At 68.4% G+C, this 223634-nt stretch carries 210 protein-coding genes, 3 tRNA genes, 1 other RNA gene, 1 pseudogene and 1 riboswitch; of the genes and pseudogenes, 127 read left to right on the top strand and 88 right to left on the bottom strand.

Features of this window, described 5'->3' with window-relative positions; genetic code table 11:
- Nucleotides 1-31 precede the first annotated feature (31 nt).
- On the top strand, nucleotides 32-736 hold the full coding sequence (locus AMK58_RS29475; protein ID WP_079285321.1) for a sigma-70 family RNA polymerase sigma factor: 705 nt from the start codon (nucleotides 32-34) through the stop codon (nucleotides 734-736).
- A gap of 201 nt (nucleotides 737-937) precedes the next feature.
- On the opposite strand, the gene AMK58_RS09570 is transcribed toward AMK58_RS29475, so the two are convergent.
- On the bottom strand, nucleotides 938-1102 hold the full coding sequence (locus AMK58_RS09570; RefSeq protein WP_035674837.1) for a DUF1328 domain-containing protein: 165 nt from the start codon (nucleotides 1100-1102) through the stop codon (nucleotides 938-940).
- Between the two features lie 330 nt (nucleotides 1103-1432).
- Between AMK58_RS09570 and AMK58_RS09565 the strand changes: the two genes are divergently transcribed.
- Nucleotides 1433-2068, top strand: a complete 636-nt coding sequence (locus AMK58_RS09565; protein WP_035674810.1) for a hypothetical protein — start codon at nucleotides 1433-1435, stop codon at nucleotides 2066-2068.
- Between the two features lie 34 nt (nucleotides 2069-2102).
- Here AMK58_RS09565 and AMK58_RS09560 read toward each other — a convergent pair whose 3' ends face one another.
- The 3 genes from AMK58_RS09560 to tldD all read right to left on the bottom strand — a co-directional run bounded on the left by AMK58_RS09560 (nucleotide 2103) and on the right by tldD (nucleotide 6394).
- Nucleotides 2103-4178 (bottom strand): YjbH domain-containing protein, encoded by a 2076-nt coding sequence (locus AMK58_RS09560; RefSeq protein ID WP_059398840.1) that lies wholly within the window; start codon nucleotides 4176-4178, stop codon nucleotides 2103-2105.
- A 94-nt stretch (nucleotides 4179-4272) separates the two neighbouring features.
- Nucleotides 4273-4797, bottom strand: coding sequence for a glycine cleavage system transcriptional repressor (locus AMK58_RS09555; RefSeq protein WP_035674799.1), 525 nt, complete (start codon nucleotides 4795-4797; stop codon nucleotides 4273-4275).
- Nucleotides 4798-4960: 163 nt separating this feature from the next.
- On the bottom strand, nucleotides 4961-6394 hold the full coding sequence (gene tldD, locus AMK58_RS09550) for a metalloprotease TldD (protein WP_014240857.1): 1434 nt from the start codon (nucleotides 6392-6394) through the stop codon (nucleotides 4961-4963).
- A 168-nt stretch (nucleotides 6395-6562) separates the two neighbouring features.
- On the opposite strand from tldD, the gene AMK58_RS09545 reads away from it, so the two are divergent.
- The 15 genes from AMK58_RS09545 to AMK58_RS09480 all read left to right on the top strand — a co-directional run bounded on the left by AMK58_RS09545 (nucleotide 6563) and on the right by AMK58_RS09480 (nucleotide 21936).
- Nucleotides 6563-7921 carry a DUF3422 family protein gene (locus AMK58_RS09545; RefSeq protein ID WP_079285328.1) on the top strand — a complete coding sequence of 453 codons (1359 nt, stop codon included), beginning with the start codon at nucleotides 6563-6565 and terminating at the stop codon, nucleotides 7919-7921.
- Nucleotides 7922-8405: 484 nt separating this feature from the next.
- Complete coding sequence (coxB, locus tag AMK58_RS09540) at nucleotides 8406-9266, top strand: cytochrome c oxidase subunit II (RefSeq protein ID WP_035674797.1); 861 nt, start codon at nucleotides 8406-8408, stop codon at nucleotides 9264-9266.
- Nucleotides 9267-9332: 66 nt separating this feature from the next.
- Nucleotides 9333-10946 carry a cytochrome c oxidase subunit I gene (ctaD, locus tag AMK58_RS09535; protein ID WP_035674796.1) on the top strand — a complete coding sequence of 538 codons (1614 nt, stop codon included), beginning with the start codon at nucleotides 9333-9335 and terminating at the stop codon, nucleotides 10944-10946.
- A gap of 66 nt (nucleotides 10947-11012) precedes the next feature.
- Entirely contained in the window at nucleotides 11013-11942 is a 930-nt protein-coding gene (gene cyoE / locus AMK58_RS09530; RefSeq protein WP_035674794.1) for a heme o synthase, read from the top strand.
- Entirely contained in the window at nucleotides 11939-12073 is a 135-nt protein-coding gene (locus AMK58_RS31700; protein ID WP_014240852.1) for a hypothetical protein, read from the top strand. The genes cyoE and AMK58_RS31700 overlap by 4 nt, the downstream gene beginning before the upstream one ends.
- Before the next feature lie 44 nt (nucleotides 12074-12117).
- Nucleotides 12118-12741 (top strand): cytochrome c oxidase assembly protein, encoded by a 624-nt coding sequence (locus AMK58_RS09525; protein ID WP_035674792.1) that lies wholly within the window; start codon nucleotides 12118-12120, stop codon nucleotides 12739-12741.
- 77 nt (nucleotides 12742-12818) lie between these two features.
- The gene (locus tag AMK58_RS09520) at nucleotides 12819-13697 is read left to right on the top strand and encodes a cytochrome c oxidase subunit 3 (RefSeq protein WP_236778098.1); all 879 of its coding nucleotides are present in this window, start codon (nucleotides 12819-12821) and stop codon (nucleotides 13695-13697) included.
- A gap of 81 nt (nucleotides 13698-13778) precedes the next feature.
- Nucleotides 13779-14153, top strand: a complete 375-nt coding sequence (locus AMK58_RS09515) for a DUF983 domain-containing protein (RefSeq protein ID WP_035674791.1) — start codon at nucleotides 13779-13781, stop codon at nucleotides 14151-14153.
- 2 nt (nucleotides 14154-14155) lie between these two features.
- Nucleotides 14156-14896, top strand: a complete 741-nt coding sequence (locus AMK58_RS09510; protein ID WP_059398839.1) for an SURF1 family protein — start codon at nucleotides 14156-14158, stop codon at nucleotides 14894-14896.
- 11 nt (nucleotides 14897-14907) lie between these two features.
- Nucleotides 14908-16404 carry a carboxypeptidase M32 gene (locus AMK58_RS09505; RefSeq protein ID WP_059398838.1) on the top strand — a complete coding sequence of 499 codons (1497 nt, stop codon included), beginning with the start codon at nucleotides 14908-14910 and terminating at the stop codon, nucleotides 16402-16404.
- A 413-nt stretch (nucleotides 16405-16817) separates the two neighbouring features.
- Nucleotides 16818-18146 (top strand): glycoside hydrolase family 5 protein, encoded by a 1329-nt coding sequence (locus AMK58_RS09500; protein ID WP_035674788.1) that lies wholly within the window; start codon nucleotides 16818-16820, stop codon nucleotides 18144-18146.
- A gap of 168 nt (nucleotides 18147-18314) precedes the next feature.
- On the top strand, nucleotides 18315-19727 hold the full coding sequence (gene thrC / locus AMK58_RS09495; RefSeq protein WP_035674787.1) for a threonine synthase: 1413 nt from the start codon (nucleotides 18315-18317) through the stop codon (nucleotides 19725-19727).
- A complete protein-coding gene (locus AMK58_RS09490; protein WP_035674786.1) occupies nucleotides 19724-20980 on the top strand; it encodes a M16 family metallopeptidase in 1257 nt (418 codons plus the stop codon). Before thrC ends, AMK58_RS09490 begins: the two co-directional genes overlap by 4 nt.
- Before the next feature lie 27 nt (nucleotides 20981-21007).
- Nucleotides 21008-21598 carry a GNAT family N-acetyltransferase gene (locus tag AMK58_RS09485; protein ID WP_014240843.1) on the top strand — a complete coding sequence of 197 codons (591 nt, stop codon included), beginning with the start codon at nucleotides 21008-21010 and terminating at the stop codon, nucleotides 21596-21598.
- A gap of 119 nt (nucleotides 21599-21717) precedes the next feature.
- Nucleotides 21718-21936: a hypothetical protein gene (locus AMK58_RS09480; RefSeq protein WP_137165105.1), complete on the top strand. Its 219-nt coding sequence runs from the start codon at nucleotides 21718-21720 to the stop codon at nucleotides 21934-21936.
- Between the two features lie 73 nt (nucleotides 21937-22009).
- On the opposite strand, the gene AMK58_RS09475 is transcribed toward AMK58_RS09480, so the two are convergent.
- A complete protein-coding gene (locus AMK58_RS09475; protein WP_014240841.1) occupies nucleotides 22010-22585 on the bottom strand; it encodes a YqgE/AlgH family protein in 576 nt (191 codons plus the stop codon).
- Nucleotides 22586-22744: 159 nt separating this feature from the next.
- Here AMK58_RS09475 and AMK58_RS09470 point away from each other — a divergent pair, with 159 nt between their 5' ends.
- A complete protein-coding gene (locus tag AMK58_RS09470) occupies nucleotides 22745-24829 on the top strand; it encodes a protein-disulfide reductase DsbD family protein (RefSeq protein ID WP_059398837.1) in 2085 nt (694 codons plus the stop codon).
- A 28-nt stretch (nucleotides 24830-24857) separates the two neighbouring features.
- On the top strand, nucleotides 24858-25340 hold the full coding sequence (locus tag AMK58_RS09465) for a peroxiredoxin (RefSeq protein WP_035674776.1): 483 nt from the start codon (nucleotides 24858-24860) through the stop codon (nucleotides 25338-25340).
- A gap of 149 nt (nucleotides 25341-25489) precedes the next feature.
- Here AMK58_RS09465 and AMK58_RS09460 read toward each other — a convergent pair whose 3' ends face one another.
- The 4 genes from AMK58_RS09460 to ispH form a co-directional block, all read right to left on the bottom strand.
- On the bottom strand, nucleotides 25490-27088 hold the full coding sequence (locus tag AMK58_RS09460) for an AMP-binding protein (RefSeq protein ID WP_035674775.1): 1599 nt from the start codon (nucleotides 27086-27088) through the stop codon (nucleotides 25490-25492).
- A 110-nt stretch (nucleotides 27089-27198) separates the two neighbouring features.
- Nucleotides 27199-27693: a ribonuclease HI gene (gene rnhA, locus AMK58_RS09455; RefSeq protein ID WP_175424465.1), complete on the bottom strand. Its 495-nt coding sequence runs from the start codon at nucleotides 27691-27693 to the stop codon at nucleotides 27199-27201.
- 4 nt (nucleotides 27694-27697) lie between these two features.
- Nucleotides 27698-28681, bottom strand: coding sequence for a homoserine kinase (locus AMK58_RS09450; RefSeq protein WP_035674774.1), 984 nt, complete (start codon nucleotides 28679-28681; stop codon nucleotides 27698-27700).
- A 50-nt stretch (nucleotides 28682-28731) separates the two neighbouring features.
- Entirely contained in the window at nucleotides 28732-29709 is a 978-nt protein-coding gene (gene ispH / locus AMK58_RS09445; protein ID WP_035674772.1) for a 4-hydroxy-3-methylbut-2-enyl diphosphate reductase, read from the bottom strand.
- A 275-nt stretch (nucleotides 29710-29984) separates the two neighbouring features.
- On the opposite strand from ispH, the gene AMK58_RS09440 reads away from it, so the two are divergent.
- From AMK58_RS09440 to gcvPB, 6 genes are all read left to right on the top strand, one after another.
- On the top strand, nucleotides 29985-30431 hold the full coding sequence (locus AMK58_RS09440) for a hypothetical protein (protein WP_236778097.1): 447 nt from the start codon (nucleotides 29985-29987) through the stop codon (nucleotides 30429-30431).
- A gap of 21 nt (nucleotides 30432-30452) precedes the next feature.
- Complete coding sequence (locus AMK58_RS09435) at nucleotides 30453-30698, top strand: CDGSH iron-sulfur domain-containing protein (RefSeq protein WP_035674770.1); 246 nt, start codon at nucleotides 30453-30455, stop codon at nucleotides 30696-30698.
- 72 nt (nucleotides 30699-30770) lie between these two features.
- A riboswitch (glycine riboswitch) is annotated at nucleotides 30771-30884 on the top strand.
- A gap of 175 nt (nucleotides 30885-31059) precedes the next feature.
- The gene (gcvT, locus tag AMK58_RS09430; protein ID WP_035674769.1) at nucleotides 31060-32172 is read left to right on the top strand and encodes a glycine cleavage system aminomethyltransferase GcvT; all 1113 of its coding nucleotides are present in this window, start codon (nucleotides 31060-31062) and stop codon (nucleotides 32170-32172) included.
- Nucleotides 32173-32205: 33 nt separating this feature from the next.
- Nucleotides 32206-32580, top strand: a complete 375-nt coding sequence (gene gcvH, locus AMK58_RS09425; protein WP_035674767.1) for a glycine cleavage system protein GcvH — start codon at nucleotides 32206-32208, stop codon at nucleotides 32578-32580.
- Nucleotide 32581: 1 nt separating this feature from the next.
- The gene (gene gcvPA, locus AMK58_RS09420) at nucleotides 32582-33922 is read left to right on the top strand and encodes an aminomethyl-transferring glycine dehydrogenase subunit GcvPA (protein ID WP_035674766.1); all 1341 of its coding nucleotides are present in this window, start codon (nucleotides 32582-32584) and stop codon (nucleotides 33920-33922) included.
- A complete protein-coding gene (gcvPB, locus tag AMK58_RS09415) occupies nucleotides 33922-35487 on the top strand; it encodes an aminomethyl-transferring glycine dehydrogenase subunit GcvPB (protein ID WP_059398836.1) in 1566 nt (521 codons plus the stop codon). The genes gcvPA and gcvPB overlap by 1 nt, the downstream gene beginning before the upstream one ends.
- Nucleotides 35488-35645: 158 nt before the next feature.
- Here gcvPB and AMK58_RS09410 read toward each other — a convergent pair whose 3' ends face one another.
- From AMK58_RS09410 to efp, 5 genes are all read right to left on the bottom strand, one after another.
- On the bottom strand, nucleotides 35646-36965 hold the full coding sequence (locus AMK58_RS09410; protein ID WP_035674762.1) for a peptidoglycan -binding protein: 1320 nt from the start codon (nucleotides 36963-36965) through the stop codon (nucleotides 35646-35648).
- A 52-nt stretch (nucleotides 36966-37017) separates the two neighbouring features.
- Nucleotides 37018-38205 (bottom strand): hypothetical protein, encoded by a 1188-nt coding sequence (locus AMK58_RS09405; RefSeq protein WP_059398835.1) that lies wholly within the window; start codon nucleotides 38203-38205, stop codon nucleotides 37018-37020.
- 52 nt (nucleotides 38206-38257) lie between these two features.
- Entirely contained in the window at nucleotides 38258-39031 is a 774-nt protein-coding gene (locus AMK58_RS09400) for an OmpA family protein (RefSeq protein WP_059398834.1), read from the bottom strand.
- Between the two features lie 179 nt (nucleotides 39032-39210).
- Nucleotides 39211-40065, bottom strand: coding sequence for an inositol monophosphatase family protein (locus AMK58_RS09395; protein ID WP_059398833.1), 855 nt, complete (start codon nucleotides 40063-40065; stop codon nucleotides 39211-39213).
- 91 nt (nucleotides 40066-40156) lie between these two features.
- The gene (efp, locus tag AMK58_RS09390) at nucleotides 40157-40723 is read right to left on the bottom strand and encodes an elongation factor P (protein ID WP_014240821.1); all 567 of its coding nucleotides are present in this window, start codon (nucleotides 40721-40723) and stop codon (nucleotides 40157-40159) included.
- A 167-nt stretch (nucleotides 40724-40890) separates the two neighbouring features.
- Here efp and epmA point away from each other — a divergent pair, with 167 nt between their 5' ends.
- On the top strand, nucleotides 40891-41943 hold the full coding sequence (epmA, locus tag AMK58_RS09385) for an EF-P lysine aminoacylase EpmA (protein WP_035674753.1): 1053 nt from the start codon (nucleotides 40891-40893) through the stop codon (nucleotides 41941-41943).
- A 27-nt stretch (nucleotides 41944-41970) separates the two neighbouring features.
- Here epmA and AMK58_RS09380 read toward each other — a convergent pair whose 3' ends face one another.
- From AMK58_RS09380 to AMK58_RS09350, 7 genes are all read right to left on the bottom strand, one after another.
- On the bottom strand, nucleotides 41971-42966 hold the full coding sequence (locus AMK58_RS09380) for an MDR family oxidoreductase (RefSeq protein ID WP_035674750.1): 996 nt from the start codon (nucleotides 42964-42966) through the stop codon (nucleotides 41971-41973).
- A 124-nt stretch (nucleotides 42967-43090) separates the two neighbouring features.
- Nucleotides 43091-44437 (bottom strand): OmpP1/FadL family transporter, encoded by a 1347-nt coding sequence (locus tag AMK58_RS09375; protein ID WP_035674748.1) that lies wholly within the window; start codon nucleotides 44435-44437, stop codon nucleotides 43091-43093.
- Nucleotides 44438-44616: 179 nt separating this feature from the next.
- On the bottom strand, nucleotides 44617-45423 hold the full coding sequence (locus AMK58_RS09370; RefSeq protein WP_035674746.1) for a TSUP family transporter: 807 nt from the start codon (nucleotides 45421-45423) through the stop codon (nucleotides 44617-44619).
- 19 nt (nucleotides 45424-45442) lie between these two features.
- On the bottom strand, nucleotides 45443-46081 hold the full coding sequence (gene thiE / locus AMK58_RS09365; RefSeq protein WP_035674743.1) for a thiamine phosphate synthase: 639 nt from the start codon (nucleotides 46079-46081) through the stop codon (nucleotides 45443-45445).
- A gap of 12 nt (nucleotides 46082-46093) precedes the next feature.
- Nucleotides 46094-47023, bottom strand: a complete 930-nt coding sequence (locus tag AMK58_RS09360; RefSeq protein ID WP_035674740.1) for a class I fructose-bisphosphate aldolase — start codon at nucleotides 47021-47023, stop codon at nucleotides 46094-46096.
- A 180-nt stretch (nucleotides 47024-47203) separates the two neighbouring features.
- Complete coding sequence (locus tag AMK58_RS09355) at nucleotides 47204-47449, bottom strand: hypothetical protein (RefSeq protein ID WP_051140286.1); 246 nt, start codon at nucleotides 47447-47449, stop codon at nucleotides 47204-47206.
- A gap of 87 nt (nucleotides 47450-47536) precedes the next feature.
- A complete protein-coding gene (locus AMK58_RS09350; protein ID WP_035674736.1) occupies nucleotides 47537-47980 on the bottom strand; it encodes a hypothetical protein in 444 nt (147 codons plus the stop codon).
- Nucleotides 47981-48098: 118 nt separating this feature from the next.
- Here AMK58_RS09350 and AMK58_RS09345 point away from each other — a divergent pair, with 118 nt between their 5' ends.
- Entirely contained in the window at nucleotides 48099-48443 is a 345-nt protein-coding gene (locus AMK58_RS09345; RefSeq protein ID WP_035674733.1) for a type II toxin-antitoxin system HicB family antitoxin, read from the top strand.
- 86 nt (nucleotides 48444-48529) lie between these two features.
- Here the strand turns inward: AMK58_RS09345 and gap are convergent, their stop codons facing one another.
- Together gap and tkt are read right to left on the bottom strand one after the other, a co-directional pair.
- The gene (gene gap / locus AMK58_RS09340) at nucleotides 48530-49537 is read right to left on the bottom strand and encodes a type I glyceraldehyde-3-phosphate dehydrogenase (RefSeq protein WP_059398832.1); all 1008 of its coding nucleotides are present in this window, start codon (nucleotides 49535-49537) and stop codon (nucleotides 48530-48532) included.
- Nucleotides 49538-49681: 144 nt separating this feature from the next.
- A complete protein-coding gene (tkt, locus tag AMK58_RS09335; RefSeq protein ID WP_059398831.1) occupies nucleotides 49682-51694 on the bottom strand; it encodes a transketolase in 2013 nt (670 codons plus the stop codon).
- A 328-nt stretch (nucleotides 51695-52022) separates the two neighbouring features.
- Here tkt and AMK58_RS09330 point away from each other — a divergent pair, with 328 nt between their 5' ends.
- The 16 genes and pseudogenes from AMK58_RS09330 (at nucleotide 52023) to pal (ending at nucleotide 62847) form a co-directional block, all read left to right on the top strand.
- Nucleotides 52023-52247 carry a hypothetical protein gene (locus tag AMK58_RS09330; protein ID WP_035673986.1) on the top strand — a complete coding sequence of 75 codons (225 nt, stop codon included), beginning with the start codon at nucleotides 52023-52025 and terminating at the stop codon, nucleotides 52245-52247.
- Nucleotides 52248-52250: 3 nt separating this feature from the next.
- Nucleotides 52251-52565 (top strand): cell division protein ZapA, encoded by a 315-nt coding sequence (locus AMK58_RS09325; RefSeq protein WP_035673989.1) that lies wholly within the window; start codon nucleotides 52251-52253, stop codon nucleotides 52563-52565.
- Nucleotides 52566-52578: 13 nt separating this feature from the next.
- A non-coding RNA gene (ssrS, locus tag AMK58_RS09320) (6S RNA) lies at nucleotides 52579-52738 on the top strand.
- Between the two features lie 39 nt (nucleotides 52739-52777).
- Nucleotides 52778-53386 carry a 5-formyltetrahydrofolate cyclo-ligase gene (locus tag AMK58_RS09315; RefSeq protein ID WP_035673992.1) on the top strand — a complete coding sequence of 203 codons (609 nt, stop codon included), beginning with the start codon at nucleotides 52778-52780 and terminating at the stop codon, nucleotides 53384-53386.
- Nucleotides 53387-53398: 12 nt separating this feature from the next.
- Entirely contained in the window at nucleotides 53399-54220 is an 822-nt protein-coding gene (locus tag AMK58_RS09310) for a TIGR00282 family metallophosphoesterase (protein WP_035673994.1), read from the top strand.
- Nucleotides 54221-54421: 201 nt separating this feature from the next.
- Entirely contained in the window at nucleotides 54422-55174 is a 753-nt protein-coding gene (locus tag AMK58_RS09305) for a YebC/PmpR family DNA-binding transcriptional regulator (protein ID WP_014240508.1), read from the top strand.
- Between the two features lie 29 nt (nucleotides 55175-55203).
- Nucleotides 55204-55743, top strand: a pseudogene (gene ruvC / locus AMK58_RS31305) (crossover junction endodeoxyribonuclease RuvC); the annotation flags it as partial.
- Nucleotides 55723-56286 carry an endonuclease domain-containing protein gene (locus AMK58_RS31875; RefSeq protein ID WP_276509465.1) on the top strand — a complete coding sequence of 188 codons (564 nt, stop codon included), beginning with the start codon at nucleotides 55723-55725 and terminating at the stop codon, nucleotides 56284-56286. The pseudogene ruvC and the gene AMK58_RS31875, both read left to right, overlap by 21 nt.
- Nucleotides 56283-56909: a Holliday junction branch migration protein RuvA gene (gene ruvA / locus AMK58_RS09295; protein ID WP_035673997.1), complete on the top strand. Its 627-nt coding sequence runs from the start codon at nucleotides 56283-56285 to the stop codon at nucleotides 56907-56909. The genes AMK58_RS31875 and ruvA overlap by 4 nt, the downstream gene beginning before the upstream one ends.
- Entirely contained in the window at nucleotides 56906-57997 is a 1092-nt protein-coding gene (gene ruvB, locus AMK58_RS09290; RefSeq protein ID WP_059398829.1) for a Holliday junction branch migration DNA helicase RuvB, read from the top strand. The genes ruvA and ruvB overlap by 4 nt, the downstream gene beginning before the upstream one ends.
- Entirely contained in the window at nucleotides 57990-58469 is a 480-nt protein-coding gene (gene ybgC / locus AMK58_RS09285; RefSeq protein WP_035674003.1) for a tol-pal system-associated acyl-CoA thioesterase, read from the top strand. Before ruvB ends, ybgC begins: the two co-directional genes overlap by 8 nt.
- 5 nt (nucleotides 58470-58474) lie before the next feature.
- Nucleotides 58475-59197 (top strand): protein TolQ, encoded by a 723-nt coding sequence (gene tolQ / locus AMK58_RS09280; protein ID WP_035674005.1) that lies wholly within the window; start codon nucleotides 58475-58477, stop codon nucleotides 59195-59197.
- A 1-nt stretch (nucleotide 59198) separates the two neighbouring features.
- Nucleotides 59199-59681 (top strand): protein TolR, encoded by a 483-nt coding sequence (gene tolR / locus AMK58_RS09275; protein WP_014240514.1) that lies wholly within the window; start codon nucleotides 59199-59201, stop codon nucleotides 59679-59681.
- A 28-nt stretch (nucleotides 59682-59709) separates the two neighbouring features.
- The gene (locus AMK58_RS09270; protein WP_059398828.1) at nucleotides 59710-60867 is read left to right on the top strand and encodes an energy transducer TonB; all 1158 of its coding nucleotides are present in this window, start codon (nucleotides 59710-59712) and stop codon (nucleotides 60865-60867) included.
- Between the two features lie 2 nt (nucleotides 60868-60869).
- Entirely contained in the window at nucleotides 60870-62222 is a 1353-nt protein-coding gene (gene tolB, locus AMK58_RS09265; protein WP_035680557.1) for a Tol-Pal system beta propeller repeat protein TolB, read from the top strand.
- Nucleotides 62223-62370: 148 nt separating this feature from the next.
- Nucleotides 62371-62847, top strand: coding sequence for a peptidoglycan-associated lipoprotein Pal (pal, locus tag AMK58_RS09260; RefSeq protein WP_035680555.1), 477 nt, complete (start codon nucleotides 62371-62373; stop codon nucleotides 62845-62847).
- A 263-nt stretch (nucleotides 62848-63110) separates the two neighbouring features.
- Here the strand turns inward: pal and AMK58_RS09255 are convergent.
- The 6 genes from AMK58_RS09255 to AMK58_RS09230 form a co-directional block, all read right to left on the bottom strand.
- Nucleotides 63111-63185, bottom strand: a tRNA-Thr gene (locus AMK58_RS09255).
- Nucleotides 63186-63366: 181 nt separating this feature from the next.
- Entirely contained in the window at nucleotides 63367-65331 is a 1965-nt protein-coding gene (locus AMK58_RS09250) for a polysaccharide biosynthesis protein (protein ID WP_035680553.1), read from the bottom strand.
- A gap of 71 nt (nucleotides 65332-65402) precedes the next feature.
- The gene (locus AMK58_RS09245) at nucleotides 65403-66356 is read right to left on the bottom strand and encodes an NAD-dependent epimerase/dehydratase family protein (protein ID WP_035680550.1); all 954 of its coding nucleotides are present in this window, start codon (nucleotides 66354-66356) and stop codon (nucleotides 65403-65405) included.
- Complete coding sequence (locus tag AMK58_RS09240) at nucleotides 66356-67357, bottom strand: MraY family glycosyltransferase (RefSeq protein WP_059398827.1); 1002 nt, start codon at nucleotides 67355-67357, stop codon at nucleotides 66356-66358. The genes AMK58_RS09245 and AMK58_RS09240 overlap by 1 nt, the downstream gene beginning before the upstream one ends.
- Nucleotides 67354-68544, bottom strand: coding sequence for a glycosyltransferase family 4 protein (locus tag AMK58_RS09235; protein ID WP_236778096.1), 1191 nt, complete (start codon nucleotides 68542-68544; stop codon nucleotides 67354-67356). Before AMK58_RS09235 ends, AMK58_RS09240 begins: the two co-directional genes overlap by 4 nt.
- A gap of 10 nt (nucleotides 68545-68554) precedes the next feature.
- Nucleotides 68555-69538, bottom strand: a complete 984-nt coding sequence (locus AMK58_RS09230; protein ID WP_035680547.1) for an SDR family NAD(P)-dependent oxidoreductase — start codon at nucleotides 69536-69538, stop codon at nucleotides 68555-68557.
- 186 nt (nucleotides 69539-69724) lie between these two features.
- Here AMK58_RS09230 and AMK58_RS09225 point away from each other — a divergent pair, with 186 nt between their 5' ends.
- From AMK58_RS09225 to AMK58_RS09215, 4 genes are all read left to right on the top strand, one after another.
- Nucleotides 69725-70063, top strand: a complete 339-nt coding sequence (locus AMK58_RS09225; protein WP_035680544.1) for a hypothetical protein — start codon at nucleotides 69725-69727, stop codon at nucleotides 70061-70063.
- Between the two features lie 17 nt (nucleotides 70064-70080).
- Nucleotides 70081-72048 (top strand): asparagine synthase (glutamine-hydrolyzing), encoded by a 1968-nt coding sequence (gene asnB, locus AMK58_RS09220; RefSeq protein WP_059398826.1) that lies wholly within the window; start codon nucleotides 70081-70083, stop codon nucleotides 72046-72048.
- Nucleotides 72045-72194 (top strand): hypothetical protein, encoded by a 150-nt coding sequence (locus tag AMK58_RS30365; RefSeq protein WP_156355535.1) that lies wholly within the window; start codon nucleotides 72045-72047, stop codon nucleotides 72192-72194. Before asnB ends, AMK58_RS30365 begins: the two co-directional genes overlap by 4 nt.
- Before the next feature lie 93 nt (nucleotides 72195-72287).
- Nucleotides 72288-73217 (top strand): DMT family transporter, encoded by a 930-nt coding sequence (locus AMK58_RS09215; RefSeq protein ID WP_035674023.1) that lies wholly within the window; start codon nucleotides 72288-72290, stop codon nucleotides 73215-73217.
- On the opposite strand, the gene AMK58_RS09210 is transcribed toward AMK58_RS09215, so the two are convergent.
- A complete protein-coding gene (locus AMK58_RS09210) occupies nucleotides 73186-73653 on the bottom strand; it encodes a GNAT family N-acetyltransferase (protein WP_236778095.1) in 468 nt (155 codons plus the stop codon). The two genes, AMK58_RS09215 and AMK58_RS09210, sit on opposite strands and share 32 nt — an antisense overlap.
- Before the next feature lie 232 nt (nucleotides 73654-73885).
- On the opposite strand from AMK58_RS09210, the gene murA reads away from it, so the two are divergent.
- The 4 genes from murA (at nucleotide 73886) to AMK58_RS09190 (ending at nucleotide 77246) form a co-directional block, all read left to right on the top strand.
- Nucleotides 73886-75178 (top strand): UDP-N-acetylglucosamine 1-carboxyvinyltransferase, encoded by a 1293-nt coding sequence (murA, locus tag AMK58_RS09205; protein WP_035674026.1) that lies wholly within the window; start codon nucleotides 73886-73888, stop codon nucleotides 75176-75178.
- A gap of 44 nt (nucleotides 75179-75222) precedes the next feature.
- The gene (locus AMK58_RS09200) at nucleotides 75223-75687 is read left to right on the top strand and encodes a DUF2948 family protein (protein ID WP_035674029.1); all 465 of its coding nucleotides are present in this window, start codon (nucleotides 75223-75225) and stop codon (nucleotides 75685-75687) included.
- A 13-nt stretch (nucleotides 75688-75700) separates the two neighbouring features.
- Nucleotides 75701-76120, top strand: coding sequence for an OsmC family protein (locus AMK58_RS09195; RefSeq protein WP_035674032.1), 420 nt, complete (start codon nucleotides 75701-75703; stop codon nucleotides 76118-76120).
- Between the two features lie 94 nt (nucleotides 76121-76214).
- The gene (locus AMK58_RS09190) at nucleotides 76215-77246 is read left to right on the top strand and encodes an SDR family oxidoreductase (protein ID WP_059398825.1); all 1032 of its coding nucleotides are present in this window, start codon (nucleotides 76215-76217) and stop codon (nucleotides 77244-77246) included.
- Here AMK58_RS09190 and sugE read toward each other — a convergent pair.
- The 5 genes from sugE to AMK58_RS30360 all read right to left on the bottom strand — a co-directional run bounded on the left by sugE (nucleotide 77236) and on the right by AMK58_RS30360 (nucleotide 80129).
- Nucleotides 77236-77553 carry a quaternary ammonium compound efflux SMR transporter SugE gene (gene sugE, locus AMK58_RS09185; RefSeq protein ID WP_035674043.1) on the bottom strand — a complete coding sequence of 106 codons (318 nt, stop codon included), beginning with the start codon at nucleotides 77551-77553 and terminating at the stop codon, nucleotides 77236-77238. The genes AMK58_RS09190 and sugE overlap by 11 nt on opposite strands.
- Before the next feature lie 126 nt (nucleotides 77554-77679).
- A complete protein-coding gene (locus tag AMK58_RS09180; protein ID WP_155903454.1) occupies nucleotides 77680-77853 on the bottom strand; it encodes a hypothetical protein in 174 nt (57 codons plus the stop codon).
- Between the two features lie 83 nt (nucleotides 77854-77936).
- Nucleotides 77937-78479 carry a hypothetical protein gene (locus AMK58_RS09175; protein ID WP_035674049.1) on the bottom strand — a complete coding sequence of 181 codons (543 nt, stop codon included), beginning with the start codon at nucleotides 78477-78479 and terminating at the stop codon, nucleotides 77937-77939.
- A complete protein-coding gene (locus AMK58_RS09170; protein WP_035674051.1) occupies nucleotides 78476-79048 on the bottom strand; it encodes a hypothetical protein in 573 nt (190 codons plus the stop codon). Before AMK58_RS09170 ends, AMK58_RS09175 begins: the two co-directional genes overlap by 4 nt.
- A 19-nt stretch (nucleotides 79049-79067) precedes the next feature.
- Nucleotides 79068-80129 carry a hypothetical protein gene (locus AMK58_RS30360; protein WP_059398824.1) on the bottom strand — a complete coding sequence of 354 codons (1062 nt, stop codon included), beginning with the start codon at nucleotides 80127-80129 and terminating at the stop codon, nucleotides 79068-79070.
- Nucleotides 80130-80358: 229 nt separating this feature from the next.
- Here AMK58_RS30360 and AMK58_RS09160 point away from each other — a divergent pair, with 229 nt between their 5' ends.
- The 4 genes from AMK58_RS09160 to AMK58_RS09145 all read left to right on the top strand — a co-directional run bounded on the left by AMK58_RS09160 (nucleotide 80359) and on the right by AMK58_RS09145 (nucleotide 84327).
- Nucleotides 80359-82134, top strand: coding sequence for an ATP-binding response regulator (locus AMK58_RS09160; RefSeq protein ID WP_035674056.1), 1776 nt, complete (start codon nucleotides 80359-80361; stop codon nucleotides 82132-82134).
- Nucleotides 82135-82292: 158 nt separating this feature from the next.
- Nucleotides 82293-82856 carry a SiaB family protein kinase gene (locus AMK58_RS09155; protein ID WP_035674059.1) on the top strand — a complete coding sequence of 188 codons (564 nt, stop codon included), beginning with the start codon at nucleotides 82293-82295 and terminating at the stop codon, nucleotides 82854-82856.
- A gap of 26 nt (nucleotides 82857-82882) precedes the next feature.
- Nucleotides 82883-83281: a DUF1987 domain-containing protein gene (locus tag AMK58_RS09150; protein WP_035674131.1), complete on the top strand. Its 399-nt coding sequence runs from the start codon at nucleotides 82883-82885 to the stop codon at nucleotides 83279-83281.
- Nucleotides 83278-84327 carry a sensor histidine kinase gene (locus AMK58_RS09145; RefSeq protein ID WP_035674062.1) on the top strand — a complete coding sequence of 350 codons (1050 nt, stop codon included), beginning with the start codon at nucleotides 83278-83280 and terminating at the stop codon, nucleotides 84325-84327. The genes AMK58_RS09150 and AMK58_RS09145 overlap by 4 nt, the downstream gene beginning before the upstream one ends.
- Nucleotides 84328-84333: 6 nt before the next feature.
- On the opposite strand, the gene AMK58_RS09140 is transcribed toward AMK58_RS09145, so the two are convergent.
- The 6 genes from AMK58_RS09140 to AMK58_RS09115 form a co-directional block, all read right to left on the bottom strand.
- The gene (locus AMK58_RS09140) at nucleotides 84334-85065 is read right to left on the bottom strand and encodes a response regulator transcription factor (protein ID WP_035674065.1); all 732 of its coding nucleotides are present in this window, start codon (nucleotides 85063-85065) and stop codon (nucleotides 84334-84336) included.
- Between the two features lie 137 nt (nucleotides 85066-85202).
- On the bottom strand, nucleotides 85203-86777 hold the full coding sequence (locus tag AMK58_RS09135) for a SpoIIE family protein phosphatase (RefSeq protein WP_035674068.1): 1575 nt from the start codon (nucleotides 86775-86777) through the stop codon (nucleotides 85203-85205).
- Entirely contained in the window at nucleotides 86774-87586 is an 813-nt protein-coding gene (locus AMK58_RS09130; protein WP_035674071.1) for a substrate-binding periplasmic protein, read from the bottom strand. The genes AMK58_RS09135 and AMK58_RS09130 overlap by 4 nt, the downstream gene beginning before the upstream one ends.
- Nucleotides 87587-87694: 108 nt before the next feature.
- Nucleotides 87695-89485 carry an ATP-dependent zinc metalloprotease FtsH gene (gene ftsH, locus AMK58_RS09125; RefSeq protein ID WP_035674073.1) on the bottom strand — a complete coding sequence of 597 codons (1791 nt, stop codon included), beginning with the start codon at nucleotides 89483-89485 and terminating at the stop codon, nucleotides 87695-87697.
- 137 nt (nucleotides 89486-89622) lie between these two features.
- Entirely contained in the window at nucleotides 89623-90582 is a 960-nt protein-coding gene (locus tag AMK58_RS09120) for a DnaJ C-terminal domain-containing protein (protein WP_035674075.1), read from the bottom strand.
- Nucleotides 90583-90630: 48 nt separating this feature from the next.
- A complete protein-coding gene (locus AMK58_RS09115; RefSeq protein ID WP_035674078.1) occupies nucleotides 90631-91086 on the bottom strand; it encodes an RT0821/Lpp0805 family surface protein in 456 nt (151 codons plus the stop codon).
- Nucleotides 91087-91267: 181 nt separating this feature from the next.
- Here AMK58_RS09115 and pdxH point away from each other — a divergent pair, with 181 nt between their 5' ends.
- The 9 genes from pdxH to AMK58_RS09070 all read left to right on the top strand — a co-directional run bounded on the left by pdxH (nucleotide 91268) and on the right by AMK58_RS09070 (nucleotide 101128).
- Nucleotides 91268-91879 (top strand): pyridoxamine 5'-phosphate oxidase, encoded by a 612-nt coding sequence (pdxH, locus tag AMK58_RS09110; protein ID WP_035674080.1) that lies wholly within the window; start codon nucleotides 91268-91270, stop codon nucleotides 91877-91879.
- A gap of 34 nt (nucleotides 91880-91913) precedes the next feature.
- Entirely contained in the window at nucleotides 91914-92849 is a 936-nt protein-coding gene (locus AMK58_RS09105; RefSeq protein WP_035674083.1) for a cation diffusion facilitator family transporter, read from the top strand.
- A 162-nt stretch (nucleotides 92850-93011) separates the two neighbouring features.
- The gene (locus AMK58_RS09100; protein ID WP_059398823.1) at nucleotides 93012-94403 is read left to right on the top strand and encodes a methyl-accepting chemotaxis protein; all 1392 of its coding nucleotides are present in this window, start codon (nucleotides 93012-93014) and stop codon (nucleotides 94401-94403) included.
- A gap of 199 nt (nucleotides 94404-94602) precedes the next feature.
- A complete protein-coding gene (locus tag AMK58_RS31765) occupies nucleotides 94603-95637 on the top strand; it encodes a methyl-accepting chemotaxis protein (protein WP_079285212.1) in 1035 nt (344 codons plus the stop codon).
- A 99-nt stretch (nucleotides 95638-95736) separates the two neighbouring features.
- Nucleotides 95737-95970, top strand: coding sequence for a hypothetical protein (locus AMK58_RS09090; protein ID WP_059398822.1), 234 nt, complete (start codon nucleotides 95737-95739; stop codon nucleotides 95968-95970).
- A 204-nt stretch (nucleotides 95971-96174) separates the two neighbouring features.
- Nucleotides 96175-96999, top strand: a complete 825-nt coding sequence (locus tag AMK58_RS09085; RefSeq protein ID WP_035674090.1) for an MBL fold metallo-hydrolase — start codon at nucleotides 96175-96177, stop codon at nucleotides 96997-96999.
- 82 nt (nucleotides 97000-97081) lie between these two features.
- Nucleotides 97082-98353, top strand: coding sequence for an SLC13 family permease (locus AMK58_RS09080; RefSeq protein ID WP_404801053.1), 1272 nt, complete (start codon nucleotides 97082-97084; stop codon nucleotides 98351-98353).
- Nucleotides 98354-98516: 163 nt separating this feature from the next.
- A complete protein-coding gene (locus AMK58_RS09075; RefSeq protein WP_059398821.1) occupies nucleotides 98517-99533 on the top strand; it encodes a glycosyltransferase in 1017 nt (338 codons plus the stop codon).
- 11 nt (nucleotides 99534-99544) lie between these two features.
- Nucleotides 99545-101128 (top strand): hypothetical protein, encoded by a 1584-nt coding sequence (locus tag AMK58_RS09070; RefSeq protein WP_035674155.1) that lies wholly within the window; start codon nucleotides 99545-99547, stop codon nucleotides 101126-101128.
- A gap of 110 nt (nucleotides 101129-101238) precedes the next feature.
- Here AMK58_RS09070 and AMK58_RS09065 read toward each other — a convergent pair whose 3' ends face one another.
- From AMK58_RS09065 to AMK58_RS09050, 4 genes are all read right to left on the bottom strand, one after another.
- Entirely contained in the window at nucleotides 101239-102420 is a 1182-nt protein-coding gene (locus AMK58_RS09065; RefSeq protein WP_035674157.1) for a CobW family GTP-binding protein, read from the bottom strand.
- Entirely contained in the window at nucleotides 102390-102896 is a 507-nt protein-coding gene (locus tag AMK58_RS09060; protein ID WP_035674160.1) for a Fur family transcriptional regulator, read from the bottom strand. Before AMK58_RS09060 ends, AMK58_RS09065 begins: the two co-directional genes overlap by 31 nt.
- A 121-nt stretch (nucleotides 102897-103017) precedes the next feature.
- Nucleotides 103018-105051, bottom strand: coding sequence for a PhoX family protein (locus AMK58_RS09055; RefSeq protein ID WP_059398820.1), 2034 nt, complete (start codon nucleotides 105049-105051; stop codon nucleotides 103018-103020).
- 136 nt (nucleotides 105052-105187) lie between these two features.
- Nucleotides 105188-106645, bottom strand: coding sequence for a cryptochrome/photolyase family protein (locus AMK58_RS09050; RefSeq protein WP_035674163.1), 1458 nt, complete (start codon nucleotides 106643-106645; stop codon nucleotides 105188-105190).
- Nucleotides 106646-106912: 267 nt separating this feature from the next.
- On the opposite strand from AMK58_RS09050, the gene AMK58_RS09045 reads away from it, so the two are divergent.
- The gene (locus tag AMK58_RS09045) at nucleotides 106913-107401 is read left to right on the top strand and encodes a fasciclin domain-containing protein (protein ID WP_035674166.1); all 489 of its coding nucleotides are present in this window, start codon (nucleotides 106913-106915) and stop codon (nucleotides 107399-107401) included.
- Between the two features lie 105 nt (nucleotides 107402-107506).
- Here AMK58_RS09045 and pdeM read toward each other — a convergent pair whose 3' ends face one another.
- The gene (pdeM, locus tag AMK58_RS09040) at nucleotides 107507-108190 is read right to left on the bottom strand and encodes a ligase-associated DNA damage response endonuclease PdeM (protein WP_051140252.1); all 684 of its coding nucleotides are present in this window, start codon (nucleotides 108188-108190) and stop codon (nucleotides 107507-107509) included.
- A gap of 5 nt (nucleotides 108191-108195) precedes the next feature.
- Nucleotides 108196-110673, bottom strand: coding sequence for a ligase-associated DNA damage response DEXH box helicase (locus tag AMK58_RS09035; RefSeq protein ID WP_035674169.1), 2478 nt, complete (start codon nucleotides 110671-110673; stop codon nucleotides 108196-108198).
- A 372-nt stretch (nucleotides 110674-111045) separates the two neighbouring features.
- On the opposite strand from AMK58_RS09035, the gene AMK58_RS31115 reads away from it, so the two are divergent.
- Together AMK58_RS31115 and AMK58_RS29460 are read left to right on the top strand one after the other, a co-directional pair.
- Entirely contained in the window at nucleotides 111046-111321 is a 276-nt protein-coding gene (locus AMK58_RS31115) for an AlbA family DNA-binding domain-containing protein (protein WP_175424464.1), read from the top strand.
- Between the two features lie 140 nt (nucleotides 111322-111461).
- Nucleotides 111462-112436: an ATP-binding protein gene (locus tag AMK58_RS29460; protein ID WP_196813119.1), complete on the top strand. Its 975-nt coding sequence runs from the start codon at nucleotides 111462-111464 to the stop codon at nucleotides 112434-112436.
- A 166-nt stretch (nucleotides 112437-112602) separates the two neighbouring features.
- Here the strand turns inward: AMK58_RS29460 and AMK58_RS29455 are convergent, their stop codons facing one another.
- Complete coding sequence (locus AMK58_RS29455; RefSeq protein WP_158283111.1) at nucleotides 112603-112947, bottom strand: helix-turn-helix domain-containing protein; 345 nt, start codon at nucleotides 112945-112947, stop codon at nucleotides 112603-112605.
- A 90-nt stretch (nucleotides 112948-113037) separates the two neighbouring features.
- On the opposite strand from AMK58_RS29455, the gene AMK58_RS09030 reads away from it, so the two are divergent.
- On the top strand, nucleotides 113038-113388 hold the full coding sequence (locus AMK58_RS09030) for a hypothetical protein (RefSeq protein WP_035674171.1): 351 nt from the start codon (nucleotides 113038-113040) through the stop codon (nucleotides 113386-113388).
- 488 nt (nucleotides 113389-113876) lie between these two features.
- Here the strand turns inward: AMK58_RS09030 and AMK58_RS09020 are convergent, their stop codons facing one another.
- The 4 genes from AMK58_RS09020 to AMK58_RS09005 all read right to left on the bottom strand — a co-directional run bounded on the left by AMK58_RS09020 (nucleotide 113877) and on the right by AMK58_RS09005 (nucleotide 116667).
- On the bottom strand, nucleotides 113877-114716 hold the full coding sequence (locus AMK58_RS09020; protein WP_059398818.1) for a class I SAM-dependent methyltransferase: 840 nt from the start codon (nucleotides 114714-114716) through the stop codon (nucleotides 113877-113879).
- Nucleotides 114717-114718: 2 nt separating this feature from the next.
- Nucleotides 114719-115045: a hypothetical protein gene (locus AMK58_RS09015; RefSeq protein ID WP_035674176.1), complete on the bottom strand. Its 327-nt coding sequence runs from the start codon at nucleotides 115043-115045 to the stop codon at nucleotides 114719-114721.
- Between the two features lie 170 nt (nucleotides 115046-115215).
- Nucleotides 115216-115545, bottom strand: coding sequence for a hypothetical protein (locus tag AMK58_RS09010; protein WP_236778094.1), 330 nt, complete (start codon nucleotides 115543-115545; stop codon nucleotides 115216-115218).
- A gap of 156 nt (nucleotides 115546-115701) precedes the next feature.
- Nucleotides 115702-116667, bottom strand: coding sequence for an alpha/beta fold hydrolase (locus AMK58_RS09005; protein WP_059399048.1), 966 nt, complete (start codon nucleotides 116665-116667; stop codon nucleotides 115702-115704).
- Between the two features lie 283 nt (nucleotides 116668-116950).
- Between AMK58_RS09005 and AMK58_RS09000 the strand changes: the two genes are divergently transcribed.
- Both AMK58_RS09000 and AMK58_RS08995 read left to right on the top strand, forming a co-directional pair.
- The gene (locus AMK58_RS09000; protein ID WP_035674181.1) at nucleotides 116951-117496 is read left to right on the top strand and encodes a MarR family winged helix-turn-helix transcriptional regulator; all 546 of its coding nucleotides are present in this window, start codon (nucleotides 116951-116953) and stop codon (nucleotides 117494-117496) included.
- Between the two features lie 31 nt (nucleotides 117497-117527).
- Nucleotides 117528-118697 (top strand): DUF2336 domain-containing protein, encoded by a 1170-nt coding sequence (locus AMK58_RS08995; RefSeq protein ID WP_059398817.1) that lies wholly within the window; start codon nucleotides 117528-117530, stop codon nucleotides 118695-118697.
- 1 nt (nucleotide 118698) lies between these two features.
- Here the strand turns inward: AMK58_RS08995 and AMK58_RS08990 are convergent, their stop codons facing one another.
- Entirely contained in the window at nucleotides 118699-120165 is a 1467-nt protein-coding gene (locus tag AMK58_RS08990; protein WP_236778093.1) for a mechanosensitive ion channel family protein, read from the bottom strand.
- 245 nt (nucleotides 120166-120410) lie between these two features.
- Between AMK58_RS08990 and AMK58_RS08985 the strand changes: the two genes are divergently transcribed.
- The 5 genes from AMK58_RS08985 to AMK58_RS08965 all read left to right on the top strand — a co-directional run bounded on the left by AMK58_RS08985 (nucleotide 120411) and on the right by AMK58_RS08965 (nucleotide 124469).
- The gene (locus AMK58_RS08985; protein ID WP_059398816.1) at nucleotides 120411-120893 is read left to right on the top strand and encodes a DUF4399 domain-containing protein; all 483 of its coding nucleotides are present in this window, start codon (nucleotides 120411-120413) and stop codon (nucleotides 120891-120893) included.
- 21 nt (nucleotides 120894-120914) lie between these two features.
- A complete protein-coding gene (locus AMK58_RS08980; protein ID WP_236778092.1) occupies nucleotides 120915-121493 on the top strand; it encodes a DUF4399 domain-containing protein in 579 nt (192 codons plus the stop codon).
- A 46-nt stretch (nucleotides 121494-121539) separates the two neighbouring features.
- Nucleotides 121540-123105: a DUF4384 domain-containing protein gene (locus AMK58_RS08975; RefSeq protein WP_059398815.1), complete on the top strand. Its 1566-nt coding sequence runs from the start codon at nucleotides 121540-121542 to the stop codon at nucleotides 123103-123105.
- Between the two features lie 134 nt (nucleotides 123106-123239).
- Entirely contained in the window at nucleotides 123240-124118 is an 879-nt protein-coding gene (locus tag AMK58_RS08970) for an OmpA family protein (RefSeq protein ID WP_059398814.1), read from the top strand.
- Nucleotides 124119-124142: 24 nt separating this feature from the next.
- On the top strand, nucleotides 124143-124469 hold the full coding sequence (locus tag AMK58_RS08965) for a hypothetical protein (RefSeq protein WP_035683514.1): 327 nt from the start codon (nucleotides 124143-124145) through the stop codon (nucleotides 124467-124469).
- A 156-nt stretch (nucleotides 124470-124625) separates the two neighbouring features.
- Here AMK58_RS08965 and AMK58_RS30845 read toward each other — a convergent pair whose 3' ends face one another.
- Nucleotides 124626-124850 (bottom strand): DUF1150 family protein, encoded by a 225-nt coding sequence (locus AMK58_RS30845; RefSeq protein WP_014240582.1) that lies wholly within the window; start codon nucleotides 124848-124850, stop codon nucleotides 124626-124628.
- A 354-nt stretch (nucleotides 124851-125204) separates the two neighbouring features.
- Between AMK58_RS30845 and AMK58_RS29450 the strand changes: the two genes are divergently transcribed.
- The 3 genes from AMK58_RS29450 to AMK58_RS08945 all read left to right on the top strand — a co-directional run bounded on the left by AMK58_RS29450 (nucleotide 125205) and on the right by AMK58_RS08945 (nucleotide 131027).
- Nucleotides 125205-126389 (top strand): DUF4384 domain-containing protein, encoded by a 1185-nt coding sequence (locus AMK58_RS29450; protein ID WP_158283110.1) that lies wholly within the window; start codon nucleotides 125205-125207, stop codon nucleotides 126387-126389.
- Between the two features lie 83 nt (nucleotides 126390-126472).
- Nucleotides 126473-128284, top strand: coding sequence for an adenylate/guanylate cyclase domain-containing protein (locus AMK58_RS08950; RefSeq protein WP_059398812.1), 1812 nt, complete (start codon nucleotides 126473-126475; stop codon nucleotides 128282-128284).
- 145 nt (nucleotides 128285-128429) lie between these two features.
- Entirely contained in the window at nucleotides 128430-131027 is a 2598-nt protein-coding gene (locus AMK58_RS08945; protein WP_059398811.1) for an SUMF1/EgtB/PvdO family nonheme iron enzyme, read from the top strand.
- Between the two features lie 128 nt (nucleotides 131028-131155).
- Here AMK58_RS08945 and AMK58_RS08940 read toward each other — a convergent pair whose 3' ends face one another.
- A complete protein-coding gene (locus tag AMK58_RS08940; RefSeq protein WP_035674264.1) occupies nucleotides 131156-131866 on the bottom strand; it encodes a Crp/Fnr family transcriptional regulator in 711 nt (236 codons plus the stop codon).
- A gap of 240 nt (nucleotides 131867-132106) precedes the next feature.
- Here AMK58_RS08940 and AMK58_RS08935 point away from each other — a divergent pair, with 240 nt between their 5' ends.
- Genes AMK58_RS08935 through AMK58_RS08915 form a run of 5 tightly spaced genes read left to right on the top strand, consistent with a single transcriptional unit; the run spans nucleotide 132107 to nucleotide 137274 of the window.
- A complete protein-coding gene (locus AMK58_RS08935) occupies nucleotides 132107-133741 on the top strand; it encodes an acyl-CoA synthetase (protein WP_059398810.1) in 1635 nt (544 codons plus the stop codon).
- 45 nt (nucleotides 133742-133786) lie between these two features.
- Nucleotides 133787-134548, top strand: coding sequence for an SDR family NAD(P)-dependent oxidoreductase (locus AMK58_RS08930; RefSeq protein ID WP_035674223.1), 762 nt, complete (start codon nucleotides 133787-133789; stop codon nucleotides 134546-134548).
- Nucleotides 134549-134580: 32 nt separating this feature from the next.
- Nucleotides 134581-135777, top strand: coding sequence for an acyl-CoA dehydrogenase family protein (locus AMK58_RS08925; RefSeq protein ID WP_035674225.1), 1197 nt, complete (start codon nucleotides 134581-134583; stop codon nucleotides 135775-135777).
- Nucleotides 135778-135781: 4 nt separating this feature from the next.
- On the top strand, nucleotides 135782-136885 hold the full coding sequence (locus AMK58_RS08920) for a phosphotransferase family protein (RefSeq protein WP_051140259.1): 1104 nt from the start codon (nucleotides 135782-135784) through the stop codon (nucleotides 136883-136885).
- The gene (locus tag AMK58_RS08915) at nucleotides 136885-137274 is read left to right on the top strand and encodes a DUF6285 domain-containing protein (RefSeq protein WP_035674227.1); all 390 of its coding nucleotides are present in this window, start codon (nucleotides 136885-136887) and stop codon (nucleotides 137272-137274) included. Before AMK58_RS08920 ends, AMK58_RS08915 begins: the two co-directional genes overlap by 1 nt.
- A gap of 239 nt (nucleotides 137275-137513) precedes the next feature.
- Here AMK58_RS08915 and AMK58_RS08910 read toward each other — a convergent pair whose 3' ends face one another.
- A complete protein-coding gene (locus AMK58_RS08910) occupies nucleotides 137514-138311 on the bottom strand; it encodes a ferritin-like domain-containing protein (protein WP_035674229.1) in 798 nt (265 codons plus the stop codon).
- On the bottom strand, nucleotides 138305-139078 hold the full coding sequence (gene cysQ / locus AMK58_RS08905) for a 3'(2'),5'-bisphosphate nucleotidase CysQ (RefSeq protein ID WP_014240596.1): 774 nt from the start codon (nucleotides 139076-139078) through the stop codon (nucleotides 138305-138307). The genes AMK58_RS08910 and cysQ overlap by 7 nt, the downstream gene beginning before the upstream one ends.
- A gap of 99 nt (nucleotides 139079-139177) precedes the next feature.
- Here cysQ and AMK58_RS08900 point away from each other — a divergent pair, with 99 nt between their 5' ends.
- From AMK58_RS08900 to bfr, 8 genes are all read left to right on the top strand, one after another.
- Nucleotides 139178-139711, top strand: coding sequence for a GNAT family N-acetyltransferase (locus tag AMK58_RS08900; protein ID WP_051140261.1), 534 nt, complete (start codon nucleotides 139178-139180; stop codon nucleotides 139709-139711).
- Nucleotides 139712-139866: 155 nt separating this feature from the next.
- Entirely contained in the window at nucleotides 139867-140301 is a 435-nt protein-coding gene (locus AMK58_RS08895) for a bacteriohemerythrin (protein WP_051140260.1), read from the top strand.
- 179 nt (nucleotides 140302-140480) lie between these two features.
- Entirely contained in the window at nucleotides 140481-143804 is a 3324-nt protein-coding gene (gene treS / locus AMK58_RS08890) for a maltose alpha-D-glucosyltransferase (protein ID WP_035674234.1), read from the top strand.
- A gap of 107 nt (nucleotides 143805-143911) precedes the next feature.
- The gene (gene glgB / locus AMK58_RS08885; RefSeq protein WP_059398809.1) at nucleotides 143912-146176 is read left to right on the top strand and encodes a 1,4-alpha-glucan branching protein GlgB; all 2265 of its coding nucleotides are present in this window, start codon (nucleotides 143912-143914) and stop codon (nucleotides 146174-146176) included.
- Nucleotides 146177-146353: 177 nt separating this feature from the next.
- Nucleotides 146354-148504 (top strand): glycogen debranching protein GlgX, encoded by a 2151-nt coding sequence (gene glgX, locus AMK58_RS08880; RefSeq protein WP_059398808.1) that lies wholly within the window; start codon nucleotides 146354-146356, stop codon nucleotides 148502-148504.
- A gap of 87 nt (nucleotides 148505-148591) precedes the next feature.
- Complete coding sequence (locus tag AMK58_RS08875; RefSeq protein ID WP_035674239.1) at nucleotides 148592-149644, top strand: response regulator; 1053 nt, start codon at nucleotides 148592-148594, stop codon at nucleotides 149642-149644.
- Nucleotides 149645-149866: 222 nt separating this feature from the next.
- Nucleotides 149867-152056, top strand: a complete 2190-nt coding sequence (gene malQ, locus AMK58_RS08870) for a 4-alpha-glucanotransferase (protein ID WP_035674240.1) — start codon at nucleotides 149867-149869, stop codon at nucleotides 152054-152056.
- Between the two features lie 123 nt (nucleotides 152057-152179).
- Nucleotides 152180-152665 carry a bacterioferritin gene (gene bfr / locus AMK58_RS08865; protein WP_014240606.1) on the top strand — a complete coding sequence of 162 codons (486 nt, stop codon included), beginning with the start codon at nucleotides 152180-152182 and terminating at the stop codon, nucleotides 152663-152665.
- A 22-nt stretch (nucleotides 152666-152687) separates the two neighbouring features.
- Here bfr and AMK58_RS08860 read toward each other — a convergent pair whose 3' ends face one another.
- Nucleotides 152688-153080 carry a hypothetical protein gene (locus tag AMK58_RS08860; protein ID WP_035674246.1) on the bottom strand — a complete coding sequence of 131 codons (393 nt, stop codon included), beginning with the start codon at nucleotides 153078-153080 and terminating at the stop codon, nucleotides 152688-152690.
- Between the two features lie 213 nt (nucleotides 153081-153293).
- On the bottom strand, nucleotides 153294-153734 hold the full coding sequence (locus tag AMK58_RS08855; RefSeq protein ID WP_236778091.1) for a hypothetical protein: 441 nt from the start codon (nucleotides 153732-153734) through the stop codon (nucleotides 153294-153296).
- A 401-nt stretch (nucleotides 153735-154135) separates the two neighbouring features.
- On the opposite strand from AMK58_RS08855, the gene AMK58_RS08850 reads away from it, so the two are divergent.
- On the top strand, nucleotides 154136-154819 hold the full coding sequence (locus tag AMK58_RS08850; RefSeq protein WP_035674251.1) for a hypothetical protein: 684 nt from the start codon (nucleotides 154136-154138) through the stop codon (nucleotides 154817-154819).
- Nucleotides 154820-154917: 98 nt separating this feature from the next.
- A complete protein-coding gene (locus AMK58_RS08845; RefSeq protein ID WP_059398807.1) occupies nucleotides 154918-156231 on the top strand; it encodes a 3'-5' exonuclease in 1314 nt (437 codons plus the stop codon).
- A gap of 19 nt (nucleotides 156232-156250) precedes the next feature.
- Here the strand turns inward: AMK58_RS08845 and AMK58_RS08840 are convergent, their stop codons facing one another.
- Nucleotides 156251-156718 carry a YaiI/YqxD family protein gene (locus AMK58_RS08840; protein WP_035674278.1) on the bottom strand — a complete coding sequence of 156 codons (468 nt, stop codon included), beginning with the start codon at nucleotides 156716-156718 and terminating at the stop codon, nucleotides 156251-156253.
- A gap of 123 nt (nucleotides 156719-156841) precedes the next feature.
- Here AMK58_RS08840 and ettA point away from each other — a divergent pair, with 123 nt between their 5' ends.
- On the top strand, nucleotides 156842-158518 hold the full coding sequence (gene ettA / locus AMK58_RS08835; RefSeq protein WP_038527418.1) for an energy-dependent translational throttle protein EttA: 1677 nt from the start codon (nucleotides 156842-156844) through the stop codon (nucleotides 158516-158518).
- A gap of 51 nt (nucleotides 158519-158569) precedes the next feature.
- On the opposite strand, the gene AMK58_RS08830 is transcribed toward ettA, so the two are convergent.
- From AMK58_RS08830 to AMK58_RS08820, 3 genes are all read right to left on the bottom strand, one after another.
- A complete protein-coding gene (locus AMK58_RS08830) occupies nucleotides 158570-160051 on the bottom strand; it encodes a pentapeptide repeat-containing protein (protein WP_059399047.1) in 1482 nt (493 codons plus the stop codon).
- Between the two features lie 189 nt (nucleotides 160052-160240).
- On the bottom strand, nucleotides 160241-160858 hold the full coding sequence (locus AMK58_RS08825; RefSeq protein WP_014240616.1) for an MlaC/ttg2D family ABC transporter substrate-binding protein: 618 nt from the start codon (nucleotides 160856-160858) through the stop codon (nucleotides 160241-160243).
- A gap of 93 nt (nucleotides 160859-160951) precedes the next feature.
- Complete coding sequence (locus AMK58_RS08820) at nucleotides 160952-161728, bottom strand: MlaA family lipoprotein (RefSeq protein WP_035674289.1); 777 nt, start codon at nucleotides 161726-161728, stop codon at nucleotides 160952-160954.
- Nucleotides 161729-162137: 409 nt separating this feature from the next.
- Here AMK58_RS08820 and AMK58_RS08815 point away from each other — a divergent pair, with 409 nt between their 5' ends.
- From AMK58_RS08815 to AMK58_RS08785, 7 genes are all read left to right on the top strand, one after another.
- Nucleotides 162138-163121, top strand: a complete 984-nt coding sequence (locus AMK58_RS08815; RefSeq protein WP_035674292.1) for an ArsR/SmtB family transcription factor — start codon at nucleotides 162138-162140, stop codon at nucleotides 163119-163121.
- On the top strand, nucleotides 163118-163999 hold the full coding sequence (gene metF / locus AMK58_RS08810) for a methylenetetrahydrofolate reductase [NAD(P)H] (protein ID WP_035674295.1): 882 nt from the start codon (nucleotides 163118-163120) through the stop codon (nucleotides 163997-163999). Before AMK58_RS08815 ends, metF begins: the two co-directional genes overlap by 4 nt.
- Nucleotides 164000-164052: 53 nt before the next feature.
- The gene (locus AMK58_RS08805) at nucleotides 164053-164526 is read left to right on the top strand and encodes a DUF29 domain-containing protein (protein WP_035674297.1); all 474 of its coding nucleotides are present in this window, start codon (nucleotides 164053-164055) and stop codon (nucleotides 164524-164526) included.
- 58 nt (nucleotides 164527-164584) lie between these two features.
- The gene (gene metH, locus AMK58_RS08800; RefSeq protein ID WP_035674300.1) at nucleotides 164585-168076 is read left to right on the top strand and encodes a methionine synthase; all 3492 of its coding nucleotides are present in this window, start codon (nucleotides 164585-164587) and stop codon (nucleotides 168074-168076) included.
- Nucleotides 168077-168217: 141 nt separating this feature from the next.
- Complete coding sequence (locus AMK58_RS08795; RefSeq protein WP_035674302.1) at nucleotides 168218-168712, top strand: thioesterase family protein; 495 nt, start codon at nucleotides 168218-168220, stop codon at nucleotides 168710-168712.
- Nucleotides 168713-168792: 80 nt separating this feature from the next.
- Nucleotides 168793-169305, top strand: coding sequence for a pentapeptide repeat-containing protein (locus tag AMK58_RS08790; protein ID WP_051140264.1), 513 nt, complete (start codon nucleotides 168793-168795; stop codon nucleotides 169303-169305).
- Nucleotides 169306-169400: 95 nt separating this feature from the next.
- A complete protein-coding gene (locus AMK58_RS08785) occupies nucleotides 169401-170462 on the top strand; it encodes a GGDEF domain-containing protein (RefSeq protein ID WP_236778090.1) in 1062 nt (353 codons plus the stop codon).
- Between the two features lie 21 nt (nucleotides 170463-170483).
- On the opposite strand, the gene AMK58_RS08780 is transcribed toward AMK58_RS08785, so the two are convergent.
- Complete coding sequence (locus AMK58_RS08780; RefSeq protein ID WP_035674307.1) at nucleotides 170484-171578, bottom strand: NAD(P)H-dependent flavin oxidoreductase; 1095 nt, start codon at nucleotides 171576-171578, stop codon at nucleotides 170484-170486.
- Between the two features lie 117 nt (nucleotides 171579-171695).
- Nucleotides 171696-173747: a molybdopterin-containing oxidoreductase family protein gene (locus AMK58_RS08775; protein WP_059398806.1), complete on the bottom strand. Its 2052-nt coding sequence runs from the start codon at nucleotides 173745-173747 to the stop codon at nucleotides 171696-171698.
- A 223-nt stretch (nucleotides 173748-173970) separates the two neighbouring features.
- Between AMK58_RS08775 and AMK58_RS08770 the strand changes: the two genes are divergently transcribed.
- The 3 genes from AMK58_RS08770 to AMK58_RS08760 all read left to right on the top strand — a co-directional run bounded on the left by AMK58_RS08770 (nucleotide 173971) and on the right by AMK58_RS08760 (nucleotide 176862).
- Entirely contained in the window at nucleotides 173971-174726 is a 756-nt protein-coding gene (locus tag AMK58_RS08770; protein WP_035674354.1) for a type 2 periplasmic-binding domain-containing protein, read from the top strand.
- A gap of 60 nt (nucleotides 174727-174786) precedes the next feature.
- On the top strand, nucleotides 174787-176385 hold the full coding sequence (locus AMK58_RS32050) for a methyl-accepting chemotaxis protein (RefSeq protein WP_051140268.1): 1599 nt from the start codon (nucleotides 174787-174789) through the stop codon (nucleotides 176383-176385).
- A gap of 120 nt (nucleotides 176386-176505) precedes the next feature.
- Nucleotides 176506-176862, top strand: coding sequence for a zinc ribbon domain-containing protein YjdM (locus AMK58_RS08760; RefSeq protein WP_035674356.1), 357 nt, complete (start codon nucleotides 176506-176508; stop codon nucleotides 176860-176862).
- 91 nt (nucleotides 176863-176953) lie between these two features.
- On the opposite strand, the gene AMK58_RS08755 is transcribed toward AMK58_RS08760, so the two are convergent.
- The 3 genes from AMK58_RS08755 to AMK58_RS08745 form a co-directional block, all read right to left on the bottom strand.
- Nucleotides 176954-178252 carry a TRAP transporter large permease gene (locus tag AMK58_RS08755; protein WP_035674359.1) on the bottom strand — a complete coding sequence of 433 codons (1299 nt, stop codon included), beginning with the start codon at nucleotides 178250-178252 and terminating at the stop codon, nucleotides 176954-176956.
- Entirely contained in the window at nucleotides 178249-178947 is a 699-nt protein-coding gene (locus AMK58_RS08750; RefSeq protein ID WP_196813124.1) for a TRAP transporter small permease, read from the bottom strand. The genes AMK58_RS08755 and AMK58_RS08750 overlap by 4 nt, the downstream gene beginning before the upstream one ends.
- Before the next feature lie 122 nt (nucleotides 178948-179069).
- Nucleotides 179070-180080, bottom strand: coding sequence for a TRAP transporter substrate-binding protein (locus tag AMK58_RS08745; protein ID WP_035674362.1), 1011 nt, complete (start codon nucleotides 180078-180080; stop codon nucleotides 179070-179072).
- A 150-nt stretch (nucleotides 180081-180230) separates the two neighbouring features.
- Here AMK58_RS08745 and AMK58_RS08740 point away from each other — a divergent pair, with 150 nt between their 5' ends.
- The 3 genes from AMK58_RS08740 to AMK58_RS08730 all read left to right on the top strand — a co-directional run bounded on the left by AMK58_RS08740 (nucleotide 180231) and on the right by AMK58_RS08730 (nucleotide 184753).
- Nucleotides 180231-182261, top strand: coding sequence for a sensor histidine kinase (locus tag AMK58_RS08740; RefSeq protein ID WP_059398805.1), 2031 nt, complete (start codon nucleotides 180231-180233; stop codon nucleotides 182259-182261).
- Nucleotides 182254-182856, top strand: coding sequence for a response regulator transcription factor (locus tag AMK58_RS08735; RefSeq protein ID WP_035674364.1), 603 nt, complete (start codon nucleotides 182254-182256; stop codon nucleotides 182854-182856). The genes AMK58_RS08740 and AMK58_RS08735 overlap by 8 nt, the downstream gene beginning before the upstream one ends.
- Before the next feature lie 133 nt (nucleotides 182857-182989).
- Nucleotides 182990-184753 carry a sensor histidine kinase gene (locus AMK58_RS08730; protein WP_035674367.1) on the top strand — a complete coding sequence of 588 codons (1764 nt, stop codon included), beginning with the start codon at nucleotides 182990-182992 and terminating at the stop codon, nucleotides 184751-184753.
- Between the two features lie 27 nt (nucleotides 184754-184780).
- On the opposite strand, the gene AMK58_RS08725 is transcribed toward AMK58_RS08730, so the two are convergent.
- Nucleotides 184781-185101 (bottom strand): hypothetical protein, encoded by a 321-nt coding sequence (locus AMK58_RS08725; protein WP_035674370.1) that lies wholly within the window; start codon nucleotides 185099-185101, stop codon nucleotides 184781-184783.
- Nucleotides 185102-185608: 507 nt separating this feature from the next.
- A complete protein-coding gene (locus AMK58_RS08720; RefSeq protein WP_035674372.1) occupies nucleotides 185609-185875 on the bottom strand; it encodes a (2Fe-2S)-binding protein in 267 nt (88 codons plus the stop codon).
- Between the two features lie 200 nt (nucleotides 185876-186075).
- On the opposite strand from AMK58_RS08720, the gene AMK58_RS08715 reads away from it, so the two are divergent.
- Nucleotides 186076-187053, top strand: a complete 978-nt coding sequence (locus tag AMK58_RS08715) for an alpha/beta hydrolase family protein (protein ID WP_051140269.1) — start codon at nucleotides 186076-186078, stop codon at nucleotides 187051-187053.
- A 9-nt stretch (nucleotides 187054-187062) separates the two neighbouring features.
- Entirely contained in the window at nucleotides 187063-188022 is a 960-nt protein-coding gene (locus tag AMK58_RS08710; RefSeq protein WP_051140270.1) for an SAM-dependent methyltransferase, read from the top strand.
- 6 nt (nucleotides 188023-188028) lie between these two features.
- Here AMK58_RS08710 and AMK58_RS08705 read toward each other — a convergent pair whose 3' ends face one another.
- On the bottom strand, nucleotides 188029-189060 hold the full coding sequence (locus tag AMK58_RS08705; RefSeq protein ID WP_306345777.1) for a patatin-like phospholipase family protein: 1032 nt from the start codon (nucleotides 189058-189060) through the stop codon (nucleotides 188029-188031).
- Nucleotides 189061-189383: 323 nt separating this feature from the next.
- Here AMK58_RS08705 and AMK58_RS31695 point away from each other — a divergent pair, with 323 nt between their 5' ends.
- Nucleotides 189384-189512, top strand: coding sequence for a hypothetical protein (locus tag AMK58_RS31695; protein WP_256380053.1), 129 nt, complete (start codon nucleotides 189384-189386; stop codon nucleotides 189510-189512).
- Between the two features lie 32 nt (nucleotides 189513-189544).
- On the opposite strand, the gene AMK58_RS08700 is transcribed toward AMK58_RS31695, so the two are convergent.
- The 4 genes from AMK58_RS08700 to AMK58_RS08685 form a co-directional block, all read right to left on the bottom strand.
- Entirely contained in the window at nucleotides 189545-190168 is a 624-nt protein-coding gene (locus AMK58_RS08700) for a LysE family translocator (RefSeq protein WP_035674374.1), read from the bottom strand.
- Between the two features lie 18 nt (nucleotides 190169-190186).
- The gene (locus AMK58_RS08695; RefSeq protein WP_035674378.1) at nucleotides 190187-190642 is read right to left on the bottom strand and encodes an Lrp/AsnC family transcriptional regulator; all 456 of its coding nucleotides are present in this window, start codon (nucleotides 190640-190642) and stop codon (nucleotides 190187-190189) included.
- 49 nt (nucleotides 190643-190691) lie between these two features.
- The gene (locus AMK58_RS31925) at nucleotides 190692-190985 is read right to left on the bottom strand and encodes a rubredoxin (RefSeq protein WP_035674379.1); all 294 of its coding nucleotides are present in this window, start codon (nucleotides 190983-190985) and stop codon (nucleotides 190692-190694) included.
- Nucleotides 190986-191073: 88 nt separating this feature from the next.
- Nucleotides 191074-192381 (bottom strand): pentapeptide repeat-containing protein, encoded by a 1308-nt coding sequence (locus tag AMK58_RS08685; RefSeq protein WP_035674382.1) that lies wholly within the window; start codon nucleotides 192379-192381, stop codon nucleotides 191074-191076.
- A gap of 426 nt (nucleotides 192382-192807) precedes the next feature.
- Here AMK58_RS08685 and mepK point away from each other — a divergent pair, with 426 nt between their 5' ends.
- Nucleotides 192808-193335, top strand: coding sequence for a peptidoglycan L,D-endopeptidase MepK (gene mepK, locus AMK58_RS08680; protein ID WP_236778089.1), 528 nt, complete (start codon nucleotides 192808-192810; stop codon nucleotides 193333-193335).
- Nucleotides 193336-193420: 85 nt separating this feature from the next.
- Here the strand turns inward: mepK and glmS are convergent, their stop codons facing one another.
- On the bottom strand, nucleotides 193421-195247 hold the full coding sequence (gene glmS, locus AMK58_RS08675) for a glutamine--fructose-6-phosphate transaminase (isomerizing) (protein ID WP_035674389.1): 1827 nt from the start codon (nucleotides 195245-195247) through the stop codon (nucleotides 193421-193423).
- 57 nt (nucleotides 195248-195304) lie between these two features.
- Nucleotides 195305-196660 carry a bifunctional UDP-N-acetylglucosamine diphosphorylase/glucosamine-1-phosphate N-acetyltransferase GlmU gene (gene glmU, locus AMK58_RS08670; RefSeq protein WP_035674392.1) on the bottom strand — a complete coding sequence of 452 codons (1356 nt, stop codon included), beginning with the start codon at nucleotides 196658-196660 and terminating at the stop codon, nucleotides 195305-195307.
- Between the two features lie 306 nt (nucleotides 196661-196966).
- On the opposite strand from glmU, the gene AMK58_RS08665 reads away from it, so the two are divergent.
- Nucleotides 196967-197647, top strand: coding sequence for an HAD-IA family hydrolase (locus AMK58_RS08665; RefSeq protein WP_035674395.1), 681 nt, complete (start codon nucleotides 196967-196969; stop codon nucleotides 197645-197647).
- A 145-nt stretch (nucleotides 197648-197792) separates the two neighbouring features.
- Nucleotides 197793-198071, top strand: a complete 279-nt coding sequence (locus tag AMK58_RS08660) for a hypothetical protein (protein ID WP_035674398.1) — start codon at nucleotides 197793-197795, stop codon at nucleotides 198069-198071.
- 3 nt (nucleotides 198072-198074) lie between these two features.
- Here AMK58_RS08660 and AMK58_RS08655 read toward each other — a convergent pair whose 3' ends face one another.
- A complete protein-coding gene (locus AMK58_RS08655) occupies nucleotides 198075-198968 on the bottom strand; it encodes a DUF3108 domain-containing protein (protein ID WP_158283109.1) in 894 nt (297 codons plus the stop codon).
- A 165-nt stretch (nucleotides 198969-199133) separates the two neighbouring features.
- Between AMK58_RS08655 and AMK58_RS08650 the strand changes: the two genes are divergently transcribed.
- The 6 genes from AMK58_RS08650 to AMK58_RS08625 all read left to right on the top strand — a co-directional run bounded on the left by AMK58_RS08650 (nucleotide 199134) and on the right by AMK58_RS08625 (nucleotide 203077).
- A tRNA-Val gene (locus AMK58_RS08650) sits at nucleotides 199134-199208 on the top strand.
- Between the two features lie 132 nt (nucleotides 199209-199340).
- Nucleotides 199341-199415 (top strand) — tRNA-Val (locus AMK58_RS08645).
- Between the two features lie 230 nt (nucleotides 199416-199645).
- Nucleotides 199646-199810, top strand: a complete 165-nt coding sequence (locus tag AMK58_RS08640) for a hypothetical protein (protein ID WP_014240656.1) — start codon at nucleotides 199646-199648, stop codon at nucleotides 199808-199810.
- A gap of 163 nt (nucleotides 199811-199973) precedes the next feature.
- Nucleotides 199974-200864, top strand: coding sequence for a pantoate--beta-alanine ligase (gene panC, locus AMK58_RS08635; protein ID WP_051140273.1), 891 nt, complete (start codon nucleotides 199974-199976; stop codon nucleotides 200862-200864).
- A gap of 128 nt (nucleotides 200865-200992) precedes the next feature.
- Nucleotides 200993-202486, top strand: a complete 1494-nt coding sequence (gene gabD / locus AMK58_RS08630) for an NADP-dependent succinate-semialdehyde dehydrogenase (RefSeq protein ID WP_035674400.1) — start codon at nucleotides 200993-200995, stop codon at nucleotides 202484-202486.
- 183 nt (nucleotides 202487-202669) lie between these two features.
- A complete protein-coding gene (locus AMK58_RS08625; RefSeq protein ID WP_236778088.1) occupies nucleotides 202670-203077 on the top strand; it encodes a flagellar basal body-associated FliL family protein in 408 nt (135 codons plus the stop codon).
- A 136-nt stretch (nucleotides 203078-203213) separates the two neighbouring features.
- On the opposite strand, the gene AMK58_RS08620 is transcribed toward AMK58_RS08625, so the two are convergent.
- Nucleotides 203214-204599, bottom strand: a complete 1386-nt coding sequence (locus AMK58_RS08620; RefSeq protein WP_035674406.1) for a class II 3-deoxy-7-phosphoheptulonate synthase — start codon at nucleotides 204597-204599, stop codon at nucleotides 203214-203216.
- Between the two features lie 215 nt (nucleotides 204600-204814).
- On the opposite strand from AMK58_RS08620, the gene AMK58_RS08615 reads away from it, so the two are divergent.
- The gene (locus tag AMK58_RS08615) at nucleotides 204815-206158 is read left to right on the top strand and encodes an AmpG family muropeptide MFS transporter (RefSeq protein WP_035674409.1); all 1344 of its coding nucleotides are present in this window, start codon (nucleotides 204815-204817) and stop codon (nucleotides 206156-206158) included.
- Between the two features lie 143 nt (nucleotides 206159-206301).
- On the opposite strand, the gene AMK58_RS08610 is transcribed toward AMK58_RS08615, so the two are convergent.
- The 3 genes from AMK58_RS08610 to AMK58_RS08600 form a co-directional block, all read right to left on the bottom strand.
- On the bottom strand, nucleotides 206302-207198 hold the full coding sequence (locus tag AMK58_RS08610) for a manganese catalase family protein (protein WP_035674412.1): 897 nt from the start codon (nucleotides 207196-207198) through the stop codon (nucleotides 206302-206304).
- A 170-nt stretch (nucleotides 207199-207368) separates the two neighbouring features.
- Nucleotides 207369-208721 carry a glutathione-disulfide reductase gene (gor, locus tag AMK58_RS08605; protein WP_035674415.1) on the bottom strand — a complete coding sequence of 451 codons (1353 nt, stop codon included), beginning with the start codon at nucleotides 208719-208721 and terminating at the stop codon, nucleotides 207369-207371.
- A gap of 153 nt (nucleotides 208722-208874) precedes the next feature.
- Nucleotides 208875-209330, bottom strand: a complete 456-nt coding sequence (locus tag AMK58_RS08600) for a flagellar basal body-associated FliL family protein (protein WP_059398804.1) — start codon at nucleotides 209328-209330, stop codon at nucleotides 208875-208877.
- Nucleotides 209331-209692: 362 nt separating this feature from the next.
- Here AMK58_RS08600 and AMK58_RS08595 point away from each other — a divergent pair, with 362 nt between their 5' ends.
- Nucleotides 209693-210856 (top strand): nicotinate phosphoribosyltransferase, encoded by a 1164-nt coding sequence (locus AMK58_RS08595; protein WP_035674421.1) that lies wholly within the window; start codon nucleotides 209693-209695, stop codon nucleotides 210854-210856.
- A gap of 89 nt (nucleotides 210857-210945) precedes the next feature.
- On the opposite strand, the gene AMK58_RS08590 is transcribed toward AMK58_RS08595, so the two are convergent.
- The 3 genes from AMK58_RS08590 to AMK58_RS08580 all read right to left on the bottom strand — a co-directional run bounded on the left by AMK58_RS08590 (nucleotide 210946) and on the right by AMK58_RS08580 (nucleotide 213432).
- On the bottom strand, nucleotides 210946-211278 hold the full coding sequence (locus tag AMK58_RS08590; protein WP_035674424.1) for a (2Fe-2S) ferredoxin domain-containing protein: 333 nt from the start codon (nucleotides 211276-211278) through the stop codon (nucleotides 210946-210948).
- Between the two features lie 83 nt (nucleotides 211279-211361).
- Nucleotides 211362-212660 (bottom strand): ergothioneine biosynthesis protein EgtB, encoded by a 1299-nt coding sequence (gene egtB, locus AMK58_RS08585; protein WP_035674427.1) that lies wholly within the window; start codon nucleotides 212658-212660, stop codon nucleotides 211362-211364.
- Nucleotides 212661-212835: 175 nt separating this feature from the next.
- On the bottom strand, nucleotides 212836-213432 hold the full coding sequence (locus AMK58_RS08580; RefSeq protein ID WP_035674430.1) for a hypothetical protein: 597 nt from the start codon (nucleotides 213430-213432) through the stop codon (nucleotides 212836-212838).
- A 199-nt stretch (nucleotides 213433-213631) separates the two neighbouring features.
- Between AMK58_RS08580 and AMK58_RS08575 the strand changes: the two genes are divergently transcribed.
- The 4 genes from AMK58_RS08575 (at nucleotide 213632) to AMK58_RS31110 (ending at nucleotide 219456) form a co-directional block, all read left to right on the top strand.
- Complete coding sequence (locus tag AMK58_RS08575) at nucleotides 213632-214411, top strand: crotonase/enoyl-CoA hydratase family protein (RefSeq protein WP_035674433.1); 780 nt, start codon at nucleotides 213632-213634, stop codon at nucleotides 214409-214411.
- Nucleotides 214412-214543: 132 nt separating this feature from the next.
- On the top strand, nucleotides 214544-214846 hold the full coding sequence (locus tag AMK58_RS08570; protein ID WP_035674467.1) for an FAD assembly factor SdhE: 303 nt from the start codon (nucleotides 214544-214546) through the stop codon (nucleotides 214844-214846).
- A gap of 10 nt (nucleotides 214847-214856) precedes the next feature.
- The gene (gene mfd / locus AMK58_RS08565; protein ID WP_059398803.1) at nucleotides 214857-218483 is read left to right on the top strand and encodes a transcription-repair coupling factor; all 3627 of its coding nucleotides are present in this window, start codon (nucleotides 214857-214859) and stop codon (nucleotides 218481-218483) included.
- Between the two features lie 37 nt (nucleotides 218484-218520).
- Nucleotides 218521-219456, top strand: coding sequence for an ACT domain-containing protein (locus AMK58_RS31110; RefSeq protein ID WP_236778087.1), 936 nt, complete (start codon nucleotides 218521-218523; stop codon nucleotides 219454-219456).
- A 3-nt stretch (nucleotides 219457-219459) separates the two neighbouring features.
- Here AMK58_RS31110 and AMK58_RS08555 read toward each other — a convergent pair whose 3' ends face one another.
- Nucleotides 219460-221331 (bottom strand): AI-2E family transporter, encoded by a 1872-nt coding sequence (locus AMK58_RS08555; RefSeq protein ID WP_035679019.1) that lies wholly within the window; start codon nucleotides 221329-221331, stop codon nucleotides 219460-219462.
- Nucleotides 221332-221488: 157 nt separating this feature from the next.
- Between AMK58_RS08555 and AMK58_RS08550 the strand changes: the two genes are divergently transcribed.
- Nucleotides 221489-221932, top strand: a complete 444-nt coding sequence (locus tag AMK58_RS08550) for a PRC-barrel domain-containing protein (RefSeq protein ID WP_079285195.1) — start codon at nucleotides 221489-221491, stop codon at nucleotides 221930-221932.
- A gap of 6 nt (nucleotides 221933-221938) precedes the next feature.
- On the opposite strand, the gene arfB is transcribed toward AMK58_RS08550, so the two are convergent.
- Nucleotides 221939-222358, bottom strand: a complete 420-nt coding sequence (arfB, locus tag AMK58_RS08545; protein WP_014240675.1) for an alternative ribosome rescue aminoacyl-tRNA hydrolase ArfB — start codon at nucleotides 222356-222358, stop codon at nucleotides 221939-221941.
- Complete coding sequence (locus tag AMK58_RS08540; RefSeq protein WP_035679022.1) at nucleotides 222358-223011, bottom strand: DsbA family oxidoreductase; 654 nt, start codon at nucleotides 223009-223011, stop codon at nucleotides 222358-222360. The genes arfB and AMK58_RS08540 overlap by 1 nt, the downstream gene beginning before the upstream one ends.
- A 164-nt stretch (nucleotides 223012-223175) precedes the next feature.
- Between AMK58_RS08540 and AMK58_RS08535 the strand changes: the two genes are divergently transcribed.
- Complete coding sequence (locus AMK58_RS08535) at nucleotides 223176-223634, top strand: hypothetical protein (RefSeq protein ID WP_035679024.1); 459 nt, start codon at nucleotides 223176-223178, stop codon at nucleotides 223632-223634.

Below are 223634 nucleotides of genomic sequence, written 5' to 3'. Positions count from 1 at the left end.
TTTCGGTACATAGGGAGGCAGCGTTCCACCGATGGCGAACCACGTCGCGAGTTCCTTGCGCCGTCCGGCAAGCAGCCCCGCGCCGCTTGACCCCGTCGCCCTCAAGCCGGTGATGGGAAGCCGCCGTGCGGACGAGGACGAGTTGAACGTTGCGGTCGAAGCCGAGGATGGCGTCGAAGCCGACAATCCGGCCGCCGATGATACGGCGGAAACGCCCTCGGCGCCGCTGGCGGCCGCCGATCCGGCGATCATCGCGCAGATCGAGGCGGAGATTCCCCGCCTGCGCCGTTTCGCCCGCGCCATGGTGCGGGACGCCACGCTGGCCGACGACCTCGTCCAGGAATGCCTGGAGCGCGCCCTGTCGCGCCTGCATCTCTGGCGGCCCGGCAGCAACCTGCGCGCCTGGCTCTTCACCATCCTGCGCAACCTGCACATCAACGGCATCCGCCGCCGGCAGGCGGTCGTGGACATCGACGGGGAAGGGCAGGCGGCGATCGGCGCCGCCCATGGTGGGCAGTTCGTCCGGCTCGAACTGCGCGACCTCAAGCGCGCGCTCGGCCTGTTGCCGACCGAACAGCGGGAGGTGGTCCTGCTGATCGGGCTGGAGGGCATTTCCTATGGCGAGGCCGCCGACATTCTCGGTATCTCCATCGGCACCGTGAAGTCGCGCCTGTCGCGTGGACGCCGCGCCCTGCGCCAGCTCATGGAAGGGCACAGCCCGACCGACGAGGACTGATCCGTCCGAACGTCATCACCGCTCACGCGGGCGCACAGAGAAACCGGCAACGCTCCGGATGGGGCGTTGCCGGTCAGGTGCGAGGCTAACATCGAGAGGCTTTCGGGGTACTCGCGAGCCTGGCCTTCCGAAACGGGAGAGGCCAGGCAAGGGCGCGCTGCGGGAAACGCCCGCCCGGACGGTTCCGGGCGGGTGCTGGGTCTAGCGGCGCCTGACCAGGCCCAGAATCAAACTCGCTGCGAACAGGATCAGGAAAAGGAAGAACAGGATTTGCGCAATGCCTGAAGAGGCTGACGCAATCCCGCCGAAACCGAGTGCGCCGGCAATCAGCGCGATCACGAAGAAAACAAGTGCCCAATAGAGCATCCTAACCTCCCCCGCCCGGTCCAAAGCGCGTGACGGCTCGTCCGGTGCGCAGTCTGTTGAACGTCCTACTCTGTGAAGAGCGTGTCAGTATTGTGCAGAACACGCCTCCACTCTGAAAGGTTCCCCGGCGCCGGCGCCGCAAAGAGCTTTTTTTGGGTAGGGTCGGTTCCAAAAGGGGTGGGAGCGTCCCGATAACGCTGGCTTGACCGCAACAACCGCCGACGAGCGCTGTTGTCGGGTTCGCCAGCCTGCTTGGTTCCGGCCGGGTGGGCGAAAAGGCGCGGCACCGCTCCGCCGGTGCGAGACGCCCTATCGAGAGAAGAGGATGCCATGAACGCCAAACTGTCCCTCGCCGTTCTCGCCGCGACCCTGGCCGCCGCTCCCGCCGCGATGGCCCAGACCTATCAGAACAACGCGCCGCAGGTTCCCTACGAGCGCTCCAGCCCGTCGGGTCTGCCGACCACCAGCCCGCAGGTGGAAAGCCTGCCCAACGAGCGGGCCGAGCCGTGGAACGATCAGACCCGGAACCGGATGCCGGACGGCCGCATGCCCGACCGCGTGACCAGCGGCAGCGCCGAATCCACCGTCGGGTCCGGCGCCGCGGGCACCTACGGCAGCACCGGCACCTACGGTTCGACCGGCAGCATGAACAACAGCATGCCGAACAGCGGCGCGATGGGGACCACCGGTTCGGCCACCGGCACCATGCCCAACACCATGCAGGGCAACCGGCAGGTCATCATGAACGTCGACCCGAACACCGCCCAGCGCGCCGAGCGCGGCCAGAACCGCAAGGAGCTGATGCAGACCTCGCTGCTGAACTACTTCAGCGCCGCCGGCTTCACCTCGGTCCGTGACTTCCGCAAGCAGGGAGAGAACTACGTGGCGGAAGCCCAGTCTGCCAACGGCACCTGGAGCACCGTGCTTCTCGATGCCAAGACCGGGACGATCTCCGAAATCCGCTGATTGCCGGACTATGCGGATCTCAGTTTGCCGCGGCTCAGTCCATCAGCCGCGGCCATGATCCGGTCAGGCGGCCGTAACCTGCCGTGACCGACGCGTCATACAGGGGCAATGGCTGGCGCAGCCGTTGCCCCGCGTCGCGTCCCAGGGTGCGCACCGCGGTCGTCAGTCGCCCGTCCGGCGGCCAGGAGCCTCCGGGACTGAAGGGCACCGTCAACGCGATGCCCTGCTCCAACCGCCCGCCGTAGCGGCTCTGCGCGCCATCCGGCCCCTCGGTCCAGGTGACCTGGGCGGACAGGCGGACGCCGCCGTCGAAGGCGCGCATCAGTTCCAGCGTGCCGCCCCAATCCCCGCCGAGATAGCGGCCCAGCCGCAGCACACCCGTGGTGGTGGCCCCTGGCGCTTCCCAGTAGAGGCTGGCGTGCCCGGTGTTCCGCCCGTTTTCTGGTGCAAGGCGCAACGCATCGTTGGGCGGACGCTTCCAGACGCGGTTGAGGTCGAGCCCGAGCGCCCAGCGCGCCGTCAGGGGGCGGTACAGCGCCTCCGCACCCACGCCGCCGAACATCTCCTCGAAATGACCGACGGACAGGCGCGTGCTCCAATTCTCAGATGGGGCGGCGAGCCACGCCGCGTACAGCCGCTCGACCGCGGCGAGGCGGTCGGCGTAGCGCGGCAGGTCGCTGCGCACCGGCTCCGCCGCCGGGATGGCGTTGGTGTCGAGGAGGTGGAGGTTGTGGCTGACGTTCACCCGCAGCCCGCCGCTGAGAACCAGCCCGCGCAACGGTTCCGCGGTCAGCACGGTGTCGCCGTAGGTCCGCTGCACCAGTGGGGCGCTCTGTTCGAACAGGCTGGCTTCCAGGGTCGGGTTGACGGTCAGGGTGAGCCGCGCCGGCCAATCCGGTGGAGGGCCGGCGGAGCGGTCCACGCGGGCCGTCCGCCAGATTTCCTCGGGGCTGCCGCGATGGCCGGCCGCCTGCTCAACGGCGCGACGCGACAGCGTGACGGCCGTGCCGTCCAACCCGGCGTTGCCAGTGACGACGGTGAGCCATTCGACCTCCGGCGGCGTGCCGTCGGCCAGCAGGCGGGCGGCGCGACCCACCTCTTGCGCCAGCGGAGCGGTCCCGGCACCCGCCGGGTCCAGCCAGAGAGCGGCGCGGTCGCCGTCGACCAACGCGGTGCGGGCGGGCAGCCGGTGAAGCCGGGCCAGCGTCGCGATGTCCGGGGCGGGCAGGGCGGCGTCCGGCGCGGCGGGACGGGCACCGACCGCGGGCGGCGGCGTGCGTGGGGCGGTATCCTCGTCCTCCCGTGGGTCGAAGCGGGCGGCGAGGCGCAGCATGGCGCGCGATCCCTGCTCGACGCCGGCGCCCAGCTCCAGCCAGTTCCAGGGCCGATAAGCCAATCCGGCGTTCAGCGGTGAACCGGGGCGGAAGCTCGGGTCGTCCTGCCGTTGGGCGCGGAAGCGGTCGGCGCTGTATTCCAGCTTGACGCTCAGCCCCTCCAGCGGTGTGTGCCACTCGACTCCGCCGAACAGGGCCGCGCGATCCCCAGTGAACCACGCCTCCGGTCCGCGCGACGACGCTTTCGCCGGGTCGCGGTCGCGCTTGAAACGCCCGCCGAGGAAGCGCAGCGGGTTGCGGACATGTCCGTGATCGCCGAGCCCGCCCCAGCCGATGCCCAGGCTGAGATCGACGTTCCACCAGCGGCGCGAGGCGACCAGATACTCCCCTGCGAAACGGCCCTTGCCCGGCAGGTCCAACCCGCTGCCGGTGACGTCCCGCCCGCCGACCGCCAGCGCCGGCCACCAGGGTCCCTCGCGCAGCAGGCGCATCTTGGCGTCCACCCCCGGTTCGCTGAGGCCATGCCAGCTCGGGTAGGCGCTGTCGCGCAGCGTGACCTCCAGGCCGGGAAGGAGCTGCGCCCCGGCGAAGACATGCCGATGGAGGCCCCCGAGAGCGGTCAAACCGGCGGTGACGGAGCCGTCCGGCATGCCGCGCGCGGTCGGTGTCTGAAGCAGCCCGACGGTTCCCCAGTCGGACAGGGTCGCCTCAAGCCCCTCCGCCCGAGCGGGCAGGGCGGCGAAAGACAGCGCCAGGACGAGGAGAACGCGATTCACGCCATGGTGGAAAATATCGGGTACGGTTCCCGATTCATGGCATTTTCATGCGTATGAATGCAACCAGAAACCCTCTCCCGGGGCGGGAGAGGGGTTACAGCGGTTCGGCGGTGCAGGTCAGGCCCATCGTCTCCGCGGTGTTGGCAATGGCGGACAGGCAGGTGCCGGCGCGTTCCGGGGGGATCGAGACGGCGAAGCGGATGACGTAGCGCCCGCCCTCCCGCTCCGGCAGGGTCTGGGCGTCGAGCCGGACGATGTTCGCTTCGAACTGAGTGAAGATTTCCGACAAACGGGCGATCAGGCCGGGCTGGTCGCCGCCCGACACCTCCACCCGGTGGGTGATGCGGGCGAGCGGGCCGGGGTTGGGATCGAAGTCGAAGGGCGTGACCTTGATCTGCGCGCCGGTCAGCTCGGGCAGGCTGGCCAGCCCCTCCTGCACCTCCCCGACGGGGACGCCGTCGGGGAGTTCGCAGACCGCCGAGAACTCCGCCCCGGATCCCATCACCGCGAAGGTCGCGTCGCGCAGGTTGGCCCCCAGCCCGAACAGATGGCCAGTGACCGCTGAGACAAGGCCGACACGGTCGGGGCAGAAGGTCGAAACCAGCGCAAGGGACGACACAGGCGAAACCTCCGATGCTGAAGCCCTCTCCCCCCTGGGGAGAGGGGTGGGTGAGGGGGCGATGCGCCCGGCAGGGCGAGGAAAGACGCCGGATGAGTCGGCGTGGCGCGCCTTCGGCGCCCCCCTCATCCTGACCTTCTCCCCAGGGGGGAGAAGGGAAGCATCAGGCCGCCGTGCCGCCCACGGTCAGGCCGTCCAGGCGAAGGGTCGGCTGGCCGACGCCCACGGGAACGCCCTGGCCGTCCTTGCCGCAGGTGCCGACGCCGGGGTCGAGCTTCGTGTCGTTGCCGATCATCGACACGCGGGTCAGGCTGTCCGGGCCGTTGCCGATCAGCGTCGCCCCCTTCACCGCCGGGCCGAGCTTGCCGTCCTCGATCAGATAGGCCTCATTGGCGGAGAAGACGAACTTGCCGCTGGTGATGTCCACCTGCCCGCCGCCGAAGTTCTTGGCGTAGAGGCCCTTCTTGACCGACTTGATGATCTCCTCCGGCTCGTAGGCGCCGGGGCGCATCACGGTGTTGGTCATGCGCGGCATGGGGTGGCAGGCGAAGCTCTGGCGCCGCCCGTTGCCGGTCGGGCGCATCCCCATCAGCCGGGCGTTCATGCGGTCCTGCATGTAGCCGACCAGGATGCCGTCCTCGATCAGCGTCGTGCACTGGCCGGGGGTGCCCTCGTCGTCCACGGTGATCGAGCCGCGGCTGTTCTCGATGGTGCCGTCGTCCACGATGGTCACGCCGGGGGCGGCGATGCGCTGGCCCATCAGCCCGGCGAAGGCCGAGGTCTTCTTGCGGTTGAAGTCGCCCTCCAGCCCGTGGCCGATGGCCTCGTGCAGCAGGATGCCCGGCCAGCCGTTGCCGAGCACGACGGTCATCTCGCCCGCCGGGGCCGGAACGGAGGACAGGTTGACGAGCGCCGAGCGCAGCGCCTCGTCCACGAAGGCCCGCCACGTCTCCGGCTGCATGTAGTGCTCGTAGGTGACGCGCCCGCCGCCGCCGTGGCCGCCCGTTTCCATGCGGTCGCCCTCGGCCACCACGACGGAGACGTTCAGCCGGACCAGCGGGCGCAGGTCGGCGACGCGCACGCCGTCGGCGCGGATGATCTGCACCGCCTGCCATTCGCCGCTGATCGAGCAGGAGACCTGCCGCACCCGCGGGTCCTTGGCGCGGGCGTAGGCGTCGATCTCCGCCAGCAGCTTCACCTTCGCCTCGAAGGGGACCAGCGGCAGGGGGTTGTCCGGGATGTAGAGCGCGCGGTTGGTGCCGGCGGGCGGCTCGGCGAAGGTGCCGGCGTGCCCGGCCTGGACGGCGCGCACCGTCGCGGCGGCGCGGCGGATGGCGTCCTCGGACAGGCTGGAGGCGTGGGCGAAGCCGGTCGCCTCGTCGGCGATGGCGCGCAGGCCGAAGCCCTGGGTGGTGTCGAAGCTGGCCGCCTTCAGCTTGCCGTCGTCCCAGCCCAGCGATTCGCTCTGCGAATATTCCAGATACAGTTCGCCGTCGTCCGCCCCCCGCAGCGCGTCGGCCACCACTCCCTCGACACGGGAACGGTCCAGGCCGGCGCGGTTGAAGAACAGATCGTCGGTGACGGCAAGCGCGCTCATGGGGACTCCGGGGTATCGGTCTATCGTAGGACGACGATGCGGCACCGGCGCTCTCGCACCCGCACCCGCGATGTGGTCTAAGATCAGACTTATAGTGTGGCGACGTGCGGTCCATCCGGCAAGGCTCGTCGACCATGGGCAAAGGGGGCTTGAAGGGGAATGGCCGCGATGACCGACGACGCGCTGGCGATGGGCCGCACCGGCAACGGAGACGCGCGCTCCCTGGCCCACCCCCTGAAGAACCACGCCCTGCGTGTGACCCTGACCAACGAGGTGCACACCCGCCCGCCGGAGGTCCTGTCCACCCCGGTGCGCGCCACCATGCTGGCGATGCTGTCGGGAGAGGGCGCGTCGGAGGCCGATCGGCTGCATCTGGAGAAGCTGTGCGACTGGGCCGGCGTGCCGCGTCCGCCCGCCGGGGCCACCCATTACAGCGGCTCCTTCGGCAGCTTCCGCCTGAAGTGGGAGCGGCACACCGAATTCTCCACCTGGACCGTCTTCCGTCCCAACGCCGTGTCCCCGGCGAACGTGCTGGTCGATCCCTTCCTGGACCCGGCGCTGAACGCGGTGCCCAAGGAATGGCTGGCCGGGCTCCCGGGCGAGTTGATGGTCGGCGTCCATGTCGCCGTCCTCGACGCCGAATCGCCGGAGCCCTCGGCCAACATGCTGGCGGCGATGTTCGGCTCGCCGAGCTACATCGGGACGCGCATCTCCGGGCGGGCGGCGACGGCCTGGACCGACTTCCGCATCCATGGCGACGGCTTCTCGCGCATCCTGATCGCCGACCACGCGATGACGGCCAACCAGGCGGGCCGCGTCGTGCAGCGCCTGCTGGAGATCGAGACCTACCGGGTGATGGCGCTGCTGGCGCTGCCGGTGGCGCGCGGCGTGCTGCCGCGCATCGGCCCGATCGAGGCCGATCTGGCCGACCTGACCACCCGCATCGCCACCCTGCGCGGGCTGGACGACGAGCGGGAACTGCTCGACCGGCTGACCCTGCTGGCCGCCCAGACCGAGCAGATCGCGGCGGAGACCGCCTACCGCTTCGGCGCGGCGCGGGCCTATTACAACCTCGTGGAAAAGCGCATCGTCGAGCTGCGCGAGATCCGCATCGAGGGGCTGCCCACGGTGGGCGAGTTCATGGACCGCCGCCTCGCCCCGGCAATCCGCACCTGCGAGGCGGTGGAATCGCGTCTGCAGGCGCTGTCCCAGCGCGTGGCCCGCGCCAGCGACCTGCTGCGCACCCGCGTGGAGATCGCCGTGGAAGGGCAGAACGCCGAGCTTCTCCTCTCCATGGACAAGCGGGCGCAGTTGCAGCTCCGCCTGCAGGAGACGGTGGAGGGGCTGTCGGTGGTGGCGATCAGCTACTACCTCGTCGGCATCGTCGGCTACGCCGCGAAGGGCGTGAAGGGACTCGGGATGAAGGTCGATCCCGACCTGCTCGTCGGGCTGATGATTCCCATCGTCATCGCCTTCGTCTGGTCCGGCGTGCGCCGAATCCGCAAGGTCATCACCAGCGGGCACTGACGGCCGCGGAGCTTTTCCGTTCTAACACGGTGGTGGGGTACCGCAGCGCAAACGGCGGCCGGACGGCGCCGTCCGCGCAAGGTCGCTTGCGTCCCACACCAGGGACGTGCAAGCCTAAAAACTTGATTTTCCGAGACAATTCGCTGTACCATCAAACTGCGACAGCTTGTCGCAGTGCGAAGCCGATACGGAAGCTCAACTTCTGTTCTGATGCGGGCTTGAAATCGGCATTGCGCCTATGTCCTTCGTGTAGGGACGCCTGACTTGTACCCAAGCGCAGTGCAGGGTTAAGCTCGCGCTGCGGGGACCGTGCCGCCCACAAACGGCACGATCCCTGCATAGACCGGCACCGTCGCAACGCCCGGACGCGCAACCGCCCGACAGGGGTGGAACGCACCAGGGGAAACAGGGGCGAAGACGGGTCCGGCGGGAAGGGACGACCGCCGTCCGCGACCGCGGGCGGCGGGCAACGAAGAGGGTGGGGATGAAGACGCAGACCCTGAACGCTGCCGTTCTGGCGGCGCTGACATCTTTGTGTGGATTTGCCGCGACCGGTTCCGCCGCCGAACCCCACCCCTGGCAATTGGGGCTTCAGGAGGCGGCCACACCGGTCAAACACGCCATGGACTCGTTCCACGACCTGCTGACGGTGATCATCGTCGCCATCGTCATTTTCGTGGCGGGGCTGCTGGGCTGGGTGGCGCTGCGCTTCAACGCCAAGAAGAACGCCGTGCCGTCCACGACCTCGCACCACACGGTGCTGGAGATCGCCTGGACGGTCATTCCGGTCATCATCCTGATCGTCATCGCGGTGCCCTCCTTCAAGCTGCTCTACCAGGCGGAGCGGGTGCCGGAGTCGGAGATGACCATCAAGGTCACCGGGCGGCAGTGGTACTGGGACTACGAGTATCCCGACCACGGCAACATCGCCTTCTCCAGCTACATGATTCAGGAGTCGGAGCTGAAGCCCGGCCAGAAGCGCCTGCTGGAGGTCGACAACCGCGTGATCCTGCCGGTCGGCACGACCGTGCGCGTGCTGGTCACCGCGGGCGACGTCATCCATTCCTGGGCGGTGCCGAGCTTCGGCGTGAAGAAGGACGCCGTGCCGGGCCGCGCCAACGAGACCTGGGTGCGGATCGAGAAGGAAGGCGTCTATTACGGCCAGTGTTCCGAGATCTGCGGCGTGAACCACGCCTTCATGCCGATCGCGGTCGAGGCCGTCTCGAAGGAGGCCTTCAACCAGTGGGTCGAGAAGGCCAAGACCGCTTACGGGACCCCCGACACCAAGCGTGACGTCGCCCAAATTCCATCTGCTGGGCTGCCGTCCGCCGGGTCCGTCCAGTAAGCCTCATGCTTTGGATGCAGCGGCACCTCAAAGAAAAATCATTCCGCCGACGCGAGGGTTAGAGACATGGCAAACGCCAATCCGGGGGAAGCGCAGGGACACGGCCACGGGCATGACCATGACCACCACATGCCGGGCTTCGTCGAGCGTTGGTTCTTCTCCACGAACCACAAGGACATCGGGACGCTCTACCTGATCTTCTCGGTGATCGCCGGGCTGATCGGCGGGTTGTTCTCGGTCATCATGCGGCTGGAACTCCAGTCGCCGGGCCTGCAGTTCGTCAGCGACGGGCAGGTCTGGAACGTGCTGATCACCGCGCACGGCCTGATCATGGTGTTCTTCGTGGTGATGCCGGCGCTGATCGGCGGCTTTGGCAACTGGTTCGTGCCGCTGATGATCGGTGCGCCCGATATGGCCTTCCCGCGGCTGAACAACATCAGCTTCTGGCTGATCGTCCCGGCCTTCCTGCTGCTGCTGGGTTCCGCCTTCGTGGGGCAGGGTGCGGGCACCGGCTGGACGATCTACCCGCCACTGTCCTCGCCGCTCGGCCACAGCGGGCCGTCGGTGGACATGGCGATCTTCGCCCTCCACCTCGCCGGCGCCTCGTCGATCCTGGGCGCGGTGAACTTCATCACCACCATCTTCAACATGCGCGCTCCGGGCATGACGCTGCACAAGATGCCGCTGTTCGTCTGGGCGATGCTGGTGACGGCCTTCCTGCTGCTGCTGGCCGTGCCGGTGCTGGGCGGCGCCATCACCATGCTGCTGACCGACCGCAACTTCGGCACCAGCTTCTTCAACCCGGAGGGCGGCGGCGACCCGATCCTGTTCCAGCACCTGTTCTGGTTCTTCGGCCACCCCGAAGTCTACATCATGATCCTGCCGGCCTTCGGCATCATCAGCCACATCGTCTCGACCTTCTCGCACAAGCCGGTCTTCGGCTACCTGGGCATGGCCTACGCGATGGTCGCCATCGGCGTGGTCGGCTTCGTGGTGTGGGCGCACCACATGTACACGGTCGGCCTGGACGTCGACACCAAGGCCTACTTCACCGCCGCCACGATGATCATCGCGGTGCCGACGGGCGTGAAGATCTTCTCCTGGATCGCCACCATGTGGGGCGGGTCGATCGAGTTCAAGGTGCCGATGCTGTGGGCGCTCGGCTTCATCTTCCTGTTCACGGTCGGCGGCGTGACCGGCGTGGTGCTGGCCAACGGCGGCATGGACATCGTGCTGCACGACACCTACTACGTGGTCGCGCACTTCCACTACGTGCTGTCGCTGGGCGCGGTCTTCTCGATCTTCGCCGGCTGGTACTACTGGATCGGCAAGATGTCGGGGCGCCAGTATCCGGAGTTCTGGGGCAAGGTTCACTTCTGGACGACCTTCATCGGCGTGAACCTGGTCTTCTTCCCGCAGCATTTCCTGGGTCTGGCCGGCATGCCGCGCCGCATCCCGGATTATCCGGACGCCTACGCCGGCTGGAACATGGTTTCATCGTTCGGGGCGTATCTCTCCTTTGCGTCCACGCTTCTCTTCGTGTGGATCGCGTACAAGACCCTGCGCAGCGGCGAGAAGGTCGAGGCCGCCTATTGGGGACCGCAGGCCGGCACGCTGGAGTGGACCGTGAGTTCGCCCCCGCCGTTCCACGCCTTCGAGACGCTGCCGCAGGTGAAGTGACCATCGGTTGTGACCATGACGCCGGGGGTGCCTGGGAGGCTCCCTCCGGCCGGAGGATAGTGCAGAATGACGGACCTGAGCATTGAACGGGTCTCGACAGGTCCGGTCTCCGGATCGACGCCGGGTGACTATATCGAACTGCTCAAGCCGCGGGTGATGTCGCTCGTGGTGTTCACCGGGCTCGCCGGCATCGTGCTGGCGCCCGGCCACATCCACCCCGTGCTGGCGGCGGTGGCGGTGCTGTGCATCGCGGTCGGGGCCGGTGCCTCGGGCGCCATCAACATGTGGTACGACCGCGACATCGACGCGGTGATGTCGCGCACCGTCCGCCGCCCGATCCCGTCGGGGCGGGTGGAGCCGGAGAACGCGCTGGCCTTCGGGGTGATCCTGGCCGCGGCGTCCGTCGTGGTGATGGGGCTGGCGGTCAACTGGGCGGCGTCGGCGCTGCTGGCGATGACCATCGGCTTCTACGTCTTCATCTACACCATGTGGCTGAAGCGGCGGACGCCGCAGAACATCGTGATCGGCGGGGCCGCCGGCGCCTTCCCGCCGATGATCGGCTGGGCGGCGGTGACGGGCGGTGTGGAGTTGCCCTCCATCCTGCTGTTCCTGCTGATCTTCCTGTGGACGCCGCCGCACTTCTGGGCGCTGGCGCTGTTCCGCAACGGCGACTACACGCGCGCCGGGGTGCCGATGATGCCGGTGGTCGCCGGCCCGGACGCCACCAAGCGGCAGATGCTGGCCTACACGCTGGTCCTGCTGCCGGTCGCCGTGGCGCCGTACTTCCTGGGCATCGGCGGTCTTGCCTATCTGATCGGGTCGAGCCTGCTGGGCGCCTTCTTCGTGCTGTGCGCTGTCCGCGTGCTGCGCGCCACCGACGACAAGCCGGCCAAGCAGATGTTCGGCTTCTCGATCCTCTACCTGTTCCTGCTGTTCGCCCTGCTGATGGGCGAGCATCTGGTGAGCGGAATCCTGACGACCGGAGGCGGGGCATGACGATCATGGATGAGTCTTACGAGGAACGCCGCAAGCGGCTGCGCGGGCGCAACTACGCGGTCCTGGCGGCGCTGATCGGGCTGGTGGTGATGTTCTACGTCATCACGCTCGTGCGGATGGGCGGGCACTGACCACGGGACGTCGAGCGGACAAACGGCAGGGAGGAAGCGGCGCCATGAACGACCGGCGAGAAGGCGACAAAGGGCTTCGGCGGAAGAACCGCCTGTTCATGGCCGGGCTGTTCGGCCTCGTCTTCGGGATGGTCGGGCTGGCCTACGCTTCGGTGCCGCTCTACGCGCTGTTCTGCCAGGTGACCGGCTTCGGCGGCACCACCCAGCGGGCCGACGCCGCGCCCGCGCGGCAGGTCGACCGCGTCATCAAGGTCCGCTTCAACGCCGACGTGAACCAGTCGCTGCCCTGGCGCTTCAAGCCGGAGCAGAAGGAGCTGACGGTGAAGCTGGGCGAGATGGGGCTGGCCGCCTATCAGGCCGCCAACCGGGTCGACCGGCCCACCGTGGGCACCGCGCTGTACAACGTCACGCCGGACAAGGTCGGCAAGTACTTCAACAAGATCGAGTGCTTCTGCTTCACCGAGCAGGTGCTGGAGCCCGGTCAGTCGGTGGACATGCCGGTGGCCTTCTTCGTCGATCCGGCCCTGGCCGGCGATCCGGCGATGGAGGATGTGACCACCATCACCCTGTCCTACACCTTCTTCCGCGCCAAGGACGAGACCCAGGTGCTGGCGCAGCACGCGACGCAGGCCGCGGGTCCGAAAGGCACCGGGACCGCGGCGAACTGAAAAAAGAGACAGTCTGAACAAAGAATTAGGGCTGAACGAAGAAATCGGGCGAAACAAACCGGGGTTGGAAAGAGACGATGGCCGACATCACGCACGCGCAAATGCCGCATCCCCCAGCCTCCGCGCACGGCGCGGGCGAGGGCGCCGGCATCCCGCATCCCTACCATCTGGTGAAGCCGAGCCCGTGGCCTCTGCTGGGCGCCTTCGCGGCCGGTCTGTTCGCGACGGGCATGGTCATCTACATGCACGGCGGCGGCTGGCTGCTGGCTGCCCTCGGCTTCGTGTCCATCCTGGGCGTGATGTTCGGCTGGTGGCGTGACGTCATCAAGGAGGCGGTGCGCGAGAAGGCGCACACCCCGGTGGTGAAGATCGGCCTGCGCTACGGAATGGCGCTGTTCATCGCCTCGGAGGTGATGTTCTTCGCCGCCTTCTTCTGGGCCTTCTACGACGCGGCGCTCTACCCGAAGGTGTTCGCCGAGAACCCGCAGGGCGTCTGGCCGCCGCCGAACATCACGGTGCTGGAGACCTTCCACCTGCCGCTGATGATGACGCTGATCCTGCTGCTGTCGGGCGTCACCGTCACCTGGGCGCACCATGCGATCCTTGAAGGCCGCAACAAGGAGGCGTCGCGCGCGCTGGGCCTGACCGTCCTGCTCGGGGTGATGTTCACCTTCTTCCAGGGCTGGGAATACGCCCACGCCGCCTTCGGCTTCAAGCAGGGCATCTACCCGTCGACCTTCTACATGGCGACCGGCTTCCACGGCTTCCACGTCATCATCGGGACCATCTTCCTGGCGGTCTGCTGGTTCCGCACCATGAAGGGCCACTTCACCCCGCGGAGCCATTTCGGCTTCGAGGCGGCGGCCTGGTACTGGCACTTCGTGGACGTGGTCTGGCTGTTCCTGTTCGTATCGATCTACTGGTGGGGGTCGCTGGGCGCCGCCAGCGGCCACTGACCGATCCCCCCTGTCGCCTTGCGAAGCCCTTCTCCTCCACCGGGGAGAGGGGCTTCCTGTTCCCGGAGGGAGGCGAGTGATTTGAGTACGTACTACACCAGCCCGTCGCCGCTGACCGCCGGCCTGCGCTGCGCCTGCCCGCGCTGCGGACGGGGCAAGCTGTTCGACGGCTATCTGACGGTCAACGAGCGCTGCTCGGTGTGCAACCTGAACCTCGCCCGGCAGGACAGCGGCGACGGGCCGGCGGTCTTCCTGATCTTCATCCTGGGCTTCCTGGTCGTGCCGCTGGCGCTGTGGGTGTCGATGACGGTGGATTGGCCTTTGTGGCTGCACGCCATCGTCTGGAGCATCGTCGTGCTCGGGTTGGCGCTCGGCATGCTGCGCCCGGCCAAGGCCTATGTGGTGGCGCTCCAGTACCGCCATCGCCGCAACGAGCTGGAGGACCCGGACGCGTGACCATGACCGCCGCCGCCGAATCCCGCCGCTTCCGCCCCTCGCTGTGGGCGACGCTGATCACCGTGCCCGCCGTGCTGGTCATGCTGGGGCTGGGCACGTGGCAGATGCAGCGGCTGGCGTGGAAGGAGGATCTGGTCCGCCGGGTGGAGCAGCGGCTGCACGCCGCCCCCATCCCGCTGCCCGCCGCCATCGCCGATCCGGAGGCGCTGGAGTTCCGCCCGGTGACCGTCACCGGGCGCTTCCTGAACGACAAGGAGCTGCTGCTGGTGGCCCGGCCCCGGCAGGGGCAGGCGGGCTACGAGCTGCTGACCCCGTTGCAGCGCCCGGCCGAGGACGGTGGCGGGGTGGTGCTGGTCAACCGCGGCTTCCTGCCCATGGACAGGCGCACCCCCGCCAGCCGTCCGGAGAGCCGGGTGGAGGGGCCGGTGACCGTCACCGGTCTGGTCCGCCTGCCGCAGCCCGCCGGCTGGCTCCAGCCGGGCAACCGGCCGGGGGCGGAGTCCTGGATGCGGCTGGACCCGCCGGCCATGGCGGCCGCCGTGAAGCTGGAGAACGTCGCCCCGCTGGCGGTCGAGATGAGTCCCGACCCGGCGCGCGGCAACGCGCCGTTGAACGGGATTCAGCCGCTGGTCGAGCTGCCCAACAACCATAGGCAATACGCCTTCACCTGGTATAGCCTCGCCGCGACGCTGGTCGTCGTCTATGTGCTGTCCCAACGCCGGAGGACCCGTCCGGCATCCTAGGAGTTGCATCCATGACAGCCGCCTATCGGGAGTTGGAACGCCGTTTCGCCCGCATCGCCGCCATCGGCGACGCCCTGGGCATCCTGAGCTGGGACAGCCAGACCATGATGCCCGACGGTTCCAGCGACGGGCGGGCCGAGCAGACCGCCACCCTGACCGTGCTGGCCCACGAGCTGCAAACCGAACCCCGCGTGGCCGACTGGCTGGCCGAGGCGGAGAGCACGGGCGGGCTGGACGCATGGCAGGCGGCCAACCTGCGGGAGATGCGGCGCACCCACCGCCACGCCACCGCCGTCCCCGGCGACCTGATCGAGGCAACCAGCAAGGCGATCTCGGCCTGCGAGATGACGTGGCGCAGCGCGCGGGCGGAAAGCGACTTCGCCAAGCTGCTGCCCAGCCTGTCGGAGGTGCTGCGCCGTGTCCGCGAGTGCGGCGAGGCCAAGGCGGCGGCCATGGGCCTGTCGCCCTACGACGCCATGCTGGACGAGCATGACCCCGGCGCCCGCTCCGAGCGGATCGACGCCCTGTTTGCCGGTCTGGCCGGCTTCCTGCCGGAGCTGATCGGGCGCGTCCTCGACCGGCAGGCCGCCGAGCCGGCGCCGCTGCGGCCCGTGGGACCCTTCGCCGTCGCCAACCAGAAGGCGCTGGGCGAGCGGCTGATGCGCGCGGCGGGCTTCGACTTCACCCGTGGGCGGCTGGACGTGTCGCTGCATCCCTTCTGCGGCGGTGCCACCGGCGACGTGCGCATCACCACCCGCTACGACGAGGACGATTTCACCAAGGCCCTGATGGGGGTGATGCACGAGACGGGGCACGCCCTCTACGAGCAGGGCCGCCCGCGCGACTGGCTGAACCAGCCGGTCGGGGTGGCCCGCGGCATGGCGGTGCATGAGAGCCAGTCGCTGATCGTGGAGATGCAGGCCTGCCGGTCGCCGGAGTTCCTGTGCTGGCTGGCCCCGGTCGCGCGGGAGGCGTTCGGCGGCACCGGCCCGGCCTGGGAGCCGGACAACCTGCGCCGCCTCTACAGCCGGGTGGAGCGCGGCTTTATCCGCGTGGACGCCGACGAGGTGACCTACCCGGCGCACATCATCCTGCGCTACCGGCTGGAGAAGGCGCTGATCGCCAGCGATCTGGCGCTGGCCGACCTGCCGGGCGCCTGGAACGACGGCATGAAGGAACTGGTCGGGGTCACGCCGCCGGACGACCGGCTGGGCTGCCTACAGGACATTCACTGGCCGTCCGGTGCCTGGGGCTACTTCCCCAGCTACACGCTGGGCGCCATGACCGCCGCCCAGCTGTTCGAGGCCGCGGCGAAGGCCGATCCGGACATCCGCCCGGCGCTGGCGCGCGGCGATCTCGGGCCGTTGGTGGCGTGGCTGGGGGCGAATGTGCACGGCAAGGGATGCCTGTACGCGTCCGGCGACGAATTGCTGACGGCGGCCACCGGGCGGCCGCTGGATGCGGCGGTGTTCCGGCGGCATCTTGAGCGCCGGTATCTGGGCGCTTGAGCAGAGTCTTGCCCCCTCCCTAACTCTCCCCGGCTGCGCAGGAGAGGGGACTGTTTCTGCCTCCCCTGCATCAGCGGGGGAGGGCCGGGGTGGGGGCATGGGTTTCGCCGAGGCATGTTCGCTGCTGCGGAAAAATCCGCAAAATCCGCCGAGCGCAAAAGGCTGGCCCATAACCCTCCTTCGTTCCGGCGCGCTGCTCCGAGCAATCAATCGATCAATCAGAAAAACAGCCTTAAAGCAGCGCAAGCACTCGACCCATCTTCATTGTCTCAAATGTCTTCAAAATCCGCTCTTCCGGACATGGTCACACATGCCTTGGATTGCCGGAATTAAGCGACATTCCCGGCAATACTTCATTAACCATAAACCTCCAGCCTCCGGCCCAACGCGAATGGCAACGAGGGCAGAGTACAATGGGCATCGCCAAGGGCTTCCTGCACACGGACGGCAACCAGATCGTCGATTCGTCGGGTCAGAACGTCAAGCTGACGGGCGTCAACTGGTTCGGCGGCGAGGGCTTCGTCTTCAACCCCAACGGCATGGACATGCGCGGGTACTGGGGGATGATGGAGCAGATGAAGGAGATGGGCTTCAACACCATCCGCCTGCCGTGGAGCGACGCGGCTCTGGACGCCGACCGGGCGACGGGCATCGACACCTCCAAGAATCCCGACCTCGCGAACAAGTCCCCGCTTGAGGTCATGGACAAGGTGATCGACTACGCCGGGCGCATCGGCATGAAGGTCATCCTCGACCACCACCGCTCCAGCGACGGTGCGTCGGCCAACGAGAACGGCCTGTGGTACGACGACAAGTACCCGGAGTCGAAGATGATCGAAAACTGGAAGATGCTGGCCGAGCGCTACAAGGGCAACGACACGGTCGTCGGCGCCGACCTGCACAACGAGCCGCACGGCCAGGCGACCTGGGGCGGCGGCGACAAGGCCACCGACTGGGCCTGGGCCGCGGAGCGCATCGGCAACGAGATCCAGTCGGTCAACAAGGATTGGCTGCTGCTGGTCGAAGGCGTCGAGATCCACGAGAACCAGTGGGAGTGGTGGGGCGGCAACCTGCGCGGCGCCAAGGACCGCCCGATCGAATTCGACAATCCGGGCAAGCTGGTCTATTCGGTCCACTCCTACGGCCCGTCCATCCACGAGATGGAGTGGTTCAAGGCCAGCGACTACCCGAACAACCTGCCGGGCCAGTACACCGACAACTGGGGTTGGCTGCTGAAGGACGACAAGGCGCCCGTGCTGGTCGGCGAGTTCGGCGGCAAGCTGGAGACCGACCAGGACAAGGCCTACATGGCCAAGCTGATCGACTACATGAACGGCGACCTGGACGGCAACGGCACCAACGACCTCGGCGCCGGCAAGGAAGGGGCGAGCTGGACCTACTGGTCCTGGAACCCGAACTCGGGGGACACCGGCGGCATCCTGAAGGACGATTGGCAGACGGTCGACCAGACCAAGTACAACGCCATCAAGGAAGGCCTGTTCGACGGCGGCGGCAGCCCGGCCAAGGCCGCCTGGGCTCCGGCAAAGGCTCAGGCGCTGGGAGAAGGCGACATCAACGTCCTGTCCCACACGGTGACCCAGCCGCAGGTGGCGGACCACAGCACCGCCGCGTCGGTGAACGCCGCGCTCGCCGCTCAGACGGTGGAGCTTCCGCCGGTCGATGCCGCGCACGATCCGTCGGCGCTGCACCACGATCCGCTGGATGTCCACACCGGCGCCTGATCGGGAGCCTGGCAATCCCCTCTCCCACCGCGGGAGAGGGGTTTTGTTTGCAACGCATCCGGAACCCGCCGCTTGCACGGCGTGTGGGAGGGCGCTAACTATGCCCGTTCCACAAGAGTCGCCGGCCCGCCACAGCGTCGGCCACCTTCAGGCGTCGGAGAGTGTGCGTTGAAGTACGTCAGCACGCGGGGCCAGGCCCCGGTCCTGGGTTTCGAGGAAGTCCTTCTGGCCGGTCTCGCGCGTGACGGCGGCCTCTATGTCCCGGAAAGCTGGCCGCAGTTCTCGGCCGACGAGATCCGCGCGATGCGCGGCCTTCCCTACAGCGAGATCGCCGTGCGCGTCATGCTGCCCTTCCTGGGCGGCGCCATCGCCGAGGACGATTTCCGCGCCATCGTGACGGACGCCTACGCCAGCTTCGACCACGCCGCGGTGGTGCCGCTGGTGCAGCTCGACCAGCGCACCTGGGTGATGGAGCTGTTCCACGGCCCGACGCTGGCCTTCAAGGACGTGGCGCTGCAACTGCTCGGCCGCCTGTTCGACCATGTGCTGGCCAAGCGCGGCGAGCGGGTGACCATCGTCGGCGCGACCTCGGGCGACACCGGTTCCGCCGCCATCGAGGCGTGCCGCGACCGCCAGAACGTGGACATCTTCATCCTGCACCCGAAGGGACGCACGTCGGAGGTGCAGCGCCGCCAGATGACCAGCGTCCTGTCGGATAACGTGCACAACATCGCGCTGCACGGCACCTTCGACGACTGCCAGGATCTGGTGAAGGCGCTGTTCAACGACATGGCCTTCCGCGACCGGATGGGCCTGTCGGCGGTGAACTCGATCAACTGGGCGCGCATCATGGCCCAGATCGTCTATTACTTCGCCGCCGCGGTGGCGCTGGGCGCGCCCGACCGCAAGGTGGCCTTCACCGTGCCCACCGGCAATTTCGGCAACGTCTACGCCGCCTACGGCGCGCGGGCGATGGGCCTGCCGGTGGAGCGGCTGATCGTGGGCTCCAACGCCAACGACATCCTGGCCCGCTTTTTTGCCAGCGGCACCATGTCGGCGGCTCCGGTCGTGCCCACATTGAGTCCCAGCATGGACATCCAGATCTCCTCCAACTTCGAGCGGCTGCTGTTCGACCTGCTGGGCCGCGACGGCGCCGCCGTGCAGGCCGCCATGGACGGCTTCCGCGCGGAGGGCAAGTTCGCCGTCACCGACGCGCAGCTGGCCGAGGCGCACGCGATCTTCGCCGCGGGCCGCGCCGACGATGCCCGGACCATGGACGTCATCAAGGAGGTCTGGGAGAAGACCGGCGGCTATCAGGTCGATCCGCACACCGCCGTCGGCATCCATTCCGCGGCGACCGCCCCGGTCGATCCGTCGGTGCCGGTGGTCGTGATGGCGACCGCCCACCCCGCCAAGTTCCCCGACGCGGTGGAGACGGCCACCGGCCGGCGCCCGGTCCTGCCGCCGCGCCTCGCCGACCTCTACGAGCGGGAGGAGCGGCTGTCCGAGCTGCCCAACGACGTGGCGGCGGTCCAGGAGTTCGTCGTCGCCCGCGCCCGCGCTGCCAAGGAGGCCGCATGAGCATCCGCGTGACCACGCTGCCGAACGGGCTGCGCGTCGCCACCGACACGATGCCCGGCGTGCAGTCGGTCTCGCTCGGCTGCTGGGTCGGGGTTGGCACGCGCAACGAGTCCGCGAGCGTCAACGGCGTGGCGCATCTCGTCGAGCACATGCTGTTCAAGGGGACCGAGCGGCGCTCCGCCTTCCGCATCTCCGAGGAGATCGAGAATGTCGGCGGCCAGCTCAACGCCTACACGACGCGCGAGCAGACGGCCTATTATGCCAAGGTCCTGCACGACGACACGGCGCTGGCGCTCGACCTCATCGCCGACATGCTCCAGAACTCGGTCCTCGACAGCGAGGAGCTGGTCCGGGAGCGCACGGTGGTGCTTCAGGAAATCGGTCAGTCCGCGGACACCCCCGACGACATCATCTTCGACCATTTCCAGTCCACCGCCTATCCGGGGCAGGCGCTGGGGCGCCCCGTCCTGGGCTCGGCGGAGATCGTCGGCGCCCTGTCGCGCCCGGCGCTGGTCGACTACATCGACGGCCATTACGGCGCGCCGGGCATCGTCCTGGCCGCCGCCGGGCGGCTGGAGCACGACCGGCTCGTCGACATGGCTCTGTCGGCCTTCGACGGTCTGTCCCCCCGCCCGGCGCCGGAGTCCGAGGACGCGCGCTACGCCGGCGGCGACTTCCGCGAGGCGCGGGACCTGGAGCAGATGCACCTCGTCCTCGGCTTCGACGGGGTGGGGGTGCACGATCCCGACTATTACGCCCATTCCGTGATGTCCACGCTGCTCGGCGGCGGCATGTCCTCCCGCCTCTTCCAGGAGGTGCGGGAGAAGCGCGGGCTGGTCTATTCCATCTATACCTTCTCCGGCGCCTACCGCGACGGCGGGCTGTTCGGCGTCTACGCCGGCACCGGCGAGGACGAGGTGGCGGAACTGGTCCCGGTCGTCTGCGACGAGCTGATGCGGGTAACCGAGGATGTGACCGAGGAGGAGGTGGCCCGCGCCGCCGCCCAGCTCCGCGCCGGGACACTGATGGCGCTGGAAAGCTCCATGTCGCGCTGCGAGCAGCTCGGCCAGCAGCTCCTGGCCTACGGGCGTCCGGTGCCGGTTGAGGAGATCGTCGAGAAGATCGGGGCAGTCGACCGCGAGTCCATCGTCCGCGTCGCCCGGCGCCTGCGCGAGAGCCGCCCGACCGTGGCCGCGCTCGGCCCGATCGGACGGCTGGAGGAATATGACCGCATCGCCGCGCGGCTCCGTTAAGGGACGCGCCAGGGTGGGAGGGGCAGCATGATCCGCCTGCTCGGCAGTGGTCTCATCAGCCCGCCGGCGGTCCGGCTCGACGGACCGATCTGTTATATCCGCCCACCGCTGCCGCGGGATTGGCGGGAATGGGCCGACCTGCGGGCGGACTCCCGCGCTTTCCTAACCCCCTGGGAGCCGACCTGGCCGGCGGACGCCCTGACCCGCGCCGCCTTCGGGCGCCGGCTGCGGCGGCAGGCACAGGAGTGGCGCGACGACCAGGGCTACAGCTTCCTCGTCTACGACCGGGCGACCGACCGGCTGGTTGGCGGGCTGGGGCTGACCAACCTGCGGCGCGGCGTGGCCCAAATGGCGACGCTCGGCTACTGGGTCGGGCAGCCCTACGCGCGCAACGGCTACATGTCCGGCGCGACCCGGCTGGTTCTGGACTTCGCCTTCGGGCAGTTGGGGCTGCATAGGGTTGAGGCTGCCTGCCTGCCGACCAACGCGCCCAGCCGCGGCCTTCTGGAAAAGGTCGGCTTCACCCACGAAGGCTATGCGCGCGGCTATCTGCGCATCGACGGGGTGTGGCGGGATCATGTCCTCTACGCCATCCTGCGCGAGGAGTGGCGAGGCTAGCCCATCCGGTCGGGGTGGCCCGACCCCAATTCCCAGGGTTTTGTCCCGCCCGGCTTAACCCGTGGTTAAGGGAGCGGGCGCAGGCTGACGGCATGTCCTTCGCATCGCATGAGGCGGATATGTCGTCGAACCCCACCTATCCGAACGCAACTTGGACGAAAGAAGATTCCCGGACTTACGCCGTCGAGCTGGACGGGCGCCGCGTCGATCTGCGCTACGAGGCGTCGGGCTTCCAGAGTGGCTGGGCGGTCTACGCCGGGGACGAACTGGTCGAACGGTGCAGCGAACTGATGCAGGCCCGCGGCCTCGCTCTGGCGATCGCCAGCAAGGGTTTGTAAGCAGAAATTTTTGATGTGAGACCCCGCCGCGTGCCGTGCGGCGGGTCGTATTCTTGATCAGGAGGGGGCGCCGTCAGGCGTGCCCGGCCTCCGCCGACAGCATGGACAGGCTGACGCCGAGCTTGGCGATCGAGCGTTCCCACTTGGTGTCCAGTTCGGGATCGAACAGCAGCGTCTCGTCGCAGGGCACGTTCAGCCAGCCGTTCGCCTGGATTTCCGCGTCCAACTGCCCCGGCCCCCAGCCGGCGTAGCCGAGCAGCAGGATGTTGCGGCGCGGCCCGCGGTCCTCGGAAATCGCGCGCAGGATGTCGATGGTCGCGGTCAGCGCCACCTCGTCGTCCACCACCAGCGTGCCGTCCCGCACGTAATCGGTCGAATGCAGGACGAATCCGCGCCCGGACTCCACGGGCCCGCCATAATGGACGGGCATGTTGGCAATCGGCTCCTGGATTTCGATCTCGAGCTGCTCCAGCAAATCCTCGAAGGTGACCGACCCGAACAGGCGATTGACGACGAGGCCCATGGCGCCGTCTTCGTTGTGGGCGCACATATAGATCACGGTCCGCTGGAAACGCGGGTCCGTCATGCCCGGCATGGCGATCAGCAACTGGCCGGTCAGATAGTCCGAGGACTTGGTCAGGTGCGGCATGGGCGCTATCCTTGTGTCGGGGGACGGGCGGGCCGTTGAGTGGCTCGCCCGAAGCCGTCTTCGCCCGAGTGTGACAGCACGGGCCAAGCTTTGTCATCCATATACAGCCAAGGGCCGATGGGCGGCCCGCTGCGTCTTGATATGAGAACAGTCGGTGCGATGAAAAGGTTTGTTCCATTCCTGATCGCCATCCTGGCCTTGGCCGCACCCGGAATGGGGAGGGCGGAGACCGGCGCCTGGGTCAAGTCCGGCCCGGTGGAGGCGCGGCTCGTCGCGTCGGTGCAGGGGGTGGGCGATCTCGCCAAAATCCCCCTGGGGCTGGAGGTCCGGCTGGAGCCCGGCTGGAAGACCTATTGGCGCACTCCGGGCGATGCCGGTTTCGCGCCGCGGCTGGACTGGTCGGAGTCGCGGAATCTCAAGGCGACGGAGCTGATCTACCCGGCTCCGCACCGCTTCACCGTGCTGGGCTTCGAGACGGCGGGCTACGACGCGGAGGTGCTGTTCCCCATCGCCGCCACCCCGGCGGAGCCCGGCAAGCCGCTCGATCTCGCGCTGAAGGCGGAGCTGCTGGTCTGCTCGACCATCTGCGTGCCGGAGATGGTGGCGCTGTCCCTGTCCATCCCTGAGGGGCCGGCGACGCCGGGGCCGTCGGCCAACGACATCGCCCGCGCCCAGTCTCTGGTGCCCGGTGACGGGCGGGCGTCCGGCCTGACCGTGACGACGGTGCGTGGCCAGGGCGCCGTGCTGGAGGTGGAGGTCACCGCCCGCGAGCCGATGGTCGCCCCCGACGTGTTCGTGGAGACCGACCCACCGGTGACCTTCGCCGCGCCCAAGAGCCAGTTCCTCGACGGCGACCGGCGCGCGATCCTGCGCATGGACGCGACCGACCCGACGCCCGGACTGGACCTCGCCGGACGGGCGATGACGCTGACCGTGGTGGACGGCAACCGGTCGGTGGAGGCTCCGGCGACCGCCGCGGCGGGGCTGGGCGGCAGTGCCGGGGCGGCTCCGACGGGGCTGCTGGCCATGCTGGGGGTCGCCCTGCTGGGCGGGCTGATCCTGAACCTGATGCCCTGCGTGCTGCCGGTGCTGTCGCTGAAGCTGCTGTCCATCGTCCAGCATGGCGGGCGGGCACCCGCGGCGGTGCGCGCCGGCTTCCTGGCCTCGGCGGCGGGCATCCTGACCTCCTTCCTGATTCTCGCCGGGGCGCTGGTCGCGGTGAAGGCGGCGGGCGGTGCCGTGGGCTGGGGCATCCAATTCCAGCAGCCGCTGTTCCTCGTCTTCATGGTCATCCTGGTGACCCTGTTCGCTGCCAACCTGTGGGGCCTGTTCGAGCTTCCGCTGCCACGCGCCGTCGCCGACCGGCTGGGCGGGCCGGAGGGGCAGGGGCTGGGAGGGCAGTTCGCCACCGGCGCCTTCGCCACGCTGCTCGCCACGCCCTGCTCCGCGCCCTTCCTGGGGACGGCGGTGGGCTTCGCGCTGGCCCGCGGGGCGCTGGAGGTGTTTGCCATCTTCGCCGCGCTCGGCGTCGGGCTGGCGCTGCCTTACCTGCTTATCGCCGCTTTCCCGCGCGCCGCGCGCCTGCTGCCGCGCCCGGGGCGCTGGATGGTCGCATTGCGCCGGGTGCTGGGCGGGGCGCTGGCCCTGACCGCGCTCTGGCTGCTGTCGGTTCTGGTCGTCCAAGTGGGCGAGGTGCCGGCGCTGGCCGTCGCCGTGCTGATGGGCGGGCTGGTCGCCGCGCTGTGGCTGGGCCGCCGCATGGCGGAGACGGCGCGCTGGGCCGGGGCGGCGCTGGCCGGGCTGCTCGCCCTGGTGGCCTTTGCGGTTCCCGCCGTCTTCGGCCCTTCCGCCGGGGCGGCTCCGGTGGCCGAAAGCACAGCGGCGCGCTGGGTCGCCTTCGACGAGGCGGCCATCCGCGGGCAGGTGGCCGCCGGGCGCACCGTCTTCGTGGACGTCACCGCCGACTGGTGCATCACCTGTCAGGCGAACAAGAAGCTGGTGCTGAACCGCGGCACCGTCGCGCAGCGGCTGGAGGACGCCGGGGCGGTGACCGCCATGCGCGCCGACTGGACCCGACCGGACGAGGCCATTGCCCGCTACCTTGCCCGACACGGCCGCTATGGCATTCCCTTCAACATCGTCTATGGTCCGGGGGCTCCGGACGGCATCGCGCTTCCGGAACTGCTGACCGAGGGCGCCGTCCTCGACGCGCTCGACCGGGCGTCCGGCAAGATCAAAAGCTGAAACACAAAAAATTGGGAGTTCAGGAGACATGACCATTCAAGTGGGCGACGCCATCCCGTCCGTCACGCTGAAGCACCTGACCGACAACGGGATGCAGGACATCACCACCGACGCGCTGTTCAAGGGCAAGACGGTGGTGATGTTCTCGGTGCCGGGCGCCTTCACCCCGACCTGCTCCGCCAAGCATCTGCCGGGCTTCGTCCAGAAGGCCGAGGACCTGAAGGCCAAGGGCGTGGACGACATCGTCTGCCTCGCCGTGAACGACCCCTTCGTGATGCGCGCCTGGGGCGAGAAGAGCGGCGTCGGCGGCAAGGTCACCATGCTGCCGGACGGCAACGCCGCGCTGACCCAGGCGCTGGGCCTGACGATGGACGGCACGGGCTACGGCCTCGGCCTGCGCGGCCAGCGCTTCGCCCTGGTCGCCAAGGACGGCAAGGTCACTCACCTCGCCGTGGAGAAGCCGGGCCAGTTCGAGGTGTCCTCGGCCGAAGCGGTGCTGGGCGCGCTGTAAGGGCGGTTTTAGCCCTCTCCCCTCCGGGGAGAGGGTGGCCCGCAGGGCCGGTGAGGGGGTTGCGCTTGTGCCGGACGTTCCGCCACGCGCAACCCCCTCACCCTGACCCTCTCCCCAGAGGGGAGAGGGAATTGCGCATAGGTTCTCGTTCAAGTCACCTTCGTGCGGTCCCAGGTGGTGTCGGCCACGCCGCGTTCCCGAAGCTTCGCCTTCTGCACCTTGGCGGTTGGCGTCTTGGGGAAGGCGTCCACAATGTCGATGTAGCGGGGCTGGGCGTAGCGCGGAAGTTCACGCTCGGCGTAGGCCGCCACGGCCTCCGGCGTCAGGGTGGCGCCCGGTGCGGCGACCAGCGCGACCATGATCTCGTCCTCCGCCCCCGGAATGCCCGCCGGCACGGCGTAGGCGGCGACCTCCGCCACCCCCTCCAGCCGCGACAGCACCGTCTCCACCTCGTAGGACGAAACGTTCTCGCCGCGGCGGCGGATGCAGTCCTTGATGCGGTCCACGAAGGTGACGTAGCCCTCCGCGTCCATCACCGCGGCGTCGCCGGTGTGGAACCACAGGTTCCGCCACGCCTCCACCGTCTTGTCGGGCATCCGGTGATAGCCGGACAGGAAGCCGAAGGCGGCCTTCGGGCGCACCATGACCTCGCCGACCTGACCATGCGGCACCGGGATGTCGGTCTGCGGGTCGCGGATCTCCACCTCGAAATAGCGGTCGTAGACCTTGCCGCAGGTGCCGGGGCGCGGCTTGCCCATCTCGGCGTAGAGCGGGATGTTCACCTCGGTCATGCCGTAGAGGCTGATGACGTCGCGGACGCCGAAGCGCTCGCGCAGCACCCGCTCGGTGTCCGCCGGGTTGGGGGCGGCGCCGACGAGGCGCAGGGGATGGTCCCGGTCGTCCGGGCGCGGCGGCTGGGCTACCACGAAGGCGGTGACGGCGCCCAGCGAGTTGGTCACCGTGCAGCCGTGGCGCCGGATGTCGTCGAGCCAAGCCGACGCGCTGAACCGCTCGCGCAGCACCGCCGATCCGCCGGAGATCATCGCGGCGTAGAGCTGCATGTAGAGCCCGTTGGCGTGGAACAGCGGCAGGCAGATGTAGAAGCGGTCCTCGTCGGTCAGCGCGAAATTGTCGATGGAGCCCAGCCCGAACAGGAAGCCGTGGCCGTGCGGCATCAGCACGCCCTTCGACAGGCCGGTGGTGCCCGACGTGTACATGATGCAGGCGTCGTCGCCGGCGCGGGGCAGGGGGCCGTCGTAGGGGGCGGCGTTGCGCCAGCCCTCCAGCGCGGCGTGCGGCGATCCCGCCACGGCGCCGGGCACCACAAGCCCGCGCAAGGCGGTCAGTCGTGGTGCGATGTCGGTGATGCGGTCGGCCAGAGCGGCGTCGACCACCGCCAGGGCGGCTCCGGCGTTCTCAAGCTGGTGCTCCAGGAAGCCGCCCTTCAGTTCCGTGTTCAGCGCGACCATGACGGCGCCCAGCCGCCCCAGCCCCAGCCACACGCGCACGAAGTCCAGCCCGTTCGGCAGCATCACCGCCACCGTGTCGCCCGGCTTCACGCCCAGCCCGGCGAAGAAGCCGGCCATGCGACCCGCCTGCTCCTGCGCCTCGGCGTAGGTGATGGAGTCGCCGTCGTTCTCTTTGCCGGCGATCATCGTGACGAAGGTCTTGCCGCCGCGTTCGGCGGCCTGATGGGCCAGCACCTCGGGCAGCACCCAGCGGGCTTCGTTCCGCAAATGCGGATACATCTCGGTCTCCTCCCAACGATCTTTCGTCGTTCGTTATCGGAGGGAGCCTAGCGGGATGGCGGGTCCGCCGTCCACAAACCCTTGAGGATGGTCACCGTTCGCCGGACGGATCAGCCCCGCGCGGCCTGCCGGACGTCGGCGACGCCCTGGCGGGCCAGCGCGTCGGCCCGCTCGTTCTCCGGGTGGCCGGCATGGCCACGGACCCAGTGGAACTCGATCCGGTGCTGCCGCTTCGCCTCGTCCAGGCGGCGCCACAAATCCTCGTTCTTCACCGGCTTCTTGTCGGCGGTCTTCCAGCCACGGGCCTTCCAGCCGTGAATCCACTGGGTGATGCCGTTCTTCACATACTCGCTGTCGGTGTAGAGCCGCACCTCCATGGGCCGCTTCAGCGCCTCCAGCGCCTGGATGGCGGCCATCAGCTCCATGCGGTTGTTGGTGGTGGCCGGCTCGCCGCCGTACAGCTCCTTCTCCACCCCGTTGTAGCGCAGGATGGCGCCCCAGCCACCGGGGCCGGGGTTGCCGCTGCAAGCGCCGTCGGTGAAGATGTCGACGACCTTCGGCGCGCTTTTCTCACCGCCGCCGTTGGTGTCCATGCTGTCCGTCATGGCGTCAGACCTGATAGCTGCCGCCGTCGTCGAGCGCGTAGTCGCCGAGCCCGCGGACGGTCTGGTGGAAGCGCAGCTTGCGCAGATATTCCAGCGGGTCCTTCGGACGCACGAAGGCCCCCGGCGGATGGTTCAGCCAGTCGTAGAGGCGCGTCAGCAGGAAGCGCAGGGCGCTGCCGCGGCACAGCCAGGGCAGGGCGGCCAGCTCCGCCGGCGACAGAGGGCGGACCCTCTGGTAGCTGGTCAGCAGCATCCGCGCCTTGGTGGCGTTGAACGACCCGTCGGCCTCGAAGCACCAGGCGTTCATGCAGATCGCGATGTCGTAGGCCAGGAAATCGTTGCAGGCGAAGTAGAAGTCGATCAGGCCGGACAGCCCGTCGCCGCGGAAGAACACGTTGTCGGGGAACAGGTCGGCGTGGATGACCCCGGACGGCAGGCCGGCGGGCCAGTTGGCTTCCAACGCGGCAAGCTCCGCCTCCAGCGTCGCGCGCAGGTCGCGGGCCACCTCGTCGGCGCGCGGAGCGCATTTGCCGACAAGGTCTTTCCAGCCGTCCAGCGACAGGGCGTTGGGGCGCTCCATCCGGAAGTCGGCGACGGCCAGATGCAGACGGGCGAGCGCCGTCCCCAGCTCCGCGCAGTGATGCGGCGTGATGCGGCGCGGCCACATGCCGGCCAGGAAGGTAACGATCACCGCCGGGCGCCCAGACAGTTCGCGCAGCGCCTGCCCGTCCGTTCCCTGGACCGGCAGCGGGCAGGCGATGCCCTTGTCGGCGAGATGCTCCATCAGGCCCAGGAAGAAGGGCAGATCCTCCCGCCGGGTGCGCTTCTCGTAGAGCGTCAGGATGTAGGGGCCGCGCTCCGTCACCAGGAGGAAGTTGGAATTCTCCACCCCCTCCGCGATGCCCTTGCAGGACAGGACGGCGCCCAGATCGTACTGGGCGATGAAAGCGTTCAGCTCGTCGTCGGTGACTTCGGTGTATACGGCCATGCCAGCGCCTTACCGGGATTCGGGACGCTGGTCAATGGCACTCCACATCCTCAGGCTTCTTCCTTGCTCCGCATCCCGACGCCGCCGTCCAGCAGCGACTTCGGCAGCTTGAAGGTGATGTCCTCGAAGGCGGTGCGCAGCTCCTCCACCGTCACGGCGTAGCGGGCGCGGGCGGCCTCCATGACCTCCTCCACCAGCACTTCGGGGGCCGACGCTCCGGCGGTGATGCCCAGCGTGGCGACTCCGTCCAGCGCCGACCAGTCGATGTCCGCCGCGCGCTGGACGAGCTGGGCGCGCTGGCAACCGTGGATCTTCGCCACCTCGACCAGCCGCTTGGAGTTGGAGGAGTTCGGCGCGCCCAGCACCAGCAGGGCGTCCACCTTCGGCGCGATGGCCTTCACCGCCTGTTGGCGGTTGGTGGTGGCGTAGCAGATGTCCTCCTTCTTCGGTCCGCCGATGGACGGGAAGCGGGCCTGGAGGGCGGCGACGATGCTGGCCGTCTCGTCCACCGACAGGGTGGTCTGGGTGGCGTAGGCGAGGTTCTCCGGGTCGTCCACCTGGACTTTCGCCACGTCCTCCACCGTCTCCACCAGCACGACGGCGCCCTGGGGCAACTGGCCCATGGTGCCGATCACCTCCGGGTGGCCGGCGTGGCCGATCAGCACGATCTGGCGCCCCTCGTTGAAGTGGCGCTCGGCCTCGCGGTGCACCTTGCTGACCAGGGGGCAGGTGGCATCGAGGTAGAACAGGCCGCGCTGCTCCGCCGCCGCCGGGACCGACTTCGGCACGCCGTGGGCGGAGAAGACCACCGGCACGCCGTCGGGCACCTGATCCAGCTCGTCCACGAAGATGGCGCCCTTGGCCTCCAGGCTCTGCACCACGAATCGGTTGTGGACGATCTCGTGCCGGACATAGACGGGGGCGCCGAACCGCTCCAGCGCCACCTCCACGATCTGGATCGCGCGGTCCACGCCGGCGCAGAAGCCACGGGGGGCCGCGAGCAGGATGGTCAGGGGCGTCTGGGTCATGCGCGTCGTTCCGGTGTCTCGAAAAAGGGGGTGTCGGGGTTCGTTCGTCGCAGCGGCGGCGTGGCCTTGTGCCGGCCCCACCGCTTCTCTAAAGTCGTGGCAGAACACACCCTTCCAACCGTTAGGCCAGACCGATGGACCGCCGCCGCGACCGTAATATAGGAACCCCCGCCCGGAAAAGCCCGCGGGCGCTTGCATTCGCGAGTCTCGGGGTTCTGGCGCTCACCGGCTGCTCCGGACTCGGGGGCGGATCGAACACCGCGGCGGACGCGGCCTTGGCCTGCCCGAAGGTGTCCATCGTCCGCGATCTGGCGGAGGTCACCCAATTCCGCAACGGCGGCGGGCGCGACCTGACGGACGTCACCTCCCGCGCGGCACTGGCCGATTATTCCGGCAACTGCGACTACACCAGCGACGGCGTCACGGTGAACGTGAACGTCTTCCTGATCGCGGAGCGCGGACCGGCCATGCAGGGCAACACGGCGAACTACCGCTATTTCGTCGCCGTCGCCAAGCCGGGCGAGGAGGCGCCGACCACCAAGACGGAGTTCGACACCTCCGTCACCTTCGATGCCGGCAAGCTCCGCTCCGGCAGCCGCGAGGAACTGGCGCCGAAGATCCCGCTGCCCAAGGACGCCAACGGCAAGGATTGGAAGATTTTCCTGGGCTTCCAGCTGACGCCGGAGCAGCTGGCCTTCAACCGGGCGCAGATGAAGCAGTGATCGGATAAGGGGGCGAATCTCATGGCCAGCGCACCGGTCGCCGCGACCAAGGAACCCATCATCATCGAACTGGAAGCCGGCAAGACCTACTGGTGGTGCCGCTGCGGGCGCAGCGCCAAGCAGCCGCTGTGCGACGGCAGCCACGCCGGCACCGGGCTGGAGCCGATGAAGTTCGCTCCCGCCACCTCCATGAAGGCGCGCTTTTGCGGCTGCAAGGCGACCAAGAAGCCGCCCTTCTGCGACGGCAGCCATCTGGACCTGAAATGAGCGTCGCCGGGACCCCAGCGAACCCCGATTGACATTCGCAAAGGTCCCGGTAGGTTAAACGGCACAAGCCGACGATCCCTCGCGGGAGAGATCATTGCCCGGCCACCGGAAAACCGGATGCCGGGCAGTGGCGCCGAAGGAGCAACCGCCCCGGAAACTCTCAGGCAAAAGGACCGCAAGGGGGATAAGGCAACTCTGGAAAGCAGCCCGGTCCGCGCATCGCGGGGAACGGCTCACCGAAGGAGTAAACCGGTTGTCGAGGGTTGGACCCCGCCGGTGAATCTCTCAGGTCCAGGACAGAGGGGGCAGGACTCGCGTCAATTCCGGCGCGGGTTGTGCGATCCTATGTCGGAGGACCCGCGTGAACGAGGCTTCTGAGTCCCTCAAGACAACGCCGCTGCACAGCCTCCATCTGGAGCTGAAGGGCAAGATGGTGCCCTTCGCCGGCTACGACATGCCGGTGCAGTACCCGCTCGGCATCCTCAAGGAACACCAGCACACCCGCGCCAAGGCCGGGCTGTTCGACGTGTCGCACATGGGGCAGGTGCGCCTGACCGGCGAGGACCCGGCCGCCGCGCTGGAGTCGCTGGTTCCCGGCGACATCAAAGGGCTGGCCCGTGGGCGCATGCGCTACACGCTGTTCCTGAACGAGCAGGGCGGCATCCTGGACGACCTGATGGTCACCAACGCCGGCGACCACCTGTTCCTGGTCGTCAACGCCGCCCGCAAGGACCACGACGTCGCCCACATGCGCGAGCGGCTGAAGGGCAGGGCCGAGGTGGAACTGCTGGACGATCTCGCCCTGATGGCGCTTCAGGGGCCGGAGGCCGCGGCGGTGCTCGGGCGCTTCATCCCTGAAGCGGCCACCATGAAGTTCATGAGCTACCTACCGGCCACCTTCGACGGCATCCCGGTCATCATCACCCGCTCCGGCTACACGGGCGAGGACGGCTACGAGATCTCCTGCGACAAGTCCGACGCGGAGACCATCGCCCGCGCCCTGCTGGCCGAGGACGAGGTCGAGGCCATCGGGCTGGGTGCGCGCGACTCGCTGCGGCTGGAGGCTGGGCTCTGCCTCTACGGCCACGACATCGACGAGACGACGACTCCGGTCGAAGCGGGCCTGGAATGGGCGCTGTCCAAGCGCCGCCGGGAGGAGGGCGGCTTCCCCGGCTATGCCATCATCAAGGACCAGCTCGCCAACGGCGCCCCGCGCCGCCGCGTCGGCCTCCAGCCGGAAGGCCGCCAGCCGGCCCGCGAGCACACCGACGTCTGCGACGCGGATGGGCAAAAGATCGGGGAGGTGACCAGCGGCGGCTTCGGCCCCACCGCCTCGGCCCCGGTCGCCATGGGCTATGTGGACCGCGCACACGCCGCCGTGGGCACGCCGGTCCAGCTCATGGTCCGCGGCAAGCCGCTGGCCGCCAAGGTCGCCGCCATGCCCTTCGTGCCGCAGCGCTACTACCGCGGCTGAGAATTAGAAAACCGTTTCGAACAGGGGACAACCATGACCATCAAGTACACCAAGGACCATGAGTGGGTCCGCGTCGAGGGCGATGTCGGCACCGTCGGCGTCAGCGACCACGCCCAGCACCAGCTCGGCGACGTCGTGTTCGTCGAACTGCCGGACGTCGGCCGCCAGCTCGCCCAGGGCAAGGAAGCCGCCGTCGTGGAGTCGGTGAAGGCCGCCAGCGACGTGTTCGCCCCGGTCTCCGGCGAGGTGATCGAGGCCAACGCCGAGCTGGAGAACGACCCGTCGCTGGTCAACGCCGGGGCCGAGACCACCGGCTGGTTCTTCAAGCTGCGCCTCAGCAACCCGGCGGAGCTGGACGGGCTGATGGACGAAGCCGCCTACAAGGCCTTCGTGGAAGGGCAAGCCTGAGATGCGTTACCTGCCCCTGACCGAGGCCGACCGGCGCTCCATGCTGGAGGCCATCGGCGTGCCGTCGGTGGACGAGCTGTTCCGCGACGTGCCCGAGGCGGCCCGCCTCTCCGGCCCGATCGAGGGGCTGTCCAATCATATGGGCGAGCTTGAGGTCGATCGCGCCCTGTCGGCGATGGCGGGCAAGAACCTGCCCGCCGGCAGCGTGCCGAGCTTCCTCGGCGCCGGCGCCTACCGCCACCACATCCCGGCGACGGTGGACCATCTGGTGCAGCGCGGCGAGTTCCTGACCGCCTACACCCCGTACCAGCCGGAGGTGAGCCAGGGCACGCTGCAGGTCCTGTTCGAGTTCCAGACCCAGGTCTCGCTGCTGACCGGCATGGACGTCGCCAACGCCTCCATGTACGACGGCGCCACCGCCTGCGCGGAAGCCGTGATGATGGCCAACCGCGTCACCCGCCGGAAGAAGGCCGTGCTGTCCGGCGGCCTGCACCCGCATTACCGCGACACCACGACGACCGACGCCCGCTTCATCGGCTTCGAGACGGTGGTGATGCCGCCGGCCCCGACCGGCGGCGAGGACCTGCTGGCCGCGGTCGACGGCGACACCTCCTGCGTCGTCGTGCAGAACCCCGACGTGTTCGGCCATGTCCGCGACTACACCGAGTTGGGCAAGGCCTGCCAGGCCAAGGGCGCCCTGCTGATCGTCGTGGTGACGGAGGCCGTGTCGCTCGGCCTGCTGACCCCGCCGGGCGCGATGGGCGCGGACATCGTGGCGGCGGAAGGCCAGTCGCTGGGCAACGCGCTGAACTTCGGGGGGCCCTATGTCGGGCTGTTCGCGGTGAAGGAGAAGCTGGTCCGCCAGATGCCCGGCCGCCTCTGCGGGCAGACGGTGGACGCCGACGGGCGGCGCGGCTTCGTGCTGACGCTTTCCACCCGCGAGCAGCACATCCGCCGCGAGAAGGCGACCTCGAACATCTGCACCAATTCCGGCCTGTGCGCGCTGGCCTTCTCCATCCACCTCAGCCTGCTGGGGGAGGAAGGCTTCACCCGGCTTGCCGAGATCAACCACGGCAAGGCCGTGCAACTGGCCGACAAGCTGGCGGCGGTACCGGGAGTGGAGATCGTCAACGGCAGCTTCTTCAACGAATTCACCGTCAAGCTGCCGAAGTCGGCCGCGGAGGTCGTGGAAGCGCTGGCGCAACGCGGCATCCTGGGCGGCGTTCCGGCCTCCCGTCTGTTCGGCGGCGGGCTGGACGACCTGCTGATCGTGGCCACCACCGAGACCAACACCGAGTCCGACATGGACGCCTTCGCCACCGCCCTCGCCGAGGTTCTGTGATGAGCATGAACAACCAGGGTCGCCCGACCGGCATTCAGAACACCGACAGCGCCGTTCCGGAAACCGTCACCGGCAACCGCGGCCTCCAGATCGAGGAGCCGCTGATCTTCGAACAGGACAGCGCCGGGCGTTGCGGCGTCGACCTGCCGGAGGTCCCCGCGGTGGGCCCGCGCCTTGGTGCGGTGAAGCCGCGCGGCCGGATCGGCCTGCCGGGCCTCGCCGAGCCGCAGGTGGTCCGCCACTACACCCGCCTGTCGCAGAAGAACTACGCCATCGACAGCGGCCTGTACCCGCTCGGCTCCTGCACGATGAAGCACAACCCGCGCCTGAACGAGAAGATGGCGCGGCTGCCGGGCTTCGCCGACGTGCACCCGCTCCAGCCCGAAAGCACGGTGCAGGGCGCGTTGGAGCTGATGGCGGAGCTGGGCCGCTGGCTCGCCACGCTGACCGGCATGGCGGCGGTGACGCTGGCCCCGGCGGCGGGTGCGCACGGCGAGATGTGCGGCATCATGGCGATCCGCTCCGCCCATGACGCCAAGGGCGACAAGGGCCGCACCAAGATCCTCGTCCCGGAAAGCGCCCACGGCACCAACCCGGCTACCGCCGCGGCCTGCGGCTACGCCGTCGAGGCGATCCCGGCGACCGAGGACGGGCGCGTCGATCTGGAGGCGCTGAAGGCCAAGCTCGGGCCCGACGTGGCCGGCCTGATGCTGACCAACCCGAACACCTGCGGCCTGTTCGAGCGCGACATCATCACCATCGCCGAGGCGGTTCACGCGGCGGGCGCCTATTTCTACTGCGACGGCGCCAACTTCAACGCCATCGTCGGGCGGGTGCGTCCGGCGGACCTCGGCATCGACGTGATGCACATCAACCTGCACAAGACCTTCTCCACCCCGCACGGCGGCGGCGGTCCGGGCTCCGGCCCGGTGGTCTTCGCGGAGTCGCTGGCCCCCTTCGTCCCAGTGCCCTACGTGGTGCAGGACAAGGACGGCGCCTTCCGTCTGGTGGAGCAGGCCGGCGACGGCCCGGCCTTCGGGCGGATGAAGGCGTTCCACGGCCAGATGGGCATGTTCGTCCGCGCGCTCGCCTACATGATGAGCCACGGCGCCGACGGTCTGCGGCAGGTGGCGAACGACGCGGTGCTGAACGCAAACTACCTGCTGGCCCGCCTTCAGGACGTCATGACCCCCTCCTTCGAGGGGCCGTGCATGCACGAATGCCTGTTCGACGACCGCTTCCTGAAGGGGACGGGGGTGACCACGCTCGACATCGCCAAGGCGCTGATCGACGAGGGTTTCCACCCGATGACCATGTACTTCCCGCTGGTCGTGCATGGCGCCCTGCTGATCGAGCCGACCGAGACCGAATCGAAGGCCAGCCTGGACCAGTTCGTCACGGCGCTGCGCGCCCTGGCGGAGCGGGCCAAGTCCGGCGATGTGGCCTATTTCCAGGGTGCCCCGCGCCTGACCCCGCGCCGCCGCCTCGACGAGACCGCCGCGGCGCGCAAGCCGGTGCTGCGGTGGACGCCGGCGGTGGAGCCGGAGACGGTCGCGGCGGAGTAACGAGCGCTTTGTCCATATTTCCCTCTCCCCTCTGGGGAGAGGGTCAGGGTGAGGGGGCGCCCGAAGGGCGGAAACGCAGCCTCATTGCAGAGCTTTTCCGGCCTGCGGCCGCCCCCTCATCCTAACCTTCTCCCCGGAGGGAAGAAGGGATTGGGCTCCTACCGCTGATCCAGCTTCACCTCGATGCGCCGATTCCGCGCCAACGCCTCCTCGCTGGTGCCGGGGTCGAGCGGCTGATACTCGCCAAAACCGGCGGCGGCCAGACGGTCCGCCGGAATTCCCTGGTCGATCAGGTACTTCACCACCGAGATCGCGCGCGCCGCCGACAGCTCCCAGTTCGAAGCGAACTGGATGCGCACCGGGCGCGCGTCGGTGTGGCCGTCCACCCGCAGCACCCAGTTGATGTCCGGCGGGATGGTCCGGCCGATCGCGATCAGCGTGCGCGCCAGCTCCGCCAGCCGCTGCTTGCCGGCCTCCTCCAGAGTCGCCGAGCCGGAGGGGAACAGAAGCTCCGACTGGAAGACGAAGCGGTCGCCGACGATTCGCACGTCGGGGCGGTTGCCCAGCGCCTCGCGCACCCGCCCGAAGAACTCCGAGCGGTAGCGGGCGAGGTCCTGCACCTTGGCGGCCAGCGCCTGGTTCAGCCGCGAGCCGAGTTCGGCGATCCGGACCTGCTGCTCCTCCGCCTTCTTCTCCGAGATCTCCAGCGCGGCGCCGATGCGGGCGAGCTGCTCGCGAAGCGCAGCCATCTGCCGGTTCAGCAGGTCGACCTGCTCGTTCGCCTTGCCGGTCGCGCCCTGTTCGGCGGACAGGGAGGCCATCAGCTCGGTGATTCGGATGTCGCGCTTCTCGATGTCCTTCTGCGCGAGCATCGTCTTCTCATCGGCGCTGGCGAGCCGTGTCTCCAGCGCCTTGGAACGGTCGCGCTCCCCGCCCAACTCGGCCAGCAGGGACTGGCGTTGCTCCTCGGTCAGGCGCTGCTGCGCGGCGGCGGCGGCCAACTCGCCCTCCAGCTTGGTCCGGGCTTCGCGCAACGCCTTCAGGTCGGCCTGGAGGCTGGCGGCTTCGGCCAGCTTCAGCTCGATGGTCTCCTTGTCGGCGCGGATCGTGCGCTGCAACTCCTCCGCCGCGCGGGTGGCGTGGTCGAGGTCGCCCTGGAGCGTGGCGATGCGGCTGGTCATCGTGTCGCGCGCCGCCACGGACCCCTGAAGCTCCGCCGAGAGCTGGGCGACGTTGATGCGCAGGTCGGCGTTGGCGTCCCGCTCCAGCGCCAGCAGATCGTTCAGTTCCGCCACCTTGCGGTTCAGGCTGCCGAGCTGCTCGTCACGCCCGGTCAGGGCGGTCGCCATGTAGAACTGGGCGACGACGAAGATCATCAGCAGGAAGATGACCACCATGACGAGGGACGACAGCGCGTCCACCCATCCGGGCCATGCGCTGGCCTCGCGGTGGCCGTTGCGGCGGCTGATGCTGGGCATGGCGGTGTGTCCCTCCGGACGGACAGGGAGTTTGGCGTCGGCGCCGTTCCGATCAGCGCTGTTCCGATTCTTCGGCCAGGGCGGCGATGGTGCGGGCCAGCAGCTTGATCTCGCTGCGGATCTCCTGCACCGCCTGGACCCGGCCGGTGGAGGATTCCTCGACCATGCGGGCGAGATAGATGTCCATGTTGCGCAGATGCTGGCGCGAGGCGTCGTCGAACCCGCCGATCGCCGCGTCGGACAGCCGGTCGAGCAGCCCCTTCATCTCAAGCTGGCTCTCGCCGAGGCGCAGGAGGAGCTGCTGTTCGGCGCGCATCTGGTCGGTCAGCGTGCTCAGCCGCTCGGTCAGAGCCATCAGGTTGGCGTTGGCCGAACGGCGGCCCTCCTCGGCGGTGGCGACGGTGCGCTGGAGCGAGTCGAGGTTCTCCGCCGTCTGCTCCAGGAGCGCCGTCAGATAGGCGGGCATCGATTGGTCGCCGGTCTCCAGGCTGCCGCCGGCCCCGCTCGACAGGCGGGTGGCGCCGGACAGCCAGTCCTCGACATCCTGGAAGAAGCGGTTGTGCGCCTGGCTGGCCTGAAGCTCCAGGAAGCCCAGCACCAGCGAGCCCGCCAGACCGAACAGCGAGGAGCTGAAGGCTGTGCCCATGCCGGTCAGCGGCGCTTCCAGCCCATGCTGAAGGTTGCTGAACATCGCCCCGACGTCGCCGCCCTGCACCGACAGCCCGCCGATGACCGAGCCGACCGACTGGACGGTGTGCAGCAGGCCCCAGAAGGTGCCGAGCAGGCCGAGGAAGATCAGCAGCCCGATCAAGTAGCGCGACAGTTCCCGCGACTCGTCCAGCCGCGAGGCGATGCCGTCGAGCAGCGAGCGCATCGACAGCGCCGACAGGGTCAGCCTCCCGCGCCGCTCCCGCAGCATGCGGGCCATCGGGGCGAGCAGCACCGGCTCCGGCGCGGCGGCGGCCGCGCTGCCGGATTGGAAATGCTCCAGCCACGCCACCTCGGGCCGCAGCATCAGCACCTGACGGAAGATGAACAGGATGCCGGCGAGCAGCGTGCCGAGGATCAGCCCGTTCAGCGCCGGGTTGTTCATGAAGGCGGCGCGCAGGGCCGGGAACAGCAACGCCGTCACGCTTCCCACGACCACCAGGAAGAGGATCATCCGTGTCAGGAAGCGCTCCGGGCGCGTCATCGGGGAAGGCTCCTCAAGAGGCTGGGACGACGGGGCGATGGCGGCCATGGGCACTCTCGTCCAGGGGAAGGGGCAGGCGGTACCGGTTACAGAGAGCGGCTCACTGGTTCAGGAACTCCACGTCCAGCCGGTCCGGCGCGCCGCCGGCCGCCTCCATGCCCATGGCGCGGATGTCGACGCGAGTGCTGGCGATGCCGGCGGTCCCCAGCCGCTCGCGGACGGCCAGCGCGCGGGCCAGCGACAGCTGACGCGCCTCGCGCGCCGTCTCGGGCGTGCCGCTGGCGTAGGAGCGGATCTGCAGGCGAAGCTGCGGGTTGGCGTTCATGCGCTCCGCGATGGTGTCCAGATGCGTCTGGGCCGGTTCGGGCAAGGCGGTGGCGGTGCCGTCGAACAGCACGGTCAACGGCTCCATCCGGGGCAGGGCGGGCGCCGAGGGCGCTTTCGGAGTCGGCGGCGGCAGGGCGGCGGTCTGCGTCCGGTCGGGCGGCGGCGATGCTGCCGGCCGGTTGGAGGCTGGGACCGGCGGCGCGCCTTCCGGCAGGGCCGGCGGCGGCGGCGTGGGACCGATCGAAATCTGCGGCAGCTCCGGCGCCGTCATCAGGGTCGGGGCCTTGAAGACGGGCGGGGCCGGCGGGGCCGGCGGCGGGAAGAGATCGGGCCGCGGCGGGATCGGCAGCGGCTGCGCGTTTTCCAGCGTCAGCCCGCCTGTGTTCGTGGTTGCGGCCGGGGCCGGAGTGGCGGCGCTGGTCTGGGGCGGTGCGGTGCTGGACGAGGAGCAGGCGGTCACGGCCAGCGACAGCGCCACGACCGCGGCGGCGGGGAGGACGCGCAACGGGACCTGCCGCCCGACGGGGGCGTTTGGAGAACCGCTCATGCGTCCGACAATCCTCATGGTGACCAGCGCGTTGTTCCCAGTGACACGGAAAAGCGTTGGTACCATAGCCCTTCGATCGGCGTAGGGACAACGCCCTTTGGGCCGCGCGGCGTGTTTCCCCACCAAAGCGCGGCCCTTGCTACCCCAACGTCATGAAGGGCTTATGGCTCGGCCGGAGGTCAGCCCTGACCGGCGTCCGCCGCCCCAGCCGCTCCGGCGGGAGCGGAGCGCACCTTGCGATCCGTCGCACCGCGCAGGATCTTGGCGATCGGCAGGTGGAAGTGGGCGTTGGCCGCCAGGATCGTGCCGCCGAACACCGGGTTGCGCCCGCCGCCGATCTCACCGACGAAGCCGCCGGCCTCGGTCACCAGAAGCTGGCCGGCCGCGGCATCCCAGGGGGCGAGTCCGCGCTCCCAATAGCCGTCGTAGCGGCCCGCCGCGACGTAAGCGAGGTCGAGCGAGGCGGCGCCGAATCGGCGGATGCCCGCGACCTCCTTCATCAGCGCCTCGGCCTCCACCAGGAAGCCGGCATGGTCGCCGCGGCCCTTGAAGGGGATGCCGGTGGCAATCACGGCGTCGGCGAGGTTGCGGCGCTCCGACACGCGCAGGCGCTGGTGGTTCAGGAAGGCGCCCTGGCCCTTCTCGGCCCAGAACATCTGGTCGTGCACCGGCTCGTACACGACGCCGGCGACGATCTCGCCGTTCTTCTCCGCGGCGATGGAGATCGCCCAGTGCGGGATGCCGTGCAGGAAGTTGGTGGTGCCGTCCAGCGGATCGACGATCCAGCGGGCGGTCGGGTCGCTGCCCTTGCTGGCGCCCGTCTCCTCCATAAGGAAGCCGAAATCCGGGCGGGCCTTCTGCAGCTCTTCGCGCAGCAGCTTTTCCGCCTTCATGTCGGCGGCGGACACGAAGTCCGCCGGGCCCTTGCGCGACACCTGGAGGTGCTCGACCTCGCCGAAGTCGCGGACAAGGCCGCGGGCCGCCTTTTCGGCGGCGCGGACCATCACGTTGATAAGGGCGGAGCGGGTGGCCATGGGCGTGCTTTATCTCGTGCGGAACCGGAAAAAGAATACACCGGCCCCCGCCTTAAGCGAGAGCCGGTGCGCAGAAAATCAGTCAGGACGCTCAGTCCTTGGCGCGCTCGACATACTCGCCGGTCTGGGTATCGACGACGACGCGGGTGCCCGACTCGATGTGCGGCGGCACCAGGATCGACACGCCGTTCTCCAGCTTCGCCGGCTTGTAGGAGGAGGAGGCCGTCTGGCCCTTCACCACCGGGTCGGCCTCGGTGATCTGCAGGGTGACCTTGCCGGGGATCTCGACGCCGAGCGGCGCGCCTTCGAAGGACTGCACGGTGACTTCCATGCCGTCCTGCAGGAACACCTTCTGGTCGCCGATGATCTCGCCGGGGATGGCGGTCTGCTCGTAGCTTTCCTTGTCCATGAAGGTGTAGCTGTCGCCTTCGGCGAACAGGAAGGTCATCTCGTGCTCGTCCAGGCGGGCGCGCTCGACCGTCTCCTGGGTGCGGAAGCGCTCGATCGACTTGTTGCCGGTGCGCACATCCTTCATTTCAAGCTGGATGAAGGCGCCGCCCTTGCCGGGCTGGACGATGGCGGTCTTCGTGATGACCCAGAGCTTCCCGTTATGCTCCAGCACATGGCCGGGACGCATCGTGTTGGCGTTGACCTTCATGACATACTCGTGATTTCCAGGAGACAGGCGGCGCGGAACCTAGCAGCTTGCCGGGCCGGTGGCAACGCCGGGTGGGGCTCAATTGGCGTTCTGCGCCTTCTTTGTCCGTTTTCGCCGCCGCTCCCGCTCTGCTAAGCAGCGTCATCGCTCCGTCAGTGAAGGCCGTCATGTCCCCCATCACGCCCGCCTGGGCTCCCGAGAGCTTCGCCCGCCGCCGCCCCCATCTGGCCGTGCGCGGCCGCGTGCTGGGCGCCGTCCGCCGCTTCTTCGAGGAGAACGCCTTCCTGGAGGTGGACACCCCGGCGCTCCAGATCTCGCCGGGGATGGAGCCGCATCTCCAGGCCTTCGCGACGGAACTGGTGGGACCGCACCCCGACGACCGGCTGCGGCTGCACCTGCACACCAGCCCCGAATTCGCCATGAAGAAGCTGCTGGTGGCCGGGCTGCCGCGCATCTACCAGATCGCCCACGTCTTCCGGAATGGCGAGCGGTCAGCCACCCACGCGCCGGAATTCTCCATGCTCGAATGGTACCGGGCGGGGGAGGGCTATCGGACGCTGATCCGCGACTGCGAGGATCTGGTGCGCGAGGCCGCCGTCGCCGCCGGGCGGACGCGATTCGACTTCCGCGGCATGACCTGCGATCCCTTCAAGGAGTGGCGGGTGCTGACCGTGCAGGATGCCTTCCGCGAGTATGCGGGGATCGACCTGCTGGAGACCTTCGACGGCAGCCATGACCCCGACCCGGCTCCGCTGGCCGCCATGGCGCGGGCCATCGGCATCGCCCCGCACGACGGCGACCGCTGGGAGGACATCGTCTTCCGCATCATGTTTGACCGGATCGAGCCGCATCTGGGCGCCGGCGTGCCCTGTGTGCTGACCGACTATCCGGTCTGCATGGCCGCCCTGTCGCGTCCCAAGCCGGAGGACCCGCGGCTGGCCGAGCGGTTCGAGCTGTACGCCTGCGGCCTGGAACTTGCCAACGCCTTCGGCGAGCTGACCGATGCCCGCGCCCAGCGTGCCCGCTTCACGGCCGACATGGACCTGAAGGAACGCATCTATGGCGACCGCTTCCCGGTGGACGAGGATTTCCTCGCCGCGCTGGAGCACGGCATGCCGGAATGCAGCGGCATCGCGCTGGGCTTCGACCGGCTGGTCATGCTGTGCAGCGGGGCGGAGCGCATCGACGAGGTGCTGTGGCTGCCGGTGGCGGGGGCCTGACCCCACCCGCCACCGGCGGCACCATCGTCAGGCGGTGACGTCGATCACCACGCGGCCGCGCACCCGACCGGCGAGGATCTGGCCGGCCAGTTCCGGCAGCTTCGACATCGGCTCCACCGTGTACATCGTCTTCAGGTGGTCCTTGTCGAGGTCGCGGGCAAGCCGGGCCCAGGCGCGCTCGCGTCGCGCCGCCGGGGCGGCGACCGAATCGACGCCGATCAGCGTGACGCTGCGCAGGATGTGCGGCAGCACCGTTCCGGGCAGGTCGGCGCTGCCCGCCAGCCCGCAGGCGGCGATGGCGCCGCCCCAGACGGTCTGCGACAGGGCGTTGACCAGCGTGATGCCGCCCACGGAATCGACGCCGCCGGCCCAGCGCTCTTTCTGCAGGGGCGGACCCTTCTCCTGAAGGGCGGCGCGGTCGATGAAGCCGGTGGCGCCCAGGCCGGACAGATACTCGTGGGTCTCGGGCCGTCCGGTGGAGGCGGTGACCGGATAGCCGGCCTTGGCGAGCAAGGCCACTGCGACGGAGCCGACGCCGCCGGCCGCTCCGGTGACCAGAACCTCCTTGCCGCCGGGCTGGATCGCGCCCCAATCCTCCAGTGCGTCGACGCAGAGCGCCGCGGTATAGCCGGCGGTGCCGATGCCCATCGCCTCCTCTGCTGAGAAGACGTCGGGCAGGCGGGTCAGCCATTCCGGCTTCACGCGCTGGAACCGGCTGTAGCCGCCCCACTGGGTTTCCGACAGGCCCCAGCCGTTGACGATCACCTTGTCCCCGGCCTTCCAGTCGGCGGAGCGCGACTCCACGACCGTTCCGGCGAGGTCGATGCCGGCGACCATCGGAAGCTTGCGGGCGATCCGGCCCTTGCCGGAGACGGCGAGGCCGTCCTTGTAGTTCAGGGTGGAATAGGCGACCTCGACCAGCACGTCGTGGTCGGGCAGGTCGCTCAGGCTCAGCGGCTTGAAGCCCCCCTTGGGCTTGCCGTCGGCGTCCTCGATGACGAAGGCGGTGAAGGTGTCGGCCATGCGGATTCCTCTCCCGGGACGGGTTCTTGATTGGGGGAAAAGCCTAGCACGGACGCGGCGATGGACAAGAGGCGGGGACGGTGGAGCGAACGGGCGGCGCCCGCGCGCTCCACCGGGTTGCGGATCAGAAGGTGATCTTGGTCTGGAGCGCGATCACGTCCACATGGGCCTTGTAGTCGGCGGACAGGTTGCCGCGAAAGGCGTCGCTGCCCGTCAGATTGTCGCGCAGGTCGATCTTGGCCTTGTTGGCGAAGATGTGGCTGTAGCCGATGTCGGTCCGGATGTTGTCGGTGACCTGGTAGCCGGCGCCGATCGACACCCAGTAACGGTCCTCGTCCGGAATGCGCGGCGTGCGGTACTGGTCGCTGACCGGGGTCTGGTCATAGGCCACGCCGAAGCGCAGGGTCAGCTTCTCGTTCCATTTGTAGGCGGCGCCCAGCGCGAAGAACCAGGAATCGTCCCAATTCTCGTCGGTCACCGTGTCGGTGCGCAGCGGGTTGCGGTAGCGGATGCGCAATTCCTTGAAGCGCGACCAGTTGGTCCATTGAGCGTCGGCCATCACGGCGAAGGAGCTGGTCAGCTCGTGATAGGCGCCGAAGGAGATGATGTCCGGCGTGGCGACCTTCGCCCGCACCGGCGAATTGGCGAAGCTGGCCTGGAGCGCCGGCACGGCGGGGACGCCCTCGAACTTCGAATCGCCGTCCAGCTCGTGGGAGACGGAGGAGCGGTAGGAGACGCCGAAGCGGGTGCCCTTGGCCGGCTCGTACAGCATGCCGGCGGTGACGCCGACGCCCCAGTCGTCGCCCTTGACCTCGCCCACACCGTCGCGCGAGCCCGGCGCGATCGGAACCCCGGTGGCTGCCAGGATGGAGCCGAAATCCACGGCCTGGCTGAGCCGCGCCTTGGCGTACTGGAATTGCAGACCGCCGGCGATGGTCAGGTCCGGCATCAGCCGATAGGACACGGTCGGGGAGATGTTGATCGTCAGCAGGCTGGAATGGATGCCGTGGTAACGGCCGGTCCAGCTTTCCGGATAGTCGGTGGACAGGCCCCAGGGGGCGGTGATGGCGAGTCCCAGCTTCACATCCGGCGACACGGTGTAGGCCATGTAGCCGGACGGAATCACCGCGTCCATGCCGATGTCGCCGGGGTCGGAGGTGCCCTGGATGGTGCTGCCGCCCAGCCGCGTGGCGCGGGTGCCGCGGGCGTTGCTGGTCTTCGAGGTCGGGAACACGCCGCTCAGCACGCCGACCGCCTGATTCCCCTCGATGGTCCCCAGGGCCGCGGGGTTGAAGAACAGGCCGGTTGCGTCGCCCATGCCGTTGGCGGTGGCGCCCGCGAAGGAAGTGCCCTGGCCCGAGGCGCTCTGCTCCTTCAGCAGATAGCCGGCGGCGCCGGCCGGCAGCGGGACCGCGATGGCGACAACGGCGGCAGCGGCAAGCAGATTCCCCTTCAGAGACCAATTGGACATGCGTTTCTCCCCAATTTCGTTATTTGACGCAATGATACACAGATTGACGTTAACGTAAAGTGGTGCCGCTGAAAAAATGTTGGACCAACAAAGTATGCGCCCGCGGGTGTGCATGGGGGAGGGGAATGCCCGCTATGGTCGATTCGCCGCGGGTGTGAAAATCGGGATGTTGGGGACGCTCAGCCCAGCCAGCCGGCCACCATGGCCATGCCCGCGCCGATCACCCCCTGGGCGTCGGTCCAGATCAGCTTCGCCGTGATGGCGATGGAGGCGACGACGAGCATGGGCCGCACGATGGCGGCGCCGTTGCGGATGACCATGTGCGCGCCGATCTGCGCGCCGATCATCTGGCCCACCCCCATCAGCAGCCCGGCCACCCAGGCGATCTGACCACCGGCCAGGAAGAAGAGGAGGGCGGCGATGTTGCTGGTGAAGTTCAGCACCTTCGTGTGGGCGGTCGCCTTGCGCAGGTTGAAGCCGAGCAGCGAGACGAAGGCGATGGCGAAGAAGGTGCCGGTGCCCGGTCCGAAGAAGCCGTCGTAGAAGCCGATCCCCGTCCCGGCGAGCAGGGCGAAGCCACGCTCCCCGATGCGTTGCTGCGCGTCGATCTCGCCGGCCTTCGGGGAGACGAGCAGCCAGATGGCGATGCCGATCAGCAGCACCGGGATGACGTTGCGCAGGAATCCCGGATCGATCATCTGGACGATGATGGCGCCCGCCGCGGAGCCGGAAAAGGTGCAGGCGATCATCACCGCCATGTCGCGCGGCTTCACCTCGCCGCCACGGGTGAACTTCACCGCGGCGGAGAGGGAGCCGAAGCTGGATTGCAGCTTGTTCGTCGCCAGCGCCTGCGCGGGCGACAGGCCGGCCCAGAGCAGGGCGGGGAGGGTGAGAAGCCCGCCGCCCCCGGCAATGGCGTCGACGAAGCCCGCGACAAGGCCGACCGCGAACAGCGCGGTCAGCGTCTCGATGGAAAGGAGGTCCATGATGCGGCGGCGGCCTTCGTCACCCTTCGGCCGCGGCGATGGCGGCGTTGAACGCCCTCACGGCGGCGCCCGGCCCATCGGGATGGTTCCACACGGCGCCGACCACGGCCAGGAAATCGGCCCCGGCGCTCACCAGCGGCCCGCAATTCTCCTGGGTGATGCCGCCGATGGCAACGCAGGGGACCTCCATCAACTCCGACCACCACCGGAGCAGTTCCGGCTCCGCCTTGAAGGCGGCCTCTTTGGTGGTGGTGGGGAAGAAGGCGCCGAAGGCAACGTAATCGGCCCCGGCCTCGCCGGCCTCCATGGCGAGATGGCGGCTGTCGTGGCAGGTCACGCCGACGATGGCGTCCTTGCCGACGATCCGCCGCGCCTGGGCGTAGGGCGTGTCCTTCTGCCCCACATGCACGCCGTCGCAGCCGGTCTCGCGGGCCAGTTCGGGATGGTCGTTCAGGATGAAGGCCACACCGCGGTCCTGGGCGATCGGGCGCAGGGCGTCGCAGGCCCGGCGCACGGCGTCGTCGGAGCAGTCCTTCAAACGCAACTGGACGCAGGCGACATCGCCCGCGTCCAGCGCTTCGGTCAGTTTCGGCGCGAACGCCGCCGGTTCCAGGACCGGCGGCGTCACGAGGTAGAGCCGACAGGCGGTTTCGGTCACCCGAGGCGATCCTTACTCTTTGCCCTGGTAGATCTTCATGATCCGGTCGAGCAGCTTGAGGGCATCCTCCCGCGGGCGCTGGAAGGCGTTGCGGCCGATGATCGAGCCGTTGCCGCCGCCGTCGCGGATCGCGCGGGCGTCCTCGAACACCGCGTCCTCGCCCTTGGTGGCGCCGCCCGAGAAGACCACAATGCGGCGGCCGTTGAAGGCGCACTGCATGATGTGGCGGACGCGGTCGGCCTGGGTGGCGATCGGGATGTTCTTGGACTCGTAGACCTTCTTGGCCTCCGCCTGCTCCAGATGGGCCGACGGCAGCTTCACCTTGATGATGTGGGCGCCGAGCAGGGCGGCCATGTGGGCGGCGTAGCCGATCACGTCGATGGCCAGTTCACCGTCCTTGGAGATCGTGCCGCCGCGCGGGTAGGACCACAGGACGGTGGGCAGGCCGACCGACTTGGCCTCCTTCGACAGCTCGCGGATCTCCTCGTACTGGTCGTACATGGCGTCCGAGCCGGGGTAGATCGTGAAGCCGATGGCCGAGCAGCCGAGGCGCAGCGCGTCCTGCACCGAGGCGGTCACCGCCTGGTCGGCGTCCTCCTTCTGGCGCGACAGGCTGTTGGCGCTGTTCATCTTGAGGATCAGCGGGATCGAGCCGGCGAAGGTCGAGGCACCGGCCTCCAGCGAGCCCAGCGGGGCAGCGTAGGCGTTGCAGCCGGCGTCGATGGCGAGCTGGTAATGGTAATGCGGGTCGTAGCCCGGCTCGTTCGGCGCAAAGCTGCGCGCCGGGCCGTGCTCGAAACCCTGGTCGACGGGGAGGATCACCAGCTTGCCGGTGCCGCCCAGCTTGCCTTCCATCAGAATGCGGGCAAGGTTGGCCTTGACGCCCGGGGTGTCGCTTTCGTAGTTCGCAAGAATTTCCTTAACACGACGAGTGAGCTTCATCTGGCTCTTCCCCTTGGGGTTTCTGTCGGAAATGCGGCCCTCATAGCCTAGCGCGGGACTCTTTGCAACGTCGGCAGGGGTGTAACGCGGCCTCCCGCGGCGCCAAAAGGGCCTATCCGAGAGGGCGGATTCGGACTTCTCCGAAAGGCGGGGCGAACGTCGCGCAACAGCCTTTTGTTGTCAGAGCACGGACTGGACGATGACGTAGAGGCCGTAGCCCGCACCCACCGCCACGGCCCAGGCTCCGGCAGCCAAGCCGGCCCAGACGACGAGCAGGCGGGCGCCGCGGATCTTCTCCACCTGCGGCGCGGGAAAGCGCGAGCCGCGCGGCAGCCCGTCCGGCCTCTCCGGATGAAGCAGGGCCGGTTCCTCACCCTTCAGCGGTGTGGCATCCGCCTGGGGCCGCAAAGGCGTGGTCGTGGTCATGGGGGTGGTACCGCATCGTGATGATGAAATCACCATACACCACTTTTGATCGTGCGGATTTGGGGAAAAAGCGGTATCGCCTTGAGACTATTCCGTGACATGGCCTTCGTCTCGCCCGCTCAGCCAATTCCGGCAGGCGCGCCGGGGATCGCGAACGCCGCGCAGGTCGAGGGCCTCGGGAAGCGCCGTCAGCAGGCGGGCGCCGCGTTGCGCGGCGATGTCGGCCAGCCGTTCCGCGACGTCCAGCCGCCCGGTGAACAGAATCGCTCCGATCCCGGCGGACAGCGCGCCCAGGGCATCGCCGGGCCGGTCGGCGCAGTCGAGCACCGCCGTCATCGCAACCGACGGGTGCCGGGCAGCGGCGCGGGCGGCGACCTCGCGAAACCAGCCAGCCCCGGCGGAGGCCGCCGCACCGGGCGCGCTGACCAGCAGAAGGGGAATTCCGAGTTCCGCCGCCGCGGCGCAGGCGGCGTCGGCGTCGGTCAGGCTGTGGATGCGGATGGGGCGGTTATGCGCGGGCACGGCGGTCATGACGGGAAAATCCGAGTGGGCATTTCCCCATCCCCATTTCGGGAATTGAGGCAGGTCAAACCATGGGGGCGGAGGCGAGGCTATCCTTCCACCCCACGCATCCCTGGGGTCGCCGCCGATGATGGACTATAAGGGCTATAAGGCCCAAATCGATTTCGACGACGATGCCGGCATCTTCGTCGGCGCCGTCATCAACACGCGCGACGGCATCACCTTCACCGGCCGCTCGGTCGATGAACTGCGCCGGGCCTTCCGCGAGGCCGTGGACGATTATCTGGCGATGGCCTGCGACATGGCGGGCAACACCGAACAGCCCTATTCCGGCAAGCTCGCCATCCGCGTCAACCCGATGCTCCACCGCGCCATCGCCACCTGTGCGGAACGCGAAGGGAAGAGCGTCGCCGCCTGGGTCGCCGACCAGTTGACACAGGCCACGGGAATCAACGCCGTCAAGGCAGGGTGACCGCGGCCGCTGTCGCAACAATCTGCTCATGAAAAAGGGCGCCCCGTTCAGGGCGCCCTTTCTCTTTGCAGCAAGCCGCGGACGGCTTACTTGGCGTTGGCCATGGCGACGGCGGTGTCGCTCATGCGGTTGGAGAAGCCCCACTCGTTGTCGTACCAGGTCATGATGCGGACGAAGTTGCCGTCGATGACCTTGGTCTCGTTCAGCGCGAAGATCGAGCTGTGCGGGTCGTGGTTGAAGTCGGTGGAGACGAGATCCTCGGTGTAGGCGCCCAGGATGCCCTTGAGCGGGCCGTTGGCGGCCTCGGAAATCGCCTTGGTGATCTCCTCCACCGAGGTGGCGCGCTTGGCGGTGAACTTGAAGTCGACGACCGAGACGTTGGGCGTCGGCACGCGCATGGCGGTGCCGTCCAGCTTGCCCTTCAGTTCCGGCAGCACCTTGCCCACGGCCTTGGCGGCGCCGGTCGAGGTCGGGATCATGTTGAGCGCCGCGGCGCGGGCGCGGTGCAGGTCCTTGTGGTTGGTGTCGACGATGCGCTGATCCCCCGTATAGGAGTGGATCGTCGTCATGAAGCCCTTCTCGATGCCGATCAGGTTGTTCAGAACGAAGGCCACCGGGGCCAGGCAGTTCGTCGTGCACGAGGCGTTCGAGACGATGCGGTGATCGGCCTTGAGCTGGTCGTGGTTGACGCCGTAGACCACCGTGATGTCCTCGTCGGTGGCCGGGGCGGAGATCAGCACCTTCTCCGCACCCGCTTCCAGATGCTTGGCGGCGTCGGCGCGCTTGGTGAAGATGCCCGAGCATTCCATGGCGATCTGGATGCCCAGATCCTTCCACGGCAGCTTGGCCGGGTCACGCTCCTGCACGACCTTGATCGAGTGGCCGTTGACGATCAGCTCGCCGTCACGGGTCTCGATGGTGCCGGGGAAACGGCCGTGGACGCTGTCGTACTTCAGCAGGTGGGCGTTGGCCTTGAGGTCGGCCAGGTCGTTGATCGCCACGACCTCAACGTCGTTGCGGCCGCTCTCGTAGATGGCCCGCAGAACCAGACGGCCGATACGGCCAAAACCGTTGATCGCTACCCGAACAGCCATTGTTTTTCCTCCAGTCTGGCATTCCCCGACCCCGAACCATCCGGCTTGGGGCGGTAACTCCCGGCCCCGGATGTGTGGTCCGGGGCGGCAATTGTCAGCCCCGGACCATCGGCCCGGAGCCCGATCCCGCGAACGCTCGCTCTTTTACAGGCGCGCCTTCGCCGCGGCGACCACGGCCTCGGCGGTAATGCCGAAGTGCTTGTAGAGTTCCTGATAGGGAGCCGATTCGCCGAAGCCGCTCATGCCGACGAAGGCGACGGCCGTGGCGCCCGGATAGCCGAGCCAGCGGTCCCAGCCCTGACGGATGGCGGCCTCGACCGCGACGCGGACGCCGCTGCCGAGAACGGAAGCCTTGTAGGCGTCGTCCTGCGCCTCGAACAGCTCGAAGCTCGGGATCGACACCACGGCGGCGCCGATGCCCTCGGCCTGGAGCGCCTTGCGGGCCTCGGCGGCCAGCGAGACTTCCGAGCCGGTGGCCAGCAGCGTCACCTTGCGCTCGCCCTCGGCCTCCAGGATCACGTAGCCGCCGCGGGCGGAGCGGTTCTCCGCCGCATGCTCGGTGCGCAGGGTCGGCACGTTCTGGCGGGTCAGCGCCAGGACGGACGGGCCGTTGACCCGCTCCAGCGCGATCTGCCAGCACTCCGCGGTCTCCACGGCATCGGCCGGGCGCAGGGTCAGCAGGTTCGGGATGGCGCGCAGGGCGGCCAGATGCTCCACCGGCTGGTGGGTCGGACCGTCCTCGCCGAGGCCGATCGAGTCGTGGGTCATCACGAAGATCGAACGCTGCTTCATCAGCGCGGCGAGACGGATCGACGGGCGGCAGTAATCGGCGAACTGCATGAAGGTGCCGCCGTAGGGAATGACGCCGCCGTGCAGCGCCATGCCGTTCATGACGGTGGCCATGCCGTGCTCGCGCACGCCGTAGCGGACGTAGCGGCCGTTGAACTGGCCGCGGCCCGCCACGTCGGCGGTGTTCTTCGCCTTGGTGTTGTTCGACGGGGTCAGGTCGGCGGAGCCGCCGATCATCTCCGGCACCGCCGGGACCAGGATGTCGAGAACGTTGCCCGAGGCGACGCGGGTCGCCCAGCTCGGCTTGTCCTCCGACACCTTCTTCTTGAAGGCGGCGATCAGCTCGTCCAGGCCGGCGGGAACGCCGCGGTCCATGGCCGCCTCGAAGGCCTTGCGGGCGGAGGGGTCCATCGCCGCGACGCGCTGCGCCCAGTCGGCGTAAGCGGCGTCGGCGCGGGTGCCGGCGGCGCGCCAGGCGTCCAGCACGTCCTGCGGGACGACGAAAGCCTCGTGCGGCCAGCCGAGATTCTCACGGGTGGCGGCCACCTCGTCGGCGCCCAGCGGCGAGCCGTGGCAGCCGTGGGTGTTGGCCTTGTTCGGGGCGCCCTTGCCGATGATGGTGCGGCAGGCGATCAGCGTCGGCTTGTCGGAGGTCTGCGCGGCCTCGATGGCCTTGGCGACGGCTTCCGGATCGTGGCCGTCGACGGTCGCCGTGTTCCAGCCGTAGGAGCGGAAGCGGGCCGGCGTGTCGTCGGTGAAGCTGAGGTCGGTCGAGCCGTCGATGGAGATGTGGTTGTCGTCCCACAGCACGATCAGGCGGTTCAGCCCGAGATGGCCGGCCAGCGAGCAGGCCTCGTGGCTGACGCCCTCCATCAGGTCGCCGTCCGAGGCGATGACGTAGGTGAAGTGGTTGATCAGGTCGTCGCCGAAGCGGGCGTTGGTGATGCGCTCCGCCAGGGCGAAGCCGACGGCGGTGGAGACGCCCTGGCCGAGCGGGCCGGTGGTCATCTCGATGCCGAGCGACGGATCAACCTCCGGGTGGCCCGGCGTCAGGCTGCCGAGCTGGCGGAAGCGCTTCAGCTCGTCGATGGTCATCCGCTCATAGCCGGTCAGGTAGCCCAGCGAGTAGATCAGCATCGAGCCGTGGCCGGCCGACAGGATGAAGCGGTCGCGGTCGGCCCAGGCCGGCTGCTTCGGGTTGAACTTCAGGAAGCGCGTGAACAGCACCGTGGCCACGTCGGCCATGCCCATCGGCATGCCGGGGTGGCCGGACTTCGCGGCCTCCACCGCGTCCATGGACAGCGCGCGGATGGCGTTCGCCATGGTGGTGATGGGGGCGGGCGGGGTGGCGGCGGAAGCAGCGGACATCGGGCAGGGTTCCTGAAGAATGTTCCCGTGGGCAGGCGGGCAGCGAACGGTGGGGGCCGAATGGGGTCGGGCAACACCGATTGGGCGGGAAACAAGGCTTCCCGCAGGACGCGCGCACCATGCAGAACCCGTGTGCGCAGGTCAACACGGGAATGGGGATGGCGGTCCGGCTTCCGGCGCATTGTGGCGGCGCCATTTCCACCGTGAACTGCGGCGTAATTCCGGTTGACGGGGCGACGTGGCCGGCCCAACTGTAGCGCTCGGCATTTTATGCATGTGCGAACTGCTGCCCGCCCGCCGTCCGTCCGTCCGTCAAGGTTTCCCGCCCATGGATTCTCTGAAAGCCGCGCTCGACCGCCTCTCCAAGGCCGTGGATCGTCTGGAGCATGCCGCGTGCGCCCGCGAGGAACGGGTGGCCAAGCGCGAGCAGGAGCTGGGCGAGTCCCTGCGCGAGGCCCGCATCGAGCAGGCGCGGGCTCAGGAGAACGCGGAAACCGTGTCGAAGCGTCTGGAGGCGGCCATCGGCCGTCTCGAAGCGGTTCTGGAGAATTAAGCCATGGCCCAGGTGGACATCGAGGTGAACGGGCGGGCCTACCGCGTCTTCTGCCAGGACGGCCAGGAGGCACGCCTGCGTGAGCTGGCCGGCTTCGTCGACGCCAAGCTGAAGCAGGTGACCGGCGGCGGGAAATCCGGGTCGGAAGCGCAGATGCTCGTCCTCACCGCCATCGTCATGGCCGACGAAATGCAGGACGTCATGACCGGCCGCGGTCTCGCCCCGCTGTCCACGGTCAACGAGGCCGAGGTGGCCGCCGCCGTGGACAATGTCGCTTTGCGCATCGAAGAGGTTGCCGCGCGGCTCGAGCGCGCCTAAGTTAGCTCTTGGAAGGTCGCTGCCTGGTTCGTCAGGTCGCAATAATCCCCAGGGCCGATAATCTTAGACTCTCGGGAGCTGTCCCTGTCCGGACCCTGGTCCGGTTACACGGCGCCCACCTGCTCTGCAGGTCATGGAGGATAAGCAATGCCAACGGCCAAGGCGGCACCTTCCGCCTCTCCCCCGAATTTTCCCGACGTTTCCAGGCGACGATGACCGACCCGCGCGCGGCCAAGGATGCCGCCCGAGCCCAGGCGCGCGCCCGGCGCGATTCCCTCAGCGACGACCAGATGCGCGCTTTTGCCGCGGATGCTCTGCGCGAGCGCTTCCTGGAGGAACTGGTCCGGCCGGGACTCATCCCCGATGGCCCGGTCGCCGGCTATTGGCCGCTCGGTTCGGAACTCGACGTGCGGCCTCTGCTGCTCCATCTTAGATCGGGTGGGCTTAGGACGGGCGGGCGCTCCATCGCGCTTCCGGTGTCCGGGCCGCGCGGGCAGGCGCTGACCTTCCGCGACTGGGACCCGGCGCTGCCGCTGGCCGCCGGCCGCTACGGCATCCAGGAACCAGGCGCCGATCGGCCCGAGGTGGTTCCGGCGGTGCTTCTGGTGCCGATGCTGGCCTTCGACCGCAGCGGACACCGGCTGGGCTACGGGGCCGGCTACTATGACCGGACGCTGGACGTCCTTCGGGCTGTTCGCCCGGTCCTGGCGGTCGGCATGGCCTTCGCCGTACAGGAGATGGACGCGGTGCCCCACGGGGCGCACGACGAGCGGCTCGATTGGATTCTGACGGAGCGCGAGACGCTCCGCTTTACGCAGTGAAGGTTGGGGACGATGCGGCTTTTGTTTCTCGGTGATGTGGTGGGACGGTCGGGACGCGACGCGGTGATTGCGCACATGCCGATGCTGCGCGACCGGCTCGACCCCGACCTGACCGTGGTCAACGGCGAGAACGCCGCCGGCGGCTTCGGCATCACCGTGAAGATCGCCGAGGAGTTCTTCGCCGCCGGCGTGGACGTGGTGACGCTGGGCAACCATTCCTGGGACCAGAAGGAACTGGTCGCGGCGATCGACCAGCAGCCGCGCATCATCCGTCCGCTGAACTACCCGGAAGGGACGCCGGGGCGCGGCTTCGTGCTGCTGCAGGCGCGGGGCGGGCGCAAGGTGCTGGTCATGAACGTGATGCTGCGCCTGTTCATGGACCCGATGGACGACCCCTTCGCCGCGGTGGACCGGGTGCTGCGCGCCCACCGGCTGGGCCCCAACGGCGCCGACGCCATCCTGGTCGACGTCCATGGCGAGGCGACCAGCGAGAAGATGATCATGGGCCATTTCTGCGACGGCCGTGCCTCGCTGGTGGTCGGCACGCACAGCCACGTCCCGACGGCGGACCATGTGGTGATGAAGGGCGGCACCGCCTATCTGACCGACGCCGGCATGTGCGGCGACTACGACAGCGCCATCGGCATGAAGAAGGAGGTTGCCATGGCCAAGCTGATCCGCAAGCTGCCGACCGAGCGGCTGAGCCCGGCGGAAGGCGAGGGCACCGTCTGCGGCTGCTACGTCGAGACCGACGACCGCACCGGTCTCGCCACCAGCATCCAGCCGGTTCGGCTGGGCGGGCGGCTGAGCCAGTCCATGCCGGTCCGGGGCTGAGCGGCGCCGCCGGCTCCGGCTCCGCGGGGCGCAAAGGGGGCGCCCCAATACTGCCATATTGACTTTCTATATGGGTAGGTGTCGTCTCCGGCGCCGAAGGCGTGCGGTGGCGCACAAAGGCTGGTACATGTGTCCCACCGCTTTCCAAGCTGTTTCACAAGACCTTTGTCTCTTTGAATCCATCTGGGGCTCGTTCGACGCATGGCCGGTCATAGCCAATTCAAGAACATCATGCACCGCAAAGGCGCGCAGGACGCCAAGCGGTCGAAGATCTTCAACAAGCTCGCCCGCGAGATCACCGTGGCGGCCAAGGGCGGTCTGCCGGACCCGGCGGCCAACCCGCGCCTGCGCGCCGCGATCACCGCGGCCCGCGTGCAGAACATGCCGCGCGACCGCATCGACCGCGCGATCAAGCAGGGCACGCCCGGCGGTGGCGACGACGCGAACTACGACGAGGTGCGGTACGAGGGCTACGGCCCCGGCGGCGTCGCGCTGATCGTCGAGGCGCTGACCGACAACCGCAACCGCACCGCCTCGGAAGTGCGCTCGGCCTTCACCAAGTACGGCGGCTCGCTGGGCGAGACGAACTCGGTCAGCTTCATGTTCAGCCGCGTCGGCGCGATCTATTACCCGGCCGCCGCCGCGGCCGCGGACGCCGTGTTCGAGGTGGCTCTGGAAGCCGGCGCCGAGGACGTGGCGTCCGACGAGAACGGTCACGAGGTCACCACCACGGTGGAGAATTTCGCGATCGTGCGCGACGCGCTGGAGGCCAAGTTCGGCGGTGCGGAGAGCGCGCGCCTGACCTGGAAGCCGCTGAACACCGTCGCCCCGTCCGAGGACGCCGCCGCCAGCCTGATGAAGCTGCTGGACGTGCTGGAGGACAACGACGACGTCCAGACCGTCGAAGGCAACTTCGACATCTCCGACGAGCTGATGCAGAAGCTGACGGCCTGATACCGGGTCGCGGAGCGGAGGAAACCGGGGTGCTTGGGCAGGCCGGAAGGAGCGGGGCGGCGCAGCAGCCGCCCGTACGCCTGTTGGGGCTGGACCCCGGCCTCCGCCACACTGGCTGGGGCGTCATCGACGTGTCCGGCAACCGGCTGACCCATGTGGCGGACGGCGCCGTCCATTCCGAAGACGGCCGTCCGCTGGCCGAGCGGCTGTGCCAGCTCCACGGGGCGCTGACCGAAGTGCTGGAGCGCTACCGCCCCGATGAGGCGGCGGTGGAGGAAACCTTCGTCAACAGCAACGCGGTCTCCACGCTGAAGCTGGGGCAGGCGCGGGCGGTGGCCCTGCTGGTCCCGGCTTTGGCCGGGCTGTCGGTGGCGGAATACGCCAACAACATGGTGAAGAAGGCCGTGGTGGGGCAGGGCCGGGCCGATAAGACGCAGGTCCAGGCCATGGTGCGCCTGCTGCTTCCCGGCTGCGCCATCACCACACCGGACGCCGCGGACGCCCTGGCCGTGGCGATCTGCCACGCGCATCACCGCGCCAGCTGGCAAATGTGGCGGCGGGGCGATGGCGTTTCCCTCTCCCCTCCGGGGAGAGGGTGGCCCGAAGGGCCGGGTGAGGGGGATGCGCGGGGCGGTGCGTCCGGCACGCGCGCAACCCCCTCACCCCAACCCTCTCCCCAGAGGGGAGAGGGAGCATTGTTGCCGGTTGCGAAGGACAAGCCGGCGCCTTTGCACACCAACCGTGCCGTTCAGATGCGGCGCGATTCCACGGAAGTGGAAAAGATCGTATGGCAACGTTTGCGGAACGCGCAGATGGGGGCCAAATTCCGTCGGCAGGAACCCATTGTCGGCTTCATCGTGGATTTCGTCGCGCACGACCATCGGCTGGTGATCGAACTGGATGGTGGGCAGCACGCCGAGCAGGCGCCGTATGACGAGCGCCGGACGCGCATGCTGGAACAGGCCGGTTTCCGCGTGCTGCGCTTCTGGAACAACGACGTGAACGACAATCTGGAAGGCGTTCTCGAAACCATCCGCACGGCGCTTTCCGCGACCACCGTGTTGCGCCGTGATCCCCTCCAGCGTTTGAGGGACAAGGAGAATTTCCCATGATCGCCAAGCTCACCGGTGTCGTGGATTCGGTCGGGACCGACTGGGTGGTGGTGGACGTCAACGGGGTCGGCTATCAGGTCGCCTGCTCCAACCGCACGCTGTCGCGCATGGCGGTGGGGGAGCGGCGGGCGCTGGTCGTCGAGACCTTCATCCGCGACGACCGGATCACCCTCTACGGCTTCGCCGATTCCGGCGAGCGCGACTGGTTCCGGCTGCTCACCACCATCCAGGGCGTCGGCTCGCGCCTTGCACTGTCGATCCTCGGCGTGCTCGACCCCGACCAGCTCACCCGCGCCATCGCGGCGCAGGACAAGACGGCGCTCACGCGCGCCGACGGCGTGGGGCCGAAGGTGGCCGCGCGCATCGTCAACGAGTTGAAGGACAAGGTGGGCAACCTTACCCTCGGCGCCTCGGCCTCCGCCGCTCCGGCGGCGGGCGGCAAGGCGGCGCCGGCGGGCGGCCCCGACAACATGGTCATGGCGGACGCCGTCTCGGCCCTCGTCAACCTCGGCTACGGGCGGTCGGAGGCGTTCGGCGCCGTCGTGGCCGCCGGGCGCAAGCTGGGCGACGGAGCCGGCGTGTCGGAGCTGATCCGCCATGGCCTTAAGGAACTCAGCCAATGACCGCCGACCAGAACGGCTCCGATCCTGACCGGCTGGTGCAGCCGGGGCGGGGCGCCGGCGATTCCGGCGAAGCCTCGATCCGTCCGCTCTCGCTCGCCGAGTTCATCGGCCAGCGGCAGGCGCGCGAGAACCTGTCCATCTTCATCCAGGCCGCGCGTGCGCGCGGCGAGGCGCTGGACCATGTGCTGCTGTTCGGCCCGCCGGGCCTGGGCAAGACGACGCTGGCCCAGATCGTCTCGCGTGAGCTGGGGGTGGGCTTCCGCGCGACCTCCGGCCCGGTCATCGCGCGGGCCGGCGACCTCGCCGCGCTGCTGACCAACCTGCAGCCGCACGACGTCCTCTTCATCGACGAGATTCATCGCCTTAATCCCGCCGTGGAAGAGGTGCTCTATCCCGCCATGGAGGATTTCCAGCTCGACCTCATCATCGGCGAAGGCCCGTCGGCGCGGTCCATCCGGATCGACCTGCCGCCCTTCACGCTGGTCGGCGCCACCACCCGGTCCGGCCTGATCACGCGCCCCCTGCGCGAGCGGTTCGGCATTCCGGTGCGGCTGCAGTTCTACGAGCCGGACGAGCTGGAGCTGATTGTCCGCCGCGCCGCGGCCGTGTTCAACATGCTCATCACGCCGGAGGGGGCGCGGGAGATCGCCAACCGGTCACGCGGAACGCCGCGCGTGTCGGGGCGCCTGCTGCGTCGGGTGCGTGACTTCGCCTCGGTGGCCGGCGTGCCGGAGGTGGACGCGCGCATCGCCGACGCCGCCCTGACCCGGCTGGAGGTCGACCGGCTCGGCCTCGACAGCATGGACCGGCGCTATCTCGGCATCATCGCCAACAACTACAACGGCGGCCCGGTGGGCGTGGACACGCTGGGCGCCGCACTCGGCGAGCAGCGCGACGTGCTGGAGGAGGTGGTGGAACCCTACCTGATCCAGCAGGGCTTCCTGCAGCGGACCCCGCGCGGACGCATGCTGACCGACCAGGGCTTCCGCTATCTCGGCCTCAACCCGCCGTCGGCGCCGACCCGCCAGTTCGACCTGCTGGACCGGCTGTCGGAGGCGAACCCGGACCCGGAGGACGGCGATGTCTGACGGTACCGGGACGGCAAATCTCTCGGGCTGGTTTGACGAGAACGCGCAGCACAGGCTGCGCTTGCGGGTCTACTACGAGGACACGGACGCCGGGGGGCTGGTCTATCACGCCAACTACCTGCGCTTCTTCGAGCGGGCGCGCACCGAGATGCTGCGGCTGACCGGATTCACCAACGCCGGGCTGGCCGAAAGCGACGGTGTGTCATTTGCGGTACGACGGGCGGAGATCGATTTTGTCGCTCCCGCAAAGCTCGAGGATACGCTTGAAGTGGTGACGCGAATCACCGATACCGGCGGTGCCTCCTTCGCAGTTGCACAACTTGCCCGCCGCGACGGCCGTGACCTCGCGCGGGCGGAGATTCAGCTGGCGATGATCAATTTGGCCGGTAACCGGGCCGGACGTCCCGCGCGCCTTCCGGCGCCGGTCCGCGAGGCGCTCATCGATTTGTACATAAGGCAGAAGCGAGACTGACTGCGATGGATCTGAATTCCGCCCAGGTGGTCGGGGCCGCAGCGAAGGCTCACGACATCACGATGTGGGGCCTGTTCTGGCAGGCCGACATGATCGTCAAGGTCGTGATGCTGATGCTGCTGGTTGCCTCGGTGTGGTGCTGGGCCATCATCATCGAGAAGCTGATGCGCATCCGCCGCCTGAACGCGCAGGCGGACGCCTTCGAGGAGAGCTTCTGGTCGGGCGGTTCGCTGGACGCGCTGTACGACCGCATCGGCCAGAACCCGAGCGATCCGATGTCGGCGACCTTCGCCGCCGGCATGCGCGAATGGCGCCACGCCGCCGACCGCGGCATCGGCTCCATGAAGGGGTCGCTGCAGCAGCGGGTCGAACGCGTCATGTCGGTGACCATCGGGCGCGAGATGCTGCGCGCCGAGCGCTACATGACCTTCCTGGCGTCGGTTGGTTCGACGGCCCCCTTCATCGGCCTGTTCGGCACGGTGTGGGGCATCATGAACTCCTTCACCTCCATCGCCGCGTCGGGCAACACCAGCCTCGCCGTCGTCGCGCCCGGCATCGCCGAGGCGCTGTTCGCCACGGCGCTGGGTCTCGTGGCCGCCATTCCCGCCGTGATCTCGTACAACAAGTTCACCACCGACCTCGGCCGCTACGCCGACCGGCTGGAGACCTTCTCGGGCGAGTTCTCGGCGATCCTGTCGCGCCACCTCGAGGAGCGGGGAGCCGCCTGACATGGGAGCCCAGCTCGCAGGAAAGGGCGGCCACGGTCGGGGCCGCCGCCGCGGATACCGCGCGATGGCCGACATCAACATGACGCCCTTCATCGACGTCATGCTGGTGCTGCTGATCGTCTTCATGGTCGCGGCACCGCTGCTGACCGTCGGCGTGCCGGTGGATCTGCCGAAGACCAACGCCGCCCCGCTGGAGGCGCAGAAGGACCCGCTGTTCGTGACCGTGCAGTCCGACGGCCGGGTCTATGTGCAGGAGACGGCGGTGGAGACGGCCAACATGGTGCCGCTGCTGATCGCCGTCACCAACAACAACCCAGACGCCCGCATCCTGGTGCGCGGCGACGCGAAGATCGCCTATGGCAAGATGCTGGAGGTGATGGGCACCATGAGCGCCGCCGGCTTCAAGAAGGTCGGGCTGGTCGCCGAGATGCCCAGCGGGCCGGGCGCCACCGGGCCGCGCGTCGGCGGCTCGGCGCAGCGCTGAGACGCCACGGCGAGTTGAAGGCTGACCCATGCGCAAACCCCTGATCGCCTCGGCAACGCTGCACGTCGCGCTGGTCGCGCTGTTCGTGCTCGGCATGCCGCCCAGCGATCGCAAGCTGGACATCCCCGAGTCCATCCCGATCGAGATCGTGGACATGGGCGAGGTGACGCAGGCCGCGCGCGTCGACAAGGGCGAGCCGAAGCCGCCTGTCCCGAATGCGGCCCCCAAGCCGCCGGTCCCCGAGGCCAAGCCGAGTCCGCCGGCCCCCGCGCCGCCGGAACCGGCCAGCGAGCCGCCGCCCCCGCCGCCGCCCCGGCCCGAGCCGAAGGTTCCGGAGCCGCCCAAGGTCGCCCAGGTGACGCCGCCCCCGGCGCGCGAACCGCCGCCGCCGCCCAAGCCGGCGCCGCCCCCGCCGCCGCCCGATCCGGCGCCGGCGCCGGTGGTCAAGCCGCCCGAGCCCAAGCCGGAACCGAAGCCGCAGCCTCCGAAGCCGGAGCCGCCCAAACCGGAACCGCCGAAGCCTGAGCCTCCCAAGCCCGAGCCCCCAAAGCCGGAGCCGAAGAAGCCCGAGCCGCCGAAGCCGGAGCCGGCCAAACCGGAACCGCCCAAGCCCGAGCCCAAGAAGCCCGAGCCGGCCAAGCCCGAGCCTCCGAAGGCCGAGCCGAAGAAGCCGGAGAAGCCGCCGGAGAAGACCGACGCGCTGGCCGACCTTCTGAAGAACGTTCAGAAGAACGCCCCGGCCAAGCCGGCGGCGTCGGAGAGCAAGGCCGACGCCAAGCCGACCCAGCACGCGGCCGCGTCGCCGGCGCCCTCGGGGGCTGCCAAGGCGGTGAACGGTCCGGACAAGCCGTTCAAGCCGTCCGGGCGCGCCATCGACGGCATCCGCGGCGCGGTCGGCAAGAACTGGAACTTCGATCCGGGCCGCAAGGACGCCGGAAACATGCAGGTCGAGCTTCGCGTGGAACTGAGCCGCGACGGAACGGTGCTGAACGTCACCGCCGATCCGAAATACGAGGCCCGCTACCGCTCCGATGCCGCCTTCCGGGCATCGGTCGATGCGGCGATCCGCGCGATCCGCAAAACCAGCCCCCTGCCCATCGGCGAGTTCTCCGGCGACTTCACGCCCGCCCGGTATGAAGAGTGGCGTTACTTCGTGTTCAATTTCGACCCGAGGGACATGTTCTGACCATGACGAAGAAGACGAGGCTCCTGCTGAAGGCCGCCGGTTGCGCCGGCGCTCTGCTGCTCGCCCTCGGCGTCGCGGCGCCCGCCCCGGCCCGCGCCGAGGTGCGAATCGACATCACCAAGGGCGTGGTCGAGCCGCTGCCGATCGCCATCACCAGCTTCGCCGGTGCCGGCGGGCGCGAGGCGCAGGTCGGCTCGGACATCTCAAAGGTGGTCGCCGCCGATCTGGAGCGGTCGGGCCTGTTCAGGCCGCTCGACCCCAAGGGCTTCCTGCAGACCCCGGACCAGCTCCGCTCCGGCGAGCCGCGCTACCAGGACTGGCGCGCCGTCGGCGCCCAGGCGCTGGTCGCCGGCAACACCACCGCCATGGGCGACGGCCGCATGAAGGTCGACTTCCGCCTGTGGGACGTCGCCGCCGGCCAGTACATGCAGGGGCTGAGCTACACCGCGACCGCCGACAGCTGGCGCCGCATCGCCCACATCGTCGCCGACGCCATTTACAAGCGGCTGACCGGCGAAGAGGGCTATTTCGACACGCGCATCGTCTACGTGGCCGAATCCGGCCCGGCCAACGCGCGCAAGAAGCAGCTCGCCATCATGGACCAGGACGGTGAGAACCATCAGTTCCTGACCGATGGCAAGAACCTCGTCCTGACGCCGCGCTTCTCGCCGGCGACCCAGGAAATCACCTACATGTCGTACTTCAACAAGAAGCCGCGCGTGTACCTGTTCAACATCGACAGCGGCCGCCAGGAAGTCCTCGGCGACTTCGTCGGCATGACCTTCGCCCCGCGCTTCTCGCCGGACGGCAACAAGGTCGTCATGAGCATGGCGCAGAACGGCAACACCGACATCTACGCCCTGGACCTGCGCACCCGCCGCCAGACCCAGCTCACCGATTCGCCGGGCATCGACACCGGCCCCAGTTACTCGCCGGACGGCCAGCGCATCGTCTTCGAGTCGGACCGCGGCGGCAGCCAGCAGCTCTACATCATGGGCGCGGACGGTTCGGGGCAGAAGCGGCTGACCTTCGGCGAGGGCCGCTACGGCACCCCGGTGTGGTCGCCGCGCGGTGATCTGATCGCCTTCACCCGCCAGCGCGGCAGCAACTTCGCCCTGGGTGTCATCCGTCCGGACGGCACCGGCGAGCGCATCCTGACCGAGTCGTTCCATGTGGAAGGCCCGACCTGGGCGCCGAACGGCCGCGTGCTGAGCTTCTTCCGCGATGTTCCGGCCGGCGACGGCCGCGGGCGAAGCGCGAAGCTCTACACGATCGACGTGACGGGGGCAAACGAACGCCGTGTGATCACTCCGCTCGACGGCTCCGATCCCGCATGGTCGCCCTTGATTCCCTAGTGGAGTAGCCCTATTTTGCGCGCGCAAGAACGACGCTCAAGACGAAGGCCGGAAGTCGGTACTTCCGTCGGGGTCTGGCGGAAGTCGGCGGCGTTCTTTCTCCACAATCCGGTCAAAACATCTCGTGTCGCTTAGGGGGTCATTTAACATGCGTATCAAGTATCTGAGCCTGATCGCCGCCGTCGCTCTGGTTGCCGCTTGCGAAACCGCTCCGAAGGATGCCGGCAACGCCAACGCTTCTGGCGCCGCCACGTCCAGCCAGATCCGTCCGGGCTCGCAGGAAGACCTGGTCGTCAACGTCGGCGACCGCGTGTTCTTCGGTCTCGACCGCTACGACCTGGCTCCGGAGGCTCGCGCCACCCTGGACCGTCAGGCTTCCTGGCTGAAGCAGTACCCGAACGTCACCGTGACCGTCGAAGGCCACGCCGACGAGCGCGGCACCCGCGAGTACAACCTCGCCCTGGGCGAGCGTCGCGCCAACTCGGTGAAGAATTACCTCGTCGCCGGCGGCATCAACGCCTCGCGCGTCAAGGTCATCTCCTACGGCAAGGAGAAGCCGGCGGTCCTCGGCTCGAACGAGGCCTCCTGGGCGCAGAACCGCCGTGGCGTGACCGTCGTCGACTAACGACGGCGCCCGTCCGGGTTCCAAGGGAAACGCCGCTCCGGAGCGATCCGGGGCGGCGTTTTTCTTTTTGGGCGTTGGGGGAGGGTGCCTGGTTTGGCGAGCCTTTGCCCCCACCCCAACCCTTTCCCTCTCCTGCGAAGCGGGAAAGGGTTGGGGTGGGGGCAAAGGCCCAGATCCATCGCTGAGTGCAGAACGCAAAAAGCCACGCAAGCCGGTCAACGGCTGCGCTTCAGCATTCTGGAAGAAATCATGAAGGGGGAGGATGGTGCTGCCAGAGAGGATTGAACTCTCGACCTCTCCCTTACCAAGGGAGTGCTCTACCACTGAGCTACGGCAGCGCCGGGACGGTGTCGTTGGCCGGAAAGAACTTGCGGCCAACCGTCGAAGTGGCGCGGGTTATGCCACAGGCTCTGCGCTGATGCAAGCGGTGAAGTGCCTTTTCAGCAAAGAAAAATGGGCGGGGAAATCCCCGCCCATGGTCACGCGCGGTTCGCGCACCGTCCGTCGTCGCCACCTTGGTTAGCGATCCGCCTCGCCGGTTGCCGCAGCGTTGCCGAAGGCGCTCGGCGGCGGCAGGACGGCCTCCGCACGGAAGTCGGGGACGATGTTGGACAGGATGGTCATCACCCGCTCCGCATCCCCCGCCCGTGCCGCCGTTTCCAGCTCGCCCAGCGCGCGGTTGATGAGGGCGTAATCGATCACGCGGGGCGAGGCGAGGAACACGCCGTCGGCCTCCGTGCGCGACGGGGCCTCGGTCGAGGTCAGTATCTCCTCAAACAGCTTCTCGCCGGGGCGCAGGCCGGTGAACTCGATCCTGATGTCGTGGCCGGGCCGGTAACCGGCCAGCCGGATCATCTGCCGCGCGAGGTCGACGATCTTCACCGGCTCGCCCATGTCGAGAACCAGCACCTTGCCGCGATCCTCCAGGCGGGCCACGCCGTGGGCCGAGGCCTGGAGCACCAGTTCCACCGCCTCCCGCACCGTCATGAAATAGCGGCGCATGTCGGGATGGGTGACGGTCAGCGGGCCGCCCTTGGCGAGCTGGCGGGTGAACAGCGGCACCACCGACCCGCTGGAACCCAGCACGTTGCCGAAGCGGACCGTCATGTAGCGGGTCGCCGTCTCGCCGCCATCGCGCGGCGGCAGCATATCGAGCGCCTGACAATAGCATTCGGCGAAGCGCTTGGTGGCGCCCATCACGCTGGTCGGGCGGATCGCCTTGTCGGTGGACACCAGGACCATCGCCTGACAGCCGTTGGCCCTCGCTGCGTCGGCGACGTTGCGGGTGCCGATGACGTTGGTCAGAGCGCCTTCCGCCGGGTTGGCCTCCACCAGCGGCACATGCTTCAGCGCCGCGGCGTGGAAGACCATGTGCGGGCGCTGCGCCTGGAACAGGCGGAAGATGCGGTCGCGGTCGCGCACGTCGGCGATCACCGCCTGGAGCGCCAGGGCGGGGAAGCGCTCCCGCACCTCCATCTCGATGCTGTAGAGGTTGAACTCCCCGGCGTCGACCAGGGTCAGCGTTTCCGGCTTGAGAGCGGCGATCTGGCGGACCAGTTCGCTGCCGATGGTGCCGCCCGCTCCGGTGACGACGACGCGCCGCCCGGTGACGAGGCTGGCGATGGCGCCGCGGTCGAGAACCGCCTGGGGGCGGCCCAGCAGATCCTCCAGCGCGATCGGGCGCACCTCGATCTTGCCTTCCCCCAGCGCCGACTTGAACTCGGTCAGGCTGGGCAGGCGGGCCATGGACAGGCCGAGCGATTCCGCCTGCTCCAGCAGATCGCGCAGCACGGTGCCGGGCACGTCGGCCTGACCCTTGGCGACGATCAGGCGCTGCGGGCGGTCGCCGCGCTGCGCCAGATCCTCGACCACGCGGGAGAGGTCGTCGGGGCCGCCCAGCACCGGCACGCCGCGGATGGCGTGGCCGATGCGCCGGTTCTTGTCATCGAGCAGGCCGACCACCCGGTAGGCGGCGCCGGCGTTCTGGTCCAGCGAGCGGATGAACAGCTCCGCCGCGTCGCTGACGCCGAGCAGGAGCACCGGGATGCGCGGCACCCCCCCCGCTTGCCGATCATGGAGGCCGAGACGCCGGTCTTTCAAAAGGCGGTAGGCGAAACGCGGCCCGCCCAGCAGAACGAGTTGCACGAACCACAGGATGACCGGCAGGGAGCGCGGCAGGGCCTCAAGCCGGGTCAGCAGGAACATGACCGCCAGGAAGCACAGCACCACCGTCGTGACCGCACGCAGAAGCTGCGCCAGATCGGGAACGGAGGCGTAGCGCCAGATGCCGCGATACAGCCCGGAGAAGCGGAACACCACCGCCGCGATCAGCACCAGGATGGGCAGGCCGGTCAGCAGCGGGTCTCTGTATTCCTGGAACGCCTGCTCGCCCACGCGCAGATACAGAGCCACGATCAGGGCAGCGGCCGTCATCGTCAGATCGTGCAGGTAGACGAGGGACGCCCGCGGAGACGGGATACGCATGCGCTTTACCTTAGACTATCGCTTCGCCGGGGCTGCTCCCTTTCGGGAAATCCCAGGCCCATCTTGGCCGTTCAGCCGCGCACAGCTTTGAACCATTCGGCGGTCAGGCGCAAGCCGTACGCGGGGTAGCAGGGCGGGCGCCAGTTCAGCGCGCGGCGGATGGCCCCGTCGTCGATCACCAGCGAGCCGGCGACGCGGTCCAGCATGGCCTCCCGCCGGGCCAGCCGCGCGGCGAGGGTCAGGAGCGACGGCGGCACGGGCAGAAGGCGCGCGGGCTTGCCCAGCGCCTCCGCGATGGCCCGCACCAGCTCCGCCGTGGACATCGGACGCCCGTCATGGACCAGGAACCGACCGCCCGCCGCCTGCGGGTGGGTCAGGCACTCCTGGATGGCGTCGGCGAGGTTGCCCACGAAGATCAGGCTGCGTCGGTTCTCCAGGGCGCCCAGGGGCAAGGGGATGCCGCGGTCCACCGCCTGCATCAGCCGCAGGAAGTTGCCGCCCACGCCGGGGCCGTAGACCAGCGGCGGGCGGATCACCACGGCCTCCAGCCCGGTGCGGGCCGAGATCTCCGCCAGCGCCCGTTCGGCCTCCAGCTTGGAGATGCCGTAGGGGGAATGCGGATCGGGCTCGGTCTCCTCGCTCAGCTCGTCGGGGCGGCTCTCGTCGGCCAGCGCCTTCACGCTGCTGAGATAGACCATCCGCTTGACGCCGGCCGCCGCTGCGGCTTCGGCCAGCACGCGGGTGCCGGCGGTGTTGACGCGGCGGAAGGCCGCCAGCGGATCGGATTCGCGGTCCCGCATGACATGGACGCGGGCGGCCAGATGGACCACCGCGTCCATGCCCTGGAGCGCGTTGCCCCAGGCGGTGGCAGGGCCGATGTCGCCGATGGTGACGGTGTCCACGGCTTGCGGAACCTGCGCGTCGGGACGGCGGACCACGGCGCGCACGCTGTGGCCGCGCTCCACCAGCAGGGGGACGACCGTCCGCGCGACGAAACCGGTGGCCCCGGTGACCAGGACGCGCATCACGCCGCCGCCCGCACAGGCCGCGCCAGCAGGGCCAGCAGCAGCACGACCGCCGCGGCTCCCGCCGGCAGCACCGTCCAGCCGAGCGCCAGAGACGCCACGGCCAGCAGAAGCAGCGCGGCGTTCAGCGCCAGGACCAGACGAACCACCTGGGCGTGGTTGCGCCCGCGCTGGGTGGCCTTCTGATAGAAATGTTCGCGGTGGGCCTGCCAGACCTTCTTGCCTTCGGCCAGACGGCGCAGCAGGGTGACGGTGGCGTCGGCCAGGAAATAGGCGGGGATGAGAAGCGCTGCCACCCACAGCCCTGCCGCCGCCATGGCGAGCAGCAGCCAGCCCAGCGTGAAGCCCAGCGGCACGCTGCCGACATCGCCCATGAAGAGCTTGGCGGGGTGCCAGTTCCACACCAGGAAACCCAATGCGGCCCCCGCCGCAGACAGCCCATAGAGCGGCAGCGAAGGGTCGAGCGCTCCGAGGGAGGCGACCAGAGCCAGCCCGGCACCGATGGATGCGGCCTCGCCGCCGGCCAGCCCGTCGATGCCGTCCATGAAATTGAACAGGTTCACGAACCACAGCCAGCCGACCGCAGCCACCAGCCGGTCCGCCCAGAAGGGCAGCAGCCCTTGGAAGACCAGCCCCTCGCCGGGCAATGCGCTGATTCCGGCGGCCACCGCGGCGATCTGGGCGAGGAAGCGCGGCTTCGGCCCCAGCCCGCGCCGGTCGTCCATCCAGGACACCGCCATCAGCGCCACTGTCCCGGCCAGGATGGGCAGCGCCCGCAGCGGATCGTCCGCCGTCACGGCGATCAGCGTCCAGACGGGCAGCAGGGTCAGCATGACTCCCCAGCCGCCACCGCGCGGCGTCGGGATGGAGTGGCTGGAGCGGTCGTTCGGGTGATCGAGGATCGCCCTGTGCCGCAGATAGGCGAGCACTCGCCCGGTCAGCAGCCAGGACAGCGCGAAGCTGCCGGCCAAAGAAAGGAACAGGGCCAGAGGGCCGCTCATGATGCCTCCGCAACCGGGGCCGCGCCGGGCTGGGCGGACCCCAGCAGCCGGCGGTACAGCTCGACCGTCTTCGCACCCACCCGGTCGGACGCCATGTCGGATTCGACCAGACGCCGGCTGGCGGCGCCGAAGCGTCGGCGCAGGGCGGCGTCGCGCACCAGCACCTCCAGCGCGTCGGCCAGGGCCGCAGCGTTGTCGGGCGGGACCAGGAGGGCGTTTTCGCCGGCGTGCGCCACCTCGCGGCAGCCCGGCACGTCGGTGGCGACGATGGCGCGGCCGCAGGCGGCGGCCTCCAGCAGGCTCTTCGGCAGCCCCTCGCGGCGGGAGGCCAGAACGGCGACGTGGCAGCGCGCCCAGACCTGCCGCACGTCGGCGCTGTGGCCGGGCAGCTCGACACCGGGCAGGGCGGCCCAGCGGTCCAGATCGGTCTGCGTCACCGAGGTCGGGTTTTCCGGATCGGGCGTGCCGGCCAGCAGCAGCCGGACGTCCAGCCCCCTGGCCCGCAGCATCTGCTGCGCCTCGACCAGCGGGCCGACGCCCTTGTCGGCCAGCAGGCGGGCGACGCAGCCCACCGTCACCGGCGGTTCCGGCGGCTCGGGCAGAACCTGATAATGGGCGGTGTCCACGCCGGAACCGCGGATGATCCAGGCCCGCTCGTCGGGCAGCAGCCCGGCGGCCACCAGTGTTTTCCGGTCGTCCTCGTTCTGGAGGATGGTCAGGCTGTTCGGGCGCTTCAGCACGGTGCGCAGCAGCGGGCGCGCCACCGCCCCGGCGATGCGGGATTTCAGCCCGCCGGTGCCGAGGAAGGCAGAGCCCAGCCCGGTCAGAGCATTCGCCACCGCCGGTACCCCGGCCAGCCCGGCGGCCAGCCCGCCCAGCAGAACCGGCTTCATGGCGACGTGGTGGACCAGATCGGGCGCTTCCCGCCGGTACAGCGCGGCGATCTCCGCCACCGCGGACAGGGCGCCCGCCGGGTTGATGCTGCGGCGCTGCCAGGACAGGGGCAGCACGCGAAACCCCTCCGCCTCGATGCGGGGGCCGTGCTGGGCGACGCGGGTGGCGACGGCGACCTCGAACCCGGCCTCGCGGGCGGCGCGGGCCATGGGCAGACGGTGGGACCAGAAATACCAGTCCTCCGTCACCAGATAGATCAGCTTGTGGCTGGCCTTTGCAGGGCTGGCGTTCACGGGGCGGGCCTCAGGCAATGCCGTGATAGTCCTTGTACCACGCGATGAAGCGGGGCAGGCCGACGTCGATCGGCGTCTTCGGCTCGTAGCCCAGGTCGCGGCGGCTCGCCTCGATGTCGGCGGTGGTTTCCGGCACGTCGCCCATCTGCAACGGCTCCATGACCTTCAGCGCCTCGCGGCCCAACGATTCCTCGATGATGCCGATGAAGCGCATCAGGTCCTCGGTCCGGTTGTTGCCGAGGTTGTAGACGGCGTGAGGCGCACCGTTGACGTCGGGCGTCGCCGGATGGTCCAGCGCCGCCAGGACGCCCGCCGCGATGTCCTCGACAAAGGTGAAGTCGCGCTTCATCCGGCCCTCGTTGAAGACGCGGATCGGGCGGCCCGCCATGATCGCGTCGGCGAACAGGTAGGCGGCCATATCCGGACGCCCCCAGGGACCGTAGACGGTGAAGAAGCGCAGGCCGGTCGCCGGAAACTTGTAGAGGTGGCAGTAGGCGTAGGTCATCATCTCCGCCGCCTTCTTGGTCGCAGCGTAGATGGACATGGGGGAATCGACGCGGTCCTCCACCGAGAAGGGCATCTTCTTGTTGGCGCCGTAGACCGAGGAGGTCGAGGCGTAGACGAAATGCTTCAGCTTCGGCATGCGCCGTGCCGCCTCCAGCAGCGCCACCTGCCCGGTGACGTTGGCGTCGACGTAAGCGTAGGGGTTCTCCAGCGAATAGCGCACGCCGGCCTGGGCGGCCAGATGGACAACGCCGGTGGCGTCGGCAAAATCGGGGTCCAGCGCCTCGATGGCGGCGCGGTCGGACACGTCGGCCTTGACGAAGCGGAAGCCGGGACGGCTGGCGAGGCGGGCCAGACGGGCCTCCTTCAACGCCACGGAATAGTAGTCGTTGAGGTTGTCGATCCCCAACACCGTCTCGCCGCGATCCAGCAAGGCCGCCGCGACGTGCGAGCCGATGAAACCGGCCGCGCCGGTGACCACGATCGTCATATCCACCATCCTTGACGGGCCTGCATCGGCCAGTCGCCTGTCTCAAACGTCACGCGCGTCAACAGCCCGTCTTATGCCCGAGCCGATGGCGGGACGCCAGCCCACAAACGGCGCCCTCCGCTTGACAGGCGCCGGGCGCACCCGATCTACTGCCGCAACCTTAATCACGTTGCCGAGCCGGACTCCATGCCGCCGAAAAAGAATCCCGCGAACCTCAATCCGTTGCAGCTCAAGACGCTGACCCTCCTTCAGGAGCTTGCCCGTCTGGAGCAGAAGCCGGTGGACGGCGAGGAGGGGGCCTTCCAGGTCACCAACCTGCCGCATGCCCATGGCAACCACTTCCATCTGGGCAGCGCGGTCGTCGCCTCCCGCGACGCCACCGGCCTGACCAACGAGGCCGTCTGGACCATCCTCGAACGCAAGGGCATGCTGCGCCGCGACGCCGGTTATGGCGTCGTGACCGCCGAAGGCATGGCTTACGAGACCGGCCTGCGCGACAGCATCCTGCACCGGTCCGACCACTAAAGGCGAGGGCGCGCGCCGTGTGTGGAATCTGCGGCTTTCTGGCCAGCCCGGGCCCTGAGTCCGGGCTTGAGGCCACAGCACGGCGCATGGCCGGCACCATCGCCCACCGCGGCCCCGACGGGGACGGCGTGTGGGCGGACGGGGAGGCCGGGATCGCGTTTGGCCACCGGCGGCTCGCCATCGTCGAGCTGTCACCGCTGGGCCGGCAGCCGATGGAGTCGGCGGACGGGCGCTGGGTGATCGCCTACAACGGCGAGATCTACAATTTCCAGGATTTGCGGGCGGAGCTCGAAGCCGCCGGCCACCAATTCCGCGGCCATTCGGACACCGAAGTGCTGCTGGAAGGCTGCGCCGCCTGGGGCGTCGAGCGCACCGTGCGCCGTCTGGTCGGCATCTTCGCTTTCGCCCTGTGGGACCGCCGCGAGCGCACGCTCTTTCTGGTGCGCGACCATCTGGGGGTGAAGCCGCTCTATTGGGCGCGGATGGGCGGGGCGCTGCTGTTCGGCTCCCAGCCCAAGGCGCTGCGCGCCCATCCAGCCTTCGCGGCGGAGATCGACCGCGACGCGCTGTCCGCCTACCTCCGTTTCAGCTACGTTCCGGCGCCGCACAGCATCTACCAGGGCGTCCACAAGCTGGAACCGGGCAGCATCCTGACCGTCCGTCCGGGGCGCGACCCCGAGCGCATCGTCTATTGGGACGCCGGCGACGCGGCGCGGGCCGGCATCGCCGACCGGCTGGCGCTGTCCGACGCCGCCGCGACGGATGCCCTGGAATCGCTGCTCAAGGACGCGGTCGGGCGGCAGATGATGGCCGACGTGCCGCTGGGCGCCTTTCTGTCCGGCGGGATCGACAGCTCCACCGTCGTCGCGCTGATGCAGGCGCAGAGCGCGCGGCCGGTGCGCACCTTCACCATCGGGTTCGGCGAGGACGGCTACGACGAGGCGGTGCACGCCCGTGCCGTCGCCGCCCATCTCGGCACCGAGCACACCGAGCTTCGGGTGGAGGCCAGCCACGCGCTGGAGGTCATCCCCAAGCTGGCCGACTGGTACGACGAACCCTTCGCCGACAGCTCGCAGATCCCGACGCTGCTGGTGTCGGAGATGACCCGGCGCTCCGTCACCGTGGCCCTGTCCGGCGACGGCGGGGACGAACTGTTCGCCGGCTACAACCGCTATATCACGGCGCCCGCCCTGTGGCGGCGCATGGCGCCGCTGCCCGCCGGGTTGCGGCGCGGCGCGGCCGGACTGATCCGCGCCGTCCGGCCCGCGGGCTGGGACGCGCTGGCCGGGCTGATCCCCGAAGGGCGCCGCCCGCGCCAGACCGGCGACAAGCTGCACAAGCTCGCCGGCGTGCTGGACGCTGCTGGACCGGACGCCATCTACCGCCGGCTGGTCAGCCAGTGGCAGGACCCCGACGCGCTGGTCCGCGGCGGGCGGGAGCCACATGGCCTGACTTGGGACGACGGGCTGGCGGCGGGCATCCCGGATTTCGTCGAGCGCATGCAGCATCTCGACAGCGTCACCTATCTGCCGGACGACATCCTGGCCAAGGTGGATCGCGCCAGCATGGGCGTGTCGCTGGAGGCGCGCGTGCCGCTGCTCGACCACCGGGTGATGGAGTTCGCCTGGCGCGTGCCGCCCGCGCAGAAGCTGCGCGACGGCAAGGGCAAGTGGCTGCTGCGTCAGGTGCTCTACCGCCATGTTCCGCCGGCCCTGGTGGAGCGGCCCAAGGCCGGTTTCGCCATTCCGCTGGACGGCTGGCTGCGCGGCCCGCTGCGCGACTGGGCGGAGGATTTGCTGGACGAGGGGCGGCTGCGCCGGGAGGGCTTCTTCGATCCCGCGCCGATCCGTGCCTGCTGGGCGGAGCATTTGGCGGGAACCCGCAACAACCAGCATCGTCTCTGGAACGTGCTGATGTTCCAGGACTGGAACCGCCGCTGGGGCAGCGCCGCCGCCCCGGCCCCGCTTGCCGCGAGCGCCGCATGACCACGGAAGACCAGACCAAGACCTCCGCTGCTGTCCCGCCGAAGAAGGACAACAAGAAGGACCGGCTCGCCGCCCGCCTGCGCGAGAACCTGCGCAAGCGCAAGGAGCAGGCGCGCGGGCGGGAGAAGGACGGCCAGCCGGGCTGACCGTTGCAAGGTCGGTGACGCATTTGCCGCATCGGTCCGGCTTCATTCGCACGGTATCGTTGCCGCCGATCGGGAACGGGGCAGGGCGGGGTTATGGCGGTTGATCCGGCGCGGGGGCGCCTGTGGGGCTATGGCTGCATCGTCGCCTCCGCCCTGCTGTTCGGTGTGGCCGGGACGGCGGCCAAGATGATGTTCGTCGCCGCTATGCCGCCGCTGGTGATGATCGCGGTGCGCGCCATGGTGTCCGCCGCCGTGCTGGCCATGATCATGCTGGCGCTCGGCCGGCCGATCCGGGTGCGGCGGGCGGACCTGCCGTTCCTGGGAGAGCTGGCGGTCTGGCTGACGCTGGTCAACCTGACCTTCTTCTACGCCATCGCCCTGACCAACGTGGCGCTGGCGCTGATGCTGGAATACACCGCGCCCATGCTGATCGTGGCCGCCGGGCTGCTGCTCGGCACCCACCGGATGAACCGGGCGGTCGCGCTGATCCTGGCGGGCAACGCCGCCGGCTGCTTCCTGCTGGTCGGCGCCTACGACCCGGCCCTGTGGTCGGGGAACGCGCTGGGGGCGGCGGTGGGGATGCTCTGCGCCGTGTCCTTCGCCGCCTACAACGTCCGCTGCGCCCACGGCCACCGGCGGGGGTTGGACAGCTGGTCGATGACCTTCTGGCCCTTCTTCCTGTCGGCGCTGTTCTGGCTGCTCGCCACTCCCGCCATTGATTACGCGGCGGTCGAGGTGACCTGGGAGACGGTGGGCTTCGTGTTGTTCATCGGCGTGTTCGGCACGGTGGCGCCTTATTGGCTCTATCTGGAAGGGCTGAAGACCATCGAGCCGTTCCCGGCGACGGTGATCGGCATGCTCGATCCCGTCTTCGCCGGAGTGACGGCCTTCCTTCTGCTGGGCGAAACCTTCGAATTGCCCCAGCTCGCCGGGATGGTGGTGGTTTGCGCGGTGATCGTCTTCCTGAAGCGCAACGAGTCCGCCGTGCAGGCTATTCCCCGTCCCGCCGTAGAGCCTTCCTGAGCCAGATCTGCGTGTGCCCCGGCGGATAGCCTTCCATCTCCGCCCACACCTCGTAGCCCTGCTTGCGGTAGAAGCCCGGCGCCTGGAAATCGTAGGTGTAAAGGCGCGACCAGCGGCAGCCGCGCTTCACCGCCTCCGCCTCTGCGGCGGCCAGCAGGCAGGCGCCGAGCCCGCCGCCGCGCCGGCTGTCATGGACCCACAGATAGTCCACATACAGCCACTCCCAGTTCGTGTAGCCGGTCAGCCCGGCCATCAGCGCCCCGTCCGCGTCGCGGACGGTCGCCAATACGTCCCGCAGGTCGTAGGGGGCGGTGAAGCGCTCGTTGAAGGCGCGCAGTTCGCCGTGGATCTGCTTCACCTCGTCCGGGTCGAGCCGCCCGGAGAGGGAGAGGGTCAGGCCATCCATCATGCTGTCCCGGGCGCTGTCCTGTGTCACGCGGTCCGTCCTTTCAATTGCGGCGGGAGAAGGGCTTCCATGAGAAAAAGCCTCAATTCCTTCCCTTGAGCGCGCCCGCATGCTCCGCTACAACGCCTGACAGATTCAATCCCCGTAAGACCCGAGAAGTCCGCCGACGATGGGCGTGCCGTCGGACCCTCGGACCCGCAAGATGGCCTAATCCGCCGGGCTTCGGCCTTTTCGACAGCATCTGACCGGACAAGACAGCTTCATGGACAAGATCCGCATCCGCGGCGGCAAGCCCCTTCACGGGTCGATCACGGTCGGCGGCGCCAAGAACGCGGCGCTGCCCCTGATGACCGCGGCGCTCCTCACCGACGGGACGCTGACGCTCACCAACCTGCCGATCCTCGCGGACATCAACACGCTGTGCAACCTGCTGCTCCAGCACGGCGTCGCGATCCACATGGCCGGGGCGGGCGGGGATTGCGCCGGCCGCGTGGTGGAGTTCACCGCCCGCGACATCACCAACACCACGGCCCCCTACGACCTCGTCCGCAAGATGCGGGCGAGCGTCCTGGTGCTCGGTCCGCTGCTCGCCCGCTGCGGCGAGGCCAAGGTGTCGCTGCCCGGCGGCTGCGCCATCGGCGCGCGCCCGGTGGACCTGCACATCAAGGGCCTGGAGGCCATGGGGGCGGATATCCGCATCGAGGGCGGCTACATCGTCGCCAAGGCGCCGCAGGGCGGCCTGCGCGGTGCCGAGTATGTCTTCCCCAAGGTGTCGGTGGGCGCCACCGAGAACCTGCTGATGGCCGCCACTCTGGCCCGCGGCACCACGGTGCTGGTCAACGCCGCCCGTGAGCCGGAGGTCAGCGACCTCGCCGAATGCCTCGTCAAGATGGGTGCGAAGATCACCGGCATCGGCACCGACCGGCTGACCATCGTCGGCGTGGACCGGCTGAACGGCGCCCGCCACATGGTGGTGCCGGACCGCATCGAGACCGGCACCTACGCCATGGCGGCGGCGATGACCGGCGGCACGCTGGACATCCTGAACACCCGCCTGGACCTGATCAAGGCGGCGGTGACGGCCCTGGTTCCCGCGGGCGTGGAATTCACCGAGATCGACAACGGAATCCGCGTGTCCCGCGCCAACGGCGAGCTGGTCGGGGTGGACGTGATGACCGAGCCCTATCCCGGCTTCCCCACCGACCTTCAGGCCCAGATGATGGCCCTGATGTGCACGGCGAGGGGTGCAGGCATGATCACCGAGACCATATTTGAGAATCGGTTCATGCACGCGCCCGAGCTGACCCGCATGGGAGCCCGCATCACGGTGCACGGTTCCTCCGCCCTCGTCCGGGGTGTGGAGCGTTTGACCGGCGCGCCCGTTATGGCGACGGATCTCCGCGCGTCGGTGTCGCTGGTCCTGGCCGGTCTTGCGGCGGAAGGGGAGACGACGGTCAACCGCGTCTACCACCTCGACCGCGGCTACGAGCGGCTGGAGGACAAGCTGGCGGCTTGCGGCGCGGACATCGAACGCATCCGGGCGGAGGACGACTGACGGCGTCCTGCGCCAGCTCAGCCGTCCACAGCGAAGGGAAGCTCATGACCGCCACGCCGATCCGCCTGCGCGCCCAGGATGCCGAGGATCTGAAAGTCGTCTCCGCCTGCCTGCAGGACGCCATCCTGCCGATCGGCGACATGTGCTTCCTGCCCGAAGAGTCGCGCTTCGTGCTGGTGGCCAACCGCTTCAAGTGGGAGACGGCGGATCGGCGGCGCCCCGGTCCGACCGCTGACGACGACCACCTGAACCCCTTCGAGCGCGTCAATTGCGGCGTGCGGATCGAGGGGGTGAGGGCTGTGAAGCTGCGCGGCCTCGACGTGAAGGACCGCGCGCAGATCCTGGAACTGCTCTCCGTCGAGGCGGCGGAGGGCGCCTTGGTCCTGAATTTTGCCGGCGGCGCCTGCATCCGGCTGGAAAGCCCGTCCTGGACCTGCTTCGTGGAGGATCTGGGGGAACCCTGGCCGACCGGCTGCAAGCCCTGCCATCCATTGGAAGACGAACAATAACCGGGAGACCGCCATGAAGGCGCGGGTGAAGTGGGTTGATGGGCGGATGTTCGTCGGCGAGTCCGGCAGCGGCCACGCCGTGGTCATGGACGGCGCGCCGGAGGCAGGCGGGCGCAACCTGGGCATCCGTCCCATGGAGATGCTGCTGATCGGCATGGGCGGCTGCACCGGCTTCGACGTGGTGATGATCCTGGAGAAGGGCCGTCAGGCCATCACCGACTGCGTGGCCGAGATCGAGGCCGAGCGCGCCGAGACCGACCCCAAGGTCTTCACGAAGATCCATGTTCATTTCGTGGTCACCGGGCGCGGCCTGGACCCGGCCAAGGTTGAGCGCGCCATCGCCCTGTCGGCGGAGAAATACTGCTCCGCCTCGATCATGCTGGGCGCCACCGCCGCCATCACCCACGATTTTGAGATCGTCGAGGCGCCGTAAGCGGAACGGCGCGGAACTGTAATGGCGGAACCGGCGGGCTCCGGGTGGGTTGGGACAGCGTCGATGCCGTCCCAGCCCATGGAGCCCCGCCGCCATGTCCAGCAACCCCATCGCCGACCGCCATCGGCCCGTCGTTGTCGTCACCGGAGCGTCCGCCGGGGTCGGGCGGGCGACGGCGCTTGCCTTTGCGCGGGAGTGGGGGGCGGCGGTCGGGTTGATCGCCCGCTCCCGCGAGGCGCTGGAGGGCGTGGCGGCGGAGATCGAGCGGCGCGGCGGCACGGCGCTGGTGCTGCCCGCCGACGTGGCCGACGCCGAGGCGGTGGAGGCCGCCGCCGGGCAGGCCGAGCGGGTGCTCGGGCCCATTGACGTCTGGGTCAACAACGCCATGGTGACGGTGTTCGGGCGCATCCGCGACCTGACACCCGAGGAAGTCCGGCGGGTGACCGAGGTGACCTATCTCGGCTCCGTCCACGGCACGATGGCGGCGCTGCGCCGCATGCTGCCGCGCGACCGCGGCCTCATCCTTCAGGTCGGGTCGGCGTTGGCCTACCGCTCCATCCCGCTCCAGGCCGCCTATTGCGGGGCCAAGAGCGCCATCCGCGGCTTCATCGACAGCCTGCGCTCGGAACTGATCCATGACGGCAGCCGCCTGCGGGTGACCATGGTCCATCTGCCCGCCGTCAACACGCCGCAGTTCGACTGGGCGCGCAGCCACATGCCACGCCGGGCCAAGCCGGTCGGGGCCATCTTCGACCCGGACGACATCGGCCACGCCATCGTGCAGGCCTCGGCGGACCCCAAGCGGGAGCACTGGCTGGGCTTCACCACCGCCGAGGCGATCCTTGGAACGCAGGCCCTTCCCGCCTACGCCGATTACCGGGCGGCCTTCACCGCCTTCGAAGGGCAGGAGACGGAGGAAACGGAAGCGCCCGGCCGGCCCGACAACCTGTTCGAGCCGGTTCCGGGCCTGCACCGCACGCACGGGCGCTTCACCGGCCAGGAGGAGCGCCTGTCGCTGAGCACCACGGGAACCGCGGCCCGCGGCTTCGCCTTCCTCGCCGGCCTCGCCGTGGCCGGGGGGATCGGCTACGCCGCGCGCGCGGCCCGGCGACGGGTCAGGGCGTGATCAGCTTCAGGCCAAGGATGCCCGCCACGATCAGCGCGATGCAGCCGAGCCGCAGGATGTCGGCGGATTCGCCATAGAGCACGATGCCCAGGATGACAGTGCCGACCGTCCCGATGCCGGTCCACACGGCATAGGCGGTGCCGAGCGGCAGCGACTTCAGCGCCATCCCAAGCAGGGCGAGGCTGATGACCATCGAGGCGACGGTCAGGGCGGTGGGAATGGGACGGGTGAAGCCCTCCGTCTGCTTCAGGCCGACGGCCCAGCCGATTTCGAAGAGGCCGGCGAAGAACAGGATGACCCAGGACATGGAACACCTCCGATGGATTGGAGGCAGGGTCGTCCCCGCCGAACTCCCCACGCCCGAAATGGGCATGCCGTGGTGAGGTCGTCCTCACGGGAGGGCGACCGGCATATAGGGATGCGGGCGGTCCGGTCAAGCCCCGTCCCAGCGGTGGCCGCTGTCGGTCTCGCACAGCACGGCGACCTCGCGGCGGGGGCAGCGGCGGTCGTCCAGGGGCAGAACCGTGAAGCCGGGCGCGGGGCGTTCGTGGGTGATCGGCTGCGACAGGGAGGGGGGCTGCGGGGGCGGTTCGGTGCGGCGTGTCATGGCGGTCACCAGGGTGGGAGGGGCGTTCGATCCACTCTAGCCATGGTGTTCCGCCCGCGCTGTGGCGTGCCTCACAGAGCGTGTCAGGCCCGCTTGCGCTCCGCGGCGTTGGGAAGGAACAGGCGGCAGGTCAGGACCGGTCCGATCTCGTAACCGTTCACACGTGGGAAGCGCTGGGCGACGCGGTCCAGCGCCTCCTTCTGGTTGGCGGCAACAACCAAGTAGGTCCGCCCGTCGCGCCAGGAGGCTGCCATGGCGCCGCTGGTGAAGAGCGCATCCGGAGCGCGGCGCACCACCACCTCCCAGATCGTTCCGGGCCGGGCCTCCAGCCGGTCGAAGACGTGGAAGAGTTCCATCGGCGCCTGCTGGACCACGTCGAGTTGCCGCTCCAGCAACTCGGCCTGCCGGTTCGCCTCGATCAGCGTCTCCTCCAAGCCGCCCAGTTTTCCGCGCGTCGTCTCCAGCGTCTTCCGGGCCTCCTGGACGCGCTGCTCCATGGTCCGGATGTCCTTGTCGGCGGTGGCCAGTTCGTTGCGCGCCGCGCGGACACGGCGTTCGCCCATCCGGTTCACCAGCACGCTTGTCGCCAGGAGCAGCAGCGCCGCGTAGAGGATGATCGCCGTCATGGGGAGACCGGCCGCGCGCCGTCGTTGGCCCCGTTTCCGGCCGGGATCAACGGGATCGTCTCGGGCCGCGAGGACAGCACTCCATTGCGCGTGCTGAAGGCGCGCTGAAGCATCGCGGCCGCGGCGTCCGGGGTATCGGCCCAGACGCGGGCGATGTTCCGGCGCTCCCAGATCACCCGGGCGAACAGCATGCGCCGAGGGTCGAGGCGGGCGAAATCCGGGGCGGTGCGCAACTCGCTCTCATAGCGCTGGGCGCCGCTCTGCGCGTCGCCGATCTCGTGCACCAGAGCGACCTTGGACGCCTTCACCGACGCGATCAGGCCGGTCAGACGCCCACGCTCGGCGGCCAGCCGGTCGATGGACTCCTGCCGGGCGGCGCAGTCCGCCTGAGCATCCTCGATCTGCCGGACGAGAGCGGCGAGGTCGGCGGCCAGGGCCTCCAGCTTCCGCCGCGCCAGCGCTTTGCGGCTGCCGGTGGCGGTCAGGCGGGAGGCCTCATAGACGATGGAAAGGCCGAGGGCGCCCAGGCATAGGACCAGCACGGCGAAGGCGAAGGTGTCCATGTTCATCGCGTCACCATCCGAGCCATCAGCGTCCGCCCAATCCGCCGGCCGCGCCCATTACCCCGGACGGCACATTCTCGGAACGCCGCGCGGCCTCGAACAGGTCCCCCAAACCGCGGTCGCCCCCCCGCGCCGGACCGCCGCCGAACGGAGACATCTCTATGACGCCGCCCTCCGTTTCCTCCGTATGCGCCGTCAGCCAGGCGGCGGCGGCATCGACCAGCGGCAGGGGCAGCAGCGCCCGAAGGGCCGCGCCGAGCAAGGGGTCGCGGCGCGTGTAAAGACCGGCCACCGCAAAGAGGGCCATTGCCTCCGGTGGGACGCTTCCGTTGACCATCGCGCCGCGTACGCAGGCCAGCAATTCGTCGATCTCCATGTCAGGCGCCCGCCCGCCCAGCGTCCGCCAACCATCGGACAGACGCAGCGCGGCGGCCAGCGTGTCCATGTCCGTGCCGTCCAAGGGACGCAACGCGGCAACGCCACCGGGGATTGCCAGGGTGCTGGCGGCACGCATGCGATGCGTGTTGGCTTCCTCAAGGAACAGGGCGAGCGCGCCGGGGTCCGGGCGCAGCGCGTCCAGGACGGCCAGCGACCGGTCCCGCAGGATTTCGGCCCAATCCACCATCTCTGGCGAGGCGAGGACCCGGTCCAGGGCGCCGTCGGTCAGCCGGTTCTCCAGGCGGGTCTGCACGGTGGCCGGCAGGTCGTCCATGCGCCGCGACAGAGCCGGCCACCAGCCGGCGGTGTCGATGACGCGAATGCAACCGGGCAGCGGGTCCGCGACCGACAGAAGGACGGGATCGCGCAGCATCACCGGCTCCAGCCAGCGCGCCCACAGCCGGCGTGTGTGCGCCCGGCGCCGGCTGGACAGAAGGCCCAGAAGCATGGCCCGCACGGGGGCAGTGGCCGGCCGCTCGGCGGTTTGCGGCGGACCAGGGCGGTGATCGAAGCGCGACAGGAGTCGGCGGAACGCCGCGTACCGGCCGGCGGATGCGCCGATCGGGTTCGTATCGTTCAGATCCATGCCGTCCAAGCCCCCAGCATCGAGGTCGCCGTTTTTGAGATTGCCCTTGAGGTCCATGTCCATACGTGGGTCAACCCCCCTCGTTCTTGGAGAGTATAAAAGATAACGGTAATACTTGGGTATTCATCAAAGGGCAGAAACGGCTCCAATTCGCGCTAGGTGGCTCTAAAACATCACGTTTTGTGACAATTTGATACGGCTCTGGACGGGCGGGCTTAGGTCTCGTACCGCTTTGGTGCCTTTCCGGCTGGTGATGCGGAACCATTTGGGTAGGTCGTGCGTGGAGGACGCCATGGGCCAGGATATGGACGAAGGTCTGGACGACGAGCCGCTGTTCGGCCCCGACGACGGGTTTGCCGACGACTCCGCGGCCAACGCCCGGCCGGCGGACCCTTGGCCCGTGCTGGTGGTCGACGACGATCCCCAGGTCCACACCATGACCGAAGTGCTGCTGCGTGATTTCGAGTTCGAAGGCCGGCCGTTCGAGGTGGTCAGCGCCCTGTCCGCCGCGGCCGCCCGGTCGCTGCTTCTGACCCGCCCGGACATTCCGGTGGCGCTCCTCGATGTGGTCATGGAAACAGACGACGCCGGCCTGCGTCTGGTCCGCTTCATCCGCGAGGATCTGAGCAACCACCGCATGCGCATCATCCTGCGCACCGGCCAGCCGGGGCAGGCGCCGGAGCGGGACGTGGTCGTCGCTTACGACATCAACGACTACAAGGCCAAGAGCGAGCTCACCGCCCAGCGCCTGTTCACCACGCTGGTCAGCGGATTGCGGGCGTGGCGCGACATCGTGACCATCGAGCGGCACCGCCAGGGCCTGGAGCGCATCCTCGCCGCCTCAGCCCCGCTGTTTGAAACCCGCTCCATGCGCACGCTGGTGGAGGAGCTGGTGGACCAGCTCAGCAAGGTCGTGGACAACAGCGGCGGCGCTATCCTGGCCTGTCGCATGGTGGACCGCGGTGATGGCAAGACGCGGGCCACGGTGGTTGCAGGCTCCAGCCGCTTCGCGCGTTTCGTCGGACGACCCGCCTCCGACGCGTTGGAGCCCGATCTGACCGCCCAGGTGATCGCCGCCTTCGAGACACAGCAGAGCAGTTACGGCTCCGCCCGCTGCATCCTGGCCTTCCGCACGCGGGAGCATGGGGCGACGGTCTTCGCCCTGGAGCGGAGCGAGCCTTATCGCGAGGACGACCACCGGCTGCTGGAGCTTTTCTGCGCCCGCGTCATCATCGGCTTCGACAATGTGTGTCTTTATGAGGATCTGGTCGCGCTGAATCAGTCTCTGGAACGTCGCGTCGGCGAGCGGACGGCCGAACTGGCCGCCAACCAGGCCGCTCTGGTCGCTGCCAAGGAGCGGGTGGAGCGTGCGCTGGAGGCGGAGCTGGTCGCCCGCGAGCAGCAGCGCCAGTTCGTCACCATGGTCAGCCACGAATTCCGCACCCCGCTGGCCATCATCGACAGCGCGGCTCAGATGCTGACCCTGCGGGCGGAGCGGGAAACTCCGGAATCGCTGGAGCGGTTGCGCGTCATCCGCAGCAGCGTGCAGCGCCTGACCGGACTGATCGACACGCATCTGACCGACGAAAGGCTCCAGGGCGGAACGCTGAAGGTGCAGCGGGCGGAGGTCGATCTGCCGGCGCTGCTGCGTTCGGTGACCGAACCCTTCCGCACCGCCTATCCAGGGTGCGACTTCCGCCTCGATCTCGACCGTCTGCCGCCCACGGTAATGGCCGACGGGCACCTGCTGGGAATGCTCTTCAACAACCTGTTGAACAACGCCTTCAAATATTCGGATGGCGACTGCCGCGTGACGGTAAGCGGGTGGGCCGAGGGCTGCGCGGCGGTGGTGGAGGTGGCCGACCAGGGCCGCGGCATCCCGCAGAACGAGTTGCCCCTGCTGTTCGAGCGGCATTACCGGGGAGCCGGATCCGCGGGTGTGCCGGGAACGGGAATCGGTCTGCACACGGTGCGGCAGATCATCCTGCTGCACGGCGGATCGATCACCGCGGAAAGCACGGTCGGGCAGGGCAGCGTCTTCCGCGTCCGTCTTCCCGTAAAAGGCTGAACCCGCAACGCCGGACTGCCGGTCTGCGCCGTGATAATCCTTCCAGCGCCGCAGACGGAAATGTAACGTGTTCATAACAAGGCCGACGCGATCTCCGGAATGCGGTACGGAACGTTCGGACGCAACAGGCGGCCTCGTCGCACTCCAACGGAAGAACCGTGGACTCCACCATGCTCGCTCAACAATATGCCGGGATCAAACGGGACCTTGACGAGAAAGGGATCATTTTCTCGTTCAGTGGCTATCTGTCCGAGGGGATACTCTATTCCCTGGGAGAAGCGCTGCGGGAAAAGATGACGTTGGAAGACACCGACGGTCCGACGGTCCGCCGGGTCTTCGCCGTCTTTGTCGAGCAGATGCAGAACATCATCCGTTACTCCGCCGAAAAGGTGACCGGCGCACGCGAGAAGCCGGTCGAACTGAGCGCCGGCATGGTCACCATCGGCATGGAAGGCGGGAAGGTCTTCATCGTCTGCGGCAACACCGTGTACAACGACGATGTGCCGCGCCTGCGCGAACGGCTGGAGTATCTGAAGGGCTTGGACAAGGACGCGATCAAGACCTATTACCGGGAGCAGCTGCGCGAAACCCCGGAAGAGGGGGCGAGGGGCGCCAACATCGGGCTGATCGAGATCGCGCGCCGCGCCAGCGAACCCATCGAGTACGACTTCCTCGAAATGGACGAAGGCAAGAGCTTCTTCTGCCTCAAGGCTCGGATCTGAGAGCGGCTGTGGACATCCGGACGACCATGGAACCCTTGAAATTGCCGGCAACAGGCCGGACGCCCGAAGTCGATTTCGACTTCGCCCAAGGCGTGCTCCGTCTCAGCGGCGAGTCTTATCCCGACGACGTGGCGACCTTCTTCGGGCCGATCTTCGCAGCGCTCCGCGCCTTCCTGGCCGAGGCGGGCGGTCATCCCATCCGGTTCGACATGGAGCTGCTGTACTTCAACAGCTCCAGCGCGAAGGCCCTGATGAACATCTTCCAGATGCTGGAGACGGCGGCCAGCGACGGGCGCAGCATCTCCGTCACCTGGTGTTACGAGGAGAACGACGATTCCATGCAGGAATTGGGCGAGGATTTCTCCGAGGATCTGCATCATGTCGCCTTCACTCTGAAACAGATTCCCGCAGACGGGGCGTCATGACCTTCAACCTCTTCGCCGCCGAGGAGCAGGCCATCGAGCAGGCCCGCCTTCTGGGGGAGAGGCTGGGCGCTGCTGCGCCCGAACTGCGCGCCGACTTCGAGGCGCTGGTGGAGGCGTTCCAGCGCAGCACACGTGAACAGCGCCGGCTGGTCCGGGTCAGCGACCGGCTCCAGGCGCAACTCGGCTCCGCCAACCAGGAGTTGGAGCGCCGCCGGCAGGAGGCGGAAACCGCGCTGTCCGACCTGCGCGAGGCGCAGGAGGCGATGGTCCGTGCCGAAAAGCTGGCGTCCCTGGGCGCCCTGGTGGCCGGGGTGGCCCACGAGATCAATACGCCGGTGGGCATCGCCGTGTCCTGCGCGTCGCATCTGTCCGACGCCACGGCGCGGCTGCGCGGGCGTGCCCAGTCGGGGGAATTGAGCAAGGCGGATTTTACCCGCTACGTCGCCACGGCCACGGACACGACGGCGCTGATCCTCACCAATTGCGAGCGGGCGGCCAAGCTGATCGCCAGCTTCAAGCAGGTGGCGGTGGATCGTGCCAGCGCCGAACGGCGCGTCGTGCATCTCAACCGCTACATCCAGGAAACGCTGGTCAGCCTGGAGCCGAAGCTCCGTCAAGGCAAGCACACCATCGCCGTGTCCTGCCCCGACGGGCTGGTGGTGGACACCTATCCGGGCGCCCTGTCGCAGATCCTGACCAATTTCGTGATGAACTCCGTCACCCACGCCTTCGTCGACGCACAGGGCGCGGACGGGCAGGGTGGGGCCCTGTCGATCGCCGTGGACGAGCCGGAACCCGGCACCGTGCGGCTGGTCTACACCGACGACGGGCGGGGCATTCCGCCGGACCATCTGCCACGGATCTTCGATCCGTTCTTCACCACCCGCCGCGGCGAGGGGGGCAGCGGGCTTGGCCTGCACATCGTGCACAATCTGGCGGTTGGTGCGCTGAAGGGGACGATTTCCGTGGACAGCGCGCCGGGGCAGGGAACGCGCTTCGTCCTGACCTTCCCGAAGGACACGCCTCCGGACGACGCATCCGCCTGAACAGAATCAGATCACCCGGACCGGGGCGGAGAACACGTAACCAACACCGTGGACCGACTTGACCGGAGCGGTTTCGCCGATCGCGTTCTCCACCTTGTGACGCAGGCGCCCGACCACCGTGTCGATGGAGCGATCGTCGGGGTTCCAGCGGCGGTTGTAGAGCGCCACGGAGATCTGGTCGCGAGTCGCCGGCTGGCGGGCCTGTCCGGCCAGCAGGGAAACCAGCTTCATCTCCATGCTCGTCAGGCTGACGCGCACGCCTGCCGGGCTGGTCAGCGCCCAAGCCGTGGCGTCCAGAATCCAGCTGCCCTCGTCCATCGCGGGTTGGCCGGAGGATTGCGGGGCCGGCGGGGTGGCGTTGCCGTTGCTCGTCTCCAGGCGGCGGAGCAGGGCCTTGGCCTGGGCTTCCAACTCACGCATCTCGACGGGCTTCACCAGATAGGCATCGGCACCCAACTCCAGCCCGACCACCCGGTCCACGGTGGAGCCGCGGGCGGTCACCATGATGATTCCGATGGCGGGATTCTCGCGCAGCCGCGTGGCGATCTTGAACCCGTCCTCACCCGGAAGGTTGACGTCCAGAACAACCAAGGATACCGGGCGTGACGCGATCTGCTCGTCCAGTTCGCGTCCATTCTTCGCTCCGATCGCGTCGAAGCCGCAACTGCGCAGGTACTCGATCATGTCACGTCGCAGAGACGCCTCGTCCTCGACGACAACGATCGTAACGGCCGCCATCCCCTTTGCTCCCCCGTTACCGGTGCTTATTGTTCATAGGGCCGGCGCGGAAACTATATGAAGTCGAATGGTAGGTCGAGCGACTTCCGCCCGCGATGGTCCCTTGCTGCACTATTACCCAATCCTCTCAAGGGTAGTTACGCGATTTCCCACAGGGTGTTCCGTGTCGGGGCTGAGGGATCGCCGGCCAGCCGAACGCGGAAGCCGATCATGGTGATGTCGTCGCGCTGCGGACGGTCGCCCTGGAAGCCGGACAGGCTCGCTTCGATGGATTCCTTCTGCCGGTCGAGCGACAGCGCGCTGCATTCCTCGACCACACCGTGCAGCCGGCGCTTGCCGAAGCTCCTCCCGCGCTCCCCACCGCACTGGTCGGTCAACCCGTCGGTGCAGATGTAGAAGGTCTGGTCCGGCCGCAGCTCAAGGCTGTGGTTCGTGAAGGCCGGGGTGGGGCCGGACGCGCGGTAGCCCAGGCTGCGGCGGTCGGCGCGGATCTCGGTCAACCCATCGGGGCCGGCAACGGCCAGGGGCAGGCGGGCGCCGGCATAGACGAGCCGCCGCTGCGCCGGCTGGACGTAGCACAGCGCCAGATCCAACCCGTTGTCGAAGCCACCCTCCCAGCTTGCCGCGTCGCCATCTTGGTGCAGGGCCGCCCGCACCTTGTCGTCCACCGTGGCGAGCAGCGCGGCGGGATCGGCGGCGCCCATGCCGTCCACCACATTGTTCAGCACCGCGCTGGCGGTCATGGTCATGAAGGCGCCGGGAACCCCGTGGCCCGTGCAGTCCGCCACGCCGATGAGGAAGCCGTCCTCGACCTCGCGGTAGTAGTAGAAATCGCCGCTGACCACGTCGCGCGGGCGCCACAGGACGAAATGCTGGGCCAGCCCGCCCTCCAGCACCTCCGGCTTCGGCAGGATCGAGGACTGGATCAACTGGGCGTAGTTGATGCTGTCCATGATGCGGCGGTTGATGTCGGCCAGCGCCTCCGTCCGTTCCTGAACACGGGATTCCAGGGTCTGGGTGTAGTCCTGGACCGTCTCGGCCATGCGGTTGAAAGTCTTGGTCAGGACGCCGATCTCGTCCTCCCGCTCGGTGGCGAGGCGGGCGCCGTAATCGCCGCGGGAGACCGCCTGGGTCGCCTGGGTCAGCCGCCGCAGCGGGCGGAGCACGACGCGGTTCAGCATGACGCTGATGATGGCGATGGCGGTGACCAGGGACAGCAGGAGCAGCCCGACCACCGGCAGCAGCGCCTCCAGCGTGTTGCGATGGACCTCCTCCGTCGAATAGAGCAGGCGCAGCGTCCCCACCTGCCGGGTCACCCCGTCGCGCCCCCGCAGGTCGATGATTTTTTCGATGGTGGTGGAGTCGGCGGAGGTCCTGGGATTGCCGGACACCGCCATCGGCTCGCTGTGCCCCGGCTCGAAGACGGAGACAGCGAGAATGGCCGGGTCGCGCTCGCGCAGCGAATCGATGATGTTGCGGACGGCGCGGTCGTCGATTTCCCAGATCGGGTTGGCCAGCGCGTCCGTCTGCATGGCGGCGACCAACTGCGCCCGCTTGGTCAGCGCCGAGAACTGCTGGTGCTCCACGATGTTGGCCGACACGGCCACGGCGACCACCCCCACGGCGGCAGCAGTGACCAGGATGATGCTGCCGACACGGGTCAGCAGCGAACGGTCGCGCCGACCATCGGCGAGGGCGCGCAACTCGGTCACGGGGCGATTCCCTGCCGGACCCACAGCGCCGGAAGGACGCCGCTGCGCTCCAGCCGGTCGAGCGTGCCGTTGACCCAGCCGATGCCGACCGGGCCGTCGCGGCGGACCAGGATGGTATGCTCGTAGATCTGGTCGGTGCGGTCGGACACCAGGAGGTGCGGCGCCATGTCGGGGTTGGCCTTCAGGAATTGCGCCAGGAAGGAGCGTGTGACGATGGCCAGCGCGGCGCGCCCGGCGGCGACGCTGCGCACGTTGCCCTCATGCGTGACGGTCAGCCGGGTGTTGAAGCGCTTCTCCAGAACCTCCGGGTCGGCGGTCATGCCGGCGAAGGCGTAATGATAGCCGAGCCGTCCCAGGATCGTCTTGTCGTCCAGCCGGTCGAAATAGCCCTGGTCCATGCCTGGGCCGGCCTTGGCGACAAACACCTCCGCGTCGCGCAGGAACACCCGCGACGCCTCCACGGGGCGCCCCTTCCAGCCCCAGGCGAGGCTTTCGAAGGCGATCATGTCGAAGCGGCCCCGCTCCATGTCCTCGTAGCGCCGCTGGGGGGAGGTGCGGACCAGCTCGAATCGGAAGTCGCTCTGCTCCGCGTTCAACAGGTCGAGCAGGGCCTGCGTAACGCCGCCGCCGGACTCGGTGACGTAGGGAGGAAACTCGTAGCCACCGACCTTGACGGTCACCGGAGCGGCCGCGGACTCGGCGGGTGTGGACTCGGCAGTCGCGGCAAAGCCGGACGACGGCAGGCCGCTCGCCGCCCATCCGGCGAGTGCCAAGGCCAGTACCGTCCGGCGGGCAACCGCTTTTGCCATCCTCAGCCCCGATGCTGATCGCACTGTGCGAAAAATCTACGGCATTTTACCAATGTATGCGCGTATGCGGCAATGTTTGTCGTTGAATGTGAACGAGAAATTTCGCCATCAGGCCGCCTCCGTTTCCCGTTCTTCCTCCGCAAGCGCGCCGATCTCCTCGCCGCTCAGCGTCTCGCGCTCCAGCAGGGCGGCGGTGATCCGCTCCAGCGCGGCGCGGTCGGCGACCAGGATGCGGCGGGCGCGCTCCATCCCCTCGTCGGTGATGCGGCGCACCTCCTCGTCGATGCGCCAGGCGGTGCGCTCCGAGCGCACGACGGCGGGATCGTTGCCGGCGTGGGCGACATAGCCGATGGCGTCGCTCATCCCCCAGGCGGTGACCATGCGGCGGGCGAGGTCCGTGGCGGCGCGGAAATCGGCCTCCGCCCCGGTGGTGACGGCGTCCGGGCCGAAGACCAGATCCTCGGCCGCCCGCCCGGCCATGGCGACGGCGATGTCGGCCAGCAGCTTGGCGCGCGACACCGACACGCGGTCGCCCTCCGGCAGCCGCACCACCATGCCCAGCGCGCGGCCGCGCGGGATGATGGTGGCCTTGTGGATGGGGTCAGCCTCCGGGCAGCGGATGGAGACCAGCGCGTGACCGGCCTCGTGATAGGCGGTCAGGCGCCGCTCGTGGCTGGAGAGGGCGAGACTGCGCCGCTCGTTGCCCATCAGGACACGGTCCTTCGCCGCCTCGAAATCGGCCATGCCGACGATGACGCGCCCGTTGCGCGCGGCGGACAGGGCGGCCTCGTTGGTCAGGTTGGCCAGCTCGGCGCCGGAGAAGCCGGGCGTGCCCCGCGCCACCGTGCGGACGCAGACGTCGGGGGCGAGGTGCAGCCGGCCGGTGTGGACACCGAGGATGGCCTCGCGCCCGGCGACGTCGGGCAGCGCGACATGGATGTGGCGGTCGAAGCGGCCCGGCCGGGTCACGGCGGGGTCCAGCATCTCCGCGCGGTTGGTCGCGGCGATCACCACCACCTCGCCGCCGCCCACGCCGCCGTTCACGATGCCGTCCATCTCGACCAGGAGCTGGTTCAGGGTCTGCTCCCGCTCCGAATGGGAATTGGATTCGCCGCGCTTGCCGGCCAGGGCGTCGACCTCGTCGATGAAGAGCAGGCAGGGGGCGGCGGCCCGCGCCGTCTTGAAGACGCTGCGCACCCGCGCGGCACCCAGCCCGACGAACATTTCCACGAAGTCGGAACCGGAGACGGTGAAGAAGGGCACCCCGGCCTCGCCGGCCGCGGCCTTCGCCAGCATCGTCTTGCCGGTGCCCGGCGGGCCGACCAGCAGGATGCCCTTGGGCACGCGGGCGCCGGCCATGGCGAAGCGGCGCGGGTCGCGCAGGAACTCAACGGTTTCGCGAAGCTCGTCCTTCGCCTCGTCCACGCCGGCGACGTCGGCGAAGACGGTGCCGGTGTCGCGCGGGCGGACGCGGGTGGCGCGGCTGCCGCCGAGGAACTGCCCACCGCTGAGCAGCAGCGCGCCGATCAGCAGGCCGATCACCAGGAAGGGGGCCAGCTTCTCCAGGACGGAAACGGTGCCGGAGACCAGTCCGCCGGCCTCCTCCTCGAAGGCGATGGCGATCTTCCGCCCGCGCAATTCCTTCAGCAGGTCGTCAGTGACCGGAACGACGGCGCGCAGCCGCTGGCCGTCCGGCGTGACGGCGTGCGCCCCGTCACCGCGGAAGGTGACCGAGGCGATGTCCCCCCGTTCGGCCGCCGCCACCAAGTCGCTGTAGGTCGCGACCTCCTCGGCGCCGTCGCGCGCGTAGTCGGTCCAGGCCGCGAAGGCGAACCAGCCAAGCAGAAGCGCAGCAACAACGGCGGCGGCGGTCAGGTACTTTTTCGGGATCGGCGGCATGGCGTCCTACGAAGGCGGTGAAAACCGTTTCCGGCACATCACCATCATTGATGAAGGCGCCACCGCCCCGCATCAACCGCATTCGGTCCAGGACTTTTCTTTGACCCAAAAGTAAGGAGAGGGTTAACGGCCCGGAGTCACTCCAGGCCGGCCTTCTTGCGCACGTCATAACTGCGCGTCCGCGACCATTCCTCCATGAACTTGACCAGCTCCGCGTCGGGCGGGTCGGGGAGGACGACCTTCAGCTTCACATACTGGTCGCCGGCCTGCTTGGTCGCCTGGTTCATCACGCCCTTGCCGCGCAGCCGCAGGGTGGAGCCGGTGTTGGCACCCGGCTGGACCTTCAGCGCGACCGGACCGCTGACGGTCGGCACGCGGATGGTGGCGCCGAGAACGGCCTCGTTCAGGGTGATCGGCACCTCGACATGGATGTCGGAGCCCTGGCGGGTGAAGAAGGGGTGCGCCTCGACATGGACCTCGACGATGGCGTCCCCGGCCCCGAAGCCGCCGGCACCGGGAAGCCCCTGGCCCTTCAGCCGCAGCTTGGCCTGATCCTCCGTCCCCGGCGGGACGGCGACGTCGATGCTCTTGCCGTTGGACAGGCTGATGCGCCGCTTGGTGCCCTGCGCCGCCTCGATGAAGGGCACGGAGACCGAATAATTGATGTCGCTGCCGCGCGACCGGGAGCCGCCGGAGGTCCCACTCCCAGCGCCGCCACCCGTCCCGCCGCGCTTGCGCCCGCCGCTGAACAGGTCCGAGAACCAGTCCTCGCCGCCGAAAAAGGAGTCGTCGCCGGTACCGCCGCCGGCCCCGCTGTAGGCGCGGCTGCGTCCGGCGTTGGCGCGGGAGCGGCCACCGAAGCCATGGTGCCGCTCCTGGCCGGAGGAGTCGATCTCGCCGCGGTCGAAGCGGGCGCGCTTGTCGGAATCCGACAGCAGCGTGTAGGCCGCTGAGATTTCCTTGAAGCGCTCCTCGTTCGAGGCGTTGCCGGGCTTCAGGTCGGGGTGAAACTCCTTGGCGAGCTTACGGTACGCCTTCTTGATGTCGTCGGCGCTCGCGGAGCGGGGGAGGCCGAGGATTTGATAAGGGTCACGCATGCTTTCCACAGACAGAGTTATTCCACCCCGAAGCCCGGGGATGCGGCGTTACGAATTGGCGACGATCTTCCACGTACCGTCGGCCTGTTTGCAAGCGGTTCCGTAGGCCAATTCGGTCTGGCTCTTTGTGGTTACCGTTTGGTGGAACTCACGGCAATACTGACCGGCGTTGTTGTAGCCCTCACGCGTCGTGGTCAGCGAGCCGTAATGGCCCGTCGCCGGGTTGGTCCAGCCGATCTTGTCGCCGACCGGGGCGGCGTAGGCGCGCTTGGCCGCGGTCTCGGCGGCCGCCGCGTCCGACGGCTGGATCGCCGCGCCGCCGATGAAGGCACCCAGCAGCGGGCCGGTGCCCGAGGACGCGACCTTGCCCGAGGCGTTGCCATAGGTCGACGAGATTCGGCCGCCGACGGTTTCCGCGTTCTTGGTGGCTTCCTGAGAGGTGCTGACGCAACCCGCAAGCAGGGCGATCGCCATCGCCGCCGGGACGAGCTTCTTCACGAACATCGATGCTGCCTCGAAAGGTTGGGAGCCGGCATGCCTTGCTTCTGGCGCACCGGTGGACACTCATATATGCGAGGCTATCCTATCTGTGAATTGGGCATATTTGTGAACTGGGAAGACGCCGGGAACGGCGCCGAAACCCAACGTTGAAACTATGGGCCTACGGCCGCGCGACGAGGGGACAATGAGCGAATCCAACGACCGGGACCCGTACGCCCTGTTTCAGGATTGGATGGACGAGGCCACCCGCAGCGAGATCAACGATCCCAACGCCATGGCACTGGCCACCGCGGATGCGCAGGGCGCGCCGTCGGTGCGCATGGTGCTTCTGAAGGGTGTCGATCCGCGCGGATTCGTCTTCTACACCAACACGGAAAGCCGTAAGGGCGAGCAGCTTCTGGCCAACGCCAACGCCGCTCTGTGCTTTCATTGGAAGACGCTGAAGCGCCAGGTCCGCGTCGAGGGCGCGGTGGAACAGGTGTCCGACTCCGAGGCGGACGCCTATTTCGAAAGCCGCCCGCGGGAGAGCCGCATCGGTGCCTGGGCGTCGCAGCAGTCGCGCCCCCTGGAGGGCCGGTTTGAGTTGGAGAAGCGGGTCGCGCAGTTCGCCGCCAAGTTCGGCCTGGGCGCCGTTCCCCGCCCGCCGCACTGGACCGGCTTCCGCATCCTGCCACGGCGAATTGAGTTCTGGCAGGACCGCCCCTTCCGCCTGCACGAGCGGATTTTGTATCTGCGCGAGGGCGACCCGGCGGCGCAGGAGCCGGCGCGCTGGACGACGGAACGTCTTTTCCCGTAAAGGACCGGTGTCGTCATCGCATAAGAAGACGCTCATGAGCGAAGCGCGTTTGCACCGGCTGCGCCGGTACGCCACCTACGCCAGCGTGTCGGTGTCCCTCACGCTGATCCTGGCGAAGCTGGCGGCCTATTTGGCGACCGACTCGGTCAGCATCCTGTCGTCGCTGATCGATTCCAGCACGGACATGATGGCCTCGGTGGTGACGCTGCTGGGGGTGCGGACGGCGTTGCGCCCGCCGGACGAGGCGCACCGCTTCGGCCACGGCAAGGCGGAGGCGCTGGCCGCGCTGGCCCAAGCCGCCTTCATCGGCGGCTCCGCCCTCTTCCTGACCATCGAGGCGGTGCGCCGTCTCATCACCCCGCAGCCGGTGGGCGAGGGGGCGGTGGGCATCGCCGTGATGCTGCTGTCGATCCTGCTGACCGCCGGCCTGATCACCTTCCAGCGCCATGTGGTGACGGCCACCGGCTCGGTCGCGGTGGGGGCGGACCGGCTGCATTATTCCGGTGACCTGCTGATGAACGCCGCGGTCATCCTGGCGATCCTGCTGACCGGATGGACGGGCATCAGCGCCTTTGACCCGCTGTTCGGTCTGGGCATCGCCGCCTTCCTGCTCTACGGCGCCCGCAAGGTCGCCCGGGAGGCGCTGAATGTCCTGATGGACCGCGAACTGCCGGCGGAGGAGCGGGAGCGCATCGCGGCGCTGGTGATGGCGCAACCGGACGTCGCGGGGATGCACGATCTGCGCACCCGCAGCTCCGGCATCGGCGCCTTCATCGAACTGCACTTGGAACTCGACCCCTTGCTGTCGGTCGCCAGGGCGCACGATATCACCGACCGGGTGGAGGCCAGCCTGCGGGAGGCCTTCCCAGGCGCCGAGGTGCTGATCCACCAGGAGCCCGCTGGTTTGCAGGACGAGAGGCTGGATCACCGCATCGCGGATGGACGCGTCGGCGAGGACGGTGCGGGTTGACGCTTTCTCCGCCTTCGGTTGCGAGCGGGTTACCGGCGCGCAATAATTGAGCATATTGCCCTTTAGAATGACCCTTCCTCCGTTGCGCAATTGTAAGGGTTCGGTAATAATTGCATTGGATTTTAGCGCTCTGCGCATTCTTGTGAAACGGATGGCGGGAAAATGGACAGTGCGATCGGCGGCCGCTCTCATCTGATCGCGGACATTGCCACCGAAGCGGGCAATCTCGGCATCGAGATCGCGGACATCGCGGGCCATGTGGAGGAGGTCAACGGCCGCCTCGGCCATCAGGCCAACGTCTTCGCGCAGTTGCGCGGCACCGGGAACAAGATGTCGGAGAGCACGCAACGCATCTCCGCCGCCGCGACCGTGGCGCGTTCCGTGACCGAGCAGGCCCGGCAGGAAGTCGAATCCTCCCATGATCGGGTGCAACGCTCGATGGACGACATCCATGCCCTCGTCGCCGCGGTGGGGGGCATCGAGGGGCAGATCGCCGGCCTTCAGGAGGCGCTGGACCGCGTTGGCCGGGTCGCCAAGGAAATCTTCGTCATTGCCAAGCAGACCAACCTGCTGGCGCTCAACGCGACCATTGAGGCGGCCCGTGCCGGCGAGGCCGGGCGCGGCTTTGCCGTAGTGGCGAACGAGGTGAAGGCCCTTTCCAAGAAAACCAGCGAGGCGACGACGGAGATCGACGCCACGCTGAAATACCTCAACGACCAGGCGCAGCGCCTGATGGCCGAAAGCGCGGCCAGCGCCGGCAAGGCCCGCGCGGTGAGCGAGGGCACCACCGCCATCGGCGCCGTCATCGAGACCGTCGGGCGCGCCATGTCGGAGCTGAACGGCGAGACCGACAAGATCGACGCGGCCTCCTCCGAGATCGGCGCCAACTGCGACGAGCTTCAGCACGAGATCGACGACCTCGCGGTCGGCGTGCAGCTGTCCAGCGACAATCTGGCCCAGGCGCGCGACCGCGTGAACACGCTGGTCGGGATGAGCGAACGGCTGATCGGCATCACCGCCGAACTGGACGTGGAGACGGTGGACACGCCCTTCATCCGCATGGTCTCCGACGCCGCGTCGCGCATCTCCGCCGATTTCGAGGACGCGCTGGCGCGCGGCGAGGTGCGGGAAGGCGACCTGTTCGACAGCAATTACCAGCCCATCCCCGGTTCCAACCCGCAGCAGCACATGACCCGCTTCACGGAGTTCTGCGACCGCATGCTGCCGAGGGTGCTCGATTCGCTGCTGGGGCAAAGTGAACGCATCGTCTTTTGCGTGGCCGTCGATTCCAACGGTTATCTGCCGACCCACAACCGAAGGTTCAGTCAACCGCAAGGGGCTGACCCGACATGGAACGCGGCCAACTGCCGCAACCGCCGCATCTTCAACGACCGCGTCGGTCTGGCCGCCGGGCGCAGCACGAAGCCGTTCCTGCTTCAGACCTACCGGCGCGACATGGGGGGCGGCCAGTACGCCCTGATGAAGGACGTGTCCGCTCCGATCACCGTACGCGGACGCCATTGGGGTGGCCTGCGTCTGGCCTACAAGGTCTGACCCGTCCCGTATTCGCATACCGGGGGATGACATTGCGCCGCAGGGGGCGGCGCAATTCCGGTTGGCATTCCGTGTTGCGGATTTGTGATTGCGTGGATTCAATGCCGCTCGGGTGGGTTGCGGATGATTGAACCAGCCGACGAGTGGCTGTTCGGTCGTCCTTGGGGGTCGTCACCGATAATCCTTGGAGGTGATGTTCATGCCCGAGCGTATCGTGGCGTTGTCGCGCGCCGTGTCCGATCTTGCCACGCGCAAGATGGATGAGATCCAGGCCGTTACGAACACGACCAAGATCCTGGCGCTCAACGCTTTGATCGAGGCGATGCGTGCCGGGGAGGCCGGGCGCGGCTTCGCCGTGGTGGCCCAGGAGGTGAAGGCCATCTCTGAGCGGATCACCGGCATTGGCGGGGAACTGCGCGCCCAGATGGCGGTGCAGACCGACGAGTTGAACACGCTTGGCAACCGTTTGGTTTCGCAGTTGCGCGGCGGACGCCTTGCCGATCTGGCGCTCAACATGATCGACATCATGGATCGCAATTTGTACGAGCGGTCCTGCGATGTACGATGGTGGGCCACCGACAGTGCCATGGTGGATTGCGCCGCCGATCCGTCGGAGGCCAACCGGCGCCACGCGGCGCAGCGGCTGGGCGTCATCCTGGGCGCCTACACGGTCTATCTCGACCTCTGGGTCATCGATGCCAGGGGCGTGGTTCTGGCGAACGGACGGCCCGATCGCTACCGCCGCGCCGTGGGCGGCTCGGTCGCGTCCGAGTCCTGGTTCCGCGAGGCGATGGCGACCCGCAGCGGTACCGAGTTCGCGGTGGCCGACATCGGCACCAGCGATCTTCTGGAGCGCGCGACCGTCGCCACCTACGCCACGGCCATCCGGGCCGGCGGCGAGGAGAGCGGCCCCGTCATCGGCGTGTTGGGGGTTTTCTTCGACTGGCAGAAGCAATCCCAGAGCGTGGTCGACTCCGTTCGCCTGACCGACGAGGAGCGTTCCCGGAGCCGCTGTCTTCTGGTGGACAGCCGCCACCGTGTGATCGCCGCCTCCGACCGCAGGGGTGTCCTGACGGAAAGCTTTCCCTTGCGCACCGGCGGCCACGGTCACGGCAGCTATTCCGACGAGCAGAGGCGCGTGGTGGGTTTCGCCGTGACTCCCGGCTATGAAACCTACAACGGACTTGGTTGGTTCGGTGTGATCGTTCAGGATTCGGTCGGCTCTTGCGAATAGACGTGTCGTATTGCAGCAATTCGATTCTTTTGAACAGCCCGCCTGAAATGTTGGCGAAACACCCCTGTGGTGCAGTTGAACCACGGAAAGGTGCTTCGCATGCAGGCTCTCAGGCAGATCGTGACCGTACCGGAACAGGAAGACGACCTCGTCGCGGAGGCGATCCGCGACGTGCTTGTGGCGGACGTCATCGATCAGGCCACCAAAGACCGGCTGGTGGATGGGCTGACCGTTCTGAAAGCCGGGCTGGCCTGTCCCGACACGGGCTGCACCGGCTGCTATCATCGCCGGTCCTGTGAGCGTTTTATCGAAAGCATCCTGTGGACCAGTTGACGATCCTGTGGCTGACCCAGGAGCATCGTCCTGGTCCAATCCGGAAGGGGGCGGGCTCCCTCTTTGGAACCGGCGGGGCTGTGACGGTCGTCACCGCGTAAACCGAAAACCATGCTAAAATGCCGTCTTAACGGTCCCCGCCCGGCAGGCTCGGCCAAGCTCGGCGCTGCGCGGTGGTCCGGAGATCGGTATCTCGAGGGCGGCATGGGCTTTTCGGTGACCTTCTGGGGGGTTCGGGGCACGGTCCCTTGCCCGCTGCCCTCCCATATGGGCTTCGGCGGCAACACGAGCTGCGTGGAGGTCCAGGCGGGTGACCAGCGCATCGTCATCGACGCCGGCACCGGCATCCGCATGCTCGGCAAGCGCCTGCTGAAGGAGAGCGCCACCGAGGCGACCCTGCTGATGAGCCACACCCATCTGGACCACATCTGCGGCTTTCCCTTCTTCGCCCCGGCCTACAGCAAGGGCTTTCACCTGCGCATCGTCTCCGGTCATCTGAAGGGCAATCCGGGCATCGAAGCGACCATGGCGCGGCAGATGGAGCGTCCTCTGTTCCCGGTGCCGATGCGCACCATGGGAAGCAACATCGTTTTCGACGAGATCACGGCGGGGGACCGTTTCGCGCTGGGCGAGGGGGTTCAGGTCCGCACGGCGCTGTTGAACCATCCGGACGGCGCCACCGGCTACCGCATCGAGCATCTGGGCAAGTCCTTCGCCTACGTGACCGACACGGAGCATGTGCCCGGCCATCCCGACCGCAACATTCTCGACCTGATCGACGGCGCCGACCTCGTGCTCTACGACAGCACCTACACGGACGAGGAGTGGCAGAACCGCATCGGCTGGGGGCACTCGACCTGGACCGAGGGCGTGCGGCTGGCGCAGGCGGCGGGGGTCAAGCAACTGGTGCTGTTCCACCACGACCCCGACCATGACGACGCCGTCATGACCGCCATCGAGGCGGCGGCCCAGGCGGTGTTTCCGGACTGCTTCGCCGCGCGGGAAGGGATGACGGTCACGCTGGCCTGACCTCGGCTTGGCGCCTCTGGCCTGACCCGGTGCCGGACCGTTATAGAGGGGCCTCCTCCACCCCGCAGCGAATCCCCCATCCATGCCCGCTTTTTCCCTGACCGTCCCCCCCATGACGCTGACGGTCGTCGCGCTGTTCGTCATCACGTATGTCGGCATGGCGCTGGGGCGCTTTCCCGGCCTGCGCATCGACCGCACCGGCATTGCGCTGGTCGCGGCGATCCTGCTGCTCGCCATCGGGGCGTTGGAATCGGGGCAAGTGACGGAGGCCATCGACTTCCCGACCCTGTTCATCCTGTTCGGGCTGATGGTGCTGTCCGCCCAGTATGCGGCCAGCGGCTTCTATGATTGGTGCGCCCTGCGCGTGGCGCAGGCGGCGCGCTCCCCGGCGCGGTTGCTGGCGGTGACGGTGGCGGTGGGCGGCGGGCTGTCGGCGATCCTCGCCAACGACGTGGTGGTCTTCGCCATGACGCCGATGCTCTGCGTTGGCCTGCTGGCCCGCCGGCTGGACCCGCGGCCCTACCTGATCGGTCTGGCCGGAGCGGCGAACGCCGGCTCGGCGGCGACGGTGATCGGCAACCCGCAGAACATCCTGATCGGGCAGATGGGCCATCTGGACTTCTGGCGCTTCCTGGCGGTCTGCGGGGTGCCGGCGCTGGTCGGCCTCGTGGTGGTGTACGTCGTGGTGTGGCTCGCCTGGCGGGGCCGCTTCGGCGAACCGGAAGACCATACGACCGGGGAGGGCGGGGCCGAGCCGGTGACGCTCGACCGGGCGCAACTCGGCAAGGCGGTGGTGGCCACCCTCGTGCTTCTCGGCCTGTTCACCACCGACCTGCCGCACGAGATCGGCGTGCTGCTGGTCGCCGGGGCGATGCTGATCAGCCGGCGGCTGGCCTCGCGCGGCATGCTGGGCATGGTGGACTGGCATCTGCTGGTGCTCTTTGCCGCGCTGTTCGCCATCAACCATGCGCTGAAGCTGACCGGCCTGCCTGCCGAGTTCGTGTCGGGGCTGGAGGCCGCCGGCTGGCTGCCCGACCGGCTGGCGGTGATGACCCCGCTCGCGCTCGCGGCCAGCAACAGCATCGGCAACGTGCCGGCGGTGATCCTGCTGCTCGCCGCCTGGCCGTCGCCGCCGGAAGGGGCGCTCTACGGGCTGGCGATCCTGTCCACGCTGGCCGGGAACCTGCTGATCCCCGGCAGCCTCGCCAACATCATCGTGGTGGAGCGGGCGGCGGCCTCCGGCGTCCGGCTCGGCTTTGTGGAGCACGCCCGTTGCGGCATCCCGATGACCCTTTTGTCGATGGGATTCGCCGTTTTGTGGTTGTGGGGCACCGGCTGGATGCGTCTGAGCTGATTTTTCTCCTTATGGGCTATGCGAATGGTGCCGCCCCTCTCCGTCCGGGGCATTGCCCTCTCTTCGCAAAGCAAAAAACTTGGGGTGGCCTCTTCGAGGCATGCCCCGAGGCAGAGAGCCCGAAGCTCAGACGCCCAAAGCTCAGACGAAGGACGGAAACCGCATGTCAGAAGCCCAGACGCCCCGGACGCTGGACACCGGAGCCCAGGAGCGGCCTCGGGAAACGCCCTGGGAGACGCCGGTCGTCGCGGTGGTGGTGACCCACAACCGTCTGGCCCTGCTGAAGACCTGTCTGGCGGCCATCCATGGGCAGGAGCCGCGGCCCGACCGCATCGTCGTGGTGGACAACGGCTCCAGCGACGGCACCGCGGAATGGCTGGCCGAGCAGCGGGTGGTGATGCCGGAGCTTCTGGTGGTCCGGCAGGCCAACATCGGCTCCGCCGGCGCCTACCACACCGCCTTCGCCACGGCGCTGGAGCTGGGCGCCCGCTGGATCTGGAGCACCGACGACGACGGCATTCCGGCGCCCGGCGCGCTCGCCGAGCTGCTGCGCCAGGGCGAGCGGCACGACCTCGACCTCGTCGGGCCGACCGTGGTCGCGGCGGAGGATCGCGGCGATCTGGCCTTCACCATGCAGGGCTTCACCAAAGCCGACGCCTTCACCGCCGCGGCGCAGGACGGCATCGTGCCCGGCACCATCGCGCTGTTCAACGGGACCCTGCTGCGCCGCCGCGTGTTCGAGCGGATCGGCAACATCAAGCGCGAGATGTTCATTTGGGGCGACGAGTGGGAGTTCACGCTGCGCGCCCGCCGGGCCGGGCTGCGCGACGGGACGGCGGTGCACGCTCTGCACGTTCACCCGCGCAACCGCCGCACCCAGCGCCCGCTGGCCGGCGGTTTCCTGGGTACGGTGGAGGAGATGCCGGAAAACCGCGCTCCCTATTTCTTCCGCAACATGGGCTACATCCATGCCACCTACGAGCGCAAGTCCATCGCCCGCATGATGGTCAAATACACGCTCTATTACCTCCTGCACCGGCGCGCCGACGTGAAGGGGCTGCGCGGCTTCTGGACCCATTACCGGGCCGGCTTGCAGAACCGCTATCCGCAGGACCTGCAGGCGTCCCCCACGGCCGCGGCGCCCGCCGTTCCGCCCCAGTCCTATCCGAAAAGCGTCTGAAGGGGGGCCGCATGTTCAGGGATTTCACCCTCGACGGGCGGGCGGCGTCGCGCGCCGAGTCCGTGTATGTCTGGCCTGCTGCCCTGCTGATCCTGGTGGCGGCTTCGATCCCCGTCTGGATGTTCGAGATTCCGGCGTTGGGCGACTACGTCAACCACGTCACCCGCATGTACGCCCTGGCCCATCTGGACCAGGACCCGGCGCTGGCGCAATTCTACATGGTGCGCTGGGCGATCATTCCCAATCTGGTGATGGACATCGTCGTGCCGCCGCTGGCCAAGCTGATCGGCGTGCACACGGCGAGCCGGCTGTTCGTCACCGCCAGCTATCTGGTGCTGGTCACCGGCTCCATCGCGCTCTACCGCGCGGTGTGGGGGCGGGTGGAACTGGGGCCGCTGGCCGCCGGGCTGTTCCTCTACACGTTGTCCACCTACATGGGCCTGTTCAATTACCTGTTCGGGCTGGGGTTGGCGCTGTGGGGAATCGCCGGCTGGATTGTCATGCGGGAGCGCGCGCCCTGGCAGCGCGGGCTGGCCTCGCTCGGCGTCGTGCTGCTGCTGTTCATCTCGCACCTGTTCGCGCTCGGACTCTACGGGCTGACGCTGCTGGCCTTTGAGGGCTGGCGGTTGTGGCAAAGCGGCGGCTGGCGCGAGCCGCGACGGGCGCTGCCGGACGCGCTGGCTTTCGGTCTGCCCTTCCTGATCGTGCCGCCGCTGCTGCTGATGAGCCCGTCGTCGGGCTTCGCCGACGCGGTGCTGTGGGTCGGCACGGCGAAGCTGATGGGCTTCGACTTCCTGTTCGGCGGCTACGCCGACACGGTCGGCTATGTGACGGGGATCGCCGTCGGGCTGGGCATCGCCTGGGGGCTGTGGAGCGGGGCGCTGCGGCTGCATCCGGTCGGTGCCATCACCATCGCGCTGGGGCTGGTGGTCTATGCGGCGATGCCGCTGGTCCTGTTCGGCTCCTGGTTCGCCGACAGCCGCCTGCCCATCGGCATCGCCTTCGTCGCGCTGGGCTTCGTGCGCTGGGAACTGGCGACCTCGGCCATGCGGGCGGGCTTCCTCGCGGTGGTGGTCGCGCTGTCGCTGCTGCGCAGCGCCGACGCCGGGGTGGGGCTGGCCAAGGTGGACCCGCTGCTGGAGGAGGTGCGCCAGTCCCTGCAGCGGATCGAGCCGGGCAGCACGGTGCTTGCCACTTACGCCGACGAGACGCTGCACAAGTCGATCTTCCGCGCCACCCAGTTCACCGACGACCGCGCCCTGTCCTTCGGCCTGCACCACGCGCCGGTGCTGGCGCTGATGGAGCGCTCCAGCCTCGTGCCGATCGCCTTCACCCATCCCGGCAAGCAGGTGCTGTTGCTGAAGCCGGACTATGCCGACCTGGACGGCGATTTCACCTACATGCCGCGCATCGGCTACGTCGCCGACGCGGTGCGCCAGCCGGGCTTGCGCGACAACCATTACTGGGCCGACTGGCCCCGGCGCTTCGGCTACGTCTACGTGCTGTTCAGCGAGCCGGGCCGCGCCAACCCGGTGCCGGAGCATCTGACGCTGGTGCAGGAGGGACGTTATTTCCAGCTTTACAAGGTGAAGTGAGGCGGCTGTGATGCCCCCTCCCTAACCCTCCCCCGCTTTGCAGGGGAGGGGACTGTTTCTCCCTCCCCTGCGGAAGCGGGGGAGGGCCGGGGTGGGGGCAATGACGTCCCTCAGGCCGCCCCTTCCGCCCCCCAGACGAACTGGTCGAACATCGGCTGGATCACCGATTCGCCAATGTCGCGGGTGATGAAGACGATCTTGGAGCGGTGATCCTCGCCGGGCCATTCCTGAAGCTGGACCGGCGGGTGGAACATGTGCTGCACGCCGTGGACGACGACCGGCAGCGGACTTTCCTTCACGTTCAGCAGCCCCTTGATGCGCAGCAGGTTCTCCCCGCCGGTGGCGATCAGGGCCTCCATGAAGTCGACGAAGTTGTTCCACGGGATCGGCTCGTCCACCACCATGCAGAAGGCGCGGATGTGGTCGTCGTGCCGGTTGGTGTCGTGGTGATGGTGGTCGTGACCGCAGTCGGGACCGCAGGCGTCGCCGTGCCCGTGGTCATGGTGATGGTGGTCGTGACCGTGATCATGGTCGTGCCCATGATGATGTTTGGCCTGCTCGTCGCGGTACGCCTCCTCGCGGAGCCAGCGCGCCACGTCGGGGCTCTTGGTGTCGGGGTTGTAGAGGCCGGCGTCGAACAGCTGCTTGGGGTCCACCTCGCCGAAGGCGGCGGGGATCTGCGGCGCCGCCGGGTTGATGGCCGACAGGCGCTGGCACAGGGCGAGCGTCGTGTGCGGCGTGGCCAGATCGGTCTTGGTCAGCACGATGCGGTCGGCGACGGCGGCCTGCTTGACGCTCTCCGGCTGGCGGTCAAGCTGGCTGGCGCCGTGCACCGCGTCCACCGTGCTGATGACCCCGTCCAGGCGGAAGCGGGCGGCCAGCAGCGGGTCGCTCATCAGCGTGTGGATGATCGGGGCCGGGTCGGCGAGGCCGGTGGTCTCCACCACCACCCGGTCGAACTCCGGGATGTCGCCGCGCACGCGCTTCAGGAACAGGTCGCGCAGCGTGTCGACGAGGTCGCCGCGGATGGTGCAGCACAGGCAGCCGCTGTCCATCAGCACCATGTTCTCCGACGCCTTGGCGACCAGCAGATGGTCGAGCCCGACCTCGCCGAACTCGTTGATGACCACGGCGGTGCGGGCCATGCCGGGGTGGTGCAGGAGCCGTTGCAGCAGCGTGGTCTTGCCGCTGCCGAGGAAGCCGGTCAGCACCGAGACGGGCAGGCGGGGCGCCGGTTGGGCGGCAGGGGTGGGAGCGGCGGTCACGGGGTCTTCTCCTGGCAGTCGGTGCATGTGCCGCGCACCTCGACGGTGGGGCGGCTGACCTGGAAACCATGTTCGGTGGCGATGGTGCCGATGGCGGCGCGGATGCGCGGGTCGTCGATCTCCACGGCGTTGCCGCAGGTCTCGCACACCAGGAACTGCCCGGAATGGACGGCCCCCGGCGCGGCGCAGCCGATGTAGGCGTTCAGCGACTCGATGCGGTGGACCAGCCCGTGCTCCACCAGGAACTCCAGCGCGCGGTAGACGGTCAGCGGGGCGGTGGCCTTGCCCTCGCGCTGGCTGAGGTCCTCCAGGATGGCGTAGGCGCCGCGCGGCTTGTGGCTGTTCCAGACCAGCTCCAGCACCTGCCGGCGGAGCGCGGTCAGCCGGGCGCCGCGCTCCGCGCACAGGGCGTCGGCGCGTGTCAGCGCGTCGGCGATGCAATGCGCGTGGTCGTGCCCGTGGCGGGAGGCCGGGCCGGCGGTGGAATGGGGATCGGTGGTCATGGCGTTATCTTATTACATCGCCGGACACCGACACCAGACAAAGAAGAAGGGCGGCCCCGGACGCGGGAGCCGCCCTTTCAGGCGTGTCGCTGGATTATGGGACGATCGATCATGCGTCCGGTCAGAGACCGATCACACCGCCGTCCTTCTTGGTGATGGCGACCACCGACGGGCGCGGCGGCATGTTGGGCTTGAAGTCGGGCCAGCGGGTCGCCGGGTCCTCGAAGGAGGAAAGCTTGCCCTTGAAGCCTTCCCACTGATCGACGCCGTCGGTGGCCGGGTGCTGCACGGCGACGAACAGGGTCTTGTCGTCGGTGGTGAAGCAGGGGCCGCACATCTCGGCGCCCACCGGCACGCGGTAGAACATCTTGGACAGGCCGCGCAGGTTGCCCTCGGTTTCCACGGCCCAGACGCCGTCGGCGGTACCGGACGCCTTCTTCCAGTTCTCGCCCTGGTCGGTGGTGATCCACAGGCGGCCGCGGTGGTCCACCGCCGCGTTGTCGGGGCAGGAGAACCAGCCGTTGGCCGAGGTGTCGGCGTGGAACTGCGCGCCGACCGTCCCGTCCGCCGGGTTGCCGCCGCGCACCAGGATCGTCCATTCCGCCTTGGTCGCGGCGTGGTTGCCGTTGTCCGGCAGGATCTCGACGATGTGGCCCCAGTTGTTCTCGGCGCGCGGGTTGGTCGCGTCCACCTGCTCCGGCTTGCGGCGGGAGTTGTTGGTGAGGATGACGTAGACCTTGCCGGTCACCGCGTTGACCTCGATGTCCTCCGGGCGGTCCATCTTGGTGGCGCCCAGCGCGTCGGCGGCGAGGCGGGCGTTGATCAGGACGGTGGCCTGGTCGGGGAAGCCCTTCTCGGCCGTCAGCGGGCCCTGGCCGTGGACCAGCGGCAGCCATTCGACCGAGGCGTCGGCCTTGAACTTCGCCACGTAGAGCGTCCCGGTCTCCAGGATGTCCATGTTGGCGGCGCGGTTCCTTGGATCGAACTTCTTCGCCGCGACGAACTTGTAGACATAGTCGAAGCGCTCGTCGTCGCCGGTGTAGGCGACCACGGTGCCGTCCTTGCCGAGCGCGATCTGGCAGGCCTCATGCTTGAAGCGGCCGAGCGCCGTGCGCTTCTTCGGGGTCGAGGTCGGGTCGTAGGGGTCGATCTCGACGATCCAGCCGAAGCGGTTGGACTCGTTCGGCTCCTTGGCGATGTCGAAGCGGTCGTGGTGGACGCCCCAGTTGTACCATTCGCCGGGGAAGCCGTAGCGCTTCAGCACCTTGGCGTTCGGGTTGGTGTCCTCGACCTTGCCCCAGAAATAGCCGTTGAAGTTCTCTTCCGCCGACAGCCAGGTGCCCCAGGGCGTCATGCCGCCGGAGCAGTTGTTCAGCATGCCGCGGACCATGGTGCCGGTCGGGTCGTAGCTGGTCTTCATCAGGGCGTGGCCGGCGGCCGGGCCGGTGATGGCGCAAGCCGTCTCGCCGGTGATGCGGCGGTTGTAGCGGGAGTCCGCCACCGTCACCCACTTGCCCCTGACCTTGCGGATCTCGACGACGGTGCCGCCGTGGGCGGCCATCTCGATGTCCACCAGCGCCTTGGTCATGCGGGCGAACTTGTCCTTCTGCTGCTCCACGCCGACGCCGGGGAACATGACCTCCTCGTCGGTGTATTCGTGGTTCACGCAGAGCAGGGCGCGGTCCGGCGACCGCGAGCCGAGCGGCAGCGGGGCGTAGCCGACGAAGTCGTTGTTGTAGCCGAACTGCTTCGACTGCGCCTCGGCGGTCTGGTTCATCGGGTCGAAGGCCGGCGCGCCGGGCACCACCGGGTCGCCCCAGCGGATCAGGATGTCGGCGTTGTAGCCGGATGCCACGTGATGGTCGGCGTCCACGCCGTGCGCCACTTCCTGGAAGGAGAAGCTGGCCTTGGCCGGGCGCGGGGCGCCGGTCACGGCGGCCTCGGCCCCGCGGGTCGGGGAGAGCAGGGCGGCCGGGCCGATCAGGGCGCTGACCGCGGCCCCGCTCAGCATGCCGCGCATCATGTCGCGGCGGCCGAGGCGGGCGTTGATGACGTCGCCCATGGTCGGGTTTTCGGACGGGTTGGAGCCGATGTCCTCGCGGCCCTCGAAGGTCAGATACTTGGTGCCCTTCTGGGGCAGGTCATGCGTGTCCATCGGTGTGCCTCGTCTCTTTCCGCAAATTTATTTGGGGTTGGGCGGGCGCACCTTACCGGGGGCCTGTGACGGTTTCTTTGCACTCCCATGAAGGCGGAATGAAAACACACGGCCGGGTTTCACGGCTCCGCGCCGATCAATCGCCGGCTTTCTTGATCTCCTGGAAGGCGGCCAGCGCGCGGTCACGGGCGGTGCCGTGGTCGACGATCGGCCGCGGGTAGTCCTTGCCGAGTTTGACCCCCGCCTGCCGCAGCGCCTCGTCCGGCGCCTCCCACGGCTTGTGGATCCAGCGGTTGGGCAGCTTTTCCAGTTCCGGCACGTAGCGTCGGACATAGTTGCCCTCCGGGTCGAACTTTTCGCCCTGGAGGATCGGGTTGAAGACGCGGAAGAAGGGGGCGGCGTCGGCGCCGCAGCCGGCCACCCATTGCCAGTTGCCGGCGTTGTTGGCGATGTCGGCGTCGACCAGCGTGTCCCAGAACCAGGCCTCGCCCTCCTGCCAGGGGATCAGCAGGTCCTTGATGAGGAAGGAGCCGACGATCATGCGCACGCGGTTGTGCATCCAGCCGGTCTGCCAGAGCTGCCGCATGCCGGCGTCCACGATGGGGTAGCCGGTGCGCCCGCGCTGCCACGCGCGCAGGCCCGCCTTGTCGGTCCGCCAGGGGAAACGGGCGAAGCGCGCGTCCAGCGGCGTGTCCGGAATGCCCGGCTCCTCGCGCAGAAGATGGTGGTTGAACTCCCGCCAGCCGAGTTCCCGCAGGAAGGCTTCGGCGCCGGCGGCCAGTTCATGCCGCTGGTCGGCGGCGTGGCGGGTGGCGTGCCAGATCTGCCGCGGCCCGATCTCCCCGAAGGCGAGGTGCGGCGACATCGCGGAGGTCCCGTCATGGTCCGGGCGGTCGCGCTCCGCCGGATAGGCGGCGACCGGACCGTCCAGGAAATCGGCCAGACGCTCGCGCGCCGCCTCCTCGCCGGGCTCCCAGCGTTCGCGCAGGCCGCCGGCCCAGTCCGGCGCGGTGGGCAGCAGGCCCCAGTCCTTCAGCGACTCGCTGGACACCGGCTTGGCCGGCGGCGTCAGCTTGCCCGGCGCGTGGGTGGGGTGGGGCGGTTCCGGCATGGACAGCAGGGCCTTCCAGAAAGGCGTGAACACCCGGAAGGGCGTGTCCGACTTGGTGCGAATGCTCCCCGGCTCAAAGAGCAGAGCGGCGTTGTGGGGGTGCACCGTCACCCCGCGGGCGCTCAGCCGCTCGCCCACCCGGCGATCGCGGGCGATGGCGGTGGGGCCGGCGCGGCGGTTGCACAGCACGGTGTCGGCGCCGGTCTCTTCCGCCAGCGCCGCCAGAACGGCGGCGGGGTCGCCGCTGCGCAGCACCAGGGGCGAACCGAGCTTGGCCAGCGCCTTGCCCAGCCGCTCCAAACTGCCGTGCAGCCACCAGCGGGAGGCGGCGCCGGGAAGCCAGGGATCGTGGGCGTCCTTCTCGCGGATGTAGACCGGGATGACCGGCGCCCCATCCTCCGCCGCGGCGCTGAGCGCCGGGTTGTCGGCAAGGCGAAGATCGTTGCGGAACCAGACGAGGATGGGGGATTGATCGGTCGTCATCGGCCAACTTTAAGGAAATGGACAGAAGAACGGGCATGCCAAAACGCCGCAGCCAATGACCACGGTCAATGGCTCTTGCTACGCGGTGCCGATTGCTCCGGATCACCACGGCGGCAAAAATTTTTCCTGGGGAAATCCTATTGACCGCGATTTCCGCGCCGCTATTTCCGCCTTCGCTGCCACGACGTGGAGCCGGAGGCACGGCGGCCGACGGCGCCGGTTCCACGGTCGGGGGAGGAACGAGACGCCATCAACGGAGGAAACCACATGTCCCGCCTGTCACGCCTGCTGACCGCCGCCACCGTCGCCCTGCCGCTGTCCCTCGCCGCCATATCCGCGAAGGCGGCGGACATCGTGGACACCGCCGTCGCGGCGGGCCAGTTCAAGACGCTGGTTCAGGCCGTCCAGGCCGCCGGGCTCGCGGACACGCTGAAGGGCAACGGTCCCTTCACCGTCTTCGCCCCGACCGACGAGGCCTTCGCCAAGCTGCCGGCCGGCACCGTCGAAAATCTTTTGAAACCGGAGAACCGCGAGAAGCTCCGCTCCGTACTCACCTATCATGTGGTGTCCGGCAAGGTGACTTCGGCCGATATCGCCGGCAAGACGGCATCGCCGAAGACCGTGCAGGGCACCACCGTGGACATCGACGCGACGAAGGGCGGCGTGATGGTGGACAACGCGAAGGTCGTGAAGCCCGACATCATGGCGTCCAACGGCGTCATCCACGTGATCGATACGGTCATGATGCCGAACTGACGTTCTGCTTTTTCATCGAGGTCCCTCCTGCCGGACGTCTCACCGCCGGTTCCGGCAGGACCACTCGCCCGGAGAGTTCCCCCGACTCTCCGGGCTTTTTCTTTTTTACGCTTTGTCGGGAGAGAGGCGGCTGCGCGGGAAGCGGTGGACCTTGCCGCGGGCCAGCAGATGCACCTCGAACCGCGCCGCCAGCAGGCCGGACACCGCCGGGTCCAGCACGTTCAGCCCGCCCGCGAAGGCCCCGAAGGCCGGCAGGATCAGCTTTCCCCCGTCGAAGGCGAAGCAGCGCTCCCGCACCCGCCGGCCCGGCACCACGACGGCGGCCACCGGGTGCAGATGCCCCGACAATTCGCCCACCGCGCCGGGCACCGCCTCGTGCCGGAAGGTCAGCGGGCCGAGCGCCAGCTCGTCCAGGATTCGCCCGCCGAACCCCTCCGGCGGTTCCGGATCGTGGTTGCCGGTGACCCACAGCCAGTCCGCCACCCGTCCGGTCAGGTCGCGCAGCCGCGCCACGTCCCCCGCCTCCATGCGGCTCGCCGCCCGGCGGTCGTGGAAGCTGTCGCCGAGGCAGATCACCCGCTCCGGGGCCAACCGCTCCACCAGATCCGCCAACCGTCCGAGCGTCGCCCGCGTGTCGTAGGGCGGCAGCATCCGCCCGCGCGCCGCGAAGGCGGAGCCCTTTTCCAGATGCAGGTCGGCGACCACCAGCGTCCGCTCCGCCGGCCAGACCAGCGCGCCGGAGGCATCGGGGGCCAGGGCGGCGCCCCGCAGGGTCATCGTCGTGTCCATGTCCCTCACAACGTCAAGCGGCCTTGGCTGTCACCGTCGGACCCCAGCTCCGGCATCGCCTCGGCCACCAGATCGGCGGCGGCCTGCTCCAGAAGCTCGTCGGTGGCGGAGCCGTCCACCCGTTCCCGCCCGATCTCCAGGATGACCGGCACGGCGAGGGGGGAGATGCGGTCGAGGTCCTTGTGGGTGATGCGACCCTTCACCCGGATCAGGAAATCCGACAGGCGCCGCACGTCGGTCAGCCCGCCCGCCGCGTCGGCGCGGGTGGCGCGCAGCAGCACATGGCCGGGGTCGTGCTTGCGCAGCACGTCGTAGATCAGGTCGGAGGAGAAGGTGACCTGCCGTCCCGACTTCTCCTGCCCGGGATGGCGGCGGTCGATGACCCCGGTGATCAGCGCCACGTTGCGGAAGGTCCGGCGCAGCATCGAGGACTCGTCCATCCAGGCTTCCAGATCGTCGCCCAGCATGTCCTGGTCGAACAGCCCGTCCATGTCCCCATTGGAGTTGGTCGGCGTGCGCAGCGACCACACCGCCAGCACATAATCGGTGGCGACGAAGCCGAGCGGGCCGCAGCCCATCCGCTCCATCCGCCGGGTCAGCAGCATCCCCAGGGTCTGGTGCGCGTTCCGCCCCTCGAAGGCGTAGACGACGAGGAAGCGCTTGCCCGCCTTGGGGAAGCTCTCCACCAGCAGCCCGTCGCGCGCCGGCAGGACGGAGCGCCAGCGCTGGAGCCTCAGCCATTCCTGCACATCCTCCGGTAGGCCGGACCACTGCGCCGGGTCGGCCAGCATGGCGCGCACCCGGTCGGCCAGGGCGGTGGTCAGCGGCAGCCGCCCGCCGGCGTAGGCCGGAACCTTCGGCTCCCCGCTGCCGCCCTTGGCGACCTGCGCCTCCATCTCGCGGATGCCGAGGAACTTCAGCAGCTGACCGGCGAAGACAAAGGTGTCGCCGGGGGTAAGTCCCTGGATGAAATGCTCCTCCACCTCGCCCAGCACCGGGCCGCGGCTCAGGCGCACGCGCAGCATGGCCTCCTGCGTGATGGTCCCGACGTTCATGCGGTACTGCCGCGCCACCGCCGGCCCGGCCACCGCCATGCGCCCGTCCTCGCGCAGCTTCAAGCGATGGAAGCGCTCGTAGTTGCCGAGCGCGTAGCCGCCGGTCGCCACGAAGTCCAGCACGTCGTCGAACTCGTCCCGCGCCAGCCCGGCGTAGGGCGCCGCGCAGACCACCTCGTCGTACAGGTCGTCGGGGCGGTAGGGCTCGGCGCAGGCCATGCCGAGCATGTGCTGGGCGAGCACGTCCAGCCCGCCGGGGCGGGGCCGCTCGCCGTCCAAGCTCATGGCCGCCACGGCGTCCAGGGCGGCGCGGCATTCCAGCACCTCGAACCGGTTGGCGGGGACGAGCAGGGCGCGGCTCGGCTCGTCCAGCCGGTGGTTGGCGCGGCCGATGCGCTGGACCAGCCGGCTCGCCCCCTTCGGCGCGCCGATCTGCACCACCAGATCGACCGCCGCCCAGTCGATGCCGAGGTCGAGCGAGGAGGTCGCCACCACCGCCCGCAGCTTGCCCGCCGCCATGGCGGCCTCGACCTTGCGCCGCTGCTCCGCCGCCAGCGAGCCGTGATGGAGCGCGATGGGCAGGCTGTCGTCGTTGCGGCGCCAGAGTTCCTGGAAGACCAGCTCCGCCTGGGCGCGGGTGTTGACGAAGACCAGTGTCGTGCGGTGGGCGCGGATGCGCTGGTACACCTCCTTCAGCGCGTGCATGGCCATGCGGCCGGACCAGGGGAGCCGCTCGCGCGTCGTCAGGATCTCCACCTCGGCGGAGGCGCCGGCCCGCCCGGTGACCAGCCGCACGTCGCCGCCGTCCGCCTGCCCGGTCTTGGACAGCCAAGCGAGCAGCTGCGCCGGCTCCGCCACGGTGGCCGACAGCCCGACCCGTCGGGCCTGCGGCGCCAGCCGGGACAGCCGCGCCAGCCCCAGGGCCAGCAGATCGCCGCGCTTGGTCCCGGCCAGAGCGTGCAACTCGTCGATGATGACGCAGCGCAGGTGCCGGAAGATCGTCGCCGCGTCGGCGTAGGCGATCATCAGCGCCAGACTTTCCGGCGTGGTCATCAGGATGTGCGGCGGGTTGGCCCGCTGCCGCCGCCGTTTGGATTCTGGCGTGTCGCCGGTGCGCGTCTCGGTGCGGATGGGCAGCCGCATCTCGGCGACGGGCTCCTCCAGATTGCGCTGGATGTCCACCGCGAGCGCCTTCAGCGGCGAGATGTAGAGGGTGTGCAGCCCCTCGCGCGGGCGCTCCGCCAGATCGATCAGAGAAGGCAGGAAGCCGGCCAGCGTCTTGCCGCCGCCGGTCGGCGCGATCAGCAGGGCGCTGTCCCCGGCCGCCGCCGCCTCGACCATGGCGAGCTGGTGCGGGTGCGGCTCCCAGCCCCGCGACCGGAACCAGCCCTGGACGTTGGCGGGGAGGAGGGGGATAGGGAGGGGCATGGAGGGAGCTCGTCAAGGATGGCTATAGCTAAGAGCGCGATCAAAGCTGATTTAAATCCAAGGAAAATCAGAATACTTAACCTGAAAAACTGTGTTTTTAATAGATAATCTAAGGCAAAAATACCTAGTATTTTCGCATGTTAGCTCGTTTTTAATATTATTTATTCTTAAGAATTCCAATATGATTTTAATCCGTATTCTATTTTATGCTTTGAAGGGTATTATATTAATTTGAACAAATCAAGAACATTCCGAAGGGCTCACGGAAAAATCTCAAATTTCCTTCTGATTCAGCACGCATTATATTGATTTTTATCGTTAGATAACGCCTCATACGCTATCGTTCATCAGTTCTAATTTAAGGAGAAAGCCATGTTTGAAGAAAGGATTCCAGATGGTAGAGAGCTTCAAAAAATCCTTGATGCAGATGAAGATCATTTTTTTGATACTAAAGGCTGCAAAATTCAGCCAGCAAAATTACAAGAAACTTTTGTCGCATTTGCGAATGCCGATGGCGGTGAAATATATGTTGGTGTAGAAGATAAAAATTTCAAGGAAATCGTCTCCAGCCATTTTCTGCAAAAGAGGAAGCCAACGCACTTCTGGCGACGCTTCTCGAACAAACAATTCCTTCTGTTGAGAATGTAATAGTTGAATTTCTATCCCTACCTCAGGGAGGGCAAATTCTTCATATATCGATTCCTAAGAGCCCAAAGGTCCATTATACGGCATCAGGTGATTGCTATGTTCGGCTTAATGCTGGAAAGGTTAAGATAAAAGGTGAGCGAGTGACGAGTTTGGCCTATTCAAAGGGGTCTGCTCCTTACGAGCGAGTTGCTATTGAATCTGTTGCCCTTGATGAGGTTATCGAATCCCCTATCCTCGATGACTACAAGCAAAGAGTAGGATCAAATCTGGAGCCAAAGAGATTTCTAAAAAAGCAAAGATTAATTTCAGAGCGCAATGGAGCTGAATATCCTAACGTGGGATGTGTTTTGTTATTTGATGAGGAGCCGCAAGCAGCTATTGAAACTAGATGCGCAGTAAAAGTTTATCGTCTCCGCACAACAGAATCTGAATACAAGAGAGAACATTTGACAGAAATGCCGGCGACCATAAATGGTCCTATTGAGAAACTGATTATAAATACAATCGAAAAGATTAAAGAGCTTGTTGATGGGGCTTCGTTTTATGAAGGGGATAAATTGGTAACTCTGCAGTACCCCGCTGAAGCTATAAAAGAAGTTCTTGTTAATGCTGTAATCCACCGAGATTACAGCTTGAACGATGATATACACGTTAGGATATTTGATAACAGAGTGGAGATATCTAGCCCCGGAAAGCTCCCTGGGTATGTAACTATAAATAATATTTATGAGGAAAGGTTTTCAAGGAATCCCAACATTGTTAGAATGCTCCATAACCTTCCTAATCCATTGAATCACGACATAGGTGAGGGATTGGATACGGTTAGAAATGAGCTTAAAAAAGCTGGGTTGGTTCCGCCGGTGTTTGAAGAACGGGCAAATGCATTTGTCGTTACTATGAAGCATCAAAGGATTGCATCAGTCGAAGATGTTATTATGGATTATCTCGAACAAAATCCAGACTCTGTAATTTCCAATAAGCTGGCAAGAAAACTGAGCGGTGAAGATGATATAAATAAGGTAAAAAAGGCTCTTCAAAAGCTAAGAGCTGAGAGAAAAATCGCTCTGATTGATGAGCGAGCAAAGCCATTTGACTATCGTTATAGAAAAGCATGATGAATTTTAAGGAAGATTTGTCATATAGGTAAAACTAGGCTTGTTTTTGAAAGCTAAAAAGTTGGCGATCTAAAAGAAGGTCGTCAACTTTTTAGCTATTTCTGAAATACCTTAAGGAGATTGTGAATTAAATTAGGGATTTCTGAGGATTTCAGCGCTAAAAATATTAACTTTTCTTTTTGTTTGGAAATGCATCAACAACTTTGGCGACAATGCTTAAATCGCGGATGTCAAGACGACGCGATGATTCTATGATTAATGCCTCAAAAGATATGCGGGTTTGGTCTGCGGATTCGTTTGGATCGAATGCGCTGACCAGCTCGCGTAATGGAACGTTTAACTTCTCACTGATGCGAATCAGTGTCTCCAACTTCGGAAGGGTTAACCCTCGCTCCATCTTTGAGACAGCCTGAACGGAACGGTCAATCAACTCCGCAAGATCCTCTTGCGTGAGGTTTCGCTGTTCCCGAAGCGTGCGGAGCATCCGCCCGAATTCCTGCGTGCGTTCCATGCCCGGACTTTCATCCGGGCGGAGAGCGTTGACCATGTATCCAAGGCGTCGTAAACTTAAACTTAAGTTCTAGTGCGCAACAGGTGTACCATGCGTCTGTCCGGTGTGTTGCTCATCATCTGGGGTGGACTGCTGGTGCCGCTTACCCTGCCGTGGACATGGGGGTACCGAAAGCAACTGGGCCTGATCGCCAGCCTCGACGAGATGACGATGAGCTTTCTCGGGGATAGGCTTTCTTACGCATACGTTGTGTCGTTTTCGGTGATCTTGGTGGGACTCGGGCTGTCGTGGATCGCCTTCGCCACGGTGTGGGACCCGCCCTATCCGCGTGCACGGGGTGTTTCGGAGAAGGAACAGGCGCCGCCGTCCACAACGCCCCGGAAGTCGTCGTTGGAGGAGGTCATGGGCGACCGCCCCATCGACCCGATGAGGCTTCATTGAATGGCACGTTGGCGAACCCTGAGCGCCGGTTGAGCCTCTGTCCTTCGCGGCGTTTGACGGCTTCGGGAGCTGTGGTATTTTACGAGGCAAGGAGGTGATGCGCCTTCGGTCTCCTGGAGGCGGGGCCGGTTTCCCGACCCCGCCCATTGGTTCCTTAGCGATCGTGGTCCTGGTTGAAGCCCGCTTCGAACTCGAACTTCATCCGGAACCAGAAGCGTCGGAGCCACTTCAGGTACCTTTTCAAGCGCATCACCTCCTCTCGGATGCCGGACGGGTAGGGCCCGTCGGCACGCAACATCCAAAGGAATGCGGGGGCGCGGTCAACCGGGGATAGGGCTCGGTGGGGCGGCTGCGGCACTTGGGCGCGTTGTTGGGGTGGGGAGGTTTTGCCCCCTCCCTGACCCTCCCCCGCTCTCGGCGGACCGAAGGTCCGCCTGCCGCGTCAGCGCAAACCTTTGGTTTGCGCGAGAGCTTCGCAGGGGAGGGAATTAGGCGCCGGCCACGATGCGGACGTGGATGGGCAGGGGGATCGTGCCGCCCTGGGCCTGCGCGTCGAAGCGGCGGGTCACTTCGGCGTCCAGGTCGGCGCGCTGCCCGGCGGTGAGATCGTGCAGGCGGTGGCCGAAGCTCATCTCCAGCGTGGCGCGCCAGAAGGGCTGGCCCTGGGGGGCCTTGCGGACCGGGGTGATGTCGGTCTCGCTCACCGTGGCGAAGCCGGCGGCGCGCATGGCCTCCGCCAGAAGGCCGGGGGCGGCGAAGCGGAACAGAGGGTCCAGGCTGCGGTCCTCGCCCAATTGGGCGGCGACGGCGTCGCCCACCGTGTCGAACAAGGCGTTGCCGGCGCGCGGCCCCCAGACCATGAAGGCCGCCCGTCCGCCGGGGCGCAGCACGCGCCGCAGCTCGGCCAGGGCCGCCGCTACGTCGGGGACGAACATGATGCCGAAGCGGCAGGTCACCCGGTCAAAGCTCGCCGCGGCGAAGGGCAGGGCGGTCATGTCGGCGGCGGCGAAGGCCGGGCGCAGCCCGTCGGCGATGCCCGCGGCGCGGCGCCGGGCGCCGGCCATCATGCCGGGCACGAGGTCGCTGCCCACCACCAGCCCGTCCGGACCTGTCCGGAGGGCGGCGCTCAGTGCCGGTTCGCCGGCGCCGGAGGCGAGGTCCAGCACCCGGTCGCCCGCCGTCACCCCGGCGGCGTCCAGCAGGGGCTGGTTCAGCTTGTCGGCCAGATCGGCCATCGGGTCGGCCCAGCGGTCCCAGGCGTCGGCGCTGGCGGTCCAACGGGCGCGCTCGGCGTCGCCGTCGATGGGGCAGGTGGACAAGTCGGGCATGGTCAGTGGAGAAGCCTTGCGGTGCCGGTGATGCGGGGGGCGGAATCGGCGTCGCGCAGCCGCTCGTTCAGCGCCGCGACCTCCTCCGCCAGCTTGCGGTTCGCCTCGGTCAGGGCTTGGACGCGCCCCTCGGCGGCCTGCTGCTGGGCGTTCAGGGTGGCGACGGTCTCCGCAAGCTTGCGGATTTGCTGCGATTGGCGGGCGGCGCCCTCGTTGACGCTGCGGCGGATCGAGCCGACGGCGGCGAGCACGATGACGCTGACCGTCGCGCCCGTCAGAAGGGCGGCGATGGCCAGAGCCCAGATCCAATCCCCCGATGGCAGTTCCATGGCCGAAGCCGCCCCTGCGTTGCGTCCGATTCACCGGCGGCGACCCTCCGGTGAACCGATGGTTTCAGCATCCGATGAATTGCCGGGCTGGTCAAGCCGGGCACCGGAACGGCAAAAGGCCCAGCCGTTGCCGGCCGGGCCTTTCGTGAAACCAGGGTAGCGCTCTGTGGTCAGGCGACGGTGTCGTCGACCGGGCGGGTGGCCTTGGCGCGCATGTCCTTCAGGTGGTCGCCGAAGGCGCGCAGGACCGGCATGATCCGCTGCATCTGGTCCGACGTGACGTGGGCGTCGGTCTTCAGGACGATGGTCGGCGCCTCCGACATCAGGCGCTTGGAGCGCATCGGACCGACTTTGTCGTCCATGAACATGGACAGCCCCATCAGAATGCCGAGCGTCACGTCATCGGGCGCCTTAGGCAGAGCCAGCACGTCGTGCAGCTCGTTGAGGAGGGTGTAGGCGACGATGGACGTGCGTTCGATGGTGTCAACGTCGGCGGCCATGGACATCGGCGTAATCCTTGAGGCGCTGAAAGTGTGCGATATGGCCGAAGGTTAGCGCTTGGATCGTAACCAAACTGTTAACCATCCCTCACCCGAGTCGCCACGAGTCGCTTTTTTCGAGTCGCAATCCCCGGTCGCCGAATCAGGAGAGTCGACTCATGCCTCCGCGTGAGCCGACTCGGCGGTCATGGCCCGCTCCACCCGCTCGATGGCGGCCATCACCGCGTCCGGGCGTGCGTGCTGCGGCATGTGCCCGGTTTCCGCCAGCAGATGCAGCGTCGATCCGGCCACCGCGTTGTGCAGTTGCACCGCGTGGGCGTGGGGATCGACGATGCGGTCCTCCCGTCCCGCGACGACGGACATCGGGCAGCGGATTTCGGAATAGCGTGGTGCCATCGCCGCCACGCCGGGGATCAGCGCGGCCAACTGGGCGGCGGCGGCCTCCAACTGCGTGGGGCGCAGCAGAAGGTCGGGAGGCAACGCGTCGTAGCTGGGCGGCACGGGGTTCGGCTCGAAGATGCGGCGCATCAGCGCCGGCAGGATCAGCCGGTCCAGCGGCGGCAGGACGGTGTGGCTGAGCAGCGGCCCGGCCGCCGGAATGGCCGGACCCAGGAGGGGAAGGAAGTCGAGCCGCGAGGTTGGATGGGTGAAGGCAGACAGGATGACCAGACCGCCGATCTCCTCCGGGAAATCCAGCGCCCAGGCCAACGCCACCGTCCCGGCCAGCGAATGACCGACGACGATGGGACGCTCCAGCCCCAGCTTGCGGGTGGCGGCGCGCAGCAGAGCGGCCTGGGCGGCGGGGCCGGCCTCGCGCCGCGGCGTCGCTTCGCTGTAGCCATGGCCGGGCCGGTCGAAACAGACGCAGCGCCGGTGCCGGGCCGCCTCGTCCAGAAGGCTCAACGCCCAGTCGTCGGCGGTGGTGCCGTTGCCGTGCAGGAACACCACGGGGGGCGCCGCGCCGTCCTTCGGCCCGTGGTCGAGATAGTGCAGGCGGGTGCCGCCGACGCTCATGAAATGGCCGGACGGCGGGTGTTCCTGTTCCGCCCGGTTGGTGCGGCGGCGGGTGTCCAGCCACAGGCCGGCCAGCAAACCGGCCGCGAGAGCCAAGCCGCTGCGCATCAGCGGACCCTCCAAGGGCATGCTTGCGATTTGACGGAACAGCATGTGGAATGCGGCATGGTCGGCCTCCTCCGAATTGCAGTGGCGGGCTGCAGGGACAGGGGAGCAACAGGAGGTGGACGGGGCCGTTCCGACGCGCAGGACCGCCATGTCTCAACATTGTTTCCACAAATTAAACTAAAATCTTATCATTCTTGCGACAGAAGGACGGGTAAACCGTCCACCGTTCGGAATTGGATCGACGCCATACCATGATGGTTTTTTCCAAAGCGGGAGTATCGCGATGAGCGCCGCCGCCAAGCAGCAGCCGACCCCAGCCGTGCCGGAGAGAGCCACGCCGGACAGCGCGGCCCCGGCGGGCGCATCCCTGCCCGCCGTCTACACCGACCTTGGCCGCATCATCGAGAGCATGACACGGCGTTTCCTGGACGTGCTGCGGATGGAGCTGGCGCGGATTGGGATCGACGACCTCAGCCCCGGCCAAGCCCTGATGCTGATCAACATCGGCGGCGAGGAGTTGTCGGTGCGCGACCTGCTGGAGCGCGGCTACTATCTCGGCTCCAACGCCTCCTACAACCTGAAGCATCTGGTGGAGGCGGGCTATGTCGACCGCTCCGCCTCGCAGCGCGACCGGCGCACGGCGCGGCTCCGCCTGTCGGAGCGAGGCCTGAAGCTGTGCGAGGCGCTGCGCGGGCTGGAAGCCGTGCGGGGCGAGGCGCTGATCCGCACCGACGAGGAAGCCGCCGATCTGGAGACGACTTACCGCACGTTGCGCCGTTTGGAACGGGCGTGGAGCGATCTGATCCGCTACGATACGCCGGAGTACTGATCCCGAGCGTCCGTTCCGGAAGACCCAGCGCATGTCACAGCGGTCCCTGAGCCAGAAGGATGTCGAGCGCCTGCTGGCCGCGCCCGACGCCCAGGCGCGCATCGACACCATGACCCATCTGGTGCGCGACCTGGAGGCGGGGGACCTCGCCGAGGCGGAACGGGCGCTGGCCATGGACATCCTGCAACGCTTCGCCGCCGACGCGGTGACCGCCGTGCGCGAGGCGGTGGCGTGGCAGATCCACAACTCCTCCCTGCTGACGGAGGGGCTGGCGGAGAAGCTGGCCCGTGACGTCGACCGGGTGGCCTTTCCCATCCTGCGCCACGCGGAAAAGCTGAGCGAAGGCTTGCTCCTCGACATCCTGCGCGAACGGCGCCCGGCGAAGGAGCTGGCCATCGCCGGGCGCCGCTCCGTCCCGCCCGCGGTGTCCGACGCGCTGGTGCGCAACGGCAACGTCATCGTCATCACCGAGCTTCTGCGCAACCGGGGCGCCGTTATCCCGGAACCGTCCCTGCACAGCGTGCTCGACCGCTGGGGCGGCGTCGCCACGGTGAACGAGGCGATGGCGGCGCGGCCCGACCTGTCGGCGGCGGTGGTGGAGAAGCTGATCCTCTTCGTGTCGGAGGAGATCCGCAACCGGCTGATCCGCAGCCACCGGCTCAACCCCCGCCTGATCGGCGTCCTGGTCGAGCGGGCGCGGGAGGCGGCGACCCTGCTCCTCCTGAAGCCGCTGACCCCGCGCGAGGCGGACGTGGAGCTTCTCGCCCGGCATCTTCTGATCCGCGGGCGGCTGTCGGCGCCGCTGCTCTTCCGGGCGCTGTGCGCCGGGGAGATCGCGCTGTTCGATGCCGGGATCGCGGTGCGCGCCAACCTGCTTTTGGAGAACGCCCGTCAGCTCGCCTGGGACGGCGGGCCGCACGCGCTTAAGGGGCTGTTCGCCAAGGCGGGCTTGTCCTTTACCCTGCTGAAGCCTTTCCGCGTCGCCATCGCGGTGGCGAAGGCGCTGGACTACCGGGGCGGCGACGAGGGGCGCGAGCGCTTCCAGACGGAGGCCATCGCCACCCTGTTCGACGCCTGCGGCAACAGCCAGGACCGCGAGATCGACGATCTTCTGCTGCAACTGTTCGACCAGACCTCGGCGGAGGTGATCGAAAAGGCGCTGGAGCAGGCGGGGATGCCCTTCTCCCCGCTGAACAGCTGAGTCACAGGCTGAAGAAGGTCTTCAGCCGGGCCAGCAGATCGTGCTCGGTCGCCGTCTGGGTCACGGCGGCGGGCACGCTGGCGCGGCGGTGGGCGTCGTTGCGGCGCTGGCGCAGGCCCATCAGGTCGGCCAGCCGGGCGGCCAGCTCCGGACGGCGGCGCAGGACGGGGTCGAGCGCCTCCTTGTCCAGCTCGTAGACCACGGCGTCGGTGTTGGCGATCACCGACGCGCTGCGCGGCTGGCCGGTCAGCAGCGACATTTCCCCGAACACGTCGCCCGGCCCCATGTGGTCGAGCAGGAGCGTCCGTCCTCCGAAGGCCCCGCGCACGTCCAGCGCGCCCTCGGCCACCAGGAAGAGGGAGGTTCCGGTCTCGTCCTGGCGGACCACCGCCTCCCCGGCGGCGACGTGGCGCAGATGCATGCCGGACGCCAGTTCGTCGATCTCCTCAGGGCGGAAGGCGGCGAACAGGTCCACATGGGACAGCAGGTCCCGCCCCAGCCCCAGCGCCGAACAGGGCGGCGGGCGGTTGCTGCGGCGGCGCATCTCCTGCTTCGGGCTGGCCGGCTCCAGCCCGGCGCGGGCCAGATGCTCCAGGATGGTGGTCGCCACGGCGTCGCGGGTGGCGGCCAGCCGGGAATAGTCCGCCACCCAGAAACGCGCCTGATAGGTGACGCCGTTCAGGGTGATGCTCTCCACAACCACGTCGGGCCGCGGCTCGGTGGGGACGGCGTCGCAGCAGACGATGGCCGACAGGATGATCCGCTTGGCGCGGGCCACCGGCACCTCGGCGTCGAGCGTCACCGGCACGCTGGCGCGGAAGCCGCTGCCGGGCTGGCTGTAGTTGGTGATGCGGTTGCCCGCGGCCAGCCCGTTCGGCACCACCAGAGCCGTGCCGTCCAGCGTGACCAGCCGGGTGGCCCGCCAGTTGATCTCGTCCACCCGCCCGGTGACTCCAGGGGTCAGCTCCACCCAGTCGCCGATGCGGTAGGGATGCTCGACGTTCAGCGCAATGCCGGAGAAGATGTCGGCGATCATGTTGCGCAGCGCAAAGCCCAGCACCGCGATCACCACGCCGGAGGTGGCGACCAGCCCGGTCACCGGCTGGCCCAGCACGAAGGCCAGGATGCCGAGAACCGCGAGCCCGTAGAGCAGCGCGCGCAGCAGGTCGGTCAGCAGGCGCGGCATCGGCGTGGCGCGGGCGTTGCGCGCCACCACGAGGTCGATGACCCGCGACCCCAGCCACGCCGCCCCCAGCCACGCCGCCGCGGCAAGCAGAGAGGCCAGCGCGTCCGCCACCATGACGCCCGCAATGGGGGCGATGTGGCCGGACAGCCAGGGGCGCTGTCCGGCCAGACCGGCCGCCCCCAGGGTCAGCAGCGCCGGGGCCAGCAGATGGCGCAGGCCGAGGCGCGGCGGCGCCCCAGTGGGGCCGACGGGAAGCGGGGCGAGGCGGGATGAATCGGGCATGCGGGACCGGCAACCTCCTGCCCCGTGACCTTCGCACCGCGGGCGGAACCGTCAAGCCCAAAATAGGAATAGGCGAAGCGGCCCCGGTCTTCGCGCAAAGTGGGGTGGTCGGGGATCACTTTCGCTCCTTAATATTTGGAGAGTGGGGAGTGAAAGGATAAGGTCCGAAAAACCGCGAACATTGTCCGCCCACCAAGCATAAGATTGAAACTCCCAAAGAGAAGAGCCAGAAGAGCGAGGTGTCCATGCCTCATGCCGCCATAATCGTGGCGGCCGCGCTGCTCCTGTTGCCGGGCGCGGCGTCGGCCCAAAGCGCAAACGCTCAAAGCACGACCACTCAAAGCACGACCACTCAAAGCACGAATGGACGGGAGAAGGCGCCGGAGGGTGCGCGCGCCTACATCATGTGGCCGTCCAACGGCACCACCATCTCCGGCGGAAAGCTGTGGGTCCGCATGGGCTTGCAGAACATGGGCATCGCCCCGGCGGGCATCCGCAAGGAGGACACCGGGCACCACCATCTGCTGGTGGACAGCGACCTCGCCACCTACGACGAACCGATCCCGAACACCAAGCAGTCGCTGCATTTCGGCGGCGGCCAGACGGAGGTGCGGCTGGAGCTGCCGCCGGGCCGGCACACGCTCCAGATGATCCTGGGCGACGCGGACCATGTGCCGCACGACCCGCCGATCATGTCGCAGAAGATCACCATCATCGTGCCGCAATAAGAGCGCGACAGGGAGGAAGTCATGATGCGCAGCGCCGCCGTTCCGGTCCTTCTGACCGTCCTGCTCGCCGCCGGGCCGGTCGCCGCGCAGTCGTCTCCGGAAGCCGACCCGCTCGACAAGCCGTTGTCCGACACCACCAACACGCCGCAGCCCGCCAGCCCCGGGCACGAACATGAAAGCACTCCCTCCACCCCCGACGCGGCGAAGTCCGGGCGGACGGCGTCGCCGAAAGACGCCTATCTCTACATCGGCTGGCCCAACGACGGCGAGGTGGTGAGGGGCCGCTTCAAGGTGTGGTTCGGGCTGCGCAACTTCGGCGTCGCTCCGGCGGGCGTGCGCCGGGACAACACCGGCCACCATCACCTGCTGGTCGACGCCGACCTGCCGCCGATGGACGAGCCGATCCCCAACAACCGCAACTACATCCATTTCGGCAAGGGCCAGACGGAAACCTACCTGGAGCTGCCGCCGGGGCGGCACACGCTCCAGCTTCTGATGGGCGATGCGGAGCATATCCCGCACGACCCGCCGATCCTGTCCAAGAAGATCACCATCACCGTGCGTCCGGGCGGCGACGGCCCGCGCGTGTCGGCCCGCTGATCTGGCCCCGTTGATCTGGCCCGCTGAACGTCCAGGGAGTGATGCCATGGGATTTTTCCGGCGCACCGGTTTCGCGAGGGCGACGGCGGCCGCATCGCTCCTGCTTCTCGGAGCCTGCGTCACCTCGGGCGAACAGGCGACCCTGGTCCAGAAGCCGAAGACCCCGCCCGTGCGCACCGTGTCCAACTTCAGCGAGGCGCTGCGCTGCATGGACACGCTGATGTGGAACCATGGCAAGCGCGACATCTTCATCACGTCCAACGGCATCCCCGACGCCACCGGCCGGGTGGCCGGCGGCACCAAGGAGATGCTGATCACCGCCGTGTCGCGCATGTCCGAGCGGTCGAACGCCTTCCGCTTCGTCGATTTCGAGCCGACGCTGGACGACGTGAACGCGCTCTACTGGATGATCGGGGTGCAGCCCAACTTCCGCGCGCCGTCCTATTACGTGCGCGGCGCCATCACCCAACTCGACGACAACGTGGTGAGCGAGGCGGCCAGCGCCGGCATCTCCCTGCCCACCGTCGATCTGGGCATCTCCGCCGATCAGGTGATGTCGGTGATCTCGGTGGACCTGAACATCGGGGAGCTGGCGACCCGCCAGATCATCCCCGGCCTGTCGGCCAGCAACTCGCTCGCCATCATCTCGTCGGGCAAGGGGGCGGACGCCGGGGCGGTGATCGGCAAGGCCGGCCTGTCCTTCAACGTCTCGCTCAACAAGTCCGAAGGGCTGCATCAGGCGGTGCGCACGCTGATCGAACTCAGCACGATCGAGGTGCTGGGCAAGATGACCCGCACCCCCTACTGGCAGTGCCTGGGCATCGACCAGACCAACCCGGCCTTCGCCGGGCAGGCGCGTGACTGGTTCGACGGCATGGCGCCGTCGCAGCGCGTCGCCTACGTCCAGCGCGTCCTGCTGGCCGAGGGCTATTACGACGGATCGGACAGCGGCCAGCTCGATGAGCGCACCCGCGACGCGATTTCCCGCTATCAGGCGGACAACGACCTGATCGCCACGGGGCGCATCGACTTCGACCTCTACCAGCGGATGCTCGCCCAGCCCAGCGGCCAGAAGGGGCCGGGGGCGCCGCGCCTGCAATCGGTGTCGAACGCGGGCGGGGAGGGGCTGCCGCGCGCCACCCCGGCGCCCGCCGGAGCGCCGCCCGATCTGGTCCTCAGTTCCGACCGCGGGCCGCAGCCGCGCTACCGCGCGGGCGAGGCCCTGGTGGTCAAGGTGCAGCCGACGGCCAACGGTTTCGTCTATTGCTACTACCAGGACGCTGCCGGGTCGGTGGCCCGCATCTTCCCCAACCGCTTCCAGCCCGACAGCTTCGTCCAGGCCAACCAGCAGGTGGAGGTCCCGCCGGGCGCGCAGAAGCCCTTCAACCTGCGCATGGACCGTCCCGGCGCCTCCGAGACCATCGCCTGCGTGGTCTCCCCCGACGAACTGGGGACGCGCATCGCCGACCGCTACAAGACCGAGGACCTTCAGCCCATTCCCGGCGCCACGCTGGCCGACGTGGTGGGCGCCTACGGCAGCATCCAGGGCACCAACGTGCGCAGCCGGCAGATGGCCGTGCAGGTTCTGCCCGCCGTGTCGGCCCAACGTTAGGGGTTTGGGATAGGGTTAGGGGTTTGGGATAGGGATTGTGGGCCGGCTCACAGCGCGGGGCGGGGGACGGGGGTAGAGAAGGGGGCAGCAGAACACCACGCCAGATCATGGCGCCGAATCATGGGAGACCACCGATGCCGCGACCGACCTCCAAGACCATCGCCCGACGGCTGAACGGCGTGGCGCTTCCCGCTCTGGCCCTGCCGATGATCGCCCTGGCCTGCATGGCGGTCCCGGCGCGGGCGCAGACCGTCGAGGGCTCCGGCGGCAACCGGGTCATGATGTTCGAGCGCCCGCCGACCGTGGACGAACTGCGCGAGGCGGTGAAGCCCGGCCCGGCGGCGGCCCCTGCGACGGATGGCACCGAGCAGCCGAAGATCCGCACCCGCAGCATCGAGATCATCGGCGGCGGCATGAACAGCGCCAACCGCCCGCGTCCGACCGACAGCGTGAACTACGGCGCGCCGGCCCAGCAGCAGGCGACCCCGCAGCCGGGCTACAGCCCGCCGACCGCGCCCGTGGCGCAGCCGGAGCCGGCGCCCCAGCCGAAGCCCAAGCGCGCGCCCGTTCAGGAGGCCGCGGCCCCGCCCGTCGCCCCGCCGCCGGCCGCCCCGCGCCGTTCCAACGGTGTGCAGCCGGCCACCCTGTCCGCGCCGGAGACCCCGGCGGAGACCCGTCCGACCAACGGCTTCGGCTTCCGCATCAACTTCGCCTTCAATTCCGCCGACGTCCCGAAGGAGTTCTATTCCTACGTCGATGCGGTCGGTGGGCTGATGTCGCAGGACCCGCAGCTCCGCCTCGTCATCGAAGGGCACACCGACGCCGTGGGAAGCGAGCAGTACAACCTCGCCCTCTCGGAACGCCGGGCCGTGTCGGTGGGCGAGTATCTGGTGCGCGTCCACCACATCGAGCCGCAGCGCATCGCCATCGCCGGCCTGGGCAAGAGCCAGCCGCTGACCCCCGACCCGACCGACAGCCGCAACCGGCGCGTCGAGTTCCGGCCCATACAGTGATCGAGTGGGAAGGGAGGACGCGCCATGGTCCGGAAACTCCTTCTCCTGGTGGCGATCGCGGCGCTCCCCTTGGTCGGGGGCGCCGCCGACGCGACGGTGGTCCGCAAGAAGAGCAGCGACCCTGGCGTGCAGCCTGGCGGCCTCGACGTCGGGGTCCCCAAGGGCCGCGTGCGCATCCAGTGCTGGCAGGACGGCGAGAAGATCATCGACGAGAGCGATCTGAACGTCCTGTCGCTCAGCGTCGCCAGCCAGTTGAACGCGTTGCGCTTCCGTCGGGCGGGCGAGCCGGAGAACAGCCTCGCCATCGTGACGCGGAACCGGACGTCGTGCCTGTTGAGCCCGAAGGGATGATGAATGGGGGAGTATTGCCCCCACCCTGACCCTCCCCCGCTTTGCAGGGGAGGGAATTGGCGTTGCATGCACAAAAATCCCTCCCCTGCGCAGCGGGGGAGGGAGGGGACCCACGGAGTGGGGAGGGTGGGGGGAATGCCCCCATCACCTCCGCTCTCAATGCACGCTGACCAGCTCCATCCCATGCTCCTGAAGCGTCGCCCCCGCCGACGCGCGGTCGGTGTCCAGCCACAGGCAGGTGCCGTTCGCGGCGTACACGGCGTAGGCGGGCAGGCCGTCGATCTCCACCGACCGCAGATAGGCGACCTCCAGGATTCCATGACGGGCGAAGCGGTCATCGAAACCCTCGGCGGCGTCGGCTTTGGTGCGGCGGTCGGTCATGGTCGGTCTCCTCGGGCGCTGGGACGGACCAACGGGGCGCCGGTCCTGCCCGGCACTCTAGGGGGCTGGACCGGGCCGCGCTGTGGAGCCCGCCACACTCAGTACGTTGGAGGGGGGCAACTCCTGCGCAACTTTGTGCCGCACCTCACAGCCGCCGCCGCCCTTCGCCGTCTAGCCTCGACAGGCCGGCATAGGGCCGGCGCGCATCATTTCGGAGGTCCGACCATGCCCGTCCGTTCACGGCGCCCGCCCTTCTTTGGGCCGGGTCCGCAACCCCGTCCTTCCCCCTTCGCCGCCTGGACAGGCGTCCGGGAAACGCCAATGATTCCGCGATCCCCGCCGGTGGAGGCCAGCATGGCGCACAGGACCCTGAGCGGACTCGTGGCGACGGCCCTGACGCTGGCCGCCGTCGGAGCGGTCGGCGTCACCGCCGGCCGCGCGGCGGCGGAACAGGCGGTGGTCGTCGCCTCCACCGCCCCTGGCTACGCCCAGGGGCAACTGGTCCCCGACGGCACGGCAGTCACCGTGCCGGACGGCGCCAATGCCATGTTCCTGTTCGCCAACGGGCGCATGCTCCGGGTGAAGGGGCCGTTCGACGGGCCGCTCGACCGCATGCCCGACGCTTCGGGCTGGACCGGCGTCGGCAGCCTTGTCGGTGGGGAGCGCTTCTTCCAGACCGACCTCGGAGCCGCCCGCGCGGTCGGCACCCCGATGCAGAAGGGGGAGGAGCAGGTCTTCACCCTCGACCCTGGCCGGGCCGGAACCCAATGCGTGAAGTCCGGCGGCACCGTGCTGCTGCGCAAGCCTGCCGATCCGACGCTGATCCCGGCCACCCTGCGCGCGGAGGGGCACGAGGCCGCCGCCACGCTGCGCTGGGACAAGGGAGCCGCGGTGCCCTGGCCGCGCGAGCTGCCGATGGCGGACGGCACCGCCGTCTCCGTCGCCGGGCCGGACGGGCGGGTGCGCCACAGCCTGACCCTGCGCGTGATCGCCGCCGATGGCATCGCGGCGGGCCAGGGCGCGGAGCTGGCCGTCCGGCTGGCCGGTGCCGGCTGCGCGGCGCAGGCGGCGGCCCTGCTCGACCCGGTGCGGGACAGCGTGGCGCCGCTGAATCTCTATCTCGCCACCGACCGCGGCCTCTACCCGACTTACCGGTCCGGGGAGACAGTGACCCTGGTGCTCCAGACGAACCGGGACGCGCATCTCTACTGCTACCTGCGCAACACGCGCGGCCAGTTGACGCCGATCTACCCGCCGGGGCCGTCGGCCAGCTCGCTGGTGGAGGGGCACCGTACATTGACGCTGGCCGGCGACCGCATGCCGGTGCCGCTGCGCGCGGCGGAGCGGTCGGGGAACCTGTCCGCCGACCAGGAGGTGCGCTGCTTCGCCGCCGGGCGCGATCTCGGCGCCGACCTGCCGGGGCGTCAGGACGCCTTCCGGCCACTGTCCGACGAGGCGGCGGCCCGGCTGGAGCGGACGCTCGCCTCGCTGAAGCAGACCGAACTGGTGATGGCGCAGGTGATCCTGCGCGTGGAGTGAGGGCGCCGCCGTTGGGGACATCGGGGGGCAGGCCAAGCTGGGCAAAAGCCCCGTGGCTCGCCAAAGGACTGGCCAGAGGGCTGGTGGGCTTGGCCGCGGTGGTCGGCGTGTCGGCGGCGGCGCTGGGGCTGACCCGGCTGGTGCCGCCCCTGCGCTCCGCCGACGAGAGCTTCCGCGACCTCGCCATCGCCTATTTCACGCCGCCCGCCCCGCAGCATCCCGGCATCGTGCTGGTCACGCTGGGGGAGGACCTGTTCGCCACGCTGGCCTGCCGGTCGCCGGTCGATCGCGGCTTCCTCGCCGATCTGGTGGGGACGCTGGAGGCGGCGGGGGTGCGGGCGATCGGGCTGGACATCCTGTTCGATCAGCCGACCCTGCCGGCGCTCGACGAGCGGCTGCGCCAGCGCATCCAACGCGCCACGGTGCCGGTGGTCGCCATCACCGCGCTCGGCGACACGGCGCTGACGGAGGAGCAGCGCCGTTATCTCGGGCGGTTCCTCGACGGCATTCCGCACGGCCACGCCAACCTCGCCAAGGACCGGCTGGACGGTACGGTGCGCTGGCATGTGCCGCGCGGTCCGGACGGGCTGCCCAGCTTCCCGGCGCGGCTGGCCCAGCTTGCCGGAGGGGCGGCCGGGGAGGAGGTCCCGGCGGAGCCATTCCGCATCGACTGGCACGCCCGCCCGTCGCCGGATTCTCCGCCCTTCCCGACCTATCCGGCGGACATGGTGGGGCTGCTGCCGCGCGGCTGGCTGGCCGGGCGGATCGCCGTGGTCGGCACCGTCCTGGTCGGGGTGGACCAGCACCGCACGCCGCTGTCGGTCGCCGGTCTGTCCACGCCGGGGGTGGAGATCCAGGCCCACGCGCTGGCCCAGATCCTCGACGGGCGGACCAGCCGCGACCTGTCCGACGGCTGGGTCGTCGCGCTGGTGCTGGCGTTGAGCGCCGCGGGGGTGGCGCTGGCGGCGGCCGGCTGGCCGGTGTGGCTGCTGGTGCCGGCCAGCCTGCTCGGGCTGCTGGGGCTGTGGGCGGCGGCGCTGGCGCTGTTCGCCCAGGGCGGGCCGCTGGTGGCGATGATGGCGCCCTCGGCGGCGTGGCTGGGCGGCATCGCCGTGATGACCGCGCATCTGTCGCTGAAGGAGCGCACGGACCGCCGCAGCCTGATGCAGCTGTTTGCCAACCACGTCTCCCAGCCCGTCGCCGACGAGATCTGGCGGGAGCGCGCGACCTTCCTGGCCGGCGGGCGCCCCCGCCCGCAGGAGCTGACCGCCACCGTCTTCTTCTCCGACATCGAGGGCTTCACCACGGTCTGCGAGGCGCTGGAGCCGGAGCCGCTGATCCTCTGGCTGGAGGGCTATCTCGACGCCATGGTGCGGGTGGTGGCGGCGCATGACGGGATCGTGCTGCGCTTCATCGGCGACGCCATCCTGGCGGTCTTCGGCGCCCCCGTCGCCCGCACCACCCAGGCGGAGATCGACGCCGACGCCGAACGCGCCGTGCGCTGCGCCATCCAGATGGGGCGGGAGCTTCGGGAGCTGAACAAGCGCTGGCAGGCGGAGGGGTTGCCGGCCATCGGCATCCGCGTCGGCATCCACACCGGTCCGCTGGTGGCGGGCAGCCTGGGCGGGCTGAGGCACATGGAATACTCGTTGCTCGGCGACACCGCCAACACGGCGGCCCGGCTGGAGGCGCTGGGCAAGACGGTGGACATGCGCTCCTCCCCCCATTGCCGGATCGTCATTGGGGAGCCGACCTGGACGGCGGTGCAGGGCACGGTGGCCGGCCTGCCGGTCGGCGAGATGGCGCTGAAGGGCAAGCGCAAGGCGGTCCGTGCCTGGCTGGTCCTCGACCGCGAGGGGGAGGAGGTGCGGCCCGCGGCCGAAGCCGGGGAGTAGCCACCCATTCCCCGTATTCGGGATTAGGCTGAATGAACGCTTGGTGCGCAGGAATCGAAATATTAAGATCGGCTAATTGGCAATTTTATGCCGATGGGTGCCGGGTATGGGGTGCGCAACCGCCTTCCCACCATGGAGCCGGCCGATGTTCGACGGACCCTTGACGCAGCGTTGTTCGGGCGCCGGCCTCTGGTCGCTCGCCCTCGCCCTGCTGTTGGTGGGCCTTCTCGGCTGGGCAGCGGGCGCGGCCGCCCAATCGCCGTCCTCCCAGCCTCCATCATCCCAGGCCTCACAGTCCCCGGAGAAGCGCATCGCGCTGGTCGTCGGCATCGGCAAGTACGAATTCGCCCCCGAACTCCAGAATCCGGTGAACGACGCCAAGGCCATCGCCGAGGCCCTGCGCAAGCTCCAGTTCGACGTGGACGAGAAGTTCGACATGGACAACCGCGGCTTCGAGCGGGCGCTGCGCGACTTCGGCATCCGCGCCTCGCAGGCCGACGTGGCGGTGATCTTCTACGCCGGCCACGGCATCCAGGTGGGCGGCAACAACTACATCGTCCCGGCCGACGCCAAGCTGGAGCGCGAGCGCGACCTCGTCTATGAGGCGATGCCGCTGAACCTGATGATGGGCGAGCTGTCGCAGGCGCGCAAGCTGGGCATCCTGATGCTCGACTCCTGCCGCAACAACCCCTTCGTGGACCGGCTGAAGCAGGCCGGGCAGAACCGCATCCAGGTCAATTACGGCTTCGCCCGCGTCGACGACACGCCCAGCGACACACTGGTCGCCATGGCCACCCGCGCCGATCAGCTGGCCGAGGACGGGCAGGGCGACCACAGCCCCTACACCGACGCGCTGCTCCAGCATCTTCAGACGCCGGGGCTGGAGCTGAGCCTGTTCTTCCGCAACGTGCGCGACACCGTGCGGCAGGCGACCAACGGGCGGCAGGAGCCCTACATCTTCGGTTCGCTGGGGGCGGCGCCCTTCTATTTCAATCCGCGCCCGCCCAACCGCCCGCCGGTGCTCGGCGAGATCCGCCCGCTGGAGCTGTCCGACCGCGGCGACGCCGAGCCGCTGCGCATCGGGCGTCCGACCGATCCCGACGACGACCAGCTGTTCGCGCAGATTTCCGGCCTGCCGCGCGGCGGCAGCGTGCGCATCGGCGACCGCATCGTGCTGATCGGCGACTATCTGACCGTGGAGCAGCTCGCCGCTACCAGCTTCAAGCCGGACGCGACGGTGGTGGGCGACGCCGGGCGCTTCGACTTCGCGATCATGGACGGGCGGGGCGGCGTGGTGCGGGGCGGCGTGGCGATCACCATCAAGCCAAGCAACCGTGAGCCTGTGGTGGCCGGCGCACGCACCATCCGCGCCCTGCCGAATCCCCTGGCCATCGAGGCGCCGGTGGACCCCGACGGCGACCCGCTGACCGTCACCGTCACCGCCGTGCCCGACCGCGGCAAGGTGCGCGACGGCGCCACCCTGATCCGCCCCGGCGACCGCCTGCCGGCCGAGGGGCTGACCCGGCTGACCTTCGACCCGGAACAGGAGCGGGCGGGGGCGGCCGGCGCCTTCACCTATCAGGTGGAGGACGGCAAGGGCGGCAAGGCCACCGGCACGGTGACGCTGGAGATCGCCCCGCCGGGCGCCGCCCCGGCCGCGCCGGCGCTTGAGGAATCGCTGTGGCAGATGGTCAAGGGCAGCCGCGAGCCCGCCGACTTCGAGGCCTTCCTGCGGCTGTTCGGCAGTGGCGCCTACGCCAAGCCGGCGCGCGAGAAGCTGGGCGCGCTCACCCCCGCCGCCAAGCCGCCGGAGGTCACGTCGGCTCGGCCGCCGCCACCGACCCAATCGACTCCTCCTCCGGTTTCGCGACCGGCCCCGGCTCCAGTCGTCGAGGCTGCGGCACCGCCTCCACCGGCACCGCCTCCACCGGCACCGCCGCAGCCGGCGCCAGTGCCAGCGCCCGAGCAGGTGGCCGCGGCGCCCCCGACCGGTAACGGCAACAGCGCGGTGCGCAACCACAGCAAATCGGCCAGCTTCCAGGACTGCCCGGACTGCCCGGTGATGGTGCGGATCGCGCCCGGCAGCTTCAGCATGGGCAGCGACCAGGGCGACCGCTCCGAACGTCCGGTGCATAAGGTGACCATCGCCAAACCCTTCGCGCTCGGCGCCTATGAGGTGACGGTGGCCGAGTGGCGCGCCTGCGTCGAGGGCGGCGGCTGCACCGGCGGCATGCCGCGCATGACCAAGCCCACCGACAGCACACCGATCCACAACATCTCCTGGCTGGAGGCCCAGGCCTACGCGAAGTGGTTGAGCCAGAAGACCGGCCAGCGCTACCGCCTACCGAGCGAGGCCGAATGGGAATACGCGGCGCGCGGCGGCACGACGGGCCGCTACTGGTGGGACGGGCAGACGGGGACGCTCGCCAACTGCAAGGACTGCGGCGGCGCGCAGGAGCGGCTGACCCCGGCCTCGGTCGGCAGCTACAAACCGAACCCCTTCGGGTTGCACGACATGAACGGCGGCGTGGCGGAGTGGGTCGCCGACTGCTGGCACGCCGACTATGCGGGCGCGCCGACGGACGGCAGCGCCTGGACGTCCACCAATTGCCGGGAGCGCGTGCTGCGCGGCGGGTCCTGGCGGGGGGGCTTGGCTGACATCACCGACACGGCGCGGCTGTTCTACGATCCTGACGTGCGGTACCTGAACAACGGGGTGCGGGTGCTGCGGGAGTTAAATTGAGGGGTGGTTGGGTTGGGCCCCCACCCTAACCCTCCCCCGCTAACGCAGGGGAGGGGATGACGCTTCGCAGAAGGCACCCTCTCCCGCGCAGCAGGGGAGGGCCGGGGTGGGGGCCCGGCGCGACACCTCTAACCATTCGCCTCGGCAATCTCCTCCAGCGCGTGGCGGTCGAGCAGGGTGATCCGCCCGGATTCCACGGCGATCACGCCGTTGCGCTGCCATTCGCCGAGCAGCTTGTTGATGCTCTCGCGCGAGACGCCGACCAAGCATCCAAGCTGCTGCTGCGACAGCTTGATGTCCAGCTTCAGCCCGCCCGGCGCCGGCTTGCCGAACACGTCGGCGAGACGCATCAGCGCGCGGGCGAAGCGCGACGATGCCTCCAGGAACAACGTGTCCTCCAGATGCTCACTGGTCTGGCGCAGGCGCTTGCACAGCACCGTGATGAGCTGGAGCGCCACCGCCGGGCGCTCATTGAGCAGCGGCACGAACTTGGAGCGGTCGAGCACCAGAAGGTCGGTTTCCTCCAGCGCCACGGCGTCGGCGGTCCGCGGCTCGCCGTCGAGCAGGGCGATCTCGCCGAACAGGCCGCCCTTGTTGATGATGTTCAGCACCAGCTCCTTGCCGTCGGTGGAGTGGGAGCAGATCTTCACCCGCCCGCGGATGACCGCCATCATGCTGTCGCCGGGGTCGCCCTTCTGGAAGATGACCGCGCCGGGCCGGAAATAGGCCAGCCGGGCGCTGGCGGCGAGCCGTTGCAGTTCCGGCTTTTCCAGATGCTTCAGCAGGAAATGCCCGGACAGCACCAGTTCCTTGTCGAACGCGATCCGCACCGTCGTCATGGTCGCCCCCATACGGCTCGATGCCGGACAGTGTAGCGGGCGGACGGCCCGCAACCGCGACGCCAGAGGCGGTAACGCGCTCGCCCATCCCTGCCACGTTCTTGCGGGCATAGGGGAGGGGGCCGACCAAAGGTGAAACTTGTTCTGTCCAATGGTTCGTGACTACCATCATCGGCAAGGCGTTCGATGTAAGGCGCCGGCCCAGAAAACAGGGACCGCAGAACAGGGAAGGAGACGAGCGTGGACGCCACCACTCCGTCCGCAGACCTATCCAGGCGCACGGCCAACCATGTGCCGCTGACGCCGTTGGACTTCCTGCGCCGCTCCGCGATGGTCTATCCGGACAAGACCGCCGTGGTCTACGGTCCCCTGCGACGGAACTGGGCGGAGGTGGAGCGCCGCGCCCGCGCGCTGGCCTCCGCGGTGAGCAGGGCCGGCGTCCGGCCGGGGGAGGTGGTGTCCGTCCTGGCCTTCAACACCCCGGCGATGCTGGAGGCGCATTTCGGCATTCCCGGCGCCGGCGCGGTGCTGAACGCCATCAACACGCGGCTCGACGCGCCCGCCGTCGCCTTCATCCTGGAGCACGCCGAGAGCCGCCTGTTCCTGGTGGACCGCGGCCTGTCCGCGGTGGCCAGCGCCGCGCTGGAGCGCATGGCGGCCCCGCCGCGGGTGGTGTGGATCGACGACCCGGCGGCGCAGGACGCCGACCCGGTGGGCGATCTGGAGTATGAGGATTTCCTCAAGACCGGCGACCCCGAGGCGCCCTGGCGCACGCCGGAGGACGAGTGGGAGTCCATTGCGCTCAACTACACCTCCGGCACCACCGGCAACCCCAAGGGCGTGCTGTACCATCACCGCGGCGCCCATCTGAACGCGCTCGGCAACGTCATCACCTTCGGGCTGCGGCCCGACAGCGTCTATCTGTGGACGCTGCCCATGTTCCACTGCAACGGCTGGACCTACCCCTGGGCGGTGACGGCGGTGGGGGCGACCCATGTCTGCCTCCGCGCCGTCGACCCGGCGGCGATCTTCCGCCTGATCGCCGAGGAGAAGGTCACCCACCTCTGCGGCGCGCCGGTTGTGCTGACCATGCTGATCCACGCGCCGGACGCGGTGAAACGCGGCTTCGACCACGGCCCGGTGCAGGTGGCGACCGGTGGAGCGGCGCCGCCCAGCGCGGTGATCGCGGGGATGGAGCGGATGGGCTTCCGCCTGACCCACCTCTACGGCATGACGGAATGCTACGGCCCCTCCACCGGCTGCGCGTGGCAGGAGAGCTGGGCGGAGCTGCCGTTGGAGGAGCGGGCGGTGAAGATGGCCCGCCAGGGCGTGCCCAACGTGACCATGTCCGAGCAGACCGTGCTCGACCCCGACACCGGCCGCGAAGTGCCCGCCGACGGCGAGACGCTGGGCGAGCTGGCGTTGCGCGGCAACACGGTGATGAAGGGCTACCTGAAGAACCCGGCGGCGACCGACGAGGCGCTGCGCGACGGCTGGCTGCACACCGGCGACCTCGCCGTGCTGCACCCCGACCGCTACGTCGAGATCAAGGACCGCGCCAAGGACATCATCATCTCCGGCGGCGAGAACATCGCCTCGCTGGAGGTCGAGGAGGTCCTCTACCAGCACCCCCACGTCATGGAGGCCGCCGTCGTCGCCCGTCCCGATGCGAAATGGGGCGAGACTCCCTGCGCCTTCGTCACGCTGAAGCCGGGATCGGAGGGGCGGGTGACCGAGGCCGAGGTGATCGGCTGGTGCCGCGACCATCTCGCCCATTTCAAGGCGCCCCGGACGGTGGTGTTCGGGGGCCTGCCGAAGACTTCCACGGGAAAGATCCAGAAGTTCGTGCTGCGCGAGCAGGCGAGGGGGTTGTGAGGGGATCCCACGCATGAACCCCGCCTTCTTAACCTCAGGACCCCCATGATCCTCTCCCTCACCAACCGCACCGCCCTGGTCACCGGGGCCTCCGCCGGCCTGGGCCGTCACTTCGCGGGCGTACTCGCCGCGGCGGGCGCCCGCGTCGCCCTGGCCGCAAGGCGGCGCGAGAGCCTGGACGCCGCCGTCGCCGAGATCGAAGCGGCGGGCGGGCAGGCCATCGCCGTGCCACTGGACGTCACCGACGCCGCCTCCGTCCGCAACGGTGTCCGCGAGGCGGCGGGCGCGCTCGGCGGGCTGGACATCCTCGTCAACAACGCCGGGGCCACCGTCGCCAAGCCCGCGCTTGATTACGCGGAAGAGGAGTGGGACCGCGTCATCGACACCAACCTGAAGGGCGCCTTCCTCACCGCGCAGGAGACGGCGCGCGTGATGAGGGAGCAGGGGCGGGGCGGGTCGATCGTCAACATCGCCTCCATCCTCGGGCTGCGGGTGGCCGGCCATGTCGTGGCCTACACGGCGTCGAAGGCCGGGCTGGTGCAGATGACCCAGGCGCTGGCCCTGGAATGGGCGCGTTACGGCATCCGCGTCAACGCGCTGGCCCCCGGCTACATGGAAACCGACCTGAACCGCGATTTCCTGGCGACCGACGCCGGGCAGGCGCTGATCCGGCGGGTGCCGCAGCGGCGGCTGGGGCGGCTGGCGGACCTCAACGGGCCGCTGCTGCTGCTCTGCTCCGACGCGTCGGCCTACATGACCGGGGCGGTCGTGCCGGTGGACGGCGGGCACTTGGTCAGCACCTTGTAATCAAGAAAAAACGACGGAGAGGACCCGAACCGATGGATTTCAGCCTGCCCCCGCCGATCGAGGAATTCCGCCGCCGCGCGCGCGCCTTCGTGGAGGAGCGGATCCTGCCGCTGGAAGCGGATCCGGCCTCCTACGACGCGCATGAGAACATCGCGCCCGCCCTGCTGGAGCGCCTGCGCGGGGAGGTGAAGGCCGCCGGGCTGTGGGCGCCGCAGATGCCGAAGGATCGCGGCGGGCAGGGGCTGGGCATCGTCGGCATGGCCGCCGCCTACGAGGAGATGAACCGGTCGATCTTCGGGCCGGTCTGCTTCAACTGCGCGGCCCCCGACGACGGCAACATGCAGCTTCTCAACAAGGTGGCGACCGAGGCGCAGAAGGAGCGCTGGCTCCAGCCCATCGTCGACGGCACGGTGCGCTCCGCCTTCGTGATGACCGAGCCGCATCCCGGCGGCGGCTCCGACCCCTCGATGATGAAGACCCGGGCGGAGCGGAAGGGCGACCGCTGGGTGATCTCCGGCCACAAATGGTTCATCACCGGGGCGGGCGAGGCTCAGCATTTCATCCTGATCGCCCGCACCTCCGACGACGCGCGCAAGGGGCTGACCGCCTTCCTGTTCGACAAGGACCAGCCCGGCTGGGAGATCGTCCGCCGCATCCCGATCATGGGGCCGGAGGAGCATGGCGGCCATTGCGAGCTGCGCTTCGACGGGCTGGAGGTTTCCGACGAGAACGTCCTGATGAACATCGGCGACGGGCTGAAGGCGACGCAGATCCGCCTCGGCCCGGCGCGGCTGACCCATTGCATGCGCTGGACCGGCCTGTCGAAGCGGGCCATGGAGATCGCCGCCGCCTATGTGCGCGAGCGCGAGAGCTTCGGCACCACGCTCGCCGGGCACGAGGGCGTGCAGTGGATGATGGGCGATGTTGCCATGCAGATCGAGATCGGGCGGCTGCTGGTCATGAAGGCGGCGTGGCAACTCGACCGCGGCGACTTCGCCCGCAAGGAGGTGTCGATGGCCAAGGTCCATGTCGCCGACACGCTGCACAGGGCGGTGGACACGGCCATCCAGCTCTGCGGCGCCAGGGGCTATTCGAAGGACACGGCGCTGGAGTGGATGTACCGCTACGCCCGGCAGGCCCGGTTGGTGGACGGGGCGTCGGAGGTCCACAAGATGGTCCTGGCGCGATTCTACATGGACGAGGGCGACGGCTTCTGGGCCTGGGGGTGATGGGATGAGCGCACTGATCGACGGGGAAAGCCGGCCGCGGCTGGAAACGTGGCTGGCCGGGGCGACCGGCGCGACGCGCGTGGCGGTGGCCGACGAAGGCACCCTGGGCGGGGGAGCCATCTCGCTCAACCTCGCGGTGACTCTGGACATCGACGGCGGGCCGCAGGCCGGGCGGCACGCCTGCGTGCTGCGCGCCCAACCGGGCGGCGGCGCGGCGGCGTCCGGCATGAAGGCCAGCATTTCCAAGGCGCAGGAGTTCGCCGTGCTGCGCGCCGCCTTCGGCGCCGGGGTGGCGGCGCCGGAGCCCATCGCCGCCTGCGGCGACCCGGCGGTTCTCGGCGCTGACTTCTACATCATGCGGCGCGCCGAGGGCATCGGCGCCGGGCACAAGGTGGTGAAGGCCGACCAGCCGCAGCGCGGACTCGCCCGCGAGCTTGGCCGGCAACTCGGCCGCCTCCACAAGGCCGGGCCGGACACGCCGGGGCTGGAGGATCTGCCGGTGCCGGCCGCATCGCCGGCGCTCGACTGCGTCCACGCCTACCGCGACTGGCTGGGCGATCTGGCCTTGCGCGACGCCGTTCTGGCCTGGGGGCTGCGCTGGCTGGAGATCCACGCGCCGCCGCCGGGCGATCTGGTGCTGTGCCATCGCGACTACCGCACTGGGAACTATCTGGTGAAGGACGGCGGGCTGACCGCCATCCTGGACTGGGAGTTCGCGGGATTCAGCGATCCCATGGAGGATCTCGGCTGGTTCTGCGCCCGCTCCTGGCGGTTCGGGCGCCACGACCGCGAGGCCGGCGGCTTGGCCGGGCGGGAGGACTTCTACGCCGGTTACGAGGAGACCTCCGGCCGCCGGGTGGACCCGCAGGCGGTCGCCTATTGGGAAACCGCCGCCTACATGCGTTGGGCCGCCATCGCCGTCCTCCAGGGGCGCCGCCACACGTCAGGGGAGGAGCCGTCGCTGGAGCTGGCTTTGACCGGGCGGATGCTGCCGGAGATCGAGTTGGATTTGTTGCGCCACATCCATGGGCTGGGGCTGACGGCCTCTTCCCCGGCGGCGGTGGGTGTCGAGACGTCGGGTGATGCTGACGAAGAGAGGGTCGCCTGATGCGCACCAGCCCCGACGCCCAGGAACTGCTGAGCATCGTCGCGGACACCTTCCGGACCGACCTGCTTCCCCACATCCCGCCGGCCCAGCGCTACACGGCGCTGATGATCGCCAACGCGCTCGGCATCGTGCAACGCGAACTGGCCGGCGCGGACGAGGCCGGTCACGCCATGCTGGCGGCGCTGGCCCTGCTCTACGGCGAGGACGCCGACGACAGCCTGTCCGGCGCCGACCTGCGCCGGCGGGTGGAGGCCCTTCAGCACCGGCTGTGCATCGAGATCGCCGCGGGCGACTTCGACCACGACGGCCAGGACGTGTTGATGGAGTGCCTGGAGGAGATCGTCCAGGCCCGGCTGTGCATCGCCAACCCGAAGCTGTTGCGGGGGTAGGGAATAATAAACCTCGCCCCTCTGGGGAGAGGGTGGCCCGAAGGGCCTCTCGCGTTGGCCAGAGGCCAACGCTGACGGCGGCAGGCGGATGCCTCTGGCATCCGCTGAGAGCCGGTGAGGGGGCGCTCCGTCAGGGCGGATCAGGAAACCGATTGGTAAGCAGGTCGCCTGTGGCGCCCCCTCATCCTAACCTTCTCCCCAGGGGGGAGAAGGAACAGGCGTGGAGGTGAAAGTCCCCCTCACTCCGCGATTGGCTCGTAGAATTCCGGGCCGAAGTCGGCGGCTTGGCGGCTGGTCACGTTGAAGGGCTTCTTCAGGCCGCCGCGGAAATACCGCTTCACCAGATCCTGCCACGTCTCCACCGGGTCCACGCCACGCTTGGCGCAGAGATGGCCGAACCAGCGGCGTCCGGCGGCGACGTGGGTGATCTCCTCGTCATGGATGACCTGGAGCAGGGTGGCGCTCTCGGCGTCACCGAACTCGCGCAGGCGGCGGACGGTTTCCGGGGTCACGTCGAGCCCGCGCGCCTCCAGCACCATCGGCACCACGGCCAGCCGGGCGGCGAGGTCGTGGGCGGTGGTGGTCGCCGCCTGCCACAGCCCGTCATGGGCCGGCAACTCACCGTAGCCGGAACCGAGCTGGTTCAACCGCTCCTCCAGCATCTGGAAATGCCGGGCCTCGTCGTCGGCGACCTGCACCCAGTCGTCGGTGAAGCCCTTGGGCATCCCCTCGCCGACGAAGCGGCACACGATGTCCCAGGCGAGGTCGATGGCGTTCAGCTCGATGTGGGCCAGCGCGTGCAGCAGGGCGAGGCGGTTCTGCGCGCTGCCGCCGCGCCCGCGCTTGGGCATGTCGCGGGGCAGCATCAGCGGCGGGCGCTCCGGGCGGGCGGGGCGCTCCGGCGGGAGCAGGTTGCCGAACCCGGCGATGCGTCCATCGCGCCACGCCGCAGCGTACTCCCGCGTCAGGCGCACCTTCTCCAGCGGCGCCGCGGTGGTCAGCACCGCGACGGCCGCGTCACACAGCGTCGTCACCATCCATACGCAACGAAATGGGGATTCACGATGTCGGCCTTGCCGTAGAGGAAGGGCGAGCCGTCGGGCTGCTCCACCCGCCCGCCGGCGGCGGCGAGGATGGCGTGGCCGGCGGCGGTGTCCCACTCGCTGGTCGGGCCGAAGCGGGGGTAGAGGTCGGCCTTGCCCGACGCCACCGTGCAGAATTTCAGGGAGCTGCCGCAGGTCACCCGGTTTTTCACCGTGTAGCCGGCGAGGAAGCCGTCCAGTTCGCTGCCGCTGCCATGGGAACGGCTGGCGACCACGGTCAGGCCGTCGGGCGGCGGCTTGCGGACCTGGATCGGGTAGTCGTGGCGGCCCTCCACCCAATGAACCGCTGTGCCCGCCCCGCAGGCGGCGTAGAGGTCACCCGTGGCCGGCGCGTAGACGACACCCAGGACCGGGCGCCCGCCGTCGATCAGGGCGATGTTGACGGTGAACTCGCCGTTGCGGCTGATGAATTCCTTGGTTCCGTCCAGCGGATCGACCAGCCAGAAACGTCCGCCGGAGATGTCCGGCCGGTGCCCGGCGGCCACGGCCTCCTCCGCGACAACCGGAATGCCGGGGGCGATGTGGTGAAGGGCCGGGGTGATGACATGCTCGGCGGCTAGATCGGCCTGGGTGACCGGACTGCCGTCGACCTTTGTGGCGGCGTCGATGCCGTCGTTGTAGAAGCGCAGGATCACCTGACCCGCTTCGTGGGCGATGGTCCGCACCTTGGGCAGCAGGCTCGCCGCGGCGGTGTCGGTCATGGGTGGTCCTCCGGTCGGCTGGTGTGCGAACGGTCACCATAGCGCGCCCGGATGGTGGGCTGGAAGGCTGGAAAGGGCGGGGAGGATGGGAGAATGCGGATGAACGCGGCTTGGCGCGCCATGGAAGCGGCTGACCTGGACCGTGTGATGTCCATCGCCGAGGTCGTGCACCCCGATTACCCGGAGGATCGCGCCGTCTTTGCCGAGCGTTTGGCCCTCTACCCGGACGGCTGCGCCATGGCGGACGTTTTTAGGGCGGAAACCGCCGGGGCGGAAGCGGACGGATCCTGCATCGGCTACATCGTCATGCATCCGGGCCGGCTGGGCGTTCCGCCGCCCCTCGATTCGCCGCTCGGCGCGTTGCCGGAGATGCCGGACTGCCTCTATCTGCACGACGTCGCCCTGCTGCCCGCGGCACGGGGGCTGGGGTTGGGCGTGGCGGCGCTGGAGCGCATGAACGCGCTGGCGGCGCGGCAGGGGTTTCGCTGGCTGGCCCTGACCTCCACCCCCGGCGCGCGGGCCTTCTGGGACGCGCAAGGATTCCTGCCCCATGATGGCGGGGCTGGGCTGGCGGCCAAGCTCGCCTCCTACGGCGGCGGCATGACTTACATGGCGAAGCCGGTGAAAGGCTGATCCGACGCCTTCGTGATAATTTGCCGAAAATTGTATTCATCGCGCCGGGCGGAGACTCGATTTGCGGCAAGTTGTCCGACCCCGGCGGGCGGTTCGGGGTGCTATCTTGCGGCGTCCTCACACCTTCAGCACAGCCGTTCGCCGGCAGGCCCCCCATGCAGCCATCCGCCCGCTTCCCGTGGAAGTCCGAATACACGGTTGGAAACGAGTCCATCGACGAGCAGCACCGGACCCTTCTGGAACTGGCCGGGCTGTTGCACATGGCGGTCGCGGCGGGGCAGGGCTACAAGATCATCCAGAACGCCTTCGCCGCCCTGGTGAAGTACACGGAGGAGCATTTCTCCGACGAGGAACAGTTCTGGATCGACGCCAAGAGCGCCGTCGTCGAGAAGCACAAGCGGTTACACCGGCAGATCACCGAGGAACTGCTGGCCCTGCGGTTCGAGGGGCCGTACGGCGTCGTCTTCTGCACGCCCAACGAACTGACCAACTGGGTCGAGCACCGCCTGATCGTCCATTTCATCGAAGAGGATCAGGGCGTCTACCGCAGCCTCACCCCAAACATCAAGCGGAAGCGGGCCTCCGCCTGAGTCCGGCACCGCCTCCGATGGTGGTCCGCCATCGCAGGTTTCGCGTCCAACGTTGCCTTTGCCGTGGAACGGACCCAACTCTAACTGGTTTATGATGTGGCGCGGCTGCCGGATGGGCGCGGGATTCCCCGCCCGTGCGGCGACCCCGCTCCACCAGACCAGCGGAGCGACGGGGCGGTATGAAGAACTCGGACAACGGCCGGATCGATCGGAACGACACGCTCTGGTACAAGGACGCGGTCATCTATCAGCTTCACGTGAAGGCGTTCTACGACGCCGACAACGACGGCATCGGCGACATCGCCGGCCTCACGCAGAAGCTCGACTACATCCAGGAGCTTGGCGTCACCACGCTGTGGCTGCTGCCCTTCTACCCCTCGCCGTTGCGCGACGACGGCTACGACATCGCCGACTACAAGGCGGTCAACCCGTCCTACGGCAATCTTCAGGACTTCAAGCGGTTCCTGCGCGAGTGCCACGACCGCGGCCTGCGCGTGATCACGGAGCTGGTCATCAACCACACCTCCGACCAGCATCCGTGGTTCCAGCGCGCCCGTCTGGCCAAGCCGGGATCGAACCACCGCAATTTCTACGTCTGGTCCGACACCGACCAGAAGTATCAGGGCACCCGCATCATTTTCTGCGACACGGAAAAGTCCAACTGGACCTGGGATTCCGAGGCGCAGGCCTATTTCTGGCACCGCTTCTACTCGCACCAGCCCGACCTGAACTTCGACAACCCGAAGGTCCTTCAGGAGGTGCTGAACGTCATGCGCTTCTGGCTGGACATGGGGGTGGACGGGCTGCGGCTCGACGCCGTGCCCTACCTGAAGGAGCGCGAGGGCACCAACAACGAGAACCTGCCGGAAACCCACGACGTCCTGAAGGCGATCCGCACGGAGATCGACAAGGGCTACGGCGACCGCATGCTGCTGGCCGAGGCGAACCAGTGGCCGGAGGACGTGCTGCCCTATTTCGGCGATCTGGAGAAGGGCGGCGACGAATGCCACATGGCCTTCCACTTCCCGCTGATGCCGCGCATCTACATGGCCGTCGCCATGGAGGACCGGCACCCCATCGCCGACATCATGCGCCAGACCCCGGACATCCCGGACGAGTGCCAGTGGGCCATCTTCCTGCGCAACCATGACGAGCTGACGCTGGAGATGGTGACCGACCGCGAGCGGGACTATCTCTGGGACTTCTACGCCGCCGACCGGCGGATGCGGATCAACCTGGGCATCCGGCGGCGCCTCGCCCCGCTGCTCCAGAACGACCGCCGCAAGATCGAGCTGCTGAAGAGCCTGCTGCTGTCCATGCCGGGCACGCCGGTGCTCTATTACGGCGACGAGATCGGCATGGGCGACAACATCTATCTCGGCGACCGCGACGGCGTGCGCACGCCGATGCAGTGGTCGCCCGACCGCAACGGCGGCTTCTCGCGCGCCGACCCGGCGCGGCTGTACCTGCCGGCGATCCAGGACCCGATCTACGGCTTCCAGGCCATCAACGTCGAGGCGGCGCAGCGCAGCCCGTCGTCTCTGCTGAACTGGATGAAGCGGCTGATCGCCGTGCGCCAGCAGCACAAGGCCTTCGGGCGCGGCAGCTTCCAGCTCCTCTATCCGGGCAACCGCAAGGTCCTGGCCTATCTGCGCTGCCATTCGACGGAGGAGGGCGACGAGGTCATCCTCTGCGTGGCCAACCTGTCCCGCTCCGCCCAGGCGGTGGAGTTGGACCTCAAGCAGTTCCGCGGCCGCGTGCCGGTGGAGATGCTGGGCCGCACGGTCTTCCCGCCGGTCGGCGATCTGCCTTATCTGCTGACCATCCCGGCCTACGGCTTCTACTGGTTCGCGCTGGCCGCCGAGGCGGCGCTGCCTTCCTGGCACGAGACGATGCCGGAGCCGGTGCCCGACCTGCTGACCGTGGTGGTGCGCGACGGCTGGAAGAGCCTGATCAGCGGGCGCGCCGAGGCCGAGCTGGCGCGCGACATCCTGCAGGCCTACCTGCCGCAGCAGCGCTGGTTCGCCGCCAAGGACCGCCGGATCGAGCGCGCGCATGTCCCGGTGTCCGCGCGGCTGGACGGGCCGGGCGACGGCTTCATGATGCTCCACACCGAGGTCGAGCTGTCCGGCGGCGGCACGCAGTCCTACTTCCTTCCGCTCGCCATGAGTTGGGAGGAGAACGCCGGCAACACCGGCTGGCCGCTGCTTCCCTTCACGCTGGCCAAGGCCCGGCGCGGCCCGCGTACCGGTGCCATTTACGACGCCATGCAGGCCGACGCTTTCACCCGCAGCCTGCTGACCGCCCTGCGCGAGGGGCGGGAAATCCCGGCCTCGCATGGGCACCTGCGCTTCTCGCCAACGGCCTGCATGGCCGACCTCGTGGTGGACGACGACACGGAGATCCGCCGCCTCGGCGTGGAGCAGAGCAACAGCTCCATTCTGGTCGGCAGCCAGGCCGTGCTGAAGGCGTTCCGCCGCCTGACCCCCGGTGCCCATCCGGAGATCGAGGTCGGGCGCTTCCTGACCGAGGTGGCGGGCTTCCAGAACACGCCGCGGCTGCTCGGCTCCGTCGAGCATGTGGCGGAGGACGGCACGCCGACCGCGCTGTTCGTGCTCCAAGGCTTCGTTCGCAACCAGGGCGACGGCTGGAGCAGCACCGTCGACTCACTGGTGCGCGACCTGGACGACATCCGTCTCGGCCTCGCCCACGACCCGGAGGAGCCGACCGAGGGCGAACCCTTCGGCATGCACGCCGCCATGATGGCGACGCTCGGCCAGCGCACGGCGGAACTCCACTGCGCGCTGGCGAAGCGGACCGGCGATCCGGCCTTCGATCCGGAGCCGGTCACCGCCGACGACCTGAAGGGCTGGGGCGAGGCCGCCCGCCGTCAGGCCGAGGCCGCCTTCGCCGCGCTGCCCGGCGCGCTGGACCGTCTGGCCCCCGCCGTGCGCGAGCAGGCGGAATCGCTGCTGGCCCGCCGCGCCGACGTGATGAACCGTCTGGCCGAACTGGCCGACACGCCGCCGCAGGGCGACAAGACGCGCATCCACGGCGACTATCACCTGGGGCAGGTGCTGCGCGCCCAGAACGACTGGTACATCATCGACTTCGAGGGCGAGCCGGCGAAGTCCCTGGAGGAGCGCCGGGCCAAGCACAGCCCGCTGCGCGACGTGGCGGGGATGCTGCGCTCCTTCAACTACGCCACCTGGGCGGCGCTGTTCCGGATCGACGAGACGGGCGCGCTGGAGGAGGCCGGCGCGGTGATGGAGGCGGCGCTCGATTGGGAGCGGCGCAGCATGCAGAGCTTCCTGGAGGCCTACCGAGCCGCCATGGCGGCCTGCCCGGACGTGCCGGACGGTGCCGCCGCCGACCGTCGCCTGCTGGCGCTGTTCCTGATGGAGAAGGCGCTCTACGAGATCGCCTACGAGGCCGCCAACCGGCCGAACTGGATCGGCATTCCGGTGAAGGGCGTGCTGGGGCTTTTGGACGGCGAGTCCTGAGGCGAAACCCGATGCGGGACATAGGACGCCGCGGGCGTGGTGTGACAAACGCCCCGGCGCTATGTTCACACCCCAAGAACGAGCAAGGGTAAGGGGAAAGTCAGCCGATGCCGAACGACATCCGAACGGGAAACCGTGCCAAGGCGCAGGAAGCGTCGCCGAAGGCCGCGTCGCCGTTGAGCGGCGGCATCGAGGCCATCGTCCACGCCGACCACGGTGATCCCTTCGCGATCCTGGGCATGCACCAGACCGGCAAGGACCAGCCCGTCGAGGTCCGCGCCTTCATCCCCGGCGCGGAGAAGCTCTGGGTGGTCGACAGCGCGTCCGGCGACCCGGTGGGCGAGGCCGACAAGGTCCATGGCGAGGGCTTCTTCGTCGCCGTCCTGAGCGACCGCAAGGAGCCCTTCCGCTACCGCCTGCGCGTCCAGTTCCCGCTGGCGACGGTGGAGTTCGAGGACGCTTACCGCTTCTGGTCCGTCCTGGGCGAGCTGGACATCCATCTGCTGGCCGAGGGCACGCACCTCAAGAGCTTCGAGCGGCTGGGCGCCCACCCGCGGGAAATCGACGGCGTGGCCGGCGTGGCCTTCGCCGTCTGGGCGCCCAACGCCCGGCGGGTCAGCGTCGTCGGCGATTTCTGCGACTGGGACGGTCGTCGCCTGCCCATGCGCAAGCGGACGGAAGCCGGCGTGTGGGAGATTTTCGTGCCCCACGCCACCGTCGGCCAACGCTACAAGTTCGAGATCAAGGGGGCGGGCGGCGATCTGCTGCCGCTGAAGTCCGATCCCTACGCCTTCCAGGCCGAGTTCCGCCCCCAGACCGCCTCCGTGGTGCACGGCTTGCCGTCCTACGACTGGCAGGATGCCGAGTGGCAGCGGACCCGCTCCGCCAGCGCCGACCTGACCGCGCCGATCTCCATCTACGAGGTCCATCTCGGCTCCTGGGCGCGGGTGCCGGAGGAGGGCGACCGCTTCCTGACCTACCGGGAGCTGGCCGAGCGGCTGGTGCCCTACGTCAAGGATCTCGGGTTCACCCACATCGAATTGCTGCCGATCACCGAGCATCCCTTCGACGGCTCCTGGGGCTACCAGCCGATCGGCATGTACGCGCCGACCAGCCGCCACGGCACGCCGGAGGACTTCAAGTATTTCGTGGACGCCTGCCACGCGGCGGGGATCGGGCTGCTGCTCGATTGGGTGCCCGGCCACTTCCCGACTGACCCGCACGGGCTGGGCTGGTTCGACGGCACGCACCTCTACGAGCACGCCGACCCGCGCCAGGGCTATCACCAGGACTGGAACACGCTGATCTATAATTTCGGCCGGACGGAGGTGCAGAACTTCCTGCTCGGCAACGCGCTGTTCTGGCTGGAGCATTACCGTCTGGACGGGCTGCGGGTCGATGCCGTGGCCTCCATGCTCTACCTCGATTACAGCCGCAAGGCCGGCGAGTGGGTTCCCAACCGCTTCGGCGGGCGCGAGAACCTGGAATCCATCGCCTTCCTGAAGCGGATGAACGAGCTGACCTACGGCCACCACCAAGGGATCATGACGGTGGCCGAGGAATCCACGGCTTGGCCGGCGGTGTCGCGGCCCGTCTATCTCGGGGGCTTGGGCTTCGGCTACAAGTGGAACATGGGTTGGATGCACGACACGCTGGAGTACATGGCGAAGGACCCCATCCACCGCCGTTACCACCACCACCAGCTCACCTTCGGCCTGATCTACCAGTTCTCGGAAAACTTCGTCCTGCCGCTCAGCCACGACGAGGTGGTTCACGGCAAAGGCTCGCTCATCAACAAGATGCCGGGCGACGACTGGCAGAAGTTCGCCAACCTGCGCGCCTATTACGGCTTCATGTTCGCCCATCCCGGCAAGAAGCTGCTGTTCATGGGCGGCGAGTTCGGCCAGTGGCGCGAGTGGAGCGAGGCGCGCAGCCTGGATTGGCACCTGCTGGAGGAGCCGCTGCACCATGGGCTTCACGCGCTGGTGCGCGACCTGAACGGCATGTACCGCGGGCTGAAGCCGCTGCACCAGACCGACTGCGACCCGGCGGGCTTCGAATGGATCGAGGCCAACGACAGCGACAACTCCGTCCTCGCGTTCCTGCGCAAGAGCGGAGAGGATCCGGAGCACCATGTGGTCGTGGTCTGCAACTTCACCCCGATGCCGCGCGACGGCTACCGCGTCGGCGTCACCCTGCCGGGCCGCTACGAGGAGGTGCTGAACACCGACGCCCCGGAATATGGCGGGAGCGGCGTCGGCAATGCCGGCGGCGTGGCGAGCGAGGAGACGGAATGGCATGGCCGTCCGCATTCCATCACCCTGACCCTGCCGCCGCTGGGTACGCTGGTGCTGGAGCGTAAGGCGGGGTAGGGGGCGCGCTTCGACCAATGGGAGGAGGGGCGAGCGGCGTTCCGCACTTGACGCGACCGGCGCGTCGCTCCTTTATTGCAGCAGGTGGCTATCCGCTTCGGCTAGGTCGCCTGCCGCGCCCGGCGCAAGCCGCTTGCGGTTCCGCCCGATGTCCGTGCCCGTGGTGAGTATGCCCTGATGTCCATCTCCACCGCCACGCGCACCGCCGTCTGGCCCGGCAAGTCCTATCCGCTGGGGGCGAACTGGGACGGGTTCGGGGTCAACTTCGCCCTGTTCTCCGCGCACGCCGAGAAGGTCGAGCTGTGCCTGTTCGACCAGACCGGCCAGCGCGAGGTCGAGCGGGTCGTCCTGCCGGAGCACACCGACGAGGTCTGGCACGGCTATCTGCCGGAGGCCCGGCCCGGCCTGCTCTACGGCTACCGGGTCCACGGCCCCTACGAGCCGCTGGCGGGGCACCGCTTCAACCCGAACAAGCTGCTGCTCGACCCCTACGCCAAGGCGCTGTTCGGGCCGTTCCGCTGGTCGGACGCCCATTACGGCTACCGCGTCGGCTCGACGCGCGAGGATCTGTCCTTCGACCGGCGCGACAACGCGCGCGGCATGCCGAAGTGCCGGGTGGTCGACCGCGCCTTCACCTGGGGCCACGACCGGCACCCGGCGGTGCCTTGGTCGGACACGGTCATCTACGAGACTCATATCGGCGGCTTCACCATGCGCCATCCGGAGGTGCCGGCCCCGCTGCGCGGCACCTTCGCCGGCATGTCGACCCACGCTGTGATCGACTATCTGAAGGCGCTGGGCATCACCTCGGTGGAGTTCCTGCCGGTGCAGTCCTTCGCCGACGACCGGCATCTGGTTGGGCAGGGCTTGCGCAACTACTGGGGCTACAACAGCGTCGGCTTCTTCGCGCCCGAGCCGCGCTACATGACCACCGGCGTGCTGTCGGAGTTCAAGACCATGGTCGCCCGCCTGCACGAGGCGGGGATAGAGGTCATCCTCGACGTGGTCTACAACCACACGGGCGAGGGCAACCATCTCGGCCCGACCTTGTCCTTCAAGGGCATCGACAACCTCAGCTACTACCGGCTGCTGCCCGACAACCCGCGCTTCTACATCAACGACACCGGCACCGGAAACACCCTGAATCTCAGCCACCCGCGCGTCCTCCAGATGGTCATGGACTCCTTGCGCTACTGGGTGACGGAGATGCACGTCGATGGCTTCCGCTTCGACCTCGCCACCGTCCTGGCGCGGGAGCCCTATGGCTTCGACCCCGGTTCGGGCTTCCTCGACGCCGTGCGGCAGGACCCGGCGCTGGCCGACGTCAAGCTGATCGCCGAGCCGTGGGACGTTGGTCCCGGCGGCTATCAGGTCGGCAACTTCCCGCCGGGCTGGGCGGAGTGGAACGACCGCTACCGCGACACCGTGCGCCGCTATTGGCGGGGCGACGACGGCATGCTGCCGGAACTGGCGGGGCGCATCGCCGGCTCGTCGGACCTGTTCGAGAAGCGCGGGCGCCGGCCCTGGTCGTCGGTGAACTTCGTCACGGCGCACGACGGCTTCACCCTGCACGACCTCGTCTCCTACAACGACAAGCATAACTGGGCCAACGGCGAGGACAACCGCGACGGCCATTCCGCCAACCATTCCTGGAACCACGGGGTGGAGGGCGAGACCGACGACCCGGCGATCCGCGAGGCCCGCGCCAAGCAGAAGCGCAACCTGCTGGCCACCCTGTTCCTGTCGCAGGGCACGCCGATGATGCTGGCCGGCGACGAGATCGGCCACAGCCAGAAAGGCAACAACAACGCCTATTGCCAGGACAACGAGACCTCCTGGCTCGACTGGGCGCGGCTGAAGGGCGAGGGCGGGCCGATGCTGGCCTTCGTCAAGCGGTTGATCGCCCTTCGCAAAGCCCATCCGGTGCTGCGCCGTCCGGTGTTCCTGCACGGCCGCCGGACCTCGCCGAACGGATTGAAGGACATCGTCTGGTACACGCCGCAAGGGGCCGAGAAATCGGCGGAGGATTGGCGCAACGGGCACGCGCGCTGCATCATGCTGCTGCTGAACGGCCATGCCGGAACCTACACCGGGGTGGACGGCGCGCCGCAGGACGACGGGGTGCTGCTGATCGTGCTGAACGCCCACACCGACACGGTCAACGTCACCCTGCCGGAGGTGCCCGACGCGCGCGGCTGGCGGAGTGTGCTCGACACCCGCGTGGCGGATGGGGCCGGTGACGGGCGGATGCAGCTCGCCGGGCGGACGATGCCGGTGGACGGGCGGACCGCGCTGGTGTTCGTACAGGTTGATTCGCCCGGTCGTTGATGCGGGTCAATAGGCGGTATTTTCCGCCTGTGCTAACGTCCTGGCCTGGGGTGGCCCTTCCACCTCCGGTTTCCGCGGAATCGACGCATGCCCGATTACGACTATTCCCTGGTTGATGCCGCCATCATCGACACGCAGTCCAACACCCAGCGCGTCCTGCGCGAGGTGCTGGCGCGGCTGGGGATGAAGCGGGCGGAGACCTACGGCTCGGTCCGGGACGCGGCGGACATGGCGACCGCCGCCACCCCCGACCTGATCCTGTTGGACATCGACGGGGAGGAGGCGGAGGCGCTGCGCCTCATCCGCCGCCTGCGCAACGAGCCGGACACCCGCAACCCCTACGCCTGCATCGTCGCCACGACGTGGCAGCCGACGCCGCTTCTGGTCATGCGCGTCACCAACGCCGGGGCCGACGATCTGCTGGTGAAGCCGGTCTCGCCCAAGCAGGTGCAGGAGCGGTTGGCCGCCCTGATCGAATCGCGCAAGAAGTTCGTGGTGACCGCCGACTACACTGGCCCCGACCGGCGCAAGTCGCCGCGCGAGGGCGCCCAGGTGCCGCTGCTCGACGCGCCGAACACGCTGCGGCTGAAGGCCACCAACCGCTGGGCGCACATCAACGCCCGCCAGCTCATGGCCGAGGCCAACCACTTCGTCAACGAGCAGAAGCTGCTGCGCATCAGCGTCCAGGTCGCCTTCCTGATCGAGTTCGCCGCCACCGGCCTGCCCGCCCGCCCGCCGGAGCGCATGGCGGTGGAGCATCTGGCCCGCGTCCCGGCTTTCCTCGATGACCTGCTGCGCCGCCTCGACGACCTGGGGGAACCGGGGCCGGCGGAGTCCGTCGCCAAGTCTTTGAAAATGATGGCCGAGCGGCTGCGCCTTCAGGCCGAATCGGGTGCTGTCGCGGCGGAGGAGCTGGAGCGCGTCCGCGCGCTCGCCCGCGACCTGATGCAGGCGGTGGATGCGGCCCGCTCCCTGGAGGCCATGATGGCGGAGGTCGCCGCCGCCGTGACCGGTTACCGCACCCGGCTGGAGCAGATGGCCCAAGCCAAGGCGGAGGCGGCCAAGGCGGAGGCGGCGCGGGCCGCCACGGTCGTGCCCGCGGCGAATGGCGATGCTGCGAAAGAGGCGGTGGGGTCGTGATCCCGCAAATGGTGAGCCGCTGAAGTAGGCCGGATCATCCAAGGTTGCGGCGCGTTGTCACCCTTGCCCCGTCGCCGCGCGCGAAAGCGTTGCGGTCAATATGAAAATTCGAATGTTCGGGGCTGGACGGAATCGGCCCGACGCGCAATGCTCGCGCGCAGGCCGTTGCGGCCAGAATGACGCCACCAAGACGCCACGACCGACAAACGCGGGGACCCCTGAATGAGCGATCTCGACCGGCTTGCCGAACGGCTTGGCATCGAGCCCTTCTACCATGACATCTGGGGCAACCGGCGCGAGACCTCCGACGCGACGAAGCGGGCCTTGTCCGCCGCCATGGGCTATCCCGCCGGTACCGGCGAGGAGTTGGCGGCGAGTCTGCACGCGGTGGAGGACCGGGCGTGGCGGCGCATGCTGCCCCCCGTCCTGGTGATCGACGAAGGCGCGCCGCTCAACCTCGCCCTGGCCGTCCCGGCCGGCCTGGAGGACGCCGAACTGACCTGGACGCTGACCGAGGAGGGCGGGCTCGCCCACCGCGCGTCGCTGCGCGTCGGCAACCTGCCGCTGGCCGAGCAGCGCGTGCTCGACGGCGTGGCCTACGAGCGTCGGACGGTTTCGACCCGCCTGCCGCCGACCCTGCCGCTCGGCTATCACCGGCTATCCGTGGTGATCCGTCCCCAGGGCGTGGGCGGCACGCTGGAGGGTGGCACGGTGCTGATCGTCGCGCCGCAGCGCTGCCTGACGGTGGAGGACGTGGTTCCCGGCGGGCGGACCTGGGGCATCGGCCTCCAGCTCTACGCGCTCAAGAGCGGCGACGACTGGGGCATCGGCGACTTCGACGACCTCGGGCGCTTCGCCGAGACGGCCGCAGGGCTCGGGGCCGGGCTGGTCGGGCTGAACCCGCTGCACGCGCTGTTCCCGGCCGACCCCAACCACATCGGTCCCTATTCGCCGGGCAGCCGGACCTTCCTCAACATCCTCTACATTGATGTGGAGCGGGTGCCGGAACTGGCGGCCACGCCGCAGGCGCAGGCCCTCATCGCGTCGGAGGAGTTCCGGCAGCGGCTGGCTGCCGTGCGGGCGACGGAGCTGGTGGATTATCCCGCCGTCTCCGCCCTGAAGATGCCGGTGCTGGAGGCGCTGCACGCCACCTTCCGCGCGCTCGGCGAGAGCGACGCGCGACGCGAGGCGTTCGAGGCGTTCCGGCGCGAGATGGGCGAGCCGCTGCGCCGCCACGCCGTGTTCGAGGCGCTGCACGAGCATTTCTACCGGCGCGACCCGTCCCAATGGATGTGGCGGACCTGGCCGCCGGCCTACCAGATCCCGGACAGCCCGGAGGTCCAGGCCTTCGCCGCCGAGCAGGCCGAGCGGGTGGCGTTCTTCGAGTATCTGCAATGGGAGGCCGACCGCCAGCTGGGCACGGCGGCGGAGCGCGGGCGCCGGGCCGGGCTGCCCATCGGCTTTTACCGCGACCTCGCCGTGGCGGCGCATCCCGGCGGGGCGGCGGCCTGGGGCGAGTCGGACATCCTGGTGCAGGGCGCCAACGTCGGCGCGCCGCCGGATCAGTTCAACATGAAGGGGCAGAACTGGGGTCTCGCCCCGCTGTCACCGGTTGGCCTGCGCGAATCGGCCTATGGCAGCTTCATCGCCATGCTGCGCGCCAACATGCGCCACGCCGGGGCGTTGCGCATCGACCATGTGATGGCCCTGCAGCACCTGTTCTGGATTCCGGCGGACGGCAGCGACGGCGCCTATGTCGAGTACCCGTTCGAGGATCTGCTGCGGATCATCGCGCTGGAAAGCCGGCGCAACCGCTGCATCGTCATCGGCGAGGATCTCGGCACCGTGCCGGAGGGCTTCCGCCCGGCGCTGGAGCGGGCCGGCATCCTCAGCTACCGCGTGCTCTATTTCGAGCGCAGCGCCGACGGCGGGTTCAAGGCGCCGCATGAGTATCCCGCGGGGGCCATGGTCACGGTGACCACCCACGACCTCGCCACCTTCAAGGGTTTCTGGACCAACCGCGACCTCGACTGGCGGGCCCGGCTGGACCTCTATCCCGACGAGGCGGCGCGGAACAAGGACATCTGGGACCGCGGCGTGGACCGCTGGTGGATGCTGCAAGCGCTGGAGCGGGAAGGGCTTCGCCCGGTCCGCTACCCGAACAACGAGGGCTCGCAGCCCTTCTCGCGCGAGCTGATGGAGGCGGTGCACCGCTATCTGGCCCGCTCGCCGGGCCGCATCGCCATGGTGCAGATCGAGGACGCGCTGGGCGAGGTGGAGCAGCCGAACCTGCCGGGCACTGTGGACCAGCATCCCAACTGGCGCCGCCGCCTGGGCCTGCCGGTGGAGGCGATGGCCGAAGACGAGGGGGTGCGCCGGCTGGCCGAGGCGGTCCGCAGCGAGCGGTCGTGAAGCCAGCCGAACCGGAAGCCGATTGCGATCCTGCGCTATTGGCTTACACTTGGCGCCAGTCGTCGGGCAAAAGAACAGCGCGCCGCGCGCCACGCCGTGCGGCCAATCAAGACGGAGGGGTAGATGAAAGGTGATCCGAAGGTTATCCGGCACCTCAACACGATTCTGACGAACGAGCTGACCGCCATCAACCAGTATTTCCTGCACGCCCGTATGTTGAAGAACTGGGGCTTGCATCGGCTGGCGGGCAAGGTCTACGAGGAATCCATCGGCGAGATGAAGCACGCCGACAAGCTGATCGAGCGCATCCTGTTCCTGGAAGGGCTTCCCAACCTCCAGGACCTGCACAAGCTGAAGATCGGCGAGGATCTGCCGGAGATGTTCACCGCCGATCTGGGCATCGAGAGCCACAACCGCGGCAACCTGCTGGAAGCCATCGCCGACTGCGACGCGGTGCGCGACTATCAGAGCCGTGAAATCTTCCGGGAGATCCTGGAGGATACCGAGGAGCACATCGACTGGCTGGAGACCCAGCTCGACCTGATCCAGCGCGTGGGCCTGACCGCCTACCAGCAGGAGCAGATTTACGGCGAGGATTCCTCGTCCTAAGCGATGGGGAACGGTCCGCCGCTTAGACGGACATCCCAGCCGACGCACCGGCCGCATAGGCCGCGGCGTCGGCCTTGCGGTAGGCGGTGATGGCGGCGGACCAGGGCTCGATGTGCAGGCCGCTGCCCATCGCATCCTGGTGGATGCTCTGCGCGATGAAGCTGGCGTTTGGCGTGGCGCTGAGACGCGGCGACGCGCCGGTTACCGGACCCTTGTCGGCTTCCGCATCGTCCAGCGCGAATTTCGAAGATGAGCCGGCACGGCCGGTGCGGTTGCCTTCCGTTCCGCCCAGCTCCGTCCGCTGTCCGCTTTTCAGCGCATCGTCGGCCGCCGAGACATCGTCGGACCGCCGGCGTTCCGGCTCCCCCGGCACACGCCGGATGGGCTGCACCGCGATGGCTTCGCTGGCCAGCATCTGCCGAAGCCGACCCATCCCGGTCAGGGAGTGCGTGTTCGACGGCGATGATAGGGACGGAATGCTGGACACGGGAGCGCGGCGGGTTGTGGGTAAGCCTAGTCCCGCATGGTATCAGCGCAAAGCTTCCCGATGCCTTAAAAAATTCGGGCGGGGGCGCGGCGCCGTGGTGGCTGTCCATCCGACGGCGCCGAAGGTTGCGGTTCGAAGGGTTTAAGCCCCCTTGCGGCCACGAACATTGCGGCGGACGACCGACTGCGCCTCCACGACCAGATCGCTGCCGCCGAGGACGCGGGTGAACAGAGCCTTAACCGTCGCCTGTCCATGCACCGTCAGCACGCCGCTGCGCGTGTCGTCCTCGATCTTCAGCACCGCGGCGTGGGCACCCAGGAAGCTTTTGGTGAAGGCGTTGTCGAAGAAGCTGCGGATGTGGCCGTCCCGCTGGTCGTCGAACATCACCCGGCCACCGGCCAGCGCTGCGGCGTCCACCGCCTGCGCCAAGCGGGCCTGCACCGCGTAACCGCGCACCGTCTCCAGAGTGTAGCCGGCGCCCGCTGCCAGGGGGAAGCCGAGTGCGACGATCAAGGCCAGCGCAAGCCGGCGCCCGGAGCGCCGTTCCTGCCGATGCTGGAGCGCGTAAGGGTGGTAGACCATCACCATCGCCGAACCCAAAAAATGTGAAGGAGAACGCAAGATCAAATCTGCCAAAACTGCCTTAATGAGCGATTAACAGCGGTCAAATAAGTCTTTGAATGTTTAAAGTTTCGATAACGACAGCGTGTGTTTGTTCGCGATTTCTCTCATTATTATTTTGAGTTGCGTAAACCTTTTCATCGTTATGGGGATAAAGTGGTTCGAAATTCGTACTAAATTCTGTGCGCGAGCCAGCATGAGGCCGTCAGGGACGATAGGGATTTCGCGCTGCGCCGGAAGGGCAAAAAAGAAGGATCGGCCATGCGGCTGGATGATGCGCCGAAAGGATGCGGGAATAAAGCCGTCCGTTCCGGCGTCCACGGTCCACCATCGTCTGAACAACAAGGCAGGGGAGGGCATCCATGGTCCGCACCATCTTTGGGGCTGGCATCGGCGCTGCGATTTCGGCGGCTGTTCTGCTGACGGCGGCACCGGCGCCGGCGCAGACGTCCGGGGGCTCCACCGGCATGAGCTTTTTCGTCACCAGTGTCGGATTGGGGAAAGGTGCCGACCTCGGTGGACTGGAGGGCGCGGACCGCCATTGCCGGCAGTTGGCGCAGGCCGTCGGGGCGGGGAACCGCGATTGGAAGGCCTATTTGTCCATCCAAGCGGCGGACGGTCGGCCCGCGGTGAACGCCCGCGACCGCATCGGCGCCGGCCCCTGGCAGAACACCAAGGGGCAGGTGATCGCCCGCAACGTGGAGGATCTGCACGCCACCAACGGCCTGACCAAGGAGACCGGGCTGACCGAAACCGGCGAGATGGTCAAGGGCCGCGGCGACACCCCAAACACCCACGACATCCTGACCGGCAGCCAGCCGGACGGAACTGCCTTCGGCGGCGCTGAGGACCGGACCTGCGGCAACTGGACCCGCAGCGGGACGGAGGGCGCCGCCATGGTCGGCCATCACGACCGCATCGGGCTCGGCGACGACCCGCCGGCCAAATCCTGGAACAGCTCCCACCTGACGCGGGGCGGTTGCAGCCAGGACGCCTTGAAGAGCACGGGTGGTGCGGGGCTGCTCTACTGCTTCGCTGCGGATTAGCGGGGCAGGAGCGGGAGGGCTGACCCGCCCGCTCCCTTTCCGCGGGCATCCGGGAGCGCTACAGTCGCGCCATTCGTACGGTGTGTGGAGGCGGCCCGATGCGGGGCGGGGCGTGGCGTTCGGCGGTGCTGGGCTTTGCGGTGGCGGGCATGGCGCTCGCTTTCCTGGGGGTGGAGATCGGGCGGCTGGCCGTCGCCGACCCCGAGCGTTCCTTGCTGGACATGGGGGCGGTCGGGCTCGGCGTGCTGGCGCTGTGGATGGCCTTTGCCCGGCTGAACCGACATTTCCGCGATCTGGGCCGGCTGCGCGAGACCCTGTCGGCGTGGCGCGGGCGCGGCGCCGCGTCCCTCGCCGCCGATGCGAAGGAGGATGAGGCCGGCGACCTCGCGCGGGCGGCGGCGGAGGCGCTCCGCCATGGCCGCCACGGCGAGCACCGTCCAGGCGAGCGGCTGGCCGGCGTGATCGCGGCGCTGGAGGAGCCGGTGGTGGTGCTCGACGATTTCGGGCGGATCGACACGCTGAACCCCGCGGCCGCTGCCCATCTCGGGCTGGCGGCGGGCGCCGACATCTACGACCACCTGTCGCGCCCCGAGCTGTTCCGCGCCATCGAGCGGGCGCGTGAGGACGGCCAGATGGTCTCCGCCCTGCTGCGCCGCGCCCAGGGAGGCGAGGTGCCGGTCCGCGTCAAGGATCTGGGGCTCCAGTCGGGGATCGCACTGGTCTTCCCGGCGAAGGCGGGGGAGGCGCAGCCGCTGCTGTCCGGCGAGCGGCGGCTCCTGCGCCCCAACGCCCGTCCCGTCCATCTCGGCGACGAGGATCCGCTGCTGGCCCTGCCGATGGTCAGCCTGTGGGTGGCCACCGCCACCGGGCGGGCGGAGGAGGGGCCGGTCGTCGCGGTTGGAACGGTACGGATGGTCGGGCCGCGCGTCTTCCGCAGCCTGTCGCTGGAGCTGTTCGTCGATCCCGGCGCACCGATCCCGGCGGAGGGCACCGCGATCCACGGCGTGACCGCAGCGATGGTGGAAGGCGCACGCCCCTTCGCCGCGGCCTGGCCGGTGATCGCCGATGCCCTGCGCGGTTGCGCGGTGGTCGGCTGGGGTGTGGATACGGCGCTCGGCACGCTGGCCCGCGCCTGCCGCGACGCCGGCCTGCCGGAGCCGGAGGCGCCGCCGACGCTCGACCTCGCCCGGCTCGCCGCGGTGCTCGATCCGGCGCTGGAGGGGGCCTCACTGGAGCAGCTGGCCGCCGCCTTCGGCATCGCCACCGACCGCCGTATGGGTCCCTTTGCCCCCGCCCTGGTCGAGGCGGAACTGGCCGCGGGTTTGCTGACGCGGCTGGACCAGCGGGGTATCGCCACGCACGGGCAGGCGCGGGCCTTCGCCGCCGGTCAGGCCGGCGCGCTGCCGGAGTGAACGCGGCTCAAACGAAGGCTCAGCGCCATTTCGGCCGCCGCCCGGCCTTCAGCGCCTGCACCGCCTGATCGAGTGTTTGCAGGAACTTCGATTTGTCCTGCTGGCTCATCGGTTTGTTGCCGCCGCTGACCACGCCCATGTCGCGCAGATCCTGCATCAGCGCGCGGGTGGCGATGGCCGAGCCGATGCTGTCGTCGGTGAAGGGGCGGCCGGTCGGGCCGATCACCACGGCGCGCTTCTTGACACAGCGGTCGGCGAGCTGGATGTCGGCGGTGACCACGATGTCGGCCTCGGTCGCGTGCTCGGCGATCCAGTTGTCGGCGGCGTCGAACTCCGATCCGACGACGACCAGCTCCGACAGGCACTCGTTGGGCAGGCGGAGCGGGCCGTTGCTGACGATCCACACCTTGATTCCGTTGCGCCCGGCCACCCGGTAAATTTCCGACTTTACCGGGCAGGCATCGGCATCCACATAAATCTCGACCACCCGGCTTCCCTCCTTCGCCGTTTCATGCCGCGTCCTTATGCGCTAAAACCCTGAACGAGCGAAGTGGCGCCGCGGGTGGCGTCCTGGATTTTTCCTTTTTGTGCAGAAGGGTCGGAGCGGCGCATGGCGTCCTATCAATATGTCTATGTGATGAAGGGCCTGTCCAAGGTCTACCCCGGCGGCAAGAAGGTTCTGGACAACATCTGGCTGTCCTTCCTGCCCGGCGTGAAGATCGGCGTCCTCGGCGTCAACGGCGCCGGTAAGTCGACCCTGATGAAGATCATGGCCGGCCTGGACAAGGATTACTCGGGCGAGGCCTGGGCCGCGCAGGGCGCCAAGGTCGGCTACCTGTCGCAGGAGCCGCAGCTCGACCCGACGAAGACGGTGCAGGAGAACGTCCTGGAGGCCCTGGCCGAGACCAAGGGCCTGCTGGACCGCTTCAACGCCGTGTCGGAGGCGATGGGCGACCCGGACGCCGACTTCGATGCGCTGATGGCCGAGCAGGCCGAGCTTCAGGAGAAGATCGACGCCGCCGACGCCTGGGACATCGACCGCACGGTCGAGATCGCCATGGACGCGCTGCGCTGCCCGCCGGGCGATTCCGACGTGACCAAGCTGTCCGGCGGTGAGCGCCGCCGCGTCGCGCTGTGCAAGCTGCTCCTGGAGAAGCCCGACCTGCTGCTGCTCGACGAGCCGACCAACCATCTGGACGCCGAGTCCGTGGCGTGGCTGCAGAAGCACCTTGAGGATTACAAGGGCACCGTCGTCCTGGTCACCCACGACCGCTACTTCCTCGACAACGTGACCGGCTGGATCCTCGAACTCGACCGTGGGTCGGGGATTCCGTGGGAAGGCAACTACTCCTCCTGGCTGGAGCAGAAGCAGAAGCGCCTGGAGCAGGAAGGCCGCGCCGAGGAGGCCCGCCAGAAGCAGCTCGCCACCGAGCTGGAATGGATCCGGCAGTCCCCGCGCGCCCGTCAGGCAAAGAGCAAGGCCCGCATCTCCGCCTACGAGACCTTGCTGGCCGAGAGCGGCAAGGAAGCGACAGGCGAGGCCCGCATCGTCATCCCGACGCCGCCGCGCCTGGGCAACGTCGTCATCGAGGCCGAGAGCATCAACAAGGGCTTCGGCGACCGCCTCCTGATCGACGGCCTGTCCTTCCGCCTGCCGCCGGGCGGCATCGTCGGCGTGATCGGCCCGAACGGCGCCGGCAAGACCACGCTGTTCCGCATGATCACCGAGCAGGACGGGCCGGACGCCGGCACCTTCCGCGTCGGCGAGACGGTGAAGCTGGGCTATGTCGACCAGAGCCGTGATTCGCTGAACCCGAACAAGACCGTGTGGGAGGAGATCTCCGACGGGCTGGACATCATCGACCTCGGCAAGAAGTCGATGCCGAGCCGTGCCTACGTCTCGTCCTTCAACTTCCGCGGTCCGGACCAGCAGAAGAAGGTCGGCCAGCTCTCCGGCGGTGAGCGCAACCGCGTCCATCTCGCCAAGATGCTGAAGTCCGGCGCCAACGTGCTGCTGCTCGACGAACCGACCAACGATCTGGACGTCGACACGCTGCGCGCCCTGGAAGAGGCGTTGGAGAGCTTTGCCGGCTGCGCCGTGGTCATCAGCCACGACCGCTGGTTCCTCGACCGCCTCGCCACCCACATCCTGGCCTTCGAGGGCGACAGCCACGTGGAGTGGTTCGAGGGCAACTTCGAAGCCTACGAGGCCGACAAGAAGCGCCGCCTGGGCGAGGATGCGGTGAACCCGCACCGCATCAAGTACAAGCCGCTGGTCCGTTCCTAAGCGGCCCCGGCGAACCCCCTCTTCCACCTCGGAGGAGGGGGCGTCCTCCGGTCACCCTTCCAGCTTCTGATGCTCCAGGAAGGCGGTCTTCAAGAGCTGCTTGAGATCGTCGCCATACTGGTGGAAGCGCACGGACACCTGGCCCTTCCCCATGCCCTTGTGCACCACGACCATCCGCGCGGTGGCCGTGAGGTCGTCCCGCCCGGTGATGGACAGGCGACCCTCGATCGTCTCGCCCTCCTCGAACAGATTGTCCGGCGCGTAGAAGCTGACGCCGCCGATCGACCAGTTGCGGGACGAGTGGGCGCCGCGGTCCGTCTGGATGACCAGACAGGGCTGGGCGTAATGCTTCTGCGCCCGCCGCTCCATCGGCGCCGGTTGCGGCGGCGGCGCGGTGTCCACCGTCACCGTGATTCCCGTGCCGTCGAGCTTCGCCCCGCCCAGCTTGGCGGAGCGCAGCACCGCGTCCTCCATCCGTGCATCGCGCAGATCGGCGCCGGTCAGATTGGCGCCGTCGAAGTTGGCCGGCCAGGGGCGGTCGCCGGACAGGCGGGCCGGCCGGGCGTCGGCGCGCGCCAGGACGGCGCGGGACAGCCCGGCGCGGCGCAGGTTGGTGCCGTTCAGGCAGGCCTCCGTCAGGTCCGCCCCGATCATCTCGGTGTAGGAAAGGTCGGCCATCTCCAGGCTGGCCTTGCGCAGCCGCACGCCCATCAGGCGGCAGCGGCGCAGCCGGGCGGCGGCGAGCACGCGTCCAGTCAGGTCGGCCCCGATCACCGACACGAGGTCGAGGTCGAGATGGCGGCCCTCCGCCCCATGGCTGTTCACCCACCGCTCATGCTCGGCGACGGCCTCCAGGAAGGCGCCCGAGGGCATCGGCTTGTAGACCGGCTTGACGATGGCGTTCTCGGGAAGGGAGGCGGGCAGGTAGTTGCGGTCGAGCGTCGCCTCGTCGATCGTCGTGCCGTCGAAGGTCACGCCGTCCAGGGTGGCGCCCCAGAAATCGGCGCCGACCAGGACGGCCGCGGTCATGTCGGCGCCCGTCAGATCGGCGTCGTTCAGGTCGGCACCGCTGAGGTCGCACCCCGTGAAGTTCGCTCCGGCCAGGATGGAGCGCTCCATCTTCGCCTCGGTCAGGCGGGTGACGCCGTCGCTGCGCGGCTTGTCGCCCGTTCCGTTCATCAGCGACCCGGCGCGGAAGTCGGCGCCGCGCAGGTTGGCGTCGGTCAGGATGGCCCGGTGCAGGTTGGCGCCGCGGATATCCGCCCCGATTAGCGTGGAGGCGGTCAGGTTTGCCCCCTCCATGTCGGCGCCGAACAGGTCGGCCTGCGACAGGTCGGCCCTGACGAGGCGGGCGCCGACCAGATTGGCCCCGGCCAGCTTCGCCCCGTTCAGGTTCACCCGGTCGAGGTTGAGATTCGAGAGGTCGCGGAAGCTGAGGTCGGCCCGCCGCCCGCCGCGGCGCGTCAGCCACGTTTGGTGGGCGAGGATGATCGCCTTGATCTCGTCGATCTCGTTCGGAGTCCGGTCGGCCATCGGATGGGGCGCCCGCTGCTGCAACACACAAGAGAGGCTTCGGGCGCGACCATACCCCTTCCGGCGGTGTTCGTCACGAAATCGCCGTTTGGACCATCATGAAAAAAGGCCATGAAAAAAGGCCATGAAAAAGGGCCGCGCGAAGGCGGCCCGTAAGATGGTCCGGCGTCAAACGCGCGGAGCGATCGATCAGCCGGCGCTGCCGACCTTCTGGCGCAACGCCTGGAGCAGCCCTTCGACCCGTCCGCCGTTCTGGCCGATGACCGAGGCGAACTCTTGCCGCTGGGTTACGCCCATGCTGACGCCCTCGACCACCACGTCGATGATCTTGTAGGCGGTGTCGCGCTTGCGCACGCGCCAGTCCACATTCACCGGCGGGCCGTTGGGACGGACGATCTGGGTGGTGACCATGGTGTCCGCCTCGCCCTCGACGCGCGACCCGGTGATGCGGAAAGTTTCGCCCGAATACTCGACGAAGCGGTCGGCGTAGGTGTTGACGATCAGCCGTTCGAACAGCTTCTGGTATTCGTCGTGCTGCTGCGGCGTGGCGGAATTCCAATAGCGGCCCAGGACCCAGCGCCCGATGTAGGCCACGTCGAAGCCCTGGTAGAGCAGGCCGCGGAAGCGCTGGACCGCCTGCTCGCGCGACAGGCTCTTGTTCGAGAAGGTGGCGACGGCCTCGTTCCCCAGCGATTGGATGAACGCGGTCGCGCCCGGATCAGCCGATTGAGCGGCGGCGGGACGGGCGGCCCAGCTGCTCACCGCGAGCAGGGCCGCGCACACGAGAAACAGGCGACGTGTCAGCATGGCAAGGCAAAAGTGGCTGCCGCGGGGGCTTTGTCAACACTCAATCGGCGAAAGGATCGAGCGCGGACGGTCGCACCGCGGCAGGCCCCCTCCTTATTTCTTGGCGGGTTCGTCGAAATCGGGGAAGTCCGGCGTCGCCGGCGCGATGTCGTTGGCGATCGCGGCGCGGCGCTGCTGCGCGTAGAGGCTGCGGGCCGTCGCGTAGAAGTCCAGCGAGTTCTTGCGCAGGTCGTCGATCTCGCGCAGGAGCTGCGAGCGGCGGTCGAGACCCGCGGCGGCGGTCCGCCCGTACATCGCGTTGTCCGCCCCGGCGGCGTTGGTGCCGATGCGGAACGGGTCGGCCAGCGTGTCGACGCCGTAGCCCAGCGTGTCGCGGACGTTCGACGGGCCGAGGAACGGCAACACCACGTAGGGCCCCGGTCCGACGCCCCAGACCCCGAGCGTCTGGCCGAAATCCTCCGGACGGTCGCCGATGCCGGCTTCGGTCGCCACGTCGGCGAGGCCGCCGATGCCGAGGATGGTGTTGGTCATGAACCGCCCGGTGGCAACCTGCGCGCCATCGAAATCGCCCTGCAGCAGGTTGTTGGCGATGTAGAGCGGGCCCAGCAGGTTCTGGATGAAGTTGTGAACCGCCTGGCGCAGCGGGTCGGGGACGACTCCCACATAGACTTCCGTCGCCGGACGGATCAGCAGGATGTCCGCGGTCTCGTTGACGGCGAAGACGAAACGGTTGGGAATCTCCAGCGGATCGCTCACCGTGACGTCGGCTTCGCTGCTGCCGGGCGTGGTTGCGCAGCCCGCCATGCCGAGGGCGACGACGGCCACGGCGGCCGAGCGAAGAAGGGAGCGGGAGAGGTTGGCCAGCTTCATCGGCGACGGCTCTTTCTGGGGACACGACTTTGGGCGGGGCATCCGATTCCGCGGCCCCGTCGCGCCACGTCCGAAGGGTTCGACCCCTCGCCGAGCGGCAACGGACGCTGCCGGACAGGACATCGCCCGGAAAATCCGTGCGATCCCTTTGTTCCGTGCCTAACACAGGCGCCGCCTTTTGACCAGCGTGCCACGCGAGGTCACCATACGGATACCGCCCCATGTGGTAGGATTGCCGCGCCCTTCGCGTCCCGTCCGGGCTTCCCGTCGGCCGGAACCGCCCGATAGAAAGCGGGATCGGTGAAAACGTGTTTACGCTGCATAAAGATATCTTTATATCTGTATCCCGCATGGCGGGCCGTGGTGGCCCGCTGGTCCTTCGGGGCGTTTCGGGACGGTGTCGGCGGTCATGGACGAACTGCTTGCGACATTGAAGGCGGCGGCGGAGACCACGCGGCTTCGGCTGCTGGCGCTGTGCGCGCATGGCGAGCTGACGGTGACGGAACTGACCCAGATCCTGGGCCAGAGCCAGCCACGGGTATCCCGCCATCTGAAGCTCCTCTGCGACGCCGGACTGCTCGACCGCTTCCGGGAGGGCACCTTCGCCTTTTACCGGCTGACGGAACGCGGCGCCTCGGGCGAACTGGCGCGGGTGCTGGTGGATGCGATCCCGTCCGACGACCCGACGCTGACGCTGGATCTGGAGCGGCTGGAGGCCATCAAGCGCAGCCGTTCCGAGGCGGCGGCCAGCTACTTCCGGGAGAACGCCGCCCGCTGGCACGAAATCCGCTCCCTTCACGTCCCGGAGCGCGAGGTGGAGGAGGCGTTGCTGCGCCTGATCCCCGGCGACGGGATCGGCGATCTTCTGGACATCGGCACCGGCACCGGCCGCATGCTCGAGGTGCTGGGGCCGCGTGCCCGTCGCGCCGTGGGCGTCGACCAGTCGCGCGAGATGCTGTCCATCGCCCGCACCAAGCTGGAGGATACGGCGCTCCGCCATTGCCACGTGCGGCAGGCGGACATGTACCAGCTTCCCTTTCCGTCCGGCTCCTTCGATGCGGCGGTCGTCCATCAGGTGCTGCACTTCGCGGAGGCGCCGGCCGACCTGCTGGCCGAGGCGGCGCGGGTGCTGCGGCCCGGCGGCCTGCTGCTGGTGGTTGATTTCGCTCCCCACGCCCTGGAATCCCTGCGGGCGGAGCACGCGCACCGCCGGCTGGGCTTCTCCGACGCCGAGGTCGCCGCCTGGTGCCGCCAATCCGGCCTGGAGTGTGGCGCGGTGGTGCATCTGCCGGGCGAACCGCTTACCGTATCCATCTGGCCGGCGGTGCGCGCCGCGAAGGGCGCATCCCCGGCCGACCCCTCCATCCTCTCCATCAGCGGAGCCCAGTCATGACGTCCGGCATCCCGTCGGTCAGCTTCGAATTCTTCCCGCCCAAGACGGAGAAGATGGAACAGAGCCTGTGGCAGGCGATTCAGCGCCTGGCCCCGCTCGGCCCGTCCTTCGTCTCGGTGACCTACGGGGCCGGCGGCTCGACGCGCGAGCGCACGCACAACACGGTGACGCGCATCCAGAAGGAGACGGGCATCCCGGCCGCCGCCCACTTCACCTGCGTGGGCGCGACACGCGAGGAGATCGACGCCATCGCCCGCACCTATTGGGACGCCGGCATCCGCCATCTCGTGGCCCTGCGCGGCGATCCGCCGGAGACCGAGGGCGGGGTGGGTGGGCGCTACGTCCCGCATCCCGGCGGCTACGCCTACGCCGCCGATCTGGTGGCGGGGATGAAGAAGGTCGCCGATTTCGAGATTTCCGTCGCCGCCTATCCGGAGGCCCATCCGGAGGCTCCGAGCGCGCAGTTCGACCTGGACAACCTGAAGCGCAAGGTGGACGCCGGGGCGACGCGGGCGATCACCCAGTTCTTCTTCGACAACGACGCCTATTTCCGCTTCCTCGACCGCTGCGCCGCCGCCGGCATCACCGTGCCGATCGTGCCCGGCATCCTGCCGATCACGAACTTCGCCCGCGCGGTTGAGTTCGCCGGCAAGTGCGGGGCGGCGATGCCCCAGCGCTTCGCCGAGACCTTCGAGGGGCTGGATTCCGATCCGGAGACCCGGCAGCTCGTCGCCGCGACCATGGCGGCGGAGCAGTGCCAGGCGCTCCAGGCCCAGGGCATCAAGGAGTTCCACTTCTACACACTGAACCGCTCCGACCTGACGATGGCCATCTGCCGGATGCTGGGCGTGAAGGCGAGGCAGCCGGCGGTGTCCTGACCGCCCCCCTGTGCTAGGGTGTTGCGGATGATCGCGGTCGCGGAGGAAGGGCCATGGACAGCCGGATCGGCTACGACGACGACTTCTACGCCTGGACCCAGGAACAGGCCCGCCTTCTCCGCGAAGCCGCCCGCGAACGCCTCAACACGCCCATCGACTGGGAGCATGTGGCGGAGGAGATCGAGGACATGGGGCGTTCGGATGCCAAGGCGCTTGGCAGCGCACTGAAGCGGGTGATCGAGCATCTTCTGAAGCTCGAGCATTCGCCGGCCTCCGGCCCCCGGCTGGGGTGGCGGGAATCGGTGGTCAATCACCGCATCGCCGCCTGGGACGAGATCGACGCCAGCCCCAGCCTGCGCCGGAAAATCGACCTTGCACGTGCTCACCGGGACGCCCGCCGTCTGGCCGTCCTTGGTCTCGCCCAGGATGGAATGTTCGAAGACGCCGTCCCACAGGATTGCCCCTACACGCTGGAGCAGGTGCTCGATCACGACTGGTGGCCGACGAACCGCCACGGCCTTGAATAATCGCTGACCTCTGACCCTTTCCGCCCGACCTTCTTTCCGAAACGGACCCGATCTTCCCATGCCGCACATTCTCGACACTCTCCGCGACCGCGTCCTGCTCTGCGACGGCGGGTTCGGCAGCCGCATCCAGGCGCTCGACCTCGATGTGGAGAAGGACTACTGGGGGCACGAGAACTGCACCGACATCCTGCCGCTCTCGCGTCCGGACATCGTGCGGGAGATCCACCGCGGCTATTTCGAGGCCGGCGCGGACATGGTGGAGACGGACACCTTCGGCGCCTCCCCGGTGACGCTGGGCGAGTTCGGCATCTCCGAGAAGGCGTTCGAGATCAACCAGCGCGCGGTCGAGCTGGCGCGCGAGGCGGCGGAGACCTTCACGGACGGGCAGCCGCGCTTCGTCATCGGCTCGGTCGGGCCGGGCACCAAGCTGCCCAGCCTGGGGCACATCCCCTATCAGGACCTTGAGGACAGCTTCTTTGTCCAGGCGGCCGGCCTGATCGCCGGCGGCGCCGACGCCATCCTGGTCGAGACCTGCCAGGACCCGCTGCAGATCAAGGCCGCCGTCAACGGCATCAAGCGCGCCCGCGCCGAGGCGGGAAGCGACACGCCGGTCTTCGTCCAGGTGACGGTTGAGACCACGGGCACGCTGCTGGTCGGCACCGACATCGCGGCGGCGGCCACGGTGATCCAGGCGCTGGACGTGCCGCTGATGGGGCTGAACTGCGCCACCGGCCCGCTGGAGATGAGCGAGCATGTGAAGTGGCTGACCGAGAACTGGCCGGGCCTCGTCTCCGTGCAGCCGAACGCCGGCCTGCCGGAGCTGGTCGACGGCAAGACGCACTACCCGCTGCGCGCCGACGACTTCGCCCACTGGCTGGAGCGCTTTGTGACCGAGGACGGGGTGAATCTCGTCGGCGGCTGCTGCGGCACCAACGTCCCGCACATCGCCGCGGCGAACCAGATGCTGCGCAAGCTGGCCCCGGCCGGGTCGCACCGCCCGAATCCCAAGGGCCGCACGGTCCATTGGGTGCCCGCGGTCGCCTCGCTCTATTCCCAGGTCACGCTGCGCCAGGAGAACGCCTTCTTCGCCATCGGCGAGCGCTGCAACGCCAACGGCTCCAAGAAATGGCGCGAGCTTCAGGAGAAGAACGACTGGGACGGCTGCGTCGAGATGGCCCGCGAGCAGGTGAAGGAAGGCTCGCACACGCTGGACGTCTGCACCGCCTTCGTCGGCCGCGACGAGGTGGCGGAGATGCAGGCCGTCGTGCAGCGCTTCGCCGGCTCGGTCACCGCCCCGCTGGTCATCGACTCCACCGAATACATCGTGCTGGAGAAGGCGCTGGCGCTCTACGGCGGCAAGGCGATCCTCAACTCCATCAACTTCGAGGACGGCGAGGAGCCGGCCCGCAAGCGCCTCGCGCTCGCCAAGAAGTTCGGCGCGGCGGTGATCGCGCTGACCATCGACGAGGAGGGCATGGCGAAGACGCCGGAGCGCAAGCTCGCCATCGCCAAGCGCCTCTATGATCTGGCGGTCAACGAGTTCGGCCTGCCGGCCCACGACCTGCTGTTCGACCCGCTGACCTTCACCATCGCCACCGGCAACGAGGACGACCGCAAGCTGGCCATCTGGACGCTGGAGGGCATCGAGACGATCAGCCGCGAGATGCCCGGTTGCCAGATCATCCTGGGCCTGTCCAACGTCTCCTTCGGCCTGAACGCCGCGGCCCGCCACGTCCTGAACTCGGTCTTCCTCGACCACGCGGTGAAGCGCGGCATGACCGGCGCCATCGTGCATGTGTCGAAGATCATGCCGCTGCACCTGATCCCCGAAAAGGAGGTCAAGACCGCCGAGGACCTGATCTTCGACCGCCGTGCGGAAGGGTATGACCCGCTGCAGGCCTTCATCGCCCTGTTCGAGGGCCGCAAGGCCGCGGACGCCAAGAAGAAGGCCCGCGCCGAGACGGTCGAGGAGCGGCTGAAGGAGCGCGTCGTCGATGGCGACCGCACCGGTCTGGAGGACGATCTCGCCGAAGCGATGAAGACGCATTCGCCGCTGGAGATCATCAACACCTATCTGCTGGACGGCATGAAGGTGGTGGGCGAGCTGTTCGGCGCCGGGAAGATGCAGCTTCCGTTCGTGCTCCAGTCGGCGGAAACCATGAAGGCTTCCGTCGCTTGGCTGGAGCCGCACATGGAAAAGGCGGACGGCCAGCAGAAGGGCACCATGGTGTTGGCCACCGTGAAGGGCGACGTCCACGACATCGGCAAGAATCTCGTGGACATCATCCTGACCAACAACGGCTACAAGGTCGTCAATCTGGGCATCAAGCAGCCGATCGGCGCGATCATCCAGGCGGCGAAGGAGCACAAGGCCGACGCCGTCGGCATGTCCGGCCTGCTGGTCAAGTCCACCGTCGTCATGCGCGAGAACCTGGAGGAGATGACCCGCGAGGGGCTGGAGGTTCCGGTCCTGCTCGGCGGTGCCGCGCTGACCCGCGCCTATGTGGAGACGGATTGCGTGGCCTCCTACGGCTCGGGCCGCGTGGCCTATGCCGGCGACGCCTTCGACGGGTTGACCCTGATGGATCAGGTGGTGGGCGGCAGCTTCGACCAGCAGCTCGCCATTCAGCAGGCCAAGCGGGCGGGGCGGGCGGTCAACCGCCGCCGCGTGCTCGGTCAGGCGACGAGCGCCACGGTCGGTCCGGTGGACAAGGATGCCGCCCGCGCCCGCCGCGCCCGTCTGGCCGAAGGCGTGCCGGTGCCGACGCCACCCTTCTGGGGGCCGAAGGTCATCGAGCATGTGCCGCTGAAGACGCTGGTGACCTACCTGAACGAGCGCATGCTCTACCAGCTCCAGTGGGGCTATCGGAAGGACGGCAAGTCCTTCGAGGAGTTCAAGGAATGGGCGAAGAAGGAGCTTCGCCCGGTGCTCGACCGCATCCTCCAGATCGCTGCGAAGGAGGAAATCCTGCGGCCCCAGGCGGTCTACGGCTACTGGAAGGCGGCGGCCGACGGCGACGACGTCATCCTGTTCGCCGAAGACGGAACCAGCGAGGTCGCGCGCTTCACCCTGCCGCGTCAGGCCAAGGAGGACGGCGAGTGCATCGCCGACTTCCTGCGCGACGTGAACGACGGCGAGCGCGACGTGCTGGGCCTGCAGATCGTCACCATGGGCCAGCACTGCGCCGAGGTGGCACGGGAGTGGTTCGCCGAGAACCGCTATCAGGACTATCTCTACCTGCACGGCCTGTCGGTGGAGATGACCGAGGCGATGGCGGAATATGTCCACGCCCGCATCCGCGCCGAGCTGGGCTACGGCGCCGAGGACAGCCGCGACAAGGAGAAGCTGCTGCAGCAGGCCTACCGCGGCAGCCGCTACAGCTTCGGCTACCCGGCCTGCCCGAACCTCGCCGATCAGGAGCAGCTTCTGACGCTCCTCGACGCCGGGCGGATCGGCGTGGAGATGTCCGACGAGCACCAGCTCCACCCGGAGCAGAGCACGTCGGCCATCGTCCTGCACCACCCGCGGGCGAAGTACTTCAGCGTGTGACGCGGAGCGCCTGAACCGGGGCATCGCCTCCTTTACCGTGTCGCAATGGGGAAGGAGGCGTCTTCAGGATGGTCGGAACCGGCTTGGCGGGCCATCCAAGCCGGTTCCCAAACCGCAGCGGCATCGCTTATCCTTGAGGGCATGAACCATTCGCCCACCCCGCTTCGCCTGCACCGGGAAACCGTCCGCCCGGAGTGGATCGACTACAACGGCCACATGAACGTGGCCTATTACCTGCTCGCCTTCGACCATGCGACCGACGCCGTACTCGACCATTTCGAGATCGGCAAGGCATACGCGGAGGGCGAGGGGCGGTCGATGTTCGCGGTGGAGGCGCACCTGACCTATGCCCGCGAGGTCACGGAGGGTGACGGGCTGACTTTCACCTCTCTGGTCCTCGGTGCGGACGCCAAGCGGCTGCATCTGTTCCACGAGATGCGCCATGAGGAGGACGGATTCCTCGCCGCTACGGCGGAATTCGTTCTGCTCCATGTCGATCTGGCGGAGCGCCGTTCGGTGCCGCTGGCTCCGGAAACCGCGGAGCGGCTGACGCGCACCGTGGCGGAGCACGCCACTCTGCCCGTGCCGCCGCAGGCCGGTCGTTCGGTCGGGTTGCGGACTCCGAAGGGGGCGTGACGGTTAGTCGCTGCCCACCGCGGCCTTTTGTTGCGCCAGACCCTCTGTTATTCGGCCTGCGCGACACTATCTGTTTGCGCATGAAGACGACAATTTTCGCCGCCTTCGCGGTACTTGCCACCTTCCTGGGCACAGCCCTGGTCCCCTCCATCGCTCTGGCCGAATGCACCGACCCGGCGCAGCCGAAGGTGAACTGGCGCCGCTGCTACTTCGACGGGCGCGATCTGTCGTCGGCGAAGCTGTCCGGGGCGATGCTGCGCGACGCCACCTTCCAGCGGTCCACCCTGAAGGACGCCGACCTGTCGGAGACCGACAGCTATCGCGCGAAATTCTTCAGCGCCACCATGCCGGGTGTGAAGCTGGACGGTGCCCGTCTGATCGAGGCCGACTTCACCCGCGCCGACCTGACTGGGGCGTCACTGAAGGAAGCGGACCTGCGCAACGCAAAGCTGGTGAACGCGATCCTGCAAAAGGCCGACTTCACCGGGGCGCGGCTGGGCGGTGCGGACCTGCGGCACGCCGATCTGTCCGGGGCGATCTGGATCGACGGCACGACGGTCTGCGCCGAGAAATCGCTGGGCCAGTGCAACTGATCCGCGGGGAAGTATATTTCCGATCACCTGTAATATAATGACCTTACTCCAAAGTTGCTTGCCCGCCTCTTTCCCGCTGCGGTAGCTTTTTTCCAATGAGCGATGGAAAGGCGGCGGAAATGGCGGGCGAAGAGGATTTCGAGACGGCGCGGATCCTCGCTGTTCGTGCCATGGATCGGATTGACGCCAATGGATTGTTGCCGAATCCGGAGAATTTCACCCTCTGGTACGCCTATTTCGGCGGTCAGAATCCGGACCTGACGCGCGCCATCGAACTGGCCCAGCGCGACGGTGCCACGTTGTCGCAAAGCCATTGCGACGAGCTGTACAAACGCTTCTTCACGCTGGACGCCGAAGCCCAGGCCATCCGCGAAACGTCGGAACGGGCGCGAGTCGCCTTGGGACGCATCCTCGATCAGCTGGGCAGCGTCGGATCGGAAACCGATCGCTACGGGCAGGCGCTGGCCGGCTTCCGGGGGGAGCTGGACCAGCCGATGAGCCTGGCCGAGCTGCGCGCCATGGTGGCGGCCATCGCGGCGGAGACGACCGCCATCGTGGACCGCCAGACCCGTCTGCAAAGCCAGCTCCTCGAATCCAGCCAGCAATTGGCCGAGCTGCGCGTGGTTCTGGATTCGGCGCGGCGGGAGGCGATGACCGACGGGCTGACCGGCATCGCCAACCGGCGCGGATTCGATCTGGCGCTGGCCTCCGCCGCGGAGGACGCGGCGCAGACTGGAATGCCGATGACCCTGCTGATGGTGGACATCGATCATTTCAAGCGCTTCAACGACACCCACGGCCATCTCGTCGGCGACCATGTGCTGAAACTGGTCGCCAAGGTTTTGACCGAAGGGGTGAAGGGGCGCGACACCGTCGCCCGCTACGGCGGTGAGGAGTTCAGCGTCATCCTGCCCCACACCGCCCTTGCCAACGCGCTGAAGGTGGCCGAGCAGCTTCGCGCCTCCGTGGGGTCGCGGCAGATCATCAACCGGACGCGCAACGCCAATTACGGTTCGGTCACCCTGTCGGTCGGGGCGGCCGAATACCGTCCCGGTGAGGATCTGCTGGCCCTGATGCGCCGCGCCGACGATGCGCTCTACACAGCCAAGCGCGGCGGGCGCAACCGCGTCTGCGCGGAGGGGACGGTGGCGGGCTGAGCGCCGCCCATCAGGTAATCATCAGGTGATCCCCGTCAGGCGCCGGACCGCGGCGTCGGTTTCGTCGACAAGCCGCGTCATCAATTCCGCCGCCGTCTGCCGCCGCGCGAGGCGGACGCCCTGTCCGGCCCACAGCGACAGGAACTCCGCCCGGCCCTGCTGCGCGGCGGCGGTGCGCATCGGGCGGGTCAGGACGTTCTGAAGGGGGAAGGGCAGGGCGGCGCCGTCCGCAATGTCCTCCATGACCCGGTTGACGATCCCGCGCGCCGGGCGGCCCGAAAAGGCGCGGGTCACGCGCGTCTGCGTCTCGCGGGCGTCGAGGATCGCCTGCTTGTGCGCCTCGGGGATGCCGGCCTCCGCGCAGGTCAGGAAGGCGGTGCCCATCTGCACGCCGGCGGCCCCCAGAGCCAGGGCCGCCGCGATGCCGCGCCCGTCCATGATGCCGCCAGAGGCCAGCACCGGCAGCTCCACCGCGTCCGCCACCTGCGGAACCAGCGCCATGGTGCCGACCAGTCCGGCGGCGAAATCCACCTCTCCAGGACCGGTGGCGAAGCTGCCGCGGTGCCCGCCGGCCTCGGCTCCTTGGGCGATCACGGCATCCATGCCGGCCCGTTCCAGCGCAACGGCCTCCTCGACGCCGGTCGCCGTGCCGATCAGGAGCATGCCCCGCGCCTTGATGGCGGCCAGCGCGTCGGCGGGTGGGATGCCGAAGGTGAAGCTGAAGGCCGACGCCCCGCAGTCCAGCGCCGCGGCCAGTTGGGCGGCGAAGCCGTCGGCGCCCAAGGCCGGCGTGCCGGGGGCGGGCAGGCCGAGATCGACGTGGTGGCGCGCGATGGCAGCGACCGCCGCGTCCATCCTTCCGGCGTCCGGGGCTTCGGGCGCGGGCAGGGGGGCGAACAGGTTGATCCCGAAGGGGCGGGAGGTCCGGGCACGGATCGCCCGCGCACGCTCGGCGATCTGCTCCGGGGACAGATAGGCCGCCCCGACGAAGCCGATGCCGCCGGCTTCGCCCACCGCGGCGACGAGGTCCGCCGTGTCGGCGCCCCCGGCCATCGGGGCCTGGACGATGGGGTTGGACAGGCCCAGGCGCTGGGTCAGAGTGGTGTGAACCGGCATCGCGCCGCCCTCCGCATTCGGTGATCCGCGGAGGGAGGCTAGGACAGTCCGGCCATCGTGAAAAATGATTTGTTCAGATGGGACGGATCACGTCCGGTGATGGATAAAGGAGCGGGCTCAGGCGGCGCGCAGCCACACCGCCGTGTCGTGGAAAGCCGCACCGCCTGCCGGCGGGATCGGCTCGGGCGAGGTCAGGGTGTTGATCCCGATCCCCTCCAGGAAGGCGCTGTTCGGCCAGATGCCCTCCACGATCACCACGCCGCGCGGCACCCCGGCGAAGGGCTTGGCATGGACGACGCTGCTGCCCAACCCGTTGCCGAGGCGCACGGCGTCACCGTCGGCCAGGGCGAGCTCCGCCGCGTCCTCCGGATGGATCAGGACGGTGGGACGGCCTTCGCGGCGCTGGGCGGTCACCGTCTCGGTGAAGCTGGAATTGAGGAACTGCCGCGCCGGGGCGGTGACGAGACGGAAGGGATGCTCGGCGTCGGCCGGACGGCCCGGCGCCATGTGGTCCGGCAGGTCCGGCAACTGGCCAGCACCGTAGGGGCCGAGCGCCGCCCAGTCGGGCGCGAAGCGGAAGCGCCCGTCCGGGAAGGCGAAGCCGTTCAGGAAATGCGAGGTCTCGAAATCCGGCTGGGCGTCGATCCAGCGCTGCCCGGTCAGGGTGGCGGCGTCGGTCAGGCCGGAGGTCTTCAGCATGGAGTCGATGATCTCCAGCGCGCTCATGCCGAAGCCGGGATGCTCGGCGCCGACGCGGCGCGCCAGCTCGGAAATCACCCAGTGGTTCTCGCGCGATTCGAACTGCGGCTCGATCACCTTGCGGCCGATCAGGATGTGCATCTGCCCGCCGCCGCGGTAGAGGTCGTCGTGCTCCAGGAAGGTGGTGGCGGGGATGACGATGTCGGCCAGCTGCGCCGTGTCGGTCATGAACTGCTCGTGCACCGCCACGAACAGGTCGTCGCGCAGGAAGCCGCGGCGCACGCGGGCGCTGTCCGGACAGATCGCCGCCGGGTTGGTGTTCTGGATCAGCATGGCGGTGACCGGGGGACCGCTGGCGATGTCCTCCCCGGTCAGCACCGCGCCGATGCGCGGATGGTCGAAGCCGCGCACCGACGTGTCCAGCCGGTCCAGCCCTTCCGACAGGGTGCGGTCGATGTGATAGATGTCGAAGGAGCAGTAGAGCGCCCCGCCGCCCTTGTGCGCCCATGCCCCGGTGACCACCGGCAGGCAGGACACCGTGTGCATCTGCGCCGCCCCGTTGCGGCCGCGCGTCAGCCCGTAGCCGAGCCGCAGGTAGCTGCGCTTGGTGGTTCCGTAGAGGCGGGCGAAGGCGACGATCTCCTCCACCGTCAGGCCGGTGATCGCCGCCGCCCATTCCGGCGTGCGGGTGGCGAGATGCTCCTCCAGCCGCTCCGCACCGGCGGCGTAGCGGTCGAGATAGGCGCGGTCGGCCAGCCCTTCGCGGAAGAGGACGTGCATCACCGCGCAGGCCAGCGCGCCGTCGGTGCCCGGGCGCAGCATCAGGTGCAGGTCCGACACCTCGGCCGTGCCGGTGCGGTAGGGGTCGATGGTGACCAGTTTCGCCCCGCGGCCCTTTCGGGCGCGGCTGACGTGGGTCATCACGTTCACCTGGGTCGCCACCGGGTTGCCGCCCCAGTTCACGATCAGGTCGCTATCCGCCATCTCGCGCGGGTCGGCGCCGCGGATGTCGCCGTGGCCGGCCAGCCAGCCCATGTTGGCCGGCATGTCGCACACCGTGCTGACCTGCCGCGAATAGCCTTTGGCATGGCGCAGCCGCTGGATGGCGCCGCGCTGCACCAGCCCCATGGTGCCGGATGAGAAGTAGGGCCAGACCGCTTCCGGGCCGTGGCGGCGCTCCGCATCGAGGAAGGCGTCGGCGATACGGTCCAGCGCCTCGTCCCAGCCGATCTCCGCCCACTGGCCGGACCCCTTGGGGCCGGTGCGCCGCAAGGGCGTCCTCAACCGGTCGGGGGAATGGACGCGCTCCGCGTAGCGGCTGACCTTCGCGCAGATGACGCCCGCCGTGTAGCTGTTGGCGGCGGCCCCGCGGACCTTGCCGATGCGGTCCGGCGCGACCTGTTCCACTTCGAGGGCGCAGGTGCTCGGGCAATCGTGCGGGCAGGCGGTCGGCAGGAAGACGGAGTTCACGGAAGGGCGCCTCTGCGGGAGGGAAACGGTGATCAGCTTATGTCCGGCGTCCGGCTTTCCGCAACCGGTCAGGATTGTTTAAGGACTGCCATCAGATTTCAATATTGCAGCCCTATCCTTGTGGAGGCGCGTCGCGGAAAGATGTATGTTTTCCGAAAAATACTCGCATGAGGCGGTGTATGCGCCGACGCGAGCGCGGAACGACACAGCAAGGGGAAGCCGTATGATCGCGAATGTTGCCGGAGGCGCCCGGCGGACGCTGCGGGCCGGGGTGTTCGCCAGCCTGTTCGGTGCCATGGTCGGAGCCGTTGCCGGCATGGTCGCTCCGGGGATCGCCACGGCGCGGGCGGACGGGGTCAAGCTCGGCTATGTGGAGTTCCCTCCCTACACCCAGACCGACGGCGGTGCCGCGAAGGGCAGCCTGATCGAGGCGTTCGACAAGGCCGCCAAGGCCGCTGGGATCGCCTACACCGCCGAATCGGCCCCGGCCCGCCGCCTCTTCTCCGGCATCGCGGACGGCGAGTTCAACATCTTCCTGGGCATCCGCACGGTCAAGGAATTCGACGGTTCCACGCTGATCAGCACCGCCCCCATCGCCCGGATCGAGCTGAACGCCTACGGCATCGGCGAAGCCCCGGTGGTGAAGGCGAAGGAGGATCTGTCGGGCAAGGCGGTCATCGCGCTGAACGGCTATTCCTACGGCGGCTGGCGCGCCTGGATGGAGGACCCGGCCAACAAGGTGCAGATGGTTGACGCGCGCACCGCCGATCAGGCGCTTCAACTGCTCCAGGCCGGGCGGGCGCCGACGTTGCTGCAATACTCGCTGCCCATGCAGCAGGCGCTGGGCGGGAAGACGCTCGCCGACCTGAAGGCGACACCGGTCCAGAGCCTGGATGTCTACATAGTCGTGTCGAAGAAGACCCCGGACGCCGCGGCGGTTCTGGCGAAGCTCGAAGCCGGGTTCAAGGCGACCCAATAGCGCCGGGGCGGGCGCCGACCGATCGGCAACCGATTGTTCAGCAAGAGAAAAGGGCGGATCATGACGGTCAGCGGCGCGGCAGACGGGATGCAGGACAGCGGGAATCAAGGTGGTGGTCTGGGGCTGCGCCTGCGGGCGTTGCTGCTGATCGGCGGCGTGCTGCTGGTCTATCAGGTGCTGGCCATCGCCTGGGGCGTGCACAGCTCGGCCAATCAGGCCAAGGAGACGCTGGCGGCGCGCGCCGACATGGTGGCCTCGCTTCAGGCCCGCGCGGCGGCGATCCCGCTTTTCGACTTCGACACCGAGCAGGTGCGCGAGGTTGCCAAGGCGCCGTCCTCCGACCCCGACTTCCTGGGTGCCCAGGTGCGCGACGACAAGGCCAAGGTGGTCGCCGAGGTCGGTGACACCAAGGCCGCGAAGGGCTTCATCGAGGTGGTGAAACCCATCGTCGGCGGGCAGGCCGGGCAGCGCAAGACCATTGGCGAGTTCGTCCTGCGCCTGCGGACCGACCGGGTGGAGGCGCGGGTGACCGCCGACGCGGTGACCCAGATCGCCGTCGGGGCGGTCGCCTTCCTCGCCATCATGGCGGCGCTCTACCTCGTCGTCTCGGCCATCACGCGCCCGCTGATGCAGATCACCGCGATGGTCGGGCGGCTGGCCCAGGGCGACTACGCGGTCGCCGTGCCGGCCCTGGACCGCCGCGACGAGATGGGGGCGATGGCCCGCACCATCGACATGCTCCGCCAGAACGCCCAGCACCGCCAGCAGCTCGAAGCCGAGAAGCTGGCCCGGCAGGCCGAGGAGGCGCAGCGGGGCGAGCGTCTGACCCGCCTCGCCGCCGCCTTCGACCGCTCGGTCCAGGCGACGGTCGGCGAGGCCTCCACCGCCGCCTCGCAGATGAAGGGCAGCGCCGGCAGCATGCTGGACAGCGCGCTGCGCGCCGACCAGTGCAACGCCTCGGTGGCCGGGGCCGCCGACGAGACCAGCCGCACCGTCCAGACCGCCAGCGCGGCGGCGGAGCAGCTCACCCAGTCGATCCGCAGCATCGCCGAAAGCGTGAAGCAGTCGGTCGCCATGTCCGCCCAGGCCATCGACCGCGCCGACGCCAGCCGCAAGACGGTGGAGGCGCTGGCCGCCGGCGCCGCCAAGATCGGCGAGATCACCAGCCTCATCACCTCCATCGCCGGCCAGACCAACCTGCTGGCCTTGAACGCGACCATCGAGGCGGCGCGGGCCGGGGAGGCCGGCAAGGGCTTCGCTGTGGTGGCGAGCGAGGTGAAGAATCTGGCCAGCCAGACGGCCAAGGCGACAGAGGAGATCGCCACCCAGATCGGCGCCATCCAGTCGGTCACCCAGGAGACCGTTTCGGCCATCGGCGCCATCACCGAAACCATCGGCCAGCTCAGCCAGCGCTCGGCGGAGATCGCCGCCTCGGTCCAGCAGCAATTGGCCGCGACCGGCGAGATCGCCGACAAGGTCCGCACCGTGGCCGGCGAGGCCGACACCGTGACCCGCAGCATCGCGGTCGCCTCCGGCGCCTCGTCGGAGGTGGCGACGGCGGCCCGTGAGTCGGTGGAGGTCGCCCAGACCCTCCAGGCGCGCTTCGTCGACCTGCGCGACGAGGTGCAGAGGTTCCTGGCCTCGATCAAGGCGGCGTAGACGGCCTTGGGATGACGCGCAACCGGCCTGTGGTAGGAGGAAATGCCCGCCGCGGGCAAGTTGCGTTTCCGGATTTCGCCTCGCCGCACTAGGATGCCGCTCCCGAACGGCGAGGATGATATGGACGACGGATTGAAGTGCCCGAAATGCAACTCCGAGCATGTCTATCAGGACGGCATGCTGTGGATCTGCCCGGAATGCGCCCATGAATGGAACCCGCAGGCCGAAGGCGGCGCGGGCGCGGACGCGGCGGCGGATCAGGGGGTGCGGGACGCCAACGGGAACACGCTGAGCGACGGCGACGCGGTGACGGTCATCAAGGATCTGAAGGTCAAGGGCTCGTCCCTGGTCGTCAAGGGCGGCACCAAGGTGAAGAACATCCGTCTGGTCGATGGGGCCGACGGCCACAACATCGCCTGCAAGATCGACGGCATCGGCGCGATGAACCTGAAGTCGGAATTCGTCAAGAAGGCGTGACGTCCTTCGGCTTCTCCGAAAAGAGAAAACCCCTCGCCGGAGCGCTCCAGCGAGGGGTTTTCCTTATGGGCTTTCGCCCGAGGCTTGGGGATTACATCATCCCCAGCGCGCGCGGCAGCCAGGTGGAGATGATCGGCACGTAGGTGATCAGCACCAGGAAGCCCAGCATCGCCAGCAGCCACGGCCAGACGGCCACGGTCAGTTCGGTGATGCCCATCTTGGTGATGCCCGACGCGACGTAGAGGTTCAGGCCCACCGGGGGGTGGCACATGCCGACCTCCATGTTCACGACCATCATGATGCCGAAATGCACGGGGTCGATGCCCAGCTTGATGGCGACCGGGAACAGGATCGGCGCCATGATCAGCACGATCGACGACGGCTCCATGAAGTTGCCGGCCATCAGCAGAAGGATGTTCGTCACCAGAAGGAAGGCGATCACGCCCAGCCCCTGGCCGACGATCCAGTCGGCGATACCCTGCGGGATGTTCTCCGACGTCAGCACGAACGAGAACAGCACCGCGTTCGTGATGATGTAGAGCAGCATCGCCGACATGCTGGCCGAGGACAGCAGCACCTTCGGCACGCCGCGCAGCGGCATGTCCTTGTAGACGAAGACCGCGATGATGAAGGCGTAAACGGCGCTCATCGCCGCGGCCTCGGTCGGCGTGAAGACGCCGGAATAGATGCCGCCGATGACGATGACGATCAGCAGGAGGCCCCAGATCGCTTCACGCAGAGCCTTGAGGCGCTGGGCCAGGCTGGCCTTCGGCAGACGCGGGTAGCCGAACTTGCGCGCGCGGTACCAGGTGACGCCGCCCAGCACGAAGGCCAGCATCAGGCCGGGGATGACGCCCGCCATGAAGAGCTGTCCGACCGAGGCGGCGTGCGGGCTGCCGCTGGTGGCGACCGAATACATCACCATCACGATGGACGGTGGGATCAGGATGCCCAGCGCGCCCGAGGTGGTGATGACGCCGGCGCCGAACTGCTTCGGAAAGCCCTGGGCGACCATCGCCGGAAGCACGATGGAGCCGATGGCCACCACCGTTGCCGGGCTGGAGCCGGACACCGCCGCGAACAGGGCGCAGCCCATCACGCCGGCGAGGCCGAGGCCGCCATGCCAGTGACCGACCATCGCCGTGGCGAAGTTGATCATGCGCCGGGCCACGCCGCCGTGCGTCAGGAAGTTGCCGGCCAGGATGAAGAACGGGATCGCCATGATCTCGAACTTCTCGATGCCGGTGAACAGCTTCAGCGCCACGGCCTCGATCGGCACATGGGTCATGGTGAAGAGGAAGGTCAGAACCGTCAGGCCGAGCGAGATCGAGATCGGCATGCCGGTGAGCATCAGAACCAGCAGAAGGCCGAAGATGATGGCGGCGTTCATCGGTCGTTCTCCTTCGGTCCCTTACCGGCGGTCGGGCCAGCGGCCGGGCCGTTTCCGGGCTTGCGGCCTTCATGATGGGCGATGTCGTGCGGGTGCAGGTTGTCGTCCATCTCGAACCAGTTGACGTCCTGCGCGGCACGCTGCGGGTCGGTGCTGTCCTCCTCCAGACCCTCGACATGGCCGTGGTCATGGTGCGGCAGTTCGCCGGTGCGCAGGAAGTTCACCATCACCTGAAGGAAGCGGAAGCACATCAGGTAGGAGCCGACCGGGATCGCCAGATAGATGATCCACATCGGCCATTCGAGGTCCGCCGAGACCTGCTCGGTGTTCGACATGTGCCAGACGAAGGTGGAACCCATCGTGCCGACGACGCCGGTGAACGTCGCGCCGGCCAGCAGGCCGAACACGATGAACTTCGACCGCATCGGGACGGACAGCTTGTTGATGAGCACGTCCACACCCACATGGATGCCGGTGCGAACGCCGTAGGCGGCGCCGAACTTTGCCATCCAGACGAACATGTAGATGCAGAGTTCCTGCGCCCAGGCCAGATTCCAATGCAGGATGTAGTCCTGGATGACGGGGATGCCGGACGCATAACGGTGGACGACAGCGACGAAGATGATCGTCGTCGCCGCGGCCATCAGGAAGGCGATAAGAATCTCCTCCAGATGGTCTAGGATTTTCATGGGCATGGTGGCTCCGCGCGCAGGAGGAAGCGCCCGCGTCGTATGCGCGGGCGCTTGCCGAAGGCCGTGCTTTCGTTTTCTTTTCTTAGAAGACCGGGCGGGAGTGCCGCCCGGTTAGCCGGACCGTGTTACTCACACTTGGCGGCGTCGGTCTCGGTCTTGATGCTCGCCAGCAGTTCCTTGCCGACGCGCGACGCCATGTCCTCGTGGACCGGCAGCATCGCCTGGCGCCACGACGCGCGCTCGTCCTTGGTCAGCTCGTAGAACTTGGTCTTGCCGGCGGCCTTCATCGCCTCCAGCGCCTTGTCGTTCTCTTCCTGGGCGATGTTGTTGGCGTATTCGGTCGCCTCCTTCATCGCGCCGTCGAGCTCGGTGCGGACGTCGGCCGGCAGGCCGTCCCAGAACTTCTTGTTCACGATGACCGCGTAGCCCAGATAGCCGTGGTCGGAGAGCGTGGCGTGGCTCTGCACCTCGTGCATCTTCTGGGTGTACATGTTGGACGGCGGGTTCTCGGTGCCGTCGACGACGCCGGTCTGCAGCGCCTGATAGACCTCGGAGAAGGCCATCACCTGCGGCAGGGCGCCGAGCGCGCGCATCTGCGCGTCCAGCACCTTCGACGACTGGATGCGCATCTTGAGGCCCTTGAAGTCCGCCGTGGTGTGCAGCGGCTTGTTGGCGCTCATGATCTTGAAGCCGTTGTCCCAATAGGCCAGACCGGTGATGCCCTTGTTCTCCAGCTTCTGGAACAGCTGCTTGCCGATCGTGCCGGTGGTGACCTTTACCAGGGCGGCCTTGCAGGGGAAGATGTAGGGCAGGTCGAAGATCTCGAATTCCTTGGCGCCCAGCGGACCGAACTTGGCCAGCGACGGGGCCAGCATCTGCACGGCGCCGAGCTGCAGGGCCTCCAGCTCCTCCTTATCCTTGTAGAGCTGGCTGTTCGGATAGACCTCGACCTTCACCTTGCCAGCGGTGCGCTGCTCGGCCAGCTGCTTGAACTTCTCGGCGCCCTTGCCCTTCGGGGTTTCCGGAGCGACGACGTGGCTGAACTTGATGACGATCGGCTCCTGCGCGGTGGCGGCGGTGGCGGCCATCAGGCAGCCGGCGGCGACGGTGGCGCACAGCAGCGAAACGAACTTCATAGGGGTCATCCTCCACTTGTTGTTGGTCAGACTGATGGTCCGGCCTTTGATATTCTTTCATTGTTCGATAATTTCGCCCCCGACGCTATTGTGGAAATCCGTAGCTGTGAACGTGACATATTGGTTGCCGTGCCAACACCTCTCCCCCCCATGACCGGCGGTGCGGCCAGCGCCGCCCATGGCCTCGGCCAGCGCGGCCCGGTGCAGGCCATGCCCATCGTGGCGATGGCGCTGGTCGTCCTTCTGTTCGGCGTCTTCCTGTGGGTGCTCCACCGCAGCGAGCGGGAGGAGGAAACGCTCACCCTCATCAAGGACGTGCTGTGGGTGGAGCAGAACCTGCATTTCCAGCTCACCTCCGACGAGGAGAAGCTGCAATATCTCGCCGAATCGCTGGGGCGCGAGGACACCACACCGGTGAACTACTCGGTGATGGCGCGCCACATCGTGACGGTGAATCCGGCGATCCAGCGGGTGGTGCGGCTGGACCCGCAGGGCCGGCCGGTGCGGTCGGAGCCGCCGGTGGACGACGGGCCGGCGCTGGACGACGCCTTCGGCCCCAGCCCGCGCGCCGACGCCTTCCTGATCGCCCGCTCCTCGGGCCGCCGGGCCTATTCGGCGCCCTACCGGCTGGGGGCCGCGGACACCGCCTTCGAGATCGTCATCCCCATCTTCCGCGGGCAGGAGTTCGCCGGTGCGCTCGCCGGCGTGCTGTCGATCGACGCCCTGCTGACCCATCACGTGCCCTGGTGGTTCGCCCAGCGCTACCAGCTGGAGGTCATCGACCCCTACGGGGCGGTGCTGGGGACGAAGTCGCGAATCGCCATGCCGGAGCCGCGGCGCAGCCACGTCGTTCCCTTCGATCCACCGGGGCACGGCCTGACCCTGGTTGCCACGCTCCATCAACTGTCCGGCAACCTCGGGCGCAACATCCTGATCGCCGCCATCTTTGCCCTGACCGTCTCGGCGCTGTGGAGCCTGTGGGCGGTGCGCCGCCACATCGCCCGGCGCATCCGGGCGGAGGAGGCCCTGCGCGCCGAGCACGCTTTCCGCAAGGCGATGGAAGACAGCCTGACGGTGGGCATGCGCGCCCGCGACCTGGACGGGCGCATCATCTACGTGAATCCGGCCTTTTGCCGCATGGTCGGCTGGTCCGCGGAGGAGCTGGTGGGGGCCGGGCCGGTCATGCCCTATTGGCTGCCCGAGGATCTGGTCCACACCGAGGAGGTCTTCCGGGCCGTCCTGGCCGGCAACGCACCGGCCAACGGTTTCGAGCTGCGTTTCCGCCGGGCCAACGGCGAGCGGTTCGACGCGCTGATCTACGAGGCTCCGCTGATCGACGCCAAGGGGCGGCACACCGGCTGGATGGGCTCCGTCCTCGACATCACCGAGCGCAAGCGGGCGGAGGAACTGGCCCGCCAGCAGCAGGAACGGCTCCAGCAGACAGCGCGGCTCATCACCATGGGCGAGATGGCGTCTACCCTGGCACACGAGTTGAACCAGCCGCTGTCGGCCATCGCCAGCTACTGCACCGGCTGCCTCAACCGCCTTCAGGCCGGCAGCATCCGGCCGGACGAGCTGGCCACGGCGCTTGAGAAGCTGTCCGGGCAGGCCAAGCGCGCCGGCCAGATCATCCGCCGGATCCATGACTTCGTGCGCAAGAGCGAACCGAACGTCGCGCCGTGCCGTCTGGCCAGGGTGCTTGAGGATTGCGTGGCGCTGATGGATTCCGATGCCCGCCAGCAGGGGGTGAGGCTGGTGCTGGAGATGGGGCGCGATCTGCCGGCGGTTATGGCCGACCGAATCCTGCTGCAGCAGGTGGTCGTGAACCTGATGCGCAACGGAATCGAAGCGATGGCGACGACCCGGCGCGACCGCCGCCGGCTGAGCGTGACGGTGCAGGAGGTGGACGGGACGGTCCTGACGCGCATCCAGGACCGCGGCTGTGGCATTTCGTCCGAAAATGCGGAAAAACTGTTCTCTCCCTTCTTCACCACCAAGACCGAGGGCATGGGCATGGGCCTGAACATCTGCCGGTCCATCATCGAACACCATCAGGGGCGCCTGTGGTTCGAGCCCGCGCCTGAGGGCGGTACCGTCTTCCTCTTCTCCCTGCCGGTCCTGTCGGAGCCGTCGGCGACGGGCGCGGCCGACTCCCATGACGTGAGGGCGGCCGATGTGTGAGCCGAAGCTGCACATCGTCGATGACGACGAGGCGATCCGCGACGCTCTCGGCTGGCTGTTCCAATCGCGCAACGTTCCGGTGGCTTCCTGGCCATCGGCGGAGGCGTTTCTTGCCGACTACGATCCCGCCATGGCCGGCTGCCTTCTGCTCGACATCCGCATGGAAGGAATGAGCGGCCTGGAGCTGTTCGACCGGCTGTCCGCCATGGGCTGCCGGATGCCCGTGTTGTTCCTGACCGGCCATGGTGACGTGCCCATTGCCGTGTCGGCCTTGAAGAAGGGCGCCCGCGACTTCGTGGAGAAGCCCTTCAACGATAACGACCTCGTCGACCGGGTGATCGAGGCGCTGGCCTTCGATGCCGGAGAGCGGGCGCGGCAGGCCGGCCAGGCCGGCGTGGCCGCCCGGCTGGCAACCCTGACCCAGCGTGAACGGCAGGTGATGGGGCTGGTGGTGGCCGGCAAGCTGAACAAGGTCATCGCCGACGAACTGGGGATCAGCATGCGGACCGTCGAGGTGCACCGCGCCCACGTCTTCGAAAAGATGGGCGTCAAGACGGCAGTGGAGCTTGCCCGCATGCTCGCGGTGGTGGGGTGAGGGACGAAGGAAAGCAACCGATGGACTTGACAGGCGGTCCGATGCGGGCGACCCATTGGGACGGGACGTGCACGCCGCCTTCCCCTTTCCAGTCCGGACGCCATTCCGTTTCCGTCAAAGGTCGGAGAGTGCCTTGCGCCTGCCCTCATCGACGCTTGGTCTGGGGCTAGCTGCCATCGCCCCGCTGCTGCTGTTCCTGGCGGTGGTGGTCTGGATTCTGGATCTCCGGCAGCAGGACGTGCTGGCGGCGGAGTTGGCGGCGCAGGCCCGTTCCGTAATGGTCGCCATCGATCGGGAACTGGAGAGCAAGGCCCGCCCTCTGGAACTTTTGGCCGCGTTGAGCCGCAACACGGTGGACGATCTTGCCTTGCTGAGGTCGGAGGCCGCGGAGGCCGTGCGCAGCCAACCGGGTTGGCTGGCGATCGGAATGGTGAGGGTGGAGGATATGTCCCTCCAGTTCCATACCCAGTACCCGCTGGGCGTCCGCCTGCCGCCCCCGCGTCTGGACGAGGTGACCCGACAAGTGGTCGCTACGCAGCGGACGGTGGTTGGCGGGGTTCTGCCTCCGGGGGGGCCGCCGGGACGTCCGGCGCTGATTGTCCGTGCGCCGATTCTGGACCCGGAAGGTCCCCCAGGCGCGCCCGTCCGGCACGTCCTGTCGCTGGCGGTTGGGCTGGAGGGGTTGGGCGCCGTGCTGCGCGGCTCGGGAATTCCCTCGGCTTGGACGGTGTCGGTGGTCGATCCCTCCATGGTCATCGCCGCGCGCTCCCACGACCCCGACCTGCATGTCGGCCAGCAAGTCAGGGACCAGATGGTGCCCCGGCTGATGGAGCCGCACCCGAAGCTGTTCTCCGCGACGACCCGGGAAGGGCATGAGGCGCTGGTCCTCGTTCACCGGTCGCAGCAGACCGGCTGGTCGATCATCGTGGCCGTTCCGTTCGAGCAGATCAGCGGACAGTTGAACCAGACGCGCACCACCATCCTGGCCGGTGCGGCAGGGGCCGGACTGGCGACGCTGGTGCTGTCGCTGGTGGTGACGCGCCACGTCCGCCGCCGCCGCCACGCGGAGCGCGAGGCCCGCCAAGCACGCGAGGCCATGCTGGCGGAGCAGCGCCGCCGGCTGGAAGCGGAGAAAGAACATGCCGAGGCCGCCAACCTCGCGAAGTCCGATTTCCTGGCCAACATGAGCCACGAACTGCGCACACCGCTGAACGCGATCATCGGTTTCAGCGAGGCGTTGATGTCCGGCCTGTTCGGCCCAAGCCCACCGAAGCACCAGGAATACATCGCCAGCATCCATGTCTCCGGCCAACATCTTCTGTCCCTGGTCAACGACGTGCTGGACATGGCGAAGGTGGAGGCGGGGCGCCTGGAACTGTATCCGGAGCCGGTTCGGGTCACTGTCCTGCTGGGCGAGTGCGTCGAGTTGGTGGAAGCGCTGGCCGCCCAGAAGGGGGTGCGGATGGAATGCCCGCCCGTCGAGCCCGGCCTGATGGTCGTGGCCGACGCCATGCGCCTGCGGCAGGCGGTCCTGAACCTGCTGTCCAACGCCATCAAGTTCACCCCGTCGGGCGGGCGGGTGCGTGTGGATGCGGCGCGTGGCGGGGATGGCTGCGTGTCCCTGACCTTCGCCGACACGGGCATCGGCATGTCACCGGAGGACCTCAAGATCGCGCTGGAGCCGTTCCGCCAAGTGAACAGCTACATGACCAAGGCCCATTCCGGCACGGGGCTGGGGTTGCCGCTCGCCAAGCGCTTTGTGGAAGCCCATGGCGGGCAATTGACGTTGAGCAGCGCCCCCGGAGAAGGCACGGTGGTAAACATCGTCCTTCCGGGCACCCCGTCGCCCACTCCGCTGGCCGAACGTGGGGCTGTCCTGCTGTTCAAGGCGGAGTGATGCGGCCCGGTGGTGGGCGCTTGGCGGTCAGGCTGCTTTGCGCCTCAGGCAGGCTTCCATGTGGTCGAGACCGCTGACCAGCTCTTCCGCCGCCTGGTCGGCAATGGCGTGGGCGAAGGTCCAGGCATCGTCCGTGGCGATGCGCGCCGCCTCGACGCGGGCGCACAGCCGGTTGTGCTGGCCGCGCAGGGCGTCCAGCGTGCGTTCCATGTCTTCCCGGCTCATGGTCTCACGAGTTTCGGGGCCGGACCGCTCCACCAGCGACCGCAGCCGGTCCAGCCGTTCGGCGGTCGCTTGGAGCAGGTCGCGGCATTTGACGTCGTAAGCGTGCCGGTTGCGGCAGCTCATTTTTCACTTCTCCCTTCGGATCGCTTGGGGACCGTTCGCCTGATCGTCAGGCCTACGGTCCGGAGCGGCGCTGCACGGCGGATGCCTTTCCGCAATATGTGCGTTGCAACAAAATATTTGCTGCAACGCCAAAATAAAAATCCGTCTGGTTGCCTTTCATAGACGTATGAAAGGCATTTCCAGTTCCAAAGAACTTGAAGTTTTGTGTATCCGCCCAATCGGAAGCGTTCTGCACCGTTCCGAAGTCTTCGGATTTCTTGAATCCGGCTGGACTCTTTCTGCATCATCGGCCCCGCCCCGTCAAGCGGGCCAGGGGTATAGGACTATGGCGATTTGTCGCAGCCTAAAGGAAGATCCCAGTTGGTGCCGAGTGGCGGCAAAACGGCACGGAACGGCGGAGCAGCCCTGAAATAAATCGGTGGACTACTGGATTAAAGGAGAAGTCCGCGGCGAAGGGATGGTGGCTGTTGTTGCTGCGACTTGCAAGCAGGGTGAGGACGGCGCCCGTTACTCGGCTGCGACGCCGTAAGGGAAGCTTTCGGCGTTGGCTGGTTCCGGAAGCAGGGCTGGCTGCGGCGTTGCAGTGTGGGTGGAGCAGGAATGGCACTGGTTCGCGCAATGGCTTTGGGCCATCTCTCGCATCATCGGAACGCATTTGCCGCACTGGACCTGACGCTCATAATGCCGGAAGACGGAAGCCGGAGTGCGGGCGCCGTTCTCCAGCGCCTTGGTAACCTGCTTGTCGTTCAGCGCGTGGCAGATGCAGACGTACATGGGCCCCCGGCAGCGGTGCGTGTTGTGCGGTCTTGCTGGGGCCAATGTGCTGCGACTGAGAATGATTGTCAATTGATCTGAATCATGACGGCCAAATTTGAGCGGATTGCGGCGGAATGTCACAGCCCGGGCGAACGGGGGATGCGGCTACCTCCGTCGTCGATGCTTTTCTCAAGCGGTGGGAGGATGCGGTGCTGCGAATGGGATGGCTGCTGATCACCGGAGTGGCGGTCCTTTGGGCCGGCGGTGCCGGTGCGGAGGTGGGCATGCGTGCGCTGGCATTTACCGACCCGTCGGACGGCGGTATGGCCCGTGCGGTGGTCTGGTATCCGACGAACGCGCCGGAAACGCCGGTGCGGCGCGGCCCCTTCACGCTCCGGGTGGCGGAAGGAGGGCCGGTGACCAAGGGACGCCACCCGTTGGTGGTCGTGTCCCACGGGTCTGGGGGAAGCGCTTTCGGCCACGCGGACACCGCCATGGCTCTGGCCCGGCGGGGCTATGTGGTCGCGGCGGTTCATCATCGGGGCAACGCCTTCGACGACGACCGGGACGCCGGCACGGAGCGGATGTGGCGGAACCGCCCAGCCCAGCTTTCCGCGATGCTCGACCATATTCTGGCAGAGCCGGAACTGGCTGACCGGCTCGACGGCGAACGCGTTGGCGCCCTTGGTTTCTCGGCCGGCGGTTATACGGTTCTGGTGGCCGCTGGCGGCATAGCGGAACTGGGACGCATCGCCGCCCATTGCCGCACCCCGCCGGTCGGTGAGCGTTTCTGCCATCTTGGGAACGAGGAGGCGGAGGCTCGCGTCGAGGCGCACGACCCACGCATCCGTGCCGCCCTACTGATGGCGCCGGTCGGTGTTCCCTTCTCCAAGGATGGTCTCGCCGGGGTGACAATCCCCATCCGCCTGTACCGGGCGGAGCGGGACGAGCAGGTCGCGGCTTCCCAGGTCGAGGAACTGCGTGACCGGTTGCCGGTGCCGCCCGATTACGACGTCGTGCGCGACGCCGGGCACTTCGCCTTCATGATGCCCATTCCGGCTGCCATCGCGGCGGAGATCGGGCCGCCCGCCTGGGACCCGCCGGGCTTTGACCGGGCGGCCTTCCACGAACGACTGAACGCGGAGATCGCCGATTTCTTCGACCGCGCTCTTGCAATCGAACGCCAGGGGCGCTAGCCCCTCGGCATGAGCGACTCATCCGACACTTCGTCCGCCCGACCGGCGCCGGCGCAGACCCCCCTGGGGCAGACCATCTATCTGGCGCCCGAAGGCTTCGTTCAGGACCTCGTGGCCGAACTGGGCGACGTGGCGGCGGTGGAGGACCGGCTGGTCTTCACCGACGGGCCGGCGCGTCCGGCCGCCTGGGCGCAGAACATCTGGCACGACCCGGTGCGGATCGAGTTCGCGTCGATCAAGGAGGGCGCGCGGGCCCTGCGTTCCATCCAGCGCAATTGGGCGCTCTGGACGCTGCGCCATCACCGGCGGGCCAGCCTGATCCAGGACAACCTGCCCCACGTCTCGGCCAAGCCGGTCGTCTTCCCGTCGCCGTTGCCGACCGCTCCGCTGGGCTCCTGGACGCTGCTGGACGAGAATACCATCGTCGCGGCGGCGCGCTGCTCCAGCCCCTACCGCCACGGCGAGGTCACCTTCGTCGAGAACCGGACGGTGCCGCCCAACCGCGCCTATCTGAAGCTGTGGGAAGCACTGACCCTGTTCGGTGAACAGCCGGGGCCGGGCGACCGCTGCATCGACCTCGGCGCCTGCCCCGGCGGCTGGAGCTGGGTGCTGCACGAGCTGGGCGCCAGCGTGGTCAGCGTCGACAAGGCGCCGCTCGACCCGGCCATCGCCGCCCTGCCGCGCATCGAGTTCCGCCAGGAGAGCGCCTTCGGCCTGAAGCCGCAGGACGTCGGGCCGGTGGATTGGCTGTGCTGCGACGTGATCTGCTACCCCACGCGCCTGCTGCGGCTGGTGAACCAGTGGATGGAGAGCGGGCTGGCCAAGCGCTTCATCTGCACGCTGAAGTTCCAGGCCGAGACCGACCACGAGACGGCCCGTGCCTTCGCCGCGATTCCCGGCGGGCGGGTCGTGCACCTCCACCACAACAAGCACGAGCTGACCTGGATGTGGCCGGCGGCTCCCGTCTGAGCGCGGCTATGCCCGGCGCAGAGCCAGCTCCAGCGCGGGTTTGAGGATCGAGGCGGCGCCGTAGCCGATCTCCACCACCTCCTCCGCCCGGTCGAACTCCAGGATGCCGATGTGGGCGAGGCGGGGCGCGATCAGCACGTCCGGCGGCTCGCCGGCCAGGCGGGAGCGGGTGATGCGGTCCTGCATGATGTCGATCGACCCGGCCATCACGTCCATCACGTTGGGCGGGACGTTGGAGGCCGGGGCGCGCGTGAGCTGGTCGGCGAGGAAGCGCGTGCGCGCCGCCGGCCGCCGGCCCATCCAGGAGGCGATCTGCGAGGTCAGGGTTGAGAAGACCGGCGAGGTCGCGTCACCCGCCGGCGCCATCGCCTCTTCCTGAAGGGCCTGGGCCTGCTGCATCTGGGCCGCCTGCATCTGGGCCGGCTTCGCCTCCGCGGCCTTGCGCAGTTTGGCGGCGCCGCGCCCGGAGGGGCGGCTCAGCGGCGACAGTTCGCTGTTCAGGTTGACCGCGATCACCACATCCGCGCCCAGCGCGCGGCAGAGCGACACCGGCACCGGGTTGACCAGCGCGCCGTCCACCAGCCAATGGTCGTCGCGCCGCACCGCCGGGAACAGGCCGGGCATGGCGGCCGAGGCCTGCACCGCGCTGAGCATCGGCCCGTCGCGCAGCCAGATCTCCCGCCCGGTGCTGAGGTCGGTGGCGACCGCGGCGAAGGGCTTGTGCAACTGCTCGATGGTGACCTCGGTCCGGTGGTTTCGGAAGCGGTCGAAGGTGCGGTCGGCGGCCAGCAGCCCGCCGCGGCGGAAGGTCAGGTCGATGATGCCGAGCATGCCGAGCCAGCCCATGCTCTGCGCCCAGACCTGCAACTCGTCGAGCTGGTCCGTCAGGTAGGCCGCGCCGACCACAGCGCCGATGGAGGTTCCGCAGATCACGTCGGGCTCGACCCCGATCTCCTCCAGCGCGCGCAACACGCCGATGTGCGCCCAGCCGCGCGCCGCCCCGCTGCCCAGGGCCAGTCCGATCTTCAGTCCGCTCACCGCCAGCACCTCATGTCTTGTGGGCTTGGTCAGGCTTGTCCGGCGCCGACGCGTCGATGGGTGTCCAAAGGGATTTGGGGCATCGGACCGTCGGTGGAAACCCTTCCATCCGGGGGACGCGGGACGCGCCCGGGGGCCTCCTCATGGGGGATGCCGAAAATTGTACCCGCTTTTGCCCTCTATTTGACTTGCATCAGTTTTTCTTCCGATTACCTGTGGCATTGCGATGGATGAAAGAGTTTCCGGGCGACGTTAACCAAACATCAACTGGAAGCGTCCAATGTCGCTCTCAACACGGACAGTCAGGGATGGCGGAGGTTGCCATGGCCCAGGATCTCAAGAGTTTCAAGAAGGATTGGCAGCGCTGGTCGGCGGCGGAGAAGCTGACGGCGGTGGCCATCCTGATCGTTGCCGCGGTCGCGCTGGGCGGCCCGGTGACCATTCTGTTCTGATGTGCTCCGGGTGACCGGCGTATCCCGTTTCCTCACAGGAGGGAGGCGAGGGCCGCGATCCCGAACACTCCCAACACCGCGCCCGAGGCGCGGTTGATCCACAGCATGGCGGCGGGCGTGACCCGGCGCCGGAACGCCCCGACCGAGGCGCTGAGCCCCAACCACCACATCGCCGACCCGGTGAAGACGCCCGCGACGAGCAGGGCGGCCACGCCGGTGCTGCTCCCGTCCCCCGCCGACACGCCCAGCCCGCCGAACACCGCGGCGAAGCTGAGGATCGTCGCCGGGTTGGCGAGGGTCAGCGCGAAGGTGGAGGCGTAAGCCCCGGCCAGACCGCCGCCGCCGCGGGCGTCCGCGGCGCGCTCCGCCGGACGGGCGCGCAGGGTGCTCCAGCCCAGCCACAGCAGCATCAGCCCGCCGACCAGCTTCAGCGCCACCTGCGCGCCCAGCAGCGCGTCGGTGACCAGGACCACCCCGAAGCCGGCGATGGCGCCATAGACCGCGTCCGCGCTGGCAGCACCCAGCCCGCTGACGAAGCCATGCGCCGGCCCGTCGGCCAGGGTGCGCCGGATGCACAGAAGTCCGATCGGCCCGACCGGGGCGGCGATGCTGAAGCCGATGGTCAGGCCCTTCAGCAGGGCGGGCAGCGTGTCCATGCGGGTGCTCCGGCTGGGTCAGTCTAATTCGATGGGAAGGATCGGCGTCTCCTTGACCGAGGAGAGCGCGATCACGGTGTGGGAGCGCACGACGCCGGGCAGGGCCTTCAGCCGGTCGGACAGAAAGCGTTCCAGCGCCTCCGTGTTCGTCACGCGCACCTTGAGCAGATAGGACCAGTCCCCGGTGACGTGGTGGCATTCCTGAACCGACGGCGTGGCGCGCATGGCGTCGCGGAAGGGCGCGTCATGCTCCGGGCGGTCGAGCAGCACCTCGACGAAGGCCAGAACGTCCAGCCCGGCGGCCTTGGGGGACAGCCGCGCCCCCCACCCCTGGATCACGCCGTTGGCCTGCAGCTTCTTCAGCCGCTCGTTCACGGCGGACACCGAGAGTCCGGCTGCGGCCCCGATGTCGGCGTAGGAGGCGCGTCCATCAGCCTGGATGTGCGCGATTATTTTGCGGTCTGTGTCGTCCATGACCGCAATAATTGCGGAATGATGACGGTATGGCAAGATGGTTTTCTGGTCAATCGCCCATCCGGCGGAAACCCGGCTTGCCGGCGCCGCAGCGCGGGCAGAACCAGTCCGCCGGCAGGTCCTGGAAAGCGGTGCCCGCCGGCGCGCCGTGCTCCGGATCGCCGTAGCGGGGGTGATACTCGTAGCCGGGGCAGTCGCCGCCGCCGCACCGCCAGACTTCGGACAGGCGCGGTTCCTCGGCCCGCGCGGGGCGGACGAACAGGGGCAGGATGACGGCAGGGATGGCGGCGGCGATCAGGCGCAGAGCGCCGCGCCGGGGAAGGGGGCAGGGAAGGCTGGGCATGGCGGACCGTTCGGCGGATCGGAATGCCGCAAGATGCGCCGCGTTCCTTTGCGGGATGATGACGGCGGTGGAGCCGAAGGGGAGCGGGTCAGCGCCGCCGCGGCACCTTGCCCTTGAGATGGGCCCGCTGAAGCTTCGCGCCGGCCAGATCCGCCCCGTCCAGGTCGGCGTTCTCCAGATCGGCGTCGGTCAGGTTCGCTTGAACCATACGGGAATCGGTCAGCATGGCCTGCCGCAGGTCGGCGCCCATCAGATTGGCGGCCCAGGAGCGGCCCGTGGGACGCCCGCTGGGGTCCTTGATCTCCGCCGGTCCAAGGTTGACCCGTGTCAGGTCGGCCCCGGTCAGGCGGGCGAAGCTGAGGTTGGCGCCGGACAGGTCGGCCCCCATCAGGTTCGCGCGCTCCAGATTGGCGCCGGACAGATCGGCCATCATCAGCCGGGCGCCGGTCAGCGCCGCGTCGGACAGGTTGGCGCCGCGCAGCGAGGCCGCACTGAGATTGACGCCGCGCAGGTCGGCGCGGCTGAGGTCGGTGCCGTCCAGTTCGGCGCGCTCCCCGCGCTGGCCGACGCTGTCGATCCAGCGCTCATGGTCGAAGATCGCCCGCTGGATTTCCGATCCCATGCTGTCGATGGGCCGGGTCAGGCAGGCGGAACCGAGCTTGGCCTGCGAAAGATCGCAATCGACCATCCGCGTGCCGACCAGATCGGCGTTGTCGAAGGTGCAGCCGTCCAGCCGGGCACCGGTCAGGTTGGCCCCGTTCAGCCGCGCCCCCGACAGGTTGGCGTCGGTCAGCACCGCGCCGGTCAGGTCGGCGTTCTGAAGCACCGCCCCGCACAGGTCGGCTTCCGTCAGGTTGGCGCCGGCCAGGACGGCGCCGGTCAGGTCGGTCGGAATGCCGCCTTCCGCGGTGACGCCGCCTTGAAGGCGGGCCAGGGCGGACCGGTGGGTTTGCCGGGTGGCTTCGGCGTCCTGGGCGTCTGGATGGGAGTCCGAACCTGTGCCGCGGCGGGCTTCCAGCGTTCCGGCGCGCAGGTCGGCGCCGCGCAGATTGGCGTTCGAGAAATCGGCGGAGCGCAGCCGGGCACCGCGCAGATCCGTCTGCATGAGATTGGCGCGCGTGATGTCGGCGTCACGCAGATCGACGCCGAACAGGTCGGCGCCGGCCAGATTGGTGCCGCTGAGCCGGCAGCGCGCCAGCTTCGCGCCCACCAGCCGGGCGCCGCGCAGGTCGCGCTGGGCCAAGTCGGCGCCCTCCAGATCAGCCAACGCCAGATTGGCGCGCGCACCGCCCGGCTGGCCCTTGATCCAACGGGCGTGCCGGTCCAGAACCTCGGCCAACTGGTCGGGCCGAAGATAGGAGGGTGCCGGCGCAGGGGCTGTGGCGACGGGGAGCACGGGCAGGATTCTGACGGGAGTTGTTTTCGCTATCCAAACTATGGGGGTAGATTCCTTACCGAAGGCTAAACGGTAAAGGTCTCGGCAGTACCCCTTATGGTTGCCGCTTTTTGCCCTGACCTTGTCACGATCGGTTCCGGTGGGACCCGGGCGAATCGGAAGTGCGGTCCGCTGTGTTTCAGCGCTGTAACGTATCCCGCCACCTTGCCACACGTCGTGCGGCCGCCCTGGCAAGCCCAGGAAGTACGGGCTTTTTAAAGACGTTAACCATTGGTTTCTTGACAGAAGCGGGGGCTCTGCCGCCAAAAGTCATCGGACAAAAAGGGGGTGCTCTGCGCGCAGCCCCGTTCGGGACCCCATGGAGGCATGATGACCGAGGCCAAATTCCAACCGACACCAGCAGCCAAGCTCGGCCGGAGGGAACTGTTGCGCATCGGTCTGGCGACGGCCGCCGCCGGGATGGTGATGGCCCCGGAGGTGTCGGAGGCGGCGTTGCGCGCCCCGCCGCGGCAATTGGTCCTCCTCAACCTTCACACCGGCGAGCGGGTGCGGGCGGAATATTGGTCCAAGGGCCGCTACCAGCGCGACGGCCTGCGTGAGATCAACCATCTCCTGCGCGACCACCGCACCGGTGCGGTGCATCCCATCGACCCGAAGCTCCTGGATCTGCTGCACGCGCTGACCCGCAAGGTCGGCAGCAAGACGCCGGTTCACATCATCTCCGGCTATCGCTCCCCCGAATCCAACGCGTGGCTGCGTGAGCAGGACGGCAGCGGCGTCGCGCAGAACAGCTTCCACATGCAGGGCAAGGCCATCGACCTGCGGGTGCCCGGCCTGCCGTTGCGCACCCTGCAACGCGCGGCGCTCAGCCTGCGCGGGGGCGGGGTGGGCTATTACCCGGACAGCAATTTCGTCCATGTGGACGTCGGTCCGAAGCGCCATTGGGCGTCCTGACCGGCCTTCCTTGAGGAAATGAAAAAGCCCCCGCCGGTCGGACGGGGGCTTTTTCTTTGGCGGGACCTTGTTTGAGTGGGTCGCCTTACTCGACGGTGACCGACTTGGCGAGGTTGCGGGGCTGGTCGACGTCGGTGCCCTTGAGCACGGCGACGTGATAGGCCAGCAGCTGAACCGGGATGGCGTAGAGCAGCGGGGCGACCAGCGGGTCGCAGGCCGGAAGCTCCAGCGACCAGCGGACCTTGTCGGACAGCTTGTCGATGCCCTTCTTATCGGCGATCAGGAGCACCTTGCCCGACCGCGCGCAGACCTCCTGGACGTTGGACACGGTCTTCTCGAACAGCCCGTCCGAAGGCACCAGCACGATCACCGGCACATTCTCGTCGATCAGCGCGATCGGGCCGTGCTTCAGTTCGCCCGCCGCATAGCCCTCGGCGTGGATGTAGCTGATCTCCTTCAGCTTCAGCGCGCCTTCCAAAGCCAGCGGGTACATCGCGCCGCGACCGAGATACAGCACGTCGCGGGCCTCCGCGACCTCCTGCGCCAGTTCGTGCAGGCGCTCGTCGTGGGCCAGCACGTCAGCGGCGCGGGCCGGCACCTCGCGCAGGGCCTGGGCGATCTGTTGCATCCGCTCCGCCGGGATGACGCCGCGGGCATGGCCGACCGTGACCGCCAAGCAGGCCAGCGTCGTCAGCTGCGTCGTGAAGGCCTTGGTCGAGGCGACGCCGATCTCCGGGCCGGCCATGGTGTAGAGCACCGCGTCGGACTCGCGCGCGATGGTGCTTTCCGGCACGTTGACAATGGACAGGATCTTCTGGCCCTGGCGCTTGCAGTAGCGCAGCGCCTCCAGCGTATCCAGCGTCTCGCCCGACTGGCTGATGAACAGCGCCACACCGCCCTCGGGCATCGGTGCCTCGCGGTAGCGGAACTCCGAAGCGATGTCGACCTCGACCGGCAAGCGGGCCAGCGTCTCGAACCAGTACTTGGCCACCACGCCGGCGTAGTAGGCGGTGCCGCAGGCGACAATGGTCAGCTTCGTCGCCTTGGCGATGTCGAAGCTGGTCTCCGGCAGGGTGACGCGGCCGGTCTCCGGGTTGATGTAGGCGTTCAGCGTGTCGCCGATGACCTGCGGCTGCTCATAGATCTCCTTGAGCATGTAGTGCCGGTAGCCGTCCTTGCCGATCAGCGCGCCGGACAGGGCGGTGGTCTTGACCGGACGCTCCACCACCGCGTCGCTGGCGTCGTGGATCACCGCGGCGCTGCGGGTCAGCTCCACCCAGTCGCCGTCCTCCAGATAGCAGATGCGGTTGGTCAGCGGCGCCAGGGCGAAGGCGTCGGAGGCGAAATACATTTCCCCCTCGCCGTAGCCGACGGCCAGCGGCGTGCCGTGGCGGGCGCCGATGAGCATGTCCTCCTGGCCGGAGAACAGCAGCACCAGCGAGAAGGCGCCGGTGAAGCGCTTGAAGGAGGCGGCGGCGGCTTCGACCGGACCGAGCCCTTCCTTCTCCATGTAATAGGTGACGAGGTGAGCGATGACCTCGGTGTCGGTGGCGCTTTCGAAGACGTAGCCGTGCTCGATCAGCTCGGCCTTCAGCTCCTGGTAATTCTCGATGATGCCGTTGTGCACCACGGCCACGCGGTGCGTGGCGTGCGGGTGGGCGTTGTTCTCGGTCGGGCCGCCGTGCGTGGCCCAGCGGGTGTGGCCGATGCCGATCACGCCCGGCAGCGGCGCCTCGCGCAGCTTGGCGTCGAGGTTGAGCAGCTTGCCCTCGGCGCGGCGGCGCTCGATGCCGCCCTTGACCAGCGTGGCGACGCCGGCGCTGTCGTAACCGCGGTATTCGAGGCGGCGCAGGCCCTCGACGAGACGGGGGGCCGCGTCATGCGTGCCGATGATGCCGATGATGCCACACATGAACCTGCAACTCCTGAATGATGGCCGGGGCCGGATGAACGGTCAACCGGGGCAATCTTACGCCTTTTTCGCTTTCTCGTTTTGCTTCCGTTCGCGGAAACGCTTGGCCCAGCCGGTGTAAGCCTGCTGGCGCCCGCGCGCCACGACCAGCGCGTCGCCCTCGACGTCGGTGGTGACCACGCTGCCTGCCCCGACGATCGCGCCGTCGCCCACCTTGACCGGGGCAACCAGCGCGGTGTTGGAGCCGATGAAGGCTCCGGCGCCGATGTCGGTGTGGCTCTTGGCGTAGCCGTCGTAATTGCAGGTGATGGTCCCGGCGCCGATGTTGGCCTTCGCCCCCACCCGCGCGTCGCCGATGTAGGTGAGGTGGTTGACCTTGGCTCCGGCCTCGATCTTCGCGTTCTTGATCTCGACAAAGTTGCCGATGTGGGCGTCCGGGCCGATCTCCGCCCCCGGGCGCAGGCGGGCGTAGGGGCCGACCTGGGCGCCGCTGTCCACGCGAACCTGCTCCAGATGGCTGAAGGCCTTGATCTCCACCCGGTCGGCGACGACCACGCCGGGGCCGAACACCACATGCGGGCCGACGATCACGTCGCGGCCGAGGCGGGTGTCCACGCAGAAGGTAACGCTGTCCGGGTCGGTCAGGGTGGCGCCGTTGTCCATGGCGGCCTTGCGCAGGCGGCGCTGGATCAGCTTCTCCACTTCCGACAGCTCGGCGCGGGAGTTCACGCCGACAACCTCCGCCGGGGCGGACTCGACCACCGCGCAGGCCATGCCGTTGCTGCGGGCGATCTGCACCACGTCGGTGAGGTAGTATTCGCTCTTGGCGTTGGCGTTGCCGATGCGGCTGATGAGGTCGAACATCCGCGCCCCGTCGAAGGCCATCAGCCCGGCGTTGCACAGGGTGACCTGGCGCTCCTCCTCCGAGGCATCCAGATACTCGACGATTTTCTCCAACCCGCCGCGGGCGTTCAGGATCAGGCGGCCGTAGGCGCCGGGATCGTCGGGGCGCATGCCCAGGACGACGACCGCAGGGTCGCTCGGCTGGCGCCGCGCGGCGACCATGGCGCGCAACGTGTCGGGCGTGACCAGTGGCGTGTCGCCGTAGAGCACCACCACGTCTCCGTCGAAGCCCTCCAGCAGGCCGAAGGCGGCGCGGACCGCGTCGGCGGTGCCGCGCTGCTCGTGCTGGACGGCGGTGGGGTAGGGGGCGACGGCGTCGGCCACATTGTCCATTCCGGGGCCGACCACCACGACCACATGGTCGGGGTCGAGCGCTCTCACCGCGGACAGCACATGGCCGACCATCGGCTGGCCGGCGACGCGGTGCAGGACCTTCGGCAGGTCCGACTTCATGCGGGTGCCTTTGCCGGCGGCAAGAATGACGCAGGCGAGCGGGCGGTGCTGAGTCATCGGATATCCCTGCAGTATTGGGTGTGGGTTATGGCGGACGGGCAGAAAAGCATGCGCATCAAAATCCGGACAATACGTCTGTCTTCAGCCATTCAGTGCCACATCCGGTGCCGGGACCCCAAGTCAACTTTTGTGTCAATCTGACATACACAAATCGCGGCCCGAGGGTGTACACACCCCGCGCCGCCGGCGCCGATGGGCCTATGCCGGGGGTGGATCGCGGGAACAGGGGCTCGCCGCCGGGGGAAGAGCGTGCTATCGAAAGGGGTATTCGCCCGTCTTTGCCTCATCATGGGACTCCTGCCGATGTCCGCCGCGCCCGCCGCCATCCCCTTCTCCGCGGTCGTTTTCGACCTGGACGGCACGCTGATCGACAGCGCGCGGGACATGACCCGCGTCCTGAACCGTACCCTGTCCCGCTTTGCACGGCCCACCCTCACCGAGGCGCAGGTGCGCGGCATGGTGGGCGACGGGTCGGCCGCCCTCGTCCGGCAGGCCTTCGCGGCGACCGGCGATGCCCTGACCGACGAGGCGCTGCAGCCGGCCCTGGCCGACTATCTCGATGCCTATTTTCAGGACGATGAGTCCGCTGTGCTCTATCCCGGCGTGCCGGAAACCTTGAAAGGGCTGGCGGACGGTGGTGTGAAGCTGGGGCTGTGCACCAACAAGCCGGAGCGGATCACCCGGAAACTGCTGGACACTCTGGGCCTGTCACCCCTGTTCGGCGCGCTGGCCGGCGGCGACACGCTGCCGGTGAAGAAGCCGGACGGGCGCCATCTGTCCTGGGTGGTCGAGGCGCTGGGCGGCGGCAGCGCCGCGATGGTGGGGGACAACCGCAACGACGTTAAGGCCGCCCGTGCCGCCGGGCTGCCGGTGGTGGCGATGACCTACGGTTATCCCCGCATGCCGGTGCAGGAGTTGGGCGCCGACATCCTGCTCGACCGCATCGCCGACCTGCCGGACGCCCTGCGGCGGCTGGGCGCCTGAGCGGCCGGCCGCGCGACCGGGTCCAGCGAGGGCTTCGCCGTAGGTCTCCTTCTTGTCATGGTTAACGAGAGATTAACAGTGGCTAACGAAAGGTAAATGTAGTTGGATGGGTGCATCGAATGGTGGTGAGCGAAGGAGACACCCGATGGCCCAGATCCTTGCCTTCCCCGGTAAGACCCAGACCGGCAACTCCCTGTCCGCCGATGTTCTGTCCATCGAAGGCCACGCCGCCAACCGCACCCCGGCCAACAGCCAGATCGACTCGGCCACCGCTGACTTCGACCGGATGATGGCCCACCACAGCGACCTCCAGCGCAAGATGGCCGAGTTCAACCGCCTGTGCGAACAGGCGCTGGCCAAGCGGCCGATGGCCGAACTGCTGTATCATCCCACCGCCGGCAGCGGCAACGTCGGGCGCGCCTGACCCTCAACGGATCCGCCCCGGCGCCGGTTCAGCGGGACGCTCCGCCGTCTGGTCGGTCTTGCGGGCGGCGATGAGGTGGACGACGACCCCGCCGAATCCGCTGTCGGTTTCCAGCCGGACGGGCAGGGGCGGGCCTGCCCCCTCCACCGGAGCGATCCACAGATCGACGGGCGGGCGTTCCTCCCGGCCTCCGCCACGCTGCCAGAAGGGTTGGCGCGGCGTGCGCTCGTAGCCGGCGATCGGCTTGTGAGACACCCGGCATTGCCGCGCCGCGCCCGAGAACACCGAATGGCGCGACGCCCCGACCGTGGTCATTCCCCGATCCGTGAAGATCATGTCGTACCGGCGGCGCCCGTCATAAATGGGCACCGTGCGCTGGCATCCCTCACCGTGAAACCCGGCGAGCAGCATTTCCAAGACACCGCTCAACGGATCGCGACTCTGCCGGGTGAGGTTCTCGGAGACGGGGTCGCGGTCCTCCTCCTCCGGGGGCGGGGAGACCTGCGTGCGAACGCGGCCGTCCGGCCCATAGTCCAAAGTGACGGTCCGCGGGGAACCGCGCAGAACGCCGGACTGGGTATGGCGGATCGGGACGACGCCATCCGGCCCGACCGTGCCGACGCTGAGCGATTGGGTTTCCCAGGGAAACAGGCGTCCCAGAAAGCCATCCGTCGCGGCGTTGACCTGGACGCTGTAGCGGCCTTGGGTCAGGGTCAGCTCCGCCCGTGCGTCGAGCACGGCCACGCCGCCGACATGGACGCGGTAGTCCAACTGCCAGCGCTGCGCCAGGGCAGGCGGGGAAAACAGACCGGCGACCGCCGCGAACAGCCCGACGATGAGAGCGACCGAGGGACGCTTGGCGGGAAGCTTGGCGGGAAGCGCGGTCCGGTGCGTCATGTCCATTGGCTCATCGGGGGCTCCGGGCGGAAGGGCTTCTTTGATATTGGTGTGAAACAGGTGCTTGACAGGAGGGGGCGGGGCCTTTAGAAACCCGCCTCACCGCAGCGGTGGCAACGACGCGACAGCGAAACGAGCCTGACGCCGGCGCGGTTTTACTGGGATGGGCGCATAGCTCAGCGGGAGAGCACACCCTTCACACGGGTGGGGTCGTAGGTTCAATCCCTACTGCGCCCACCATCCCAAAGTCCGGTGGTTCCTGGGCTTTGCGGATGGTACCATCCCCTCCACCATATGGGCCGCTCAGGATCGGGGTCCGTCGGGCCTCGCATTGTCGTCTCTGTGGTGTGTCAGCGGTTGTTTCTTTGGGATGGGCGCATAGCTCAGCGGGAGAGCACACCCTTCACACGGGTGGGGTCGTAGGTTCAATCCCTACTGCGCCCACCATCCCAAGCCCTGCCTCTTCTCCGAAACATCGTTGGAATTCGTCAGTAATGGGGCCTTGTGCAGGTTGCGCAGTCCCGTGCCTGGACGCAATACCACAAAAAATCTCCGCCCATTGCCCGTGTCTTTTTGAGACGAACGCCGCCGCAGTTGATTCAGATCAGCTACAGCGCGTGGGGTTTTCGTCTATCGCTTCCAGCATCCGATTTGCTCAATCATCTGGAAGCAGTGACATGGAAGATACGCGCGTGACCCTTCTCGCCCTCGGCCTGCTGGTCGTGGCGCTCGTCGTGATCCTCGGTTCGGTGGTCCTGTCTCCGGCCACCCTGGTCCTTCTGGCCACGCTCGGCGCCTGGGTGAACCTGACCTATCTGGTCGTCGTCACGCTGATGCGCTGACCCCGCCCGCGGGCGGGGGGCTGCAAGGTCCGACCCGCCCGCTGGCCTGCCTGCAGGATGGAAAAATTTCAAATTCGGGCTTGCCCGGTTAATTCCATGACTGGACAGCGCCGATCCGGCGGTTTATCCCAGCGCCGTTTATGACGCCTGTGGAGCACCCGCCATGACCTCCCTCGCCGCCGCCCGCCTGCCGGAGTCGGAACAGCCCCTGCCGGTCGTCCGCAGCGTGGACGATCTCCGCACCCAGGTCTCCGCCTGGCATCGCGACGGCAAAACGGTGGCCCTGGTGCCGACCATGGGGGCCCTGCACGACGGCCATCTTGCCCTGGTGCGCCGCGCGCGTGAGCTGGCGGACCGGGTGGTCTCCAGCGTCTTCGTCAACCCGACCCAATTCGCCCCGCACGAGGACTTCGACCGCTACCCGCGCGACGAGGCCGGGGATTCGGGCAAGCTCGCCTCGGCGGGCTGTCATCTGCTCTACGCCCCCACGGTGCGCGCGATGTACCCGGAGGGCTTCGCCACGACCATCTCGGTCGGCGGCCCGGCGGAGGGGCTGTGCGGCACCTTCCGGCCCCAGATGTTCGGCGGTGTCGCCCTGGTCGTGACCAAGCTGTTCCTGCAGGCCCAGCCCGATGTGGCGGTGTTCGGGGAGAAGGATTACCAGCAGCTCATGGTCATCCGCCGCTTCGCCCGCGATCTCGACATCCCGGTGCGGGTGGAGGGGCTGCCGACGGTGCGCGAGGCCGACGGGCTCGCCATGTCCTCGCGCAACGCCTACCTTTCCGCCGACGAGCGCGCCCGCGCGCCGGAGCTGAACCGTGCGCTTCTCGACGCCGCCTCGGCGCTGGCCGGCGGCGCGGAGGCCGCCACAGTCCTGGAGGCGGTGCGGGCGCGCATCACCGCCGCCGGTTTCGGCTCCATCGACTATGTCGAGCTGCGCGACGCCGACACGCTGGCGCCGGTGACCCGCGTGGAGCGTCCGGCGCGCCTGCTGGCCGCCGCCTGGATGGGCAAGGCCCGCCTGATCGACAACGTGCCGGTCCTTCCGGCGTAACCGCCGGCGTTCCATCCCCGGTCCGCACGCCTGCCCCCGCCACGCGAAGGATCGCAGAGGGGGCGTGGTGTCCTATACTCTCTGGCGACCGCGCTGTTGCGCGCAAGAACCAAGGGAAGGAAGGCACCATGCCGTATGATTCCGTGGACACCGCCCGCCGTCTTGGGTTGAAGGACGCCGAGCTGCTGCGATTCCAGGGCTTCGTCGATGGCCGGTGGATCGACGCCGACAGCGGCAAGACCGTGGAGGTGACCAACCCCGCCGACGGCAGCGTCCTGGGCAGCGTGCCGATGATGGGCGCGGACGAGACGCGCCGCGCCATCGACGCCGCCGAACGGGCCTGGCCGGCCTGGCGGGCCCTGACCGCGAAGGAGCGCGCGAAGACCCTGCGGACGTGGTTCGACCTGATGATGGCGAACCAGGAGGATCTCGCCCGCATCATGACGGCGGAGCAGGGCAAGCCGCTCGCCGAGGCGCGGGGCGAGGTGGCCTACGCCGCATCCTTCATCGAATGGTTCGCCGAGGAGGGCAAGCGCGTCTACGGCGACACCATCCCGCAGCATCTGCCGGGCCGCCGCATCGTCGTGACCAAGGAGCCGATCGGCGTCACCGCCGCCATCACGCCGTGGAACTTCCCGGCGGCGATGATCACCCGCAAGGCCGGCCCGGCGCTGGCCGCCGGCTGCCCGATGGTCATCAAGCCGGCGACCGCCACCCCGCTGACCGCGCTCGCCATGGCGGTTCTGGCGGAGCGGGCGGGCATCCCGGCGGGCATCCTCGCCGTCGTCACCGGCTCGGCCCGCGCCATCGGCGGCGAGATGACCGGCAACCCGACGGTGCGCAAGCTGACCTTCACCGGCTCCACAGAGATCGGCAAGGAGCTGATGGCCCAGTGCGCCGGCACGGTGAAGAAGATATCACTGGAACTGGGCGGCAACGCGCCTTTCCTGGTCTTCAACGACGCCGACCTCGACGAGGCGGTGAAGGGCGCTATCGCGTCCAAGTACCGCAACACCGGCCAGACCTGCGTCTGCGCGAACCGGCTGCTGGTGCAGTCCGGAGTCTACGACGCCTTCGCGGCCAAGCTGGCCGAGGCGGTGAAGGCGCTGAAGGTCGGCCCCGGCCTGACCACGGAGGGGGCGCAGCAGGGGCCGCTGATCGACATGGCCGCGGTGGAGAAGGTCGAGGACCACATCCGCGACGCCACGGAGAAGGGCGCCCGCGTGGTGCTGGGCGGCAAGCGGCATGAGCTGGGCGGCAGCTTCTTCGAGCCGACCATTCTCGCCGACGTGACCCCGGCGATGAAGGTGGCGCGCGAGGAGACCTTCGGCCCGGTCGCCCCGCTGTTCCGCTTCGAGACGGAGGAGGAGGCCGTGCGCATGGCCAACGCCACCGAGTTCGGTCTGGCCGCCTACTTCTACAGCCGCGACATCGGGCGCGTCTGGCGGGTGGCGGAGGCGCTGGAATACGGCATCGTCGGCATCAACGAGGGCATCATCTCCACCGAGGTCGCCCCCTTCGGCGGCATGAAGGAAAGCGGCATCGGCCGCGAGGGTTCCAAGTACGGCATCGAGGATTACTTGGAAATCAAGTATTTGTGCATGGGCAGCATCGGCGGCTGAAGGACGGGCGCTGATTTCAAGTAAAAAGCGGGGCTGGTCGCGCGACGCGCTTTGACCGGCCCCGTTTTTTTATCTAGGATAAATCATTGTTAAATATGCCCATGCCCCATCCGGGGAATGATGGGGGAAAGGCGGCCCGTGCGGTTCCTGCTGCGGCGCTCCGATGGGGAATCGGTGTCGTTGATGCCTGTCCTCGTTGCGGTGTTTCTGGTGCTGCTCGCCGCGCTGGGCACCTGGACGGTGGTGTCGGGCAATTCCGGCGCCCGCAGCGCCAGTGGCGACCGCAAGGCGCAGAAGACCTACGCGTCCCTGCCGACGATGACCTTCACGCTGGGCGGCAGCGACGCGCGGCTGGTGGACATCCGCGTGCTTCTGGAGATCGAGCCCACCGGGGACCCGAACCCGGCCACGCCCTTCGTTCCCCGCATCGCCGACCAGATGGCCGACCGTCTTCGTCAGATCGAGCCGGGCCAGTTGAACGGGGCCGAGGGGGCCAACCTGATCAAGAGCACCGTGGCGAGCGTGATGAAGCGCGAGGCGCAGGCCATCCGCGTGCGCGAGGTGCTGCTGGAACGGATGGTGGTGCGGTAGGCGCGTGCGCCGGTTGCCCCCACCCCGGCCCTCCCCCGCTTTCGCAGGGGAGGGTGCCATCTGCGAAGCGGCGGCAGTTCCCTCCCCTGCGTTAGCGGGGGAGGGTTAGGGTGGGGGCAAGCCCCCTATGGACGCCTTACTCCGCCGCGGCGCGGCGGTCGGCGTCGCGCTTCAGGCGGGCGCGCTTCAGCTCTTCGGCCAGCAGGAAGGCCAGTTCCAGCGCCTGGCTGGCGTTCAGCCGCGGGTCGCAGGCGGTGTGGTAGCGCAGCGCCAGCTTGTGATCGGTGATCGCCTGGGCGCCGCCCGTGCACTCCGTCACGTCCTGGCCGGTCAGTTCGAAATGGACGCCGCCGGCGTGGGTGCCCTCGGCCTCGTGCACCGCAAAGAAGTCGCGCGCCTCCGACAGCACCTTCTCCACCGGGCGGGTCTTGTAGCCGCTGGAGGACTTGACGGTGTTGCCGTGCATCGGGTCGCTGGACCACACGACGACGCGGCCCTCGCGCTGCACCTTGCGCAGCAGGGGCGGGAACTTCTCCGCCACCTTGTCGGCGCCCATGCGGACGATCAGGGTCAGGCGGCCCGGCTCGTTGGTCGGGTTCAGCAGGTCGATCAGGCGGATCAGCTCGTCCGGATCGGTCGTCGGGCCGCACTTCAGGCCGATCGGGTTCTTCACGCCGCGCAGGAACTCCACATGCGCGCCGTCCAACTGGCGGGTGCGGTCGCCGATCCACAGCATGTGGGCCGAGACGTCGTACCAGTCGCCGGTGGTGCTGTCGACGCGGGTCATCGCCTGCTCGAACGGCAGCAGGAGCGCCTCGTGGCTGGTGAAGAACTCGGTCTCGCGGATCTGCGGGGTGGTCTGGGCGGTGATGCCGCAGGCCGCCATGAAGCCCAGCGTCTCGTCCAGCCGGTTGGCGATCTCGCGGAACTGCTCACCGGCGGGGGAGCGCTCGACGAAGCCCAGCGTCCACTGGTGGACCTTGTGCAGGTCGGCGTAGCCGCCCTGCGAGAAGGCGCGCAGCAGGTTCAGCGTGGCGGCGGCCTGGGTGTAGGCCTGCATCATGCGCTCCGGGTCGGGAACGCGGGCGTCCGGCGTGAAGTCGAAGCCGTTGATGATGTCGCCGCGGTAGGACGGAAGCTCGATCCCCTCCAGCACCTCGGTGTCGGCGGAGCGCGGCTTGGCGAACTGCCCGGCCATGCGGCCCACCTTGACCACCGGGATGGCGGCGCCGAAGGTCAGCACGACGGCCATCTGCAGCAGGACGCGGAAGGTGTCGCGGATGTTGTTCGGGTGAAACTCCGCGAAGCTCTCCGCGCAGTCGCCGCCCTGCAGCAGGAAGGCGTTGCCGGCGGCGGCGGCGGCGAGGCTGTCCTTCAGCCGGCGCGCCTCGCCCGCAAAGACCAACGGGGGATAGGAGGACAGGCGCTGCTCGACCGCTTCGACCTTGGACGGGTCCGGATAGGTCGGAAGCTGCCTCGCCGGCTTCGACCTCCAGCTGTCGGGGGACCAACGCTCAACCATGACGCCCGCTCTTTCCTTGTGCTAAGGGTTCCACCTGGGGCCGGATGACGGCCGGAGGGGTACTCTGTATAGCGGTAGTCGGGAAATTTTTCCATAGTTTCGACCGCAACTTCCGCAATGGATGATGCGGCGCCGCGCCCGAAAAAGCGCGCTGGCCGGGGCATCCGAACACGGCCTATACAGACGAACACGCAGGTGTGCGGAAGGGTTAACGGGTGAAACCATCCTCCTGGGGTCAGGCGGCCTCCGTCTATCTTGACCGGCGCGTTCTCGCCATTCTGTTCCTCGGCTTTTCCGAAGGGCTGCCGCTGGCGCTGACCGGGTCCACCCTGTCGATCTGGCTGCGCGAGGGTGGCGTCAGCAAGACGGCCATCGGCCTGTTCGCGCTGGTCACCATGCCCTATGCGCTGAAGTTCGTCTGGGCGCCGCTGATCGACCGGCTGCGCCTGCCGGTGATGACCCGCCTGTTCGGGCGGCGGCGCGGCTGGGCGCTGGTGGCGCAGGCCGGGCTGATGGCGGCCCTGATCGGGCTGGGCAGCACCAACCCGGTCACCGACCTGTGGTGGACCGCCATGCTGGCCGTGGTTGTGGCCTTCTTCTCGGCCAGCCAGGACATCGTGGTCGACGCCTACCGCGTCGAGGTTCTGGAGGAGCACCAGCAGGCCGCGGGTGCGGCCATCCTCGTGCTTGGCTACCGCTTCGGCATGCTGGCGGCGGGAGCGGGGGCTTTGTACCTCGCGGAGTTCTTCGGCTGGCACGTCGCCTACTACGTCATGGCCGGGCTGGTCGCGGTCGGCATGGTGACGATTCTGCTGAACCGCGAGCCGAAGGTCGCGGACACCGCGGAGTCCAAGGCGCGGGAGCAGCATGTGGCCGACTGGCTGGCCGCGCGCCCGCACCTGACGGGCTGGAAGGCGGACCTGCTGGCCTGGATCTACGGCGCCGTCGTGGCGCCCTTCGTGGAGTTCATGACGCGCCCGGCCTGGGCGGCGGTCCTGCTGTTCATCGCCTGCTACAAGCTGGGAGACGTGCTGGCCGGGGTGATGTCGGCGCCCTTCTACGTCGATCTCGGCTTCGAGAAGACGGAGATCGCCAACGTCACCAAGCTGTTCGGCCTGTGGGCGACGATCATCGGCGGGCTGATCGGCGGTGTGCTGGTCGGGCGCATCGGCGTGCTGCGCGGGCTGCTGGTCGGCGGGCTGATGCAGATGCTGTCCAACCTGGGCTACGTCATGCTGGCGCAGGTCGGGCACGACGTGTCGGCGCTGGCGGTGACGGTGGCGCTGGAGAATGTCTGCGGCGGCATCGCGACGGCGGCCTTCGTCGCTTATCTGTCGAGCCTGTGCAACACCGCCTACACGGCCACGCAATACGCGCTGCTCAGCAGTTTCTACAAGCTGGGCGGGGACCTGTTCGGGGCGTCGTCCGGCTGGCTGGCCGAGCGGATGGACTGGAGCAGTTTCTTCCTGCTGTCCACCGGCGGGGCGGTGCCGGGGCTGCTGGTTCTAATGTGGCTGATGACGCGGCCAAGGCGGGAGGAGGCGGTGGTGAAGGTCTGATTCCTTCTCTCCTACGGGGAGAAGGTCAGGATGAGGGGGCGGCCGTGAGGCCGACCACGTCGTCTCATTGCAGAGCGTGGACGCCCTGGCGGGCGCCCCCTCACCCCAGCCCTCTCCCCAGGGGGGAGAGGGTGATCGGGGCCTTACTTCACCGGGGTCATCTTGCCGGAGCCGGGGCCGGCGCCGAGGTCGGCACCCGTCACCGGGTTCACGTCGGTGCGCGACATGGTGCGCTTGGCGGCCTCGTTGACGGCCTTCATCTCTTCCGCCGCCAGCCGGACCGAGGGATTGCCGTCGCCGCCGCTGACCGGGGCCTGGTCGGGCGTGACGTTGACGAACTCCCACTGCTCGCCCTGGTTCCACGGGCCGCGCATGTCGCCGTCGCCCTGGCTCATGTTGTAGTACTTGTCGGTGTATTCCGGGTTGCCCGGCAGCTTGCCCGGCGGGAAGTTGTTCTCGATGGAATAGAGCGCCTTCTCGAACATCTTCTGGTGCGCGATTTCGCGGGTCATCAGGAAGGTCAGCGCGTCCTTCACGCCCGGATCGGGGGTGATGTTGATGAGGCGCTCATAGATGATCTTGGCCCGCGATTCCGCGGCGATGTTGGAGCGCAGGTCGGCGGTGGGCTCGCCGATGCTGTCGATGTAGCCGCCGGTCCACAGCTGCCCCGCGGAGTTGGTCAGGGCCGGGCCGCCGCCGTAGAGCAGGGCCAGCGTGTGGCTGCCGTTGCCCTTGGCGATGTCGGCGTAGAGGTCGGTGACCTCCTCGGCGCCCTCGGCCAGTTTGCCCTTCACGCCCTTGGTCAGCATGGCGACGATGCTGCCGATGATCTCCAGATGGCTCAGTTCCTCGGTCGCGATGTCGATCAGCATGTCCTTGCGGCCCGGGTCCTCGTCGGACAGGCCCTGCGTGAAGTAGCGCAAGGCCGCCGCCAACTCGCCCTGGGGTCCGCCGAACTGTTCCAGCATCAGGCTGGCCAGCTTCGGGTCCGGTTCGGCGACGCGGACCGTGTACATCAGGTTCTTGTTGTGCATGAACATGCGTAGGAGCCCTCCCGGAGCCTTGGATGAAGGATGGGAGGCGGTGGCTTCCGCGGGGGTGCTTGACCGCCGCCGTGAGTGCCGCCGCCATCGTCGTGTGCCCTCAACACAGGCTTCTTAGAAGCGTTCCAGGAAATCAGGCTCCTGACCTTTGGTTTTAGGTCCGATCGTCAGGACACCTTCTCGCGCATCAGGACGAACTCCTCCGCGGTAGACGGATGGAGGGCGATGGTGCGGTCGAAATCTTTCTTCGTGGCGCCGCAGTTCAGGGCGATGCCCAGCCCCTGGACGATCTCCGGCGCGTCCATGCCCATCATGTGACAACCCAGCACGCGCTGGCTCTCGCCGTCCACGACCAGCTTCATCAGGACGCGCTCGTCGCGGCCCGACATGGTGTGCTTCATCGGGCGGAAGCCGGCCTTGTAGATGTCCACCGTCGCGAATTTCGCCCGCGCCTCCGCCTCGGTCAGGCCGACGGTCCCGAGCGGCGGGATGGAGAAGACGGCGGTCGGGATGTTGGCGTAGCTGATGCTGGTCGGGTTGTCGTTGAACAGCGTCTCCACGAAGGCGCGCCCCTCGGCGATGGCGACGGGGGTCAGGGCCATGCGGTCGGTCACGTCGCCGACGGCGAAGATGTTGTCCACGCTGGTGCGCGAATACTCGTCCACCCGGATCGCCCCGGCGTCGTCCAGCGCCACGCCGGCGGCTTCCAGCCCGAGGTCGCGCGTGTTCGGACGGCGCCCGGTCGCCGCCATGACGAGGCCGGCGGAATGCTCCCGCCCCAGTTGGTCGGTGACGGTGAAACCGCCGGGGCCCTCCTCGACCTTCACCGGCTGGGTGCGGGTGAGGATGGTGATGCCGCGCTTGCGCATCTCCTGGGCCAGCGCGACGCGGATGTCGTCGTCGAAGCCGTTCAGAAGCTCCTCGCCGCGGATCATGATCGTGACCTCGGCGCCCAAGCCCCGGAAGATCCCGGCGAACTCCACGGCGATGTAGCCGCCGCCCAGGATGATCACGGAGTGGGGCAGGGTGCCGAGCTGCAGCGCCTCGTTGGAGGTGACGGCGTGCTCGATCCCCGGAATCTTGGGCAGCGCCGGCCAGCCGCCGGTGGCGACCAGGATGTTCTTCGCGGTGTAGCGCTGGTTCGCCACCTCGACCGAATGGCGGTCGATCAGCCGCCCGAAGCCGGTGTGCAGAGTGACCCCGGAATTCTCCAGCATCTTGATGTAGATGCCGTTCAGCCGGTCGATCTCGGCGTCCTTGCGCCCGATCAGCGTGGCCCAGTCGAAGGCTGGCGTGGTGGTGGACCAGCCATAGGCGCAGGAGTCCTCGAAGGCGTCGCGGAACTGGGCGGCGTAGACCAGCAGCTTCTTCGGCACGCAGCCGCGGATGACGCAGGTGCCGCCGACGCGGCTGCCTTCGCAGATGGCGACCTTGGCCCCCATGGAGGCGGCCCGCCGGCTGGCCGCGACGCCGCCGGAGCCGGCACCGATGGTGAAAAGGTCGAAATCAAACTCGGCCACGGCCGTCTCCTTGCAATCCCAAGATCCGAACGGGAGGGGAGTGTTTCCCATTCCAGCGCCTCTGTCGAGCGTTGGCCGAGGCTTTGGATCGGGGCGGCAGGCTGGCCTTCCGTCAGCGCATGACGAGTTCCTGGACCAGCACTTGCCGGATTTTCATTGGCCGAGTTCCTTCGCGGCAGTGCGCATCACCGCGTCCTTGATGTAGAAGGCGCCGTTGCGCCCGCGCAGTTCACCGGGGTCGGTCTCCAGCATCACGTTGGTCATCGCGCTGGCGATGCGCGGCCCATAGCTTTCCACTGTCTTGGCGGGGGCCGTCGGCTCCATGTCGAGCACCACGCGGACCCGCAGCTCACGCAGCCGATCGCCGTCGCTCAGCGTGAAAATCATCGCCGGCAACCGCGCGTAGTTGGCGGCGGTGCGCAGCGTGTCCCCCACCACACGTCCGGCCTGCGCCGTACCGGGTTTCAGCAGGAAGGCCCCTCCGGTGCCCGCGGCGGCCAGCCCGGCCATGGTGCAGAGGAGCCCGACCACCACCCGGCGGCTGAGACGATCCAGCGTCGAGGGAGCTGCCGCAATGTTCGGCGCGTTCTGGCGGATTGTCCGGCTCATGCCGACCTCGTCGCTTTTCCCGGCACCGGAAGGGGAGGTGCCTGTTCTTGAGTGTATGGTGGATGGATAAAAGGAAGGCGTCAAATACAGGTATTTTATACTTTTTGGTGAGAGCGCATTACAGTGAGTAACTGCGCATCTCTTCTCATCTTCTTTGTGTTTGAAATGCGCCGGATTTCGTGGCGTATTTTTGGTAAATCACCGTTGCTTGCGGCGGTTGGCCGAAGCGGATGAAGCCTCTTCCACCGGAGGGCCGGGGCGTATAATGCTGGTTTCTCTATCGGATTGCCGTTCCCGCCGCGGGGGCGGCCTCCGGACGTGACCGTCGCGAAGGGCAAGAGCGGGAAGACAAGGACATCGCCATGGACGAGACCAGGAACAAGCCGCCGGCCAGTCAGACGCCCGCCAGCCATCCGCCCGCGTCGGCCATCACCGAATGGACCGACACCTATTTCAAGCGGACCAAGGAGGCGGTCGGGAAATTCGGGGACAAGAAGGTCACCTACGCCATCTTCATGCGCCGCCCGGTGGTCTGCGCGCCGCGACTCGCCATCGAATGGCTGGAGGCGGTGGCGCGGGAGCGCGGGTTCGACCTCGACATCGTCCTGAACTATCCGGAAGGAAAGTGGGTCGGTGCGGGTGAGCCGATCCTCTACATCACCGGCTCCTTCTACCATCTGGTCGATACCGAGACGATCATCCTGCAGAAGCTCGGCCCCGCCTGCGTCGGCGCCTACAACGCCTTCACCATGTGCGCCGACCTGCCGAAGACCGCCTTCCTCGCCATGGAGGCGCGCCACTGCGCCGGCACGGAGATGGAGGAGATGATGGCCTACGCCGCCTCGGTCGGGTCGGACCGGGCGAAGCGCAAGGTCGGCGCCAAGGGCTTCATCGGCAACGCCACCGACGCCACCGCCCATTTCTTCGGCCAGAAGAAGGGCATGGGCACGATGCCGCACGCGCTGATCGGCTACGCCGGATCGACCGTGCGGGCGGCGGAGATGTTCCACGAGACCTTCCCCGAGCTGCCGCTGACCGTCCTGGTCGATTACTTCGGGCGCGAGGTGACCGACGCGCTGGAGGTCTGCCGTCGCTTCCCCGGCCTCGCCGCGCAGGGCAAGCTGGCGGTGCGGCTCGACACGCCGGGTGGGCGCTTCCTGGAAGGGCTGGACCCGCCGGGTTCCTACGCGGTGCTGGAGCGGCACGCTCCCCATTCCATCCGCGGCTACCGCGACGAGACGCAGCTCCGCTACCTGATCGGCACCGGCGTGTCGGCCGCGGCGATCCATTTCATGCGCGAGAAGCTGGACGAAGCCGGTTTCCCGGCGGTGAAGATCGTCGCCAGTTCCGGCTTCGGCCCGGCGAAGTGCCGCCTGATGGCGGAGGCCAACGCCCCCGTCGACATCATCGGCACCGGCAGCTATCTGCCCGAGCGCTGGACAGAGACCTACGCCACCGCCGACATCATCGAATACGACGGCGAGAAGCGTGTGAAGGTCGGCCGCGAGTTCCTGTTCCGCAAGTAGCATCGTCGTTCCGCACACTGTCGCTTCGCAAGAGGAACGCCCCTCCGCCGGCCAAGCCGCGGAGGGGCTTTTGCGTTCAGCTTTTGTGGTCAGCGGGTCAGCACCATCACCAGCCGTTCGACCGGCCTGTTGTTGACGAGGTGCGAGTCGACGATCTCGTCGATGTCGGCCGGCGTTTCCGGGCGGTACCATAGGCCCTCCGGATAGACCACCATCAGCGGCCCGGCAGAGCAGAAGCCGAGACAACCGGTCCAGGCCATGCCGATGTCCAGCAGCCCCTTGGCCTGGATGCGCTGGCCGAGCTGCTCCCACAGCGGGTGGGCGTTCTTTGCCGCACAGCTTCCGCGCGGATGGCCGGGCGGGCGCTGCTGGGAGCAACAAAAGACGTGGTGGCGGTACACTTGCGGCAGGTCGAGGGACATTAAAGGCTCCATAAGCCATAATTTAATTATGGTTATAGAGCCTGCCGCAATGCAGCGCCACCGCTTAAAATGATTCCAATGTCTCAGCTATCCTCGGCCAGCCGCAGGCCGGTGAAGGACAGGCGGGATTCCGGTCGCAGGTAATGCCGGGTCGTCGGGTTGGCGTGGTCGAAGGGGGTGACGCAGCTGCCGCCCCGCAGCACCATGCGGTTGATCATGAAGCGGCCATGGACGGCCTCATCCACCCCGTCCGGCAGGCGGTAGCCGGGGTAAGGAGTGAAGGGGCTGCGCGTCCATTCCCAGACGTCGCCGAACAATTGCCAGGGGCCATCGCCGTGGCAGGTGCTGGGGCGCGGGTGGCGATTGCCGGTGCCCAGCAGATTGCCCATGCTGTCGCAGCGGGACGCCAGGGCCTCCCACTCGGCTTCCTCGGGCAGGCGCTTGCCGGCCCAGCGGGCAAAGGCGTCGGCCTCGAACCAGCTGACATGGCAGACCGGTTCGGCGGGATCGAGCGCACGCATGCCGTAGAGGGTGAAGATCTGCCACGCGCCGTCGCGCCATTCCCAATAGAGCGGGGCCTGCCAACCCTCGGTCTGCACCGCCTCCCAGCCGTCGGCGAGCCAGAGCGAGCGCTTGCCATAACCGCCATCCTCGATGAAGTCGCGGAAGGCGCCGCAGGACACCGGCAGGGCGGCAAGGCGGAAGGGCTCCAGATGGACGCGGTGGCGTGGCCCTTCATGGTCGAAGCCGGCTCCGGCCTCCGTCCGTCCGATCTCGACGATGCCGCCTTCATGCTCGATCCAGCGTTCCGGCTGCGGCGGGGCCGGCACGCTCTGCGGCGGCTGGTCGTAGGCGGGGCGCAGCGGGTTGCTCCAGAAGGCATGCTTGATATGGGTCAGCAGCCGTTCCTGGTGGCGCCGCTCGTGCGTGATGCCGACGATCACGCGGTCGGCGATCTCCGGCAGGTCCGCCTCGTCGGCCTGATTCAGCAGGTGCAGCACCGCGGCGTTCACATGGTCGCGGTAGCGCATCACCTCCGCCGCGTTGGGCCGGGAGAGCAGGCGCAGGGTGGGGGAGGGAAGCTGGTGGCTGCCGAACCGGTCGTCGCGCGCCGCGAACAGCGTCAGAAAGGCCGGGTCGAAGGGCCGGTAACCGGGGTTGCAGGGCACCAGGACGGTGGTTTCGAACAGCCACGTCGTGTGGGCGAGGTGCCATTTGGCCGGGGCGCCGTCGGCCACCGACTGGACCATCAGGTCCTCGGGCGACAGAGGGGCGGCGAGTTCGGCGGTGCGGGCACGGATCTTCTGGAAACGGGTGGAAAGAGCTTGGCGAAGGGCGTCGCCGGACGGCTGGGCGTGCGTGGCGAGATGGGTGTCGGGCACGGGGGAACCTCCCTGCGGGAGCGGGTTTTCCGCGGCGGGAACGGCGCGGGAACGCGCCGGTATTTCGCCGGAGAAACAACAGGGTCATTGTGCCGCATGGCCCGACCATCCTGGGTGGCGCATCGGAGGGGGGCTTTCTCCGAATTCGCGCATCACACCCGCGGTGGGACCGTGGTCAGGCGTCCACCACCAGATGCGGACGGAAGGCGCCTTCGAGCGTCAGAAGAAGGCGCAGATACACAGCAACGCGCCGCGATGTCGTCGTCCGCTGTTCCAGGCAATCGCGGAGCTGGTTGGCGAGCGCCACATTCTCCGCCGTCTGTCCGGGCGGAAGCGCCGGGTGAGTCGGCGCCGCCATGTCGACGATGTGGTCATGATCGACCGACTGGGCCGCGACGGCCTTTTCGAGGAGCGCCGCCGCAATGCGTTCGATGTCCTCATCCCCCGGCGGCGGCTGGGCGAGGTTGGGGGCGAGGTGCGGCGGCGGGCGGCGGTTGGCGAGCTGCGCGCGCAGATTCTGCTTGATGCGCGCCCGCTGCCCAGCGTTCAGCGTGTCCAGCTCATCGATCTCGTCGAACAGCAGGTCGTAGAGGCGCCGCCGCTTGTGGTTGGCCTCGTCCTGGTCGCGGCGCTCCTGCCGCTCGCGCTCCTGCTGTTGCAGGTCCTGCCGATTCTGTCGCCGTTTCCTGCGGTCGGTCGCGCTGCCGGTGCGCTCCACCACGCCGGCCGAACGGACCAGAGGTTCCGGGCGTCCGATCGATCCGTCGGTCATGGCGACCTCCACCGAAAGTGGCTGGGACTGTTCAGTGTACCAACTGTCGCGATTCTGTCAAGGTGACGCTTTGGCCTGCGGCGGAGGCCCCGTTTCAGGTGAGCGTTGCTCACCCGAACACGCGGCGTACTCGTTTGTCAGGGGCGTGGCTCGGGCTCGACAGTGGCGCATCGCAAACGCAGGACAAAAGGACCGTGCCATGTCCCACACCGATTCCGTCAATCCCATCCTGTGCGTCACTGCTGGGGACATCGCCACCCTCACATTGAACCGCCCCGCCAAGCTGAACGCCATCAGCACGGCGCTGGCCGCCGCCATGCTCGACACGCTGGACGCGCTGGAGGCCGACGCGGCGGTACGCGCCATCATCGTCACCGGCGCTGGGGAGCGCGCCTTCTCCGCCGGGGCGGACATCGCGGAGTTCACCCCGGCCGTCCGGCGGGGGCCGGAGGCGGCGGTGCGCGCCTTCCGGCCCGGCCAGACGCTGTGCGCGCGGATCGAGTCCTTTCCCAAGCCCATCATCGCCGCGGTAAACGGCATCTGCTACGGCGGCGGCTGCGAGATTCTGGAGGCGGCACACCTCGCCGTCGCCAGTGAGCGGGCGAGTTTCTCCAAGGCGGAAATCAAGCTCGGCATGATGCCGACCTTCGGCGGGACGCAGCGGCTTCCCCGCAACGCCGGGCGCAAGCGGGCGCTGGAATGGCTGCTGACCGGCGACGCCTTCCCGCCCGCGACGGCGCTGGCGGTCGGGCTGGTCAATCAGGTGGTGCCCCACGACGCGCTGCTGCCCGCGGCCTTCGAACTGGCCGGGCGGATCGTCCGGCACTCCCCGGCGGCGGTGTCCGGCATCCTCGGGGCGGTTACCCGCGGACTGAACATGACCATCGGCGAAGGGCTGGCGGTGGAGACCGAGCGCTTCGCCCGGCTGGCCCCCGGCCCCGACCTGCGCGACGGGCTGGAGGCGTGGCTGGCGCGCTGAATCACGCTCCTTCCGGGGGATCGTCCGGCGTTTCGGTTTGCGCGGGCGCGCGCCGGTGTGCAGGATGCGGGGGTGGATGTGGACCGCTCCGCCCCCTATCTTCCGGGGCCGGGGCTTTTTGGCGTGGATGGCATGAGCGACGAGAACACCCTGTCCGAGAGCGGCGAATCCCTGGAAAACCGGCGCAAGCGGCTGCGCTTCCGGTCGTGGCACCGTGGCATGCGCGAGATGGACCTGCTGATCGGCAGCTTCGCCGATGCCCATGTCCCGGCCTTCGACCACGCGCAGCTCGACCGTTACGAGGCGCTGCTCGAACTCAGCGACCCCGACCTCTACAACTGGTACGCCGGGCGCGAGCCGCTGCCCGCCGAGCATGACACCGACGTCATGCAGCTGTTGACCAAGTTCCGCTACACGCCCCGTCAGGGGTCCTGAGGCCCGATCCTTGCCCAGCTTCGAACAGTTGCAGCCGGGACGCTCCGGCCGCCTTCTGGTCGGCGGCGCCCCCGCCGGCCATGACGCCCGCGTCCTCGCCGACCTCGCCAAGCGGGCGGGGAGTGCGGGACTTCTCCACGTCGCGCTCGACGACACCCGCGCCGCCCAGCTGGCGGAGGCGCTGGCCTTCTTCGCGCCGTCGCTGGAGGTGCAGGTCTTCCCGGCCTGGGACTGCCTGCCCTACGACCGCGTGTCGCCCAACGGCGGCATCGTGGCGAAGCGCATCGACACGCTGACCCGCCTGCTGGCGCGCAAGGCGGACGCGCCGCCGCTGGTCGTGCTGACCACCGTCAACGCCATGGTGCAGAAGGTGCCGCCCCGCGCCGCCTTCCGCGACGCGGTGTTCTCGGCGAAGCTGCGCGACCGGATCGACCTGGAGAAGCTGCAGCGCTATCTGGCCGGCAACGGCTACACCCGCGCCCAGACGGTGCGCGAGCCGGGCGAGTTCGCCGTCCGCGGCGGCATCGTCGACCTGTTCCCGCCGGGCACCGACGAGCCGCTGCGCCTCGACCTGTTCGGGGACGAGCTGGAGGCCGTGCGCAGCTTCGACCCCATGTCGCAGCGCACCACCGACAAGCGCGACGGCATCGACCTCAAGCCGATGTCGGAGGTCTTCCTGGACGAGGCGGGCATCGCCCGCTTCCGCTCCGGCTACCGGGAGCTGTTCGGCGCCGTCACCGACGACGACCCGCTCTACGAGGCGATCAGCGCCGGGCGCAAGTACGGCGGCATGGAGCACTGGCTGCCGCTGTTCCACGAGACGATGGAATCGCTGCTGGCCTACATGCCCAAGGCCATCCTGTCGCTGGACCATCAGGCGACGGAGGCGCGCGATTCGCGCATCGCGCAGGTGGTGGACTTCCACGCCTCCCGCGAGAGCATGATCGTCATCGAGAAGCGGACGGGCTCGCCGGTCTACAAGCCGGTGCCGGTCGGCATGATGTTCCTCGACGCCCAGGCCTGGGACGACCTGTTCGCCGCCCACGCGGTGGCGCAGCTCCAGCCCTTCGGCACGCCGCCGGGCATCAAGGGCACGCTGGACGCCGGCGGGCGCCGCGGCCACGACTTTGCCGAGGAGCGGGCGCGTCCCGACGTCAACGTCTTCGAGGCGGTGAAGGACCACATCCGGGCGCTGCGGGCCGACGGGCGGCGCGTGCTGGTGGCCGGCTATTCCGCGGGCTCCCGCGACCGTCTGATGACGGTGCTGGGCGACCACGGCATTCCGGGGCTGGAGCCGGCGGAGAGCGTCGAGGACGTCCGCCGCTTCGACCGTCACGTCATCGGCATGATCGTGCTGGGGATGGAACACGGCTTCACCTCCGCCGACATGGCCGTCATCACCGAGCAGGACATCCTCGGCGACCGCCTCGTCCGCCCGGCGGCGAAGAAGAAGCGCAAGGCCGCCAACTTCATCGCCGAATACACGGCGCTGGCCTCGGGCGACCTCGTGGTGCACATGGACCACGGCATCGGGCGCTACGACGGGCTGGAGACGCTGGAGGTGTCCGGGGCGCCGCACGACTGCCTGCGGCTGATCTACGAGGGCGGCGACAAGCTCTACGTCCCCGTCGAGAACATCGAAGTGCTGACCCGCTACGGGTCGGAGGACGCGCACGCGCAGCTCGACAAGCTGGGCGGGGCCGGCTGGCAGGGCCGCAAGGCCCGCGTCAAGAAGCGCCTGAAGGACATGGCCGAGGCGCTGCTGAAGATCGCCGCCGAGCGCATGCTGAAGAAGGCCGACCCGGTCTACACGCCGGAGGGCGTCTATCAGGAGTTCGCCGCCCGCTTCCCCTATCCGGAGACGGACGACCAGTTGAAGGCCATCGAGGAGGTCTTCACCGATCTCGGCTCGGGCCGTCCGATGGACCGTCTGGTCTGCGGCGACGTCGGCTTCGGCAAGACGGAGGTGGCGCTGCGCGCCGCCTTCCTCGTCGCCATGAGCGGCCAGCAGGTCGCCGTGGTGGTGCCGACCACGCTTCTGGCGCGCCAGCATTTCAAGACCTTTACCACCCGCTTCGCCGGGCTGCCGCTGCGCATCGTTCAGCTTTCCCGCATGGTCACCGCCAAGGAGCAGACCAAGGTCAAGCAGGAGCTGACGGAGGGCACCGCCGACATCGTGATCGGCACCCACGCGCTGCTCGGCAAGGGCGTGCAGTTCAAGCAGCTCGGCATGGTCATCGTGGACGAGGAGCAGCATTTCGGCGTGAAGCAGAAGGAGCGACTGAAGGAGCTGCGCGCCGACGTGCACGTCCTGACGCTGACCGCCACGCCGATCCCGCGCACGCTCCAGATGGCGCTGTCCGGCGTGCGCGAGCTGTCGCTGATCGCCACCCCGCCGGTGGACCGTCTGGCGGTGCGCACCTTCGTGCTGCCCTACGACCCGGTGGTGGTCCGCGAGGCCATCCTGCGCGAGCATTACCGGGGCGGCCAGACCTTCTATGTCTGCCCCCGCGTCGAGGACCTGCCCAAGGTCGCCGAGCGGGTGCGCGAGTTGGTGCCCGAGGTCAAGATCGTCACCGCCCACGGCCAGATGCCGGCCAGCGAGCTGGAAGAGGTGATGACCGCCTTCGACGAGGGCAAGTTCGAGGTGCTGCTCGCCACCAACATCATCGAGAGCGGCATCGACATCCCCAACGCCAACACGCTGATCGTGCACCGGGCGGACATGTTCGGCTTGGCCCAGCTCTACCAGATCCGCGGGCGCGTCGGCCGGTCGAAGGTGCGCGGCTACGCCTACCTCACCTACGCGCCGAACAAGCCGCTGACCGGCACGGCGCAGCAGCGGCTGCACGTCATCGAGACGCTGGACAGCCTGGGCGCCGGCTTCCAGCTGGCCAGCCACGACATGGACATCCGCGGCGCCGGCAACCTGCTGGGCGAGGAGCAGTCGGGCCACGTCAAGGAGGTCGGCGTCGAGCTGTACCAGCACATGCTGGAGGAGGCCGTCGCCAACGCCCGCGCCAACATGGACGGGCAGGTGCCGAGCGGGGCGGAGGACCAGCCCTGGACCCCGCAGATCAACCTGGGCACGCCGGTGCTGATCCCGGAGGAGTATGTCCCCGACCTGACGGTGCGCCTGTCGCTCTACCGCCGCATCGCCGATCTGGTGGACCGGGCGGAGATCGACGGCTTCGCGGCGGAGCTGATCGACCGCTTCGGCAAGCTGCCGGGCGAGGTGGAGAACCTGCTGGACGTCGTCACCATCAAGCAGCTCTGCCGTCAGGCGGGGGTGGAGCGGGTGGACGCCGGGCCGAAGGGCGCCGTGCTGACCTTCCGCAACAACAGCTACGCCGAGCCGGCCAAGCTGCTGACCTACATCAGCCAGCAGATGAGCCTGATGAAGCTGCGCCCCGACCACAAGCTGGTCTACACCCGCGAATGGGCCGACGAGGCCCAGCGGGTGCGCGGCGTCAACCGGCTGATGAGCGATCTGGCGCAGATGGCCGGCGGCGGCGCCGTGCCGAAGGGTGAGGCGCCACCGCCCCCGCCACCCCCGCCGCCGCCGCGCCCCAGCGCGCTGAAGGTCGGGTCCAAGTTCGGGCGGAACATCCCCTCGCGTCCCTTCGGGCGGCGCTGAGGCGATGAACAAGGAGAGCGGCCCCAAGGACAGGGGCTTGGCGAAGGCCCTGGCGCTTGGTGGCGACCGGCGGACCTTCGGCGACATTCCGACGGTGGCAGAGGCCGTGGCCGCCGATCCCGCCCGTCTGCCGGAACTGGTCGCCTGCCTGTTCGACGGCGACGCCGGGGTGCGGATGCGCGCCGCCGACGCGCTGGAGCGGGTGTCGCGCGGCGCCGCCCGTCTGCTGGACGCCTTCGCCGAACGGCTGCTGACCGAGGCGGCGGCGATCGAGCAGGCCGAGGTGCGCTGGCGTCTGGCGGCGATCCTGCCGCGCCTGACCCTGACCGGGGAGCAGCGCGAGCGGATGGTCGCGCTTCTGGAAGGCTGGTTCGAGAATCGGGCCAGCCGGATCGTGCAGAGCGCCGCGCTTCAGGCCATGGTCGATCTGGCGGCGGACGATCCGGAGCTTCGCCCGGTCGCGGCGGACATGCTGGGTCGCGCCATGCGCTCGCGCATCCCGTCGCTGGCCGCACGGGCCAAACGCATCCTCAAGCCGTTCGAGGTGGACCGCGCCACGCTGGACGCCGCCCTGCTGCCGGAGACCAAGCCGCTGACCCTGTCGGTCCTGCCCGACCGGCTGGCGGTGGCGCGGCTGGCGCCGGGGGACGGGATGCCCGGCTGGCTCGACTGGACCGACCCGCTGGTCAGCGCCACCCGCACGGGGGAGGAGCTGTCCATCCTCTGCCGCGAATCCCGCGTGCCGGACGGCGTGACGGCGGAGCGCGGCTGGCGCGCCTTCAAGGTGGAGGGGCCGCTGGACTTCTCGCTGTTCGGCGTGCTGGCGCGCATCGCCGTGCCGCTGGCCCAGGCGCGGGTGCCGATCTTCGCCATGTCCACCTACGACACCGATTACGTGCTGGTGCGCGACGACGACGTGGAGCGCGCGGCCGATGCGCTTAAGCGCGTCTGCACCGTCGTGGCGCCCCCCTGACCGTCACGCCTGAGGGGCCTTCTCCGCCTCGACGGCGGCGAGCACACCCATCTCCTCCAACTGGGTGACGGCGCCGGTCAGGCTGGTGGCGACGCGGTCGGCTGAGGTCTGGGATATGGCGTGCTCCGGCGCGTCGGCCTCGGGGTGGGCGCTCCACAGGCAGAGCAGGATCGGCACGTTCGGGCCGAAATGCAGGCGCAACCGGCGCACCAGCCGCCGGGCGTGCGACAGGGCGGACGGGTTCAGGTAGGACAGCACCACCGCCGACACGCCGGTCGGGGCCAGCGCGGCGATGGAGCGGACGGACACCTTCTCGCAGGGGATCACGTCGGCGCGCAGCCCGCGCGGGCGCAGCATGTGGCCGAGAAGCGCCGCCGCCGCCTCGTCCAGGTCGTTGCGGGCGCCGATGCACAGGACCAGCGGCGTGTCCTCCGCGGCGGGCGGCGAGGACTCCATCATCTCGTCCAGCAAGGCCACCATGCCCTCGGCCACCGCCTGCCGTCCTTCCGGGTTCAGGCGGTTGCGCTGGCGGTCCTGCTCGGCCAGCGACAGGGTGGGGATGAGCAGTCCGTGCCCGGCCTCCACCAGCCCGCCCTTGCTCATCTTCTCCTCGGCGATCTCCATGGCCTCGATGGGATCGCGGGCGAGCAGGCGCTGGTACAGCTTTGCCTCATCGGGCAGGACCGGGCGGTCGCCCAGCATCACTTCCAGGAAGTGAAGCTGCGGCACATGCCGCCCCAGCACGACGAGGCAGACGGTCAGCGGCGTCGCCAGCAGCAGGCCGACCGGTCCCCACAGCGTGGTCCAGAACACCGCCGCCACGATGATCGCCAGCGACGACAGGCCGGTGGCCGAGCCGTAGAGCCAGGGCTCCACCACGTTGTTGGAGAACAGCTCCACCGCCACGAACAGGGCGATGCAGAGCAGCGGCAGGGTCCATCCCCCATCGACCGCGAAGGACAGCAGGATCGGGAAGGCCGCGGCGATCGCCGGCCCCAGGAAGGGGATGAAGCGCAGCACCGTCGACAGCAGGCCCCAGAGCAACGGGTTGGGCACGCCGATCAGCCACAGCCCGACCCCGATGGGCAGGCCGTAGGTGACGTTGACCACGCACTGCATCAGCAGATAACGGCTGACCCGCTCGCCGGCGTCGTTCATCGCCTCCGTCGTGCGGCTGAGGTCGCCGGACCCGGCCAGCCGGATCAGCCGGTCGCGCAGATCCTCGCGCTGCAGCAGCATGAAGATGGTGAGGACCAGCACCATGCCCGCCGTGGCGACCGGCGCCATCGCCGGCCCCAGCACGTCGCTGATGATGGTCAGGGCGTCGCCGTCCTGCTCGATCCGCACCGGCACCGGTTCCCGTGCGGCGCCGGGGGCGGGCAGGGCGCTGGCCGGAGCCGTGGCAGTGGGCGGGGTGTCGCCGGTCACCTGCTCCAGACCCTGTTTCAGGTCGCGGAAGGCTTCGGTCGCCTGTTGGACCACCCCGCCGCTGCCCGCCGACGTGGCGCGGGAGCGCAGCGAGTCCAGCTTGTCATGCACATTCTTCTGATAGCTCGGCAGGTTGTTGGCGAGGTCGGCGATCTGCCCACCGACCACCATGCCGAAACCGGCGATCCCCGCGAAGACCAGCACCACCACCGCCAGCACCGAAGGCACCCGGCCCAGTCGCAGCCGCTCCAGCCGGCTGACGATGGGCGCCAGGACGAAGGTCAGCAGCACCGCCAGAGCGATGGGGACCAGGATGTCGCTTCCCAGATACAGGGTCGCCACCACCAGCGCGATGACCAGCAGCGTCGTCTGGGTGGAGGCGGGCGGGGCGGCCTTCGGCACCGGAATGGGGCGGGCCTGCAACCGGCGGGCGGTGTCTTCGGCCATAATCTGCGGAGCCTCGGGGGAGAGTTGAGAGAGTGCAGAACGCGGCCGGACGCGGCGCGTTCCGGCGCACCGGGCGCGATCGCCGCAAGACACCGTGACGATTGCGGTCGACGGCCTGTTTAAACCCGCGTGGTTATCTCGTCAGAAGGAGGGGGCTATGCGTAAGGTTGCTGTTCCGGTCCTGTCGGCGGTCGCGCTTTTGGCTTTGGGGGGCTGCGCCGAGACGTCGAGCTGGTTCGGTGGGGGAAGCGAGCAGGCATCCCGCCCGATGTCCGAGCAATCGCTCCAGACCGCCTCGCGGATCGAGCCGCAGGCCATGCTGGGCAAGTCTGTCGTCGCCTATGACGGGCAGAAGGTGGGGCAGGTCGAGGATGTCCTGTTCAACCGCAGCAACCGCCCGAGCCAACTCGTGGTCTCGACCGGCGGCATCATGGGCATCGGCGGGCGCAACGTGGCGCTGGATATCGACAACGTCCGCTACAACCAGCAGCAGGACGCCCTCGTGGCGACACAGCTCACCAAGGACCAGTTCGCCAACCTGCCGGAGTTCCAGTATGGCGGGAACATGGTCTCGCTGAACCGGCAGAAGACCGCTCATTGAGCGGCCTCAATCCTCCGGCTTGCCGGAGCGCAGACGCTTGATGTCCGACCGCTGACCCTTGGCCTCCAGGCGACGCTTCTTGGAGCCGAGGGTCGGCTTGGTCGGGCGTCGGCTCTTGGGCACCACCGTCGCGTCGCGGATCAGGTCGATCAGACGCTCGCGCACATCCTCGCGGTTGCGCAGCTGGCTGCGGTAGGTGTCGCCGACGATGATCAGCACGCCCGCCGCGGTCATGCGCGAACCGGCCAGCCGGACCAGCCGGGCCTTCACATCGTCGGGGATGTTCGGCGAGGCCGCCACGTCGAAGCGCAGTTGGACGGCGCTGTCCGTCTTGTTGACGTGCTGGCCGCCGGGACCGGACGCGCGGATGAAGCTTTCCTGAAGCTCGCTTTCGTCCAGGCTGATGCGCGGGGTGACCCGGATCATCAGTCGGCCGCCGCCGTCACGCCTTCCTGCTCCTCCACCCCGAGGTCGAGAAGCGGGAGGAAGCTGGCGGGCTCCTGCGCGCCGGACAGCGCGTAACGCCGGTTGAAGATATAGCAAGGCACCGCCTGAAGGCCCAACTGGCGCGCCGTGGCGTCGGCGTTGAAGACCGCCGTGGTCTCCGCATCGCCGGTCAGCAGGGTCTTGATCTCCGCGAAATCGAAACCCAGGCCGGCGGCGGTCGCGGCCAGCGTGTCGCGGTCGCCGATGTCCAGCCCGTCCACGAAATAGGCGTGGAACAGCGCGTCCGCCATCCGGTCGCCCAGCCCGTGGCGGGCGGCGATGCGGATCAGCCGATGACCGTCGAAGCTGTTGGGCGTGCGCCGGATGCGGTCCAGCCGCAGCGGCAGGCCGTCGCGCTCCGCCGTTTCCTCGACCACCAGATGGATCTGCCGCGCCCGCTCCGTGCCGCCGAACTTGGCCGCCAGATAGGCGCTGCGCTCCATGCCGCCCGGCGCCATGTCCGGGTTGAGCTGGAAGGGCTGCCAGCGCAATTCCACCTGGACGCGGGGCCGGTCGGCCAGCGCGCGGGCAAGCCGCCGCTTTCCGATGTAGCACCAGGGGCAGATCAGGTCGGCGTAGGTTTCGATCAGCATAGACCCACTATCCCCCATTCCCGCCCCGCCGCGCAACCGCCCTGCCCGTGGGGCACCCTTGCCGCGTTCGGACAGCCGCCTTTGCAACCCTTTGTTAACCCTTGCCGCCGGAGAGTCGCCCTGTTGCGCGGATAAGCGTCCGCGGCGGTCGGAGGCGTGTGGCGATGGCGAATTCCTATGTGGACGGCAAGGTGCGCGACGCGCTGGTGGCGGCCAAGGGGAGCCGGGCGACCGCGCAGAAGCTTCTGATGGTCTGGGCGGCCGAGGACCCGCAGCTTCTGCTGGGCATTTCGCAGCCTTTCCTGAAGGCCATCGCCGCCGCGGCGATCGAGCGGGGCGTCCGCCCGTCGGCGCCCAGCCGGTCAGCGCCCGCGGCACCGGGCCGGTCCCGTGGTTCCGCGGATTCGGCGCTGAGCAAGGAGGCGCTGGCCGACGTGCTGAGCCGCCTCGGCCGTGATCCCGGTGAGGACGCACCCGCGCCGCGTGGCCGCGCCGGCTCACCCGCTCCGGTCAAGTCCGCCACCATGGTGGTTCCCGCCGGCAAGGGCGGGCAGGGCGGCGTCACCCATGAAAAGGCGATGATGACCCTCGCCAAGGCCTTCGTGGCGAAGAAGATGCGCTGA

Source organism: Azospirillum brasilense, assembly GCF_001315015.1.
GTDB classification, from domain to species: domain Bacteria; phylum Pseudomonadota; class Alphaproteobacteria; order Azospirillales; family Azospirillaceae; genus Azospirillum; species Azospirillum brasilense.
Note: the sequence above shows the minus strand (reverse complement) of the source record. Positions and strands in the feature narration are given on the sequence as shown.

Excerpts from the sequence above, each read along its gene's own strand:
- AMK58_RS29475 (WP_079285321.1), top strand. The coding sequence starts at position 32 with ATGGCGAACCACGTCGCGAGTTCCTTGCGCCGTCCGGCAAGCAGCCCC.
- AMK58_RS09570 (WP_035674837.1), bottom strand. The coding sequence starts at position 1,102 with ATGCTCTATTGGGCACTTGTTTTCTTCGTGATCGCGCTGATTGCCGGC.
- AMK58_RS09565 (WP_035674810.1), top strand. The coding sequence starts at position 1,433 with ATGAACGCCAAACTGTCCCTCGCCGTTCTCGCCGCGACCCTGGCCGCC.
- tldD (WP_014240857.1), bottom strand. The coding sequence starts at position 6,394 with ATGAGCGCGCTTGCCGTCACCGACGATCTGTTCTTCAACCGCGCCGGC.
- AMK58_RS09545 (WP_079285328.1), top strand. The coding sequence starts at position 6,563 with ATGACCGACGACGCGCTGGCGATGGGCCGCACCGGCAACGGAGACGCG.
- coxB (WP_035674797.1), top strand. The coding sequence starts at position 8,406 with ATGAAGACGCAGACCCTGAACGCTGCCGTTCTGGCGGCGCTGACATCT.
- ctaD (WP_035674796.1), top strand. The coding sequence starts at position 9,333 with ATGGCAAACGCCAATCCGGGGGAAGCGCAGGGACACGGCCACGGGCAT.
- cyoE (WP_035674794.1), top strand. The coding sequence starts at position 11,013 with ATGACGGACCTGAGCATTGAACGGGTCTCGACAGGTCCGGTCTCCGGA.
- AMK58_RS31700 (WP_014240852.1), top strand. The coding sequence starts at position 11,939 with ATGACGATCATGGATGAGTCTTACGAGGAACGCCGCAAGCGGCTGCGC.
- AMK58_RS09525 (WP_035674792.1), top strand. The coding sequence starts at position 12,118 with ATGAACGACCGGCGAGAAGGCGACAAAGGGCTTCGGCGGAAGAACCGC.
- AMK58_RS09520 (WP_236778098.1), top strand. The coding sequence starts at position 12,819 with ATGGCCGACATCACGCACGCGCAAATGCCGCATCCCCCAGCCTCCGCG.
- AMK58_RS09510 (WP_059398839.1), top strand. The coding sequence starts at position 14,156 with ATGACCGCCGCCGCCGAATCCCGCCGCTTCCGCCCCTCGCTGTGGGCG.
- AMK58_RS09505 (WP_059398838.1), top strand. The coding sequence starts at position 14,908 with ATGACAGCCGCCTATCGGGAGTTGGAACGCCGTTTCGCCCGCATCGCC.
- AMK58_RS09500 (WP_035674788.1), top strand. The coding sequence starts at position 16,818 with ATGGGCATCGCCAAGGGCTTCCTGCACACGGACGGCAACCAGATCGTC.
- AMK58_RS09490 (WP_035674786.1), top strand. The coding sequence starts at position 19,724 with ATGAGCATCCGCGTGACCACGCTGCCGAACGGGCTGCGCGTCGCCACC.
- AMK58_RS09485 (WP_014240843.1), top strand. The coding sequence starts at position 21,008 with ATGATCCGCCTGCTCGGCAGTGGTCTCATCAGCCCGCCGGCGGTCCGG.
- AMK58_RS09480 (WP_137165105.1), top strand. The coding sequence starts at position 21,718 with ATGTCGTCGAACCCCACCTATCCGAACGCAACTTGGACGAAAGAAGAT.
- AMK58_RS09475 (WP_014240841.1), bottom strand. The coding sequence starts at position 22,585 with ATGCCGCACCTGACCAAGTCCTCGGACTATCTGACCGGCCAGTTGCTG.
- AMK58_RS09470 (WP_059398837.1), top strand. The coding sequence starts at position 22,745 with ATGAAAAGGTTTGTTCCATTCCTGATCGCCATCCTGGCCTTGGCCGCA.
- AMK58_RS09465 (WP_035674776.1), top strand. The coding sequence starts at position 24,858 with ATGACCATTCAAGTGGGCGACGCCATCCCGTCCGTCACGCTGAAGCAC.
- AMK58_RS09460 (WP_035674775.1), bottom strand. The coding sequence starts at position 27,088 with ATGTATCCGCATTTGCGGAACGAAGCCCGCTGGGTGCTGCCCGAGGTG.
- rnhA (WP_175424465.1), bottom strand. The coding sequence starts at position 27,693 with ATGACGGACAGCATGGACACCAACGGCGGCGGTGAGAAAAGCGCGCCG.
- AMK58_RS09450 (WP_035674774.1), bottom strand. The coding sequence starts at position 28,681 with ATGGCCGTATACACCGAAGTCACCGACGACGAGCTGAACGCTTTCATC.
- ispH (WP_035674772.1), bottom strand. The coding sequence starts at position 29,709 with ATGACCCAGACGCCCCTGACCATCCTGCTCGCGGCCCCCCGTGGCTTC.
- AMK58_RS09435 (WP_035674770.1), top strand. The coding sequence starts at position 30,453 with ATGGCCAGCGCACCGGTCGCCGCGACCAAGGAACCCATCATCATCGAA.
- gcvH (WP_035674767.1), top strand. The coding sequence starts at position 32,206 with ATGACCATCAAGTACACCAAGGACCATGAGTGGGTCCGCGTCGAGGGC.
- gcvPA (WP_035674766.1), top strand. The coding sequence starts at position 32,582 with ATGCGTTACCTGCCCCTGACCGAGGCCGACCGGCGCTCCATGCTGGAG.
- gcvPB (WP_059398836.1), top strand. The coding sequence starts at position 33,922 with ATGAGCATGAACAACCAGGGTCGCCCGACCGGCATTCAGAACACCGAC.
- AMK58_RS09410 (WP_035674762.1), bottom strand. The coding sequence starts at position 36,965 with ATGCCCAGCATCAGCCGCCGCAACGGCCACCGCGAGGCCAGCGCATGG.
- AMK58_RS09405 (WP_059398835.1), bottom strand. The coding sequence starts at position 38,205 with ATGGCCGCCATCGCCCCGTCGTCCCAGCCTCTTGAGGAGCCTTCCCCG.
- AMK58_RS09400 (WP_059398834.1), bottom strand. The coding sequence starts at position 39,031 with ATGAGCGGTTCTCCAAACGCCCCCGTCGGGCGGCAGGTCCCGTTGCGC.
- AMK58_RS09395 (WP_059398833.1), bottom strand. The coding sequence starts at position 40,065 with ATGGCCACCCGCTCCGCCCTTATCAACGTGATGGTCCGCGCCGCCGAA.
- efp (WP_014240821.1), bottom strand. The coding sequence starts at position 40,723 with ATGAAGGTCAACGCCAACACGATGCGTCCCGGCCATGTGCTGGAGCAT.
- epmA (WP_035674753.1), top strand. The coding sequence starts at position 40,891 with ATGTCCCCCATCACGCCCGCCTGGGCTCCCGAGAGCTTCGCCCGCCGC.
- AMK58_RS09380 (WP_035674750.1), bottom strand. The coding sequence starts at position 42,966 with ATGGCCGACACCTTCACCGCCTTCGTCATCGAGGACGCCGACGGCAAG.
- AMK58_RS09375 (WP_035674748.1), bottom strand. The coding sequence starts at position 44,437 with ATGTCCAATTGGTCTCTGAAGGGGAATCTGCTTGCCGCTGCCGCCGTT.
- AMK58_RS09370 (WP_035674746.1), bottom strand. The coding sequence starts at position 45,423 with ATGGACCTCCTTTCCATCGAGACGCTGACCGCGCTGTTCGCGGTCGGC.
- AMK58_RS09360 (WP_035674740.1), bottom strand. The coding sequence starts at position 47,023 with ATGAAGCTCACTCGTCGTGTTAAGGAAATTCTTGCGAACTACGAAAGC.
- AMK58_RS09355 (WP_051140286.1), bottom strand. The coding sequence starts at position 47,449 with ATGACCACGACCACGCCTTTGCGGCCCCAGGCGGATGCCACACCGCTG.
- AMK58_RS09350 (WP_035674736.1), bottom strand. The coding sequence starts at position 47,980 with ATGACCGCCGTGCCCGCGCATAACCGCCCCATCCGCATCCACAGCCTG.
- AMK58_RS09345 (WP_035674733.1), top strand. The coding sequence starts at position 48,099 with ATGATGGACTATAAGGGCTATAAGGCCCAAATCGATTTCGACGACGAT.
- gap (WP_059398832.1), bottom strand. The coding sequence starts at position 49,537 with ATGGCTGTTCGGGTAGCGATCAACGGTTTTGGCCGTATCGGCCGTCTG.
- tkt (WP_059398831.1), bottom strand. The coding sequence starts at position 51,694 with ATGTCCGCTGCTTCCGCCGCCACCCCGCCCGCCCCCATCACCACCATG.
- AMK58_RS09330 (WP_035673986.1), top strand. The coding sequence starts at position 52,023 with ATGGATTCTCTGAAAGCCGCGCTCGACCGCCTCTCCAAGGCCGTGGAT.
- AMK58_RS09325 (WP_035673989.1), top strand. The coding sequence starts at position 52,251 with ATGGCCCAGGTGGACATCGAGGTGAACGGGCGGGCCTACCGCGTCTTC.
- AMK58_RS09315 (WP_035673992.1), top strand. The coding sequence starts at position 52,778 with ATGACCGACCCGCGCGCGGCCAAGGATGCCGCCCGAGCCCAGGCGCGC.
- AMK58_RS09310 (WP_035673994.1), top strand. The coding sequence starts at position 53,399 with ATGCGGCTTTTGTTTCTCGGTGATGTGGTGGGACGGTCGGGACGCGAC.
- AMK58_RS09305 (WP_014240508.1), top strand. The coding sequence starts at position 54,422 with ATGGCCGGTCATAGCCAATTCAAGAACATCATGCACCGCAAAGGCGCG.
- AMK58_RS31875 (WP_276509465.1), top strand. The coding sequence starts at position 55,723 with ATGTGGCGGCGGGGCGATGGCGTTTCCCTCTCCCCTCCGGGGAGAGGG.
- ruvA (WP_035673997.1), top strand. The coding sequence starts at position 56,283 with ATGATCGCCAAGCTCACCGGTGTCGTGGATTCGGTCGGGACCGACTGG.
- ruvB (WP_059398829.1), top strand. The coding sequence starts at position 56,906 with ATGACCGCCGACCAGAACGGCTCCGATCCTGACCGGCTGGTGCAGCCG.
- ybgC (WP_035674003.1), top strand. The coding sequence starts at position 57,990 with ATGTCTGACGGTACCGGGACGGCAAATCTCTCGGGCTGGTTTGACGAG.
- tolQ (WP_035674005.1), top strand. The coding sequence starts at position 58,475 with ATGGATCTGAATTCCGCCCAGGTGGTCGGGGCCGCAGCGAAGGCTCAC.
- tolR (WP_014240514.1), top strand. The coding sequence starts at position 59,199 with ATGGGAGCCCAGCTCGCAGGAAAGGGCGGCCACGGTCGGGGCCGCCGC.
- AMK58_RS09270 (WP_059398828.1), top strand. The coding sequence starts at position 59,710 with ATGCGCAAACCCCTGATCGCCTCGGCAACGCTGCACGTCGCGCTGGTC.
- tolB (WP_035680557.1), top strand. The coding sequence starts at position 60,870 with ATGACGAAGAAGACGAGGCTCCTGCTGAAGGCCGCCGGTTGCGCCGGC.
- pal (WP_035680555.1), top strand. The coding sequence starts at position 62,371 with ATGCGTATCAAGTATCTGAGCCTGATCGCCGCCGTCGCTCTGGTTGCC.
- AMK58_RS09250 (WP_035680553.1), bottom strand. The coding sequence starts at position 65,331 with ATGCGTATCCCGTCTCCGCGGGCGTCCCTCGTCTACCTGCACGATCTG.
- AMK58_RS09245 (WP_035680550.1), bottom strand. The coding sequence starts at position 66,356 with ATGCGCGTCCTGGTCACCGGGGCCACCGGTTTCGTCGCGCGGACGGTC.
- AMK58_RS09240 (WP_059398827.1), bottom strand. The coding sequence starts at position 67,357 with ATGAGCGGCCCTCTGGCCCTGTTCCTTTCTTTGGCCGGCAGCTTCGCG.
- AMK58_RS09230 (WP_035680547.1), bottom strand. The coding sequence starts at position 69,538 with ATGACGATCGTGGTCACCGGCGCGGCCGGTTTCATCGGCTCGCACGTC.
- AMK58_RS09225 (WP_035680544.1), top strand. The coding sequence starts at position 69,725 with ATGCCGCCGAAAAAGAATCCCGCGAACCTCAATCCGTTGCAGCTCAAG.
- AMK58_RS30365 (WP_156355535.1), top strand. The coding sequence starts at position 72,045 with ATGACCACGGAAGACCAGACCAAGACCTCCGCTGCTGTCCCGCCGAAG.
- AMK58_RS09215 (WP_035674023.1), top strand. The coding sequence starts at position 72,288 with ATGGCGGTTGATCCGGCGCGGGGGCGCCTGTGGGGCTATGGCTGCATC.
- murA (WP_035674026.1), top strand. The coding sequence starts at position 73,886 with ATGGACAAGATCCGCATCCGCGGCGGCAAGCCCCTTCACGGGTCGATC.
- AMK58_RS09200 (WP_035674029.1), top strand. The coding sequence starts at position 75,223 with ATGACCGCCACGCCGATCCGCCTGCGCGCCCAGGATGCCGAGGATCTG.
- AMK58_RS09195 (WP_035674032.1), top strand. The coding sequence starts at position 75,701 with ATGAAGGCGCGGGTGAAGTGGGTTGATGGGCGGATGTTCGTCGGCGAG.
- AMK58_RS09190 (WP_059398825.1), top strand. The coding sequence starts at position 76,215 with ATGTCCAGCAACCCCATCGCCGACCGCCATCGGCCCGTCGTTGTCGTC.
- sugE (WP_035674043.1), bottom strand. The coding sequence starts at position 77,553 with ATGTCCTGGGTCATCCTGTTCTTCGCCGGCCTCTTCGAAATCGGCTGG.
- AMK58_RS09180 (WP_155903454.1), bottom strand. The coding sequence starts at position 77,853 with ATGACACGCCGCACCGAACCGCCCCCGCAGCCCCCCTCCCTGTCGCAG.
- AMK58_RS09175 (WP_035674049.1), bottom strand. The coding sequence starts at position 78,479 with ATGACGGCGATCATCCTCTACGCGGCGCTGCTGCTCCTGGCGACAAGC.
- AMK58_RS09170 (WP_035674051.1), bottom strand. The coding sequence starts at position 79,048 with ATGAACATGGACACCTTCGCCTTCGCCGTGCTGGTCCTATGCCTGGGC.
- AMK58_RS30360 (WP_059398824.1), bottom strand. The coding sequence starts at position 80,129 with ATGGACATGGACCTCAAGGGCAATCTCAAAAACGGCGACCTCGATGCT.
- AMK58_RS09160 (WP_035674056.1), top strand. The coding sequence starts at position 80,359 with ATGGGCCAGGATATGGACGAAGGTCTGGACGACGAGCCGCTGTTCGGC.
- AMK58_RS09150 (WP_035674131.1), top strand. The coding sequence starts at position 82,883 with ATGGAACCCTTGAAATTGCCGGCAACAGGCCGGACGCCCGAAGTCGAT.
- AMK58_RS09145 (WP_035674062.1), top strand. The coding sequence starts at position 83,278 with ATGACCTTCAACCTCTTCGCCGCCGAGGAGCAGGCCATCGAGCAGGCC.
- AMK58_RS09140 (WP_035674065.1), bottom strand. The coding sequence starts at position 85,065 with ATGGCGGCCGTTACGATCGTTGTCGTCGAGGACGAGGCGTCTCTGCGA.
- AMK58_RS09130 (WP_035674071.1), bottom strand. The coding sequence starts at position 87,586 with ATGGCAAAAGCGGTTGCCCGCCGGACGGTACTGGCCTTGGCACTCGCC.
- ftsH (WP_035674073.1), bottom strand. The coding sequence starts at position 89,485 with ATGCCGCCGATCCCGAAAAAGTACCTGACCGCCGCCGCCGTTGTTGCT.
- AMK58_RS09120 (WP_035674075.1), bottom strand. The coding sequence starts at position 90,582 with ATGCGTGACCCTTATCAAATCCTCGGCCTCCCCCGCTCCGCGAGCGCC.
- AMK58_RS09115 (WP_035674078.1), bottom strand. The coding sequence starts at position 91,086 with ATGTTCGTGAAGAAGCTCGTCCCGGCGGCGATGGCGATCGCCCTGCTT.
- pdxH (WP_035674080.1), top strand. The coding sequence starts at position 91,268 with ATGAGCGAATCCAACGACCGGGACCCGTACGCCCTGTTTCAGGATTGG.
- AMK58_RS09105 (WP_035674083.1), top strand. The coding sequence starts at position 91,914 with ATGAGCGAAGCGCGTTTGCACCGGCTGCGCCGGTACGCCACCTACGCC.
- AMK58_RS09100 (WP_059398823.1), top strand. The coding sequence starts at position 93,012 with ATGGACAGTGCGATCGGCGGCCGCTCTCATCTGATCGCGGACATTGCC.
- AMK58_RS31765 (WP_079285212.1), top strand. The coding sequence starts at position 94,603 with ATGCCCGAGCGTATCGTGGCGTTGTCGCGCGCCGTGTCCGATCTTGCC.
- AMK58_RS09090 (WP_059398822.1), top strand. The coding sequence starts at position 95,737 with ATGCAGGCTCTCAGGCAGATCGTGACCGTACCGGAACAGGAAGACGAC.
- AMK58_RS09085 (WP_035674090.1), top strand. The coding sequence starts at position 96,175 with ATGGGCTTTTCGGTGACCTTCTGGGGGGTTCGGGGCACGGTCCCTTGC.
- AMK58_RS09080 (WP_404801053.1), top strand. The coding sequence starts at position 97,082 with ATGCCCGCTTTTTCCCTGACCGTCCCCCCCATGACGCTGACGGTCGTC.
- AMK58_RS09075 (WP_059398821.1), top strand. The coding sequence starts at position 98,517 with ATGTCAGAAGCCCAGACGCCCCGGACGCTGGACACCGGAGCCCAGGAG.
- AMK58_RS09070 (WP_035674155.1), top strand. The coding sequence starts at position 99,545 with ATGTTCAGGGATTTCACCCTCGACGGGCGGGCGGCGTCGCGCGCCGAG.
- AMK58_RS09065 (WP_035674157.1), bottom strand. The coding sequence starts at position 102,420 with ATGCACCGACTGCCAGGAGAAGACCCCGTGACCGCCGCTCCCACCCCT.
- AMK58_RS09060 (WP_035674160.1), bottom strand. The coding sequence starts at position 102,896 with ATGACCACCGATCCCCATTCCACCGCCGGCCCGGCCTCCCGCCACGGG.
- AMK58_RS09055 (WP_059398820.1), bottom strand. The coding sequence starts at position 105,051 with ATGGACACGCATGACCTGCCCCAGAAGGGCACCAAGTATCTGACCTTC.
- AMK58_RS09050 (WP_035674163.1), bottom strand. The coding sequence starts at position 106,645 with ATGACGACCGATCAATCCCCCATCCTCGTCTGGTTCCGCAACGATCTT.
- AMK58_RS09045 (WP_035674166.1), top strand. The coding sequence starts at position 106,913 with ATGTCCCGCCTGTCACGCCTGCTGACCGCCGCCACCGTCGCCCTGCCG.
- pdeM (WP_051140252.1), bottom strand. The coding sequence starts at position 108,190 with ATGGACACGACGATGACCCTGCGGGGCGCCGCCCTGGCCCCCGATGCC.
- AMK58_RS09035 (WP_035674169.1), bottom strand. The coding sequence starts at position 110,673 with ATGCCCCTCCCTATCCCCCTCCTCCCCGCCAACGTCCAGGGCTGGTTC.
- AMK58_RS31115 (WP_175424464.1), top strand. The coding sequence starts at position 111,046 with ATGTTTGAAGAAAGGATTCCAGATGGTAGAGAGCTTCAAAAAATCCTT.
- AMK58_RS29455 (WP_158283111.1), bottom strand. The coding sequence starts at position 112,947 with ATGGAACGCACGCAGGAATTCGGGCGGATGCTCCGCACGCTTCGGGAA.
- AMK58_RS09030 (WP_035674171.1), top strand. The coding sequence starts at position 113,038 with ATGCGTCTGTCCGGTGTGTTGCTCATCATCTGGGGTGGACTGCTGGTG.
- AMK58_RS09020 (WP_059398818.1), bottom strand. The coding sequence starts at position 114,716 with ATGCCCGACTTGTCCACCTGCCCCATCGACGGCGACGCCGAGCGCGCC.
- AMK58_RS09015 (WP_035674176.1), bottom strand. The coding sequence starts at position 115,045 with ATGGAACTGCCATCGGGGGATTGGATCTGGGCTCTGGCCATCGCCGCC.
- AMK58_RS09010 (WP_236778094.1), bottom strand. The coding sequence starts at position 115,545 with ATGGCCGCCGACGTTGACACCATCGAACGCACGTCCATCGTCGCCTAC.
- AMK58_RS09005 (WP_059399048.1), bottom strand. The coding sequence starts at position 116,667 with ATGCGCAGCGGCTTGGCTCTCGCGGCCGGTTTGCTGGCCGGCCTGTGG.
- AMK58_RS09000 (WP_035674181.1), top strand. The coding sequence starts at position 116,951 with ATGAGCGCCGCCGCCAAGCAGCAGCCGACCCCAGCCGTGCCGGAGAGA.
- AMK58_RS08995 (WP_059398817.1), top strand. The coding sequence starts at position 117,528 with ATGTCACAGCGGTCCCTGAGCCAGAAGGATGTCGAGCGCCTGCTGGCC.
- AMK58_RS08990 (WP_236778093.1), bottom strand. The coding sequence starts at position 120,165 with ATGCCCGATTCATCCCGCCTCGCCCCGCTTCCCGTCGGCCCCACTGGG.
- AMK58_RS08985 (WP_059398816.1), top strand. The coding sequence starts at position 120,411 with ATGCCTCATGCCGCCATAATCGTGGCGGCCGCGCTGCTCCTGTTGCCG.
- AMK58_RS08980 (WP_236778092.1), top strand. The coding sequence starts at position 120,915 with ATGATGCGCAGCGCCGCCGTTCCGGTCCTTCTGACCGTCCTGCTCGCC.
- AMK58_RS08975 (WP_059398815.1), top strand. The coding sequence starts at position 121,540 with ATGGGATTTTTCCGGCGCACCGGTTTCGCGAGGGCGACGGCGGCCGCA.
- AMK58_RS08970 (WP_059398814.1), top strand. The coding sequence starts at position 123,240 with ATGCCGCGACCGACCTCCAAGACCATCGCCCGACGGCTGAACGGCGTG.
- AMK58_RS08965 (WP_035683514.1), top strand. The coding sequence starts at position 124,143 with ATGGTCCGGAAACTCCTTCTCCTGGTGGCGATCGCGGCGCTCCCCTTG.
- AMK58_RS30845 (WP_014240582.1), bottom strand. The coding sequence starts at position 124,850 with ATGACCGACCGCCGCACCAAAGCCGACGCCGCCGAGGGTTTCGATGAC.
- AMK58_RS29450 (WP_158283110.1), top strand. The coding sequence starts at position 125,205 with ATGGCGCACAGGACCCTGAGCGGACTCGTGGCGACGGCCCTGACGCTG.
- AMK58_RS08945 (WP_059398811.1), top strand. The coding sequence starts at position 128,430 with ATGTTCGACGGACCCTTGACGCAGCGTTGTTCGGGCGCCGGCCTCTGG.
- AMK58_RS08940 (WP_035674264.1), bottom strand. The coding sequence starts at position 131,866 with ATGACGACGGTGCGGATCGCGTTCGACAAGGAACTGGTGCTGTCCGGG.
- AMK58_RS08930 (WP_035674223.1), top strand. The coding sequence starts at position 133,787 with ATGATCCTCTCCCTCACCAACCGCACCGCCCTGGTCACCGGGGCCTCC.
- AMK58_RS08925 (WP_035674225.1), top strand. The coding sequence starts at position 134,581 with ATGGATTTCAGCCTGCCCCCGCCGATCGAGGAATTCCGCCGCCGCGCG.
- AMK58_RS08920 (WP_051140259.1), top strand. The coding sequence starts at position 135,782 with ATGAGCGCACTGATCGACGGGGAAAGCCGGCCGCGGCTGGAAACGTGG.
- AMK58_RS08915 (WP_035674227.1), top strand. The coding sequence starts at position 136,885 with ATGCGCACCAGCCCCGACGCCCAGGAACTGCTGAGCATCGTCGCGGAC.
- AMK58_RS08910 (WP_035674229.1), bottom strand. The coding sequence starts at position 138,311 with ATGGTGACGACGCTGTGTGACGCGGCCGTCGCGGTGCTGACCACCGCG.
- cysQ (WP_014240596.1), bottom strand. The coding sequence starts at position 139,078 with ATGACCGACACCGCCGCGGCGAGCCTGCTGCCCAAGGTGCGGACCATC.
- AMK58_RS08900 (WP_051140261.1), top strand. The coding sequence starts at position 139,178 with ATGAACGCGGCTTGGCGCGCCATGGAAGCGGCTGACCTGGACCGTGTG.
- AMK58_RS08895 (WP_051140260.1), top strand. The coding sequence starts at position 139,867 with ATGCAGCCATCCGCCCGCTTCCCGTGGAAGTCCGAATACACGGTTGGA.
- treS (WP_035674234.1), top strand. The coding sequence starts at position 140,481 with ATGAAGAACTCGGACAACGGCCGGATCGATCGGAACGACACGCTCTGG.
- glgB (WP_059398809.1), top strand. The coding sequence starts at position 143,912 with ATGCCGAACGACATCCGAACGGGAAACCGTGCCAAGGCGCAGGAAGCG.
- glgX (WP_059398808.1), top strand. The coding sequence starts at position 146,354 with ATGTCCATCTCCACCGCCACGCGCACCGCCGTCTGGCCCGGCAAGTCC.
- AMK58_RS08875 (WP_035674239.1), top strand. The coding sequence starts at position 148,592 with ATGCCCGATTACGACTATTCCCTGGTTGATGCCGCCATCATCGACACG.
- malQ (WP_035674240.1), top strand. The coding sequence starts at position 149,867 with ATGAGCGATCTCGACCGGCTTGCCGAACGGCTTGGCATCGAGCCCTTC.
- bfr (WP_014240606.1), top strand. The coding sequence starts at position 152,180 with ATGAAAGGTGATCCGAAGGTTATCCGGCACCTCAACACGATTCTGACG.
- AMK58_RS08860 (WP_035674246.1), bottom strand. The coding sequence starts at position 153,080 with ATGCTGGCCAGCGAAGCCATCGCGGTGCAGCCCATCCGGCGTGTGCCG.
- AMK58_RS08855 (WP_236778091.1), bottom strand. The coding sequence starts at position 153,734 with ATGGTCTACCACCCTTACGCGCTCCAGCATCGGCAGGAACGGCGCTCC.
- AMK58_RS08850 (WP_035674251.1), top strand. The coding sequence starts at position 154,136 with ATGGTCCGCACCATCTTTGGGGCTGGCATCGGCGCTGCGATTTCGGCG.
- AMK58_RS08845 (WP_059398807.1), top strand. The coding sequence starts at position 154,918 with ATGCGGGGCGGGGCGTGGCGTTCGGCGGTGCTGGGCTTTGCGGTGGCG.
- ettA (WP_038527418.1), top strand. The coding sequence starts at position 156,842 with ATGGCGTCCTATCAATATGTCTATGTGATGAAGGGCCTGTCCAAGGTC.
- AMK58_RS08830 (WP_059399047.1), bottom strand. The coding sequence starts at position 160,051 with ATGGCCGACCGGACTCCGAACGAGATCGACGAGATCAAGGCGATCATC.
- AMK58_RS08825 (WP_014240616.1), bottom strand. The coding sequence starts at position 160,858 with ATGCTGACACGTCGCCTGTTTCTCGTGTGCGCGGCCCTGCTCGCGGTG.
- AMK58_RS08820 (WP_035674289.1), bottom strand. The coding sequence starts at position 161,728 with ATGAAGCTGGCCAACCTCTCCCGCTCCCTTCTTCGCTCGGCCGCCGTG.
- AMK58_RS08815 (WP_035674292.1), top strand. The coding sequence starts at position 162,138 with ATGGACGAACTGCTTGCGACATTGAAGGCGGCGGCGGAGACCACGCGG.
- metF (WP_035674295.1), top strand. The coding sequence starts at position 163,118 with ATGACGTCCGGCATCCCGTCGGTCAGCTTCGAATTCTTCCCGCCCAAG.
- AMK58_RS08805 (WP_035674297.1), top strand. The coding sequence starts at position 164,053 with ATGGACAGCCGGATCGGCTACGACGACGACTTCTACGCCTGGACCCAG.
- metH (WP_035674300.1), top strand. The coding sequence starts at position 164,585 with ATGCCGCACATTCTCGACACTCTCCGCGACCGCGTCCTGCTCTGCGAC.
- AMK58_RS08795 (WP_035674302.1), top strand. The coding sequence starts at position 168,218 with ATGAACCATTCGCCCACCCCGCTTCGCCTGCACCGGGAAACCGTCCGC.
- AMK58_RS08790 (WP_051140264.1), top strand. The coding sequence starts at position 168,793 with ATGAAGACGACAATTTTCGCCGCCTTCGCGGTACTTGCCACCTTCCTG.
- AMK58_RS08785 (WP_236778090.1), top strand. The coding sequence starts at position 169,401 with ATGAGCGATGGAAAGGCGGCGGAAATGGCGGGCGAAGAGGATTTCGAG.
- AMK58_RS08780 (WP_035674307.1), bottom strand. The coding sequence starts at position 171,578 with ATGCCGGTTCACACCACTCTGACCCAGCGCCTGGGCCTGTCCAACCCC.
- AMK58_RS08770 (WP_035674354.1), top strand. The coding sequence starts at position 173,971 with ATGATCGCGAATGTTGCCGGAGGCGCCCGGCGGACGCTGCGGGCCGGG.
- AMK58_RS32050 (WP_051140268.1), top strand. The coding sequence starts at position 174,787 with ATGACGGTCAGCGGCGCGGCAGACGGGATGCAGGACAGCGGGAATCAA.
- AMK58_RS08760 (WP_035674356.1), top strand. The coding sequence starts at position 176,506 with ATGGACGACGGATTGAAGTGCCCGAAATGCAACTCCGAGCATGTCTAT.
- AMK58_RS08755 (WP_035674359.1), bottom strand. The coding sequence starts at position 178,252 with ATGAACGCCGCCATCATCTTCGGCCTTCTGCTGGTTCTGATGCTCACC.
- AMK58_RS08750 (WP_196813124.1), bottom strand. The coding sequence starts at position 178,947 with ATGCCCATGAAAATCCTAGACCATCTGGAGGAGATTCTTATCGCCTTC.
- AMK58_RS08745 (WP_035674362.1), bottom strand. The coding sequence starts at position 180,080 with ATGAAGTTCGTTTCGCTGCTGTGCGCCACCGTCGCCGCCGGCTGCCTG.
- AMK58_RS08740 (WP_059398805.1), top strand. The coding sequence starts at position 180,231 with ATGACCGGCGGTGCGGCCAGCGCCGCCCATGGCCTCGGCCAGCGCGGC.
- AMK58_RS08735 (WP_035674364.1), top strand. The coding sequence starts at position 182,254 with ATGTGTGAGCCGAAGCTGCACATCGTCGATGACGACGAGGCGATCCGC.
- AMK58_RS08725 (WP_035674370.1), bottom strand. The coding sequence starts at position 185,101 with ATGAGCTGCCGCAACCGGCACGCTTACGACGTCAAATGCCGCGACCTG.
- AMK58_RS08720 (WP_035674372.1), bottom strand. The coding sequence starts at position 185,875 with ATGTACGTCTGCATCTGCCACGCGCTGAACGACAAGCAGGTTACCAAG.
- AMK58_RS08715 (WP_051140269.1), top strand. The coding sequence starts at position 186,076 with ATGGGATGGCTGCTGATCACCGGAGTGGCGGTCCTTTGGGCCGGCGGT.
- AMK58_RS08710 (WP_051140270.1), top strand. The coding sequence starts at position 187,063 with ATGAGCGACTCATCCGACACTTCGTCCGCCCGACCGGCGCCGGCGCAG.
- AMK58_RS31695 (WP_256380053.1), top strand. The coding sequence starts at position 189,384 with ATGGCCCAGGATCTCAAGAGTTTCAAGAAGGATTGGCAGCGCTGGTCG.
- AMK58_RS08700 (WP_035674374.1), bottom strand. The coding sequence starts at position 190,168 with ATGGACACGCTGCCCGCCCTGCTGAAGGGCCTGACCATCGGCTTCAGC.
- AMK58_RS08695 (WP_035674378.1), bottom strand. The coding sequence starts at position 190,642 with ATGGACGACACAGACCGCAAAATAATCGCGCACATCCAGGCTGATGGA.
- AMK58_RS31925 (WP_035674379.1), bottom strand. The coding sequence starts at position 190,985 with ATGCCCAGCCTTCCCTGCCCCCTTCCCCGGCGCGGCGCTCTGCGCCTG.
- glmS (WP_035674389.1), bottom strand. The coding sequence starts at position 195,247 with ATGTGTGGCATCATCGGCATCATCGGCACGCATGACGCGGCCCCCCGT.
- glmU (WP_035674392.1), bottom strand. The coding sequence starts at position 196,660 with ATGACTCAGCACCGCCCGCTCGCCTGCGTCATTCTTGCCGCCGGCAAA.
- AMK58_RS08665 (WP_035674395.1), top strand. The coding sequence starts at position 196,967 with ATGTCCGCCGCGCCCGCCGCCATCCCCTTCTCCGCGGTCGTTTTCGAC.
- AMK58_RS08660 (WP_035674398.1), top strand. The coding sequence starts at position 197,793 with ATGGCCCAGATCCTTGCCTTCCCCGGTAAGACCCAGACCGGCAACTCC.
- AMK58_RS08655 (WP_158283109.1), bottom strand. The coding sequence starts at position 198,968 with ATGACGCACCGGACCGCGCTTCCCGCCAAGCTTCCCGCCAAGCGTCCC.
- AMK58_RS08640 (WP_014240656.1), top strand. The coding sequence starts at position 199,646 with ATGGAAGATACGCGCGTGACCCTTCTCGCCCTCGGCCTGCTGGTCGTG.
- panC (WP_051140273.1), top strand. The coding sequence starts at position 199,974 with ATGACCTCCCTCGCCGCCGCCCGCCTGCCGGAGTCGGAACAGCCCCTG.
- gabD (WP_035674400.1), top strand. The coding sequence starts at position 200,993 with ATGCCGTATGATTCCGTGGACACCGCCCGCCGTCTTGGGTTGAAGGAC.
- AMK58_RS08625 (WP_236778088.1), top strand. The coding sequence starts at position 202,670 with ATGCCTGTCCTCGTTGCGGTGTTTCTGGTGCTGCTCGCCGCGCTGGGC.
- AMK58_RS08620 (WP_035674406.1), bottom strand. The coding sequence starts at position 204,599 with ATGGTTGAGCGTTGGTCCCCCGACAGCTGGAGGTCGAAGCCGGCGAGG.
- AMK58_RS08610 (WP_035674412.1), bottom strand. The coding sequence starts at position 207,198 with ATGTTCATGCACAACAAGAACCTGATGTACACGGTCCGCGTCGCCGAA.
- AMK58_RS08600 (WP_059398804.1), bottom strand. The coding sequence starts at position 209,330 with ATGAGCCGGACAATCCGCCAGAACGCGCCGAACATTGCGGCAGCTCCC.
- AMK58_RS08595 (WP_035674421.1), top strand. The coding sequence starts at position 209,693 with ATGGACGAGACCAGGAACAAGCCGCCGGCCAGTCAGACGCCCGCCAGC.
- AMK58_RS08590 (WP_035674424.1), bottom strand. The coding sequence starts at position 211,278 with ATGTCCCTCGACCTGCCGCAAGTGTACCGCCACCACGTCTTTTGTTGC.
- AMK58_RS08580 (WP_035674430.1), bottom strand. The coding sequence starts at position 213,432 with ATGACCGACGGATCGATCGGACGCCCGGAACCTCTGGTCCGTTCGGCC.
- AMK58_RS08575 (WP_035674433.1), top strand. The coding sequence starts at position 213,632 with ATGTCCCACACCGATTCCGTCAATCCCATCCTGTGCGTCACTGCTGGG.
- AMK58_RS08570 (WP_035674467.1), top strand. The coding sequence starts at position 214,544 with ATGAGCGACGAGAACACCCTGTCCGAGAGCGGCGAATCCCTGGAAAAC.
- AMK58_RS08555 (WP_035679019.1), bottom strand. The coding sequence starts at position 221,331 with ATGGCCGAAGACACCGCCCGCCGGTTGCAGGCCCGCCCCATTCCGGTG.
- AMK58_RS08550 (WP_079285195.1), top strand. The coding sequence starts at position 221,489 with ATGCGTAAGGTTGCTGTTCCGGTCCTGTCGGCGGTCGCGCTTTTGGCT.
- arfB (WP_014240675.1), bottom strand. The coding sequence starts at position 222,358 with ATGATCCGGGTCACCCCGCGCATCAGCCTGGACGAAAGCGAGCTTCAG.
- AMK58_RS08540 (WP_035679022.1), bottom strand. The coding sequence starts at position 223,011 with ATGCTGATCGAAACCTACGCCGACCTGATCTGCCCCTGGTGCTACATC.
- AMK58_RS08535 (WP_035679024.1), top strand. The coding sequence starts at position 223,176 with ATGGCGAATTCCTATGTGGACGGCAAGGTGCGCGACGCGCTGGTGGCG.